At 73.8% G+C, this 225,590-nt stretch carries 199 protein-coding genes and 7 pseudogenes (1 of these 206 running past the window's edge); 95 read left to right on the forward strand and 111 right to left on the reverse strand.

Translation table 11 applies throughout. The features are described from left to right. Positions 1-482 precede the first annotated feature (482 nt). Positions 483-1,025: a hypothetical protein gene (locus ABZ836_RS05880; RefSeq protein WP_361139693.1), complete on the forward strand. Its 543-nt coding sequence runs from the start codon at positions 483-485 to the stop codon at positions 1,023-1,025. An 11-nt stretch (positions 1,026-1,036) separates the two neighbouring features. Here the strand turns inward: ABZ836_RS05880 and ABZ836_RS05885 are convergent, their stop codons facing one another. The 11 genes from ABZ836_RS05885 to ABZ836_RS05935 form a co-directional block, all read right to left on the reverse strand. Next, positions 1,037-1,798, reverse strand: coding sequence for an SDR family oxidoreductase (locus ABZ836_RS05885; RefSeq protein WP_361139696.1), 762 nt, complete (start codon positions 1,796-1,798; stop codon positions 1,037-1,039). Next, complete coding sequence (locus ABZ836_RS05890) at positions 1,795-2,556, reverse strand: enoyl-CoA hydratase/isomerase family protein (RefSeq protein WP_361139699.1); 762 nt, start codon at positions 2,554-2,556, stop codon at positions 1,795-1,797. Before ABZ836_RS05890 ends, ABZ836_RS05885 begins: the two co-directional genes overlap by 4 nt. Positions 2,557-2,609: 53 nt before the next feature. Then, positions 2,610-4,265 carry a CoA-transferase gene (locus ABZ836_RS05895; RefSeq protein ID WP_361139702.1) on the reverse strand — a complete coding sequence of 552 codons (1,656 nt, stop codon included), beginning with the start codon at positions 4,263-4,265 and terminating at the stop codon, positions 2,610-2,612. Further along, positions 4,262-5,512: a beta-ketoacyl-[acyl-carrier-protein] synthase family protein gene (locus ABZ836_RS05900; protein WP_356127585.1), complete on the reverse strand. Its 1,251-nt coding sequence runs from the start codon at positions 5,510-5,512 to the stop codon at positions 4,262-4,264. Before ABZ836_RS05900 ends, ABZ836_RS05895 begins: the two co-directional genes overlap by 4 nt. A 197-nt stretch (positions 5,513-5,709) precedes the next feature. Next, positions 5,710-6,432 (reverse strand): SDR family oxidoreductase, encoded by a 723-nt coding sequence (locus ABZ836_RS05905; protein WP_356127588.1) that lies wholly within the window; start codon positions 6,430-6,432, stop codon positions 5,710-5,712. Next, positions 6,432-7,403, reverse strand: a complete 972-nt coding sequence (locus ABZ836_RS05910) for a hypothetical protein (RefSeq protein WP_361139707.1) — start codon at positions 7,401-7,403, stop codon at positions 6,432-6,434. Before ABZ836_RS05910 ends, ABZ836_RS05905 begins: the two co-directional genes overlap by 1 nt. A 73-nt stretch (positions 7,404-7,476) precedes the next feature. Beyond that, positions 7,477-8,682, reverse strand: a complete 1,206-nt coding sequence (locus ABZ836_RS05915; RefSeq protein WP_361139710.1) for a cytochrome P450 — start codon at positions 8,680-8,682, stop codon at positions 7,477-7,479. 233 nt (positions 8,683-8,915) lie between these two features. Then, positions 8,916-9,473 (reverse strand): hypothetical protein, encoded by a 558-nt coding sequence (locus ABZ836_RS05920; RefSeq protein ID WP_356127597.1) that lies wholly within the window; start codon positions 9,471-9,473, stop codon positions 8,916-8,918. A gap of 50 nt (positions 9,474-9,523) precedes the next feature. After that, on the reverse strand, positions 9,524-10,522 hold the full coding sequence (locus ABZ836_RS05925; RefSeq protein ID WP_361139714.1) for a zinc-binding dehydrogenase: 999 nt from the start codon (positions 10,520-10,522) through the stop codon (positions 9,524-9,526). Continuing rightward, on the reverse strand, positions 10,417-11,043 hold the full coding sequence (locus ABZ836_RS05930; RefSeq protein WP_361139717.1) for an acyltransferase domain-containing protein: 627 nt from the start codon (positions 11,041-11,043) through the stop codon (positions 10,417-10,419). The genes ABZ836_RS05925 and ABZ836_RS05930 overlap by 106 nt, the downstream gene beginning before the upstream one ends. Further along, a complete protein-coding gene (locus ABZ836_RS05935; protein WP_361139720.1) occupies positions 11,040-11,792 on the reverse strand; it encodes an enoyl-CoA hydratase-related protein in 753 nt (250 codons plus the stop codon). Before ABZ836_RS05935 ends, ABZ836_RS05930 begins: the two co-directional genes overlap by 4 nt. Before the next feature lie 294 nt (positions 11,793-12,086). Here ABZ836_RS05935 and ABZ836_RS05940 point away from each other — a divergent pair, with 294 nt between their 5' ends. Beyond that, positions 12,087-13,385, forward strand: a complete 1,299-nt coding sequence (locus ABZ836_RS05940) for a cytochrome P450 (protein ID WP_361139723.1) — start codon at positions 12,087-12,089, stop codon at positions 13,383-13,385. 29 nt (positions 13,386-13,414) lie between these two features. Here ABZ836_RS05940 and ABZ836_RS05945 read toward each other — a convergent pair whose 3' ends face one another. Together ABZ836_RS05945 and ABZ836_RS05950 are read right to left on the reverse strand one after the other, a co-directional pair. After that, a complete protein-coding gene (locus tag ABZ836_RS05945; RefSeq protein ID WP_361139726.1) occupies positions 13,415-15,361 on the reverse strand; it encodes a bacterial transcriptional activator domain-containing protein in 1,947 nt (648 codons plus the stop codon). A 573-nt stretch (positions 15,362-15,934) separates the two neighbouring features. Further along, complete coding sequence (locus tag ABZ836_RS05950) at positions 15,935-16,975, reverse strand: ketoacyl-ACP synthase III family protein (RefSeq protein ID WP_361139729.1); 1,041 nt, start codon at positions 16,973-16,975, stop codon at positions 15,935-15,937. Positions 16,976-17,221: 246 nt separating this feature from the next. Here ABZ836_RS05950 and ABZ836_RS05955 point away from each other — a divergent pair. After that, positions 17,222-17,386 (forward strand): annotated as a pseudogene (locus ABZ836_RS05955) (beta-ketoacyl synthase N-terminal-like domain-containing protein); the annotation flags it as partial. Between the two features lie 47 nt (positions 17,387-17,433). Here the strand turns inward: ABZ836_RS05955 and ABZ836_RS05960 are convergent. Beyond that, on the reverse strand, positions 17,434-17,652 hold the full coding sequence (locus tag ABZ836_RS05960; RefSeq protein ID WP_361139732.1) for a hypothetical protein: 219 nt from the start codon (positions 17,650-17,652) through the stop codon (positions 17,434-17,436). Between the two features lie 329 nt (positions 17,653-17,981). Here ABZ836_RS05960 and ABZ836_RS05965 point away from each other — a divergent pair, with 329 nt between their 5' ends. From ABZ836_RS05965 to ABZ836_RS05975, 3 genes and pseudogenes are all read left to right on the forward strand, one after another. Continuing rightward, entirely contained in the window at positions 17,982-19,214 is a 1,233-nt protein-coding gene (locus ABZ836_RS05965; protein WP_361139735.1) for a beta-ketoacyl synthase N-terminal-like domain-containing protein, read from the forward strand. Between the two features lie 8 nt (positions 19,215-19,222). After that, a complete protein-coding gene (locus tag ABZ836_RS05970) occupies positions 19,223-20,461 on the forward strand; it encodes a hydroxymethylglutaryl-CoA synthase (protein ID WP_356127622.1) in 1,239 nt (412 codons plus the stop codon). A gap of 10 nt (positions 20,462-20,471) precedes the next feature. Further along, a pseudogene (locus ABZ836_RS05975) lies at positions 20,472-21,045 on the forward strand (SDR family NAD(P)-dependent oxidoreductase). Positions 21,046-21,068: 23 nt separating this feature from the next. Here ABZ836_RS05975 and ABZ836_RS05980 read toward each other — a convergent pair. Then, positions 21,069-21,521, reverse strand: coding sequence for a carboxymuconolactone decarboxylase family protein (locus ABZ836_RS05980; RefSeq protein ID WP_356127628.1), 453 nt, complete (start codon positions 21,519-21,521; stop codon positions 21,069-21,071). Positions 21,522-21,911: 390 nt separating this feature from the next. On the opposite strand from ABZ836_RS05980, the gene ABZ836_RS05985 reads away from it, so the two are divergent. Together ABZ836_RS05985 and ABZ836_RS05990 are read left to right on the forward strand one after the other, a co-directional pair. Further along, positions 21,912-23,441 (forward strand): acyltransferase domain-containing protein, encoded by a 1,530-nt coding sequence (locus ABZ836_RS05985; protein ID WP_361139739.1) that lies wholly within the window; start codon positions 21,912-21,914, stop codon positions 23,439-23,441. Next, positions 23,438-28,279 (forward strand): SDR family oxidoreductase, encoded by a 4,842-nt coding sequence (locus tag ABZ836_RS05990; RefSeq protein ID WP_361139742.1) that lies wholly within the window; start codon positions 23,438-23,440, stop codon positions 28,277-28,279. Before ABZ836_RS05985 ends, ABZ836_RS05990 begins: the two co-directional genes overlap by 4 nt. Before the next feature lie 25 nt (positions 28,280-28,304). On the opposite strand, the gene ABZ836_RS05995 is transcribed toward ABZ836_RS05990, so the two are convergent. From ABZ836_RS05995 to ABZ836_RS06010, 4 genes are all read right to left on the reverse strand, one after another. Further along, positions 28,305-29,063, reverse strand: a complete 759-nt coding sequence (locus ABZ836_RS05995; protein ID WP_356127637.1) for an AfsA-related hotdog domain-containing protein — start codon at positions 29,061-29,063, stop codon at positions 28,305-28,307. Positions 29,064-29,511: 448 nt separating this feature from the next. Continuing rightward, the gene (locus tag ABZ836_RS06000; protein ID WP_361139746.1) at positions 29,512-30,600 is read right to left on the reverse strand and encodes an acyl-CoA dehydrogenase family protein; all 1,089 of its coding nucleotides are present in this window, start codon (positions 30,598-30,600) and stop codon (positions 29,512-29,514) included. 268 nt (positions 30,601-30,868) lie between these two features. Continuing rightward, positions 30,869-31,696, reverse strand: coding sequence for an alpha/beta hydrolase (locus tag ABZ836_RS06005; RefSeq protein ID WP_356127641.1), 828 nt, complete (start codon positions 31,694-31,696; stop codon positions 30,869-30,871). Positions 31,697-32,025: 329 nt separating this feature from the next. After that, positions 32,026-32,628: an alpha/beta hydrolase gene (locus tag ABZ836_RS06010; RefSeq protein WP_356127643.1), complete on the reverse strand. Its 603-nt coding sequence runs from the start codon at positions 32,626-32,628 to the stop codon at positions 32,026-32,028. A gap of 1,072 nt (positions 32,629-33,700) precedes the next feature. Here ABZ836_RS06010 and ABZ836_RS06015 point away from each other — a divergent pair. Both ABZ836_RS06015 and ABZ836_RS06020 read left to right on the forward strand, forming a co-directional pair. Beyond that, positions 33,701-34,360 (forward strand): hypothetical protein, encoded by a 660-nt coding sequence (locus ABZ836_RS06015; RefSeq protein ID WP_361139751.1) that lies wholly within the window; start codon positions 33,701-33,703, stop codon positions 34,358-34,360. Positions 34,361-34,409: 49 nt separating this feature from the next. Next, the gene (locus ABZ836_RS06020) at positions 34,410-34,946 is read left to right on the forward strand and encodes a hypothetical protein (protein WP_356127648.1); all 537 of its coding nucleotides are present in this window, start codon (positions 34,410-34,412) and stop codon (positions 34,944-34,946) included. 83 nt (positions 34,947-35,029) lie between these two features. Here the strand turns inward: ABZ836_RS06020 and ABZ836_RS06025 are convergent, their stop codons facing one another. From ABZ836_RS06025 to ABZ836_RS06040, 4 genes and pseudogenes are all read right to left on the reverse strand, one after another. Next, positions 35,030-36,286 (reverse strand): cytochrome P450, encoded by a 1,257-nt coding sequence (locus ABZ836_RS06025; RefSeq protein WP_361139755.1) that lies wholly within the window; start codon positions 36,284-36,286, stop codon positions 35,030-35,032. A 235-nt stretch (positions 36,287-36,521) separates the two neighbouring features. Further along, a pseudogene (locus ABZ836_RS06030) lies at positions 36,522-36,680 on the reverse strand (beta-ketoacyl-ACP synthase); the annotation flags it as partial. A gap of 61 nt (positions 36,681-36,741) precedes the next feature. Next, positions 36,742-37,422: a DUF5701 family protein gene (locus ABZ836_RS06035; RefSeq protein WP_361140274.1), complete on the reverse strand. Its 681-nt coding sequence runs from the start codon at positions 37,420-37,422 to the stop codon at positions 36,742-36,744. A gap of 254 nt (positions 37,423-37,676) precedes the next feature. After that, a pseudogene (locus tag ABZ836_RS06040) lies at positions 37,677-37,829 on the reverse strand (daunorubicin/doxorubicin resistance ABC transporter ATP-binding protein DrrA); the annotation flags it as partial. A 176-nt stretch (positions 37,830-38,005) separates the two neighbouring features. Between ABZ836_RS06040 and ABZ836_RS06045 the strand changes: the two are divergent. Further along, positions 38,006-38,647, forward strand: coding sequence for a PadR family transcriptional regulator (locus tag ABZ836_RS06045; RefSeq protein WP_356127654.1), 642 nt, complete (start codon positions 38,006-38,008; stop codon positions 38,645-38,647). Positions 38,648-38,787: 140 nt separating this feature from the next. Here ABZ836_RS06045 and ABZ836_RS06050 read toward each other — a convergent pair whose 3' ends face one another. Both ABZ836_RS06050 and ABZ836_RS06055 read right to left on the reverse strand, forming a co-directional pair. Further along, positions 38,788-39,156 (reverse strand): MmcQ/YjbR family DNA-binding protein, encoded by a 369-nt coding sequence (locus ABZ836_RS06050; RefSeq protein WP_361139759.1) that lies wholly within the window; start codon positions 39,154-39,156, stop codon positions 38,788-38,790. Further along, complete coding sequence (locus ABZ836_RS06055; protein WP_361139763.1) at positions 39,153-39,539, reverse strand: MmcQ/YjbR family DNA-binding protein; 387 nt, start codon at positions 39,537-39,539, stop codon at positions 39,153-39,155. The genes ABZ836_RS06050 and ABZ836_RS06055 overlap by 4 nt, the downstream gene beginning before the upstream one ends. A gap of 416 nt (positions 39,540-39,955) precedes the next feature. Between ABZ836_RS06055 and ABZ836_RS06060 the strand changes: the two genes are divergently transcribed. Then, the gene (locus ABZ836_RS06060; protein ID WP_361139766.1) at positions 39,956-41,347 is read left to right on the forward strand and encodes a choice-of-anchor A family protein; all 1,392 of its coding nucleotides are present in this window, start codon (positions 39,956-39,958) and stop codon (positions 41,345-41,347) included. Positions 41,348-41,445: 98 nt separating this feature from the next. Here ABZ836_RS06060 and ABZ836_RS06065 read toward each other — a convergent pair whose 3' ends face one another. The 3 genes from ABZ836_RS06065 to ABZ836_RS06075 are packed head-to-tail and all read right to left on the reverse strand — an operon-like array spanning position 41,446 to position 43,477. Then, positions 41,446-42,180, reverse strand: a complete 735-nt coding sequence (locus tag ABZ836_RS06065) for a DJ-1/PfpI family protein (RefSeq protein WP_361139769.1) — start codon at positions 42,178-42,180, stop codon at positions 41,446-41,448. Beyond that, the gene (locus ABZ836_RS06070; RefSeq protein WP_361139772.1) at positions 42,177-42,821 is read right to left on the reverse strand and encodes a DJ-1/PfpI family protein; all 645 of its coding nucleotides are present in this window, start codon (positions 42,819-42,821) and stop codon (positions 42,177-42,179) included. The genes ABZ836_RS06065 and ABZ836_RS06070 overlap by 4 nt, the downstream gene beginning before the upstream one ends. Before the next feature lie 2 nt (positions 42,822-42,823). Then, complete coding sequence (locus tag ABZ836_RS06075) at positions 42,824-43,477, reverse strand: HD domain-containing protein (protein ID WP_361139775.1); 654 nt, start codon at positions 43,475-43,477, stop codon at positions 42,824-42,826. A gap of 53 nt (positions 43,478-43,530) precedes the next feature. Between ABZ836_RS06075 and ABZ836_RS06080 the strand changes: the two genes are divergently transcribed. After that, positions 43,531-44,550: a helix-turn-helix domain-containing protein gene (locus ABZ836_RS06080; protein ID WP_361139778.1), complete on the forward strand. Its 1,020-nt coding sequence runs from the start codon at positions 43,531-43,533 to the stop codon at positions 44,548-44,550. A 202-nt stretch (positions 44,551-44,752) separates the two neighbouring features. After that, positions 44,753-45,238, forward strand: coding sequence for a DUF1269 domain-containing protein (locus tag ABZ836_RS06085; RefSeq protein ID WP_356127679.1), 486 nt, complete (start codon positions 44,753-44,755; stop codon positions 45,236-45,238). A 64-nt stretch (positions 45,239-45,302) separates the two neighbouring features. Here the strand turns inward: ABZ836_RS06085 and ABZ836_RS06090 are convergent, their stop codons facing one another. Next, a complete protein-coding gene (locus tag ABZ836_RS06090) occupies positions 45,303-46,502 on the reverse strand; it encodes a hypothetical protein (protein ID WP_361139782.1) in 1,200 nt (399 codons plus the stop codon). A 282-nt stretch (positions 46,503-46,784) separates the two neighbouring features. Here ABZ836_RS06090 and ABZ836_RS06095 point away from each other — a divergent pair, with 282 nt between their 5' ends. Further along, positions 46,785-47,375 (forward strand): DUF6328 family protein, encoded by a 591-nt coding sequence (locus tag ABZ836_RS06095; protein ID WP_356127684.1) that lies wholly within the window; start codon positions 46,785-46,787, stop codon positions 47,373-47,375. 64 nt (positions 47,376-47,439) lie between these two features. On the opposite strand, the gene ABZ836_RS06100 is transcribed toward ABZ836_RS06095, so the two are convergent. Further along, on the reverse strand, positions 47,440-48,051 hold the full coding sequence (locus ABZ836_RS06100) for a flavodoxin family protein (RefSeq protein WP_361139786.1): 612 nt from the start codon (positions 48,049-48,051) through the stop codon (positions 47,440-47,442). Positions 48,052-48,122: 71 nt separating this feature from the next. Further along, positions 48,123-49,499 (reverse strand): FAD-linked oxidase C-terminal domain-containing protein, encoded by a 1,377-nt coding sequence (locus ABZ836_RS06105; protein ID WP_361139789.1) that lies wholly within the window; start codon positions 49,497-49,499, stop codon positions 48,123-48,125. Positions 49,500-49,660: 161 nt separating this feature from the next. Here ABZ836_RS06105 and ABZ836_RS06110 point away from each other — a divergent pair, with 161 nt between their 5' ends. From ABZ836_RS06110 to fabG, 9 genes and pseudogenes are all read left to right on the forward strand, one after another. Then, entirely contained in the window at positions 49,661-50,680 is a 1,020-nt protein-coding gene (locus ABZ836_RS06110; protein ID WP_356127693.1) for a beta-ketoacyl-ACP synthase III, read from the forward strand. Positions 50,681-50,777: 97 nt separating this feature from the next. Beyond that, a complete protein-coding gene (locus tag ABZ836_RS06115; protein WP_356127696.1) occupies positions 50,778-51,020 on the forward strand; it encodes an acyl carrier protein in 243 nt (80 codons plus the stop codon). After that, positions 51,017-52,237, forward strand: coding sequence for a beta-ketoacyl-[acyl-carrier-protein] synthase family protein (locus ABZ836_RS06120; protein ID WP_356127699.1), 1,221 nt, complete (start codon positions 51,017-51,019; stop codon positions 52,235-52,237). The genes ABZ836_RS06115 and ABZ836_RS06120 overlap by 4 nt, the downstream gene beginning before the upstream one ends. Positions 52,238-52,331: 94 nt before the next feature. Continuing rightward, positions 52,332-54,197, forward strand: a complete 1,866-nt coding sequence (locus ABZ836_RS06125) for an acyl-CoA dehydrogenase (RefSeq protein WP_361139793.1) — start codon at positions 52,332-52,334, stop codon at positions 54,195-54,197. Positions 54,198-54,203: 6 nt separating this feature from the next. After that, positions 54,204-54,626 carry a thioesterase family protein gene (locus ABZ836_RS06130; protein WP_356127705.1) on the forward strand — a complete coding sequence of 141 codons (423 nt, stop codon included), beginning with the start codon at positions 54,204-54,206 and terminating at the stop codon, positions 54,624-54,626. Position 54,627: 1 nt separating this feature from the next. Further along, positions 54,628-55,482 (forward strand): annotated as a pseudogene (locus ABZ836_RS06135) (fumarylacetoacetate hydrolase family protein); the annotation flags it as partial. Positions 55,483-55,670: 188 nt separating this feature from the next. Next, positions 55,671-57,266, forward strand: coding sequence for an acyl-CoA carboxylase subunit beta (locus ABZ836_RS06140; RefSeq protein ID WP_361139796.1), 1,596 nt, complete (start codon positions 55,671-55,673; stop codon positions 57,264-57,266). A gap of 73 nt (positions 57,267-57,339) precedes the next feature. Then, entirely contained in the window at positions 57,340-58,422 is a 1,083-nt protein-coding gene (locus ABZ836_RS06145) for a branched-chain amino acid aminotransferase (RefSeq protein ID WP_361139799.1), read from the forward strand. Between the two features lie 54 nt (positions 58,423-58,476). Next, positions 58,477-59,196, forward strand: a complete 720-nt coding sequence (fabG, locus tag ABZ836_RS06150) for a 3-oxoacyl-[acyl-carrier-protein] reductase (RefSeq protein ID WP_361139802.1) — start codon at positions 58,477-58,479, stop codon at positions 59,194-59,196. Between the two features lie 88 nt (positions 59,197-59,284). On the opposite strand, the gene ABZ836_RS06155 is transcribed toward fabG, so the two are convergent. Further along, positions 59,285-59,872: an XRE family transcriptional regulator gene (locus ABZ836_RS06155; protein ID WP_361139805.1), complete on the reverse strand. Its 588-nt coding sequence runs from the start codon at positions 59,870-59,872 to the stop codon at positions 59,285-59,287. A gap of 53 nt (positions 59,873-59,925) precedes the next feature. Here ABZ836_RS06155 and ABZ836_RS06160 point away from each other — a divergent pair, with 53 nt between their 5' ends. The 10 genes from ABZ836_RS06160 to ABZ836_RS06205 all read left to right on the forward strand — a co-directional run bounded on the left by ABZ836_RS06160 (position 59,926) and on the right by ABZ836_RS06205 (position 69,147). After that, the gene (locus ABZ836_RS06160) at positions 59,926-60,609 is read left to right on the forward strand and encodes an AzlC family ABC transporter permease (protein ID WP_356127717.1); all 684 of its coding nucleotides are present in this window, start codon (positions 59,926-59,928) and stop codon (positions 60,607-60,609) included. Further along, positions 60,606-60,938, forward strand: coding sequence for an AzlD domain-containing protein (locus tag ABZ836_RS06165; protein ID WP_356127720.1), 333 nt, complete (start codon positions 60,606-60,608; stop codon positions 60,936-60,938). Before ABZ836_RS06160 ends, ABZ836_RS06165 begins: the two co-directional genes overlap by 4 nt. 736 nt (positions 60,939-61,674) lie before the next feature. Further along, the gene (locus ABZ836_RS06170) at positions 61,675-62,028 is read left to right on the forward strand and encodes a helix-turn-helix transcriptional regulator (protein WP_356127723.1); all 354 of its coding nucleotides are present in this window, start codon (positions 61,675-61,677) and stop codon (positions 62,026-62,028) included. Positions 62,029-62,299: 271 nt separating this feature from the next. Next, entirely contained in the window at positions 62,300-62,818 is a 519-nt protein-coding gene (locus tag ABZ836_RS06175) for a YlcI/YnfO family protein (RefSeq protein ID WP_356127726.1), read from the forward strand. A gap of 125 nt (positions 62,819-62,943) precedes the next feature. After that, entirely contained in the window at positions 62,944-63,786 is an 843-nt protein-coding gene (locus tag ABZ836_RS06180; protein WP_361139811.1) for a DUF4097 family beta strand repeat-containing protein, read from the forward strand. 143 nt (positions 63,787-63,929) lie between these two features. Further along, on the forward strand, positions 63,930-64,937 hold the full coding sequence (locus ABZ836_RS06185) for an ATP-binding cassette domain-containing protein (protein ID WP_356128367.1): 1,008 nt from the start codon (positions 63,930-63,932) through the stop codon (positions 64,935-64,937). Beyond that, on the forward strand, positions 64,934-65,725 hold the full coding sequence (locus tag ABZ836_RS06190) for an ABC transporter permease (protein WP_356127732.1): 792 nt from the start codon (positions 64,934-64,936) through the stop codon (positions 65,723-65,725). Before ABZ836_RS06185 ends, ABZ836_RS06190 begins: the two co-directional genes overlap by 4 nt. An 81-nt stretch (positions 65,726-65,806) precedes the next feature. Then, positions 65,807-66,562: an IclR family transcriptional regulator gene (locus tag ABZ836_RS06195; RefSeq protein ID WP_361139815.1), complete on the forward strand. Its 756-nt coding sequence runs from the start codon at positions 65,807-65,809 to the stop codon at positions 66,560-66,562. Between the two features lie 90 nt (positions 66,563-66,652). Continuing rightward, on the forward strand, positions 66,653-67,825 hold the full coding sequence (locus tag ABZ836_RS06200) for a 4-hydroxybenzoate 3-monooxygenase (protein WP_356127738.1): 1,173 nt from the start codon (positions 66,653-66,655) through the stop codon (positions 67,823-67,825). A 146-nt stretch (positions 67,826-67,971) separates the two neighbouring features. Continuing rightward, positions 67,972-69,147 (forward strand): acyl-CoA dehydrogenase family protein, encoded by a 1,176-nt coding sequence (locus ABZ836_RS06205; protein ID WP_356127741.1) that lies wholly within the window; start codon positions 67,972-67,974, stop codon positions 69,145-69,147. A 55-nt stretch (positions 69,148-69,202) separates the two neighbouring features. On the opposite strand, the gene ABZ836_RS06210 is transcribed toward ABZ836_RS06205, so the two are convergent. From ABZ836_RS06210 to ABZ836_RS06265, 12 genes and pseudogenes are all read right to left on the reverse strand, one after another. After that, a complete protein-coding gene (locus tag ABZ836_RS06210; protein ID WP_361139819.1) occupies positions 69,203-70,723 on the reverse strand; it encodes a sodium:solute symporter family protein in 1,521 nt (506 codons plus the stop codon). 636 nt (positions 70,724-71,359) lie between these two features. Next, entirely contained in the window at positions 71,360-72,634 is a 1,275-nt protein-coding gene (locus ABZ836_RS06215) for a glucarate dehydratase family protein (RefSeq protein WP_361139822.1), read from the reverse strand. Then, the gene (locus ABZ836_RS06220) at positions 72,631-73,605 is read right to left on the reverse strand and encodes a 5-dehydro-4-deoxyglucarate dehydratase (protein WP_361139825.1); all 975 of its coding nucleotides are present in this window, start codon (positions 73,603-73,605) and stop codon (positions 72,631-72,633) included. Before ABZ836_RS06220 ends, ABZ836_RS06215 begins: the two co-directional genes overlap by 4 nt. A gap of 219 nt (positions 73,606-73,824) precedes the next feature. Further along, positions 73,825-73,998 carry a hypothetical protein gene (locus tag ABZ836_RS06225; protein ID WP_361139828.1) on the reverse strand — a complete coding sequence of 58 codons (174 nt, stop codon included), beginning with the start codon at positions 73,996-73,998 and terminating at the stop codon, positions 73,825-73,827. Positions 73,999-74,018: 20 nt separating this feature from the next. Beyond that, positions 74,019-74,435, reverse strand: a complete 417-nt coding sequence (locus tag ABZ836_RS06230) for a metalloregulator ArsR/SmtB family transcription factor (protein WP_356127751.1) — start codon at positions 74,433-74,435, stop codon at positions 74,019-74,021. A 194-nt stretch (positions 74,436-74,629) separates the two neighbouring features. Then, complete coding sequence (locus tag ABZ836_RS06235) at positions 74,630-75,004, reverse strand: hypothetical protein (protein WP_151772580.1); 375 nt, start codon at positions 75,002-75,004, stop codon at positions 74,630-74,632. A 208-nt stretch (positions 75,005-75,212) separates the two neighbouring features. Beyond that, positions 75,213-75,743 carry an HAD domain-containing protein gene (locus ABZ836_RS06240; protein WP_356127754.1) on the reverse strand — a complete coding sequence of 177 codons (531 nt, stop codon included), beginning with the start codon at positions 75,741-75,743 and terminating at the stop codon, positions 75,213-75,215. A gap of 375 nt (positions 75,744-76,118) precedes the next feature. Further along, positions 76,119-76,280: pseudogene (locus ABZ836_RS06245) on the reverse strand (DUF1963 domain-containing protein); the annotation flags it as partial. Positions 76,281-76,447: 167 nt separating this feature from the next. Beyond that, on the reverse strand, positions 76,448-78,022 hold the full coding sequence (locus tag ABZ836_RS06250; protein WP_361139833.1) for a PQQ-dependent sugar dehydrogenase: 1,575 nt from the start codon (positions 78,020-78,022) through the stop codon (positions 76,448-76,450). A gap of 268 nt (positions 78,023-78,290) precedes the next feature. Further along, positions 78,291-78,800, reverse strand: a complete 510-nt coding sequence (locus tag ABZ836_RS06255; RefSeq protein ID WP_356127760.1) for a GNAT family N-acetyltransferase — start codon at positions 78,798-78,800, stop codon at positions 78,291-78,293. Positions 78,801-78,843: 43 nt separating this feature from the next. Continuing rightward, positions 78,844-79,899, reverse strand: coding sequence for a HEAT repeat domain-containing protein (locus ABZ836_RS06260; RefSeq protein ID WP_361139836.1), 1,056 nt, complete (start codon positions 79,897-79,899; stop codon positions 78,844-78,846). A 3-nt stretch (positions 79,900-79,902) separates the two neighbouring features. Next, positions 79,903-80,703 (reverse strand): HEAT repeat domain-containing protein, encoded by an 801-nt coding sequence (locus ABZ836_RS06265; protein ID WP_361139839.1) that lies wholly within the window; start codon positions 80,701-80,703, stop codon positions 79,903-79,905. A 135-nt stretch (positions 80,704-80,838) separates the two neighbouring features. On the opposite strand from ABZ836_RS06265, the gene ABZ836_RS06270 reads away from it, so the two are divergent. Next, on the forward strand, positions 80,839-81,639 hold the full coding sequence (locus ABZ836_RS06270; protein ID WP_361139842.1) for an SDR family NAD(P)-dependent oxidoreductase: 801 nt from the start codon (positions 80,839-80,841) through the stop codon (positions 81,637-81,639). 36 nt (positions 81,640-81,675) lie between these two features. On the opposite strand, the gene ABZ836_RS06275 is transcribed toward ABZ836_RS06270, so the two are convergent. After that, a complete protein-coding gene (locus ABZ836_RS06275; protein ID WP_356127769.1) occupies positions 81,676-82,149 on the reverse strand; it encodes an Rrf2 family transcriptional regulator in 474 nt (157 codons plus the stop codon). A gap of 85 nt (positions 82,150-82,234) precedes the next feature. Between ABZ836_RS06275 and ABZ836_RS06280 the strand changes: the two genes are divergently transcribed. Next, positions 82,235-82,987 carry an NAD(P)H-binding protein gene (locus ABZ836_RS06280; RefSeq protein ID WP_361139845.1) on the forward strand — a complete coding sequence of 251 codons (753 nt, stop codon included), beginning with the start codon at positions 82,235-82,237 and terminating at the stop codon, positions 82,985-82,987. Between the two features lie 106 nt (positions 82,988-83,093). Here the strand turns inward: ABZ836_RS06280 and ABZ836_RS06285 are convergent, their stop codons facing one another. Continuing rightward, entirely contained in the window at positions 83,094-84,437 is a 1,344-nt protein-coding gene (locus ABZ836_RS06285; protein WP_361139848.1) for a M14 family metallopeptidase, read from the reverse strand. Between the two features lie 435 nt (positions 84,438-84,872). Here ABZ836_RS06285 and ABZ836_RS06290 point away from each other — a divergent pair, with 435 nt between their 5' ends. The 4 genes from ABZ836_RS06290 (at position 84,873) to ABZ836_RS06305 (ending at position 89,343) form a co-directional block, all read left to right on the forward strand. Beyond that, the gene (locus ABZ836_RS06290) at positions 84,873-85,454 is read left to right on the forward strand and encodes a snapalysin family zinc-dependent metalloprotease (protein ID WP_361139851.1); all 582 of its coding nucleotides are present in this window, start codon (positions 84,873-84,875) and stop codon (positions 85,452-85,454) included. A 313-nt stretch (positions 85,455-85,767) separates the two neighbouring features. Further along, entirely contained in the window at positions 85,768-87,657 is a 1,890-nt protein-coding gene (locus ABZ836_RS06295) for an ATP-binding cassette domain-containing protein (RefSeq protein ID WP_361139855.1), read from the forward strand. 172 nt (positions 87,658-87,829) lie between these two features. After that, positions 87,830-88,336, forward strand: coding sequence for an NUDIX hydrolase (locus tag ABZ836_RS06300; protein WP_356127781.1), 507 nt, complete (start codon positions 87,830-87,832; stop codon positions 88,334-88,336). Then, the gene (locus tag ABZ836_RS06305; RefSeq protein ID WP_361139859.1) at positions 88,333-89,343 is read left to right on the forward strand and encodes a phosphotransferase; all 1,011 of its coding nucleotides are present in this window, start codon (positions 88,333-88,335) and stop codon (positions 89,341-89,343) included. Before ABZ836_RS06300 ends, ABZ836_RS06305 begins: the two co-directional genes overlap by 4 nt. A gap of 71 nt (positions 89,344-89,414) precedes the next feature. Here the strand turns inward: ABZ836_RS06305 and ABZ836_RS06310 are convergent, their stop codons facing one another. Then, entirely contained in the window at positions 89,415-89,771 is a 357-nt protein-coding gene (locus ABZ836_RS06310; RefSeq protein WP_361139862.1) for an HGxxPAAW family protein, read from the reverse strand. 111 nt (positions 89,772-89,882) lie between these two features. On the opposite strand from ABZ836_RS06310, the gene ABZ836_RS06315 reads away from it, so the two are divergent. From ABZ836_RS06315 to ABZ836_RS06330, 4 genes are all read left to right on the forward strand, one after another. Continuing rightward, positions 89,883-90,356, forward strand: a complete 474-nt coding sequence (locus tag ABZ836_RS06315; protein WP_361139864.1) for a MarR family transcriptional regulator — start codon at positions 89,883-89,885, stop codon at positions 90,354-90,356. A gap of 88 nt (positions 90,357-90,444) precedes the next feature. After that, positions 90,445-92,532, forward strand: coding sequence for a SpoIIE family protein phosphatase (locus ABZ836_RS06320; RefSeq protein ID WP_361139867.1), 2,088 nt, complete (start codon positions 90,445-90,447; stop codon positions 92,530-92,532). Positions 92,533-92,738: 206 nt separating this feature from the next. Then, the gene (locus tag ABZ836_RS06325) at positions 92,739-94,568 is read left to right on the forward strand and encodes a glycoside hydrolase family 3 protein (RefSeq protein ID WP_361139870.1); all 1,830 of its coding nucleotides are present in this window, start codon (positions 92,739-92,741) and stop codon (positions 94,566-94,568) included. Positions 94,569-95,109: 541 nt separating this feature from the next. Further along, positions 95,110-98,049, forward strand: coding sequence for a carbohydrate binding domain-containing protein (locus ABZ836_RS06330; RefSeq protein ID WP_361140278.1), 2,940 nt, complete (start codon positions 95,110-95,112; stop codon positions 98,047-98,049). Between the two features lie 66 nt (positions 98,050-98,115). Here ABZ836_RS06330 and ABZ836_RS06335 read toward each other — a convergent pair whose 3' ends face one another. The 6 genes from ABZ836_RS06335 to ABZ836_RS06360 all read right to left on the reverse strand — a co-directional run bounded on the left by ABZ836_RS06335 (position 98,116) and on the right by ABZ836_RS06360 (position 105,584). Beyond that, complete coding sequence (locus ABZ836_RS06335; RefSeq protein ID WP_361139873.1) at positions 98,116-99,585, reverse strand: serine/threonine-protein kinase; 1,470 nt, start codon at positions 99,583-99,585, stop codon at positions 98,116-98,118. Next, on the reverse strand, positions 99,585-100,307 hold the full coding sequence (locus tag ABZ836_RS06340) for an FHA domain-containing protein (RefSeq protein ID WP_361139876.1): 723 nt from the start codon (positions 100,305-100,307) through the stop codon (positions 99,585-99,587). Before ABZ836_RS06340 ends, ABZ836_RS06335 begins: the two co-directional genes overlap by 1 nt. Continuing rightward, entirely contained in the window at positions 100,198-102,147 is a 1,950-nt protein-coding gene (locus tag ABZ836_RS06345; protein ID WP_361139879.1) for a glycosyl hydrolase family 32, read from the reverse strand. The genes ABZ836_RS06340 and ABZ836_RS06345 overlap by 110 nt, the downstream gene beginning before the upstream one ends. 178 nt (positions 102,148-102,325) lie before the next feature. After that, a complete protein-coding gene (locus tag ABZ836_RS06350; RefSeq protein WP_361139882.1) occupies positions 102,326-103,840 on the reverse strand; it encodes a peptidoglycan DD-metalloendopeptidase family protein in 1,515 nt (504 codons plus the stop codon). Between the two features lie 13 nt (positions 103,841-103,853). After that, on the reverse strand, positions 103,854-104,837 hold the full coding sequence (locus ABZ836_RS06355) for an alpha/beta hydrolase-fold protein (protein ID WP_361139885.1): 984 nt from the start codon (positions 104,835-104,837) through the stop codon (positions 103,854-103,856). A gap of 96 nt (positions 104,838-104,933) precedes the next feature. Next, entirely contained in the window at positions 104,934-105,584 is a 651-nt protein-coding gene (locus tag ABZ836_RS06360) for an NUDIX hydrolase (protein ID WP_361139888.1), read from the reverse strand. A gap of 438 nt (positions 105,585-106,022) precedes the next feature. Between ABZ836_RS06360 and ABZ836_RS06365 the strand changes: the two genes are divergently transcribed. Then, on the forward strand, positions 106,023-107,408 hold the full coding sequence (locus tag ABZ836_RS06365) for an MFS transporter (RefSeq protein WP_356127809.1): 1,386 nt from the start codon (positions 106,023-106,025) through the stop codon (positions 107,406-107,408). Between the two features lie 292 nt (positions 107,409-107,700). Here ABZ836_RS06365 and ABZ836_RS06370 read toward each other — a convergent pair whose 3' ends face one another. From ABZ836_RS06370 to ABZ836_RS06390, 5 genes are all read right to left on the reverse strand, one after another. Beyond that, a complete protein-coding gene (locus tag ABZ836_RS06370) occupies positions 107,701-109,680 on the reverse strand; it encodes a GAF domain-containing protein (RefSeq protein ID WP_361139891.1) in 1,980 nt (659 codons plus the stop codon). A 100-nt stretch (positions 109,681-109,780) separates the two neighbouring features. Further along, a complete protein-coding gene (locus ABZ836_RS06375; protein WP_356127815.1) occupies positions 109,781-110,596 on the reverse strand; it encodes a 3-hydroxybutyrate dehydrogenase in 816 nt (271 codons plus the stop codon). Positions 110,597-110,656: 60 nt separating this feature from the next. Next, positions 110,657-111,130, reverse strand: a complete 474-nt coding sequence (locus tag ABZ836_RS06380; protein WP_356127818.1) for an NUDIX domain-containing protein — start codon at positions 111,128-111,130, stop codon at positions 110,657-110,659. Positions 111,131-111,139: 9 nt separating this feature from the next. Continuing rightward, positions 111,140-112,693, reverse strand: coding sequence for an apolipoprotein N-acyltransferase (lnt, locus tag ABZ836_RS06385; RefSeq protein WP_361140281.1), 1,554 nt, complete (start codon positions 112,691-112,693; stop codon positions 111,140-111,142). Positions 112,694-113,110: 417 nt separating this feature from the next. Continuing rightward, on the reverse strand, positions 113,111-113,899 hold the full coding sequence (locus tag ABZ836_RS06390; RefSeq protein ID WP_356127820.1) for an aspartate/glutamate racemase family protein: 789 nt from the start codon (positions 113,897-113,899) through the stop codon (positions 113,111-113,113). Between the two features lie 57 nt (positions 113,900-113,956). Here ABZ836_RS06390 and ABZ836_RS06395 point away from each other — a divergent pair, with 57 nt between their 5' ends. From ABZ836_RS06395 to ABZ836_RS06415, 5 genes are all read left to right on the forward strand, one after another. Further along, on the forward strand, positions 113,957-115,186 hold the full coding sequence (locus ABZ836_RS06395) for a glycosyltransferase (protein ID WP_356127823.1): 1,230 nt from the start codon (positions 113,957-113,959) through the stop codon (positions 115,184-115,186). 213 nt (positions 115,187-115,399) lie between these two features. Next, positions 115,400-115,978: a DUF6643 family protein gene (locus ABZ836_RS06400; protein ID WP_356127826.1), complete on the forward strand. Its 579-nt coding sequence runs from the start codon at positions 115,400-115,402 to the stop codon at positions 115,976-115,978. 47 nt (positions 115,979-116,025) lie between these two features. Beyond that, complete coding sequence (locus ABZ836_RS06405) at positions 116,026-116,853, forward strand: MOSC N-terminal beta barrel domain-containing protein (RefSeq protein ID WP_356127829.1); 828 nt, start codon at positions 116,026-116,028, stop codon at positions 116,851-116,853. 115 nt (positions 116,854-116,968) lie between these two features. Then, positions 116,969-117,577: a hypothetical protein gene (locus ABZ836_RS06410; protein ID WP_361139897.1), complete on the forward strand. Its 609-nt coding sequence runs from the start codon at positions 116,969-116,971 to the stop codon at positions 117,575-117,577. A gap of 127 nt (positions 117,578-117,704) precedes the next feature. Continuing rightward, on the forward strand, positions 117,705-120,152 hold the full coding sequence (locus ABZ836_RS06415; protein ID WP_361139900.1) for a right-handed parallel beta-helix repeat-containing protein: 2,448 nt from the start codon (positions 117,705-117,707) through the stop codon (positions 120,150-120,152). Here the strand turns inward: ABZ836_RS06415 and ABZ836_RS06420 are convergent. Then, positions 120,122-122,488 (reverse strand): hypothetical protein, encoded by a 2,367-nt coding sequence (locus ABZ836_RS06420; RefSeq protein WP_361140284.1) that lies wholly within the window; start codon positions 122,486-122,488, stop codon positions 120,122-120,124. The genes ABZ836_RS06415 and ABZ836_RS06420 overlap by 31 nt on opposite strands. Before the next feature lie 403 nt (positions 122,489-122,891). On the opposite strand from ABZ836_RS06420, the gene ABZ836_RS06425 reads away from it, so the two are divergent. Beyond that, positions 122,892-123,767 (forward strand): DeoR/GlpR family DNA-binding transcription regulator, encoded by an 876-nt coding sequence (locus ABZ836_RS06425; RefSeq protein ID WP_361139903.1) that lies wholly within the window; start codon positions 122,892-122,894, stop codon positions 123,765-123,767. A 16-nt stretch (positions 123,768-123,783) separates the two neighbouring features. On the opposite strand, the gene ABZ836_RS06430 is transcribed toward ABZ836_RS06425, so the two are convergent. After that, entirely contained in the window at positions 123,784-124,911 is a 1,128-nt protein-coding gene (locus ABZ836_RS06430; protein ID WP_361139906.1) for a PLP-dependent cysteine synthase family protein, read from the reverse strand. Positions 124,912-125,196: 285 nt separating this feature from the next. Between ABZ836_RS06430 and ABZ836_RS06435 the strand changes: the two genes are divergently transcribed. Both ABZ836_RS06435 and ABZ836_RS06440 read left to right on the forward strand, forming a co-directional pair. Beyond that, positions 125,197-125,616: a hypothetical protein gene (locus ABZ836_RS06435; protein ID WP_361139909.1), complete on the forward strand. Its 420-nt coding sequence runs from the start codon at positions 125,197-125,199 to the stop codon at positions 125,614-125,616. A gap of 172 nt (positions 125,617-125,788) precedes the next feature. After that, complete coding sequence (locus ABZ836_RS06440) at positions 125,789-126,385, forward strand: ATP-binding protein (RefSeq protein ID WP_356127844.1); 597 nt, start codon at positions 125,789-125,791, stop codon at positions 126,383-126,385. 33 nt (positions 126,386-126,418) lie between these two features. Here the strand turns inward: ABZ836_RS06440 and ABZ836_RS06445 are convergent, their stop codons facing one another. Next, entirely contained in the window at positions 126,419-127,660 is a 1,242-nt protein-coding gene (locus ABZ836_RS06445) for an ROK family protein (RefSeq protein WP_361139912.1), read from the reverse strand. Between the two features lie 80 nt (positions 127,661-127,740). Between ABZ836_RS06445 and ABZ836_RS06450 the strand changes: the two genes are divergently transcribed. Then, complete coding sequence (locus ABZ836_RS06450) at positions 127,741-128,931, forward strand: methyltransferase (protein ID WP_361139915.1); 1,191 nt, start codon at positions 127,741-127,743, stop codon at positions 128,929-128,931. A gap of 48 nt (positions 128,932-128,979) precedes the next feature. Here ABZ836_RS06450 and ABZ836_RS06455 read toward each other — a convergent pair whose 3' ends face one another. Beyond that, on the reverse strand, positions 128,980-129,873 hold the full coding sequence (locus tag ABZ836_RS06455; RefSeq protein WP_361139918.1) for a class II fructose-bisphosphate aldolase: 894 nt from the start codon (positions 129,871-129,873) through the stop codon (positions 128,980-128,982). A gap of 9 nt (positions 129,874-129,882) precedes the next feature. Continuing rightward, entirely contained in the window at positions 129,883-130,776 is an 894-nt protein-coding gene (locus ABZ836_RS06460; protein ID WP_361139920.1) for an SIS domain-containing protein, read from the reverse strand. Between the two features lie 67 nt (positions 130,777-130,843). Here ABZ836_RS06460 and ABZ836_RS06465 point away from each other — a divergent pair, with 67 nt between their 5' ends. Beyond that, positions 130,844-131,638, forward strand: coding sequence for a maleylpyruvate isomerase family mycothiol-dependent enzyme (locus tag ABZ836_RS06465; RefSeq protein ID WP_361139923.1), 795 nt, complete (start codon positions 130,844-130,846; stop codon positions 131,636-131,638). A 103-nt stretch (positions 131,639-131,741) separates the two neighbouring features. Here ABZ836_RS06465 and ABZ836_RS06470 read toward each other — a convergent pair whose 3' ends face one another. After that, positions 131,742-132,464: a TetR/AcrR family transcriptional regulator gene (locus ABZ836_RS06470; protein WP_361139926.1), complete on the reverse strand. Its 723-nt coding sequence runs from the start codon at positions 132,462-132,464 to the stop codon at positions 131,742-131,744. Between the two features lie 166 nt (positions 132,465-132,630). Here ABZ836_RS06470 and ABZ836_RS06475 point away from each other — a divergent pair, with 166 nt between their 5' ends. After that, positions 132,631-133,149, forward strand: a complete 519-nt coding sequence (locus ABZ836_RS06475) for a nitroreductase family deazaflavin-dependent oxidoreductase (RefSeq protein ID WP_361139929.1) — start codon at positions 132,631-132,633, stop codon at positions 133,147-133,149. A gap of 216 nt (positions 133,150-133,365) precedes the next feature. On the opposite strand, the gene ABZ836_RS06480 is transcribed toward ABZ836_RS06475, so the two are convergent. Continuing rightward, positions 133,366-134,517 carry a geranylgeranyl reductase family protein gene (locus tag ABZ836_RS06480; protein ID WP_356128388.1) on the reverse strand — a complete coding sequence of 384 codons (1,152 nt, stop codon included), beginning with the start codon at positions 134,515-134,517 and terminating at the stop codon, positions 133,366-133,368. Positions 134,518-134,896: 379 nt separating this feature from the next. On the opposite strand from ABZ836_RS06480, the gene ABZ836_RS06485 reads away from it, so the two are divergent. Then, the gene (locus ABZ836_RS06485; protein WP_356127865.1) at positions 134,897-136,252 is read left to right on the forward strand and encodes a dipeptidase; all 1,356 of its coding nucleotides are present in this window, start codon (positions 134,897-134,899) and stop codon (positions 136,250-136,252) included. Between the two features lie 174 nt (positions 136,253-136,426). On the opposite strand, the gene ABZ836_RS06490 is transcribed toward ABZ836_RS06485, so the two are convergent. The 3 genes from ABZ836_RS06490 to ABZ836_RS06500 all read right to left on the reverse strand — a co-directional run bounded on the left by ABZ836_RS06490 (position 136,427) and on the right by ABZ836_RS06500 (position 139,100). Then, positions 136,427-137,467 (reverse strand): NUDIX domain-containing protein, encoded by a 1,041-nt coding sequence (locus tag ABZ836_RS06490; RefSeq protein ID WP_356127868.1) that lies wholly within the window; start codon positions 137,465-137,467, stop codon positions 136,427-136,429. A 234-nt stretch (positions 137,468-137,701) separates the two neighbouring features. Next, on the reverse strand, positions 137,702-137,998 hold the full coding sequence (locus tag ABZ836_RS06495; protein WP_361140308.1) for a hypothetical protein: 297 nt from the start codon (positions 137,996-137,998) through the stop codon (positions 137,702-137,704). Between the two features lie 142 nt (positions 137,999-138,140). Further along, complete coding sequence (locus ABZ836_RS06500; protein ID WP_361139933.1) at positions 138,141-139,100, reverse strand: ROK family protein; 960 nt, start codon at positions 139,098-139,100, stop codon at positions 138,141-138,143. A 156-nt stretch (positions 139,101-139,256) separates the two neighbouring features. Between ABZ836_RS06500 and ABZ836_RS06505 the strand changes: the two genes are divergently transcribed. After that, positions 139,257-140,267 carry a LacI family DNA-binding transcriptional regulator gene (locus ABZ836_RS06505; RefSeq protein WP_361140287.1) on the forward strand — a complete coding sequence of 337 codons (1,011 nt, stop codon included), beginning with the start codon at positions 139,257-139,259 and terminating at the stop codon, positions 140,265-140,267. 11 nt (positions 140,268-140,278) lie between these two features. On the opposite strand, the gene ABZ836_RS06510 is transcribed toward ABZ836_RS06505, so the two are convergent. From ABZ836_RS06510 to ABZ836_RS06530, 5 genes are all read right to left on the reverse strand, one after another. After that, complete coding sequence (locus tag ABZ836_RS06510) at positions 140,279-141,553, reverse strand: aldolase/citrate lyase family protein (protein WP_361139936.1); 1,275 nt, start codon at positions 141,551-141,553, stop codon at positions 140,279-140,281. A gap of 215 nt (positions 141,554-141,768) precedes the next feature. Further along, complete coding sequence (locus ABZ836_RS06515; RefSeq protein WP_356127876.1) at positions 141,769-142,731, reverse strand: electron transfer flavoprotein subunit alpha/FixB family protein; 963 nt, start codon at positions 142,729-142,731, stop codon at positions 141,769-141,771. Positions 142,732-142,785: 54 nt separating this feature from the next. Beyond that, on the reverse strand, positions 142,786-143,571 hold the full coding sequence (locus tag ABZ836_RS06520) for an electron transfer flavoprotein subunit beta/FixA family protein (RefSeq protein ID WP_356127879.1): 786 nt from the start codon (positions 143,569-143,571) through the stop codon (positions 142,786-142,788). A 194-nt stretch (positions 143,572-143,765) separates the two neighbouring features. Beyond that, positions 143,766-144,395, reverse strand: coding sequence for a flavin reductase family protein (locus ABZ836_RS06525; protein ID WP_361139940.1), 630 nt, complete (start codon positions 144,393-144,395; stop codon positions 143,766-143,768). Between the two features lie 14 nt (positions 144,396-144,409). Then, complete coding sequence (locus ABZ836_RS06530; protein WP_361139943.1) at positions 144,410-144,814, reverse strand: thioredoxin family protein; 405 nt, start codon at positions 144,812-144,814, stop codon at positions 144,410-144,412. A 274-nt stretch (positions 144,815-145,088) separates the two neighbouring features. On the opposite strand from ABZ836_RS06530, the gene ABZ836_RS06535 reads away from it, so the two are divergent. Next, positions 145,089-145,814, forward strand: coding sequence for a lysophospholipid acyltransferase family protein (locus tag ABZ836_RS06535; RefSeq protein ID WP_361139945.1), 726 nt, complete (start codon positions 145,089-145,091; stop codon positions 145,812-145,814). 46 nt (positions 145,815-145,860) lie between these two features. Here ABZ836_RS06535 and ABZ836_RS06540 read toward each other — a convergent pair whose 3' ends face one another. The 4 genes from ABZ836_RS06540 to ABZ836_RS06555 all read right to left on the reverse strand — a co-directional run bounded on the left by ABZ836_RS06540 (position 145,861) and on the right by ABZ836_RS06555 (position 149,825). Next, entirely contained in the window at positions 145,861-146,451 is a 591-nt protein-coding gene (locus ABZ836_RS06540; protein ID WP_356127890.1) for a transglutaminase family protein, read from the reverse strand. 76 nt (positions 146,452-146,527) lie between these two features. After that, on the reverse strand, positions 146,528-147,601 hold the full coding sequence (locus ABZ836_RS06545; RefSeq protein ID WP_356127893.1) for a low specificity L-threonine aldolase: 1,074 nt from the start codon (positions 147,599-147,601) through the stop codon (positions 146,528-146,530). Further along, on the reverse strand, positions 147,598-148,350 hold the full coding sequence (locus ABZ836_RS06550; protein ID WP_356127896.1) for an SDR family NAD(P)-dependent oxidoreductase: 753 nt from the start codon (positions 148,348-148,350) through the stop codon (positions 147,598-147,600). The genes ABZ836_RS06545 and ABZ836_RS06550 overlap by 4 nt, the downstream gene beginning before the upstream one ends. Positions 148,351-148,421: 71 nt before the next feature. Continuing rightward, positions 148,422-149,825 (reverse strand): DUF6421 family protein, encoded by a 1,404-nt coding sequence (locus tag ABZ836_RS06555; RefSeq protein WP_356127899.1) that lies wholly within the window; start codon positions 149,823-149,825, stop codon positions 148,422-148,424. Between the two features lie 219 nt (positions 149,826-150,044). Here ABZ836_RS06555 and ABZ836_RS06560 point away from each other — a divergent pair, with 219 nt between their 5' ends. Then, positions 150,045-150,713: a glycerophosphodiester phosphodiesterase family protein gene (locus ABZ836_RS06560; protein ID WP_361139950.1), complete on the forward strand. Its 669-nt coding sequence runs from the start codon at positions 150,045-150,047 to the stop codon at positions 150,711-150,713. Here ABZ836_RS06560 and ABZ836_RS06565 read toward each other — a convergent pair. Further along, entirely contained in the window at positions 150,700-151,269 is a 570-nt protein-coding gene (locus tag ABZ836_RS06565; RefSeq protein WP_361139953.1) for a GNAT family N-acetyltransferase, read from the reverse strand. The genes ABZ836_RS06560 and ABZ836_RS06565 overlap by 14 nt on opposite strands. A gap of 27 nt (positions 151,270-151,296) precedes the next feature. Between ABZ836_RS06565 and ABZ836_RS06570 the strand changes: the two genes are divergently transcribed. After that, a complete protein-coding gene (locus tag ABZ836_RS06570; RefSeq protein WP_356127908.1) occupies positions 151,297-151,701 on the forward strand; it encodes a VOC family protein in 405 nt (134 codons plus the stop codon). Between the two features lie 63 nt (positions 151,702-151,764). On the opposite strand, the gene ABZ836_RS06575 is transcribed toward ABZ836_RS06570, so the two are convergent. Continuing rightward, positions 151,765-152,307, reverse strand: a complete 543-nt coding sequence (locus ABZ836_RS06575; protein WP_356127911.1) for a MarR family transcriptional regulator — start codon at positions 152,305-152,307, stop codon at positions 151,765-151,767. Then, positions 152,304-154,010, reverse strand: a complete 1,707-nt coding sequence (locus tag ABZ836_RS06580) for an FUSC family protein (RefSeq protein WP_361139957.1) — start codon at positions 154,008-154,010, stop codon at positions 152,304-152,306. Before ABZ836_RS06580 ends, ABZ836_RS06575 begins: the two co-directional genes overlap by 4 nt. A 205-nt stretch (positions 154,011-154,215) precedes the next feature. Here ABZ836_RS06580 and ABZ836_RS06585 point away from each other — a divergent pair, with 205 nt between their 5' ends. The 4 genes from ABZ836_RS06585 to ABZ836_RS06600 all read left to right on the forward strand — a co-directional run bounded on the left by ABZ836_RS06585 (position 154,216) and on the right by ABZ836_RS06600 (position 156,836). Continuing rightward, complete coding sequence (locus ABZ836_RS06585) at positions 154,216-154,773, forward strand: DUF5134 domain-containing protein (RefSeq protein ID WP_361139960.1); 558 nt, start codon at positions 154,216-154,218, stop codon at positions 154,771-154,773. Between the two features lie 103 nt (positions 154,774-154,876). Further along, complete coding sequence (locus ABZ836_RS06590) at positions 154,877-155,821, forward strand: M56 family metallopeptidase (protein ID WP_356127920.1); 945 nt, start codon at positions 154,877-154,879, stop codon at positions 155,819-155,821. Positions 155,822-155,913: 92 nt separating this feature from the next. Continuing rightward, positions 155,914-156,666 (forward strand): phosphatase PAP2 family protein, encoded by a 753-nt coding sequence (locus tag ABZ836_RS06595; protein WP_361139964.1) that lies wholly within the window; start codon positions 155,914-155,916, stop codon positions 156,664-156,666. After that, on the forward strand, positions 156,663-156,836 hold the full coding sequence (locus ABZ836_RS06600; protein WP_356127924.1) for a hypothetical protein: 174 nt from the start codon (positions 156,663-156,665) through the stop codon (positions 156,834-156,836). Before ABZ836_RS06595 ends, ABZ836_RS06600 begins: the two co-directional genes overlap by 4 nt. A 249-nt stretch (positions 156,837-157,085) precedes the next feature. On the opposite strand, the gene ABZ836_RS06605 is transcribed toward ABZ836_RS06600, so the two are convergent. Then, a complete protein-coding gene (locus tag ABZ836_RS06605; protein WP_356127927.1) occupies positions 157,086-158,597 on the reverse strand; it encodes a hypothetical protein in 1,512 nt (503 codons plus the stop codon). A gap of 183 nt (positions 158,598-158,780) precedes the next feature. Between ABZ836_RS06605 and ABZ836_RS06610 the strand changes: the two genes are divergently transcribed. The 6 genes from ABZ836_RS06610 (at position 158,781) to ABZ836_RS06635 (ending at position 165,593) form a co-directional block, all read left to right on the forward strand. Beyond that, the gene (locus tag ABZ836_RS06610) at positions 158,781-159,431 is read left to right on the forward strand and encodes a DUF305 domain-containing protein (protein ID WP_356127930.1); all 651 of its coding nucleotides are present in this window, start codon (positions 158,781-158,783) and stop codon (positions 159,429-159,431) included. Positions 159,432-159,694: 263 nt separating this feature from the next. Continuing rightward, positions 159,695-161,173 (forward strand): nucleobase:cation symporter-2 family protein, encoded by a 1,479-nt coding sequence (locus tag ABZ836_RS06615; RefSeq protein WP_361139968.1) that lies wholly within the window; start codon positions 159,695-159,697, stop codon positions 161,171-161,173. A 153-nt stretch (positions 161,174-161,326) separates the two neighbouring features. Beyond that, entirely contained in the window at positions 161,327-162,415 is a 1,089-nt protein-coding gene (locus ABZ836_RS06620) for an exo-alpha-sialidase (protein WP_361139972.1), read from the forward strand. Positions 162,416-162,493: 78 nt separating this feature from the next. Then, entirely contained in the window at positions 162,494-163,171 is a 678-nt protein-coding gene (locus ABZ836_RS06625) for a uracil-DNA glycosylase (protein WP_356127936.1), read from the forward strand. Then, positions 163,168-164,175, forward strand: coding sequence for a BadF/BadG/BcrA/BcrD ATPase family protein (locus ABZ836_RS06630; protein WP_361139975.1), 1,008 nt, complete (start codon positions 163,168-163,170; stop codon positions 164,173-164,175). Before ABZ836_RS06625 ends, ABZ836_RS06630 begins: the two co-directional genes overlap by 4 nt. A gap of 497 nt (positions 164,176-164,672) precedes the next feature. Next, on the forward strand, positions 164,673-165,593 hold the full coding sequence (locus ABZ836_RS06635) for a hypothetical protein (RefSeq protein WP_361139978.1): 921 nt from the start codon (positions 164,673-164,675) through the stop codon (positions 165,591-165,593). A 114-nt stretch (positions 165,594-165,707) separates the two neighbouring features. On the opposite strand, the gene ABZ836_RS06640 is transcribed toward ABZ836_RS06635, so the two are convergent. After that, a complete protein-coding gene (locus ABZ836_RS06640) occupies positions 165,708-166,745 on the reverse strand; it encodes a lactonase family protein (protein WP_356127943.1) in 1,038 nt (345 codons plus the stop codon). Positions 166,746-166,875: 130 nt separating this feature from the next. Further along, a complete protein-coding gene (locus tag ABZ836_RS06645; RefSeq protein ID WP_356128396.1) occupies positions 166,876-168,423 on the reverse strand; it encodes an FUSC family protein in 1,548 nt (515 codons plus the stop codon). 310 nt (positions 168,424-168,733) lie between these two features. Between ABZ836_RS06645 and ABZ836_RS06650 the strand changes: the two genes are divergently transcribed. Continuing rightward, a complete protein-coding gene (locus ABZ836_RS06650) occupies positions 168,734-169,213 on the forward strand; it encodes an Lrp/AsnC family transcriptional regulator (RefSeq protein ID WP_356127945.1) in 480 nt (159 codons plus the stop codon). Positions 169,214-169,255: 42 nt separating this feature from the next. Here the strand turns inward: ABZ836_RS06650 and ABZ836_RS06655 are convergent, their stop codons facing one another. Continuing rightward, positions 169,256-170,035 (reverse strand): LysR family substrate-binding domain-containing protein, encoded by a 780-nt coding sequence (locus ABZ836_RS06655; RefSeq protein WP_361139982.1) that lies wholly within the window; start codon positions 170,033-170,035, stop codon positions 169,256-169,258. A gap of 59 nt (positions 170,036-170,094) precedes the next feature. On the opposite strand from ABZ836_RS06655, the gene ABZ836_RS06660 reads away from it, so the two are divergent. Both ABZ836_RS06660 and ABZ836_RS06665 read left to right on the forward strand, forming a co-directional pair. Then, positions 170,095-170,520 (forward strand): DUF5997 family protein, encoded by a 426-nt coding sequence (locus tag ABZ836_RS06660; protein WP_356127950.1) that lies wholly within the window; start codon positions 170,095-170,097, stop codon positions 170,518-170,520. Between the two features lie 215 nt (positions 170,521-170,735). After that, positions 170,736-170,951 (forward strand): DUF4177 domain-containing protein, encoded by a 216-nt coding sequence (locus ABZ836_RS06665; RefSeq protein ID WP_356127953.1) that lies wholly within the window; start codon positions 170,736-170,738, stop codon positions 170,949-170,951. Between the two features lie 22 nt (positions 170,952-170,973). Here the strand turns inward: ABZ836_RS06665 and ABZ836_RS06670 are convergent, their stop codons facing one another. After that, on the reverse strand, positions 170,974-171,582 hold the full coding sequence (locus ABZ836_RS06670) for a hypothetical protein (RefSeq protein WP_361139986.1): 609 nt from the start codon (positions 171,580-171,582) through the stop codon (positions 170,974-170,976). A gap of 98 nt (positions 171,583-171,680) precedes the next feature. Here ABZ836_RS06670 and ABZ836_RS06675 point away from each other — a divergent pair, with 98 nt between their 5' ends. Next, positions 171,681-172,157: a VOC family protein gene (locus ABZ836_RS06675; protein ID WP_361139989.1), complete on the forward strand. Its 477-nt coding sequence runs from the start codon at positions 171,681-171,683 to the stop codon at positions 172,155-172,157. 78 nt (positions 172,158-172,235) lie between these two features. Continuing rightward, positions 172,236-172,997, forward strand: coding sequence for a ZIP family zinc transporter (locus ABZ836_RS06680; RefSeq protein ID WP_356127962.1), 762 nt, complete (start codon positions 172,236-172,238; stop codon positions 172,995-172,997). Positions 172,998-173,026: 29 nt separating this feature from the next. Here ABZ836_RS06680 and ABZ836_RS06685 read toward each other — a convergent pair whose 3' ends face one another. Further along, on the reverse strand, positions 173,027-174,049 hold the full coding sequence (locus tag ABZ836_RS06685; protein WP_356127965.1) for a hypothetical protein: 1,023 nt from the start codon (positions 174,047-174,049) through the stop codon (positions 173,027-173,029). Positions 174,050-174,120: 71 nt separating this feature from the next. Between ABZ836_RS06685 and ABZ836_RS06690 the strand changes: the two genes are divergently transcribed. Further along, a complete protein-coding gene (locus ABZ836_RS06690) occupies positions 174,121-174,948 on the forward strand; it encodes a TetR family transcriptional regulator (protein ID WP_356127968.1) in 828 nt (275 codons plus the stop codon). A gap of 513 nt (positions 174,949-175,461) precedes the next feature. Beyond that, complete coding sequence (locus ABZ836_RS06695; RefSeq protein ID WP_356127971.1) at positions 175,462-176,073, forward strand: YceI family protein; 612 nt, start codon at positions 175,462-175,464, stop codon at positions 176,071-176,073. Between the two features lie 12 nt (positions 176,074-176,085). On the opposite strand, the gene ABZ836_RS06700 is transcribed toward ABZ836_RS06695, so the two are convergent. From ABZ836_RS06700 to ABZ836_RS06710, 3 genes are read right to left on the reverse strand one after another with little or no spacing between them, the layout of a single operon-like run. Beyond that, a complete protein-coding gene (locus ABZ836_RS06700; RefSeq protein ID WP_361139994.1) occupies positions 176,086-177,486 on the reverse strand; it encodes an MFS transporter in 1,401 nt (466 codons plus the stop codon). Continuing rightward, entirely contained in the window at positions 177,483-178,322 is an 840-nt protein-coding gene (locus ABZ836_RS06705; RefSeq protein WP_361139997.1) for an SDR family NAD(P)-dependent oxidoreductase, read from the reverse strand. Before ABZ836_RS06705 ends, ABZ836_RS06700 begins: the two co-directional genes overlap by 4 nt. Continuing rightward, complete coding sequence (locus ABZ836_RS06710; RefSeq protein ID WP_361140000.1) at positions 178,319-179,704, reverse strand: NAD(P)-binding domain-containing protein; 1,386 nt, start codon at positions 179,702-179,704, stop codon at positions 178,319-178,321. The genes ABZ836_RS06705 and ABZ836_RS06710 overlap by 4 nt, the downstream gene beginning before the upstream one ends. A gap of 261 nt (positions 179,705-179,965) precedes the next feature. On the opposite strand from ABZ836_RS06710, the pseudogene ABZ836_RS06715 reads away from it, so the two are divergent. Continuing rightward, a pseudogene (locus ABZ836_RS06715) lies at positions 179,966-180,334 on the forward strand (RICIN domain-containing protein); the annotation flags it as partial. A 62-nt stretch (positions 180,335-180,396) separates the two neighbouring features. Here the strand turns inward: ABZ836_RS06715 and ABZ836_RS06720 are convergent. After that, the gene (locus tag ABZ836_RS06720) at positions 180,397-180,984 is read right to left on the reverse strand and encodes a hypothetical protein (protein WP_361140002.1); all 588 of its coding nucleotides are present in this window, start codon (positions 180,982-180,984) and stop codon (positions 180,397-180,399) included. Between the two features lie 215 nt (positions 180,985-181,199). Between ABZ836_RS06720 and ABZ836_RS06725 the strand changes: the two genes are divergently transcribed. Continuing rightward, positions 181,200-183,500 carry a hypothetical protein gene (locus ABZ836_RS06725; RefSeq protein ID WP_361140004.1) on the forward strand — a complete coding sequence of 767 codons (2,301 nt, stop codon included), beginning with the start codon at positions 181,200-181,202 and terminating at the stop codon, positions 183,498-183,500. A gap of 175 nt (positions 183,501-183,675) precedes the next feature. On the opposite strand, the gene ABZ836_RS06730 is transcribed toward ABZ836_RS06725, so the two are convergent. Next, positions 183,676-185,727, reverse strand: a complete 2,052-nt coding sequence (locus tag ABZ836_RS06730; protein WP_361140007.1) for an NAD(+) synthase — start codon at positions 185,725-185,727, stop codon at positions 183,676-183,678. A gap of 172 nt (positions 185,728-185,899) precedes the next feature. On the opposite strand from ABZ836_RS06730, the gene ABZ836_RS06735 reads away from it, so the two are divergent. Continuing rightward, positions 185,900-186,334, forward strand: a complete 435-nt coding sequence (locus ABZ836_RS06735) for a metalloregulator ArsR/SmtB family transcription factor (protein WP_361140010.1) — start codon at positions 185,900-185,902, stop codon at positions 186,332-186,334. Positions 186,335-186,389: 55 nt separating this feature from the next. On the opposite strand, the gene ABZ836_RS06740 is transcribed toward ABZ836_RS06735, so the two are convergent. Then, on the reverse strand, positions 186,390-187,517 hold the full coding sequence (locus ABZ836_RS06740) for a glycerophosphodiester phosphodiesterase family protein (protein WP_361140013.1): 1,128 nt from the start codon (positions 187,515-187,517) through the stop codon (positions 186,390-186,392). 203 nt (positions 187,518-187,720) lie between these two features. On the opposite strand from ABZ836_RS06740, the gene ABZ836_RS06745 reads away from it, so the two are divergent. Then, positions 187,721-188,599 (forward strand): universal stress protein, encoded by an 879-nt coding sequence (locus ABZ836_RS06745; RefSeq protein ID WP_361140016.1) that lies wholly within the window; start codon positions 187,721-187,723, stop codon positions 188,597-188,599. A 48-nt stretch (positions 188,600-188,647) separates the two neighbouring features. Here ABZ836_RS06745 and ABZ836_RS06750 read toward each other — a convergent pair whose 3' ends face one another. Next, positions 188,648-189,493, reverse strand: coding sequence for an SDR family oxidoreductase (locus tag ABZ836_RS06750; RefSeq protein WP_361140019.1), 846 nt, complete (start codon positions 189,491-189,493; stop codon positions 188,648-188,650). Between the two features lie 165 nt (positions 189,494-189,658). Then, positions 189,659-190,747 carry a nitronate monooxygenase gene (locus tag ABZ836_RS06755; protein ID WP_361140290.1) on the reverse strand — a complete coding sequence of 363 codons (1,089 nt, stop codon included), beginning with the start codon at positions 190,745-190,747 and terminating at the stop codon, positions 189,659-189,661. A gap of 245 nt (positions 190,748-190,992) precedes the next feature. Here ABZ836_RS06755 and ABZ836_RS06760 point away from each other — a divergent pair, with 245 nt between their 5' ends. After that, positions 190,993-191,730, forward strand: a complete 738-nt coding sequence (locus tag ABZ836_RS06760) for a methyltransferase domain-containing protein (protein WP_356128005.1) — start codon at positions 190,993-190,995, stop codon at positions 191,728-191,730. 108 nt (positions 191,731-191,838) lie between these two features. On the opposite strand, the gene ABZ836_RS06765 is transcribed toward ABZ836_RS06760, so the two are convergent. The 3 genes from ABZ836_RS06765 to ABZ836_RS06775 all read right to left on the reverse strand — a co-directional run bounded on the left by ABZ836_RS06765 (position 191,839) and on the right by ABZ836_RS06775 (position 194,673). After that, positions 191,839-193,167, reverse strand: a complete 1,329-nt coding sequence (locus tag ABZ836_RS06765) for a SpoIIE family protein phosphatase (protein WP_356128008.1) — start codon at positions 193,165-193,167, stop codon at positions 191,839-191,841. Then, positions 193,164-193,967: an alpha/beta hydrolase gene (locus ABZ836_RS06770; protein ID WP_356128011.1), complete on the reverse strand. Its 804-nt coding sequence runs from the start codon at positions 193,965-193,967 to the stop codon at positions 193,164-193,166. The genes ABZ836_RS06765 and ABZ836_RS06770 overlap by 4 nt, the downstream gene beginning before the upstream one ends. Positions 193,968-194,049: 82 nt before the next feature. Continuing rightward, positions 194,050-194,673 carry a LysE/ArgO family amino acid transporter gene (locus tag ABZ836_RS06775; RefSeq protein WP_356128014.1) on the reverse strand — a complete coding sequence of 208 codons (624 nt, stop codon included), beginning with the start codon at positions 194,671-194,673 and terminating at the stop codon, positions 194,050-194,052. 70 nt (positions 194,674-194,743) lie between these two features. Here ABZ836_RS06775 and ABZ836_RS06780 point away from each other — a divergent pair, with 70 nt between their 5' ends. Then, entirely contained in the window at positions 194,744-195,697 is a 954-nt protein-coding gene (locus ABZ836_RS06780) for a LysR family transcriptional regulator ArgP (protein WP_356128399.1), read from the forward strand. Between the two features lie 218 nt (positions 195,698-195,915). Here ABZ836_RS06780 and ABZ836_RS06785 read toward each other — a convergent pair whose 3' ends face one another. Then, a complete protein-coding gene (locus tag ABZ836_RS06785) occupies positions 195,916-197,088 on the reverse strand; it encodes a thiolase family protein (RefSeq protein ID WP_356128017.1) in 1,173 nt (390 codons plus the stop codon). 344 nt (positions 197,089-197,432) lie between these two features. Between ABZ836_RS06785 and ABZ836_RS06790 the strand changes: the two genes are divergently transcribed. From ABZ836_RS06790 to ABZ836_RS06805, 4 genes are all read left to right on the forward strand, one after another. Beyond that, positions 197,433-198,194, forward strand: coding sequence for a 3-hydroxyacyl-CoA dehydrogenase (locus ABZ836_RS06790; protein WP_356128020.1), 762 nt, complete (start codon positions 197,433-197,435; stop codon positions 198,192-198,194). A 172-nt stretch (positions 198,195-198,366) separates the two neighbouring features. After that, a complete protein-coding gene (locus tag ABZ836_RS06795; RefSeq protein ID WP_356128022.1) occupies positions 198,367-198,525 on the forward strand; it encodes a hypothetical protein in 159 nt (52 codons plus the stop codon). Continuing rightward, positions 198,525-199,679, forward strand: a complete 1,155-nt coding sequence (locus tag ABZ836_RS06800; RefSeq protein WP_356128025.1) for a CaiB/BaiF CoA-transferase family protein — start codon at positions 198,525-198,527, stop codon at positions 199,677-199,679. The genes ABZ836_RS06795 and ABZ836_RS06800 overlap by 1 nt, the downstream gene beginning before the upstream one ends. A 73-nt stretch (positions 199,680-199,752) precedes the next feature. Beyond that, positions 199,753-200,790 (forward strand): LLM class F420-dependent oxidoreductase, encoded by a 1,038-nt coding sequence (locus tag ABZ836_RS06805; RefSeq protein WP_361140027.1) that lies wholly within the window; start codon positions 199,753-199,755, stop codon positions 200,788-200,790. 53 nt (positions 200,791-200,843) lie between these two features. Here ABZ836_RS06805 and ABZ836_RS06810 read toward each other — a convergent pair whose 3' ends face one another. The 4 genes from ABZ836_RS06810 to ABZ836_RS06825 form a co-directional block, all read right to left on the reverse strand. Continuing rightward, a complete protein-coding gene (locus ABZ836_RS06810; protein WP_361140029.1) occupies positions 200,844-202,376 on the reverse strand; it encodes an acyl-CoA synthetase in 1,533 nt (510 codons plus the stop codon). 336 nt (positions 202,377-202,712) lie between these two features. Beyond that, a complete protein-coding gene (locus ABZ836_RS06815; RefSeq protein ID WP_361140032.1) occupies positions 202,713-203,909 on the reverse strand; it encodes a M23 family metallopeptidase in 1,197 nt (398 codons plus the stop codon). Between the two features lie 225 nt (positions 203,910-204,134). Continuing rightward, a complete protein-coding gene (locus ABZ836_RS06820; RefSeq protein ID WP_361140035.1) occupies positions 204,135-205,646 on the reverse strand; it encodes a hypothetical protein in 1,512 nt (503 codons plus the stop codon). 62 nt (positions 205,647-205,708) lie between these two features. Beyond that, the gene (locus ABZ836_RS06825; RefSeq protein ID WP_356128039.1) at positions 205,709-207,673 is read right to left on the reverse strand and encodes an acyl-CoA dehydrogenase; all 1,965 of its coding nucleotides are present in this window, start codon (positions 207,671-207,673) and stop codon (positions 205,709-205,711) included. Between the two features lie 395 nt (positions 207,674-208,068). On the opposite strand from ABZ836_RS06825, the gene ABZ836_RS06830 reads away from it, so the two are divergent. Then, positions 208,069-208,965: a glycoside hydrolase family 19 protein gene (locus ABZ836_RS06830; protein ID WP_356128042.1), complete on the forward strand. Its 897-nt coding sequence runs from the start codon at positions 208,069-208,071 to the stop codon at positions 208,963-208,965. A gap of 45 nt (positions 208,966-209,010) precedes the next feature. Here the strand turns inward: ABZ836_RS06830 and ABZ836_RS06835 are convergent, their stop codons facing one another. From ABZ836_RS06835 to ABZ836_RS06855, 5 genes are all read right to left on the reverse strand, one after another. Next, positions 209,011-209,850, reverse strand: coding sequence for an endonuclease/exonuclease/phosphatase family protein (locus tag ABZ836_RS06835; protein ID WP_356128045.1), 840 nt, complete (start codon positions 209,848-209,850; stop codon positions 209,011-209,013). Positions 209,851-209,925: 75 nt separating this feature from the next. Beyond that, positions 209,926-211,113: a spore photoproduct lyase family protein gene (locus tag ABZ836_RS06840; RefSeq protein WP_356128048.1), complete on the reverse strand. Its 1,188-nt coding sequence runs from the start codon at positions 211,111-211,113 to the stop codon at positions 209,926-209,928. A 137-nt stretch (positions 211,114-211,250) separates the two neighbouring features. Further along, the gene (locus ABZ836_RS06845) at positions 211,251-211,790 is read right to left on the reverse strand and encodes a hypothetical protein (RefSeq protein ID WP_356128051.1); all 540 of its coding nucleotides are present in this window, start codon (positions 211,788-211,790) and stop codon (positions 211,251-211,253) included. Positions 211,791-212,036: 246 nt separating this feature from the next. Further along, the gene (gene pntB, locus ABZ836_RS06850) at positions 212,037-213,515 is read right to left on the reverse strand and encodes a Re/Si-specific NAD(P)(+) transhydrogenase subunit beta (RefSeq protein ID WP_356128054.1); all 1,479 of its coding nucleotides are present in this window, start codon (positions 213,513-213,515) and stop codon (positions 212,037-212,039) included. 6 nt (positions 213,516-213,521) lie between these two features. Beyond that, positions 213,522-215,096, reverse strand: coding sequence for a Re/Si-specific NAD(P)(+) transhydrogenase subunit alpha (locus ABZ836_RS06855; RefSeq protein WP_356128057.1), 1,575 nt, complete (start codon positions 215,094-215,096; stop codon positions 213,522-213,524). Positions 215,097-215,669: 573 nt separating this feature from the next. On the opposite strand from ABZ836_RS06855, the gene ABZ836_RS06860 reads away from it, so the two are divergent. From ABZ836_RS06860 to ABZ836_RS06870, 3 genes are all read left to right on the forward strand, one after another. Further along, positions 215,670-216,776 (forward strand): LLM class flavin-dependent oxidoreductase, encoded by a 1,107-nt coding sequence (locus ABZ836_RS06860; protein WP_356128059.1) that lies wholly within the window; start codon positions 215,670-215,672, stop codon positions 216,774-216,776. 115 nt (positions 216,777-216,891) lie between these two features. Further along, on the forward strand, positions 216,892-217,716 hold the full coding sequence (locus ABZ836_RS06865) for an NADPH-dependent oxidoreductase (RefSeq protein ID WP_356128062.1): 825 nt from the start codon (positions 216,892-216,894) through the stop codon (positions 217,714-217,716). Between the two features lie 51 nt (positions 217,717-217,767). Next, a complete protein-coding gene (locus ABZ836_RS06870; protein WP_361140043.1) occupies positions 217,768-218,805 on the forward strand; it encodes an aldo/keto reductase in 1,038 nt (345 codons plus the stop codon). A 270-nt stretch (positions 218,806-219,075) separates the two neighbouring features. Here ABZ836_RS06870 and ABZ836_RS06875 read toward each other — a convergent pair whose 3' ends face one another. Continuing rightward, positions 219,076-219,837, reverse strand: coding sequence for a sulfite exporter TauE/SafE family protein (locus ABZ836_RS06875; RefSeq protein WP_361140046.1), 762 nt, complete (start codon positions 219,835-219,837; stop codon positions 219,076-219,078). 120 nt (positions 219,838-219,957) lie between these two features. On the opposite strand from ABZ836_RS06875, the gene ABZ836_RS06880 reads away from it, so the two are divergent. Continuing rightward, positions 219,958-220,902 (forward strand): LysR family transcriptional regulator, encoded by a 945-nt coding sequence (locus ABZ836_RS06880; RefSeq protein WP_361140049.1) that lies wholly within the window; start codon positions 219,958-219,960, stop codon positions 220,900-220,902. 153 nt (positions 220,903-221,055) lie between these two features. On the opposite strand, the gene ABZ836_RS06885 is transcribed toward ABZ836_RS06880, so the two are convergent. The 3 genes from ABZ836_RS06885 to ABZ836_RS06895 all read right to left on the reverse strand — a co-directional run bounded on the left by ABZ836_RS06885 (position 221,056) and on the right by ABZ836_RS06895 (position 224,430). Next, positions 221,056-221,730: a TetR/AcrR family transcriptional regulator gene (locus ABZ836_RS06885; RefSeq protein ID WP_361140052.1), complete on the reverse strand. Its 675-nt coding sequence runs from the start codon at positions 221,728-221,730 to the stop codon at positions 221,056-221,058. A 117-nt stretch (positions 221,731-221,847) separates the two neighbouring features. Further along, on the reverse strand, positions 221,848-223,551 hold the full coding sequence (locus ABZ836_RS06890) for a DUF4157 domain-containing protein (RefSeq protein WP_356128076.1): 1,704 nt from the start codon (positions 223,549-223,551) through the stop codon (positions 221,848-221,850). Positions 223,552-223,662: 111 nt separating this feature from the next. Next, entirely contained in the window at positions 223,663-224,430 is a 768-nt protein-coding gene (locus ABZ836_RS06895; protein WP_361140056.1) for a calcium-binding protein, read from the reverse strand. A gap of 227 nt (positions 224,431-224,657) precedes the next feature. Here ABZ836_RS06895 and ABZ836_RS06900 point away from each other — a divergent pair, with 227 nt between their 5' ends. Both ABZ836_RS06900 and ABZ836_RS06905 read left to right on the forward strand, forming a co-directional pair. Continuing rightward, positions 224,658-225,263 (forward strand): lytic polysaccharide monooxygenase, encoded by a 606-nt coding sequence (locus ABZ836_RS06900; RefSeq protein WP_356128402.1) that lies wholly within the window; start codon positions 224,658-224,660, stop codon positions 225,261-225,263. Positions 225,264-225,518: 255 nt separating this feature from the next. Beyond that, positions 225,519-225,590, forward strand: the 5' end (the start) of a protein-coding gene (locus ABZ836_RS06905; RefSeq protein WP_361140059.1) for an ABC transporter substrate-binding protein. Its footprint extends 1,422 nt past the window's final position; only the first 72 of its 1,494 coding nucleotides appear in the window; the start codon lies at positions 225,519-225,521; the stop codon falls past the right edge of the window.

A 225,590-nucleotide genomic window follows, 5' to 3' on the forward strand; every position in this document is an offset into this window, starting at 1 on the left:
GACGCCTCCGTCCGGTGGCTTCGGCGGAGCACGGGAAGGGCGGTGCACCGGCCGAGAACCCGGCTGTTGAAGTCGATGACATTATCCGGCGAGGGTGGACGGGGGCACAACGCTCACCCGTTCAGTGCTCGCTGCGGGCGATGCCGTGACGGGTGCCGTCGAGCGTGACGCTTCCGGTGAAGTCCCGTCGAGGTGGTGAACGCCCCTCCTCGTCGCGGAGCAGTCCGCCGTGCGGGCGGTAACCGATGCGAAGGGGGAGGTGCCGGCGGTGGCGGAGCCCTGGGAGCCGTAGGTCCGGCAGTTCCCGTTCGGAAGGTCGTCGGGGTAGCCCTCCCCGCCCAGCGCCGAGAGGTACCGGCGCGCGCACGGCTCGGCTGTTTTTCCGGCCGTTCCCGTGACGGCCGTTTACATCCCCTCGAGGAGCGGTCATCGTACGGGCAGGGGAAGCAATGCGCCGTGCCGCGCTTCCTGGGAGGACAGCCATGCATCGTTTCCGACGCCTCGCCACTCCGCTCGCCTGCTGCCTCGCGTCCTTCGGCGCGCTCGTGACCTCCGGCGGACCGGCCCAGGCCGCGGACCCCCTGGCCATCGTGTGCACGACTTCCGCCACACAGCACTACGACCCCGGTCTGACGCTCGTCTCCAAGCCGACGCGCATCACGGCGAACGCCACGTACACCTGCAGGGGTGGCGGCAGCGTGGACACCGCGCAGCTCGGCTTCGAGTACACGGTGGACGCCGGCTGCCTGCCCACGTCGTCGCCGGTGACCACGGGGGTCAGCATCCTGGACTGGAACGAGGGGCCCGACTCCGAGATCACCTCGACCTTCGTGGTCACCCGTCCCGTGGGGCAGACGGTCGGCACCTCCGTGGGTACGGTGACCGCCGGTCAGTTCGACGGCTACATCTTCAACCTCGTCGGCACGTATCCCGCTCCCGATCTGCTGGCCTGTGCCACCCCGGAGGGGGTCACCTCGAGTCAGGGGCTGCTGGTCCTGACCCTGACGCAGCCCTTCCGAGGGTGAGCCCGCGGGTCTCATGAGGGCTGCTCGGCCAGGGGGGCGAACGGCGGGAAGTCGTAGGGGCGGGGCGGAGCTCCGGGTGTCAGGGTCCAGACCGGGTCCCAGCCGTCCGACCGGAGGACGCACAGGACGGCTTCGGCGACACGCGACGGCTGCTGCACCGGCACGCCCTTGTGCCGGAGTTCGGCTGCGAAGTCCTCGGTCATGGGTGTGGCGGTGAAGGAGGGACAGAGCACGCGCAGGCGTACGCCCCGGCGCCGGGCTTGCGGCGCGGCGGCCCGGACCAGCCCGATCGCGGCGGCCTTGGCGGCGGTGTAGTAGGGGAAACGCGGATAGCCGGTCAGGCCCGCCAGGGAGGACAACGCGAGGAAGGACCCCTTGCTCTCGGTCAGGGCAGGCAGAGCGGCGGTGAGGGTGTTCGCCAAGGTCGTGACGTTGTCGTCGAGGATCCGCCCGCACTCCCCGTCCATGGGAGCGCCGAGGTCACGGGTGCTTCCCCGGGTCCCGGCCGCGGCGACCACGACGTCGAGCCGGCCGAACCGCCGTGCGGCCTCGGCGAGTGCCGTGCGCGCCGTTTCCGGTGCTGTGAGGTCTCCGGCGTGCCAGGACGTGTGCAGGGTGCGGGCCTCCTCGGCGGCACGTTCCGGATCGCGGGCGCAGAGCATGACCCGAGCCCCCTCGTGGGTCAGCCTGCGGGCTATGGCCAGGCCCATACCCCCGGTGGCGCCCGTGACGAGCGCGGTCATCCGGTGCGCGGCTCCGTGCGGCGCTGTCATGGACGGCCTCCGTGCAGTCGGTGGGACTCGTGATGGCCGCGGTCCTGCAGCAGCAGCGCGACGTCGGTCGGCGCGTGCAGAACCTGTTCGCGGAGCCGTTTGAAGAGGGCGAAGGCTCCCGGCGGCAGTGCCGCGAGTTCGGCACCGGTGGCCGCCGCGGCGGCGGGGAGCTCGTCCGGGGCCACGACGCGGTCCACCAGACCGATGCGGGTGGCCTCCTCCGCGTCCAGAGTGGCGCCCGTGAGGTGGAGGCGGGTGGCATGGGTGGGGCCGACGGCGCGCGTCAACAGGGCGGCGTCGCCGAGGTGGCCGTGGCGCAGGGCGGGTGTGCCGAAGACCGCGTCGCGCGAGGCGATGCGGTGGTCGGCGGCGCAGAGCAGTGAGAGACCGGCGCCGATCGCCGGCCCGTTGGCCGCGATCACGACGGGGACGGGGAGGGTCAGCAGGCTGCGGCAGACGGACAGGTACAGGTGTTCGTGGGTGCGCGGGTCGGCCGGTGTGTCCGCGTACTCCCCGGCACGCCAGCGGGCGGTGGCGGCGAGGTCGTCGCCGGCGCAGAACGCGGTGCCGGCACCGGTGAGCACCAGGACCTTCAGCGTGGGGTCGGCGGCCGCCTCGGCGAGGGCGTCCAGCAGGCGCCGGGCCAGGACGTGGTCCAGGGCGTTGCGGTGGTCCGGTCGGTTGAGGGTCAGGGTGAGCACGCCTGCGTCACAGGCGCTGAGCAGAACGGGTGGCGGGTCGTGCGGTGTGGTTTCCATCGCTGCCTCTCGACGGCGGGTGCGGTGTGCGGATGGGGTGGCCCCGGTGGTGGTCACCGGTAGACGCCGTCGGGGTCGAGGGCGCGCAGGGCGTCGAGCTCCCGGGCGGTGACGGCGGGCTCCGGTACGGGCGCCCGGCCTCCTGCGGACCACCCTTCCGTCGTGCGGGCCACCGTGCGGAACGGGTCGCCCCCTGGTGCGTCGTGGGGAGGGAGCCAGGTGGACAGGGCGAACGACTCCCCGGACCCGGCCCGTTCGAAGCGTCCGTAGTGGCTGACGCAGGTGCGCACCCGGTCGCCCGGGCTGGTGCGGTGCCGCACGGAGGCCACGTAGCGACGGGGTTCGGCCTGGGCCAGGACCACGCAGTCGGCGGCTGCGGCGATGTCGCAGGCACCGCCCGGTCCGGTCAGCCAGCGCCCGTCGGGGAGCAGGCACGTGTTGAGCGCGCCGCTCCGGTCGATCTGCGCGGTGGACAGCACTCCGAGACACTGCTCCCCGCCGGCGGTGACGACGCCTCCGAGGATCTCCGGCAGGCCGACGCGGTGGCCCGCTCCGGGCAGGTGTGCGGGGGCGAACAGGTGGACCTGGCCGTGTGCGGGCCGCATGTCGTAGAAGCCGAGTTCTGCGCAGACCCGGATGTCGACGCCGCGTCGTGCCAGCATGTCGCGGGCCAGCCAGGCAGCCAGGTGCGAGTGGCCGATGCCGGCGAGCACCGTCCTGTACCCGTGGGCCAGCACACGGTCGCGCACGGCGCGTGCGCCGAGGATCACGAGTCGTTCCCTGGCACTGGCCGTGCTCAAGGCGGTGCGGGACGGGCGGGCCACGCGGCGGGGACGACGGTCCAGGCGGCGCAGATAGTCGTCGTGCCCTCGAGGTGACCTCACCCACCGGTCGAACCACTCGGTGCCCGCGCCGCGGCGGCAGTGGGCGTTCACCTCCTCGAGGAAGGCGTAGTCGTCCGGGTATCCCGGTACCTCGGTGGCCGGCGGTGCGGCGAGTGCCTGCGGATGTGCTCCACGGGGAGCTGGGCACAAGGCTCGGACCAGGTGACCGGGCACGGCGAGCAGCCCCGAGCAGTCGTCGGGCAGACGCTCGACGATCCGTTCGGCGGAGGCGAGGACACCGTGCCGGGCGGCGTAGGCGGCCCAGGCGCCCTCGCCGGACGGGGAGCCGAGGACCAGGTTGCCGCGGCGGTCGGCCAGCACGGCGTGCACGAGGGTGAGGTCGGGGGCCAGGGGACGGACGAGGTGGGCCGTGCCGCCGTCGAACGAGGTGACGGTCCGCAGGTCGGCGGTGAGCGCGTGGCGCAGGTCGCTGGTGAGCAACGACCGGGTGACGGCTGCCGGGGCACCGGTGCCGGCTGCCACCAGTCGCTGGACCAGTGTCCACAGCGGCCAGACCTCGGCCGTGAAGGGCTGCCCCTGTGCGACGTGCGCGTAGAGGGGGTTGTGCCGGGGCAGCGGGTACACGTCGCCCAGGAAACCGGTGATCACGTGGCGCACGGCTCCCGAGAGAGCCAGTGCGTGTGCGCTCGAGTGCACCGCGGCGACGCTCACGGTGACGTCGTGCCGCCCCTCGCGGGTGCGGGCCAGCGCGTACAGCAGTGCGTTGGGCCGCGCCATGGTGGAGGCGAAGTGCAGGTGCGCGCCCGGCTCGACCCATGTCCTGAGCATGTCGTCGGGGTCGTCGTGCAGTGCCGGACCGTTCATGCGGGCGCGGCCAGGAGGAGTGCCGAGGTCTGGCTGCCCAGCGCGAAGGACAGCGAGAGTGTGAGCCCGACGTCGCCGCGCCGTGGTCCCTCGGCGACGTGGTCGAGGTCGCATTCGGGGTCGACCGGCCCGGGGAGCCTGGTGGGTGCGAGCTCCTGATGGTGGATCATCAGCGCGCAGGCGGCGGCGTTGACCAGCCCCGCGGCGCCCAGTGTGTGTCCGAACACCGCCTTGTTGCCGCCCAGCGGAGGCCATGCCGCCGGGGACGTGTCTGCGTAGAGACGGCGCATCATCCGGCACTCCGCCAGGTCGTTGAGAGGCGTGCCGGAGGCATGTCCGGCCACGTACGAGACGTCGCCGACACCGCGGTGGGTGTCGTCCAGCAAGGCACGCACCAGGTCGGCGGCGGAGCGGCCGGTGGGGTCCATGCCCGTCGCGTGCCGCGCCTCGTTGCCGGAGCGCTGGCCGAGGACCTCGGCGTAGACGCGGGCGCCCCGCCTGCGGGCCGATTGCGACCGCTCCAGCAGCAGTGCGACCGCGCCTTCGCCGAGCACGAACCCGTCACGGTCACGGGCGTACGGACGGCACGCGGTGGGCGGGTCGTCGACGCGTCGGCTGAGGACGCCGAGGGCGTTGTAGCAGGTGAGCAGTTCGGGCACGATCGGGAACTCGTGTCCGGCCACGATGACCGCGTCGGCGGCCCCGGTCCTCAGCCGGTCGACGGCCCAGCCCAGAGCCTGGTTCCCTCCGACACACGCCGAGCTCAGTGTGGTGACCTGTCCGCGGAGGTTGCCGTAGATGGCGTACAGGGTGGCCGGGGCGCCCGGCAGGCCGGTCAGCGCGGCCGTCCTGGGCACGGTGGCCGGGTCGGCGCCCCGCCGCTCGCGGATGTGCTCGGCCCACCAGTCCAGTGGTCCGCGTGACGAGGAGGCGACCACGTCGACGCGCCCGGGGTCCACGGCGTCGTCCGTCAGCGAGGCGTCCCGGCGTGCCTGTTCCATCACCGCCATGGCGACCAGGGCCTCGTCGGTGCAGGATCGGGCGTGCCGGGGATCGAGGCCTGGCAGGTCCGCCGACGGACGGCGGCAGGTGACGGTGGCTGCCATGGCGTTGTCAATGCCCTCGAACTGCGCTTCCGCGGTGAGCGCATGCGCGCCGGGACGCCCGGCGCGCAGATTTTCCCAGAAGTCGGACGCGGAGGGAGAGCCGGCCATGCGCGCCCCTATCCCCGTGATGACGATCGACATCGTGCGAAGGGCTCCTCAACGAGAGACTGTTCGTCGGTGTGCGGCCCAGGTCGCGAGAAGAGACGTCCAAGGCACCGCTGTGGCGGTCACCGTAGGCGGGCAGGCGGACGCTTCGGTGACGTCGGCGCGACGCGGCACCGCCCACGCGTCCCCGGTACGTCGTCGCGATCCCCCGGCAGCCGTATCGCGCTGGAGTCTCAGCAGCGCAGCTTGCCCCCGTCGACGACGATCTCGGTGCCGGTGACGTAGCCGGCTGCGGCGGAGAGGGAGAAGGCAGCGACCTTGCCGAACTCCTCCGGTGTCCCGAAACGGTTCAGCGGTATGTCCGCGCAGCTCTCGTCCGGGCTCAGAGGGGAGCCGGGCGTGGGGAAGCGTCCGGGGACGAGGCTCAGCACCCGTATGCCGTCCGGTCCCAGCTCCGCGGCCATCTGCCGGGCCGCCATGGCCAGGCCGGGGCGAAGGCCGTCGGAGAGGCCGAAATCCGGTAGGGGCCGGCGTGCCGAGGTCGACAGCACGAAGGCGATGGCGCCGCCGCTCGGCAGGTGGCCGGCCACGGTGGTGGCCGTGCGCAGCAGACCGAGGAAGAGGTGGTCGAAGTGGGCCCGCCACTGCTCGTCGGTGGCATCGCACACGCGGCCCCGAGCGCTGGGTCCGGTCGCCAGCAGAGCGCCGTCCAGGCGCCCGTGGTGGCGCAGTGCCGTTCGGACGAGCAGGGTCGGCGTGGCCGGATCCTCGACCGCGGCCGGCACGCCCACGGCCTGCCGGCCCAGGCGGGACACCGCGGCCTCCACGCGTGCCGGAGAACGGGAGGACACCACTACGCGGGCGCCCTCGCGCACGAGGGCGGAGGCGGCCGCGTAGCCCAGTCCGGCGGTGGCGCCGGTCAGGACGAAGACGCGGCCTTCGAGTCCCAGGTCCATCACCGACCCCCGGCCTGCCGGTCCCTGGCCGGGGGCGCGTCCGTCCAGCGGTGCTCGTCACCGTGGTGCCAGGGGAAGAAGTGCAGGTTCCATCGCCGGAGGCAGTTGACGTGCAGCGCGAGTTCCGCGATCAGTGCGCCGTAGTCGGCTTTCGAGCGCACCTGCGGAAGCACCGCGTAGACACGGTCGAACAGGCTCCGCAGGGCGCGGAAGCCGCAGTGCCCGAGGAACTCCGCCTGGAGTTCGGTCAGCGGGCGGGTCAGCGCGAGAAGGCCCGCGAGGTCCGTGTGGGGATCGTGGGCGGCACGGGCCAGGGGGTTCAGCGTGGTCGAGCCGAGGGTGCGCATCTCCCCGTTGACGTAGACCAGGGTCGAGAAGTACTGGCCGCGGCTGCCCAGCGGCACCCTCCCGCCGTGCAGGTCGACCACTTCGGGCGCGGGAGTGAGCCAGATGCGCTCGGTGGCCAGACGCAGGTCGCCGATGAGGTCACGGACCGCCGGTTGTTCGGCGTCGTGGCTGGGTGGCAGCCCGAGGCCTGTCCCGGACGGGTGGCCTTCCCGTGCGACCTCGACCTCGAAGTACCCCGGCCCGCGGTAGACGGCTTCCCAGCAGCGCCGTGCCACCGTGGCCAGGGCCGGGACGTCCGCGTCCTCGACCTGCGCGACGCGGGCGCAGACGGTCGGTTCGAGGACCGGGGCGTACTTGACGAGCAGGTGCTGCAGGCGGGTCAGGTAGACGCTGCCGTCCGGAGCGTGCGTGCGGTCCTCCAGCGTCCGGCGCTCCGCGAAGACCGCGTTGATGTCCGGTGCGAGGTGATACATGTGACCGTCGGCGACGACGGCGTGGCTCTGGATGCTCCTGTAGGGCAGCATGCGCCACCAGGTGTCGGCGAGCGCGGGGTTGCGTGCGTCGTCGAGACGGGCTGTGACGCTGAGGTCCAGACTTGGCCAGGTGAGTTTGACACGTCGCATGATTCTCCTGTGCCGGTGGTCGGATGCGGATTCTCGTGCGTCGGCGAGGTACCGGCGGCCCTGACGTGCGTCGTCACGCGGCGGTGTTCTCGCCGCCCGGACGGACGCGCACGGCGCGTGGCCCCCGGAACACGCTGCCCGTTGGGCAGTGGTCCCGCTGCGGAGCGAGGCTCATCCGCGGGAAGCGACGGGCCAGCTCCGTCACGAGCGTCCCGGCCATCGCCCGGACGAGCGGTGCTCCCGGACAATGGTGCGGGCCGGCCCCGAACGCGAGATGTGGATGAGGACGGCGCTGTGGGGCCACCTGGTCAGGACGGTCGAAGACGGCGGGGTCGCGGTTGGCGGCGGCCAGGGACACCAGGACCGTGTCACCTCGGGCGACCGGAGTGCCGGCGATGTGGCCGTCCCGGGCGGCGAACCTCCATACGCCGCGCACGATCGGGCCGTCGTGACGCAGGTACTCCTCCACGGTGCTCGCGATCGGCGCCCCCGGGTCGCGGAGCCGCGCCAGGGTCCCTGTTCCGGTCAGGCCCCGGATCAGCGTGGCCAGGAAGTCCACGGTGCTCTGTCGTCCGGCGACGAACATCTGCAGCACCAACTGACCACGGGGCAGCCGGCTCTCCGGGTTGCCGGGACCGCCTTCCGTCAGGATGCGTGCCAGGAGGCTCGTGTGCTGCCCGGACGACTCGCTCAGACATGCGTCGACGTGGGCCGCGAGAGCGTCGCGGGCACGAGCGGCGTGTTCTCTCGCGGTGTCGTCGTCGACGGGGGCGATGAGCGCGGCGGCTCCGCGGCCCAGGGCCTCGTTCCACGGCACTCCGAGGAAGGTGCCCACAGCGGTGTTGACCAACGGCTCGATCACCTCCGCCACCAGGTCGGCGGTCCCCGTCGGGGGCAGCGCCTCCAGGAGCGGCGGACAGCGGCGACGCACCTGGTCGGCGAAGTCGCGCACGGCGGGTGGGGCGAAGGCGGGCCGAACCAGACGGCGGGCCTCGGTGTGCAGCGGCGGGTCCCAGTCGAGCAGCCCCATCCGCATGGGTGACACGTGCTTCGCGTCGGCGGCGGCGATCCATGAGTGGTCGCTGCGGAACGTTCGGGTGTCCAGCAGCACGTGCCGAGCGGCTTGGTAGGACGTGACGAGCCACACGTTCCAACGGTCGTGCAGACGGGCTCGCACCACCGGGGCGACGTGACGCAGTTCGGCCAGCAGCGGGAAGGGATCGTCCACCTGGGACAGATCCTGGGGCAGCCGCACGGTCCTGGGGATGCCGTGAAGCACCGCTTCGGTTCTCGGGAGGTCGTTGTCCGGATCCACGCTGTACCTCCGGCGTCGGGACGGGGCCGGACGCGGGTGCGCCGGTGCCCCGGTTGCCAGGACACCACCTGGCTGCAGTTTCGCCTACCGTTCGTTCCGGCCGATGTGCCTTCACATCGGCCGGAGATCCTGTGACGTCCGCGCCTCTGGGCCGGCGGCCGGGGGCGTCGTACCGGAGTCCCGGGATTCCGGAGTGCTCACACGGGGAGGACCGTGATGTTGGCCGGACCGGCAACCAGATCGATGCCGGTGGTGAGGCACTTCGGCAGATCGGTGTTGAGGAGAACGATCTCGTAGATCAACTGATCGCCCGCGAAGTCACCGGAGGTGATGGCGGCGACGACGATGACGACGTTCTGGCCCACGGGCCGCTCGGTCAGCGAGATGCCTCCGCTGAAGTGGGAGACACCGGTGGGGTCGCCGGCCGAGTCCCTCCACCGGATGGTGCCGGAGACGCCGGTCACCGGCAGGCTGACGGAGCAGGACAGCAACGCCTCCCCGTCGGCTTCGTAGTCGGCGAAGGCGTGGTCGGGCGAGGTGGACACGCACGGGCCGAAGGTGCCTTCGGCGGCGAAGGAGGTCTGCCGGGGCAGCAGCACCAGGCCGGGGTCGAACTCCTGCGTCGCATAGCCGGGGCAGTCCACCAGCGCGGACTGCTCGGGTGCGGATGCGGCGGTCGCGGGCGTCGGCAGGGCGACGGCGCAGGCCAGCGGCAGCACGAGTGCGGCGAGAAGGGAGCGGACATGCCGTAGCACAGTGGTTCTCCTTGGTGGTCCGGGGGGGGCGGGGAAGGGTGGTCAGGGCATCAGTGAGGGAGGTCGTCCTGCCCGTTCGGCCAGTGGAAGACGACCTTGCCCGTCACTTCGCCGCGCTCCATCGATCGGAATCCCTCGATGGCCCGGTCGAAGGGCAGTTGGAGTGACACGGTGGGCTTGAGGCGCTTGTGCCGCATGAAGGTGATGAGCTGGTCCAGTTCTCCCGGTGAGCCGGAGGTGGATCCCAGGACGCGCAACTCCTGCCAGGAGATGCGGTTGAGCAGGGCCGGAGGATCGGCCCCGGTCGTCGCGCCGGTGACGACGACGGTGCCGCCCGGTCGCAGGGCCCTGAGGGAGTGGCTCCAGGTGGCCCTGCCCACGCTTTCCATCACGGCGTCCACCGGCGCGGGCAGCGGCGCTCCCGTGGGGAAGGCCGTTTCGGCGCCGAGGGCGCGGGCGGCCTCGGGTTTGGCCGGTGAGCGGCTGGTGGCCCAGACGCGGAACCCCGCGGCTGAGGCGAGTTGTATCAGCGCCTCGGACATGCCGCCGCCGGCGCCCTGGACGAGCACGGTGTCGCCCGGGCGGAGACCGGATTTGGTGAGGAGCATCCGGTAGGCGGTCAGCCAGGTCGCGGGCAGGCAGGCGACCTCGGCGGCGGTGAAGTACTCCTGCGGGTAGGCGTGCAGGCACCGGCGGGGCACCGCGACGAACTCGGCGAAGGTGCCGGGGTACCCCTCGCTGAGCACGGTGTGGCCGGGGTCGCGGACCGGATCGTGGGCCCAGGCGGCCTCGGAGACGAGGCCGTGGACGATCACCTGGCGGCTGTCCTCGTCGGTGCCGACGGCGTCGCAGCCGAGGATCATCGGGAAGCGGTGGGCCGGCAGTCCGTCGCCGCGCAGCGTCCACAGATCGTGGTGGTTGAGCGCCGCGGCCTGCACCCGGATCACCGTCCAGTCGGGGGACGGCGGTCGCGGTGGTGGCTGAGGGCCGTGCCGCAGGGCGGACAGCGGGTCGCTGGAGGAGGGGTGGGCGGCGTAGACGGCCTGCATCGGCTCACTCCGATCGGAGGACGGGGCCTGTGGGAGGTGAGGACGACCTGCTCCTCGGTGTTCAACGCGGCAACGTCGAGGCGGCGCAGGGAAGGACGGGCGAGACGGGCGCGGACCTCGTCGACGGTGAGTCCGAGGACGGCGGACATGCCGCCACCGCGGACGGTGTCCATCGGGGCGGTCCGCCGGGCGACCAGCGCGAGGCCTTCCTGGAAGCCGAACGTACCGGCCGCGCACAGCGCGTTGTACTCGCCGAGGCTGTGCCCCAGGGCCAGGTCGGGCCCGCGGCCCCGGTCCTCCGCCCAGCGACGGCAGGCGAGGGCGTTGACGACGTAGACCGCCGACTGGGTGTGGAGCGTGCGGTGCAGCGGGCGCTCCGGGTCGCCCGAGCAGAGCCGGCGTACCGAGTGGCCGAGCACCTCGTAGGCCTGCCGGACCATCCGGGGGTACCGGTCGAAGAGGTCGGCGCCCATGCCCGGACGCTGTACACCCTGGCCGGGCAGGACGAGCACGTCGGTCATCGGGGCACCGCCTCCGCGTCGCGGCCGCGCGAGGAGGAGAGGGCTGTCGCGCGTGTCTCGTCGTGCGCGGCCACCTCCGCCTCCATCGCCCGCGCGAGTCCGGCCAGGCGCTCCTGGGCGAAACGCCCCTTGAGCAGTTCCAGGCTGCGGCGAGGAGCCCGGGCGATGCGCAGGGCCGTTCGGCGTGCCTGGGCCGGCACCTGCGGGGCGGAGGTGACGTCGACCCCCGCGCCGCGGACGGCGAGTTCCGCTCCGCGGTAGGGGCGTCCGGTGAACAGCATCTCCTGGCCGAGTGCGGCACCGAGCACGTGAGGGAGCAGATAGGTGGCTCCCATGCACGGCGTGAAACCGAGGGACATGAAGTTCGCCGCGTAGGAGGAGGTCCGGCTCAGCACGACGGCGTCGGCGCCCAACGCGAACAACAGGCCGCCGCCCAGGGCGTGCCCCTGGGCGGCGACGACCACGGGCAGGGGGCAGCGGACGAGGACCTCGGCGAACTGTCCGAGTCCACCGGGCACGCGGTGCCGCGCGTCCCTCAGGGGCTCGGGAGCGAGCCCGGAGCAGAACATCCCGGGCAGCCCTTCGACGAGCACGACCCGCACCTCGGGCTCGGACACCACCGACCGCAGGGCGGTGTCGAAGGTCCGCCACAGCGGGTCGTCGATCCGGTTGCCTCCTCGGGTGTCGGTGAGACGGACGATGCCCAGCGGCGGCTCCACCGCACGCGTCACGGACGTTCGTCCGGTCATGACGTCCGGCCCTCGGCGCACCGCGCTGCGGCGGGGTCGGCGATGGGCGCGGCCCGTCCGGGCCGGGCCACCGGCCGGTCCCTCGTCGGAGTGTGCATGAGGTCGTCCTCACATCCGCGTCGCTGGTCGCTGCTCTCCGTGCGTCGGTCACCGTAGGAGGGGCGCGGGACGGGACGGAGGCGTCGCGGTCACGCCCGTGCCGCCGGTGCGTCCCGGCCGCGTCCCCGGCGCGCGGCCCGCCCGTCACAGGCTGCTGTGCCGCACGCCGTCCACAGGAGCCGACCGGAGGCACCGGTGCCCCACAGCCGTCCGAGCCGTCCCAGAAACCTCAATCAACTCGTCGATCCCTACCCGCGGTACGCCACGCTGCGCGAGGCGGGCCGGGTGGTGCGCATCACCACGTCGTCCGCCGGCGAGGCGGCGCTGGTGACCCGTTACGAGGACGCCGCGGCGCTGGCCGGCGACACGCGGCTGAGCACCGACAGCGCTCACGCGTCCCCCGATGTCCGCCGCCGGCTGGAGGCGGGCAAGTTCCGGGTGCTCGACGCCTGGCCGGACAACATGCTGGTGCTGGATCCGCCCCGGCACACACGGCTGCGGCGCCTGGTCGCACGGCACTTCACCGCCCGCCGGGTGGAGTCTCTGCGCCCGTTCGTGCGTGAGTCGGTGGGCGAGCTGGTCGACGCCCTGCCGACACGGGGCCACGCGGACCTGGTGCGGGGACTGGCCCTGCCGGTCCCCCACCGCGTGGTGTCCCGGCTGCTGGGAGTGCCGGCGGAGGACTCGCCGCTGCTGCAGCGATGGCTGGAGCAGATCACCCTGCTGCCGGTCGACGACGCGGCCGTCGCCACGGTGTCCCGCGGGCGCGAGGAGATGCTGGCCCATCTGGAGTCGTTGATCGCCGCGAAGCGGAGGAACCCGGGCGACGACCTCGTCAGTGCCCTGCTGACCGGGGAAGCGGACGCCGAACGCCTGACGGTCCCGGAGATCGTCTCCATGGCGGGTCTGCTGTTCAGCGCGGGCACCGGGACCACCGTGCACATGATCGGCAACGGCCTGCAGTTCCTTCTGCGGTATCCGGCCCATCTGTCGGCGCTGGCGGCCGATCCCTCGCTGGTCGAGCCGGCCGTGGAGGAACTGCTGCGGCTGGAGAGCCCGATCACCCTGGGGCTGCTGCGCTACGCCGCCTGCGACCTGAGCGTGGGGGAAACGGTCATTCCGAAGGGCGACCTGGTGATCGTCGGGGTGGCCACCGCGAACCACGATCACCGGCGCTTCTCCCCCGCGGACGAGATGGATCTGTCACGCCAGGACCGCAGTCACCTCGCTTTCGGCAAGGGACCGCACTACTGCATCGGAGCACCGCTGGCCAGGCTGGAGCTGGGAGAGGTCTTCGGCACCTTGGTGGGCCGCTACCCGCGCATGCGGCTGGCCGTACCGGCGGAGGATCTCGTCTGGGGGGGCGGCGACGCTGCGCGGACTCGAGGCGCTGCCCGTCCGGCTGAGGCCGGAACCGCACGGCGGGCGGACGCCTCCCCGGTGACCGCTTTCCCCCGGCGCCGCGCGCGGTGCGCACGGGCGCCACGGCGGTGACGCGTGGTGGAGCGCGGAAGTGTGTCGGCTCATCGCGCGTCCGCCCGCAGCAGCGCCAGCAACGAGGTGACCAGTTGCGGGCGCAGCCGAAGGACCGGGTCGGCCCCTGACCGCCCATCGGCTGCGGCTCGCTGCCGGTCACACCACAACATGACGTCACTGCACGCCTCGAAGGCCGCCGTCCGCACTGCCAGGCCCTCCGAGACGACGGTGAGTCGGGGCACGAGGGAGCCGGTGAGGACGGAGTGCAACCGGAGGGCCACCGGCTTGTCCGCCAGGCCGGCACCGACGGCCGCGGGCCCGTCGCCCTGGATCACCAGGAGGACGGCGAGACCGAAGCCGTCGCAGAGCTGGACCAGCCGCAGCGCGTCGGCGGTCAGGTCTGGGCCGTCGAAGCTCCACCGCAGGACGCCGATCGGATGGCCACCGAGTCGGGCCAGCCCCAGTTCCTGGTGGCTCGCCGTGGCGACCGGTGTCCAGCTGCCCGGGTCCAGCATGGTCGCCAGCGCGGCCGTCGACGGCTCGGCCACCTGACCCGTGGCGGTCGCCGGACCGTCCTGCGCGGCTCCCCTGGGGGGCCACGCTCCCGTGTCCTCCGGGAAGTAGGCCAGCACCACGCGCAGCAGGTGCCGGGCCGAGGGGATGTCGACGGCGCGCAGGAGCAGGTCGTCGGCGAGGTGGACGGTGGGGACCGGGCCGGCTCGGGCGTCGAGCAGGACGGTGATTGCCGGCACCGCGGCCCTGAAGCGTGGAGTGAACGCCGCCGGCCGCCGGGCCCCGGCAGCCGGTTCCGGATGTCCGTCACTCGCCGCCAGCGTGATCAGCGGCATGTGCCCCGACTCGGCGATGTGGGTCAGGCGCCGCTGGGCACGGGTGTGGTCTGCCACGGTTCCGGGGGTCACCGGTGCGGTGCGGGCGTGGACGGCGACGGGACGTCGCCCGATGGTCCCCAGCCCTGCGACGGGGTGCAGGCCGTGGAGCGCGTCGTCGACGGCCTCGCCCAGGAGCGTTCCGCCCACGGAGGTCGGCCGGAGTCCTACGAAGGAGTCCCGGTCGAGGAGTCGCAGCAGGCTCCGCCAGGCGTCCTTCGCGTCCGGGAACGCGGCGGATTCCTCGTCGACTAGGCAGTCTCCCACCGGCATCGGTGCCGAAGGACGGGCGGGCCTGTCCGGAGCCGGACGTCGGCTGTGCGGGCCGGTGGGGGGCGTGAGGTGCGGGCGCCGCGCGGGGTCGACGGAGAGGACTGCTCGCAGGCGTCTCTGCAGCAAGGGTCCTGGCGCCACGTCGAGTTCTTCGCGCAGCAGTCTCGTGGTGCGGCTGTAGAGATCGACCGCCTCGGCCGTCCGGCCCATGGTGGCCAGTGCCTCCATCTGCAGAGCGGGGAAGCGCTCGTCGTAGGGGTACAGAGCGGAGGCGGCCTGAAGGTCCGGGAGAGCTCCGCCCGGGTCACCGGCCGCGATCCGCAGCGTCGCGAGCAACGACAGGGCCGAGGTGTGCGCCTCCTCCAGCCGGCCTGCGAGGTCGAGGCCGAGCGCGCGGTTGTCGCCGGGTAATGCCAGGGGTCCTCGCCACAGCCGCACCGCTCTGTCCAGTCGCCTCATCGCGTCCGGGGCACTGCGCGGCGCCTCGTTCTCCGCCGCCCGCACCTCCTGGAGGAAGACGCCGAAGTCCGTCTCCTCCTCCGCGACGTCGAGCCGGTAGCCGGACTGCTGGGTGACCAACCGCCGTCGGCCCGCCCCCAGCGGCTCCACCGTGTCGAGGTACTGCCGCAGCCGGCCGATCTGTGCCTTGAGTGCGGCGTGGGGCTCACGGGGTGCGCGCAGGCCCCAGAGGAGATCGGTGAGCGTTTCCTCGGTCAGCACCTCGCGCCGGGCGAGCACGAGGGCGGCCAGCAGAGCGGTTCGGTGCCGACCGGGCACCGGCATCGGGCCTGCCCCGGTGTCGGTCGCCACGGATCCGAGCAGCAGGAATCTCATGTCCCGTCCCCTTGCGTCGGTGCCGTGCGGCAGCGGGTCACCGCACGCATGGAGGGCACCTGTCGATCGTCGTTCGGCGCGGCCCGCCCTCCCGGGGGGCGAGGCGCGGGAAGTCCGGGGGCCGCGCTCCCGGGAACGGAGGGAAGCGAGCGGCTCACGGGTGCATCCGAGCCGTAGTGGACCGGGGAAACAGGGGCGGTGCTCGAAAGCTGCGGACGGTGTCCGATGCACCACTGCTCATGCGTCATCACGACCTTCAGCACATGAGGAGGGGAGGTGGTCGCGCGGGTCCGGGCGGGAGGCGGGAGGGTTTCAACACCGATCCGGGTCCCACACGGCCGTGCCAAGTCGCCGAGAAATCCAGGAAGTCTCGTCACTCACATTTAGACCGACGAGACGGGAATGCACAAGTGGCCCCGCGGGTATTTCTCGCCGCCTTGATCCGTCACGGTCGCGGATGCGACGCCGGGAAACTTCGCGCGCCTTTCCATTTTTGTTACACCGGGGCGACCTCTTCCCTGAACGTGGAAACGGACAGTGGAGTTCAGAGGTACACGCGATTCCCTGTTCCGCTCAGCGGGTCGCTTCGAGAACGGCGGCGGACCAGGAGAAGCCGTTTCCGGCGCCCAGGAGCAGATATCTCGCCCCTTTCACCCCGGTTCCCGCGACGCAGCGGTCCAGGGCGGCGAACTGATCCGCCGCTCCGAGGTGGCCGACGGTGCGTCCCCAGGCCCACGTACTGCGTTCGGGAGCGATACGCAAGGAGTGGAAATACAATGCTCGCATACGACCGGCCCCCAGATTCGGCAGAACGAACAGCGAAATGGCGTCCATGGTCGTGTCCGCGTCCGACAACGCGCGGCGCACCGCTCGTCCCTGCCCTTCCACGATGCGGGAGACGACGAAATCCACACCCATCCGTCGGGTGAAGGCGGCCCTGGCGGAGGCGACGTCGACACAGCGGTCGGCACCGGCCACGGTGACCGCCGACAAACCGACGCGGTGCATCCCCTCCAGTTCGGGTGCCGACTCCGTGGCAATGCTCAGCAACCGCAGAGGCCCCGCGCGCCGGGGAAGCACCAGGGCGGCGCCGCCGTCTCCGTAGGCGGTGCCGGGGTCGCTGTGCCAGCGGTCGAAACCGGGTGCCGGAAAGCGGTCGGCGGCGGTGAGCAGGACGGAGTCCTTGCCCGGTTCCACCAGCAGGCGGGCGACTCCCAGCTCCAGGGCGGCCATTCCGGCGTTGCACACCTGCCGCACCTCGACGGCGGGACACACTCCTCCGATGGTGCCGGCCTGTACGTAGGCGGCGGCCGACCACAGTTCGGGTCCCTGCCGATGGCTCGCGGCGTGGAGCAGGGCGGCGAATTCCTCCGCAGCGTGGCCGGCGCGAGCCACCGCGCGCCGTCCCCCACGGGCCGCCATCTCCGGGGCGGACACCTCGTCCGACACGCAGACGGATGCCAGGCCGAGGCGGTCGGCCTCGTCGGGGCCCAGTTCCCCGGCCCGCACCGCGGCGCCCACATCCTTCGTGGGTGGCAGCCAACTGCCCGTGGCCGCCACGTGCACGTCCTCCACCCGCACCTGGCCCTGCCCTTCCGTAGGCGCTTCCACCACCAGCCGGTCCCGTGTCCGCCGCGGATCCCCCGGAAGGCGAGCGGTGACCGTGCGCGGCCCAGGCTGATCTGCACCCGGTACGCGACGGGCACGTGGGCCGGGACGGGCCGTCACGCCTCCGGGCCCTTGGCGCACCTCGGCCCTCCTACGTTCGACGGGCTCGACCGAGTTCCGCCGCAAGGAGGCCACGTGACAGTGGAGAGCAGCCCGACGGGTCCCGCACCGGAGCCCGTGGCGATCATCGGCATGTCCTGCCGGGTCCCGGGCGCCGAAGGTCCGCGGGAGTTGTGGGAACTGCTGCTCGCCGGGCGCAGCGTCATCGGCCCGGTTCCTCCGGAGCGCCTCGTCGGCCTGGACGCGGGAGCGGCCGCCCCTCGGGCCGGCCTGCTGGAGGATCTCGCGGGCTTCGACGCAGCCTTCTTCGGTGTCTCCCGCCGGATGGCAGCCTGGGCGGACCCTCAGCAGCACTTGCTGCTGGAACTCGCCTGGCAGGCGCTGGAGGACGCGGCCCTGGACATCGAAGGGCTGCGGGGCAGGCCGGTGTCCGTCGTGACCGGCGCCTGCATGACCGAGTACCGGGAGCGCATGATCTCCGCGGGTGCCGGCGACCCGGCCGCCTTCACCGGCACTCTCAACGCCTTCCTCGCCAACCTGATCTCGTACCACTTCGACTTCACCGGCCCCAGTTTCGCCGTCGACTCGGCCTGTTCGTCCGGTCTCACCGCCGTTCACACGGCCGTACAGGGCCTGCGGAGCGGGGACTGCGACATCGCTCTGGCCGCCGCGGCCAACGTCCTCTGCCACGGCTTCTACAGCAGCAACGCCTACCGCGCGGGAGTCCTGTCTCCTACCGGCGCCTCCGTGCCCTTCGCCGCGCAGACTCGCTGGAACGGGCGGACATCGTGCTGGGTGTCCTCACCGAGCTGCACAGCCGAGCTCAGGTGGACGAACTCCGCGGCGCGCGCAGTATCGACGCCCTGGTGGACGCACTCTGCGAGGACGCGCCGTGAGGGAGGGGCGGGACGGTCCCGTGGTGATCTCCGCCGCGGCCGTCCTGCATCCGGCCTGCGGCACGCTGAGCGACCTGGACCACCTGCTGCGGCGGGGCCGGCCCGCCGGTGCGACACGCTCGCTCGACGGCCCGCCGGTCACCGCGTGGGCGGGCAGGCGTGCCCCGCTTCCTCCGCGCTGGAGGGAGCGGCTGAGCTCCGTGGTGGGACGCGCCACGCTCCCCACCCGGTCGGGGGGATGGACGGCGGTGCAGGCGGTCGTGGCCGCCCGCCTGGAGCCGGACGTGCTCTCCCGGGCGGTGGTCGTGATCGCCGGCGCGCAGCCGGCCCTCGACTACCAGTACGGCGCCGTACGGGAATTCGTCCGCGGAGGGCACGCACCGGCGAGACACGTGGGCAACTGCTTCGAGACGGACTGCCTGGGTGCCGTGAGCGACCTGCTGGGCGCACGGGGTGAGGGGCACGTCACCGGCGCGGCCTCGGCGAGCGGTGCCGTGGGCCTGATCGAGGCGACCAGGCTGGTGGCGGACGGCCATGCGGAGACGGTGGTCGTGGTGGCCCCCGTGCAGGAACTGTCTCCGCTGGAACGGGCGGCGTTCGTCAACAGCGGGGCCATGTCGGCGGACGGGGACGTCTCCGCGTGCCGTCCCTTCGACACCCGGCGTGAGGGCTTCGTCCACCAGCAGACGGCCGCCGCCGTGGTGGTGGAACGGGCCGGTGCAGCGGTACGCCGCGGCGTCCGTCCCCTGACCGCCGTCGCGGGTCACGCGGTCCGGTTGGACGGGCGGCGCGGGTCGGCGCCCGACGCAGAGGGGCAGGTGACGGCGATGCTGGCAGCCCTCGCGTCCGCGGGTCTGCGTCCGGAGCAGGTGGGGTACGTCAACGCCCACGCCACCGCGTCGCGGGTGGGCGACCCGGTGGAGTGCGTCTCGCTGCACCCCGTGTCCGGAGGAGTGCCGGTGGAGTCGCGACCGCTGGTCAACTCCACCAAAGGCATCCTGGGACACGGTCTCGGGCCTGCCGGCCTCGTCGAGGCTGTCGTCACCGCCGTGCAACTGGCCGGCGGGTACGCCCACCCCAATCCCGGCCTGCGGGAGTCCGTCGACGCCCGCATCCGTCTGGTCGGCACCGGCACGACCGCGCACCGGTCACGCCTGGCTCTGAGCAACAGCTACGCCTTCGGGGGCGTGAACGCGTCCCTCGTCCTGGCGGCGTTGCCCCCACCGTGAGGAGAACCATGCGCACCATCGGAATTCAGGCGCTGCGCGCCTATTGCGGGGTGGCTTCGGTCGATGCCTCGGACGTGTTCCGTGCCTGCGGGCTGGCGCCGGCCCGATCGGCCGGCCTCGGCATGCGTCGCAAGACCGTCGCCCTGCCCTGCGAGGACGTGGTCACCTACGCGGTCAACGCGGCCCGCCCCCTGACGGAGGCGCTGACGCCCGACGAGCGGGCGGGCATCGAGTTGCTCGTCGTCGCCACGGAGTCCGGCATCGATCTGTCGAAATCGGCGGCCACGTGGGTGCATCGTCTCCTGCGACTCCCCGACACCTGCCGCCTCTTCGAGGTCAAGCAGGCGTGCTACGCGGGGCTGGCCGCCCTGCAACTGGCCGTCGCGCAGCTCGCCGTCACCGACCGGCCCGATGCCCGTGCCCTGGTGATCGCTTCCGACGTTCCGCGCCTGGTGCGCGGCACCGCGGCGGAGCCGAGCCAGGGTGCCGGTGCGGTGGCGGCCCTGCTGGCTCCGGGGCCGGGCCTGCTGACGCCGCGACCGGAGGAGAGCGGGTACCACAGCTTCGACGTCATGGACGTCTGCCGGCCCAGCGCCGTCGACCATGTCATCGACACCGACCTCTCCCTGCTGGCGTACATCACCTGCCTGACCGGCAGCTACCGGGACTTCACCCGCCGCGTGCCGCACGGCGGCTTCGTGCACGGTTTCGACGCGCTGGCCTTCCACACACCCTTTCCCGGTGCGGTGCGGGGTGCCCACCGGTCCCTGTGCCGCAGCCTGGGCGTCGGCAGCTCGGAGGAAGTGGCGGAGGACTTCGCCAGGAGGGTCGAACCGTCGTTGCGCTACCCCTCGCTCGTCGGCAACGCCTACGCGGCCACGACCCTGCTGGCCCTGGTCAGTCTCCTGGACCACATACCGGCGTCACCCCACCCCCGTTCGATCGGGGTCTTCTCCTACGGATCGGGGTGCAGCTCGGAGTTCTGCCGCATGGAACTCGCGCCGGGCCCGGTGCGGCGGCCCGGGCTGGCGGGCGAGCTGGAGTCCAGGACCGAGGTGGACATCGCGGAGTACCAGTCACTGGCCGACGCCTGTGAGGCGCATCACGCGGGCGTACGGGACTTCACGCCCGGGTTCCGCGCGCTCCGCACCTTCCTGGCACCGGACGGCGCACCGCTGCCTCTGACCGTGCTCGCCGGGATCACCGCACACCATCGCGAGTACCGCCCCCTGGCCGACGTGCTGTGAGGAGAAGGACATGAACCGTTCCGTCGTCGTCACCGGGGGAAACCGGGGAATCGGTCTGGCGGTGGCCCGTGCCTTCGCGGCGGCGGGGGACCGCGTGGCGGTGCTCCACCGCGGCGACCGGCCGGCGGCTGACCTCCTCTGCCTGCCCTGCGACGTGACCCGCACCCAGGAGGTGGAGGAGGCCCTGGCCGAGGTCCGGCGTCGGCACGGGGCGGCGCAGATCCTCGTCTCCAACGCCGGTGTCACCGACGACGCCCCCGTCGGCGGGATGACGGACGACAGCTTCACCCGCGTCGTCGACACCAATCTGACGGGGGCCTTCCGCCTGGCCAGGGCGGTGTCCGGCCCCATGCTGCGTGCACGATGGGGACGCATGGTCTTCGTCTCGTCGGTGTTCGCGACGACCGGGGCCGCCGGCTGTGCCAACTATGCGGCGTCGAAGGCGGGCCTGCTCGGCCTGACCCGTTCGGCCCGGTACCGCCGACGAGGTGGCGGCCGCCCTGCTGTGGCTGTGCGGGCCCCACGGCGGCTACGTGACGGGTGCCGACATCCACGTCGAAGGCGGACTGGGCCTGGGAGGGTGAGGTCGGCGGCATCGGCAACCGCGTCAGCCTCCGCCGTCCGGGCTGCCGCCGTGCGGGGGCGCGTCCCGCTCGCGTGCCCCCGGCAGAAGTCCCCGTGCCTCGAACACCTCGGTGGCCACGGCCACGGCGTTGAGCGCGCGGGGAAAGCCGGCGTAGGCGCTCTGGTGGATGAACAGTTCCATCACGACCGCCGGCGGAACTCCGGCGTCGAGCGCGACGCCGATGTGGAGGGACAGCTGCCGCTCGCAGCCTCCCAGGGCCGCCAGTGTGGCCACCGTGACCAACTGCCGCGTCGGCAGGTCCAGCCCGTCGCGTCGGTAGAGGTCCGCGTAGATGTACTCGGCGACGTAACGGCCCAGATCGGGGGCGGATCCGGCGAGCGAGGCGAGAAAGCCGTCGGCGACCTCCGCGCCGCCCACCTCGCGCATGCGTTCCACCCCGGCGGCGTAGCGGTCCTCATGGGGGGAGGCGGTCATCGTGGGAACCTCCTCTCGGTGGTGTGCTACCCGCTCTCCACGGTGCCCACGCCGGGGTACGGCGGCAGAAGGGGGGACGCTGCGGCGTGCCGGGAGCGCGGTAGTACACGACTGCGACCTCCGCCCGCACGTGCGCTGTTGCCGGGCCGAGGTGGTCAGTGGTCCGATGAACACTCCGGTCCGGTTCTCCGGGCGGCCTTCGCCGGTCGATGTCGGAGTCCGCCGTCGGCCGGCGCGTCGATCCGTCGCTGCGTGTCTACGATCTCCGCCGGCCGCGGTCACCTCTGCGTCTCCGCCCGACACCGGCGCCGCTCCCCCTGACACGCCAGGCAACGGTCCGTGCACCTCGCCGCCGCCCGTCAGGAACAGTCCCCCTCTTGAGGTTTCGCCATGACATCACGCATCGCGTTCGTCTTCCCCGGCCAAGGCGCCTACGTGCCCGGGCTGCTCGCCGGCTTCCCCGAGAAGTATCCCGAGGTCGCGCGGATCTTACGGGAGGTGGACGAGGTCTCCGCCGGTCACGGCCACCGCCGGGTGTCCGACGTGTTGCTGGATCCTGCTGCACCGCGGCTCGACGAGCTTCTCGAGCAGTCGCCCGAAACGTTGCACCTGTGCATCTTCGCCCTCTCGCTCGCCGGTGCTGCGGTCTGCGCCGCAGAGGGCGTGCACGCGGACGTCCTGGTCGGCCACAGTTTCGGTGAGTGGGCGGCCCTGACCCTGGCCGGTGTGTGGACCCCTTCCGAGGCGGCCCGTCTGATCTGCGAGCGCGACCGCATCTGTCGCCGTGCCGTCCGGCGCCCCGGCGGACTGCTCGCGGTGGCGCTCGACCGGCGCCGGGCGCGGCACCTGGCGGCCGTCGTGGACGACTGGGCCGTGAACGTCGCCGTCGTCAACGGGCCCGGCCAGTCCGTGCTGTCCGGGCCTCACGAGGCGCTGGACGCCGCCCTGCGGGTGGCCCGTGCCCTGGACGTGCAGGCCGTACGCGTCAAGGCGGCCTATCCGTACCACAGTCCGTGGATGCGTGGGGCCGCCGACGAGTTCGGGCCGCTCGTCCACCGTGCCGAGACACGAGCGCCCGGACGCCGGGTCTATTCACCGATCGCCGGCGGGTACGTCGGAACGAAGGAGGACGTCGCGGTCGTCGGCGCCGACCACATGGTGAGGCCTGTCGACTTCCGGCGCGCCCTGCACGACCTGGAGGAGGACGGGGTCGACGTGTTCGTCGAGTGCGGCGGCAAGGACATCGTCACCCGGCTCGTCCTCCATGCACTGCCCGGCGTGACGACGGCCGCTCCCCTGGCACGCCGTACCGGGCCCGGGGGTGTCCGTGAGGCATTGGCCCCGGTCCTGGTGGCGACCGGGACCGCACCGGACCGTTCGCCCGAGAAGGGTGGCGCGGGGCGAGCCGCTCCTGTGCAGGAGGTGGGAGGGCGCCTGGAGTCCACCCACACGGCACCGGTCGCCGTGCTCCCGTCGGAGACGTCGGACGAGGCGCGCGGGTCCGGTCCCGTCCGGGCCGGGGAGGCACCGCCACCGCCTGGCGGGACTCCGGAGGCGGAGGCGGAGAGCGGCACCGGTCCGCAATCGGTGGAGGGCCCGCACGATGCGGATCCGTCCCCCGCCGCTGCGGTCGACCAGGGCGCCGGAGAACTGCCGCGGCGAGCCGATGTGATCGAAACCCTGAGGTCCGAGTACGCCGAGCGTCTCGGCTATCCGCCGGAGGTCGTGACCGCCGACGCGGACCTGGAGGCCGATCTCGGCGTCGACTCACTGCGCCAGACCGAGATGCTCACCTCCCTCTACACCCGTTACGGCATCCAACCGCCCGAGGAGGCCGACCCCCAGCGGGGTCGGACCCTCGCCGACGTCGCCGATCTCCTGCTGGAACTCGGCGGCCGGACCGAGGGGCGGACGGCATGAGCCGCGGGGGGCCGGCACGTCCGCCGGAACACGCCGCGGTCGCGGTCGTCGGCATGGGCCTGCGCCTGCCCGGCGCGGGCGACGCACCGGCGTTCTGGACCCTGCTCAACCGTCCCGGACATCCCTTCAGCCCGCCGGGCGAGCGCTACCGGCAGACGGACTTCTTCCGGGAGGGCCGTGAGGAACCCGACCGGACCTACTCCCCGGTCGCGGGTTTCCTGCACGACGACGTCGACTCCGCGGGGGATCCGCACGAGGTCCGCTGGCTGCGGCAGTGTGCCCGGCAGGCGACCGCCCGTGTCCGTTCCCGGCACTCCGACCGCCCCGTGTGCGTGGTCGGCGCCTGGCCGGGTGGCAGCCAGAGTCTGCTGCACACGGTCATGTCGGACCTGGTCGTCCAGGAGTGGGCCGCGACCGCGGGGGCGACCCCACCAGACGAGGACTCCTTGCGGACGGCGCTGGCCTCCGCCTTCCCGCAGGCCCGTGCGGGGGCACCCGAGGCGGCGGAGGCCGTCCACGCCGCGCTGAGCGGGATCCTCCCGCGCGATCCGACGGTCATCACCGTCGATACGGCGTGCTCCTCCTCCCTCTACGCCCTCGACATCGGAGCCAAGCTGCTGCGCTCCGGCCGCTCCGACCTCGCACTGTGCGGCGGCGTATCGGTGCTCGAACCGACCATGTCGGTGCTGTTCTCGGCGATCGGCGGGCTCTCCGCGAGCGGCCGGCTGCTCGCGCTGGACGCGGAGGCCGACGGCACGCTCTTCAGCGACGCCGCGGTGCTCCTGACCCTGAAGAACCTCGACCGCGCGCGGGCGGACGGCGACCCGGTGCTGGCGGTACTGGCCGGTTTCGGCGCCGCCGCCGACGGGCGGGGCCGGTCCATCGCGGCCCCCAACCCCTCCGGTCAGATCCGCGCGGTGCGCCGGGCCCGCGAGGAGCGGGGGCTGGCACCGGACGACATCGACTGGATCGTGGCGCACGCCACCGGGACCACGGCGGGTGACGCCGCCGAGATCGAGGCGCTGGGAGAGGACGCTCCGGAGGCCGGATGGCAGTGCACCGCCACCAAGTCACTGATCGGGCACGCGGGTTGGGCCGCCGGCGCCGCATCCGTGGCACACGTGCTCCTCGCCCTGCGGCACGGGCGCATCCCCGCTCAGCCCGGTGTGCGGCAGGCCTCCCGGCCACTGCGCGGCCTGGAGGTCCCCACCACGGCCAGGGACTGGTCGGCCCGGCCGGGCCGACCCCGGATCGCCGGCGTCTCGGCGTTCGGCTTCGGCGGAACGAACGGGCACCTTCTGCTCGGTGACCCGTGGCCCGGGTCACCGGCGGCTCCACCCACTGCCCCGGAGTCCTGCACGGATGCGCGGGAGTCCGGCACGGACGCGTTGGTCCTGGTCGCGTGGAGCGCGCGCCTGCCAGGCTCCTCCTCCACCGACGCGGTGCGGGCCTGGCTGGCCGGAACCGGTCCCGCTCCAGGCCGGCGCTTCGACCTCGACAAGGAGCCTCCGTCCTTCGCCGCCGTGGGCCTGCCCGCCCCGACGGTGCGTGCCATCGACAGGGCGCAGACGCTGGCTCTGGAGACGGCGCACCGCTTCGCCGAGGAACACGGGCCGATCTGGGAGCCGGTACGCGACCGCACGGCCGTCCTCGCCGCCCACAGTGGCGTGCCGTCCGCCCTGGTGCACTATGCCCTGCGCGCCCACGCCGACGCCCTCACCCGCGCCGTGCGTGACCATCCCGGGGGCCAGGCCGCCGCCGGGCGGCTCCTCGACCGGGCACGCGCAGCCGTTCCCCCGGCCGGCCCCGACGCGATGCCCGGGGTCCTGCCCAACGTCATTCCCTCCCGCCTCACCGCCCGGTACGACCTACGAGGGGCCAGCATCTGCCTCGACACGGGCCGCACCTCGGCGGCCACCGCTCTCGACACCGCGGCCGCGTACCTCGCCACCGGCGAGACGGAACTCGCCCTGGTACTGGCCCTGGACGCCGGCTCCCAGCACACGGGCCCCCGCGGCTGCGCCCCGGCCGCCCGTGAGGGCGCGTTCCTCCTGGCCCTCGCCCAGGAATCCACCGCGCGCCGGCACGAGTGGCCGGTGCTGGCCCGGCTCACCACCGCGTCGGCCGTCGGGCGGCCCGCCGGTGAAGGCTCCCCCACCGGGCACCCGGTCGGCGTCGCCGTGACGGCGTCCGCGTCCCCGGGCCAGGAGTTCCATGCCGCAGCCGGCGCCGTGGAACTCCTGACCCGGCTCGCCACGGCGGATCCCTCGACGACGCCCACCCTCGCTTTGCCCTTCCCGGGCGCGGCCTCCCCCGGGCAGCGTGACCACCTGACCGTGCGCCACGTGACCCGGCACCGGGCAGCGCCATGGACGGACAGCGGCAGCGGCTCGGTCCCGGCCCTTCCCGACCGAGCCCTGCTGCTCGGCGACGACGCCCACTCCGCCGCCCGTCTCAGGCGTCTCGCGGACCAGGCGGATGCGATCCTGCTGTGCACCGACCCCCAGGCACCACCCGACCTCAGGCCGGGTTCCGAGGCGGATCTGCGTGACGCCGTGGACCGTGCGGCCGGGCACCTACGGGTCCTGGCTCACCCCCGTCCGTGGCCGAAGGCTCCCGGCCGAGCTGCCTCGGACCTGCAGGAACTGCTCCTGAGGGCGCTGGCCAGGACCCGCACGGGCGCCGTCGGCGGATCGCTCGGCGTCAGCGTCCTCGGTCCCGCGGAACACCCGCAGGCGGCCCTGTTCACCGCCCTCGTCCCCGCCCTGCGCGCCGATCATCCGGATCTTCCTCTGCGGGTCGTCGCGTCCGGCACGGACGACCCCGGCACGGCGTGGGAGCGCTTGGCACGCGAGTGGCGCAGCTGCGACGAGTCCGCCGCCGTGTGGTACCACGACGGCCGCCGCCACGTGCACGAACTCGTGCCCCGGCCGCTGCCCCCGGTTCGGGACACCGGTGACGACGCCGGCGGGCAGGTCGTCGTGGCGAGCGGCGGAGCAGGCGGCGTCACCACCGCTCTCCTCACCGCCCTCGTCGAAAGCCGTGACGTGGAGGCCCTGTGGCTCCTCGGGACCACGGACCCGGATCGTCTGCAGCCCGAGGTCCTGAACACGCCCGACGACCAGCTCCCGGCACTGCGCGCCGACCTGATCGCCCGCCACCTGCGGTCCGGCGGGCTCCGGGTTGCCGATGCCGCCCGGCTGGCCGACCGCGACCTGGCGGGCCGGAGGGCGGCGCTCAACCTGGCGAGGCTGCGCGAGGCCGCGGGCAGCACGGCCGTGCACTACGTCGTCTGCGACATCACCGACCCCGCGGCCGTCGACGCGGCGGCCCGTCGGGTCCGCTCGTGCCACGACCGCGTGGACCTCTTCCTCCACGCCGCCACACGCAGCCGCACGGCTCCCCTGGAACGCAAGACGCTCGAGGACTTCCGCCTGGTCCGCGACGTCAAGATCACCGGCTATCACCTGCTCCGCGATGCCTTCACCCGCCCGCGCCCGCGCCTGTGGTGCAACGTGGCCTCCGTGGCGGCTGTCCATCCGCTGCGCGGGGAGATCGATTACGGACCGGCCAACGCGTACCTGGCTGCCGCGGCCGACCTCCCCGGCACGACGGGGGAGATCACGCTCGGCTTTCCCCTGTGGCGGGAGAGCGGCTACTTCGCCGCGCAGCCCGCCCTCGCCGACCGGCTCACCGCGCACGGCCGCCTCACCGCCGTCGGCGACGCCGAGGGCGTGGCGCACTTCCTCGGGGAGATGGGCCCGGACCGGGCCGGACCTGGTTCCAGCGTCTACCTGGGGGCACGCGAACTCGTTCTGCTGCGGGCGGAGTTGCCGGGGGCGGTGGCGGACGGGGAGGAGGACGGCGGCGCCGATGCCGACCGCGCGTCGCGCGGGGCGCGGGAGGTGCGCAGCACCGGGGCGTCGACCGGGCGCACGAGCGGCCGGCCCGTCTTCCTCAGCGGCGACGTCCGTTCCGGTCCCGCTGGGGATGCCTGGTGGGCACTCGATCTGGACGGTCCCGAGCACGGTTACCTCGGCCACCACCTGGTGCGCGGCCGTCCCGCGGTTCCGGGCACCTTCCTCCTGGCCGCGGCCACCGAGGCGGCCCTTGCCCTCCACCCCGGCAGCACCCCGGCCCGGATCGTCGACGCCTCGTTCGAGGCGTTCGTCCGCCCGTCGCAGGGCCCCGCCCGACGGGCCTACACCCTGCGTGCCCGTACCGACGGCGGCGCCGGCCCCACCACGGTCTCCGTGACGGTGCACGGAGGCACGGCCGCCACCGCGGGGCACTCCGGACGGGAGCACCGCTGCTTCGCCGCCCGCGTCGTCCTCGACGATCAGCTGTCCGAGGAGTGCGTGCCGCCGCTGAGCGGCCCGGTCCGCCCGTTGCCGCCCGATCCGTACTACTACCCCGACTCACCGGTGCGCCTGACGGGACCGTTCGTCAACACCTGGCGCTGGCGTGACACCCGGAGCGGGCCGGCCGCGCTGTGGCGCCCCCGGCCGGAAGCTCTGAGGGTCCGATCCGCTCTGGCACGGCTCCCCGTCCCCGGTCTGCTGCTGTGCGCGATGCTGCGGTCGCGCACCCTCGTGCCCGCTGAGGGCGGCACGCACGAGGTCGTCGTGCCCCGCCACATCTCCCGAGTCGACCTGTACGCCCCGTGTTCCGACACGGACCTCGCCCTGGCCCACCCACAGGGCCTGACCGTGCATCACGACCCCGTCGAGGACGTCTACCGAGCTGTCGACGCGACGGGGGCTGTGCTGGTGCGGATCAGCGGCTTCCGCGGAGTCGTCCTGCCCCGGGCGGCAGCGGCGGGGAGGCCGCGGCCATGACTCCGCCCGATGCTCGAGCACCGGGTCACCCGAGCGTCTCGGCGGTCGCCACGCAGACGGTCGTCCCGCCCTGGCGGAAGTGGACCTGCCACGTGGCGGCGCCTGCCCGGGCGGTGGCAGACCGTGCAGTGGCAGCGCCGCTTTCGATCCGCACGGCACCGTCGAGCGTGCACAGGTGGCGGAACTCCAGCCGCAGTGCCGACACGGTGGCGCGGGGGGCGCCGGGGACGCACCCCGCGAGGACGATCTGCCGCGTCGCCTCGGCGAACAGGCGCCCCGTCACGTGGTCCGAGGGCGGCGGCAACAGATAACGATGCGGGGTCGGCAGCCGCAGGAGCGCGTCGACACGGCCGTCCGGTCGCCGGCTCAGGTCCGACAGGACCTGGTTCTCCGACCGCGCCCGGACACCACCACGATCACCCGTCCCGCCCTGTGGCGGGTGATGGAGGTGGCCGGCACGCGTGACCGAGGGGCCGCGCCAGGCCCGGTAGAGACCCCGCTCCATGACGCCGGCCAGCGTCTCACCGACAGCGACCACCGCACCGCCCGAGGCGGAGGTGATGACGCAGGACGCCTTCACCCGGCGGGTACGTCCGGTGCGGGAGCCACCCAGCGGATCGACCCGGCAGGTCGCAACCAGGTCGCCTCGGGTCTCGTCGAGCACGGGGTCCGGGACGAGAAGCCGGCTGTGCGACATGGTGTTGAGCGGCACCTCGGTGTCACGCAGCAGGGCGGCGGACTGGAGGGAGACGTAGGCGCACTGTTCCACGACAGTGCGTACCATCAGTGCGTCGTGGGGAAGGTTCCGGCTTCCGCGGTCACCGAAGTACGGGTGTTGGTGCGGGATGCGGAGACGGAAGAGGTACGTCCTCTCCTCCGCCTCACGGAAGTGGGATATGACGGTGTCGCCCCCGGACGTCACACCGGCCAGTGCGGGTGGCACGGGCGCTGCGGAACAGTGGTCGCTCACCTGCATCGTCTCCGCGAAGAGCCTGTCGGCTGCCGGAGATGGGTGAGCCTGTCAGGTCTCCCGGGTCGCGCGTGGAGGCTGGGCACGAGGAGCACAGGGTGTGGATCACCGGGTCGGGACGGGCTCCGGCCGTGAAGCCCGGGGAACATGCGCGGCGCTTTCCTCGTCCCGGGAAGGCTCACCCGGCGGCAGCGCCGGTATTCGTTCCCGTGCAGTGCAGAGTCGCACCGTACGACAGACGTGTAAAGGGGATTGCGCATCCTCACACGCTGTCCTCCAGCGGTGGCCACCGGAGTTGGTCGACCGCCGCGGTGAGCGACCGGAGATGCGCCGACCGGGCCTGCGCGGTCTGCCCCTGGATCAGCAGGAACAGTCCTTCCCGGGCGAGACGTTGTGCCGCGTGGTCGAGGCCCATCGTGCGGCCGCCTCCGGCGACCACCGCGGCGGTCGTTGCCGTGCGCATCAGGTGGTATGCCTGCGTCCGCAGGCTCAGCCGCTCCGCGACGTGCTCCTCCGGCTCCGGGTGTTCCGCGAGGGCGTAGGCGCGCCGGCGCACCTCGTCGAGCCGGGCGCGAAGCGCACGGCCCCCCGTCCCCGTGTCCGAGGCCTGCTCCAGCAGGCGCAGGGCGGCGTACGCGACCCCGAACACCGCCGGGGAGGCGTTGGCACCACGGGCCGCGTCGTGCCGCGCCCACGTCTCCTGCGGCGCCCTCAGCACCACGGACGCGTCCGGGAGCCACAGGCCGTCCAGCGTCAGGGACACCGTCCGGCTGGCGGACAGGGCCGCGAGCCGCATCGGCGGTGACGCCTCGAGTCCGGGCCGGTCCCGCGCGTCGGCGAAGGCGAACACCACTTCGGCCTCGTCGCTGATGCCCGCCAGCAGCATCACGTCGTTCAGGCCCCAGCCCGTGTACCAGGGCACCGCTCCGTCGAAGCGCCAGCCCCGCCCCTGAGGGGTGGCCCGCACGAGAACGCGCGGGAACGCACGCACATGGGCGTAGGCGATGCCTGCCATGAGCGCTCCCGTGGCCAGCGGACCCAGCAGGCTGTCCCGCGCGGGGCTGTCCGACCGGGCCAGCAGGCGGACGGGAGTGTGGTGTTGTGTCTGGACGAACCACGTGGAGCAGCAGGCGCCTGCCAGGATCTCCTGGACCTCCCGGGCGACCGCGTCGGGCGCCCCCGCCCCTCCGTACGCCGTGGGCGCGCTGGTTCCGAGGAGACCGGAACCACGCAACGCGTCGATGTGGGAGAGGGGCACGCCCTCCTGGTCGACGCGTTGTGCGTGCGGCGCGAGGAGGACCTCGGCAAGCCTACGGGCCTGACCTGTCAAGGGATGAGGTGCCGTGTCCACGAGAGACTCCTTCAGCCGGCGCTCGGTCCGGGGACGCCTCACATCAGCATGCCTGGCACGCCTCCGGGGTGTCGAGGAGCCCTCGGGCGCCGTGAGGGCCGCGTGGCCAACTCGCTCGTCATCGCCCCGGTCCAGCGGAGACGACGCAGCACGCCGGCCGGCGGGACCGTGTGCTTCAGGGCGAGGCACGGGGAGGCGTCGCCGAAGTCGCTGACGGACGCGGCGGCGGCCGCCGGCCACCACCGCGTCACGTTGACTGCTGCGGGGATCACCTCTTGAGGAACTCCAGGAGGTCCTGGTTGAAGTACTCCTTGTCGCCCGGCACCATGGCGATGCCGTGGGAGCCCTTGCCGTACACCTTGAGTTCGGCGTCCGGGATGATGGCGGCCGACTTGCGGCCGGTGGCGTCGATGGGGACGACCTGGTCGTCGTCGCCGTGGACGACGAGCGTCGGGACGTCGAACTTCTCGAGGTCCGCATGGAAGTCGGTGGAGGCGAACGCGTCGACGCAGGCGACGCCGCCTTCGATGGTCTGGGCCATCGCCATGTACCAGAAGGCGTCCTTGTTGCCCTGCGTGACCGAGTTGCCCTCGCGGTTGGCCGAGAAGAAGCCGACCGCGGTGTCCTTCCAGAACTGCGAGCGCTCCTTGAGGATGCCCGCCTTGATGTCGTCGAAGACCGACTGCGGGACGCCTTCGGGGTTGTCCGGGGTCTGCAGCATCAGCGGTGGCACCGCGGACAGCAGCACGGCGGAGCGGATGCGGGCGGTTCCGTGGCGGCCGATGTAGCGTGCGAGCTCGCCGCCGCCCATCGAGTGTGCGACGAGGGTGACGTCCTGGAGGTCCAGATGCGTGAGCAGGTCGTTGAGGTCGTCGGCGAAGGTGTCGAAGTCGTAGCCGTCGTACACCGGCGTCGAGCGGCCGTGACCGCGGCGGTCGTGCGCGATGCCGCGGTAGCCGGCGTCGGCGACCGCCTTGAGCTGGTCCTGCCAGGCATCACCGTTGAGCGGCCAGCCGTGGATGAACACGACGGGGCGTCCCTTGCCCCAGTCCTTGTAGAAGATCTCCACGCCGTCGCGCGTCGTCACGAAAGGCATCGCGGCTCCCTCTGTGGTGTGCGGTTCGTGCCGTGTCGGGGTGCGGGCTGCCCCACGTCCGACCCTTTCGCGGGGGCGCACGAAACGTGCGACACCCTCCCCCAAAAGGATGACAAAGGTCACAGGCATTCGCATTTCGACCACACCGAAGGGGACCCGTCCTCCGAGAGAAGCGGTCTCGGAGGACGGGCCCGCGGCCTTCTGCCGGGTCAGCGGCAGGAGGCAGTGCCGAGCGGTTCGGCGTCAGTGGTGCAGAGCGCGGCGCAGGGCGTCGCCGGCCTTGTGGACGGCGTCCTTGGCGGACCAGGTGTTGCGGAGGGCGTCGAGCATCATGAAGTCGTGCACGACCTTCGGGTAGTGCAGGTCGCCAGCGGGTCGTTGCGGGCCGCCTTGCTGGGGGCGTACTGGTCCCAGCACCACTTCATGTTGACCTTGGTGAGCCAGCAGTTCTCGGCGAAGCGCCGGTACGACGGGGTGTCGAACTTCGCTTCGGTGACGGGGTGGAAGAGGGCCTGCTTGCGGAACTTCACCCCACCGTGCTGCTTGGCCATCATGGTGACGGCGGTGGCCGTCTGCCCGCCCGCCGAGTCGCCGGCGATGGCCAGGCGCTTGCCGTCGATGCCGACCCTGTGGCCGTGCTGGGCGACCCACTTGGAAGCGTGGTACGCCTGCTTGATCGCGACCGGGTGCCGCACGTCGGGCGAGGGGGTGTTGGTGACGAAGACGACCGCCGCGTCGGCGCCGTGGGCGAGTTGACGGACCAGCCGGTCGTGGGTCTGGGCGTTGCCGAGGACCCGGCCGCCTCCGTGCACGTAGACGAGGCCGGGCAGGGTTCCCTTGGCGCCTTCGGGCTTGACGATGCGCAGTGAGACCTTGCCGGTGGGACCGCCCTTGATCGTCTTGTTCGTTATGTCGACCGGCAGCTTCTTCACCGGCCCGTCCTGGAGATCGGTCAGGACCTGGCGGGCCTTCTCGACACCGAGCTCGGACAGCGGGGGCCGTTCTAGGCGGCGAGCTGGTTGACGAAGTCCTGCCCGTCGCGTTCCAGCTTCACAGGCGGCTTGCCGCACGGCACGTCCTTGCCATGCGCGCCGCCGTCCGGGCTGCCGCCTGTCACCGCGGTGGCCGGCGGGGGCGCTGCGGCGGCTGCGCCCGTGCGTTACGAGCATCTGCGTCTCCTTCTGGATCTTCCGGTCCCCCTGCGATGTTGCGGCAACACCTCGGACAGACCGTGGACCAGCGGGCCATCCGGCACGACCGACGGGGTGGGACGAGCGGCCGAACCGGCTAACCGAAGGAGCCCTTGGCCGAGTCCGGCAGGGAGGAAACGGGCGACCGCGCCGCAGTGGCTCCCGAGGCGGTGCCCGCCGGAGTGGCGGGCTGCGCTCTCGGACGCCGCGTCGAGCCGTCCGGGTCCTCAGGTCGGCTCCTGCGCGGTCACGTAGTGGCAGAACCGGGCGACGCGACGAGCGCGAGTGTCGATGTTGCTCGGTCTCGACGCGCATGCTCGACGCAGCGCCGGGTGGGCGAGCCGGCCGGCGGAGCACCGTCGGACGGGCAACGCCCGCATCTCCGTCCGCATCCCGGGATGCTCGGAACGCGCGACTGCGCCCATGGCCCGAACGGAGCATGCGCCCGCACCCGTCCACGCCTCTCGCCTTCACCGATGTGGACGCCCGGAGCTCCCTGGCACCGCATGGCGTGCCGGCGCGCATGCCATGCGAACGCCCCCTCGGTGACGGCGCCTTGGCTCGGGGTGAGGCCGCGGGGGCTGGAGCAGGGACGAAGGCTGAGCGCCGTCACGGTGCGCGGGGCATGAGCGGTACGCACCGGCGGATCCGCCGCACACGGGGTGTGCGCAACCGGGGGAGAGTGCACACCCCCGAGAGGGGTCATGTACAGGGCCACTCGCTGCCCCGACGCTGGCTGGACACCGGTCACAGGGTTCCGCCCGCCCGTCAGGTCGGTCCGCGGCCTTCGTCGAGTGGGAACCTCTCCCACTCCATGCGCACCTGCCTCGACCTGCTGGACGGCCGGACCGGCAGCTCGATCACGACCTGGAGCACCGGGCGGATCAGTCATCACTCAAGGAAGGAGCACACCGTGCCGACCTTCGTCCAGGTGCCGCGCCTCGGCCGTGCCGCGCTCGCCACCGTGACCGCCGGCGCCCTGGCAGCGGCAGGACCACTGGTCGCCGCCCCCTCGGCCCACGCGAGCGGGGTGGACATCACCTGCCTGATCGGAACGTCGCAGGCCACCTACGACCCGCCGTTGTCCAACACCACGCAGACCCTGGACATCGGCGTCACGGAGACCTACGGATGCGCGTCGCTGAACACCTCGGTGTCCAGCGGGTCCACCGCTTACTCCGCCACCTCCGAGGCGGACTGCCTGCTCACCGCCAACTCGTATCCCGGCGCCACGCGTACGTACCACTGGAACGACGGCCGGAGCAGCACGATCACCTTCACCGTCAGCAACGCGGTGCGGGCCGTCGACGGCACCACCACCGTCACCTCGGTCGGCACCGTCACCGCCGGCCTCGGAGTCGGCGGTACGGCGACGCGGGTGGTCGTCCAACCCCAGCTCGATCTGTCGGCATGCGCCACGACCGGCGTCTCCTCCACCACCGGCACGGCCACGCTCGCCGTCCTGCCGGTCTGACCGACGGACCCGGAAGTCAGCCTGAACGGAACAGGAAGGAATTCCCGCGATGCAGAAGATCCGGCGCTACCTCGTAGGGTTGTGCGCCCTGGTGTCCCTGTTGTCCACCACACTGGCGCTGGCACCGGCGGCACAGGCCCGGTCCGGCTCCCTCGTGGACATCGTGTGCGAGGGGAACGAGACGAGCACCTACTCGCCCCCGCTGACGAACACCCCGCAGACCACCAGCGTGCAGTCCACGGAGAACTACACCTGCTCCTCCCTGCTGACCGGGGTCAGCAGCGGCACGAGCAGCGTGACCATATCCGGCACCTACAGCTGCGTCCTCTCGCTGCAGCCCTTCACCGCTACGTCCACGTACCACTGGAACACCGGGCAGACCAGCACCGCCGAGTACAGCGTCACCCTGGCGCGGGCCGCTGACGGCACCACCACGGTGACCGCTCTCGGGACGGTGACCGCCGGCCTCGGACAGGGGGCTGCCTTCACCAACGTCATCGTCAAGCCCGCCCTCGATCTCACGGCCTGCTCGGGCAACGGGCTCTCGCAGCTCACCGGCCCGGCCGTCCTCACCATGCTGCTCTGACCCGTCCGCCCACCACCGCACGTGGCACTGACGTGCGCGCGACTCCCTGGGGCCCGGCCTCGGAGCCGCGCGGACGTACGTGGTCAGGTCGGCGCACCACCTGCTGCGCCGGCAGCCGGCAGCGGCACGACCGGCAGTCGGCCGAGGCCGTTGAGGATGAAGGTGGGCAACCGTTCCGGCACCGCGTCCGGGTCGGCCAGGGAGAGTCGGGGCAGGTGGGAGAAGAGAACCTCCAGTGCGGTCTCGGCCTCCGTACGCGCGAGGTGCGCCCCGAGGCAGAAGTGCGGGCCGAAGCCGAAGGCGAGGTGGCCCTTGTCGGCCCGCAGCGGGTCGAAGCGGTCGGCCTCCTCCGGGTGCCGCTGCGGATCACGCCCTGCGGCGGCGAAGCCGAAGAGCACCGGCTCTCCCTGCCGGACGACGACGCCTTCGCCGAGATCCACGTCCGCCACCGCGTAGCGCAGCGGCAGGTACATGATGGGCCCCTCGTGCCGCAGTGTCTCCTCCACGATGTCCGGCCAGCCGACCTTCCCCGAACGGAGTTCCGACAGGTGTGCCGGTTCGCTCAGCACCGCGTGCACCGCGCTGGTGATCAGGTGCACCGTGGTCTCGAAGCCGGCACCGATCATCAGGAACAACGTCCCCTTGAGCGTCTCCTCCGTCAGGACCTGCTCCCCCTCGGCCGGTATCAGCAGATCGCTGGTCAGGTCGGGACCGGGATGAGCGCGCTTGTACGCCACCAGTTCGTCCAGGCGGGCCGCGATGTCGGCCTGTACCGCTCGGCTCTCCTCCGGGCCGAGGCTGGTGTTCGCGGCCCCGTCGATCGCCGTGCCCAGGGACTGCCGTTGGGCGTCCGGCACTCCGAACAGGTCGCATATCACCGTCATCGTCAGCGGCAGCGCGAAGGCGCCCCGCAGGTCGACGACGGTTCCGGGCCGCGATGCCGCGAGGCGTCGGGCGAGCTGTTCCGCCGTCCGCCTGATCAGGGGACGCATGGCTGCCACCCGGCGGGGCGAGAAGGACGGCGCCACCCTGCCGCGCAGGGTGCGATGCTCGGAGCCGTAGGCGTTGAAGAAGTTCTGCTGGAACGTCACCGCCGCCAGCGGCCATCCGTCCGGCACGTCGAGGCGTCCCGGCCAGTGCCTGACGGGGTCACGGGAGATGCGTGCGTCGGCGGCGAGTCGTTTGATCACTTCGTGGCGGGTCACCGCCCAGGCGATGACGCCCCCCGGCAGCGTGACCCGGACCGCTGGGCCGGAGGACCGCAGCTGTGACGCCTGCGCGTGCAACGAGAGACCGGAGGTGTCGAGAGCGGGGCAGCCCTGGTCGGGCGGTGAGGTCATGCGTACTCCTCGGACGGGATCCGATCCGATCGGGGAGCCGCCGTACCGCCGCGCGCGGAGGAGGAAGTGCACCCGTCCGGGCGAGGTGGGCGACACGACGAGTCGTTCCCCCGTCGCGGGGCACGGAAACGGCGGGACCGTGCGGCGGACGGAGAACCGCCCCACCCTGTCCTCGGCCGCACGCGGGCGACGCCGGAGGTCAGGCTTGGGTGAAGGCCGGCACGACGTCGTGCCGGGTCATCTCGTGGGCGTCGGCCGTCACTCCCGCGCCGGCCAGGACCGCGTGGTCCCTTGCCGGCCGGGCCCTGGCGAACTCGGCCCGCTCCAGCACGACCAGGCCCGCGCCCTCGGACATCACCAACCCTCCACGCTGCCGGTCGAAGGACCGGGAGGCCCGGCGGGAGCACGGGCCGCGGCGGGTGCGCGGCGCCCGGCCCGACCGTTCGGCGCGCGGGCTACGGCATGCGCTCCGTGGTGGAGGCGAAGCCGAGCCAGGTGTGGCGGTTGTTCCACCAGCACCAGCCGACCTTGGGCGCGTCGCGCCGCTCGCGGCCGTCACGGCCGGTGCCGTTGCTGATCCAGATGGCGGGGGTGCGGGCGTCGAAGGCGCCGTCCGGCTTGCGCAGGCGCGAGGCGATGGTCATGAAGCAGTGGTTGCGCTCGAGGGCGGCGGGCTGCTGGAGGATCCAGTGGATGCCCTCGGTGAGGACCAGCGGGCTGCGGCCGTCCTGGACGAGGGCGGGGAGCGCTTCCTCCGGGCTCCGGTTGGCCATGTGGTCGCCGCGGTCGGGGCGGGCGAGGAGGTAGAGCGGGCCGGCGGGCAGGTCGACCCCCTGCGGCGTGAACCGGTCGACGTCCGCCATGTCGACGACGACGAAGCCGGGCTTGCCCTTCCGCCGGAGCAGCGGCGCGAGGGCGGATGCGGGGGCCCGGTCGGGGTGCACCGCGAGCAGTACGTCGTCCCGGTCGCCGGCGCGTTCGGCGAAGGCGCGGAGCGCGGTGGCGGACAGCCCGGCGATGTCGTGGACGCCGAGTCCGATCAGCCGCTCCGCCTGGGCGGCGAGGGTCGGCAACGGGGTCGAGGAGAGGGCGTGGGCGTCGCCGGCGGCGGTGTCGGCGGAAGGCTGCTGGGGCAGCGGCAAGGTGATCCCTCGTTCGCGTCGGAGTGGGGTGCGGGTCAGAAGTCGAGGACGGGCATGAACGGCAGCGGACGGTCGTGCCGGTCACACACGGTCGCCGGCGGCCGGCCCGGGCGCGGAGAACACGGGAGCGCGGGCCGGTGGTCGGTCGGGCTACCGGTCGAGCTACCGGCCGAGGCGGCGGAAGCGTGCGACAGCCGGCGGGAAGAACCCGGCGACGAGCACGGCGGGCCAGGCGACGGCGAGGAGTCCCGCACGGCCGTGGTCCTGCCTGCGCCGTTCGGGCCGAGGATCCCCTGGACCGTACCGGCCCGGACGGTGAGATCGAGGCCGTCGGGAGCCCGCTTGTCGCCGTACCTCTTCCGCAGTCCCTCGACGGTGACCGCCGCGTCGTCGTGGGGCAACACGCCCTCCCTCCAAGGTGGTCAAGTTTGACTACTTGGCCAAAGGTAGGCCGTCCGGACCGATTAGTCAAACTTGATTACAGGCCGGGAGGGAGAAGCCGCCCCCCTCCCCGCCCCCACTAGTCAAACTTGGCCAGCCGCTACACTGGTCAGCGCTGTTCCGAAGGGAGACTCCCATGTCAGCGATCCGACTGCTCGTTCTCGGCGCGGTCCGCCAGCACGGGCGGGCGCACGGCTACCAGGTGCGCAACGACCTGGAGTTCTGGGGCGCCCACGAGTGGTCCAACGCCAAGCCCGGTTCGATCTACCACGCCCTGAAGCAGATGGCCAAGGACGGCCTCCTCGTCGCCCACGAACTCGCCGCCAGCACGGCCGGGGGCCCGCCCCGCGTCGAGTACGAGATCACCGACCGCGGCACCGAGGAGTACTTCTCCCTCCTCCGCCAGGCCCTGACGTCGTACGACCAGAAGACGGACGTCCTGTCCGCCGGCATCGGCTTCATCGTGGACCTTCCCCGGGACGAGGCCGTCGCCCTCCTGGAGGAGCGGATCAAGGGGCTCGAGCGGTGGAGGGAATCGGTCACCGAGTACTACACGCCGGAGCAGGGCCCCGAACAGCTCGGCCACATCGGCGAGATCATGCACATGTGGCTGCACTCGTCCGACAGCGAGGCGACCTGGACGCGCGGCCTGATCTCGCGGATCAAGGGCGGCGCGTACACCTTCGCGGGAGAGGGCGAGCCCTTCGTCGGCGTCCTCGCGGACGGCGAACCGAATCCGTACGCCACCGGCCCCCACCCGGAGGACCCCGCCGGCTAGAACCCGCCCGGCGGACCACGCGCCGGAACCGGTACAGGCCGACGTCGACCGGAGCGGCTGCGGCCGGATCCAGTCCGGCGGGAAGGTGGGGCGTCGGCGAGTGTCGGCTCGGCCGCTGGGTGCGGGCGCGCCGAGGGTGCTCATCGGGGGCGAGGGCGATCACGCGCGGGCAGCCGCTCGACGACCAGGTCGTAGGAGCCCTCGACCACGTCGGTGATCAGCCGTTCGGTGATGCCGTGTCCCGGCCCGAGCGTGATCCAGTTGCGTTTGTCGAGGTAGCGGCCCGGTGTGATCGTGGCATGGGCGCGCATGTGGGCGCGGGCTTCTTCGGGTTCGCATTTCACCGTGACGATCTGTTCGTCCGGGTCGTCGGTGACGATGAGGAACACCTTGCCCGCGACCTTGTACACGTCGAGCCGGGGGGTGAAGGGGCGGGAGCGGCTGACACCGGGCAGGGCGAGGGCCGTCCTGCGGGCGGTGTCCTGGAGCCGGTCGCCGGCCGCACTCACCGGGATGCCCCCGTGCCGCCGCTGCAGGTGTGCGGGTCCACGGGCTGCTCGGCCTTGGGCAGGTGGTCGACGACGAGCCGGTAGGACTCCGTGACGAGCTCCCGGACCAGCTTCTTGTCGATGCCCGCCCCGTCCTCCAGCGTGATCCAGTGCTTCTTGTTCATGTGGTAGCCGGGGGTGATGTGGCTGTTGCCCTCCCGCAGGGCCAGGGCCTCGCCCGGGTCCGACTTGAGGATCACGACGGGACGCCCGGGGACCTCGGTCATCAGCAGGAACACCTTGCCGCGCACCTTGAAGATCTCCCAGTCCTCCCCGAAGGGATGATCCAGCTCGGCTCCGGGAAGCCCCTGCGCGCAGTCGGCGGCGGTCTTGTGCAGAGTCATGGTCCTCCTCCTTGAAGCGGCTAAGTGGCGAAGTGGCGGCGAACTGCGTCGCGGTGCAGACCGCCATGTGCGCGCCCCACGACCGCGGCGGCGCACTCCGTCCCGTCCACCGGCCGGGCCCAGCGTTCCACCCGGCTGCCCCGGGCCACCGGCGGACGATGCCACGACGATCATTCGCCACTCCTTCGGTGGCGGTCTCGGCCGGAGCACGCGTCGTCCGTCCACCCCGCCGGCCCGGCCGGACGGAGCGCGGCCCGCGGAGCGGGCGAGGAGGGCGGCCTGTACACGGTCGGTGACGTCCAGGGCCGCGATGACCGTGGCACGGATGGCCGAACGATTGCCCCGTCCGGCCCCGCGTCCTGCGCTCGGACGCCTCAGCCGATGCCCAGAGGCGGACATATGCATACCTTCGGCTCATGAGACATCTGATGAAACGCCCGCCCGGGCGTTCCGTATTCGCCTCGCCCGTGGCCCTGCTGGTCGCTGCGGGCGCCGCCTGTTCGGGCACCCTCACCGCGGTGGCCCTGACCGGTCAGCCGGCGGGGGTCGCGGCACGCGTACCGATCGTCATCGGCAACCCCGTGGAGGGGAGCAACGGCTTCGGCGTCGTCACCGAGGAGGAGGCGACGCTGGGCAGCACCGAGGCCGAGGGGCCGGTCGCCGTCGGCGGGGACCTGACCTTCGGCTCCGGCTACAACGTCGCCCTGAACACCGCGGGCAGCTTCACCGCCCCGGGGGACGCGCGGCCGACCGCTCTCCTCGTCGGCGGGAGGGTCGATTTCGCGGGCAGCAGTCCGACGGGTGTCCTCCGGGTCCTGGACGGCGGCTACGTCAAGATCGGCGACGAGACCGGCAGCACGGCGCTGAACCAGGACGCCAACGGCGCCGACGTCAACACCCAGGTGGTGGCCGAGGGAAGCGGCTACGACTCCACGCCGCGCATCGAACTCACCGTCCAGCAGCCGGTCGGCTCGGTCTTCCAGTCCGGGCTGATGGACTTCACCTCGCTGTTCTCCGTCTACCGCGACCGCGCCGACCGGATGGCCGAATGCGCCACCGACGTGACACTGCTCGACGGCGAGGGCAACCCGCTCGACCCGGAGGACATCACGCCGGGTACCGACGTGCAGGTCTCGCTGACCAGCGGCCGGACCAATGTGCTGCGCCTGACCGGCGAGCAGTTGAACGACATCGCCGAGATCACCTTCCTCGACCGGCCGACCGCCGACACGCCGCTGCTCGTCAACGTCGACACCACGGCCACGGCGGGGGTCTTCACCTGGGACACCCCCACACCGGCGGGCATCTCCAACGCCGAGGCGCCCTACATCCTGTGGAACTTCGCGGACGCGACGAGCATCACCATCGCGACCGGGGACTCCGTGGAGGGCACGATCTTCGCTCCGCGCGCCGATCTCGTCGACCTCGACCCGTCGAACATCGAGGGCGACGTCATCGTGAAGTCCCTGGTGGCGGGTCCGCTGTCCGGGCCCTCGGGCGAGGCGGTGAACGCGGGCGAGATCCACTACCACCCGTTCGCCGCCGAGTTGCAGTGCGATTCCGACTCCGGCCCCTCCCCCAGCCCCTCGGACTCCGGGTCGCCCTCCCCGTCCCCCAGCCCCTCGGACTCCGGCTCCCCCTCGCCGTCCCCCAGCCCCTCGGGCACCGGATCACCTCCGCCGTCCCCCAGCCCGTCCGGTTCCGGGTCTCCCACTCCGGAGCCCAGTGGCTCGCACCCGACGCGGCCGCCGAAGCCGAAGCCGCCGCACCCCGAGCCGGGGTACGGCTACGGCTACGGGAGCGAGTGACACGCAACCCGGCCGACCGGCACGAGCGGTACAGCAACGCAGCAACGCACCACAGCGGCACAGCGAGCGGTTCCGGGCGGCAGCCGCCCGGAACCCGTTCACCGGGTGCTTCGCGCGCTCCACACCGTGCCGCGGGCCTCGTACTCGAGCATCTCCTCCAGCCCGACCGCGGCGTCCGCCCCGAGCTCACGCCGCGCCAGCCACAGGGCGAGGTCCAGTCCGGAGGTGACCCCGCCCGCGGTGACCAGGTCGCCGTCGTCGACCACGCGGGCGTTCTTCAGCACGCCGCCCTGCCGTTCCAGGTCGGCCCGCGCCCGGTGATGGGTGGTGCAGGGGCGCCCCGAGGTCAGCCCGGCGGCGGCGAGCAGCATCACGCCCGTGCACAGCGCGGCGACGGTCAGGCCCGGACGGGTCGCGGCGGCGAGGGCCCGCGGCAGTGCGCCGCGCCGGATCTCGGCCCACACACCGGGGTCCTCGCGGCGCCGGTACCCGCCGCCGGGGACGACGAGGAGGTCCGCCCGCTCGGGCGCCCACCCGTGGTCGACGCGCAGCCGGGTGCCGTAGGCCGCCCTGACGGCACGCGGGCCGTCCAGCGTCACGTAGCGGGTCTCCACCTCCCGGTCGGCGAAGTGACCGGAGGCGGAGAAGACCTCGTACGGGGCGGCGAAGTCGAGTTCCTCCACGCCGTCGAACATGACCACGTGGACGCGCAGGGGCCCGCCGGGCCCGTCGGGTCCGGGGCCGTCGGAGGCGGCGGCCCGGGTGGCGGCGCCGGCCGTCAGGGTGGCGGCGCCGAGCGCGGTGGTGGCGTGCAGGAGGGTCCGGCGGTTCATCTCGGTGGGTACTCGCTTCCTCGGTCGGTCATGGGCGCGGGGATCGGTTCGTCGGCCAGGTAGGGAGGCGCCGGGTCGTACTGGAGGGCACGGCGCACGGCGCGGGCGTGCTCACGACCGTGCAGGTGGCCGACGAGCCACAGGGCGCTGTCGATGCCGGCCGAGACGCCTTGGCCGGTGAGCAGGTGGCCGTCGACGACATAGCGGGCGTCGCGCACGACGGTGACGTCACCGCGCAGCTCGAGCGCGTCCTCGTACTGCCGGTGGGTGGCCACCCGGCGGGACCGGGCCGGGCCGGCGGCGTGGAGCAGGAAGGCCCCGGTGCAGACGCCGACCACCCAGGTGGCGCGCTCGGCGGTACCGGCGAGCCAGCCGGTGACCCGCTCGTTGCGGGTCTGCTCCTCCCGGGCGCCGCGACCGCCCGGTACGAGGACGACGTCCAGCGGCGGATGTCCGTCGAGCGTGTGGTCCGGCAGGACCCGCATGCCCTGGGAGCACCGGACGGGGCCGGAGTGCTCGGCGACGAGCACGACGTCGTCCGCGCCGTCCCGCAGTCCGGAGGAGGTGGCGAACACCTCCCACGGTCCGGCGAAGTCGAGTTCCTGCACCGAGTCGAACAGCAGGATGCCGTACCTGGTCATGCTCAGTTGCCCCAGCGTCCGGCGTCGGCCATGGTCTCCATGCGGGTCCTGTGCGGCGGCAGCGACCGCTCCCGCAGCAGTTCGGCGGCGAGGGTGAAGGGCGGCGCCTTCTCCGGCCGGTTGCGCGCCTGTCCGGTGATCTCGTCGGTGAGGGTGGTGGCCATGGACAGCCGCGGGAGGGCGGCGTGGATCGCGGCGCCCACGGCGTCGTCCACGCAGTCGGTGTCCCAGCCGAAGTCCATGCCGGTCCCCTGGTGCACCAGGGCGCACAGGATGCCGCGTCGCTCGGCGATGCCCGGTGTCGTGTGCAGGGCGATGGCCTCCCACACGGCGTCGACCTCGGCGGCGGGCAGACCCTGCGCGGTGAGGAACTCGGCGGCCGTGTCGGCGCCGTCCACCTCGAACCGCTGGTGGCGGTCACCGGCCCGGGTCAGTCCGATGTCGTGCAGGACGCAGGCCAGGAACAGCAGCTCCGGGTCGTAGTCCCGCCCCGGCTCGGCGCCTTGGTGGTCGGCGCGCAGACGGGCGAACAGGGCGCTGCGGACGCTGTGGTTGGCGGTCGCGGTGGACTCCGTCTCACGTACCAGGGCCAGCGCGCGGCGCGCGAGCGGAGTGTCGGGGAGCGGTGGGACGCCGGCGATCATCTCGTCGTTCATGACATCGATGGTCGTTCGTGCCAACTGCCGCCGACAGTGGCAGAATTGACGTTGTGCGCGAGGAAACTGCCACCCCTGCCCGACCGCACCGCGTGGCCGTCCTGGTCCTGGACGACGTGCTGCCGCTGGACCTGGGCATCCCGGCCCAGGTGTTCATCGCGGTGCCCGGTGATCCCTACCGGCTGACCCTGTGCGGACGGACCTCTCGGCCGGTCACGACCGCCGCGGGCTTCGCGGTCACGGTGGCGGCCGGGCTGGAGGCCGTGCGCGAGGCGGACACCGTCATCGTGCCGGGGTACGCCCCGCACCGGCGGGAGCTGCCGCGCGCGGTGCTCGCCGCGCTCGCCGAGGCCCACGCGCGGGGCCGGCGGCTGGTCTCCATCTGCACCGGCGCCTTCGCGCTGGCGGAGGCCGGGGTGCTGGACGGCCTACGGGCCACCACCCACTGGAAGTACGCGGCGGAACTGGCCGCGCGGCATCCGAAGGTGTCGGTGGACCCGCGCGTGCTCTACGTGGACGAGGGCCAGGTGCTGACGTCGGCGGGCGTCGCCGCCGGCATCGATCTCTGCCTCCATCTGGTGCGACGTGACCTGGGCGCGCGGACGGCGAACGAGGTGGCGCGTTCCCTGGTCTCCGCGCCGCACCGCGACGGCGGGCAGGCGCAGTACATCGGACGGCCGTTGGCCCCCGAGGAACCCGGCGCCACCCTCGCGGCCACCCGGGCGTGGGCCCTGGAGCGTCTGCACGAACCGCTGACGGTCCCGCGGCTCGCCGCGCACGCGCACATGGCGCCGCGGACCTTTGCCCGACGGTTCGTCACCGAGACCGGCGCGACGCCCCTGCGGTGGCTGCTCGCCGCCCGGCTCGACCGTGCCCGGGAGCTGCTGGAGACCACCGGGCTCGCCGTCGACCACATCGCCGACCGGTGCGGCCTGGGCAGCCCCTCCAACCTGCGGCTGCACTTCCGCCGCGCCCTGGGGACGACACCCACCGCCTATCGCGCGACGTTCGCCGGGACGGCGCCGGGCGGGTTCAGCAGGACCAGCCGTTCATCACCCGGCCCCGGCGGCTGATGCCGCGTAGGCGCGTCCGTGGACCCACTCGCCGCCGGCCTGTTCGACCAGGAAGGGGTCTCCCCCGTCGGCCCGGGCGCGTCCCCGCCGGGCGGGGACGGCGGCTCGCGCCCCGGACACCCCCGGTGCATATTGGACGGAAAGTGAATGCATCGGACATCACGCTCCCTGTTCGCTGACGGCTACGCACCGGAGGACGGCCATGGCCACCCTGACCGTTTGGAAGTTCGACACCCCCCAGGCCGCGGAGGACGCCGAGGCCACGCTGCTGCGGCTGCAGAAGCAGCAACTGATCCAGGTGCAGGACGCCGCGGTCGTCACCTGGCCCGAGGACGCGAAGAAGCCGAAGACCAAGCAGCTGCACGACCTCATGGGCGTGGGCGCGCTCTCGGGCACCTTCTGGGGGATGCTCTTCGGGCTGATCTTCTTCGTGCCGCTGCTGGGCGCGGCGATCGGCGCCGCGGCCGGAGCCCTCGGCGGCCAGCTCTCCGACGTCGGCATCGACGACGACTTCATCGACTCGGTCAAGACCCAGGTCACGCCCGGCACCTCCGCCCTGTTCCTGCTCTCGGAGAACGCGGTGGTCGACCGGGTGAAGGAGGCGTTCCCCGCGGGGCACGCGGAGCTGATCCGCTCCAACCTGGCGGCCGAGCAGGAGGCGAAGCTGCGCGAGGTCTTCTCCGGCTGAGCGAAGGAGCGGCGGGCGGCTGCTGATCGCCGGCGCGCCGGGCGGTGCGCCCGGGCGGACCGGATCAGCCCCGAACGCAGTGCTTCGCCAGCTCGGCGAGGACGGCGGCCTCGCGCCTGTTCACGTCACCGTCCACCGCTGCCACGACCTCCGCCGCGTCGAGGACGTCGCTCAGGTCGCCGGGCTCGGCGTCGACGCGTCGCCACACCTCGGCGGGCTCGATGTCGACGAGCGCGGCCAGCTCGTCGTCGACCACCTGGTGGCGTTCCCGGACCACCCGCACCAGATGGCGCATCAGCAGCGTCTCGTCGTCGTGGATCTTCTGGTCGGAGGTGACGACGAGCCACGCGACCCACAGCATCAGCTGCGGGTGCGTGCTGCGGGCGCTCAGGCGCTCGGCCAGTTCGGCGATCCGCGCCTCGTTGCGGTAGACGGCCTGCGCGTGCCGTCCGGCCAGGAGGGTGGTGTATCGGTTCAGCAGGATCGCGAGGGGGACGCCGATGCCAGGGATGCCCAGCTTGATGATGTTGCGCTGCAGGAGGTGCCGGCCGATGACCGGGAGGCCCTTCGCCGCCTGCAGCGTCGCACCGGTGAAGATGCGCTTGACGAGGGGCCGCACCAGGGCCGGGACCGCCTTGCCGAGGCCGCCCCGGAGCAGTTCACCGCCCTTGATCATGAAGGCCACCCGGTAGAACTTCCACAGTTCCTCGGGGTCGGACAGGTCGATCGGTATGCGGTGCAGGACGGCGACGTCGTACGCCAGGCGGAGCTGGAGCCGGGTGACGTAGGTGAGGTCGATCATCATCGTGGTGACGGCGGCCGGGACGGTCGCGGGCGAGGCGCCGCCGAGGCTTCCGATGGTGGCGGCGACGGCCGCCGTGTACGCGCCGGCGGAGAGGCCGCCCTCGATGGCGGCGTACCGGGCCGCCATCTTGATCCGCTGCTCGACCACGGCGTCCACCGGGACTCCCGCGTAGCGGTCCTGGAAGTACTGCCAGTCGACCTTCGTGGTGTAGGCATTCATGGCGTAGGCGCTGAGTTTCACGAACCAGTTGCCCGACTTGATGTCGTCACCGCTCAGCCCCGCGACGAAGGTCCGCAGCTCGTCCCGCTCGTGCTCGACCGCCTCCCGGTCGCCGTCGTCGGCTTCTCCGGCGGCGTCCTCCGCCGCAGCGGCGTCGGGCTCGGCGGCGGCGTCGGGCTCGGCGGCGGCGTCGGGCTCGGCGCCTTCGGCGTCGAAGGAGTCGGTCGAAGTCCTGGTCATGGCAAGCCCCCCCGGGCTGTCGGTGCGGAGCGGGCCCCCGATTCCCCGGCGCTCCGCTGCGTCCTCGGCGCGGTGACTCCCCGGCCTGTGGACCTCGGCCGGTGGATGTCCCGCGGGCGGCAACCCTAGCGCGTCAGGTGGCGGCGGGCGCCCCGTGAGCGTCCGCCGGACCCCGCCGGCTGCCCGCGGCGCCGCTGCCGTCCCCTCTGCCGACCTGCTGACCTGCATGAAAGCGTCCGGACCGGGCAGACGGGTCGGCCTGGGGAACGGGAGGACGAGACCATGACGATGACGGAGCAGCCGGCCGGTTCGACGCGCGAGGACGACGCCGCCTGCCGCGCGCACGCCGAGTGCCACGGCAGACGGCCCGCCGCCGAGGAGCCGGAGTCACCGCGCGAGCGGGTCAACCGCCGCTGGAACGAGATCCTGCAGGAGACCCGGGTCACCCAGACCGGCGTCCAGATCCTCTTCGGGTTCCTGCTCAGCGTCGCCTTCACCCCCACGTTCCGCGAGTTGGAGACGCTGGACCGCGGCATCTACGTGGTCACCGTGGTGCTGGGCGCGGCGGCCACGGCGTCGCTCATCGCGCCCGTCGCCATCCACCGGTTCCTGTCCGGTCAGCGCATGAAGGGCGACGTGGTCGAGGCCGCGGGCCGGCTGATGGTGTGCGGCATGGTCCTGCTGGCCCTGACCATCGGCTGCACGCTCCTGCTGCTCCTGCGCTTCGTGCTCCCCGGCGTCCTCGCCGAGGTGCTGGTCGGGGCGGTCATGCTGTGGTTCGGCCTGTGCTGGTACGTCCTGCCGCTGCGTCTGCGCCGCCGCGCCGCCCGCCGCGCCCGCCGGTCCGGCGAGCACGACGGGGCCGACGCGTAGCGCCGGGCTCGGGCGGCGGAGCGGGGTTCCGCCCTCCCGCGCGGCGGGCGGAACTCACGCGACGTCACTGCGGCGGGGCGCCCAGCGGGTTCGCGGCCAGCGCGCGAGCGGTGCCGTACAGGTTGGCGGCCATCGCGCGGCCGGTGCTGTGGGCCCACTCGTGGCCGCGTTCGTCGTCGAGGTAGTCGGGTCCCGGGCCGGGCCCCAGGTGCCAGTAGGTCCACGACTGGCCCGGGACGGTGTAGCCGATGTCGCACAGGGCTCCGTTGATCTCGCTGATCACGTGGTGCGCGCCGTCCTCGTTGCCGGTGACGACGACCCCGGCGACGCGGTTGTAGGCGACGGGACGGCCGTCGTCGTCGGTCTCGGACAGCATGGCGTCCATGCGTTCCAGGACGCGTTGGGCGACGGAGGACGGCCGCCCGAGCCAGGTCGGGGAGGCGACGACGAGGATGCGCGCCTCCAGCAAACGGGCGTGCACGGACGGCCAGTCGTCGCCGTCGGCGACCGCCTCGCTGACCACGCCGGGGTGGATGTCGAGGTCGACGGCGCGGACGTACTCCACCTCGACGCCGCCGTGCCGCGCCAGCCAGTCACCGACCACCCGGGCCAGTGCTTCGGTGTTGGACGGGTCGGGGGACTTCTTGAGCGTGCAGTTGATCACCAGTGCCTTCATGGCACAGCCGTACCCCGCGACGGGCCGCCGTCCCCGCGGTGCACCCGCACGGGCGAAGGGCAGGACCGGGGTCAGGGCGTGAAGACCTTGCCCGGGTTGAGGATGCCCGCGGGGTCCCACACCCGCTTGATGCCGCGGTGCAGGTCCAGGACCGCGGGGCCGAGTTCGTCCGCCAGGCCGCGCATCTTCAGCAGGCCCACGCCGTGCTCGCCGGTGACGGTGCCGCCCAGCGCGAGCGCCTGGTCGACGACCTCCTCGAACACCTCGCGGCAGCGGGCGAGTTCCCGCTCGTCGCCGCGCGGCACCACCAGCATCGGGTGCAGGTTGCCGTCCCCGGCGTGCGCCAGGGTGGGGATGCGCACTCCGTGCCGTGCGGCGATGTCCTCCAGGCGGGCCAGCATCTCGGGCAGGAGGGTGCGGGGGACGCAGACGTCCTCGCTGAGCACCATGCCCAGGCGCTCCAGCGCGGGGTAGACCAGGCGCCGGGCGGTGAACAGGGCGTCCGCCTCGGCCTGGTCGCCGGACCGCGCGCTCCAGGTGGCGCCGGCCGACTCGAAGCAGGTCAGCACGGTGTCGGCCTCCTGGACGCCGGCCGCGCCGGGCGCGTCGCAGCGGGCCAGCAGCAGGACGTCGCCGCCGTCCGTGAGGCCCATGTTCTTCCACTCGTCGACGGCGCGCAGGGAGAAGCGGTCCACGAGCTCGAGGGCGCTGGGCACCACGCCGGACGCCACCACCCGGGCGACGGCCCGGCCGGCGCTCGGCAGGTCGGAGAAGTAGCCGACCACCGTGTGTTCCTGGGCGCGCTCGCCGCGCAGCCGCACCGTCACCTCGGTGACCAGGCCCAGCGTCCCCTCCGAGCCGACCAGCAGTCCGGCGAGTTCGAAGCCGGCCGAGCTCTTGGCGGTGCGCCGCCCCAGCCGGACCACGTCACCGAGCCCGGTGACGACCTCGAGTCCCAGCACGTAGTCCCGGGTGACGCCGTACTTCACGCAGCACAGGCCGCCCGCGTTGGTGGCGACGTTCCCGCCGATGGTGGACCACGGGGCGCTGGCCGGATCCGGCGGGTACCACAGGCCCTTGGCGGCGCACGCGGCGCGCAGGTCCGCGTTGACGACGCCGGGCTGCACCACGGCCAGCCGCTCGTCGGGGTCGATGCGCAGGACGCGGTCCATCGCCGCGAAGGACACCACCACGGCGCCGTCGACCGCGTTGGCGCCGCCGGACAGGCCGGTGCCGGCGCCGCGGGCCACCACCGGGACGCCGTGCCGAGCGCAGTGGGCCACCACGGCCGCCACCTCGGCGGTGTCGTGGGGCCGTACCACGGCCGCCGGAAGCCCGTAGGGCGCGCCGGCGGCCTCGTCGTGGGCGAAGGACGCCACTTCGGACGGGTCGGTGATCACCCGTCCGGCCGGGAGGAGGTCCGCGAGATCAGTCGGTGTCCAGGTCACCCGGGGGAGGTTGGCACCCGGTGCGGCGGCCGTTCAATTGGCCGTTGGTACAGGCCTGTTGCGCCTGTACCAAGGGCCAATTGCCCGCCCTTCGAGACCTCGGCCAGCCTTGCTCGACGTCGGATCAAGGCCGTGTCCACGGTCCTCAGGAGGGTGAGTCGATGACGGCAGTGCTGATGGGAATCGGAGGATTCCTCCCGCCCGGGACGGTGACGAACGACGACCTCTCCCGCACCCTCGACACCACGGACGAGTGGATCCGCACCAGGACGGGCATCCGGGAGCGGCGGTTCGTCTCCGGGGGTCTGTCGACGGGAAGCATGGCCGTCACGGCCGGCGAGCGGGCCCTGCGGTCGGCCGGGGTGACCGGGGTGGACGCCGTGGTGGTGGCGACCACGTCGCCCGAGCGGCTCTGCCCGGCGGTCGCGCCGGAGGTGGCGTCCCGGCTGGGTCTGGGGCCGCTGGCCGCCTTCGACCTGACCTCGGCGTGCAGCGGCTTCCTGTACGGGCTCGCCACCGCGTCCGGGCTGATCGCCGCCGGCACCGCCGACACCGTGCTGTTCATCGGGTCGGAGGCGTTCACCACGCTGGTGGACCCGGCGGACCGGTCCACGGCGCCGATCTTCGGCGACGGGGCGGGCGCGGTCGTCCTCCGCAGGGGCGAACCGGACGAGCCCGGCGCGCTGGGCCCGTTCGACCTCGGCAGTGACGGCGCGCTGGCCGACCTGCTGGCCATCCCGGCGGGCGGCTCCCGCCAGCGGTCCGCCGACGGCGGCCTGGGGCACGGCACGGTGCCGACGGGTGACTGGTACCTGCGCATGGAGGGCCGTCCCCTGTACACGCAGGCCGTCGAGCGGATGACGCAGTCGGCGCAGGCGGCGCTCAAGCGCGCCGACTGGTCCGCCGGGGACGTCGACTGGTTCGTCGGGCACCAGGCCAACATCCGCATCGTGAACGCGGTCGCGGAGGAGCTGGAGCTCCCCGGCGAGCGGGTCGCGGTGAACATCGACCGGGTCGGCAACACCCTGGCCGCGTCCGTGCCCCTGCTGCTCAACGACTACGCGGCCCGCGGCGACCTGAAGGCGGGTCAGCGGGTGCTGCTCTCCGCCTTCGGAGCCGGCCTGTCCTGGGGCTCGACCACGCTCGTGTGGCCGGAGCTCCGCGCGGAGCCCGTCACCTGACGGCTCCGCCCCCGCTCCCCCGTTCCCCCCACTCCCCCACCCCCCCACCTGCCCTCATCACCTCGCACATCCCCACGACTCCCCTGGAGGAGACATCATGAGTTCCGTCCACGACTCCGTCGTCGAGGTCTTCGTCACCCGTTTCGACCTGGACGCCGAGACGGTGGTGCCCGAGGCCACCTTCGACGACCTCGGTCTCGACTCCCTCTCGCAGCTCGAACTGGCCACCGCCCTGAAGAAGCGCCTGGGCGTCGTGATCAGCGACGAGGAGCTGTCCGAGGTCTCCACCGTCTCCGACATCGTCGCCCTGGTCGAGGAGAAGGGCGCGTCGGTCCGATGACCGGCTTCGCGGCCGCCGTCACCGGCATCGGGCTGGTGACGCCCGCCGGTGTCGGCGTCAAGGAGAGCTGGGACCGCGTGGTCGAGGGCCGGCCCACGGCGGCGCACCACGCCGACCTGGAGGGCCTGCCCGTGACCATGGCGTGCCGGGTGCCCGACTTCGTGCCGGCCTCCCTCGGGCGCACCTCCTGGCAGTGGGACCGCTACGCCCAGTTCGCCGTCGCCGCCACGCGGGAGGCGCTGGACCAGGCCGGGCTGGTGCCGGGCGAGTGGGCGGACAGCTCGCGGGTGGCGGTGATCCTGGGCTCCGGCGCCGGCGGCACCGCGACGCTGGAGGCCCAGCACCGCGTGCTGCTGGAGGAGGGGCCGGAGGAGATCTCCGCGATGACCCTCCCGATGGGCCTGCTCAACATGGCGGCCGGCCAGGTGGCGATCGACATCGGCGCGAACGGGCCCTGCTCGGCCCCCTGCACGGCGTGCGCCGCCGGGGCCAGCGCGATCGGCCTGGGCCGTGAGCTGCTCCGGTCGGGGGTGGCCGACATCGTCGTGGCCGGTGGCGCGGAGGCGCCGATCACGCCGCTGTACCTGTCCTCGTTCGCGAGGATGCGGGCGCTGTCACGGCGGTTCGACGACCCGCGGACGGCGTCGCGTCCCTTCGACGCGCACCGGGACGGGTTCGTGCTCGGCGAGGGCGCCGGCGTCTTCGTCCTGGAGACCGAGGAGCACGCCCGGGCCCGGGGCGTACGGCCGGTGGCCCGCGTCATCGGGTACGGCGCGTCCGCGGACGCGCACCACGTGACGTCCCCGCACCCGGAGGGCAAGGGCGCGGAGCTGGCGGTCCGCGCGGCGCTCGCCGACGCGGGGCTGACCGGCCGGGACATCGGGTACGTCAACGCGCACGGCACCTCGACGCCGCTCAACGACGTCGCCGAGGCGGGGGTGATCCGCCGCGTGGCCGGCACGGACGTGCCGGTGAGCTCCACCAAGGGCGTCACCGGTCACCCGCTGGGCGCGGCCGGTTCCATCGAGGCGGCGTTCGCGGCGCTCACGGTGCAGCACGGGGTGATCCCGCCGTCGGCGAGCACCGCCGAGATCGATCCGCGGGTGGAGGTGGACGTCGTGCACGGCGCGGCACGCCACGCCCGCGTCGAGGTGGCCCTGAGCAACTCCTTCGGCTTCGGCGGCCAGAACGCGGCCCTGCTGATCGCCTCCGCCTGATCCCGCCCCCGGCGGCGCCCCCTCACGGCGGGTTCCCTCCGCCGGCCCCCACCACCCCACCGCGGGAGATCCAGCCGCGGGAAAGGACCCCCAGATGACCTCCTCGGCCTCGGCCGAACTGTCCCGGCTGCTCTTCGACGGCAGGTACGAACAGACCCACCAGAACCTGCACGAGCTGCTGCTGGACCCCGTCTTCGACCCCCGCGAGGGGCTGAACATGACCGAGGCCGGGAAGCTGGCCTACGAACGGTCCCGGGCCGTGCACGCCGGGCTGGAACGCCCGCGGGAGATCCTCGCCGATCCGTGGCGGCTGTTCGCGCTGGCCGAGTGGCCGTCGCTGGTCGACGTCTCCACGTTCTCGCTGCTGATGGTGCACTACAACCTCGCCTTCGGCACCGTCGTGGAGCACGGCGACCGCGAGGACCTGAAGGACCTGTTCGACGAACTGGACCGGCTGGACTCCTTCAGCCCGTACATGGCCACCGAGCTGGGCTACGGCAACAACGTCGCCGCGCTGCGCACCGAGGCCGTCTACGACCCCGCCACCGAGACGTTCGTCCTGAACACGCCCGACGCCCTCGCGCAGAAGTACATGTCCTACAGCGGTTTCCAGGACGTCCCCAAGCTGGCCGTGGTGATGGCGCGGCTGAAGGCGGACGGCAAGGACCACGGCGTCTACCCGTTCCTCGTCCGGATCAGCGACGGGGAGCGGCTGTGCGAGGGGGTGCACGCGGCGCCGTGCCCGGAGAAGCCGGTGCAGGGCCTGGACAACGGCCTCACCTGGTTCGACCACGTGCGTGTGCCGCGCCGCCAGCTGCTCCACGGCGACATGGGCGGCTTCGACGACGACGGCGTGTTCCGCCCGTCGTCCGGCAACCGGCGCAAGCGGTTCCTGCGCGCGATGAACCGCATCCTGCCCGGCCGGCTGTGCGTGTCCAGCGCGGCGACGGGTGCGGGCCGGGCGAGCGTCTGGATCGCGCTGCGGTTCGCGGCGCAGCGGCTCACCAACGCGCCCGGCCGCAACGACCTGCCCGTCATCGAGTACCGCAGCCACCAGCTGGCGCTGTACACCGCGCTGGCCCGGACGTACGCGATGACGCTGCTGCTCAACCACGCCAAGCGGGAGTTCACGGCGGTGCCGCCGGACGCCGTCCCGGCGGAGCTGAACCACCTGGTGTCGATCACCAAGGCGCTGTCCACCTGGGAGATGACCGACGTCATAGCCGTCTGCCGGGAGCGCTGCGGCGCGCAGGGCATCTTCAGCGCGAACCGGATCGCGGACTACGGGTCGCTGCTGCAGGGCCTGGTGACCGCGGAGGGCGACAACCAGGTGCTGCTGGCCACCACCGCCGGGCAGATCGTCGCCCAGTACGGCGACGGTGACGGCGCCGAACCGGCCGCGGCACCCGACCCGTCCGGACGCGACCTCGGTGACCTGGCGTTCCAGGTGGCGGCGGTGCGGCACCGGGAGGCGGAGCTGCTCCGGGAGGCCGCCGCGTCCATGGCGGACGAGACCGGGGACCGGACGTACTTCGAGGCGTGGAACGACACCGTCAACACCGGCCTGGAGATGGCGCGGACCCGGGGTGTGCGGATCGCGCTGGAGTGCCTCGAGGCCGCGGTCGGCACGCTGGAGGACGAGTCGGCCCGGACGGCGCTCGGCCTGCTGGGCGCGCTGTACGGGGTCGCCGAACTGCGCCGGGACTCCGGCTGGTACCTGGCGCGCGGGGTGCTGACCGCCGAGCAGGTGGAGCGGCTGCCCCGGGAGGCGGACGCGCTGTGCGCGCGGCTCCGGCCGCACGCCGACGCCCTGATCGACGGCTTCCGCCTCTCGCCGGAGCTGCTGCGGGCGCCGATTGCCGCCGACGACTACGTGGGCGCCTTCCAGCGGCGCACGGGCGCCTTCGGTCCGGCCGGGGCTGCCGGCGGGACCTCCGGCGCGGTCGCCGAGGGGAGCTGACCGGCCATGACGCGGCACAGCTACCTCTGCCCGATCCGCTGGTCGGACATGGACGTCTACGGCATCGTCAACAACGTCTCCTACCTCCGCTACCTGGAGGAGGCGCGGGTCGACTTCATCTTCCGCATGGCGCCGACGGACGGCGACGCCTTCTTCCGGGACGGCTCGGTGGTGGTGGAGCACCGGATCCGCTACCGGCGGCAGCTGGTCCACCGGCACGCGCCGGTGGAGATCGAGATGTGGGTCTCCGACCTGCAGTCGGCGACGGTGGCCATCGACTACGTGGTCCGGGACGGCGACACCGTGTACGCCACCGCCTCGACCGTGATGGCGCCGTTCGACTACCGGGCCGGGCGGCCTCGGCGGCTGACCGAGGAGGAGATCCGCTTCTTCGAGAAGTACCTCGAGCAGACCCCGGCGGCCGGCTGACATGCGGCTGCTGCGGATCGGACCGCCGGGCGGTGAACGGCCCTGCGCGGTGGGCCCCGACGGCGTCGTGCGGGACCTGTCCTCGTGGGTGCCGGACTGGACGGGCGAGGCCCTGGATCCCGGCGCGCTGCGGGAGACGGCGGAGCGTCTGGCACGGGAGGCCGCCGGGCTGCCGGCGGTCGACCCGGCCGCCGGGCGGGTCGGCCCGCCCGTCCGGCCGGGCGGACACCTTCTGTCCATCGGGCTCAACTACCGGGCGCACGCCGCCGAGGCGGGCCTGGCGCTGCCCGACGAGCCGATCGTCGCCAGCAAGGCGCCGAGCACGCTGGTCGGCCCGTACGACGACCTGCTGCTGCCGCCGGGCGGGGAGAGAACGGACTGGGAGGTCGAGCTGGCCGTGGTGATCGGCCGGCGCGCGCGCTACCTGCCGGACCCCTCCACCGCGCTGTCCCACGTCGCGGGGTACGCCACCGGCAACGACGTCTCGGAGCGGAGCTGGCTGCTGGAACGCGGCGGGCAGTGGGTGAAGGGCAAGTCGTTCGAGTCGTTCGGTCCGCTGGGTCCCTACCTGGTCACCCCGGACGAGGTCGGCGACCCGGGCCGGCTGCGGCTGACCTGCCGGGTCAACGGCCGGACGATGCAGGACGGGACGACCGCGGACATGGTCTTCGGGGTGTCCCACCTGATCTGGTACCTGAGCCGGTGCATGGTGCTGCACCCCGGTGACGTGGTGCTCACCGGGACGCCCGGCGGCGTCGCGCTCGGCCGCCCCGACCAGCCGTACCTGCGGGCCGGCGACGTGGTGGAGGCGGAGGTGTCGGGGCTGGGCGCACAGCGGCAGCGGTGCCGGGCGGCGGTCCTCGACGACGACGGGGCGGTTCCGGACGACGGCGGGGCCGCGGCTCCGGAGGACGGCGGGGCGGCGGCCCGGACCGGCACGCGCCGGTACGCCGTCGCCGCCGGCCACGGTGCGGGTCGGCCTCTGGACACCGGGAGGCCCGCGGCCCCTGGGAGGCCCGCAGGCCCCGAGAGGAGAGACGGACGATGACCGTTCAGCAGGAACGCACGGAGCAGCCCCCGGGCGCGCCGACCGGCATCCGGGCGCGGGTGGACGACCTGCGGGCGACCAGGGAACTGGCGCGCGGCGGGCCGGACGAGCGCGCGACCCGGGCCCAGCACGCCAAGGGCAAGCTGACCGCCCGGGAGCGCATCGACGTGCTGCTGGACGCCGGCTCGTTCACCGAGGTCGAGCAGTTGCGGCGGCACCGGGCGGTCGGCTTCGGCATCGAGGACCGCAGACCGCACACGGACGGCGTGATCACGGGCTGGGGCACGGTCGAGGGCCGCACCGTCTTCGTGTACGCCCACGACTTCCGCATCTTCGGCGGGGCGCTCGGCGAGGCGCACGCCGAGAAGATCCAGAAGATCATGGACATGGCCCTCGCGGCGGGGGCTCCGCTGGTCTCGCTCAACGACGGGGCCGGCGCGCGCATCCAGGAGGGCGTCTCGGCCCTGGCCGGTTACGGCGGGATCTTCCGGCGCAACGTGCGGGCCTCCGGCGTGATCCCGCAGATATCGGTGATCCTCGGTCCGTGCGCGGGCGGTTCGGCCTACTCCCCCGCCCTGACCGACTTCGTCTTCATGGTCCGCGGCACCTCGCAGATGTTCATCACCGGACCCGACGTGGTGAAGGCCGTGACCGGCGAGGACGTCACCCAGGAGAAGCTCGGCGGCGCCGACGTGCACGCCGAACTGTCGGGCGTGGCGCACTTCGTGTACGAGGACGAGTGGACCTGCCTGGGCGAAGTCCGGTACCTGCTCTCCCTGTTGCCGTCCAACAACCGGCAGCAGCCGCCGACCGTCCCGTGCGTCGACCCGGACGACCGGCGCAACGACGCCCTGCTCGGCCTCGTCCCGGCCGAGGGCCGGCTGCCGTACGACATGCGCCGGGTGATCGAGGAGATCGTCGACCACGGCGACTTCCTGGAGGTCCACGAGGGCTGGGCCCGCAACGTCGTGTGCGGGCTGGCCCGGCTCGGCGGCCAGGTGGTGGGCATCGTCGCCAACCAGCCACTCGCCCTGGCCGGGGTGCTCGACATCAAGGCCAGCGAGAAGGCCGCCCGGTTCGTGCGCATGTGCGACGCCTTCAACGTCCCGCTGCTGTCGCTGGTGGACGTGCCGGGCTTCCTCCCCGGGGTGGACCAGGAGCACGACGGGGTGATCCGGCACGGGGCCAAGCTGCTGTACGCGTACTGCGAGGCCACGGTCCCGCGGGTCCAGCTGATCCTGCGCAAGGCGTACGGCGGCGCGTACATCGTCATGGACTCCCGCTCGATCGGCGCCGACCTCTCCTACGCCTGGCCGACGAACGAGATCGCGGTGATGGGCGCCGAGGGCGCCGCCAACGTCATCTTCCGCAGGAGGATCGCCGAGGCCGACGACCCGGAGGCCTTGCGCGCCCACCTGGTCAAGGAGTACCGGTCGGAGCTGATGCATCCCTACTACGCCGCCGAACGCGGCCTCGTCGACGACGTGATCGACCCCGCCGAGACCCGGGCGCTGCTCGTCCGCGCCTTCCGGATGCTGCGGAGCAAGCACGCGGACCAGCCGGACCGCAAGCACGCCAACATCCCCCTGTGACCCGACGGAATCGTGTCCCGACGGAATCCGTGACCCGACGGAACCTGTGACCCCTCGCCCCCGGAGCGCACCCATGACGATCACCTTCACCACCGAGCCGGCCGTCCGCCGGCCGGCCGCCGAGCGGGCGGCCCTGATGGAGTCACCCGCCTTCGGCGAGGTGTTCACCGACCACATGATCAGCATCGACTGGGAGCGGGACCGCGGCTGGCACGACGCCCGGCTGCACCCCTACGGGCCGCTGGTCCTCGACCCGTCGGCCCAGGTGTTCCACTACGGCCAGGAGGTCTTCGAGGGCATGAAGGCCTACCGGCGCCAGGACGGCACGGTGGTGACCTTCCGCCCGTACGCCAACGCGGCCCGGCTGAACCGCTCCTGCGCGCGCATGGCGATGCCGCCGCTGCCCGAGGAGACCTTCGTCGAGGCCCTCGAGCTGCTGGTCGGCGCCGACCGCGACTGGGTCCCGGACCGGCCCGGCCACAGCCTCTACCTGCGCCCCTTCATGATCGCCACCCAGCACACCATCGGCTTCTACGGCCCTTCCGCCGCCTACCGGTTCATGGTGATCGCCTCGCCCGCGGCCTCGTACTTCAACGCCGGGGCGAAGCCGCTCACCGTGTGGCTCTCCCGCGACTACACCCGGGCAGCCCCGGGCGGCACCGGTGAGGCCAAGTGCGGCGGCAACTACGCGGGAACCCTGGTCGCGCAGACCCAGGCCAGGGAGATGGGCTGCGACCAGGTGGTCTGGCTGGACTCGGCGGAACGCCGCTGGGTCGACGAGATGGGCACCAGCAACCTCTTCTTCGTCCACGGCGACCGCCTGGTCACGCCGGAGTTGTCCGGCACCCTGCTGGCGGGCGTCACCCGGGACTCGGTCCTGACGCTGGCGGCCGAGCTCGGCCTCCGGGCCGAGGAGGGGCGGATCAGCGTGGAGCAGTGGCGGGCCGACGCGGAGTCGGGGTCGCTGACCGAGGTGTTCTCCTGCGGCACCTCGTCGATGATCACACCGGTCGGCTTCGTCCGGAGCGCGGACGGGGACTGGACGATCGGGGACGGCGCGCCCGGCCCGGTCACCGAGCGGCTGCGCGCGGAGCTGACGGGCATCCAGGACGGTTCGCGGCCGGACCCGTTCGGCTGGGTCCACAAGATCGCCTGACCGGCGTCCGCCGGATCCGGGCCGACCGAAGCTGCGAAAGGGTGTGGGGAAGACATGAGTCGTTCGGTCCTCGTGACCGGAGGGAACCGCGGGATCGGCCTCGCCGTCGCGCGCGCCTTCGCGCAGGCGGGTGACAAGGTCGCGCTGACCTACCGCACGGGCGAACCGCCGCGCGCCGCGACCGACCTGGGCTGCCTCGCCGTCACCTGCGACGTCACCGACGCCGCGCAGGTGGAGCGGGCGTACAAGGAGGTGGAGACGGCGCACGGCCCGGTGGAGGTGCTGGTCGCCAACGCCGGCATCACCCGGGACCGGCTGCTGCTGCGGATGGCCGAGCAGGACTTCACGGACGTGCTGGACACCAACCTGACCGGCGTCTTCCGGGTGGTCCGGCGGGCCGCCGAGGAGATGGTCGACGCGCGGCGGGGGCGGATCGTCCTGATCTCCTCGGCGGTGGGCCTGCTGGGCGCGGCCGGGCAGACCAACTACGCGGCGGCGAAGGCGGGTCTGGTCGGCTTCGCCCGGTCCGTCGCACGCGAGCTGGGCTCACGGGGCGTCACCTGCAACGTGGTGGCCCCGGGCATGGTCGACACCGACATGACCAAGGTTCTGAGCGAGAGGCAGCGCACGGCCATGCTGGGCAACGTGCCGCTCGGGCGGAGCGCGGAGGCCGCCGAGGTGGCGGCCGCGGTCCGGTTCCTCGCCTCCGAGGACGCCTCCTACATCACCGGGGCCGTCCTCCCGGTGGACGGCGGCTGGGGCATGGGGCACTGACGCGCGGGCGGGCGCGGTCGGCGGACTTTCCCGCGGGCGTGCTCAGGAGTTCTCCGAGTGCTCCGAGTCCTCCGAATCCTCCGAGTCCTCAGGGGTGTTCCGAGACGAGGACGGCGCGCGTGCCGGACTCCAGTGCGCGGAAGACGTGTGGGACGTCCGCCGGGTAGCTGATGTAGTCGCCCGGGTGAAGTTCCACCGGTTCGTCGGCCGTGCCCACCAGGGCGCGGCCGGCGCCGATCACGACGTGCTCCACGACGCCCGGCATGTGCGGGGCGGAGGACCGCTCCGGACCCGGCTCGGCGGCGATGCTGTAGACGTCCCGCCGCGCCCCCGGCGGGGAGGCCGCCAGCAGGGTCGCCCGGTAGTCGCTCTGCGCCGAGCCGATGGCCGGTCCCTCCCCCGCGCGGATCACCTGGACGGGAGGGCGGGAGACGACCAGCAGCCGCGAGAAGGGGATCTCCAGGGCCACGCACAGCGCCCACAGCGTCTCCAGGCTGGGGTTGCCGGTGCCCGACTCCAGCTGGGAGAGCGTGGACTTGGCGAGCCCCGCGCGCCGCGCGACCTCGGTGAGGGAGAGTCCCGCCCGGACCCGTTCCGCCCGCAGGGAGGCGGCTATCACGGCCAGAGGCGGTTTGAGGGCGGGGTCGGCCTGGTGGGACACGCTCGTTCGCTCCAATGGTCAATCGTTCGCCTTGACGAACACCCTGCGAGGTGTTCACCATAAACGTCATGCGTACGTTATGGGAAACACTGGGCAAGGGACCACTGCGCGACATCGCGCTCGTCTGTCTGGCCGTCGGGGTCATCGGCCTGTCCTACGGGGCCATCTCCGTCACCTCCGGCTTCCCCTGGTGGTTCCCGGTGCTCATGGGCGCGCTGGTGCTGGCGGCGTCGTCCGAGTTCCTCTTCGTCGGGATCATCGCGGCCGGCGGCAGCCCGATCGCCGCACTGCTGGCGGGCCTGCTGGTCAACGCCCGCCACCTGCCGTTCGGGCTGGCGGTGCCGGACGTGCTCGGGCGGGGCTGGCGCGGGCTGCTCGGCACGCACCTGATGAACGACGAGACGGTCGTCTTCGCCATCGCCCAGGAGGGGGCGGCGCGCAAGCGGGCCGCCTACTGGGCCTGCGGCCTGGGCATCCTGCTCTGCTGGCCCGTCGGCGCCGCGCTCGGGGCGCTGCTCGGCAGCGTCGTCCAGGACACCGACGCCCTCGGCCTGGACGCGATGTTCCCCGCGGTCATCCTGGCGCTGATCCTCCCCGCGATGAAGGACCGGGCGCTGCGGCGCACCGCGCTGGCCGGTTCGGTGATCGCCCTGGCCGTCACCGCGTTCCTGCCGGCCGGGCTGCCGGTCCTCCTCGCCCTGGCCGCGCTGCCGCTGTACCGGACGAAGAGCCTCGAGGGAGCGGCGCGATGAGCAACCCCTTCCCGCTGCTGCCCGCGATGGCGGCGATGCTCGCTCTGGCCGCCGGGACCTTCCTGCTGCGGCTGTCCGGCCCCGCCCTGCGCGCCAAGGTCACCGTCCCGAAACAGGTCGAGAAGCTGCTGGAGGTCTCGGCGGTCGTACTGCTCGCCGCCCTGACGGCGACCGCGGCGCTCACCGAGGGCGCCGGGTTCGCCGGGGCCGCCCGGGCGCTCGGCGTCCTGGTCGGCGGGGTGCTCGCCTGGCGCAGGGCGCCCTTCCTCGTCGTGGTCCTCGCCGCGGCCGGGACCACGGCGCTCCTGCGTCTCGCCGGCGTTCCGTAGAGCCCGGCCCCGACGGTTCGAGACGCCCGGAGGAAAGCCTTCGGGCGCTCTCGCCATTTCCCCGACAGGCGCGGCGGACCGACAAATTCAGCCCGTTGGCGAAATGCAGCCCCTCATCTCAAATATTGGATTCGGCATTGCCCACTCCAGTAGTCACCGAGTAACTTTACGTAAGGCAACGACCTCCAAGAGGCCAGCCACCCGTGTGCGCATTGCTCGGCTTTCGTTCCGGATGCCGTTCCATCGAGATGCTCGGGGGGACCGTCGTGGGTGAGGGAGTCAGACTCCTTCCACTGTCCGCAGCGCAGGATCGCCGCCGTTTGGCCTGTTCAGGCCGCGTGGCGGATCCTCCACCCGCCTCTTTCGGCCGTCCGGAATTCTTCTGTCCGACGGATGTCGGCCACGTGGGCCCGGGATCGTCCGAAATCCCGGTGAAGCCTTGGGTTCTCGCGGATCGCATTTCCCCGGTTTCGAGTGACCGGAAAGCGCACGCCACGCGGTCCCGGTCAGCCGGCCGCGGTTTTACGTGACGCGCGTGCGCGAAGCCCGCCCCCTCCTTCCTTTCCCGGACCACGGCACACCCTTCGCCGCCGCCTTGTCCGCGGCCGGCCGACAGGACAGCCACCCCCCTGCACCCCCCGTAGCGCGCCTCACCGTCGAGGTCCGCGCACGTCGGCGTGCGCAGACACACCCATGAGATGACCGCCTGTCAGCCCGAGGACACCGAGGAACCGGCATGCGCACCGCAGATCCCCTGAGCCCGCCCCACCACCTCGACGCCGTCCCGCAGGCGCCCCTCCTCCACCAGCACGTCTGGGACGCCGCCCTGGCACGCGTGCCACTGCTGTCCGACCGGGAACTGGACGTCTTCCGGATGCTGGCCAAGGGGTCGTCGAACCGGACCATCGCGACGCAGCTCGCGATCACCGAGCGCACCGCCAAGGCCCACGTGGCCCAGATACTGGCCAAGCTCGGCGTGGAGTCACGCCTGCAGGCCGGCATCGTCGGATTCGCCTGGGAGATCCTCACCCAGGGCGCCTCGGTCCCGTGCGCCACCGACCCGAGCCGGTGCCACACGCTCACGCCTTGAGCGGCCGGGCCTGCGCTCGCGCTTGCGCCTGAGCCTGTGCCTGTGGCGCCGCTTTGGCACCCATGACGCCTCTGCGGCATCGAGTGGTGCCATCCGGCGCCAAGTGGCGCCGGATGGCACCACAACGCGCCACTCATCTCTCATCTGACGCCGCGCGACACCATCCAGTCTGTGATGTCCTCGCAGGTCAGCAGGCCATCGACAATCAGGCGACCCTGCGCCGCCCCTCACCCGCTTGCGTGTGGCACCATCGTGGTGCCATGATGGCGTCATGGACCTCACCCCGTATGTCGACACCCTCCGCCGTGAACTCGCGGTGGCCGCCGAGGCCGGCGGCGAGGAAGCCCGTGCGCTGGCCGAGAGGCTCACCGCTCCCCTGGAGTCGGCGACCCGCCTGGTCATGCTCAACGTGCTGTCCGCGGCGATGAGCGAGATCACCCGCGAGCTCGCCCCGGGATCGGTCGACGTACGGCTGCGCGGACTGGACCCGGACTTCGTGGTGACCCCGCCGCCCGCCGACGGCGGCGCCCCCGTGGAGCCGGTCGCGCCCGCCGAGCACCTCAGGCCGCCGGTGTCCGCCGAGGGCGACGAGGGAGGCACCGCCCGGGTCAACCTGCGCCTGCCGGCCCACCTCAAGGCGCGTGCCGAGGAGGCCGCGAACCAGGAGGGCCTGTCGGTCAACGCCTGGCTGGTGCGGGCCGTGGCCGCCGCGGTCGACGGAACGGGCCGACCGCGCACGGCGGAACGGGCCCGGACGGTCGGACAGAGCTTCACCGGCTGGGTGCGCTAGCCGCCCCCGGCCCCGCGCCTCCCAGCCACCACCCCGACCCGCACCACTCTCCACCCGCACACTCTCCACCCACACCACGTCCCACCAGCGGGGACGTCCTGCAGAGCCAAGAGGACGGGACAGCCATGCCTTCTTTCGACACTCCCGCGCCCATCTCGGTCACGGCGACCGTGGAGGCCGGTTCCATCCAGTTCACCGCCGGCGACCGTGACGACACCGTCGTCGAGGTCCGCCCGCGAGACCCCGAGCGGGACCTGGACGTGCGCGCCGCGCAGCAGACCGAGGTCCGGTACGCGAGCGGCGCACTGACCGTCAGGACGCCCAGGTCCGGCCTCTTCGGGCGCACCGGCGTCGTCGACGTGACGGTCGAACTGCCCACGGGCTCCGACGTCGACACGACCGGGGCCTGGACGCAGATCCTCGGCGAGGGCCGGCTCGGCACGGTGCGCGCCAAGACCTCCGCCGGCGACGCCCGTTTCGACGCCACCGGCCCGCTCACGCTGACCGCCTCGCACGGCTCCATCACCGTGGACCAGGTCGAGGGCGCGGCGGAGATCACCACCAGCTCCGGCAGCCTGCGCGCCGGACTCCTCGACGGCCCCGCCGTCCTGAAGAACTCGCACGGCAGCACCTCCGTCGACGCCGCGACCGGCGAGCTGCGGGTGAGCGGCGCCAACGGCGACATCGACATCCGGCGCGCCGAGGACTCGGTCACCGCCACCACCGCCCACGGCACCCTGCGGGTCGGCGCCGTGGCGCGCGGGAACGTCCAACTGGAGACCAGCTACGGCGCCATCGAGGTCGGCGTGCGGGAGGGCACGGCCGCCTGGCTCGACGTCAGCTCGACGTCCGGCCAGGTGCGCAACACGCTCACCGCGTCCGACGCGCCGGAGCAGGCGGAGGACAGCGTCCGGATCCGCGCGCGCACCCGCTACGGCAACATCGACATCCGCCGCGCCCGCGCCTGATCACCCGCGCCCGCCCCCGCCGCAGGCACCACCACCAGGCCTCACCGCATCTCACCGCATCTCACCGCACCTCACCGCACCTCACCGCATCTCACCGCACCTCATCCACCTTCGAAACGGAGGGCTCCATGCCTTCTTCTGTCATGCCCATGCCCAGGCGAGCGGATGGTGCGCAGTCCCCCGCCGCCGTCTCCGCCCTCGGCCTGCGGAAGTCCTACGGCGACAGGACCGTCCTCGACGGCATCGACCTGCACATCCCGGCGGGTTCCGTGTTCGCCCTGCTCGGCCCGAACGGCGCCGGCAAGACCACCACGGTCAAGATCCTTTCCACGCTCGTCTCCCCGGACGGCGGACAGGCCCAGGTCGCCGGCCACGACATCACCACGTCACCGCAGGGCGTCCGGGCGGCCATCGGCGTCACGGGTCAGTTCTCCGCCGTGGACGGCCTGATCACCGGCGAGGAGAACATGCTCCTCATGGCCGACCTGCACCACCTCCCCCGCACCGAGGGCAGGCGGACCACCACCGAACTCCTCGAACGCTTCGACCTCGTCGACGCCGCCCGCAAGCCCGCCTCCACCTACTCCGGCGGCATGAAACGACGCCTCGACATCGCCATGACCCTCGTCGGCGACCCCCGCATCATCTTCCTCGACGAACCCACCACCGGCCTCGACCCCCGCTCCCGCCACACCATGTGGCAGATCATCCGCGACCTCGTCACCGACGGCGTCACCGTCCTCCTCACCACCCAGTACCTCGAGGAGGCCGACCAGCTCGCCGACCGCATCGCCGTCCTCCACAACGGCCGCATCGCCGCCGAAGGCACCGCCGAGGAACTCAAACGCATCATCCCCGGCGGCCACGTCCAGCTCCGCTTCACCGACCCCGCCACCCACCACCGCGCCACCACCCTCCTCCCCGACGCCACCCCCGACACCGACGCCCTCTCCCTCCGCGTCCCCAACGACGGCACCCAACGCGCCCTGCGCACCCTCCTCGACCACCTCGACACCGCCGGCATCGAAGCCACCGAACTCACCGTCCACACCCCCGACCTCGACGACGTCTTCTTCGCCCTCACCGACGACACCACCACCGACCCCCGCACCAACGGCTCCACCGACCAGGCCAAGGAGACCACCCGATGAGCAGCAACACCCTCGCCCTCGCCGTCCGCGACAGCCGCACCATGCTCCGCCGCAACCTCCTCCACGCCCGCCGCTACCCCTCCCTCACCCTCAACCTCCTCCTCACCCCGATCATGCTGCTGCTCCTCTTCGTCTACCTCTTCGGCGACGTCATGAGCACCGGCATCGGCGGCGCCGACCGCTCCGCCTACATCGCCTACCTCGTCCCCGGCATCCTCCTGATGACCATCGGCGGCACCGTCGTCGGAGCCGCCGTCTCGGTCGCCACCGACATGAACGAGGGGATCATCGCCCGCTTCCGCACCATGGCCATCCACCGCGGATCGGTGATCGTCGGCCACGTCGCCGGCAGCGTGGTCCAGTGCGTCCTCAGCGTCGCCCTCGTGGCCGCCGTGGCCGTCGCCATCGGGTTCCGTTCCACGGACACCACGGCGCTGGAATGGCTGGCCGCCTTCGGGACGCTGGTGCTGTTCTCCCTGGCGCTCACCTGGCTGGCGGTGGCCATGGGCCTGGTCAGCCCCAACGCGGAGGCCGCCGCCAACCTCGCGCAGCCCCTGGTCCTGCTGCCGCTCATGTCCAGCGCCTTCGTCCCGGTCGAGTCCATGCCGGGCTGGTTCCGGCCCGTCGCCGAGTACCAGCCGTTCACCCCGGCGATCGAGACCCTGCGCGGCCTGCTCCTCGGCACCGGGATCGGCCACCACGGCTGGCTCACCCTCGCCTGGGGCGTCGGGCTCGCGGTCGTCGGCTACTTCTGGACCACGGCGAAGTTCAACCGGGACCCGAAGTAGCGGTCACGGACGGCCCAGCAGGGCGGCGCACCCCGGCACCGGGTCGGGGTGCGCCGCCGTGTCTGTGACACCGTGGGCGCCATGGCGAACTCTGGGTCCGGCGAGACGGTCACCGAGCGGATCGTCCGCGTGCTGGAGACGTTCGACGCCGACCGCACCGTGCAGACGGCGTCGGAGATCGGACGCCGCGCGAACCTGCCGTCGTCCACCGCGCACCGGATGGTGGCCGAACTCGTGCAGTGCGGGCTGCTCGAACGGGACGAGGAGCACCGGGTGCGACTGGGCATGCGCCTGTGGGAGCTGGCGCTGCGCGGCTCGCACGCGCTGCGGTTGCGCCAGGCGGCGCTGCCGTACATGGAGCGGGTGCAGGCGCGGGTGCGGGAGCACACCCAGCTGGCCGTGCTGGAGAACGACGAGACGCTCTTCGTCGAGCGCCTGTCGCACCCGCAGGCGGGGGCGAACATCACCCGGATCGCCGGCCGCCTGCCCCTGCACGCCTCCTCCTCGGGCCTCGTCCTGCTCGCCCACGCCCCGCGCGAGTTGCAGGACCGGGTGCTGGCGGGCCCGCTCGGGGCGGTGTCCCCGGAGACGGTCACCGATCCGGTGCGGCTGCGCCAGGTGCTCGCCGCCGTCCGCCGTGACGGGATCGTGGTGGCGCCGGGGACGGTCGAGAGCGTGTCGACGGGTGTGGCGGTCCCGGTGCGCGAGGGGCGCGGCCGGGTGGTGGCCGCGCTGTCGGTCGTCCTGCCGCGTGAGACGCCGACCCGGCCGGTGGTGGACGAGCTGCGGGCTGCGGCCGCGGGGATCTCGACGGCCCTGGGCGCCCGTCGGCCGTAGCCGGATTCCCGTTCAACGGGAAAGCCCGTCGTCAACCGGCCACCGTCCGCGCCAGACTCCTGCCGTTCCACCCAGGTCGAAGGAGACGTCATGTCCGTACGCACCCGTGTCGCGATCGTCGGCGCAGGCCCCGCCGGCCTGCTGCTGTCCCACCTGCTGGACCGGCACGGCATCGAGTCGGTGGTGATCGACGGCCGCAGCCGCGAGGAGATCGAGACGACGATCCGGGCCGGCATCCTCGAGCAGGGAACCGTCGAGATCCTCGACCGGACCGGTGCCTCGGACCGCGTGCTGACCGTCGGGCAGAAGCACGAGGGCGTCGAGCTCCGCTTCGACGGCGAGGGCCACCGGATCGACTTCGCCGCGACCGTCGGCCGCGCGGTCTGGCTGTACCCCCAGCACGAGGTGCTCAAGGACCTGGTCGCGGCCCGTCTGGCCGCCGGACAGGACCTGCGCTTCGAGGTGACCGCCGAGCGCGTGGAGGACGCCGGGACGGACCGGCCGCGCGTGATCGCCAGGGACGCCGAGGGCCGCCGGATCGAGATCGAGGCCGACGTGGTGGTGGGCGCGGACGGTTCGCGCGGCGTGACCCGCGAGGCGGTCAACGGTTCCGCGCACGACGGGCACTACCGGGAGTACCCCTTCGCCTGGTTCGGCATCCTCTGCGAGGCGCCGCCCAGTTCCGAGGAGCTGATCTACAGCAACTCGCCGGAGGGCTTCGCCCTCATCAGCCGGCGCAGCGACGAGGTCCAGCGGATGTACTTCCAGTGCGACCCGGCGACGGATCCGCAGGCGTACTCCGAGGAGCAGCTGTGGGAGATCCTGCAGGCGCGGGTCCCGGGCACCACGCTCAAGGAGGGCCCCGTCTTCCAGCGGGACGTCCTGCGCTTCCGGAGCTTCGTGGCGCGGGAACTGCGGCGCGGCCGGGTCGTCCTGGTCGGCGACGCGGCGCACACCGTGCCGCCCACCGGGGCGAAGGGGATGAACCTGGCGGTCGCCGACGTCGTCCTGCTGACCGACGCGCTCCGCGCGCTGCTCCTGGACGGGGACGAGTCCCTGTTCGACGCCTTCCCGGAGACCGCCCGGCAGCGGATCTGGAAGGCGCAGCACTTCTCCTGGTGGATGACGAACATGCTGCACCTGCGGCCGGGGGCCGACGAGTTCGACCGGATGCGGCAGCTGGGCGAGCTGCGCACGGTCGTCGGGTCGGCGGCCGGGCACGCCTACCTGGCCGAGGGGTACACGGGCTGGCCGCTCCCGTAGCGGTCAGGCGGCCCGCCGCCGGTGACGGTCCTCCGTGGTTCCTCCGGCACCGACTGCTTGGATCCGCCATCCTTTCCGGGGTTAACTGTGGCCCGCAGGAGCACGCCCTCAGCCGCCCTCGGCGCACGTCCCACGGAGGCCCGGAGATGAAGAGCCCTACCGTCCACCCCTTCGACCTGGTCGACGTCGACGGACTGCTGACCGACGAGGAACGCGAGATCCGGCGGACCGTGCGGGCCCTGGCCGACCGGGAGTTGCGCCCCCAGGTCGCCGACTGGTTCGAGGAGGGCGCGATCCCCGCCCGTGAACTGGCGCGCACGCTCGGCAGGTTGGGGGTGCTGGGCATGCACCTGGAGGGCTACGGCTGTGCCGGTGCGGGGGCGGTCTCCTACGGGCTGGCCTGTCTGGAGCTGGAGGCGGTCGACTCCGGTCTGCGCAGCCTGGTCTCGGTGCAGGGATCGCTGGCGATGTACGCGATCCGGAAGTACGGCTCCGAGGAGCAGAAGCAGCGCTGGCTGCCCGGCATGGCGGCGGGTGAGACCATCGGCTGCTTCGGCCTGACCGAGCCGGACGCCGGGTCCGACCCCGGCGCCATGCGGACCAACGCCCGGCGGGACGGCTCCGACTGGGTCCTCAACGGCACCAAGATGTGGATCACCAACGCCTCGGTGGCCGACGTCGCCGTGGTGTGGGCGCGCGCCGAGGAGGGCGTCCGCGGCTTCCTGGTCCCGGCCGGCACGCCCGGTTTCTCGGCACCCGAGATCCGGCGGAAGCTCTCGCTGCGCGCCAGCGTCACCGGGGAGATCGTGCTCGAGGACGTCCGGCTGCCGGCCGAGGCGATGCTGCCGGAGGCCCGGGGCCTGTCCGGCCCGCTGGGCTGCCTGAACGAGGCCCGGTTCGGCATCGTCTTCGGCGCGGTGGGCGCGGCGCGGGACTGCCTGGAGACCGCGCTCTCCTACGTGGCGGACCGCTCCGTCTTCGGCCGCCCCCTCGCCTCCTACCAGCTCACCCAGCAGAAGCTGGCCGACATGGCGCTGGAGCTCGACAAGGCGATGCTGCTGGCGCTGCGTCTCGGCCGCCTGAAGGAGGAGGGGCGCCTGTCGCCGGAGCAGGTCAGCGTGGGCAAGCTGAACAACGTGCGGGAGGCCATCGCGATCGCCCGGGAGTGCCGCACCCTGCTCGGCGCCAACGGCGTCACCCTCGAGTACCCGGTGCTCCGCCACGCCAACAACCTGGAGTCGGTGCTGACGTACGAGGGCACCAGCGAGGTCCACTCCCTCGTCATCGGCAAGGCCCTCACCGGCGAGGCCGCGTTCCGCTGAGCCCGGCCGGCCGTGGACGGCCCCTGTCCGCACCGGCGGGCGGGGGCCGCGCCGTTCAGCCCGCGGTGCCGACCAGGGATGCGGGGCGGCGGCCGGGGCCGTGGTCGTCGCCTCCGGGGCCGATCGCCGCGGTGATCTCGTCGGCGTCGGCGTCGGGCTCGGGCAGAAGGATGCCGAGGCCGGCGAAGAGGGCCAGGGAGGTGAGCAGCGGCGTGGCGACGGTGGCGGTCGGGTCGGTGCTCCCGACGACGTACGTGACGACGAGGTAGCCGGTGAGGCCGCCGGCCCAGGAGACGAGGGCGGCCCTGGGTCCGCACCGCCGGAAGGCCGGGAGCAGGCCGAGCAGCATCGGGATCGCGATCGGGCCCATGACGGCGGCGGCCATGGCGACGACGATGCCGAGCGGCCCGCCCAGCGCCGCGGCCCGGAGGGCGACCACCACGCTCGCGCCGACAAGAACGACCGTGCAGACCCGGGCGGCGACCAGTCCGGTCCGGGGGCCGAAGGCCCGGGCACGCCGGCTGACGGCGGGCAGGATGTCGCGGACCACCACGGCGGAGACGGCGTTGGCGTCGGAGGAGGCCGTGGCCATGGTGTGGGAGAGCATGCCGGCCACGGTGAGGCCGACGAGTCCGGCGGGCAGCAGGTCCTGCGCCATCAGCCCGTAGACCTGTTCCGGCTTCTCGAGGCCGGGCACGACCACCGGGCCGAGGACCGCGGGGAAGAGGATGATCGCCGGCCAGACCAGGTGGAGCGCCGCGGAGAGCAGCGCGGAACGCCTCGCCGCCCGCGGGGAGTCGGTGGCCATGTAGCGCTGGGCCAGGCTCCACATGCCGCCGTTGCACTCGAAGAACTTGACGACGACGTAGACGGTCAGGAAGCCGGCCGTGTACGGGCCGACCAGCGGGTCGGTGTGTCCCTCGGGCAGCTTCTCCAGGGCGGCGCCGAGCCGGCCGGGACCGCCGATCCGGTCGACGACGGCCCAGAGCATGGCGAGGGCGGCGACGCCCTGGACGACGAACTGCCCGAAGTCGGTGAGGACGTCCGCCCAGAGGCCGCCGACGGCGCAGTGGACGAGGGTGACCAGTGCGGTGACCAGGATGCCGACGGACAGGGCGAGGCCGGTGAAGACGTGCAGCAGGACGGCCGCGGAGGCCCACTTGGCGGCGAGGTCGAAAACCTTGAGCAGGGTGCCGCTCCAGGCCAGGGCCTGCTGGGTGGGCACGTTGTAGCGGCGGGCCAGGTACTCCAGCGGGGAGGCGACGTCGTACTCGGCGCGTAATCGGTGCCAGCGCGGGGCGAACAGCCGGGCGCCGACGGCGGTCGCGAGGGCGAGGGGGACGAACGCCCAGAGGTAGAGGGTGACGCCGTAGCTGTAGGCGACCGCGGCGTAGGCGACGAGGACGGCGGCGCTGTAGCCCGACATGTGGTGCGAGACACCGGAGAGCCACCACGGCAGTCGGCCGCCGCCGGTGAAGAAGTCGCGCACGGTGGCGATGCGCCGGCGGGACCAGAATCCGATCAGCAGCATCAGCAGGAAGTAGCCCCCCAGGGCCGTCCAGTCGGGCCAGGCCATACGAACTCCTCGGTGTCGTGGCACGCGACGGTCCGCGACCAGGCGTGGGGGACCGGCGGCGAGCGGGAGCAATAGATGAGCGACGTCGTCCACGTATGTGGATCGCGTCCGCTCTCCTGCCTCGAACGCGCCCGCAGGTTAGTGCCGCGTTTTCGGGAGGGTCAATCGTGCGGTCGGTGTTTTCGGGGGGCGACGGCACGGGAGGACGGGGCCGGACACGGGCCGGTGAAGTCGGCGGAGCGGACGGTGCGGGTCATGGAGGCGCCGGTCTCCTCGCCGGAGCCGCTCCCCCCGGGCCGGCTGCAGGAACGAACCGAAGGGGTATCCGCGCTCCGGCCTGTACGCGCTGCTGCGCGCCCTGGCGGGGCTCGAGTGGATCGCGCGCCTGCGCGCGGACGTCGGGTCCACCACGCCCTACCCGCGGCTCGACGAGGCCCGGGTGAACCGCCTGGCGCCCCGGGAGGTGGACGCGCTGCTCCCGGAACCGCTCGCGGCACCGCCCGATCCCGCCGGCCCACGCGTCCGAGCGGGAGACCTGGCGGGTGGCCGAGGCGGTGCTGCGTCACCGGGAGGAACCGGCGCGGACCCTGCGGCGGGAGGGCAACCGCTGAGGCGCCGGTGCTGCGCCGCCACGGTTCACCAGCGGGGCGTCCTCTTCTCGTAGGAGGGGTCGATCCGCCGCATGTAGCCGGTGTCGTCCCGGTCGCGCAGCCCGCAGGCGAGGTACTGCTCGTGCAGGCGGGCCAGCGCGTCGCGGTCCAGCTCCACGCCCAGCCCGGGACCGGTGGGCACGGCCACCGCGCCGTCCCGGAAGGCGAGCACGCCCGGGGCGACGACGTCCTCGTCCTTGTCCTTCCACGGCCAGTGCGTGTCGCAGGCGTAGGTCAGGTTCGGGGTGGCGGCCGCCAGGTGGGTCATGGCGGCGAGGCTGATGCCGAGGTGGGAGTTGGAGTGCATGGACAGGCCCAGGCCGAAGGTGTCGCAGATCCCGGCGAGCACGCCGGAGCGCCGCAGACCGCCCCAGTAGTGGTGGTCGGAGAGCACGACCTGCACCGCGCCCCGGGCCACCGCGGGGGCCACCTCGTCGAAGGAGACCACGCACATGTTGGTGGCCAGCGGCATCGAGGCCTCACGGGCGACCGCCGCCATGCCGTCCTGGCCGGGCGTGGGGTCCTCCAGGTACTCCAGGACGCCGTCGAGTTCACGGGCGACGCGCAGCGAGGTCTCCACCGTCCAGGCGCAGTTGGGGTCGATCCTCAGCGGAACTCCGGGGAAGGCGTCCCGCAGGGCGTGGACGGTCGCGATCTCCTCGCCGGGCGGGAGGACGCCGCCCTTGAGCTTGAGGGCGCCGAAGCCGTGGTCGCCGAGCATGCGACGGGCCTGGGCGACGATGCCGTCGGCGTCGAGGGCCTCGCCCCAGTCGTCGGGCTCGGCGCCCGGGTGGGCGGCCCACTTGTAGAACAGGTAGGCGCTGAACGGCACCCGCTCCCGGACCGCCCCGCCCAGCAGGTCGCTGACCGGCCGGCCGGCGGCCTTGCCCTGGACGTCCAGGCAGGCCACCTCGAAGGGGGAGAACACCCGGTCGACGGTGCTGCTGGTGGTGATCATGCCGGTGAGGCCGTGGCCGTCGCTGCCGGTGTCGCCACCCAGCGCCCGGGCGACGGCGTCCCGCATCCGGCCGAGGTGGTGGACGTCCAGGCCGGTCAGGGCGTCGGCCGCGGTGCGCAGGCGGCGGAGGTGGCCGGAGTCGGCGTAGGTCTCGCCGAGGCCCGTGATCCCCTGGTCGGTGTGCACCTCGAGGACGGCACGCAGGGCGTAGGGCTCGTGGACGCCGACGGCGTTCAGCAGCGGCGGGTCACGGAAGGCGACGGGGGTGACGGTGACCGAGGTGATCCGTATCGCGTCGCTCATCGGGCTGCCTCCTCGCCGTCGCGGCCGGCGATCGCGAGCCCGGCGTCCAGGATGCGGCCCAGCCGCTCGAGGTGCTGGGGCGACGGGTCGGTGAGCGGCGGCCGGACGCCTCCCACGTCGTGGCCGCGCAGGGCCATGCCCGCCTTGACCAGGGAGACGGCGTAGCCGGGAACCTTGTCGCGCAGGGTCACCAGCGGGTGGAAGAAGTCCCGCAGGAGGAGGTCCACGGTGTCCTGGTCGCCGGTGGTGACCGCCCGGTGGAAGGCCAGCGAGACCTCCGGCGCGAAGCAGAAGACGGCGGAGGAGTACAGCTCGACGCCGATGCCCCGGTAGGCGGGGACGGTCACCTCGGCGGTGGGCATGCCGTTGAAGAACTGGAAGTCCTTGTCGCGCCCGGAGAGCGCCGAGCGGACCGCCGACACCGTGCGGGAGAGCCGGTCCAGGTCGCCGACGCCGTCCTTGAAGCCGACGACCTTGTCCAGCCGTGCCACCTCGGCCGCGGCCTCCGGGGTGAAGCGGGCGTTGGAGCGGTTGTAGACGATCACCGGCAGGTCGCTCGCGGCGACGACCTGCCGCGTGTAGGCGATCAGTCCGGCGGCCGGGGCCTCGACCAGGTACGGCGGGAGCAGCAGCAGGCCGTCGGCGCCCGCCTCCTGGGCGATGCGGGAGTAGCGGCGGGCCAGGGACAACGGACCCCCGGTGCCGGCGAAGACCGGGACCCGGCCGGCCGTCGCCTCGACGGCGGTCCGGACGGCCTGGCCGTACTCCTCCGGGTCGAGGGTGTGGAACTCGCCCGTGCCGCACGCGGCGAAGACGCCGCCGGGCCCGAAGTCCAGCCCCCGTGCGACGTGGTCGGCGAGCGCCGCCGTGTCGATGTGTCCGGCACCTGTGAAGGGAGTGACCGGAAAGAACAGTACGCCGTCCAGCTTCGGCACCTCAGGGCTCCTGATGTCTACATACGTGAACGCCATTCTCATCCGCGAACCGCCTGCACTGTAGGACTCCGCCTGACGGCCGGTCAAGGCACCGGTCGGCCCGCGAGGGGCGTGCCGAAGGACGCCGAAGGACGCCGAAGGGGCCCGGTCCCCGCTCACGGCAGGCGCCGCACACGACGGACGACCCCGGGTGCGGTGTCCGCACCCGGGGTCGTCCGTGGTCCTCGGTCCGCACCACCTGGGTGCGGCCTCCGGTCAGCGCTTGAAGGCGTCCTTGCCCTTCTCCTTGGTGCCGCGGGCGTGCCCACGGCCCTCCAGGGCGCCGCCCTTGGCGGCGGTGGTGTCGTCGCCCGCGCTGTGGGCGGCCTTGCGGATCAGCTTGCCCGCGATCTGCTCGGCCTTGGCCTTGGCCTTCTCTCCGGCACTCATGGCGCTCCCTTCGTAGGCGTTCACTCTTCGCCTGCCCCCGACCGGCCGACGGAAACGGGGGCGCACGCCGGGCCCTGTTCGGCCGCCGCGGTGACCGGCCGCGGGGACGCGTCGTCCTCGCGCAGTTCCGCCAGCAGCTCGTTCCGCCCCGCCAGGAGCTCGGTCAGGATGCGGCGGGCCGCGCGCAGCAGCTCGGCCACGTCGCCCCCGGCGAGGGCGTAGCTGACCGTGGAACCCTCCCGGATGGAGACCACGATGCCCGCACGCCGGAGGACGGCGAGCTGCTGCGACAGGCTGGACGGCTCGATCTCGATGTCGGCGAGCAGGTCCCGCACCGGGACGGGTCCGTGCTGCAGCAGTTCCAGGACCCTGATGCGTGCCGGATGCCCCAGCATGCGAAAGAACTCTGCCTTGGCTTGGTAGAGGGGCAGTTGCATGGCGGTCTTCCTGCCGGTCGGGTGGCGGGCCCCCATGGCGCGGCCGGCGCGGGGCTCTCCCGCCGCGCCATGGGCTCTTCTCCGGTCATCTTGTCGGCCCGGACAGCGCACGTTCACACGTTGGGATGATCTCCATGTGATGACTTGAAGAAGTCTTCAAGTCATGGGCACGCGTCTGCCTGGTCACGGAGCGGTCAGACCTCCAGCTGCGCTTCGACCCGCTTGAGCACGTGGCGGGCCATGGCCAGGTTGGAGCGGTCCTTGTCCAGCACCAGGTAGAGGAACAGGCCGTTGCCGTTCCGCCCCGTCACCAGCCTGATCAGGTGGTACTGGGTTCCCAGCGTGATCAGGATGTCCTCGATCTGGCTCTTGAGGCCGAGGTGCTCCATGGTGCGCACCTTGGCGCGGATCACGTCCGTGTTGCCGGCCGCCGCGACGGTCAGGTCCAGGTCCTTGCCGCCGCCGAGGCTGCCCAGCGCCATGCCGCTGGTGTAGTCGACGACCGCCGCCCCGAGCGAGCCCTCGATCTCGGTCATCAGTTCCTTGAGTGCAACTTCCACGCCCGCCATGCGGAGCCTCCGTCGGTTGTCGGCTGGTTGTCGGCGGAAGGACCCCCTGATTCCGGGCCCTCCTGCGACCGCAACGTACGCGGATCGATCCGACCCGGAGAAAGGTTGATCAGGAGTGACAAAAGTTGACCGAGTGACTGTCGGAACTAGGCGGACCGGTCATGAGAAATGATCAGCCTATCGACTCTTCCCGCGCCTGCGGCCGCCCTCAGCCCGCCGCGCGCAGAGCCGCGCGGTCGGTGAGCGCGGCCGCCAGGTCGAGCAGCGCGGCGAAGTCCTCCGGCCGCAGTCCCACCCGCGGGTCGACGTGGTGCAGGGCCGCGGGCGCGGGGCTGTGGGCGTCGACGTAGAGGTCGTCCAGGATGCTCAGTTCGTCGTCGACCCAGATGAACGGGCGGCCCGCGGCGTGCTCCACCACGGCGGCGGTCTTCCAGTGCACGCCGTCGGGGCGCTCCCGGCACAGGTCCGCGCCGAAGTCCACGAAGTCGAGCTCAGGGAGGCCGAGCACCCGGCCGATGTGTCGGTCGGCCTCGGACATCCACGCGGTGGCCCAGCAGATGTCGAAGCCGAGACGGAGCAGGGCCGGGCCGTGGGCCGGGTTCAGCCAGAGCCGCCAGGGGCGGACCGGGAGGGTGGCGGGGACGGGCCGGGCCCGGTAGCCGGGCAGGGGGTTGGGCCGCGCCGCGGCGTACGGGTTGAGCGGTCCGTCGACGTCGAGAAAGAGCAGCGGACGGCTCATGGTTCCCCCTTCGTGTTGGCGTGCGCGACCAGACTCCCCCGAGGCCGCCGGCGGGGGCATGAGTACCCGTACTCAAACACGGCCCGCGCCTTCCCGGCCGGGGAACGCGGCGGCCCGGCGGGCGGCCCGGGCGCGGCTCGACCCGAGCTCGACCCCGGCTCGGTCACGGCTCTTCCCCGGCCCGGTCACCGCTCTTCCCCGGCCCGAACGCGACCGATGGCGGCCGGAACGCGACCGATGGCGGCCGGATCGCGGCCCGATCGCGGATCAGGAGCAGTCGAAGCGGTGCTCGACCGGGCGGTCGGGGCAGGTCCGGCACCCGAAGAGGTACACGCCGCCCGCGTCGCCCAGCACCAGCCCGGCCGGTTCCCGGTCCTCACCCGCCGGCCACAGCAGCGGCCCGCCCAGCGAACTGTGCCGGTGCGACGGCTCCCCGGACCGCGGCTGCAGCCGCAGTGCCTCCCGCCGACGGGGCGCGAGCTCCGGGAGGAGCGCCTCGACGTCGAGGGGCCGGGGCGGGGGGTGCCGGGTGGTCATGGACGCCTCCGGGGAGCGGTTCACGGGACGGCCAGAACCTTACGGTCGGGGTCGGACATCGCCCGGGCGGGAACCGGGCAGTTCCTGCCGCGCCGATGCCGCGCCGACGCCGCGAGGGCCGGTCCAGGGCGGCTGTCCGCCGTGGACCGGCCCGGGCGCACGGGCTGTCAGCCGCTGCCGGTGCGGGCGCAGGCCGCCTCGTTGAGGGTGAAGCGACCCGGCGCGGAGGTGTCACCGGTGTGCGTGACGAGGTACCCGAGGGTGACGGAACCGCCCGGCGGGATCACCGCGTTGTGGTCGGCGTCGGACGCCGTGTGGATGTCGCCGAGGCGGGTCAGGTCGGTGTTCCAGTCGGAGGTGACCGTCTGCCCGTAGGGCAGCGGGAACATCAGCGACCAGCCGTTCACGGGCGTGGTGCCCGTGTTGGTGACGGTGAGGTCGACCGTCATGCCGGTGCCCCAGGCGGTCTTCTTCACGTCGACCTTGCAGGGCGGCGTGGTGCGTGCGAACGACACCTTGTGGAGGCCGCCGGGCAGGTCGTTGACGACGTAGAACTCACCGTCCTGGGTGGTGCCGACGGCCGTCACCTGGGTGGGCAGGTCGCCGATGTCGGCCTGGCGGAAGCCGCCGCTGCCGTCGGGGCGCAGCGCCCAGACCTGGGACGAGCAGTAGTCGGTGGCGATGTAGGCGCCGCCGACCAGGTCGGCGTACTGCTTGCCGCGGTAGACCTGCCCGCCGATGACCGCGCAGTTGCCGTTGTAGGGCGAGTAGTAGAAGTCCTGCGGGGTGTAGCGGGCGCCGGAGGCGCACTGGGCCTCGTCGAAGACCTGCGGGCCCTCGTAGCAGGACCAGCCGAGGTTCGCGCCCGCCTGCTCGGCGCGCGTCAGGTGGGTGATCTCCTCCCACCGGCCCTGGCCGACGTCGGCCACCCACATCGACCCGTCGGCCGGGTCGAAGGAGAACTTCCACGGGTTGCGGGTGCCCCAGAGCCAGATCTCGCCCCGGGCGCCGGCGGTGCCGGCGAAGGGGTTGTCGGCCGGGATGCAGTACGGGAGCGAGCCGCAACTCCGGCTCACGTCGAGGCGGAGGATCTTGCCGAGCAGGGTGTCCTTGCGCTGGCCGGTGTCGAACGGGTCACCGGACCCGCCCCCGTCGCCGATGGCCATGTACAGCTTGCCGTCGGGGCCGAAGGCGAGCTGGCCGCCGTTGTGGTTGCTGTAGTCGGCGTGCGGCTGCTGCAGGAGCACCTCCAGCTTCGCGTCGGCGAGGCCGTAGCGGGCCAGGGTGACCGCGCCGTCGGGCAGCGCGGTGTAGGCGAGGTAGAGCTTCTGGCTCTGGTTGAAGTCGGGCGGCAGCGCGATGCCGAGCAGACCCCGCTCGTTGCCCGACTCGTCGACCTTGTCGACGATGTCCAGCAGCGGGGTCGCGGAGAGGCCGGTGTCCGGCTGGTAGACGCGGACCCGTCCGGACTTCTCGGTGATGAACAGCCGCTTGGTGCCGTCGCTCGGCGCGACGAGGGCGGTGGGGCGGCGCAGGCCGAAGGCGACCTGGGTGGCGGTGGCGGTGACCTCCTCCAGCGGCGGCACCGCCGCAGCCGCGGCCCGCGTCTCCGCGGCCTGCGCGGATCGCGCGGCCTGCGGGGCCTCGGCGGAGGCGGCGGGGAGGGACAGCGGACCGGTCACGGCGAGCGGGAGGGCGAGCAGCAGACCGATCCAGCGGCGCGGTAATCGTCTTCTCAACATGGACGGCTCCAGTCAGTCAACGGCGGACGGGCGGCGCGGCGCGGGCCCGCCCGCGGCGGGCCGCTGTCGCACCGGTACTACGGATGTGCCCCGCCGGGACGCTAGTGCCTCTCCCGCCCCGATACCAGGCCGCCTACGCGTCGATGTCCACGCACCGCGGGCCCGCGGTCACCGGCGCCGGTCGTCGGTGTGCTCGAACGGGCCGAGGCAGACCTCCTGTCGTGCCTCGTGGCGTGGTCCGCAGATCTCGGCCGCACGCCCTGCGGCGCTACGGGCCGGTCTGTCGGCGGGTCAGCACCCTGGTGACCGTGCCGTCCTCCTCGGTCACGTCCCGCACGTGTTCGAAGCCGATCCTCGTCAGCACGGCCGTGGAGGCGGTGTTCGCCGCCGCGACGGTGGCGTGCACCTCCGCCAGGCCGAGCGTGCCGAAGCCGTGGGCGACGATCGCCTCGGCCAGTTCCGTGCCGAGGCCTCCTCCCCACAGGTCAGGGGCGAGAGCGTAGACGATCTCATGGCCGCCCACCTGTTCGGTCGGCTTGATCTCCGCGTGACCGACCAGCCGGCCGTCCTGCCGCACGGCCCAGACGTCGAAGAGCTCCCGCGCGTAGACCTTGGTGAAGACGCGTCCGAACATCGCGCGGTAGTCGGCCTCGGGGGCCGGGCCGTCGCCCATCCACCGGGAGACCCGTGGGTCGAGGAACAGGGCGACGAAGTCGTCCTCGTCCTCGGGACGGTAGGGCTCCAGCCGCAGGCGCTCGGTGCGCAGGTTCGGGGTCACGGCGGTGAAGCTAGCCGGTGCGCGCGGCCCGGGCAAACCACTTTCACCTGCGGAAACGCGGCGCGGGCGGCTCCGGGTCGCCCTCCGCGGTGGGCCGTTCGGACTTCCGCAGCCGCAGCAGGTAGGTCGCGGTCAGCGCCACGGCGCGGTCGGCGTCGTGCGTCAGGTCGGCCAGGGCGTCCGTGGCCCTCGGCCCCGGCAGGCCGGCCAGCGCCTGGGTCAGCCGTCCGCGGGCGGGCGCGCCGGTGTCGGCGTGGTCGAGGCGGTCGAGGAGCAGCGCCGCGATCCGGTCCGCGGTCGCCGCGTCCGCCGCGAGGGCGCCCAGCGCGTCCGCCGCGTCCGTGTCGTTCCGCCCGTCGACGATCATGTCCACCAGCGTCGGCACGGCGGCGGTCTCGCCGCGCGTCCCGAGCGCGAGGGCGGCGTGCCGGCGGACCGTGTCGTCGGTGCTCCGCAGGGCGTCCCGCAGGAGTTCGGCCGCCCCGCCGTCCTCGCTCTCCGCGAGGGCCAGGACGGCACGTTCCCGCACCGCGGGGACCGGTGAGCCGAGGCCTTCCGCCAACAGGGCCGCGACGCCCTCCCCGGAGCGCGCCAGCGCCCAGCGGAGGGCTCCGGCGACGTTCGGGTCCGTCTCGCCCAGCGCCGCTTCGACCAGGGCGTCCACCGGCACCGGCGCCGCGTCGCCCGAGGAGAGCGCGGCGCGCTGGCGCGTGTCGGGGCTCTGCGAGCCGAGGGCCTGCAGCAGCGCGACGACCTGGAGCACGTCCTCCCAGCCGGCGGGGTCCGCGGCGTCGATCCGCCGCAGCCGGGTGAGGAGTTCGGTCTCGGCGGCGATGCGTTCCCGCGTCCGGCGCACGAGGTCGTCGACCAGCGCGGAGGGCGTGAACCCGGGGTCGTCGAAGACGCGCCCGATCTCCCGCAGGGAGAGGCCCAGCGACCGCAGGCTCTCGATCTGGAAGATGCGCTGGATGTCCTGCGCGTCGTACTCCCGGTAGCCGGAGCCGGTGCGGCCCGAGGGGCGCACCAGTCCCAGCGACTCGTAGTGCCGGAGCATGCGGGCACTGACCCCGGACCGTCTCGCCACCTCGCCGATCAGCACGGTCTATGCTCCCCCGCCCGGCGCTCCGTCGAGGGCCACGACGCGCTTCGCCTCCTCGACGGCGAACGCGAACCCGGCGTCCGGGTCGCGCGTCAGGATCCGGGTGGCGAGCGCGTGGGCGCGCCGGCCGGGGTCGTCGGCCCGGACCGCGGCGAGCAGGGCCGGTTCCGCGGCGCCCGCCAGCGCCACCAGGGCACGGCTGAGGCTGAGCTGTGTCTCCCGGCCGCCCCGGCCGAGCTGGGTCGCCAGCACCGCGGCCAGTGCGGGCCGGTCGTCCTCCGGGGCGAGCACCACCGCGGCCCGCCAGGCGCTGCGCGCCACCTCGTCCTCGGGGTCCGTGAGCAGCGCGTGGGTGATCGCCGGCCAGGCCCGCCGGTCGCCGACCTTGGACAGGGTGTGCAGGGCCTGGCTGCGCGCCTGCGTCCGCCCGGCGCCGAGTTCGCGGAGCAGCGCGGGCAGGGTGAGGCTCACCGGGTGGCGGGTGAGCGCCCAGGTGAGCATGTCGCGGACGAAGAACTCGGGCTCCACCGCGCACCGTTCGATCAGCCGGGGGACGAAGTCCGGGTCGGGTGCGGTGCCGACCGCGAGCGCCGCCTTCAGCCGCACGGACGCGCGGTCGTCCTCCAGCGCCCGCAGCGCCCGGGCCGTCCCCGTGGTCGGCGTCCCCGTGGTCCGCGTCTCCGTGGTCGGCGTCTCCGCGTCCCGCGGGCCCGCGTCCTGCGTCTCCGTGGTCGGCGTCTCGGCGTTGTGCCTGGTGACCGTCATCAGGACCACCTCCTCGGCGACCAGTGAAGACCTTGCCACCGTGTCAGGGTCAAACGGCTCGTTCTCCCGCCCCGGCCCCAGGTGGCGTCCCGGCGCGGGATCCTGGCGGCGATCACGTCCCGAGGCGGGCCCCGACGGTCCGCCCCGTGGATCCTTCGGCAGAGAGGAAGCATCGTGCGCAGCGTCTTCATCACCGGTTCGGCCCAGGGCATCGGCCACGAGACGGCCCGGGTGCTGATCGAGGCCGGGCACCGGGTGGTGGCCCACGCCCGGGACGAGCGGCGCGCGGCCCAGGTGCGCGCCTCGCTGCCCGGCGCCGCAGCCGTGCTGACCGGCGACCTCGCGTCGCTGGAGGGCACCCGCGCGCTGGCCGCCCAGGTGACCGCGGCGGGCCCGTTCGACGCGGTGGTCCACAACGCGGGCGTGGGCGGCGGCGCGTCCCGCCGCGAGGTCACCGCCGACGGGCTGGGCCGGATCTTCCAGGTGAACGTGGTGGCGCCCTACCTGCTGACCGCGCTCTGCCCGCGGCCGGCGCGCCTGGTGTACCTCACCTCGGGTCTGGAGTCCGCGGGCCGCCTCGACTTCGACGACCTGACGCTGGAGAAGCGCGAGTGGGACGGTATGCGGGCCTACGCCGACAGCAAGCTGATGGACGTCGTCCTGGCGTTCGCGGTGGCGCGCAGGTGGCCGGACGCCGTGGTCAACGCGGTGGATCCCGGCTGGGTCCGTACCCGGCTCGGGGGTCCGGACGCCACGGACGCGCTGCCGGACGGGGCCGGGACCCCGGTGTGGCTGGCCGTCTCGGACGAACCGGAGGCGCTGGTCACCGGCCGCTACCTCAAGCACCGGGTGTCCCTGAGGGCCAACCCGGCCGCCTACGACCCGGAGGTCCAGGAACGGCTGCTGGAGGTCCTCGGCGGCATCACCGGCGAGACCGTCGCCGGTGATGCCGCCGGGGGGCTCGCCACGTCCTGACCCCGGCGGACCGGCGGGCACGGCGCGCGGAGCCGGTCACGCCGTGCCGGTGAGCCGGAGGCGGGTGCGGGCCGGGGCCGACGGGGGCAGCGCGGCGAGGATCTCCTCGAGGGTCGTCCCGGCTAGGGTGCCGCGCCACGCCTCGTGGGCCTCGGCCATCTTCGCGGCCAGCACGCAGGGGTTCCGGCACTCCTCGGCGGGCAGCGCGCCCTTCCCCCGCATCCGGATCTCGCGGCACTCGTAGGGCGACGACGCGCCGTCGACCGCCTCAACGATCTGCAGCAGGGTGATCTCGGAGGCGGGCCGGGCCAGCCGGAACCCGCCGCGCGGGCCGGTCGTCGCGGCCAGCACGCCGGCCTTCACCAGCGACTGGAGCTGCTTGGCGAGGTACGGGGCCGGGAGGTCGTAGTACTGGGCGAGCTGCGCCGCGGACGCGGTGGCTCCCGCTTCGAGCTGCGCCAGCGAGGTGGCGCAGTGCAACAGCCATTCGGTGCTCACAGGCAGCTTCATGCCCCCGATCCTAATCAAAGACATTGCAGACCTGTATTGTCCGAGATAGCGTCGCACCGGCACGCGAGACAGAGGAGAGGTCGTCATGTCAGCCATGCGGATCGCCGTGGCCGGAGCCACCGGCAACATCGGAGCCCTCACCGTCGCCGCCCTGGAGCGGTCCGGGCACCAGGTCGTGCGGGTCAGCCGCTCCCTGGGGGTGGACCTGACCACGGGAGAGGGTCTCGACGCCGCCCTGGAGGGGGTCGAGGCCGTGGTGGACGCCACCAACGGCACGGCCACCGACCGCGAGGAGGCGGTGGCCTACTTCGGCACCACCACCCGCAACCTGCTCGCCGCCGCGGCGCGGGCCGGCGTGCGCCACCACGTCCTGCTCTCGATCGCCTGCCTGGACCGCGTCGAGGGCAACGCGCACTACGCGGGCAAGCGCGAGCAGGAGCGCCTGGTGTCCGGCGGCCCGGTGCCGTGGACGATCGTTCGGGCCACCCAGTTCCACGACTTCGCCGCGATGGTGACGAGCTGGACCGAGCGGGACGGCGCCGCGACGGTCGCTCCGCTGCTGCTCCAGCCGATCGCCCCCGCGGACGTGGCCGAGATCCTCGCCGAGATCGCCGTGGGGGAACCGCGGGGGCTGTACCGCGACATCGCCGGCCCCGAGCCGCAGGACCTGGTCGACATGGCCCGGCGCACCAACGAGGCGCGCGGCCGCACGGTCAGGCTGGTGCCCACCTGGACCGGGCTGTTCGGCACGGAGATGGCCGGCGAGGTCATGCTGCCGGGCGAGGACGCCCGGATCGCACCGACCACCTTCGACGAGTGGCTCGCCGGGCAGCGGTGACACCACCGCGGTCCTCCCCGCCGCCGGACGCGCGGCGGGAAGGACCCTCGGCCCCCGGCGGGACGACCGGTGACGGGGCGACGGGGCGATCGGGCGACGGGGGCGCCTAGGCGCAGTACTGCGCCTGCTTCCCGATGGACCGGTACATGCAGTCCGCGTTCTCCAGCAACTGCAGCACCGCGTCACGGTTGCGCGCGGTCTCCCGATCGATCACCTCGTCGGGCGGGTAGAACCCGCCGCCGGAGCTGGAGGCCGGGTACATCTCGAAGGTGTACGAGAAGATCTTGTGCACGCCCCAGAGGTAGTCGTTGATCGACCCGTCCGTGACGTACAGGTCGCTGGACTGCTGGGCGGTGTAGCCGTTGCTGGCCGCCATCTTCTGCCCCACAGCGGCGAAGGCGTTGCGGTCGTCGGCCGTCATGCCGGCCGCGGTGTCGGAGTAGGTGTAGCCGTACGGCCAGAGCACCAGCTCGCTGTAGGTGTGGAAGTCGACGCCCGCCGTGATCTGCTGCTTCCCGCCCACCACGCGGCTGCGCACGAAGTCGGCGACCACCTTGACCTCCTTGGCCGACTCGCCGGCCGTGCCTCGGTAGGTGTCGGAGGACGGTGAGGCCGACGAGCCCCCGCAGCAGCCCCACCGGTAGTTCCAGTTGCGGTTCAGGTCGGTACCGACGTAGGAGGAGCCGGAGTTGGGCTGGCGGTTCTTGCGCCACGAGCGGTAGGAGCCGCTCGCGATGTCGTACTCGCCGCCGTCCGGGTTGAGGTCCGGGAGGATCCAGATCTCGCGCCCGTTCACCATGTTGGTGACCCGCGAGTCGGTGCCGTAGTCGCCGGTCAGCTCGCGGAGCAGGTAGAGCGCCATCTCGACGGTGAGGTGCTCGCGGGCGTGCTGGTGGTGGGTGAACAGCACCTCCGGCTCCGCCTCGTCGGTGGCGACGTTGTCGCTGATCTTCACGGCGACGATGTCGCGCCCCTGGTAGGAGGTGCCGATGACCCGCTGGGAGGCGATCTGCGGGTTGGCCCGGACGATCGCGTCGATCTCGGCCTTCATCTCGGCGTAGTTGTGGTAGCGGGAGTCCGCGGACGGGAAGTCGAGGGGGCGGACCTCGTCCTCGCCGGCGGACCGGTCGGGCACCTGGCCGAGCGGCGTGATGTCGTAGCCCTGCGCGCGCAGCTTCTTGATCTGGCCGGGGCGGCCGGAGACGACCACGCCGTGCCCGTGGACCTCGTCGACGGTGACGCCGGCGCGCTGCAGCGCGGTGCGGTCCTCCGCGGTGGAGTGCAGGTGGATCTCGTACTGGCGGACCTCTTCCACGGCCTGCGTCTGCGCCGCGGGACTGTCGTCGGCCACGGCCGAGACGGGGGCCGCGAGCGCGAGGGCCAGCACGGCGGCGAGGGCGGCGGTGCGTCTGCGGCTTCGGACGCCCTGTCCGCGGTGGGTGAGTCGCATGAAGTCTCCTCTTTTCTCCTGGAGTTCCGGATTGTTCCGGCTCTGGGGAGTGGAGCGGGGGTCGTGCCGGGGTGTGACACGCGCGTACGACATGCCGGTACGGGTGTGGCGCTCATCGTGGGGAAACGGCATGCCCTGGTCAAGGGCGGAATCCGGATGCCCTGACCTGAACCGGCCCGCGGCCGCGAGGTGGCCGCCACGGCGGCCCTCCACCCTGAGGGCCTGCGCCCTCCGCCTCCGGCCCGCACGGCGAACGACCCGGCGCACCCGCCCCTTCCGGCCAATCCGCATGGCATGAGCATGCCTTGGCGGTCCCGCTGGGCAGGCTCCTTGACGCTCCATCCGGGCCGCGCCCGGTCCCACCCGGCGGCGCGCCCCTCACCCCGTCCCGGTCACGAGCCGGAGCGGGCCCCCACGACGAAGGGACAGCCAGCCATGCAGAAGTCCTTGTGGCTCAAGGCGGTCGGCACCGCCGTCGCCGCCACCCTGGCCGCGGCGACCGCCGCCCACGCCGCACCCGCACCCGCGCCCGCGTCGGCCGGAGAGGTGCACTCCGCGGCGGTGACCCTCCGCTACGACGACAGCCGGGCCGCGGGCTGGGAGGCGGCCGTTGCCGCGGGAGTCGCCTCCTGGAACCAGACCGTCGACAACGTCCAGCTGGTCGAGGCCGCGCCCGGCACCCGCGCCGAGATCGTGATCGTCGCCACCAGCGGCTGGCCGCAGGCGATGCTCGGACCGGTGCGCCCGGGCGGTCAGGTGCGCGTCGAACTCGGCAGCCAGGCCGTCGCCCAGGGCTACAACAAGACCCGCATCGCCGCCCACGAGCTCGGCCACAGCCTCGGCCTGCCCGACACCAAGCCGGGCCCCTGCTCCCAGCTGATGTCCGGCTCCACCGCGGGCGTCAGCTGCACCAACGCGGTCCCGAACCTGACCGAGCGGTCCCGGGTCGAGTCCTACTACGGCGGCTTCGCCTCCCGCGTTCCGGCGGACGGACGCGTCCTGGCCGACGCCGGCTGACCTGGCCTCACCTGACCTGACCTGACCGATCCCGTAGCCCCGTGGCCCCGTGGCCCCGTGGCCCCGACGGCTGGCGGCACTTCGGCGCGGCCAGGCCGGGCGCGTCAGGCCGGGCCCGTCCGGTCAGCGTCGGCGTTTCGGCCACCCCCGTTCCCCCTGCCGTCCCGTGACGGGGGCGGGTGGATGCATCCTCCATGCTCCGCCACGCCTCCGTTTCCGGGATTTCCGGAGCGACCGAAACACATGTGTTCGACTCGCGGTCGGGGTCGTTGAGCCTCACGACCACACCGGACGACCGTCAGGGGGCTCCACGTTGACCTCGGCTGCCACGAACGAACAGCAGGACACCCCACCCCCTCCGCCACCCCCCGCGGAGATCACCTACCAGGGGCACTACTCCGTCAATCCGCTGGCCGAGGCCTCGTTCCGGCGGATGTGCGCCCGCATTCCCGCGGTGCTGGGCCGGATCCTCCAACTCGCCTGGCGGACCGACCGCCGCGCCGTGCAGCTCCTGCTCGGCTGCCAGGTCGTCACCGGCGTGTCCGCCGCGGTGCTGCTGACCGCCACCGCCCGCGCCATGACTCCGCTCCTCGGGGACGGCTCCGCCGCCGACAGGCTGGGCGCGGCCCTCCCCGCCCTGCTGGTGGCGGGGGTCGTGGCCGCCCTGACCCGCTGCGCCACGGCGGTGGCCGCGTACGCCGACCGGCGGATCACTCCGCTGCTGACCACGCGCACGGACAGCGCCCTGGTCGAGGCGGTGTGCCGGGTCGAGGCGGCGGTGTACGCGGAGGGCGGGTTCTCCGACCGGCAGGAGGCGGCCGAGATGGGCGTCATCCGCACCCAGGTCATGGTCGCCGACGCCCAGCGGTTCACGGCCGCGCTGATCCGCATGGTCACCGCCGGCGGCGTGCTCTCGGTGCTGAACCCGCTGCTGCTGCCGCTGCTCCTGCTGGCCGTGCTGCCGGCGGGGGTCGGCGCCGTCCTGACGGCCCGGGTCGACTACGAGATCCACTACGCCAACATCGCCGACCGGAACGTGCGCGGCATGATGCGCTGGTGGGCGACCACCTCCAAGTACGGCGACGAGGTCCGCGCCAACTCCATGACCGACTACCTCGTCCACTGGTACCGGGCCCTGTCCGAGCGTTGCGACCGGCGCACCCTGGCCGCCGCGCCGCGGACCCTGCGCATCGCGCTGCTCGCGGCGCTCGCCGGCGGCGTGTTCCTCGTCGCGACCTGGGGCGCCCTGGCCTGGCTGGCGATCTCGGGCCGGATCGACCTCGCGGTCGCCGCCACGGCGGTGATCGCCGTCCAGACCACCCTCGCCGCGCTCTCCCAGGTGGTCGTCAACGGCGCCGCGGTCTTCCACACCAGCCTGTACCTGGGCGACCTGCAGGCGTTCCTCGACGACGCCACCGCCCGGGCCCCGCGCCGCGGACCCCACCGGCTCTCCGCGCCGGTCGAGGAGATCAGGCTCGAGGAGGTCTCCTACCGCTACCCCGGCAAGGAGGCGACCGCCGTGTCCGGCGTCTCCCTCACCCTGCGACGCGGCCGGATCCTCGCGATCGTCGGGGCGAACGGCTCCGGGAAGTCGACCCTCACCCGGCTGCTCACCGGCATCTACCTCCCCGACAAGGGACGGGTGACCTGGAACGGCACCGACCTCGCCGACACCGACCCGGCCACGGTGTGGGCCCACACCGGCCTGGTCCCCCAGATCTTCGCCCAGTGGCCGCTGCGGGTCCGCGAGAACGTCACCCTCGGCCAGCCCCGCACGCACGACGACGACGCCGTGTGGGAGGCCGTCGACGCCGTCGGCCTGCGCGAGGCGGTCGAGGCGCTCCCCTCCGGCCTGGACACCCTCCTGTCCCGCGACACCTTCGGCGGGACCGAACTCTCCGGCGGCCAGTGGCAGCGCATCGCCTGCTCCCGGGCCCTCTACCGCCGCCCCGCGCTGCTGATCCTCGACGAACCCACCTCCCAGATGGACCCGCGCGGGGAGCACCAGATCTTCGAGCGGATCAAGGCGATCGCCGCGGACCGCATCACCATCGTGGTGACCCACCGTCTGGAGAACACCAGGATCGCCGACCACATCGTCGTCATGGAGCAGGGCCGGATCACCGAACAGGGCCGCTGGGACGACCTCGTCCACGCGGGCGGAACCTTCGCCGAACTGCTCCGCCTCTCCCAGGACCGCTGACCCGCCCGCGCCCACCGCCGCCCGGGGGAGCCCGCCCGCGACCGTGCGGGACTCCCCCGGCGCCCCCCGCGCGCTCCATGCGCCCTGGTGAGCAGGCCCCCGACGGGGTTCAACTGGCGGAGGGCACGCGCACACACCCGCGCACCGCCACCGCGTCGACGGAAGGGACCCCGTGACCCCGACCTGGCTTCCGCCCGAGCAGTACGCCGAGACCCTGATGAAGGCGACCGGCTTCGCCTGCCTGTTCTTCACCGACGAGGACGACAACCCCCTGCAACTCCACTCCGTGTACTCGGAGTTCCACCCCTGGCAGCTTCCCGGTGGCGCCATGGAACCGGGCGAGCGGCCGTGGCGCACCGCGCTGCGCGAGTGCGCGGAGGAGACCGGCATCTCCTACCCCGGTCCACCGCGCCTGCTCGCGACCGTCTACGGCCTGCCCGGGCCCGCGTGGCCGTACAGCACGGTGGGCTTCGTGTTCGACGCCGGCCGGCTCACCCGCCGGCAACTGCGCGACATCGTCCTGGACCCCGGGGAGCACGACGACGCCCGCGCCCTCCCGCTCGACGCCTGGCGTCCGCTCGTGCCGCCGCGGGACCTGCTCCGTCTCGAGGCCCTGCTGGAGGCGCGCCGCACCGGCGCCACCGCCTACTTCGAGACGTGGGACTGGGAGGACCGGTGAACGGCCTCCTGGGCGCGACGCTCCGGCGGGCCTACGGCCTGGAGGCGGCCGAGGCCGTCCGTGTCCCCGCCGGCACCGCCACGGCCAACTACCGCGTCACCGACCAGGACGGCGGAACCTGGTTCGCCAAGGTGTACCGCGCCCCGGGGGCGCTGGAACCGGAGCTGGCCGCGATGGAACTGGCCGAGTTCGCCCGTGCGGGCGGCGTACCGGTACCCGAGGTGCGCCGCACGCGCGACGGCGGGCGGATCACCGTGGAACCCCTGCGGATGTCCCTGTGGACCTGGGTGACCGATGCCGGGACGGCCGAGGGCGGTCTGACCGGGGCCCGCTGGCCGGCCGTCGGCGCCGCGCTGGGGCGGCTCCACCGCCACCTGGCCACGCATCCCGCCGCCGTGCCCGCCCTGCGCCCGGGCCGGGAGGCGTCCCCGGTGCGGCGCAACCGGGCGCGGTTCGACCGGATGATCGCGGAGTACCGCCGCCGCGGCCCCGCGGACCCGTTCGAGGCGTGGGCCCTGGAGGCCGCCGAGCAGCGGCGGGACCTGCTCGGCCGGGCCGTCGCGCTGCTGGCGGGCCTTCCGCCGCTGACCCACCAGATCGTCCACGGGGACCTCGCCTCCCCCAATCTCCTGCTGCGCGGCGACGAGGTGGCGGCCGTGATCGACTTCTCGCCGCCCCGGCCCCGCTTCACCACCTGGGAGATCGCCCGGATCGGTCTCGACCCGCGGACCGTCCTCCTGGGCGACCACTGGCTCGAGGGCCTTCCCCGGCTCCTCGCCGCCTACCGGCAGGAGCATCCCGCCGCGCGCGTCGACGACCTCGCCGCCACCGTCCGGCTGGGCTGCGCCTGCGCCCTCGCCTCGACCTATCCCCTCGCCGAGCCGCTGGACCACCCCGAGGCGGTGGACGAGTCGCTCCGCGTCTACGCCAAGGCCCGGCACGAGGCCGCGCTGATCATGCTCGACCGTCTGGAGGAGGCCGAGGAGATCGTGCGCGGGAGCACCTGACGCCTCGCGGGGAGCCGGCCGGGGCGGGGATGACGCGGCGGTCGCCGCCCCGCCCGCCCCGGCGACCCGCCTCAGGGGACCTCGGTGACCGGCTGCCGCACCGGTCCGAGCGGGAGTTCGACATGGCGACGACGCCCGCGCCCCGCCAGGCGGCAGCCCCAGCAGTCCGGGTGTCCTTCTGCGGCCGCCCGGTCCCTCGTGCGCCAGGGCTGGTCGACGGGCGGGCGCGGTCCGCCGGGCTTTCCCCAGCCGGCCAGGTGCAGCGCCCAGGCCAGGAGGACAGCTAGGGCGACCACGCCGAGGCCGAGCCAGAACCCGGCGGGCCACCCCGCGACCATGGCCGCGCCGGAGAAGGCGAACCCGGCGAGGGCGAGGCAGGCACCGGCCCATCCGGCGACGGTGTGACCGAGATCGTAGCCACCATGCATGCCGCTCACGTTCCGCGTTCCCCCTTCGGTCGGGCGCGTCTGTATCTTCGCTTCGAGCACCGGACAATTTAGCTCACGAGCTAAGTAGCTTAGATCGTAAGGAGAATCGCGATGGAGGGCAAGCCCCGTCCCGAGGCGACGCCGCAGCAGGCACTGGATGCCATGGACAGGTTGATCGCCCTCGCCCTCGTCTCCCAGCACGACATCGCCCAGCGGCTGGGGCTGAACGTCACCGACCTGACCTGCCTCGGCCACATCATCGGCGCCGGAACGCGGCACCTGGCCGCCGGAGATCTGGCCGAGCGCGCGAACATCACCACGGGCGCCGTGACCGGCGTGCTGAACCGTCTGGAACGAGCCGGCTACGTCCACCGGCAGCCCGACCCGCACGACCGCCGGCGCGTCCGCGTCGCCCTCGACGCGTCGGCCGCGGCCCGCGTCTTCGCCGTGTACGGCCCGCACTACGAACGGCTGGGCGCGCTCTTCGCCGACTACACCGCCGACGAGACGGCCGTCCTCGCCGACTGGTTCGTCCGCGCGCACGCGGCGATGCAGGACTCGCTCGACGAGATCCGGGAGAAGTAGCCGGCGCTCCGCCCGATCGCCCGCGCCCGAGTTGCCGCGCCCGGCCGATGGTGGAGGGTGGGACGGAGAGGTGCGGGAAGGGAGCGCGATGGAGGCCGGGCACGCCGACGACTCGATGGTCCTCAACGCGCTGCTCGGCGACTCCCCCCAGGGGATGTTCGTGTTCGACGCCGAGCGGCGGGTGGTGCGCTGCACCCCGTCCGGGCGGGGCGTGCGGGGACTGCGGACCGAGAACGTCGTCGGCCGCGGCCTCGACGAGTTCGCCCCCGGCTTCGACCGGCGGGAACTGATTGCTCTCTTCGACGAGGTGTCAGCCCGTGGCGTCGCGGTCCGCGGGCGGCTGATCCGCGGCCGGGCGCCCTCCGAACCCGGCGTCACGCTGGCGCTGGAGGTGTCCCTGTTCCCCCTGCGGCACCCCGGGCGGGCCGGGCACGGCGGGCAGGCCGGGGCGCCCGGCCTGGTGGCGGTCGTCGAGGACGTCACGGAACGGCACGCGGCCTCCGAGCGGCTGGCCGTCCTCGGGGAGGTCCACAGGTCGGTCGGCTCCACCCTCGAGGAGGAGGCCACGGCGCACGAACTGGTGGAGGCCCTGGTCCCCCGGTTCGCCGACGCGGCGAGCGTCGACCTGGTCGACGACGGGGCGCCCGACCGCAACCGGCCCGTGGGGCCGCTCTCCTCGGAGACCCCGCTGCGCCGGGCGGCGTTCAAGCCGCCGTCGGCCGACGCACGGGTCCGCGACCCGGGCGACAGCGCCCCGTTCCCCTTCCCCACGCCGCACACCCAGGTCCTCAACGACACGCATCCCCGACTGGTGTCCGTGGGGGTCGACGAGCCGTGGATCGCGACGGACCCGCAGGGCTTCGCCCCGCTGCTCGAGGCGGGCGTGCACTCGATGATCGTGGCGCCGCTGATCGCCCGGGAGGCGACGCTCGGGCTGCTCACCGTGTACCGGAACCGGCCCGACGCGTTCGGGGCGGACGACCTCGAGGTGGCCCGGCAGGCCGCCCTGACCGCCGCGGCCCACCTGGACAACGCCCGCAGCTACCGGTGCGAGCACACCATCGCCTCGACGCTGCAGCGCCGGCTCCAGCCCGGGACCGTCCCGCGGATGTCGGCCGCGGAGACCGCCCACGTCTACCTCCCGGAGAGCGCGGGCGGCGACTGGTTCGACGTGATCCCCCTGTCCGGCGCGCGGGTCGGCCTCGTGGTGGGCGAGGTCATCGGCCACGGCATCGAGGCGGCCGCCACGATGGGGCAGCTGCGGACCGCGCTGCGTGCCCTGGCGCTCCAGGACCTGGAGACGGAGGAGCTGCTCACCCACCTGGACGAGGTGGCCGCCCAGCTGGAGCACTCCGCCCCGGACCCGGGCGGCTCGGTGGCGACCTGCGCGATCGCGGTCTACGACCCGGTGTCCCAGCTCTGCACCGCCGTCCGGGCGGGCCACGTCGCCCCGGTGGTGCTGGGGCCCGACGGATCCGTCCGCCCCCTGGACGTGCCGGAAGGCCCGGCCCTCGGCGCGGGCGGCCGACGCGCGTACACGCCGGTCACCGACCGGCTGCCCGAGGGAAGCCTGCTCGCCCTCTACACCAACGGCCTGGTGGCGACCCACAGCGACCCGGTGCTGGCGCGGCGGCACCTGGAGCGCGTCCTGGCGCCCACCGACCGGCCCCTGCGCCAACTGTGCGACGCCGCCGTCTACCACATGGCGCCCACCGGAGAGGACGACGCCGTCCTGCTCCTCGCACGGGTCGGCGCCCTCTCCCCGGACCAGGTCGCCGAGTGGACGCTCCCGTCCGAGTCCTCCGTGGTCGCCACCGCCCGCCGCCTGGTGGAGCAGCAGCTCGGCGCGTGGGGACTGGAGGAGATCTCGTACACCACCGAACTGATCGTCAGCGAGCTGGTCACCAACGCCATCCGGTACGGCAAGGGCCCGATCCTGCTGCGCCTCATCCACGACGACCACCGCCTGCTGTCGGAGGTCACCGACCGCAGCAGCGCCAGCCCGCACCTGCGTCAGGCGCGGGAGAGCGACGAGGGGGGCCGGGGGCTGTTCATCGTGATGAAGTTCAGCGAGCGCTGGGGCGTGCGGCACAGCCGGCACGACAAGACCATCTGGTCGGAGCAGAAGCTGGGGGCCGAGCAGCCGGCGGCGGACCTCTTCCCGGACCTGACCTGACCGACTCGGTCGGACCTGGACGACTCGTTCGGACCTGGACGACTCGTTCGGACCTGGCCGACCCGGACCGGCGCGGATTTGTCTAGACCTGTTTTGTCTAGACCTCTTGCCCGCCCGTGATCCGCGGGCTACGTTTCCCGCAGTTCGGAGCCCTTCACTCTTCCTCCAACTCCCTTGTCGAGCAAGGCTGGAAGGAGCATGCCCGCATGCAGGACCGGAATCTGTCCAGGCGAACCGTCCTCGCCTCCGCGACCGTGGTCGCCGCGAGCGCGACGGGCGTCGTGGGCGCGGCGGCTGCCCCCGCGGTCGCGCACCGGCGCGACGACCGCCACCTCAGGCGGATCCTCTCCACGATGAGCGTGGAGGCGAAGGTCGGCCAGCTGTTCGTGCCGTACTTCTACGGCACGTCGGCGACCTCTCCCAGCCAGTACGACCAGGAGCGCAACCTCAAGGAACTCGGCGTCCGCACCGTGGCCGAGCTCATCGCCAAGTACCACGTCGGCGGTGTCATCTACTTCTCCGGCTGGGCGAACAACATCCAGGACCCCCGCCAGGTGGCGGCCCTGTCGGACGGGGTGCAGCGGGCCTCGCTCGCGCTGCCCACACCGGTGCCGTCCCTGATCTCCATCGACCAGGAGCACGGGGCCAACGTCCGCATCGGCAGCGGCGCCACCCAGCTGCCGGGGGCGATGGCGCTCGGCGCGGGCGGCTCGCTCTCCGACGCGCGCACCGCCGGACGGATCTCGGGCGCCGAACTCGCCGCCCTGGGCATCCACCAGAACTTCGCCCCGGTCGCCGACGTCAACGTCAACCCGGCCAACCCCATCATCAACATCCGCTCCTTCGGCGCCGACCCCGGCGAGGTCAGCCGCATGGTCGCGGCCCAGGTGCGGGGGTACCAGCAGGCCGGCGTCGTGGCGTGCGCCAAGCACTTCCCGGGCCACGGGGACACCGCGGAGGACAGCCACACCGGGCTGCCGGTGATCACCCACACCCGTGAGGAGTGGGACCGCGTCGACGCCCCGCCCTTCCGGGCCGCGATCGCCGCCGGCGTGGACTCGATCATGACCGCCCACCTCCAGGTTCCCGCGCTCGATCCCAGCAACGAGCCGGCCACCCTGTCGCCCGCGATCCTCCAGGGCGTACTCCGCGGTGAGCTCGGCTTCGACGGCGTCATCGTCACCGACGCGCTCAACATGCGGGGCGTGCGCACCAAGTACGGCGACGACCGCGTGCCGGTGCTCGCCCTCAAGGCCGGCGCCGACCAGCTGCTGTTCCCGCCCGACATCGACGTGGCCTTCCACGGCGTCCTGGCGGCCGTCCGCAGCGGGGAGATCACCGAGGAGCGGCTCGACGCGTCGGTCCTGCGCATCCTGCGGCTCAAGGACAAGGTGGGCCTGCTCCGCGGCAGCCCGTACACCTCCGCGTCCGAGATCGAGCGGGTGGTGGGGGCCCGCCGGCACCGGCTCGCCGCCGCCCGGATCACGGAGCGCACCACCACCCTGCTGGTCAACCGGAACAGGGCCCTGCCGCTGCGCCGCGGACAGCGGAAGCTGCTGGTGGTGGGCGCCAGTCCCGCCTTCCCGACGGACGCCACCCGGTCCACGGTGCCGGAGCTGGCCGCGGCGTTCGACGAACTCGGGTACAGCACCGTCCACCTCGCCACCGGCCGGACGCCCGACGCGGCGGCCATCGACGCGGCGGTGGCCGCGGCGCAGGGGCGCGACGCGGTGGTGGTCACCACCGACAATGTGGGCGCCGCCAGCGCCCAGCGCACCCTGGTGTCCCGGCTGCTCGCGACGGGCGTCCCCGTCGTCCACCTCGCGGTGCGCAACCCGTACGACATCGCCCACCTCGGCGAGGTCCCGGCCTCCCTGGTCTCCTACTGCTGGACCGAGGTCGAACTGCGCGCCGCCGCACGGGTGATCGCCGGCCGGGTGGAGCCGCGCGGCAAGCTGCCCGTACCCGTCCAGCGTGCCGACGCCCCCTCCCAGGTCCTCTTCCCCGCCGGGCACGGCCTGACGTACGACGACTGACCCCCGCCTGCCCGCCCCTTCCGGCCCCGGTCGCTCCCCGTCGAGGGGAGCACCGGGGCCGTTCGCCGTCGGCCCACGCGACCAGGGCGCCGGAAGTCCCGCCCCCCGTACAGCCGCTCCCTCTCGGCGGGGAGTTCGCCGCCCGGCGCGCCGCTCGGGCATCACCCGGTGGCCGCCCCAGGTCGCGAGGACCGAGGGCCGTCCCAGGAACCGGCGGGACAAGACATCACAAACGGCGAACCGCCGACGATCTTCGGCGGCGCGTGCACCAGTTCGCGCCGGACCCCTTTACGCGCCCGCCGGGCGTCTGCCACCATCCGGTCGCAATTCCTTGCAGAAAGATTCCGACAGAACTTTCACTCGGTCTCTCCCTCCCCCCATAGGCAGGCCAGGCAGCAGACCGCCGCGGTGAACTCCGCGGCCTGGCCGACCGGTTCGCTGGAGAACACGCATGAGAGAACGCACGACCCCGCGACGCCGCGGGCTGCCGGGACGCCCCCTGTCGGCCGTCACGGCCGCGGCAGGCGCCCTGAGCCTGCTGATGACCCTGCCCGCCACGTCGTTCTCCGACGTGGAGACGGCCCCGGTGGCGGCCGCCGAGTCCACGGCGACCGTCTTCTACTACACGAAGACGAAGAACTGGGCCGCGTACAACCTGCACTACGCGCCCGACGGAGGCTCCTGGACCACGGTTCCCGGGGTGGCGATGGAGGCCGCCTGCACGGACTGGGTCAAGAAGACGGTCAACCTCGGCACGGCCGGCGGCCTGCAGGCGACCTTCAACAACGGCAGCGGCACCTGGGACAACAACGCCGGCCAGAACTACGACCTCGGCACCGGCGCCATCACCGTCAAGGACGGGGTGGTCGCCCACAGCGACCCGTGCGCGGGCACCGGGGGTCCCGGGACCGACCCCACCCCGAGCCCGTCCCCCGGCCAGGGCGCCAACAGCGCGACCGTCTACTACTCGACCGCCACCGTCGGCTGGACCACCACCAACCTGCACTACCAGCCGGCCGGCGGCGCCTGGACGGCCGTGCCCGGCATCGGCATGGAGGCCGCCTGCACCGGCTGGATGCGGCGGACCGTCGACCTCGGCTCGGCCACGTCGATGAAGGCAGCGTTCAACAACGGCAACGGCACCTGGGACAACAACAACGGCGGCGACTACACGCTCACGAGCGGTGTGAGCACCGTGAAGGACCGGGTGGTGGTGAAGAACGCCACCGACCCCTGCGCGGCGCAGGTGCCGGACACCCAGGCGCCGTCCGTGCCGACGAAGGTGACCGCCAAGGCCGACGGCGTCTCCGTGCTGCTGACCTGGGAGCCGTCCACCGACGACAAGCAGGTGACCCGGTACCAGGTCACCCGCACCGGCGGGACGAAGGGCACGGTGGTCACCGACGTCGCCTCGACCGTCCTGTCGGTGGCGGACCTGGAGGAGAAGACCGCCTACACCTTCACCGTGCGCGCCGCCGACGCCGCCGGCAACCTCTCCGCCGCCTCCGCGGCGGCCACCGCCACCACCGGCGTGAAGCCGCCCGCCGCCGCGCAGGGCAAGCCGCTGGGCACCGACCCGCGCAAGGACCCCATCTACTTCGTCCTCACCGCCCGGTTCAACGACGGGGACAGCTCCAACAACCGCGGCGGCGGCCAGCACGAGCGGTCCGGCAATGCCGCCAACAACGACCCCATGTTCCGGGGTGACTTCAAGGGCCTGATCAACAAGCTGGACTACATCAAGGGCCTCGGCATGTCGGCGATCTGGATCACCCCCGTGGTCCTCAACCGGTCCGACTACGACTACCACGGCTACCACGGTTACGACTTCTACAAGGTCGACCGCCGCCTGGAGTCCGCGGGAGCCTCGTACCAGGACCTCATCAACGCAGCCCACGCCAAGGGCATGAAGATCTACCAGGACGTCGTCTACAACCACTCCTCGCGGTGGGGCGCCAAGGGGCTGTTCACGCCCAAGCACTACGGCGTCCGCGACGCCCAGTGGAGCTGGTACTACGACGAGCCCAACTCCTCCTTCGAGTACGACGGCCTGTCCGTCGAGCCGAAGTCCGGGAAGTCCCACTACAACGGCGACCTGTGGTCCACCGCCGAGCCCACCGGCAACACCTGCCTCAACTGGGGCAGGCCGACCCCCTCCACCTCCCCCGAGGGGTACCGCATCTACAACTGCCAGTGGCCCAACGCCACGTCGGGTGCGTGGCCCAAGGACGTCTACCACACCTGCTGGCTGGGCAACTGGGAGGGCGAGGACTCCCGTTCCTGCTGGCTCCACGACGACCTGGCCGACTTCAACACCGAGAGCGCCAAGGCCCAGAACTACCTGATCGGCGCGTACAACAAGTACATCGACATGGGCGTCGACGGCTTCCGCGTCGACACCGCCGTTCACATCCCGCGCACCACCTGGAACCGGCGCTTCCTGCCCGCGATCCAGGAGCGGGTCACCCAGCAGCACGGCGCCGAGGCCGCGAAGAACTTCTTCGTCTTCGGCGAGGTCGGTGCCTTCGTCAACGACAAGTGGAACCGCGGCTCGGTCAACCACTCCGCGCAGTTCTTCACCTGGAAGGAGCGCAAGGAGTACAGCGCCGACGACGCCAAGGCCGCGCTCGAGATGTACGAGTACGAGAACAACGCCGGCACGGCGGCGCAGCCGACGTCCACCAACGCGTTCCTCGCGGGCAACGACTACCACGCGCCCGACCACAGCCGGTTCTCCGGCATGAACATCATCGACATGCGCATGCACATGAACTTCGGCGACGCGTCCAACGCCTTCCACAACGGCAAGGACTCTGACGACTCGGTCAACGACCCCACCTACAACGTCGTCTACGTCGACAGCCACGACTACGGCCCCAACAAGAGCGGTGAGCGCTACACCGGCGGCACGGACGCCTGGGCCGAGAACATGTCGCTGATGTGGACCTTCCGCGGCATCCCGACCCTCTACTACGGCTCGGAGATCGAGTTCCAGAAGGGCAAGAAGATCGACTGCGGGCCCACCTGTCCGCTGGCCACCACCGGGCGCGCCTACTACGGCGACCACCTCCAGGGGGAGGTGACGGCCTCGCAGTTCGGCAAGGTCGACTCCGCCTCCGGCGCCGTCGCCACCACGCTGTCGCAGCCGCTGGTCAAGCACGTGCAGCGGCTCAACGAGATCCGCCGCGCGATCCCCGCCCTCCAGATGGGGCAGTACTCCACCGAGGGCATCAGCGGCGAGATCGCCTACAAGCGCCGGTACACCGCGGGCGGCACGGACAGCTTCGCCCTGGTCACCGTCACCCACGCCGCCACCTACAGCGGCATCCCCAACGGCACCTACAAGGACGCCGTCACCGGTGACACCCGGGTGGTCACCGACGGGAAGCTCTCCGTCGCCGCCCCGGGCAAGGGCAACCTGCGGGTGTACGTCCTGAACGGTCCCGGCAGGATCGGCACCGCCGGGACCTACCTGAAGTAGCCGGCCACCCGGGATGATCCGGAGCCCCGGCGGACGGCCGACACCGTCCGCCGGGGCTCCGCCGCGTCATCGGACGGCGGCGCGAGGCCCCTCCCCCACCGCTGCCCACGCTCCGGCACCGGCTGGGGAGGCAGGTGCCATGGCGGGGATCGTCGAGCGGCTGACCCCGGACGGACCGGGGGAGCCGTGCCGGTGGGTGTGGTGACGCCTCGATTCCCGGGCCGGTTCCGCGCAGTTCGGGAGCGGCGGGTGGGTCTCCGCGCGAACTGCCGGGAGCCAGGCCGTAGTCGCGTGGGGGGTGGGGTGGGGGAGCCGGACGCGGTACCAGGCCGGGGAGTTCGTGCCCTGCTCGTCGATGATGGTCTGGCCGTGGAGCAGGCGGCACTCCGCTTCCAGGACGTCGTGGTGCCAGACGCGCATCCCCACGACGTTTTCCGCCGTGTACGGCAGCAGCGGGTCGACGGCCAGGCCGAGGCTGCACTCGCGGGCGCGGTCCGTGCGGTTCTGGCAGGCGTGTTCGGCGTTGTACACCCGGATCCGCACCGGCTCCGTCCCGCCGTCGGTGTCCGGGAGCAGCGGCAGGGCCGCGCAGACCGTCATCGCGCATGCCGCGAGTGTCAGCAGCGCCGTCCGGGAGCGTCGGGGCCGGGGGCCTGTCCGGTGGGCGCGGACGCGGGCCAGCAGCGCGGCGGCCGTATGGGGTGCGCGGGCGGTGTGCGTGGGGGCGAGACAGTCGGCTGCCACCGCGCGCCAGAACTCGGGGACCGTGTGGTCCATGCGTAACGGGGTGCGGCCCTCCGCGTAGGCATGGACGGCGGCGCTGCGGGCGGTGGCGGTGGCCCCGGGGAAGGGGGACACGCCGCCGGCGAACACCTCGTGGATCAGGATGCCCAGCGCCCAGACGTCGGACGTCGGCCGGACCCGTACGCCGTCGACGCCCAGGGGTTCCTTCCAGCGCTCGGGCGGGAGATAGTCCGGCGTTCCCACGGGGGCGGTGTAACCGTGGGTGCCGGTCAGCTCGATGGCGAGGCCGAAGTCCGACAGCCGTATCTCGCCGTCCTCGCCGATCAGGACGTTCTCCGGTTTCAGGTCGCCGTGGATCCAGCCCGAGGCGTGAAGATGCGCCAGGCCCTCGCAGATGCCGGCGACGATCCGGGCACCGCGTTCCTGGTCGACACCGGTGCCGAGGAGTTCCCGGAGGGTGCACCGGGCCCGTTCCATGACCAGGACCCGGGCGCCGTCCAGGTCCGGGTGGTCGGGGGCGTCGAGGACGAGATCGTCGAAGAGCCGCACCAGCCGGGGGTGCGGCGCCTTCCGGGCCAGTTCCACCTCGCGGCGGGCCGCGGTCGCGACGTGGCGCGCCTGCCGCGGAGCGAGCCCTGCCGTCGGCATGACCTTGAGCGCCACATGCTCCGGACCTCCCGGCCCGGCGCGCCGTCCCCCGTAGACCGTGGCCCAGCCGCCCGCGCCCAGGGGCTCCTCCACGATCCAGTTCCCCACCCGGTGACCGCGGGGAAGGAGCTCCGGTGAACGCATCACGCCCTTCCCGCACGCCCACCCGGGTCCGTGCGGGGCGGCAGGAGCGTCAGGTGCTCCTCCGACACGATCCCGAACTTCAGCGCGAGAGCGACGACCGCCTCACGCTTGCCGTGGCGACGGTCCGCACGGTCGGGGGCGGGGGTACCGATGCGGAGTTTCTCCTCGGCCAGGTAGTCGATGTGCGACGTCACGGCGCGAGCGGTGAGCTTGGTGCAGCCGGGATGACCGCGAAGCCGCTCGACGACCTGAGGGGTGGTGGGGACGGCGGCCGGAGAAGCGTCACGCAGCCACGGCTCGCACAGGGCGACCAGGACGAGGAAGTAGGTGGCGGTCTGGTCCAGGTTGTACGCCATCAGGGTGCGGCTCTCCCCGGAGGCCCCCACCGCCTGCGGGTCCAGATACACGTGATCGGGGGCGTACACCTGGAGGCACACGGGGGCACCGCGGCGCGACGGCAGCACCACACGGGAGAACTCGAACGGGATCGGGGTCCCCACGCGCCGCGGCGGGACGCGCACGTACTCCCCGGCGCCCTCGGGGTTCTCCACCAGGTAGCCGTGCGTGGAACTGAGGTTGCTCAACTGCCAGTGGTCGTCGGTCGCGCGGATCTCACCCGCGACACGGGAGACCGCCTCGTCGCCCAGGCGCAGGTCGACGGGAACCGTGGCGGAACCGCGGCCGAAACGCACCCACTCGCCCGGGCCGAGCCGCAGCGTCACAGGACGCCCGTTCCGGTCTTCCCGCAGGTGGACAACAATCCCGCTCACCCGTCACCGCTCCCCCGTCCGGATCCGTGCCGACAGGGTGGAGAGTACCCACTCGCGCACCGTACGCCACATGCCCGTGGGCGGCGGCCCGAAGCCTCCGCTCCCCGGGCCGCCGGGACGACAGGGCGGAGATCACCGTGCGGGAGATCACCGTGCGGGGGATCACCGTGCGGGGGATCACGGTGCGGGCGCTCCCGGCCTGAGCGTCAAGACCGTGCGCGTTCCGAAGGCCGTCCACGGCCGCCACCCTCCACCCGCCACCGGGCAGCGCCTGTACCCGGGTGCGGAGCCGGCCGTCGGCGGTGACGGCGAACACGTGGATCCGGCCGGTGGCGTCCATCGCGGCCGACGGTGGACCGGCGAGGACGACACCCGTCTCGTCGAAGTCCTCACCCCGCGCCCCGTCGGGGGCCCAGGCGCCGCCGGGGGTCAACTGCCAGCGGTGGGCGATCCGTTCACCGCCCGGGTCGACGCCGAACGCCTCGAGCCGGCCGTCGGCGCCCGGTACGATCAGCGGCGCCCCGGCCGACCAGCCCAGCAGGTGCCGCCACTCCCCCCAGCCGCCGCTCGGTTCCGCCTGCCGGCGCTGGAAGCCCCCGGTTCCGGACGGGGCGATCGCCGTGACCTCGAGCCGTCCGGTGCCGTCCCGCACGACGCAGGGCGCGCCGCCGGCCGGGGTGCCGAAGCGGGCCCACGCCGACCAGGCGCCGCCTGGTGACAGTTGCCAGCGGTGGAGGAGCCCCGTACCGCCGCGGGCGAGGGAGAAGACCTCCAGGCGGCCGTCGGCGTTGCGGCCGAGGGCGGGTACGGCGCCGGCCGGGGTCCCGAAGGTCTCCCAGGCCGACCAGGTGTCGGTCTCGGGGTCGAGCTGGACGCGGCGGAGCATGGAGCGGTCGCGGGCGTCGAAGGCGAACACGTTGAGCCGGCCGAGAACGTCGGCGGCGGCGACGGGATTGTCCGGGCTCTGCCACGGGGGTGGGGTGTTCTGCCAGGTCAACGGGGCGATGTGGAGGCCTTTGCGGAACCAGCCGGCGGCGCTCGCGTACCACCGCCCGCCGTCCGTGACGGGTTCGACGGCGTGGCCCGGGATGTGGCCGGCATAACCGTCGAGGGTGAAGTGGTACGGATCCCGTGAGGCGAGGACGTCGGTGCCGTCGTAGCCGTTGCGGGGGCCGATGAACAGGTAGTACCAGCTGTCCCGTTCGAGGACGTACGGGGATTCGGTGACGGAGACCCCGTCGCTCTCGGTGGACTCGTCGGTGAAGGCGGTGCCGGGTGAGCTCCAGTTCAGCAGGTCGGTGGAGCGCCGGTAGGAGACCAGGTGCCGGCCGTCGGGGGCGGACACCTCTGTGTAGTACATGACCCAGGCGCCGCCGATGCGCGTGACCATCGGGTCACGGGCGACGATGCCGCGGAAGAGCGGTCCGGACGGCACGCGGGTCCAGGTGAAGAGGTCGGTGGAGGTGGCGGCGTTGATGGCGGCTCCGGTGTCGCCGCCGGCGGCGTAGAACATCCAGTGGACACCGTCCACCGCGATGACGTGCGGCGCCCAGAGGTGCTTCTCGCCGTGGTAGCCGGGGTCCGCGGTCAGGGCGGCGGGGTGGGTGGTCCAAGGGCCGTCGAGGGTGGGCGCGGAGGCGTGCGCGAAGGAGGTCTCGGCGCCGCTGTCGGGGGCGGTGCCGGGGGGTGCGCTCCGGCCGACGATGCTGAAGAGGTGCCACCGGCCGCCGGACTTGATCAGGCTGTGGTCGTTGAGGTAGCGCCGGACGCCGGACGAGGACGGGTCGTACACAGGGGCGAAGGGTCCGGCGCCGAGCCATGCGTGGGCGGCGGACGGGAGTGGAGCGGCGGACGAGGGTGAGGCGGCGGAGGCGGTGCGCGCCGGGAGCGGGAGCACGAGGGCTCCCGCTCCGGCGGTCCGCAGCAGGCGCCGCCTGCTGATCGGATACATCGGTGCGACTCCGGGTGCGTCAGTCGACGGGTGGGCCGGCCGTGGAGTTCAGCCAGGCCCAGTCGGACCAGGTGGCGTGTCCGGTCTGCCACTTGTGGTAGACCCCGGCATGGCTGGTGCCGAAGACCTCGATACGGCCGTCGGCGTTCGCGGTGGCGGTGATCTCGGCGCCGCCGGTGCCGAAGGCCTCCCAGCCGCCGTACCGGGCGTTGACGCCGGTCTGCCAGATGTGCTGGGCGGCGGTCTCGTTGATGGCGAACACCTCGACGCGGTTGTCCGGTGTGCGCTGGCTGGTGAGCTGCGCGTCCGCGAGTCCGCCGGTGGGCTCCCACGCGGACCAGCTCGTGGCGTTGGTCTGGTACTTGTGGAACACCCCGACCGGGCCGGACGCGAAGACCTCCAGGCGGCCGTCCTGATTGTGGTCGACGGTCAGGTCGTGCCCGCCCTCGCCGAACGCCTCCCACGCCGACCAACCGCCGTTGACCCGCGTCTGGTACAGGTGCTGGAACGTCTCGCCGTTGAGCGCGAACACCTCCAGGCGGCCGTCGGGCGCCTTCTCCGTCTCGACGGCACTGTTGGCGGGACCCCCGGTCGGCTCCCAGGCCGACCAGCCGCTGTTCGGCGCGGTCTGGTACTTGTGGAACACACCGACCGGACCCGAGGCGAACACCTCGAGCCGCCCGTCACCGTTCGAACCCACGGCGACGTCGTGACCACCGGTGCCGAAATTCTCCCAGCCCGACCAGGCACCCGAGGGGCGCAGCTGGTACATGTGCTCGAAGACGCTTCCGTTGACGGCGAAGAGCTCCAGCCGCCCGTCCTTGTTCGGGCCGACCGCGAGCTGGGCGTCACCCGGTCCACCGAGGAACTCCCACGCCGACCAGTCGCTGTTCGGGTCCGTCTGCCAGGCGTGATGAACGCCGTCGGCACCGGCCGCGAAGAGCTCCAGCCTCCCGTCGGCACCGCGGGCGGAGACCACGCGACCCGACTCGGCCGGATGGACCGGCGGTGCGGGGGCCGGTCCGGGGCCGGGGAAGCAGGGGATCCGGATGCCCCGCTCGGCGAGATACGGGACCGGGTCGACGCTGACCCCGGGGCGTGCCCAGACCCGCAGATGCAGGTGCGGGCCGGTGGACTGGCCCTCGCTGCCCATCAGCGCGATCCGCTGCCCGCCGGCCACCCGGTCGCCCACCTGGACGTCCCGGTGGTACATGTGCCCGTACTCGGTGGTGGACCCGTCGGGGTGCAGGATCCGGATCCACTGGCCGTAGCCCGGTTCGTGACCGGAGATGGTCACCTCGCCGGGGCCGACGGCGTAGATCGGGGTACCGGTGGGGGCGGCGATGTCGATCCCGTTGTGGCCGGCGTGATGACCCTGGGACAGGTACCCCGTCGCCGGGCAGAAGCCGGTGTACGCGGCAGCGGCCTCGGCAGGGGCGGCGGCGGCCAGGGGTGTCAGGAGCAGGCCCGACAGCAGGGCCGAGACCGCCGCCAGGGCGACGGGCCACACCCGTCTCGATAATGCCAGAAACATGACAAGCCCCTCGTCAAGCCTTGCGCAGACGACCGATGATGCCGTTGAGGTCCTCGTTGAACAGGTCCGGGCGGACCACATGACCGCCGCCCGGCTCCCGGAAGGTGTGGGGGATGCCGGCAGCGCCCAGCGCGGCCCGGAACTCGCGCTGACCGGCGAGCACCTGGTTCTCGTTGATGGTGTCCCACCAGTCGACCGGGTCGGGTGCGGTACCGGCGACCAGGTGGATCCGCTTGTTGCGGTAGCTCTCGATCCGCTGCACGGGGTTGTCCGCGGTCACCCGCGCCTCGTCCCACAGGGGGACGCCGTAGACCGTGCCGCCGCCCAGCTCCACAGCGGCGGAGGAGGCGTTCGCCCAGTGCGTCACCAGACCGAAGTCGCGGCGCAGGCTGGCCGGGCCGGAGTGGGAGCTGACGGAGGCGAAGTGGCCGTAGTACTTGGCGGCATACTTCAGCGCGCCGAAGCCGCCCATGGAGAAGCCGGAGACCGCGCGGCCGTTGTACTCGGCGTAGGTGCGGAAGTTCGCGTCGACCCAGGGGATCAGCTGGCCGATGTGGAAGTGCTCCCAGTTCCTCGGGCCCACGTTGGTGCTGACGGGGTTGGAGTACCAGCCGGCCCTTCCGCCGTCGGGCATGACCACGATGATCGGCTTTCCGGCGGTCCAGGCGCGGATGCCCATCCTGTCCCACGAGATGAAGTCCTGGTTGCCACCGTGCAGCAGGTACAGCACGGGGTAGCGTCGGCCGCTGGTGTGGTAGCCGTCGGGCAGCAGGACGTTGACGCCCGGGTTCCATTCGATGGCGTCGGTCTCGAAGCGGTAGTACCACATCCGCGGGTCGCTCTCGTTCCACTCCACGGCGTTCAGGCCGTGGCCTGCCCGGTACGCCGACGCCGGCGAGGCCGACGCGAGCACACCGCCGGCGCCGAGCGCCGCCACGGCGCCGGCTCCGGCCGCGGTCCTGAGGAAGTTCCTGCGGGTGGGAGGCTGCGCGGTCAATGTCCCTCCAGAGAAGCGTGTGGGCGGCCCTGCGGTCCGGACCGCCTCGGTGGTCCGGAAGCTAGACGGGTGCGCGGCGACGGTGAACCCGGAAGGTTACGGAACGCAATCCCCGGCCCGAGGTGGTACAAGCTGCCCCCGGGCAGCGGCAGGGTCAGCGGCGGCGGCAGGGTCAGCGGCGGCGCGGAAGCGTGAGTGCTGGAGACCGCTTCTGAGCTGGGAGGTCCGGGGGTACTTCGTCCCGTTGATCCGGGGCTGCCAGTCGGGGGTGTTCGCGAGGGCCGCGTCGACGATCTCCCGGGGAATGACAACGCCGTACGCCGAGCCGTCGGTGCCCGCCGGCTTGGTGGTCTCGGAGACGTGCTGGGTGGATTCGGCACCATCGCTCTTGCGGATGACCGGCCCCCAGAGGGCCAGGCATTCGACGCGCCGGTCAGGCGCCAGGACGAAGCGCGCGTAGCCGATGAACCGCAACGGCTCGTCAGGCTGCTGCCCGCTCTCCTCCAGCAGTTCCCGTACTGCTGCCTGGCGGGGGGTTTCGCCCTCTTCGACGCTCCCTCCCGGAAGCTCCCAGGACTGGCGGTAGCGGTCGAAGACCATGAGGACCCGGCCGGCTCGCCACAACGCCACCAGCGCCGCCGGCAACGGGGCGTCGCGGGGCGGCGCTGCCTCGCCGCCCCGCGAGAACGAGATCAAGGAGTTGCCGCGGCCATCGGCTGCGAGCGGTTCCTCTGCGAGGTGAGCCACGGTCGGATGCTTCCCCGAGCGACTCCACGAGAAGCCCTGCGCCCTCGAGAGCAGCCAGTACGCCGCCCGAGCATAGTGGGCGGAGACACCGGTCCGCCCTGGGTGCGCCCCCCTGCTCGGCCCGGAACAACCGGCCGGCGGCAGGTCCTTCCCCTCGACGGGCGACCGCAGAGCCAGGGTGCGCAGTGCCGTCTCGGCGACCGACCGCCTCACAGGCGATCGCGTTCTCGAGCGAGGCGGTTGCCATCGATCCGGTGCCTGAAGGGCGATTTTCGGCCCCCGAAGGGGCTCTGGCGAGGAACGATCGCACCGTCATGGTGGAGAAACGCACTGCCGCGGCCGAAACTATGTTGCCCCGCCACATGTGCGGTTGACCTGCGGATTCCTACGGTGTGCCGACACGTAGACGTCCCCATCCCACATCTGGAAGTGGTCACCATGGCCTCATCGGCAGCCGCGCCCCCGACGCCGAACAGTTTCAAGAAGATCGTCGCCGCGAGCCTCATCGGCACCACCATCGAGTGGTACGACTTCTTCCTCTACGGTTCGGCCGCCGCGCTCGTCTTCAACACCCTGTTCTTCCCGGACGAGGACCCGCTGGTCGGCACGCTGCTCTCGTTCCTCACCTATGCGGTCGGCTTCCTGGCCCGTCCGCTGGGCGCCCTGGTGTTCGGTCACTTCGGCGACCGCCTCGGCCGCAAGAAGCTGCTGGTGCTCAGCCTCCTGATGATGGGCGGGGCGACCTTCGCCATCGGCCTGCTGCCCACCCACGCCACCATCGGCACCGCGGCGCCGATCCTGCTGACCGTGCTGCGCCTGGTGCAGGGCTTCGCGCTCGGCGGCGAGTGGGGCGGTGCGGTGCTGCTGGTCTCCGAGCACGGTGACCCCAAGCGCCGTGGCTTCTGGGCCTCCTGGCCGCAGACCGGCGCCCCGGCCGGCCAGCTGCTCGCCACCGGCGTGCTGGCGCTGCTCACCGCGACGATGTCGGAGAGCGCCTTCGTCTCCTGGGGCTGGCGCATTCCGTTCCTGCTCTCCGGTGTGCTGGTGATCATCGGTCTGTGGATCCGTCTCGCCGTGGACGAGTCGCCCGTCTTCAAGGCGGCGATGGCTGCCGCCGAGGCCCGCAAGGCGGAGGGCGCGGCGGAGAAGCTGCCGCTGGTGGCCGTCTTCAAGAACCACTGGCGGGACATCCTGGTCGCCATGGGCGCCCGCATGGCGGAGAACATCAGCTTCTACGTGATCACCGCGTTCATCCTGGTGTACGCCACCACGGCCGCCGAGGTGTCGAAGCAGACCGCGCTGAACGCGGTGCTGATCGGTTCGGCGATCCACTTCTGCGCGGTCCCCGCCTGGGGCGCGCTGTCCGACCACTGGGGCCGCCGCCCGGTGTACATGCTCGGCGCGGCCGGCATCGGCCTGTGGGTCTTCCCGTTCTTCTGGCTGATCGACACCGGCACCTTCCTGGGCCTGCTGACCGCGGTGACGGTCGGCCTGATCCTGCACGGCGCGATGTACGCCCCGCAGGCCGCGTTCTTCACGGAGCTGTTCGCCACCCGGATGCGGTACTCCGGCGCCTCCATCGGCGCGCAGTTCGCCTCGGTGGCGGCGGGCGCGCCGGCTCCGCTGATCGCGACCGCGCTGCTGAACAGCTACGGCACCTCCACCCCGATCTCGCTGTACGTGATCGCCGCCGCGGTCATCACGCTGATCGCGGTGGGCGTGGCCAAGGAGACCCGTCACCGCGACCTCAACGACATCGGGGGCACGGCCGACGCCACGCCGTCCGGCGGGACCGCCCCGGTCAGGAGCGAGCAGGCCGTCTGATCCGGCGCCACCTGACGCAGGCCCCCGCGCACCTGGAGCGCGGGGGCCTGCGGGCGTTCGGAGGCGGGAGGCTCTGCGGGGGTCCCGGGGGGGCGGGACCTGCGGGCGTTCCGGGCGGGTGGACCTGCGGGGGTTCGAGTGCGGTGTGGGGCGGCGGGACCTCCGGGCCGAGGCGTCACGCGTCCGGCCGCAGGGCGCGGGGGCCGGCGGACACGGACGCGATGCGGGTGCCGTGTGGGTGCCGTGCGGGTGCCGTGGGCGTGCCGTGCGGCAGGCGGCGGGCGGCACTTGGTCAGGCGCGTGAGGGGGAGGCCAGTCGCTGCAGGCGCAGGGCGAGTTGGATCTCGAGGGCCCGCTCGGGACGCTGCCAGTCCTCACCGAGCAGCCGGCCCACCCGCTCCAGCCGCTGGGCGACCGTGTTGACGTGGACGTGGAGTTCGTCCTTGGTCCGGGCGGGGCTCATCCCGCAGGCGAAGTAGGCGTCGAGGGTGCGCACCAGGTCCGTGCCGCGGCGCTCGTCGTAGGAGACGACCTCTCCGATGGTCCGGTCGACGAAGCCCGCGATGTCCCGGTCCCCCGCCAGCAGCAGGCCGACGAAGCCGAAGTCCTCGGCCGCCGCGCCGTCCCCGGCGCGCCCCAGCAGCCGCAGCGCGTCCAGGCAGCGGCGGGCCTCCTGGTAGGCGACGGCGACCTGGTCGGGCCCGGCGGACAGCACCTTCTGCGGCGCGGACGCCCCCACGGTGACCGCGTCGTGGACCGCGGTGCTGAGCCGGCGGGCGGCGTCGCGGGCCAGGTCGGTGGCGCTGCGGCCGGGCGGCAGGGGGAGCAGCAGCACCGTCCCGCCGTCGCGGGCGGCGGCCAGGCCGTGCCGGGTGGAGGCCAGGTGGGAGGCGGCGGACCACAGCCGGCGGCGGGCCTCCGCCTCGGCGTCGCCGCCGGGGGCGGTGGCCTCCAGGCGGGCGGCGAGCACCACGTGCGTGACGTCGAGGTCGGCGTGCAGGCGGGCGGCGCGCATCCGCAGCAGCCGGGGGTCGTGGTCGCGGGCGTCGAGGAGGTCGTCGAGGAGTTCGCCGCGGACGCGCTGCTCGGCCTCGGCGGCGGAGCGGCGGGCGAGCAGCAGGAGCGAGGTGACCATGGCGGCGCGCTCCAGCGTGCGCTGGTCGACCGGGTCGAGCACGGGGTGGCCGCGCAGCACCAGCGCGCCGAGCAGTTCGCCGCCGGCGGTGACGGCGGCGATCCAGTCGTCGCCGTGCCGCACGGCGTGGCCCTCGGCGCGGGACGCCTCCAGCGCCTCGGCGGGGACGGCGGTGATGTCGGCGTAGGCGACCGTGCCGTCGAGCACCTCGGAGACGGCGGCGGCCACGTCGTGCACCTGTCCTCCGCGCAGGACGAGTTCGGCGAGGCGGTCGTGGACCTCGGAGGCGCGTTCTATGACGGCGCTGCGGTCCTGGATGATCTCGTTGGCGCGTTCCAGCTCGGCGAGCGCGGAGCGGGTCTCGGTGAGCAGGTTGGCGGTGTCGATGGCGGCCGCGGCGAGCGCGGCGAAGCTGCTGAGCAGGGCGATCTGTTCGCGTTCGAAGACGCGGGCACGGCGGTCGGCGGCGAAGAGCACGCCGATGACGTGGTCGCCGAGCATCAGGGGCACGCCGAGGATGGCGATCAGCCCCTCGTCGCGGACGCCGGCGTCGATGGTCCCGGTGTGCAGGAACCGCGCGTCCTGGAAGTAGTCCCGGGTGACGTAGGGCCGTGCGGTCTGCGCCACCAGGCCGCCGAGTCCCTCGCCCATGCCGAGGCGCAGTTGCTGGAAGCGGGCCGCGACGGAACCCTCGGTGACCCGCATGTAGGTGTCGCCGCGGGCCGGGTCGTTGAGGGAGAGGTAGGCGACGTCGGTGCCGAGGAGGGAGCGGGCGCGCTGGACGATGGCGCGGAGCACGGCGTCGACGTCGCGGGGCCCGGCGAGGTCGTGGGCGGTGGCGAAGAGGGCGGACAGCTCCTCCTCGCGGCGGCGCCTGCCCTCGAGTTCGGAGCGCACGCGCAGGGCGAGCTCGCGGGCCCGGCCGAGCGCGGCGACCTCCGCCTCGGGGCGCCCTTCGGCGCGGGCGACGAGCACGGGGCGGTCGTAGGCGTCGGCCGAGGCGCCGCGGGCCAGCAGTTCCAGGTAGGGCGTCTCCGCGCCGGGCGCGGGTGGCGCGGTCGCCGGGCGCGGAGCGGACGGTTCCGTGGAGGGGCCGGCGGCCGGGAGCCGCACGCCCTGCTGGTGCTCGTGGGACATGGGCACAGGATTCACCATGGCCGGGGCCCTGGGACAGCCCTGTGGACGACGGCCTCTCGGGGCGCGGGACGGCGGGCGGCCGGCGGCCCGCGCCGGACGGTCAGTGCGCGGTCCAGCCGCCGTCCATGACGTACGACGACCCGGTGACGGTGGCGGCGGCCGGGCCGCAGAGGAAGACCACCGCCTCGGCCACCTCGGCCGGTTCGATCAGCCGCTTGACGGCGGTGTCGCGCAGCAGGATCTCGGAGACCACCCGTTCCTCGGGGATGCCGTGCACGGCCGCCTGGTCGGCGATCTGCTTCTCCACCAGTGGCGTGCGCACATAGCCGGGGTTCACACAGTTCGAGGTGACACCGTGGGGGGCGCCTTCGAGCGCGACGGTCTTGGAGAGCCCTTCGAGCCCGTGCTTCGCGGACACGTAGGCCGACTTGAAGGCGGAGGCGCGCAGTCCGTGGACGGAGGACACGTTGACGACGCGTCCCCAGCCCTGCTCGTACATGTGCGGCAGCGCGCCGCGGATCAGCCGGAACGGCGCCTCCAGCATCACCGTGAGCACGGTGTGGAAGACGTCCGGGGGGAACTCGTGGACCGGCCGCACCAACTGGAGCCCGGCGTTGTTGACCAGGACGTCGACGCCCACGGCGGCCCGCTCGGCGGCGTCCAGGTCGGTGAGGTCGAGGACCAGGGGCTCCACCGTCCCCCGGAGTCCGGCCGCCTGACCGGTCAGCTCGGCCAGGCCGCCTTCGTCGCGGTCGACGGCCCGCACCGTGGCGCCGGCGGCGGCCAGCCTCAGGGTGCAGGCGCGCCCGATGCCGCCGGCGGCGCCGGTGACCAGGGCGGTGCGTCCCGAGAGGTCGAGCGGGGACGGGTCGAGGGGGGTGTCGAGGCCCCCGGGAGTGCTGGGCTGCTCGGTCATGGTCCGACCCTAGGCAGCGGCCCGACCCCGCCCCATGTGGTCAGCGCCCATACTTCAGGATCAGCTCATAGGGTCGAACCATGTGGGGGCATCCGACAGGGCCTGCTTGATCCGCGTCAGCCCGAACGCGTCGAGCTCGGGCAGGTCGTCCACCGGGAACCACGCCACGTCCAGGGACTCGTCGTCGTTGACCCGCGCCTCGCCGCCCACCGCGCGGCAGCGGAAGGTGATGTCCATGTACTGGCAGACGTCACCGTTCTCGTACGTCACCGGGCTGAGCGCCTGGACGCTCAGCACCCGCTCCGGCACGCAGGTCACGGCCGTCTCCTCGAAGACCTCGCGCACCGCGCAGGCGGCGGGCTGCTCCCCGGGCTCGGGGATGCCGCCGATCACCGCCCAGCCGCGGGTGTCGGCGCGCCGGTTGAGCAGGACGCGGTCGTGGTCGTCGAGGACGATCGCGGTGACGCCGGGCAGCCACAGGAGCTGCTGCCCGGCGCTGGCGCGGAGCGTACGGATGAAGTCCGGGGTTGCCATGGTCGGACCCTATCGGTCCGCGCCGGACCGCCTCGTCCGGACGGTCCGGGCGACCGCCCTTCCCCCGCCCGCGGCGGCGAGCGCGACCAGCAGCCACTCGGGCAGGGTGCCGAGCGCCGTCGCCGGGGTGCTCGAGGAGCGCAGCGGCACCTCCTGGACCAGGGTGCCGGGCACGAACATGCCGGTGCGTCCGGTCACCTTCCCGTCGGGCAGGATGACGGCGCTGACGCCGCTGGTCACCGGGACGGTCACGGTCCGGCCGTGCTCGACGGCCCGCACCCGGGACATGGCGAGCTGCTGGTAGGTCATCTCGCTGCGCCCGAAGGTGGCGTTGTTGCTGGGCACGGAGAGCATCTGCGCGCCTGCGTCCACGGTGTCGCGCACCGCCCAGTCGAAGGCCGCCTCGTAGCAGGTGACCAGTCCGACGCCGGTGCCGTTCATCCGGAACACGCCCGGCTCGGTGCCGCGGCTGAAGTCGCGGCGGACCATGCCGGTCCAGGTCTCGTTGATGGCGCCGATCAGCGGGCGCAGCGGCAGGTACTCGCCGAACGGCTGGGTCCGGCGCTTGTCGTAGGTGTCGACCGGGCCCTTCTCGGGGTCCCAGAGGATCTGCTCGTTGTAGACCTTGCCGTCCCGCTCGACGACGCCGCCGACGGCGATGGGCGCGCCCACGGCCTTCGCGGCCCGGTCGATCACCTCGGCGGCGTCGGCGTTGGCGAAGGGGTCGATGTCGGAGGAGTTCTCCGGCCAGAGCACCAGGTCGGGGCGCGCGGCCCGGCCGGCCTCGATGCGCTCGGCCAGCCGCTCGGTCTCCCGGACGTGGTAGTCGAGCACCGCGCGCCGCTGGGCGTTGAAGTCGAGGCCCAGCCGGGGGACGTTGCCCTGGATCACGGCGACGGTGGCCGTGCCGTCCTCGGCGCCGGCGTCCACCGCCGTCCGCGCGACGAGCGCGGCGGCCGGCGGCGCCAGCAGCGCGAGCAGCGCGGCGGTCGCGGCGCCGCGGCGCACATAGCCGTTCCGCCCGGCGGAACGGGCGGAACGGGCGGAACGGGCCTGCCGGAGGACCTCGCAGAGGCCGAAGCCGCTCAGCACCACCGCGAAGCCGAGCAGCGGTGTGCCGCCGAGCGCGGCGAGCGGGAGGAAGAGGCCGTCGGCCTGGCCGAAGGCGATCTTGCCCCAGGGGAAGCCGCCGAACGGGAAACGGGCGCGGGCCGCCTCGCCCGCCGTCCAGACGGCGGCGGCCCACAGGGGCCAGGCGGGCAGCCGGGAGACGGCGGCGACGCCGACCGCGGTGAGGCCCAGGAACACGGCCTCCACCGCGACCAGCGCGAGCCAGGGACCGGGGCCGACCTCGATGCCGGTCCACACCAGCAGCGGCAGCAGGAAGCCGAGCCCGAAGAGGTAGCCGAGACCGAAGGCGGGCTTCCACCGGCGCCCGCGCAGCGTCAGGCCGAGCACGGCGAAGGCGGGCAGCGCCAGCCACCACAGGGTGCGGGGCGGGAAACTGGCGTAAAGCAGCAGGCCGGAGAGGGCGGCGGCCACGGCCGGCAGGAACCGGCGCAGCCGGGCGGCGGTCCCGCCGCGGGGCGCGTCGGATCCGGTGGGCGGCCGGTCGCCCGTGGCTTCGGTGGTGGGTGCGGTCACGGTCACTGGTGGAGTCTACGGCGCATGTCAGGGGCCTGAAGAGGGTCGGCGGGACCGGGCTGCGGGGCTCCCGTCGGCGGCGGGCGTCGCGCGGGCCGGTGGAGGACGACGTCGACGGTACCGGAGCGCCCCGGACGGGAGGCGCCCCACGCCGGTGACCTTGCTCTCCCCCGCGCTCTCCCCGCGCGGTCCCGGGCGCCTCACGGCCCCTCACGGCCCCTCACGGCCCCTCACGGCCCCTCACGGCTCCTCACGGGCACGATCTCCGTCCGGGACCGCAGTGGCGAGGGGCCGGGTCCCGGAAGGGCTCCGCCGCGCGGAGCCGGCGGCGGGCCGTCAGCGGGCGGCGCTGACCTCGCGCAGGCCGCGTCCCTCTGCGTAGGAGAGGGCGGCCGGGGTGAGGACGGACTCGGCCCCGCCGTGCAGCACGGTGAGCGTGGCCGAGCCGGCGGACGTCCGGGGGCCGGACGCGTCACCGAGGCGTCGCAGCGCCTGGGCGGCGACCGCTCCGGCCGAGCCGCGCAGCAGGGGGCGGCGGCCGACGACCCGCTCGAGGGCGGCTCCGATCCGCTCCTCGACCAGTTCGTAGTGGGTGCAGCCCAGGACCACGGTGCGCACGTCGGCCGGGGTGAGCGCGGCGGCGGCCGCGACCGCGGCGTCCACGGCGGCCTCGTCGGCGTGCTCGACGGCGTCGGCGAGGCCGGGGCAGGGCACCTCGGTGACGTCGACTCCCTGGGCGAACTGCGCGATCAGCCCGCGCTGGTAGGGGCTGCCGGTGGTGGCGGGGGTGGCCCAGATGGCCACCGGGCCGCCGTCCGCCGCCGCGGGCTTGATCGCCGGCACCGTGCCGACGACCGGCAGGCCGGGCTCGAGGTGGGCGCGGAGCGTGGGCAGCGCGTGGACCGAGGCCGTGTTGCAGGCGACGATCAGGGCGTCCGGGCGGTGCGCCGCGGCGGCACGGGCGACCGCCAGCGCCAGGCGGGTGACGTCCTCGGGGGTGCGGGGGCCCCAGGGCATGCTGCCGGGGTCGGAGGAGAGGACCAGATCGGCTTCGGGCCTGAGCCGGCGTACCGCGGCGGCCGCCGCCAGCAGCCCGATTCCGGAGTCCATGAGCGCGATCTTCACTCAGTCACCATAGACGATGAACGCGCGACGGCCCGTTCCGTGATGCACACTGCGGCGATGAGCGTCGTGGTGTGGATCTCCGCGCTGTCCCTCGCCGTCTGGCTCTGGCTGCTGCTCGGGCACGGCCGCTTCTGGCGCACCGACGTGCGGCTTCCCGAGCGGCGGGACCCGGCGGTGTGGCCGCGGGTGGCGGTCGTCGTGCCGGCCCGTGACGAGGCGGGGTCGCTCCCGAGGACGCTGCCGTCCCTGCTCGCCCAGGACTATCCGGGTGAGGCGGAGGTCCTTCTGGTGGACGACGCCAGCTCGGACGGCACCGGCGAGCTGGCCCGTGCCCTGGCCGACCGTCACGGCGGGCTTCCGCTGACGGTCCTCTCCCCCGGCGAGCCGCCCCGCGGGTGGACGGGCAAGCTGTGGGCGGTGCGGCACGGGATCGCCTCGGCACGGAGCCGCGAACCCGCGTTCCTGCTGCTGACCGACGCCGACATCGCGCACGCGCCGGACAGCCTGCGGGCCCTGGTGGCGTCCGCGGTGACCCATGACCTCGACGCGGTGTCGCTGATGGCCCGGCTGCGGGTCCAGGGCGGCTGGGAGCGGCTGGTGGTGCCGGCCTTCGTCTACTTCTTCGCCCAGCTCTACCCGTTCCGCCGGGTGGCCCGGCCCGGTGCGCGGACCGCCGCTGCGGCCGGGGGGTGCGTGCTGCTGCGCGCCTCGGCGGCCGCCGGGGCGGGCGTGCCGGACGCGATCCGGGAGGCGCTCATCGACGACGTCGCCCTGGCGCGTGCCGTGAAGCGGCGGTCGCCCGGCGCGCGGATCTGGCTCGGCCTGGCCGACGGCGTGGTCAGCGTGCGGCCGTACCCGCGCCTGCGGGACCTGTGGGAGATGGTGACGCGCAGCGCCTACGCCCAGCTGCGGCACAGCCCGTGGCTGCTGGCGGGGACCGTGCTCGGACTGTTGCTGGTCTACCTGGCGCCGCCGCTGGCCCTGACGGCGGGACTGGTGGCCGGCCTGCCCGCCGCGGCGGCGTGCGGGGGCGCCGCCTGGCTGCTGATGGCGGGGAGCTACCTGCCGATGCTGAGGTACCACCGGCAGCCGCCCTGGGCGGCTCCGCTGCTGCCGTTCACCGCGTTCCTCTACACGCTGATGACGGTGGACTCGGCGGTGCGCCACCACCGGGGAAGGGGGGCGGCGTGGAAGGGGCGGTCCTACGGCCGCTCCGGCACCCTCTCCCCCACCCGTACGGGGCCCGTTCCGGGCGGCCGGACGGACGCGGCCGAACGGGGGGCCTGACGGCCTTTCGGCGGATCCCGGAAGGCTCCTCGGACGATCGTATGAACCTCCGGTAACATGCCTGAAACAGGTTCCCATACACGATTCACGGTGGACACGAAGCGTCTTTTTGCCAAATTGGCTCGGATTGGGTACCCAACATCACCGCCGACACGGAAAACAACCTTCTTATCCGTCTCCCCAACGACCACATCGTGGGCTTAACTTATGGGTATGACCTCCCCCCGCTCCGCTTACGGCGGCGGCTATTCGTCGGCCGCGTTCCCGGACACCCCGATCTACGACTCCCTGGTCGCCGAGCGGGGTACGCCTCAGATCGCCCCGATCCGCGTCCCGCCGATGTACGACACGCCGTCCTACGACGCGCGCCCCTCCTACGACCACGGGGGCGGCCACCTGCCGGCGCTGCCCGCGCTGCCGTCGGCCCCCTCCTACCAGCCGCCGGCCCCGCAGCCCCCGGCTCCCTCCTACGGTTACCCGCAGCAGGCGCAGCCCGCCCTGCCCGCGGCCGCCGCGCTGCCGCCGGGGCCCTCGCCCGTACCGGCGCCGTACATCCCGCAGCAGGCCTCCGGCTCGCGCGGCTACCCGGCGCCGCACCAGCAGCCGCCCCGTCCCGCGCCGCAGCCCGGCACCGGGTACGAGGCGATGCGGCCCGCCGCCCCGCGTCCCGCGCCGGCCCAGCAGGCTCCGTACGGTCAGCAGGCCCCGTACAACGCGCCCTACGGCCAGCAGGCTCCGGCCTCCTACCAGCCGCAGTACGGCCAGCAGCAGGAGTACCGCGGCGGTTACTGACCGGGGCCCGGGCCGGATCGGCCCGTGTCCGGTGGCACGATGACCGCATGGGGACAGCGGACATCCATGCGATCCACGTGCATCCGGTCAAGGCCTTCCGGGGACAGGCGCTCCGGGAGGTCCTGGTCGAGCCCTGGGGACCGGCCGGGGACCGGCGCTGGGTGCTGATCGACGACAGGGGAAAGGTCGTCACGCAGCGTCAGGAGCCCCGCCTCGCACTGGCCGCCGCCGAGCTTCGGCCCGGCGGCGTCCGTCTGTCCGCGCCCGGCGCGGACCCGGTCACCGTCCGCGTGCCCGACCCGGGGTCGTCGGGCACGGCGGAGGTGGACGTCTTCGGCGACCGGGTCCGCGGGGTGCTGGCCGACGGGACGGCGCACGCCTGGTGCAGCGCCTTCCTGGGCACTCCCGTGCGCCTGGTCCACATGGACGACCCGGCGGTCCGCCGTCCGGTCGACCCCGCGTACGCCCTGCCCGGTGAGACCGTCTCCTTCGCGGACGGATATCCGCTCCTGCTGACCTCGCTGGCCTCCCTCGACGCGCTCAACGCGTGGATCTCCGAGGGCGACCGTCCGTGGGAGGGCCCGCTCCCCATGAACCGCTTCCGCCCCAGCCTGGTGGTGGACGGCTCCGAGGCGTGGGCGGAGGACGGCTGGAACCGCCTGACGGTGGGTGACGTCCTCTTCCGCGTCGCCAAGCCCTGCGGACGCTGCGTGGTGACCACGACGGACCAGGACTCCGCCCGGCGCGGCCGCGAACCGCTGCTCACGCTGGGCCGTCACCGCCGCCTCGGCGGGCGGCCGGTCTTCGGGCAGTACCTGGTGCCGCTGACCACCGGCACCGTCCGCGTCGGGGACCGGGTCACCGTCCTGCGGTGACGGCGGCCGTCCGCGTCCGGGATGCCGCGAAAGGGTGAGGTCGCTCTCTTTCCCGGTGAACGGCGCGTGAAGGGCCGCCGGGAGGGCTATCACGGAGAGGAGAGGGGGGAGCGTCGTGGGGGCGATCCGTGGAATCTGGCGCTGGCGGCACAATCCGCTGCGGCGCACGACCGACCTGGTGGAGGCATGGGCCGCCCTGGTCGCCCTGCTGCTGATGGTGGTGGGCGCGCCGCTCGTCGGACTGTTCGCCGGTTCAGCGGCGCACGACTCGCTCAGCCGGACGGCCCGTCAGCAGCACGCGGCGCGGCACCGGGTGGCGGCCACCGTCCTGGACGCCACGGCGGTCGTCGCCCCGGCCGCGGCCGACTCCGTGCGGCCGGGCGAGCAGGAGGGGCGGCGGCGGGTCCTCGCCTCGTGGACCGCGCCCGACGGCACCGCGCGGCGCGCCCACACCTGGACGACCCTGCGCGACCCGGCTCCCGGCCGGCGCTTCGCCGTCTGGACCGACCGCCGCGGGATCCCCGTCGCCCGCCCCCTCGACGCCGGCGAGGTCACCCTCCACGCGGGCCTGGCCGGTGTCGGCGCGGCCCTCCTGACCGTCGCCGCGGCCGAGTCCGCCCGCCGGCTGACGCTCCGTCGGCTCACCCGGCTCCGTCATGAACTCCTCGACCGCGCCTGGGAACGGGCCGGCCCCGACTGGGGGCGGGCCGGTACCGGAAGCTGATCGCGATCGTTCACCGGGCAACCCACCGTCCACACGCGCGCTACGGTGGTCGGGCCGACGCGTCCCGGACACGTTCGGCCCAATCCGCTACATCCCGTGTACGACGAGGTGGGGACAGAAAAGCACCATGGCACAGGGCACGGTCCAGGTGACGCACACCGGCACGTCGCGGTGGCGGCGCCGCACGGGCGAGTACTCCTCCCTCGCCGCGGCCCTGGAGGCCGCCGGCGACGGGGACGTGCTCACCGTCTCCCCCGGCACCTACCGGGAGAACCTCCTCGTCGAGCGGGCGGTGACACTGCGGGGGCCCGAGGGCCAGCCGGGGGCCGTGCGCATCGCTCCCGCGGACGGCGTGCCGCTGACGGTGCGCGGCTCCGCCGTGGTGCAGGGCCTGCACCTGGAGGGGCAGGACTCCTCGGCGCCGGCGCTGCTGGTGGAGGAGGGCAGCCCGGAGATCACCGGCATCCGGGTGATGACGCGGTCCGCGGCCGGCATCGAGGTGCGCGGATCGGCGCGTCCCACGGTGCGCCGCTGTTCGGTCGACAACCCGGCGGGCGTCGGCATCGTCGTCACCGACGCCGCGGGCGGGGTGTTCGAGGAGTGCGAGGTGAGCGCCGCCGGTCAGGCCGGCGTGGCGGTGCACGGCGGGGCCCGCCCACGGCTGGAGCGCTGCCGGGTGCACCACTCCTCCGGTCCGGGGCTGAGCGCCGCCGGGGAGAACTCCTTCGTGGAGGCGGTGGGCTGCGAGATCTATGAGGTGCGCGGCAGCGGCGTGCAGATCACCGGGCACGCCACCGGCCAGCTCACCGACTGCGACGTGCACCGCACCGCGGGGGACGGCGTCACGATGGACACCGACGCGGTGCTCACCCTGGCGGACTGCCGGATCCACGACGTCCCGGAGAACGCGGTGGACCTGCGGTCCCGTTCGGTGCTGACGCTCACCCGCACCACGGTGCGGCGGTTCGGGCGCAACGGGCTGTCGGTGTGGGACCCGGGGACGCGGGTGGACGCCCACCAGTGCGAGATCTTCGACTCGACCGGCGACTACCCGGCGGTCTGGGTGAGCGACGGCGCGACCGCGGTACTGGACTCCTGCCGGGTGCACGACGTGCCGGACGCGCTGTTCGTGCTGGACCGCGGCTCGCGGGCCGACGTGGTGGACAGCGACCTCACCCAGGTCCGCAACACGGCCGTGTCGGTGAGCGACGGCGCGACGGCCCAGCTGGACGACTGCCGCATCAGGGACGCGGCCACCGGCGCCTGGTTCCGCGACCACGGCAGCGGCGGCACGCTGGCCAACTGCTCGCTGGACGGCACCCAGACGGGTGTGATCGTCACCAAGGGCGCGGACCCGACGGTGGAGCGGTGCACGGTCGACGGGCCGGCCGAGGCCGGCTTCTACGTCTCGGCGGGCGGCCGGGGCACCTTCGTCGGCTGCAAGGTGACCGGCAGCGGCGGCTACGGCTTCCACGTCCTCGACGGCTGCCGCACCACGCTGCGCAAGTGCCGCACCGAGCGGTGCGCGCGGGGCGGGTACGAGTTCGCCGACGCCACCCCCGGCAGCGCGGGCGGGCCCGAGGTGGAGGACTGCACCGGCGACGAGAGCGCGGGCGCGGGCGCCTCGTTCGCGGGCGGCTCCCCGTCCGGGGACGGCGCGGTGCTGACCGCCCCGGCCCAGGTGGGCTCCGGCGGGCTGCTGGGCGCCGTGCCCGCCCCGCGCGCCGGGACGACGGAGGCCGTCACGGAGGCTCCTGCCCAGGTCCGCGAGGCGCGCGAGGTCCTCGGGGCGCTGGACGCGCTGGTCGGGCTGGAGAGCGTCAAGCGGGAGGTGCGGGCGCTCACCGACATGATCGAGGTGGGGCGGCGCCGGCAGGAGGCGGGACTGAAGGCGGCGTCGGTCCGGCGCCATCTCGTCTTCACCGGCTCCCCCGGCACCGGCAAGACCACGGTGGCCCGGCTCTACGGGGAGATCCTGGCCTCCCTCGGCGTGCTGGAGAAGGGGCACCTCGTCGAGGTCTCCCGGGTGGACCTGGTCGGCGAGCACATCGGCTCCACCGCGATCCGCACCCAGGAGGCGTTCGAACGGGCGCGGGGCGGCGTGCTGTTCATCGACGAGGCGTACGCGCTCTCGCCGGAGGACTCGGGCCGGGACTTCGGCCGGGAGGCCATCGACACGCTGGTGAAGCTGATGGAGGACCACCGGGACGCGGTGGTGGTGATCGTGGCCGGCTACACCGAGGAGATGGAGCGCTTCCTGACCGTCAACCCCGGTGTGGCCTCGCGCTTCTCGCGGACCATCAGGTTCGGCGACTACGGCCCCGACGAGCTGCTGAGGATCGTGGAGCAGCAGGCCGAGGAGCACGAGTACCGGCTGGCGGACGGCACCGCGGAGGCGTTGCTGAAGTACTTCGCGGAGATCCCCAAGGGGCCCGCGTTCGGCAACGGCCGCACCGCGCGCCAGACCTTCGAGGCGATGGTGGAGCGGCACGCGGGGCGGGTGGCGCAACTGCCCGACGCGAGCACGGAGGAGCTCACCCTGCTCTACCCGGAGGACCTCCCCGCGCTGGACTGAGCGGTGTCCCGCCCGTCTCCCCCGCCGCGGGGGGCGGGCAGGCCGGTCGCCAGACGTGCCAGGAGCGCCGCGCGTTCCTCGGCGAAGACCGGGTCGGCCTGGTAGTCGCCGTGGCCGAGGACGGGTGCGGGCAGCGGGTGTTCGGTGGTGCGGCCCAGGGACAGCGGGTCCTTGAGGGGCTCCCGGTCGACGGGCGGGCAGGGCCTCGGGCCCTCGTCGGGCGCGGAGGGGGTGACGGCGTCGGCACCCGCCACCAGGACGGGTCCGCCGATCGGGTCGGTGCGGCGGTGGAGGTTGCGCCAGCAGTCGACCTCCTGGTGCAGGCGGCGCAGCGCCTCGGGGCCGAAGTGGGCGGGGAACCAGCGTCCGTAGAGGCGTTCCAGGGGGGATCCGTAGGTGAGCAGCGCGACCCTGGCGCGGACCGGTGCGGGCAGCTGCCAGGCGGCCGCGGCGGCCAGGACGCTGCCCTGGGAGTGCCCGGAGAGCACCAACCGTCCCCCGGTGGAGGCGGTCCAGGTCGCCATCCGCCAGGTGAGGTCGGGCACGGCCCGCTCGGCGTAGCAGGGCGGCGCGAAGGGGTGGGCGGCGCGCGGCCAGAACGTGCCGACGTCCCAGAGGATGCCGATGGTGCGGCGGGCGGAGGCGTCCCGGTAGGCGCGGCGGCCGAAGGTGACGAAGAGTATGAAGCCCAGCCCGATCAGCCAGGAGCCGATGGCCTGCGCGACCTCGGCGGTGGCCTCGACGGCCGCGGGCGTGCCCTGGGCGGCGTCGGCGGGGGCGTGGCCCGTGCCGAGCGCGCCGGCCACCGCCCCGGCGCCGAGCAGGAAGGTGACGGCGGCGACGACGCCGACGAGCAGCGGCGCCCGGTCGGTGAGCGCGGCGAGCGCGCGGATGCGGGCGACGCCGCGGACCCGGGCCGGGTCGTGCGGCTCGCCGGGGTGGTCGTGCAGCACGGCGGGGATCTCTCCGCGGACGGACCGCCAGGCCCGGTGGGCGAGGACGGCGAGCAGGATCAGCAGGACCGCCAGCAGCACGGGGATGGCGGAGGCCTGCCAGGTCAGCACCACCGGCGGGCCGGTGAGCGTGCCGCTGCGGCCGTCGAGCCAGTCGGCGACGCGTTGGGCGACGCCGCCGGACATCACTCCGCCGAGCGCGCAGGCCAGCAGGGTGACCGCGGGCCCGGCGAGGCCGCGCAGGGCCGAGCGGGTGTCGGGTCGGGAGCGGTGCAGGGTGCGGGCGACGGCGGCCAGCGCGACCACCAGGAGGCCCTGGGCGAGGGAGAGGGCGCCGAAGACGGCGTCCCCGGGCAGGGGGCCGGCCGACCGCCAGCCCGGCCGTGACCAGCAGGCGTACACCAGGGCGAGGGCCAGGAGGCCGGCGGCGCCGAGCGGGAGGACCCGCTGCAGGCGGGCGTCCAGGGTGTGGTCCACGCGGCGCTCGCTGCGGCCTCGGCGGCACACCACCCACACCACGGACAGCGCGGCCGCCGCCAGGGCGGTCTCCAGGGCCCGGCCCAGCAGCTCGAGGAGCGCGGGGCCGCCCGGGGCCCGGTCGTGGCGGGCCGCGGCTGCGGTCACGGCGGCGGCGACGGTGAGCAGGGCGGCGGCGGTGTGCGCGGCGCGCAGCCGGGCGACCAGGCGGCGCCCGTACCAGAAGCCGGGCCGGCCCAGCGGCGCGGCGTCCCCCGCGCTCTCCTCGTGCTCGGTCCCGGCCGGCGGCTGCTGGGACTCGTAGGCGGTCCAGGTGCGGTGCGAGAGGTACCAGAGCAGCACGGTCAGGGCGGCGGGCACCGTGGCGGCCAGCGCGAGGCGGCGGCCGGGGGCGCTCCACCAGCCGTCGGTGAGGAACTCGAGCCAGGAGTGGGCGGCGGCGCAGGCGGGGGTGCCGGCGCACTGCCAGGCGGCGAGGTCGAGGGCCACCTCGCAGGCGGCCGCGACCAGCAGCACGGTCAGGCTGAGCCCGGCGAGGCGCACCAGCGTGCCGTGGAGGCGGACGGAGCGTTCGTGGCCGCGGGCGGCGGGGCGCATCCAGTGGGCCAGGTTGACGACCATGAAGGGCAGCAGCAGGAGCCACAGGGCGCGGCTGCCGTTCCCCGAGGTCAGGTTGCACCAGACGTAGGCCTCCTGGACGGGGGCGACGGGCTCCCCGGCCCCCTGCCCTCCGGCCTGCCGGCCGTCCGCGACCGGGACGCCGCGGTCGGCGGCGCGCTCGGCGTCCACGTCGTCGGCGCGCCGGAACACGGCGGCGATGTCGTCGCCGGTGACGCGGACCGTGCGCGGGTCGTCGAGCATCTCCTCGGGGGTGGTGCCGCCCACTCCGTGGACGAGCAGTTCCAGCGTCGCGCCGCCGGGCGGGGTGGGCCTCCCCTCCCGCGTCGGCGCCTCCGGCGTGCCGGGCTCGGACAGCACTGCTCCACTCCCCCCGTGTCCTGCGGTTCTCCGCGGTGTCCGGCGCGCGCCCTCCCGGCCCGCGCCTCATTCGAACATGTGATGCGATGTTCCGCCCGTGGGATCTCCGTTCCCGGACCTCCTCAACCCTTCCTCACCGAATCTCCCCTCGATCGGGTGACGAGCGTGCCCGGGCCGACGCTTCGGTCACCTGACCGCATGTCGGCGTGTCGTGCGAGGATGGAATACCGTCCGGCCCGGTGCCGGAGGGAGAAACGCCTGGTCACAGCGTCGTGCGACGCGGTCCGGGGGCGCGGGTGCGACCGCGGGAGTGAAGGGACGAGGGGAACAGGTGGCGGAGCGGCAGAACCTCCTCGCGGAGCAACGGCGGGCGCTGATCCTGGACGAGGTCCGCCGCCGCGGCGGGGTGCGGGTGAACGAGCTGACCCAGCGGCTCGGCGTGTCCGACATGACGGTCCGCCGCGACCTGGACGCCCTGGCCCGCATGGGGGCGCTGGAGAAGGTGCACGGCGGCGCGGTCCCGGTGGAGGGCACCGAGCCGACCGTGCACGAGCCCCGGTTCGAGGAGAAGACGGGCCGGGAGCCCGCCGCGAAGGAACAGATCGCCCGGGCGGCGGCCGCCCTGGTGACGCCCGGTTCGGCGGTGGCGCTCTCCGGGGGCACCACCACGTACACGCTGGCCCGGATGCTGGCCGGGGTCCCGGACCTGACGGTGGTGACCAACTCGGTGCGGGTGGCCGACGTGCTGCACGCGGCACGCCGCTCCCCCGACGGGACGGAGAACGGCGGGCCGACGGTGGTCCTCACCGGCGGGATACGGACGCCCTCCGACTCGCTGGTCGGCCCGGTCGCCGACCGGGCGATAGCGTCGCTCCACTTCGACGTGCTGTTCCTGGGCGTGCACGGCATCTCGGTGGAGGCGGGGCTGTCCACGCCGAACCTCGCGGAGGCGGAGACGAACCGGCGGCTGGTGACCTCCGCGCGGCGCGTGGTGGTCGTCGCGGACCACACCAAGTGGGGCACGGTGGGGCTCAGTTCCTTCGCCTCGCTGTCCGAGGTGGACGTGCTGGTGACGGACGCCGGGCTGCCGTCGGCCACCCGCGCGGAGCTGGCCGAGCTGCCGTTGCGGCTGGTGGTGGCGGGCGAGGGCGAGGGCGGTCTGGACGGCGAACTGCCGGAGCCCTACCGCCCGCCCCGCGCGGGCTGACCCGGCGCCGGGTGGATCAGTCCGGCCAGACGCCCGTGGTCAGCACCCGTTCCAGGACCGCGGCGTAGGGGCCGATCTCCAGCCCCTGCCCGGCGACCCAGTCGTCGGAGTAGTACTTGTCGAGGTAGCGGTCGCCCGGGTCGCACAGCAGGGTCACGACGCTGCCCGAGCGGCCCGCGGCCACCATCTCCGCGACGATCTTCAGCGCGCTCCACAGCCCCGTGCCCGTGGAGCCGCCCGCCTTGCGCCCGATGACCCGTTCCAGGGCGCGCACGGCGGCCACGCTCGCCGCGTCGGGGACCTTCATCATCCGGTCCACCGCACCGGGCACGAAGCTGGGCTCCATCCGCGGCCGGCCGATGCCCTCGATCCTCGATCCGCCCTCGCAGACCGGCTCGGGTCCGCCGGTGGTCCAGCCGTCGAAGAAGACGGAGTTCTCCGGGTCGGCGACGCAGATCCGGGTGTCGTACTGCATGTAGTGGACGTAGCGGGCCAGGGTCGCCGAGGTGCCTCCGGTGCCGGCGGTGGCGACGATCCAGGCGGGGACCGGGAAGCGTTCCATACGGAGCTGGCGGAAGATCGACTCGGCGATGTTGTTGTTCCCGCGCCAGTCGGTGGCGCGCTCGGCGTAGGTGAACTGGTCCATGTAGTGGCCCCCCGTCTCCGCCGCGAGGCGCGCCGCCTCCTCGTACATGCGGCGCGGGTCGTCGACGAAGTGGCATCGGCCGCCGTGGAACTCGATGAGGCGGATCTTCTCCGCGCTGGTGGTACGCGGCATCACCGCGATGAACGGGACGCCGATGAGCTTGGCGAAGTAGGCCTCCGAGACGGCGGTGGAACCGCTGGACGCCTCGATCACGGGGCGCTCGGGCCGGATCCACCCGTTGCACAGCCCGTAGAGGAAGAGCGAACGGGCCAGCCGGTGCTTGAGGCTGCCGGTGGGGTGGGTGGACTCGTCCTTGAGGTAGAGGTCGATGTTCCAGTGCTCGGGCAGCGGGAAGCGCAGCAGGTGGGTGTCGGCGGACCGGTTGGCGTCCGCCTGCACCCGGCGGACCGCCTCCTTCAGCCAGGCACGGTAGGTGACGTCACTGCGGTCGACGTCCAGCATGGCGTCGGCGCCGGAAAGGGGGACAGGGCTGGGCATGGCGGGCTCCTCGGACGGCCCGGCAGAGCCGGGAGCCCCGATCATAGACACCTTCCACACCCTTCTCACCTGCATAAACGCATCTTTGGAGACCTCAAGCACTGCCTTGGGAGCGCGCCGGTGACAGGGGGCGCACGACGACCGCGGCGGACCGGTCCGGTGTGCCGCGCGCGCCGATCCGCAGGCCTCCGGACGCCCTGGCGCCCGCCCCTCGCGTCCCGTCAGACTTCTCGTAGGGGGTGCCGACCGGGCGCAACGGACAAGCGTGAAGGGTGGGGCGTCAGCATGCCGGAGCCGGAGTTCACCGCCACGGAGGAGTTCCTCCCGGGCGGGCCCGACGACCGGGAACCACCGGGCGGCCAGGACGAGTTCACCGCGACGGGAGTGCGCATCGAGCGGGGCATGCGGTCGCTGACCCGGGCCGGCGAGGTGCGGGTGCGGGGCGGTCTGGTGGAACTGCTCGACAGCGGCGGGCGCGTCATCGGAGCCGCGCCCGCGAGAAAGGCGCGCGTGCTGCGGATGAGGCTGGGCCGCGCCGACCGTGTCCTGGCGGAGCTGGGGGGCGCCCGCTACGTCCTGACGTTCGGTGACGAGGACGCCGGTCACGGGCCGCCCCGGAGGCGGGGCGGGCGGCGGGCGGAGGCCGGGGATTCGCCGTCCGTGGGCTTCGCCCGGGCGGTGCGTACGGCCGCCCTGCCTTCCTGAACAGGCCCGATCGCCCGCCGCCGAGGTGCCCGAGGGCTCCGGCGGATGCCGCGAGTTGCGGCGGTACGGGCGCTGGGTCACGCTGTTCTCACGTCACTCTGGGTTTACCGGCGACTACGACGACAGCCGGTGGTCGCCTTCTTCCGGACCTCTACGTCGGGGAGTTGCAGCCGTGATCAGTCACCCGAGCAGGCACTGCGCGGTGGAGCTCCAAGCCCTGCCGTCGCGGATCGGTCAGGTCCGCAGAATCGTCTCGGCACAATTGCGCTACTGGCATCTGGACTCCCTCATCGAGCGGGCCTCGCTCGGTGTCACCGAACTGCTGACCAACGTCCACCGGCACGCCGGGGTGGACAAGACGTGCACCGTGCGGCTCGAGCTGCTGCTCGACCGGCTCACCGTGTCGGTGCACGACCACGATCCCCGCCTTCCGGTGCTGGGCGACGCCGATCGCCTGGCGGACTCGCTCGCCACCTGCGGCCGCGGCCTGGCGATGATCGCCGCGCTCAGCGAGAGCTGGGGGGCGCGTCCGGACGGCGGGACCGGCAAGGTCGTCTGGTTCACCCTGCCCACCGCGGACGAGGTCCACGACGGCCGGCGGGAACCGGAGCCGACCCCGGCCCTGGCCGACGTCGGACCGTCCGGGTCCGAGCCCGTGCCGCACACCGAGCCGCATCCCGACGCGCGGCCCCGGCCCCTGCCGGAGCCCGCCCTGCTGGAGGCCGCCGTCACCTCCCCCGCTCCCGCCCGGTCGGCCGTTCCCGGCTGACCGGGCGGTGACCCACCCGGCGCCGTCCGGGGGTCAGCCCGCCAGCACTCCCAGGGGGTCGTCGAACACCGGCTGCCAGGCCAGTTCGCCGGCCCCCACCAGGCTGTTGAAGGGCAGCGTGCAGCCGTCCAGCGGGACGGCTCCGCTCTGTCCCCAGAGGCTGCGCCGGGCCACCACCTCGTGGAGGCGCTCCGGGTCGGCCTCCAGGAGCGCCCGGTGCAGGCCGCCGAGGATGATCCGGTCCGGGTTGAGGATGTTGACCAGGCCGGCGAGTCCGAGACCGAGCCGGTCGATCAGCGCCCGCACCGCCGCGCGGACCGCGGGGTCGTGGGCGTATCCGTCCCGGATCAGGTCCTCGGCCTGCCGCAGCAGCGAGCCGTCGGGGCCGGGGTCGCGTCCGAGCGCGGCGAGGAACGCCAGCGGGTCCGTCTCCGCGTCGAGGCAGCCCCTGCTGCCGCAGTGGCAGGGACGGCCGTCCGGGTCGACGGTCAGGTGCCCGACCTCCAGGGCGAGGCCGGCGCTGCCGGTGTGCAGGCGGCCGGACAGCACCAGGGCGCCGCCGACGCCGCGGTGGCCGGTGGCGACGCACAAAAGGTGGTCGGCGCCGCGGCCCGCGGCGTGCCGGTGCTCGGCCAGGGCCGTGAGGTTGACGTCGTTGCCGACGAAGGCGGGACCCTCGATCCCGGCCTCGCGCAGGCACTCGGCGAAGACGTCCAGCACCGGCGCCCCGGCCGGCCAGGGCAGCAGGAGCGGGTTGAGGGCGACGCCGTCCGGTTCGGTGACCGCGAACGGCACGGCCAGCCCGGCCCCCACGCACCGCAGGCCCGTCTCGCGCAGCAGCCCCGCGCCCGCCCGGACGGCGACCGAGAGCAGCTGCGCGGGGTCCTCCTCCACGACCACCGCGCTGTTCGCGGTGGCGACGATCCGGCCGCCGAGCCCGACCAGGGCGGTGCGGTACCCGTCGACGTGCACCTGGGCGGCGAGCACGACCGGGCCGCGCTCGGCGATCATCAGCCGGTGGGAGGGACGGCCCTGCGAGCCCGCGGCGGCGACCGGGTGGGCGTCGACCTCGATCAGTCCGAGCGCCTCCAGCTCCGCGGCGACGGCTCCCGCGGTGGCGCGTGTCACGCCGAGCTCGGAGGTGAGCACGGCGCGGGTGGGCGCGCGTCCGGTGTGCACGAGTTGCAGGGCCGGTCCGAGCGCGCCGCGCCCGCGGTCCAGCCGGGTCCGGGTCGTTGCCTCCCCCTCCGCTCGGGGGGCCGCGTTGCCGTTCATGCCGAGGAGTCTTTCATGATCCGGGTCCGTGGACGGGCCGGACGGCGGGCCCCGGTGGCTCGGCTAGCCTGGGACCCACGATGAACGACCGTTTCACCACCCCCTGGGCCGAGCTCGCCCTCTCCCGCTTCCCCCGGGATCCGCGCGACCGGCTGCGGGCCTGGGACTCCTCCGACGACTACCTCCTTCGGCACCTCGCGGCCCTCACGCCTCCCCCGGCCGGCGCGGTGGTCGTGGTCGGGGACCGCTGGGGCGCGCTGACCACGGCGCTCGCGGCGCGGGCCGCCGGGACCGGCGCCGACGGCCCGGTCGTCCAGATCACCGAGTCGTTCCTGACCCGGGAGGCCACCCGCGCCAACCTGGCCGCCAACGGCCTGGCCCCGGACGCGGCGACCCTGCTGACCACGCGGGACGCGCCGCCGGAACGGATCGACGTGCTGCTGGTCCGGGTGCCCAAGAGCCTGGCCCTGCTCGAGGACCAGTTGCACCGGCTGGCGCCGGCGCTGCACGAGGACTCGGTGGTGATCGGTACCGGCATGGTGAAGGAGATCCACACCTCCACGCTGGCCCTGTTCGAGCGGATCGTCGGCCCCACCCGGACCTCGCTGGCGGAACGGAAGGCCCGGCTGATCCTCTCGACGCCCGCCGCACCGGCCGGGCGGGGCACCAACCCGTGGCCGCTGCGGTACGACCTGCCCGGCGACGCCGCGCTGGTGGCGGGCCGCCCGGTGGTCAACCACGCGGGGGTCTTCTGCGCGGACCGTCTCGACGTCGGCACCCGCTTCTTCCTCCAGCACCTGCCGACCGGCCCCGGGCTCGGCCGGGTCGTCGACCTGGGCTGCGGCAACGGCGTGGTGGGCACGGCGGTGGCGCTGGCCGACCCGGACGCCGAGGTGCTGTTCACCGACGAGTCGTTCCAGGCGGTCGCCTCCGCGGAGGAGACCTGCCGGGCCAACGGGCTCGACGGGCGCGATGGGCGCGATGGGCGGACCGTGTTCCGTGTCGGCGACGGGCTGGACGGCGTGCCGTCGGGGAGCGCCGACCTGGTGCTCAGCAATCCGCCGTTCCACTCCCACCAGGCCACCACCGACGCGGTCGCCCGGCGCATGTTCAAGGACGCCCGGCGGGTGCTTCGGCCCGGGGGCGAGCTGTGGATCGTGGGCAACCGGCACCTGGGGTACCACGTGAAGCTGCGGCGGATCTTCGGCAACGCCGAACTGGTGGCGTCCGACCCGAAGTTCGTGGTGCTGCGGGCGGTTCGGCGCGGCTGAGGCCCCCGCCGGCCGGCCGAGTGCCGACCGTGTGCCGTACGGCTCCCGTCAGCCGCCGGTGACCGCGGCGGTGGCCTCCTCGGTGGCGTCGGCCCCCCGGATGACCTCCAGGTAGCGCACCACCGTGTCGGCCATCGCCTCCCGCGCCGGGGCGAGGTAGCGGCGGGGGTCGACCTGCTCGGGGTGCCCGGCCAGGTGGGCGCGCACCGCGCCGGTCAGGGCCACGTTGAGGGCGGTGCCGACGTTGACCTTCCCGATGCCCCCGGCGACCGCGGCCGCCAGTTCCGCGTCGGGGACGCCGGAGGAGCCGTGCAGGACCAGGGGGACGTCGACCGCCTCGGCGAGACGGGCCAGCAGGGCGTGGTCGAGCGCGGCGGTGCGGGCGGTCATGGCGTGCACGCTGCCGATCGCCACGGCCAGGGCGTCGACCGCGCACTCGGCGACGAAGGCCCGGGCGTCCTGGGGGTCGGTGCGGGCGCCGGGCGCGTGGGCGTCCAGCGCGGGCATCCCGTCCTTGCCGCCCACCTGCCCCAACTCCGCCTCGACCCACAGCCCCTGGGAGTGCGCCCAGCGCGCGGCCGCACGCGTGGCGGCGAGGTTCTCGGCGTGCGGAAGCCGGGAGGCGTCGTACATCACGGAGCTGAAGCCGGCCTCCGCCGCGGAGCGCAGCAGGTCCACGCGGGTGACGTGGTCCAGGTGCAGCCCCACCGGCACGCCCGCCCCTTCGGCCGACGCGGCGGCGGCCCGGGCCAGCGGCAGCAGGCGACCGCCGTGGAAGGCCACCGCGTTCTCGCTGACCTGCAGGATCACCGGTGCGGCGGCCCGCTCGGCGCCCTCGATCACCGCCTCGACGTGTTCCAGGGTGATGACGTTGAAGGCGGCGACGGCCCGGCGCGCGGCGGCGGCCTCCGTGACCAGGTCGCCGGAGGGAACGAGGGGCACGGCTCTCCTTCAGACGGTGGTGTCGGCCAGGATCACCGAGCGGGTGAGGTGACGGGGACTGTCCGGGTCGAGTCCCCGCGCGGCGGCCACGGCCACGGCCAGCCGCTGGGCGCGGACCAGTTCGGCGAGCGGGTCCAGTCCGCCGTCGATCCAGAGGGCGCCGGTGGCACGCACCTGGTCGGCCAGTCCCTCCGGGGCCTCGCCCAGCATCCAGGTGGCCGTGGAGCGGGTGGAGACGCTGATCGGGCCGTGCCGGTACTCCATGGCCGGGTAGGCCTCGGTCCAGGAGAGGGACGCCTCGCGCATCTTCAGCGCCGCCTCGTTGGCCAGCCCGACCGTCCAGCCCCGGCCGAGGAAGGTGAACTGCCCGCACTCCACGAGCCCTTCGGGCAGGGGGGCGGCGAGCGCGGTGCGTGCGTCGGCGACGGCGGCCCGCGGGTGCGGCCCGAGGTGGGCGCGGAGCAGGGTGAGCGCCGTGGTGGCGAACCGCGTCTGGACCACGGAGCGTTCGTCGGCATAGGCGAGGACGACGACGCGGTCGGCGGCCTCCATGACGGGGGTGTCCGGGTCCGCGGTGATCGCCGCCGTGGGGACTCCCTCGGCGCGCAGGCGGGTCAGCAGGTCGAGGACCTCGGTGGTGGTGCCGGACCGGGTGAGGGCGAGGACCCGGTCGTAGCGGCGGCCGTGCGGGAACTCGGAGGCGGCGAAGGCGTCGGTCTCCCCCTGGCCGGCCCCTTCCCGCAGCGCGGCGGCGGCCTGCGCCATGAACCACGAGGTGCCGCAGCCCACGATCGCGACCCTCTCCCCCGGTGCCGGAAGGGCCGCCCGGTGTTCCGGCGCCTCGTCCGCCGCCCGCTGCCAGCACTCGGGCTGGCTGGTCAACTCGTCTTCGACGTAGGTCACTTCCGCATCCCTCCACGGCGAGGCACGTTCGGGTGCACCATACAGCCGCTTGGCTCAGAATCGGGGCATGGAGATGACCGAGTATGTCGAAGCGCTGCGCCGCGAGGGCGAGTTGATGCTGAAGGCCGCGACGGAGGCCGGGACGGACGCCCCGGTGCCGACGTGCCCGGGCTGGCGGGTGCGCGATCTGGTGGGGCACACCGGAGCGGTGCACCGCTGGGCCGCCGCGTTCGTGGCACGGGGGATCACCTCGCCCCGGCGGCCGGACGGTCCGCCGGACCTGGACGGCACCGACCTGCTCGCCTGGTTCGCCGACGGGCACCGGGAGTTGACGGCCACGCTGGCCTCTGCCGATCCGCTGGAGGTGGACTGCTGGCACTTCCTGCCGGCCCCGTCGCCCGCGGTGTTCTGGGCACGCCGCCAGGCCCACGAGACGGCGACGCACCGGATCGACGCCGAGCTCGCGCGCGGCGGTGAACCGACCGCGACGGAACCGGTGTTCGCGGTCGACGGGATCGAGGAGCTGCTGTCCGGCTTCCACGGCCGCCGCACGAGCAAGGTGCGCTCGTCCCGGCCCCGGGTGCTGCGGGTCCGGGCCACCGACGTGGCGGACGCGGTGTGGACGGTGCGGATCTCCGAGGAACCGCCCGTGACGGTGCGGGGAGGGGGCGACGGCGAGGGTGACGGCGGTGGTGGCAGTGACGGTGTCGGCGGCGGGGCCGCGAACGCCGCGCTCGTCTGCGAGGTGTCCGGACCGGCGGCACAGGTGTACGCCGCCCTGTGGAACCGCGTTCCGTTCCCCTCGGTCAGCGGTGACGAGGAGACGGCGGCGCTGTGGCGGGAGACCTCCCCGATCGGCTGACGGAGGCCGGGCGGTGCCGGCGGTCCGCCCGGCACCGGCTCCCCTGCGCGCGACCCGGGCGACTGGGCGGCTGGACGGCTGGACGGCTGGGTGACTGGGCGGGTCAGGCGTCCGGGATGGCTCCGGGGAAGGCGATGCCCACCTCGTGGGCGAGCCGGGCGGCGGCGTGGCGGAAGAAGGCGGCGCGGTCCTCGACCACCCGGTGGAACTGGCCGAACAGCTCGAAGCCGATCAGGCCGAACAGCTCCGCCCAGGCCGCCACCAGTGCCACCACGGTCTCCGGCGGCAGGTCGGGCGCAAGGTCGGCGGTCATCCGTACGGCCTCGGGGCGCAGCCCTTCCGGAAGCGGCGTGCGGGACAGCCCGGCGGGTCCGCGGTGGGCGTCGCGGGCGATGCCGATGAGCAGCAGCCCGACCCGCGAGGCGGCCGGCACGGTGGTCTGCGGCGCGCGGTAACCGGGGACCGGGGTGCCGTAGATCAGTGCGTATTCGTGCGGGTGGGCGAGGGCCCACCCGCGCACCGCCTCACAGACGGCGGTCCACCGGACGAGCGGTGACGCGTCCGGGACCGCGGCCGCCTTCGCCTCCGCCGCCTCCGCGGCGGCGCCGAGCGAGTCGTAGGCGTCGACGATCAGGGCGGTGAGGAGGTCGTCACGGCTCGGGAAGTAGCGGTAGACGGCCGAGGAGGCCATTCCCAACTCCCGGGCGACCGCCCTGAGGGAGAGCTCGGCCGCCCCCTCGTCGGCCAGCTGCCGTCGCGCCTCGTCCTTGATGGCGGCGGTGATCTCTCGGCGGGCCCGCGCCCGTACGCCTTCGGTTGCGCTCATGATCCGAGTGTGGCACAGAACGAGAGCGGCGCACACGGTTGCGAGCGGTGCACTCAAACAAGAGCGCTGCACAAAAACGTGAGCGCCGCTCTTGCATCGGCACACCGATCACGCGCACACTGTCCTCAAGCGAGAGCACCGCTCTCTTTTATCGAAGGGGCACGCCATGCAGAACGCCGACCAGCGGACGCCCAGGACCACGCACTCGCCCTCGCACTCGCCCTCGCCTTCGCCCACTCATACGCCCTACTACCTGAAGGCGGGCCCCTTCGCCGCGCGCCTCAACTCCGTCGTCGGCCGGCTCGCCCGGCACGGCGTCAGCCTGATGGGCAGCGCCGAACTCTCGGTGCGGGGCCGGAGGAGCGGTGCCATGCAGCGCATCCCGGTCAACCCGTACCTGCTCGACGGCGAGCAGTACCTGGTGTCGGCCCGCGGCCACTCCCAGTGGGTGCGCAACATGCGCGCGGCCGGCGGTGGGGAGCTGCGGGTCGGCCGGAAGGTCCGCCGGTTCACCGCCACCGAGCTGCCCGACGACCGGAAGCTCGCGGTCCTGCGCGGTTACCTCGACAAGTGGGGCTGGGAGGTCAACCGGTACTTCCGGGGGGTCACCGCCGATTCCACCGACGAGGAACTGCTCGCCGCCGCCCCCGACCACCCCGTCTTCCGCATCACGGTCACCTCCTGAGGCCCACGAAGTCCCCCGACCCGCGGATCCCCGGGCACCGTGTGCGCCGTGGGCGGCCCTGGGCGCCGTGGGCACCCGGCAACGCCGGCCGGCAGCAGCTCACCACCGCACGGCCGCACCACCGCACGGCCACGCGGCCGCACAGCCGCACCGCCGCACCACCGCACGGCCACGCGGCCGCACAGCCGCACCGCCGCACCACCGCCCGGCCGCCCCTCACCGTTCCAGCGCCACCAGCACCCGCTGCGCCAGGGGGTGGGAGCGGACGATCTCCGTGAGCGTGGTCGCCCCCCGGGTGATGTCGGCGAACGCCCGCCAGGCGGGCCGGAACCCGGTGAGCGCGGCGTGGAACAGTCCGGGCCTGCGCTCGAAGACGGCCAGCAGCTTCCGTCCGACGCTCATCTCCACGCCCAGCCCGGCCTTGACCGCGAAGGCGTAGTTGAGGGATTCGCGCCGCACGTCCACGGCGTCGTGGGCCTCGGCGATCCGTACCGCCCATTCGCCGGCCAGCCGTCCGGAGCGCAGCGCGTAGGAGATGCCCTCGCGGGTCCACGGTTCCAGCAGTCCGGCGGCGTCGCCGCAGACGAGTACCCGGCCGCGGGAGAGCGGGGAGTCGTCGGTGCGGCAGCGGGTGAGGTGGCCGGAGGAGACGGACGGTTCGAAGCCGGCCAGGCCGAGGCGGCCGATGAACTCCTCCAGGTAGCGCTTGGTCGCGGCGCCTTCGCCGCGGGCGCAGATCACGCCGACCGTGAGGGTGTCGCCCTTGGGGAACACCCAGCCGTAACTTCCGGGCAGGGGGCCCCAGTCGATCAGGACGCGTCCCCGCCAGTCCTCGGCGACGGTCTCGGGCACCGGGATCTCGGCCTCCAGGCCGAGATCCACCTGGCCGACCTTGACGCCGACGTGGGCGCCCGTCCGTCCGGCGCTGCCGTCCGCGCCGACCACCGCGCGGGCCAGCAGCGTCTCACCGCCCTGGAGCACCACGGCCACCGTCCGGCGGTCGGGCACGGTCGGGCCGTGCTGCTCCAGGCGGGAGACCGTGACGCCGGTGCGCAGTTCGGCTCCCGCCTTCTGCGCGCTCTCGACCAGGCGGTTGTCGAACTCGGCGCGGTTGACGAGCCCGAAGAGCATGCGGCGCGACCGGCGGGTGCGGGTGAAGCGGCCGTTGTGGGAGAAGGTGACGGCCTGCACCCGGTCCTGGAACGGCACTTCGAAGCCGGGCGGCATGGCGTCACGGGACGGGCCGATGATGCCGCCTCCGCAGGTCTTGTACCGGGGCAGTTCGGCCTTCTCCAGCAGGAGCACGCTCCGTCCGGCGACCGCCGCGGCGTAGGCGGCGGAGGCTCCCGCCGGGCCCGCGCCCACCACGACGACGTCCCAGACGCGCCCCTGGTCACCGGACGCCCCCGCCGGGTCCTCCGGCCCCGCGGGCGTCCCGGCCGCGCCGGCGCCCAGCTCGCCGTTCTCCTCCTGCTTGCCGCTCTCGCCGTTCTCGCCGCTCACAATCGTCCACCGCTCCCGATCACCGTCACGATGATGCCTGCCGAACCGTCCCCGGCATACTACGGCGGCGATCGCCGCAGGCCACTGTGGGAGTATCGACGCTGCGGACCGCGGAACCAGACGCCCCGTCCGCATCCCCGCGAGCGGGCCGCGCCCTGCGAGGACCGCGGCACGGGGCCTGTCCGTCCGGATCCGGACGGACAGGGAAGACGTCAGTCCCGAGACCTTACGAGGAGCCCCGCCCATGTCGTCGAACCCGGTCGCCGCGACCGTCGCCTCGCTGATGCCGAGGGCGAAGGAGGAACTCGCCGAGCTGGTCGCCTTCAGGTCGGTCGCCGACTTCGAGCAGTTCCCGCGCAGCGAGAGCGAGGGCGCCGCGAACTGGGTGGCCGACGCCCTGCGCGCCGAGGGCTTCGAGGACGTCGCGCTGCTCGACACCCCGGACGGCACGCAGTCCGTGTACGGCTGCCTGCCCGGGCCCGAGGGTTCCCGGACCGTCCTCCTCTACGCGCACTACGACGTCCAGCCCCCGCTGGACGAGGCGGCCTGGGTGACGCCCCCGTTCGAGCTGACGGAACGTGACGGACGCTGGTACGGGCGCGGCGCTGCCGACTGCAAGGGCGGCGTGATCATGCACCTGCTGGCGCTGCGCGCGCTGAAGGCGAACGGCGGGGTGCCGGTCACCGTGAAGGTGATCGCGGAGGGTTCCGAGGAACAGGGCACCGGCGGTCTGGAGCGGTACGCCGAGCAGCACCCCGAACTGCTGGCCGCCGACGCCGTGGTGATCGGCGACTCGGGCAACTTCCGGGTGGGTCTGCCCACCGTGACGACCACGCTGCGCGGCATGACGCTGGTGCGGATCCAGGTGGACACCCTGCAGGGCAACCTGCACTCGGGCCAGTTCGGCGGCGCCGCGCCGGACGCGCTGGCGGCGCTGATCCGCGTCCTGGACTCGCTGCGCGCCGAGGACGGCTCCACGACGGTGGACGGCCTGTCCGGCGAGGCGGTCTGGGACGGCCTGCAGTACGACGAGGAGCAGTTCCGCGCCGACGCCAAGGTGCTGGACGGTGTGGAGCTGATCGGTTCCGGCACGGTCGCCGACCGGATCTGGTCGCGGCCGGCGGTCACCGTCCTCGGCATCGACTGCCCGCCGGTGGTGGGTGCCACGCCGTCGGTGCAGGCGAGCGCCCGGGCGCTGGTGAGCCTTCGGGTGCCGCCGGGCGTGGACGCCGAGAAGGCCGCCGAGCTGCTGCAGGCGCACCTGGAGAGCCGCACGCCGTGGGGCGCCCGGGTGGCCGTCGACCGGATCGGCCAGGGGCAGCCGTTCCGCGCGGACGCCGGCAGCCCGGCGTACACGGCGATGGCGCGGGCGATGGCCGAGGCGTACCCCGGCCAGGAGATGCAGTTCGCCGGGCAGGGCGGCTCGATCCCGCTCTGCAACACCCTCGGCACGCTCTACCCGGAGGCGGAGATCCTGCTGATCGGCCTCAGCGAGCCCGAGGCGCAGATCCACGCGCCGAACGAGAGCGTCTCGCCCGAGGAGCTGGAGCGGCTGTCGGTCGCCGAGGCCCTCTTCCTGCGGGAGTACGCGGCCGGCTGACGACGCCCGCCGAAGCCCCGCCGAAAGGCCCGCCGAAGCCCCGCCGAAAGACCCGCCGAATCTCACGGCAGCCCTACCGCGGCCACCACCGGCAGCCGGACGTCGGCCCCACCGCAGTCCCACCTCGGCCGCTCCTCGCCCCGCGCACGGAACGAGGAGCGGCCGAGCCCGGGGTCAGCCCACCGGCTCTCCCGCCTCCAGGTACATCGCCGAGCCCCTCTCCCGGGCCCGCAGCGCCCAGTGGAGGCGCCGGAACCGCACCGGCGGCAGCATGTCGGCGGCCTCCGTCTCGGTGACGAACCGCCAGCCGCGCAGTTCCGGGCCCGGCAGCAGCACCCGGCCGGCGTCCTCGCCGTCGAGCCGTCCGCCGTCGAAGAGGAACCGCAGCCCTCCGTAGCCGGGGGGCTGGGGGGACTCCCAGTCCACCACCAGCAGCCGGGGTTCGCCGGCCAGCCGCAGCCCGGTCTCCTCGGCCACCTCGCGCACCCCCGCCTGCGCGGGCGCCTCGCCCCGCTCGACCACGCCGCCGGGGAACTCCCAGCCGGGCTTGTAGGTGGGGTCGACCAGCAGGAACCGGTCCTGCTGGTCGAAGAGCAGCACGCCGGAGGCCACCGTCTCGGCCTTCGGCTCGGGGGTCTGCACGATGTCGCAGGCGGCGGCATCCCCGTTGCCCACCGCCCGGGCTATCCGCTCGGCGGTCTGCCGGGGGGTGAGCGGGCCGTTGTCCACGGGGTGCGCGTCGGCGGCCAGCCAGGAGCCGAGGGCGGCCCGGTACGGCTCGACGTGGTCGTCCCGCCACTGGCGGACGCGACGCTCGGTGTCGGGCGGGCCCGCCGGGTCGTCGGCCGCAGCGATCCGCTGCCGGAGAATCGTTTCGGCCGGGGTGAGCAGCACGTGCCGGACCGGGATCCTGCGCGCCGCCAGACCGCCGAAGATCTCGTCGCGGTACTCCTGGCGCAGCAGGGTCATGGGAACGATCAGGGTGCCTCCGAGCTCCGACAGCATCGCGGCCGCGGTGTCCACCACCAGCCGCCGCCAGATCGGCAGATCCTGGAAATCGTCGACCCCGGCAAGGTGCTTGGGCGGGAGCATGCGGGTCAGCGCACCCCCGACCACCTCGGGATCGAAGAGCGCGCTGTCGGGCATCAGGTCCAGCAGTTCCCTAGCGGTGCTGGACTTGCCCGCGCCGAACGCGCCGTTGATCCAGACGATCACTGTTCCCCCTCTTCTCCGGATCTTCGTCCTCTCCGGACGACTGTCACGTGCCCGCCCCACACTGCACCGGAAACCAGCTGCAGTTGAGGGGGCAAAAGGGGGTGCACGGGGGAGCACGGTGGCGGCGGGAGAGCCGGGTGACGGGCTCCGCCGCGCGGGCGGGGAGCGGCCCGGGGGCGGAGCGTCCGGGACGGCGGGGACGGGCGTCGGAGGGCGGGCGTCGGAGGGCGGGCGTCAGAGGGCGGGCCACACGCCGGCGTCGGGGGCCGGGAGTGCCTCGAGGGTGTCCAGGGCGCGCAGGTCCTCCAGGCCCTCGAGGTACGCCTCTCCCTCGTGGACGGTGGTGTCGGCGGACGGTCCGAAGATCTCGTGGCGGGCGATGCTGTCGTCGCCGGTGAGCTCCTCCACGGTGGTGTGCACGTCCTCGACGGGGCGTTCCAGCTCCTCCCCCTCCGCGTGGGAGGGGGTGACCGCCGCGAGGACGCACCCGGCGGCGAAGGAGGCGATGGCGAGCATGCTGCGCTTCTTCATGCCGCTACAACAGCGCAGCGGGCGCCTGGGTCACCGCGACACGCCCGCGGGACACGGACTCGGTCGACATCGGTCACGACCCAACGCCCCGCGTCCCCGAAAGCGACACCGACCGACAATCCCGGACGCGTACCGCCCCGAGTCACCCCTGCAGCCGTCCCAGCCCCGCCGCCGCGGCGCCTATCAGGCCGGCGTCGGCACCGGTCGAGGCCGGCAGGACCCTGAGGTTCCTGGTGAACGACAGCGTCGCGTACTCCGGGAGGGCCGCGCGCAGCGGGGCGAACAGGACCTCGCCGGCCTCGGCCACTCCCCCGCCGACGACCGCGACCTCTATCTCCACCAGGGCCCCCACCGCGGCGATCGCGGCGGCCAGGGCGCGTCCGGCGCGGGCGAAGGAGGCCACCGCCGCCGGGTGTCCGGCCCGTGCCGCGGCGGCCACGGCGACGGCCGACACGTCCTCGCCGGGCCCCGGGCGCCAGCCGTTCTCGAACGCCCGCCGGGCGATGACCGGCCCGCGCGCCAGGCCCTCGACGCAGCCGCGCGCGCCGCAGGGGCAGGGATCGCCGTCGAGGTCGACGCTGATGTGCCCGATGTGGCCGGCGTTGCCGGTGGGACCCGGCCGGACCCGCCCGCCGAGCACCAGGCCGCCTCCCACGCCGGTGGAGACCACCATGCACAGGGCGTCGGAGGCGTCCCGCGCCGCGCCCACCCAGTGCTCGGCGGCCGCGACGGCGGCTCCGTCGCCGATCAGTTCCACGGGCAGCCCGCCGGTCAGTTCCCGCACCCGGTCACGCAGCGGACAGCCGCGCCAGGCGGGGATGTTGACGGGTGAGACGGTGCCGGCGGCGCGGTCCACCGGGCCCGCGCTGCCGATGCCCACCGCCCGCACCGACGGCCAGAGCGGGGACGCCCGGAGTTCGCCGAGCACCGCGGCCACGGCGGCCATCACGGTCTCGCCGTCCGGCGTCGCGGGGGTGGGCCGCCGCGCGCGCAGCAGGACGCGTCCGTCGGTGTCCACCACCGCGCCGGCGATCTTGGTTCCCCCGATGTCGAGGGCGGCCACGGGGCCGGCGGGCGGGAGGGCGGTCGGCGTCGACGTCATGTCCCCTGCTTTCCTGCGATGTCCCTGCCTGACAACGATGTCCAGACTCTATGCTCGTCGCCGCACGCCGCCCCATCCGCCCCTCAGGACAGGACTCAGCGCATCGTGACCCTGACCGACGGCCGTCCGGCCACCCGCTACGGCAGCCGTCCCACGATGAAGGACGTGGCGAGCCGCGCGGGGGTGGGGCTGAAGACGGTGTCGCGGGTGGTGAACGGGGAGCCCGGCGTGACGTCGGAGACCCGCAGGCGGGTGCAGGACGCGATAGAGGCCCTGGGGTTCCGCCGCAACGACAGTGCCCGGGTGCTGCGCAAGGGCCGCACCGCCACCGTGGGGCTGATCCTCGAGGACCTGGCCGACCCCTTCTACGGGCCGCTGTCCCGCGCGGTGGAGGAGGTGGCGCGGGCCCACGACACGTTGCTGATCAACGGTTCCAGCGCCCAGGACCCGCTGCGTGAGCGGGAGTTGGCGCTGGCGCTGTGCGCCCGCCGGGTGGACGGCCTGCTGGTGGTCCCGGCGGGGACCGACCACGCGTACCTGGAGCCGGAGATGCGCGCCGGGATCGCGACGGTGTTCGTGGACCGGCCGGCCCGCGGAGTCGAGGCCGACACGGTGCTCAGCGACAACCACGGCGGCGCGCGGTCCGGGGTGGCCCACCTGATCGCCCACGGGCACCGGCGGATCGGCTACATCGGGGACGTCACGGGCATCCACACGGCCGCGGAGCGGCTGCGCGGCTACCGTTCGGCGATGGCGCAGGCCGGGCTGCCGGTGCGGCCCGGCTGGGTGTCCGTGGGGAGCACCGCCCCGGAGCGGGTGCGGCGGGAGGCCGAGCGGATGCTGGGCGGTTCCGAGCCGGTGACGGCCCTGCTGACCGGGAACAACCGGGTGACGGTCACGGTGGTCCGGGTGCTCGCCGAGCGGGAGGGGCGCGCCCCGGGGGCCCCGGCGGCGCCGGTGGCCCTGGTGGGCTTCGACGACTTCGAACTGGCCGACCTGCTGCGGCCGGCGGTCACCGTGGTGGCGCAGGATCCCGCGGGTATCGGCCGGGTGGCGGCGCGCCGGCTGTTCGCACGGCTGGACCAGCCGGGGCTGGTCCCCACCGTGGTGGAGCTGACGACCCGTCTGGTGGTGCGCGGGTCCGGGGAACTGCCGCCGGCCGGCTGAGCCCACGGCGGCTATCGTGCCGCCCCGGGCCGGGCGTAGGCCTCGATCCGGGGCCGGGTGAGTCCGGTCCGTTGCGTCACCGCGTCGGCGTCGAAGGCCCCGCAGTCGAGGCCGCGGAGCAGGAAGCCGGCCAGGGCGCGGGCGGTGGCGGGTTCGTCGAGGACGTCGCCGGACGTGCGGGCGGCGTAGCGGGCGAGGCGTTCCGCGGCGCGGTCGAACCCTTCGAGGTGGAAGGCGAACACGGCGGCGTAGCGGGTGGGGAGGTGGCCGGGGTGCATGTCCCAGCCCTGGTGGTAGGCGCGGGCCAGGGCCCGGCGGGTGAGCCGGTGGTGGAGCCGCCAGGCCTCGTGCACCTGCTCGGTGCCGCCGACCGGCAGCACGTTGGTGGAGCCGTCGCTGACCCGTACGCCGGTGCCGGCGGCGGCCACCTGCATCACGGCCTTGGCGTGGTCGGCCACCGGGTGGTCGCTCGCCTGGTGGGCGGCGGAGACGCCGAGGGCCGCGCTGTAGTCGAAGGTGCCGTAGTGCAGGCCGGTGGCGCGTCCCTCGGCGGCGTGGATCATGCGGGCGACGGTGGCGGCGCCGTCGGGGCCGAGGACGGCCTGGCTGGTCTCCACCTGGATCTCGAAGCCGAGCCGCCCGGGCTCGAGGCCGAGGGCCTTCTCGCACTCCTCCAGCAGCCGGACCATGGCGGTCACCTGGTCGGCGGAGGTGACCTTGGGCAGGGTCAGCAGCAGGCCGTCCGGCAGCGGGCCGTGTTCCAGCAGGGTGGTGAGGAAGACGTCCAGGGTGCGGATGCCGCGGCGGCGGACGGGGGCCTCCAGGCACTTCATCCGGATGCCGGCGAACGGGGGTGCGGCGCCCTCGCGCCGGGCCCGGGCGAGCAGGTGTGCGGCGCGGGCGGCGTGCGCGTCCTCCTCGGCGTCGGGGCGCGGGCCGTAGCCGTCCTCGAAGTCGATGCGGAGGTCCTCGACGGGTTCGCGTTCGAGCTTGGCGCGGACCCGGGTGTACACCGGCTCGGCGAGGTCGGCGGGCAGGCCGAGCACGGTGGCGAAGGCGCCGGCGTCGGGGGCGTGCCGGTCGAGGGCGGCGAGCGCGCGGTCGCCCCAGTCGCGCGGTGTCCGGGCGGTGAACTCGTCGGCGGGCACGTACACGGTGTGGACGGGCTGCCGGGTGCCGGGGTCGCCGGGGTAGCGGCGCGCCAGGTCGGCGTCGACGGGGGCGAGCAGCGCGTCGAGCCGGTCGTGGACCGCGCCCGGCAGAGAGGTCGGCACGTCCGGGCTCATGCGGGGCGCCCCTTCCGGCCCTCGCGGGCCTTCGGCATCCGGTCCCGGCGGATCGCCGCGACCGGTCGTTTCAACAGATCGTTGAACCCGCCGGGAGGCTAACCGCCCGTCCGGGGCCGGTCAACAGGGTCCCGGGCGCACCGGGCCGGGGTACGGCACGAGGGGCCCGCGGCCGGTGTTCCGGCCGCGGGCCCCTCGGGTGCCCTGTGCGGTGATCAGGCCTTGCGGGCCTTGATCTCCTCGGTGAGCTGCGGGACGACCTGGAACAGGTCGCCCACGACGCCGTAGTCGGCGAGCTCGAAGATCGGGGCCTCGGCGTCCTTGTTGACGGCCACGATGGTCTTCGAGGTCTGCATGCCGGCGCGGTGCTGGATGGCGCCGGAGATGCCGTTGGCGATGTACAGCTGCGGCGACACCGACTTGCCGGTCTGGCCGACCTGGTTGGTGTGCGGGTACCAGCCGGCGTCGACGGCGGCACGGGACGCGCCCACCGCGGCGCCGAGCTCGTCGGCCAGCGCCTCGATGATCGCGAAGTTCTCCGCGCCGTTCACGCCGCGGCCGCCGGAGACCACGATGGCGGCCTCGGTCAGCTCGGGGCGCCCGGTCGACTCGCGCGGGGTGCGGGAGACGATCTTGGTGCCGGTGGCGAGGGCGGAGAAGGTCACCGAGAGCTCCTCGACCGCGCCGGCGGCCGGGGCGGCCTCGACCGGGGCCGAGTTCGGCTTGACGGTGATGACCGGGGTGCCCTTGGACACCACGGACTTGGTGGTGAAGGAGGCGGCGAACACCGACTGGGTGGCGACCGGGCCGTCGGAGCCGGCCTCGACGTCGATGGCGTCGGTGATGATGCCGGAGCCGATGCGCAGCGCCAGGCGGGCCGCGATCTCCTTGGTGTCGGCGGAGGTCGGCAGCAGCACCGCGGCCGGGGACACGGCGTCGTAGGCGGCCTGCAGGGCGTCGACCTTCGGGACGACCAGGTAGTCGGCGAGCTCGGCGGACTCGTTGGTGAGGACCTTCACCGCGCCGTGCTCGGCGAGGGTGGCGGCGGTGGCCGCGGCGCCGGCGCCCAGGGCGACGGCGACCGGCTCGCCGATGCGGCGGGCGAGGGTCAGGACCTCGAGGGTGGGCTTGCGGACGGCACCGTCGACGTGGTCGACGTAGACGAGAACTTCAGCCATGGGAATGCTCTCCTGCGGATTGCGAAGTCTGAGGGGCGGTCAGCTGGGGCGGGATCAGATGAACTTCTGGCCCGCGAGGAACTCGGCGAGCTGCTTGCCGCCCTCGCCCTCGTCCTTGACGATCGTGCCGGCGGTGCGGGCCGGACGCTCGGTGGCGGACTCGACCTTGGTGAACGCGCCCTCCAGGCCGACCTCCTCGGCCTCGATGTCGAGGTCGGAGAGGTCCCAGGACTCGACCGGCTTCTTCTTGGCGGCCATGATGCCCTTGAAGGACGGGTAGCGCGCCTCGCCCGACTGGTCGGTGACGGAGACGACGGCCGGGAGGGAGGCCTCGAGCTGCTCGGAGGCGGCGTCGCCGTCGCGGCGGCCGGTGACCTTGCCGTCCTCGACCGCGATCTCGGAGAGCAGGGTGACCTGCGGGACGCCCAGGCGCTCGGCGACCAGCGCGGGCACGATGCCCATCGTGCCGTCGGTGGAGGCCATGCCGGAGATGACCACGTCGTAGCCGGCCTTCTCGATCGCCTTGGCGAGCACCAGGGAGGTGCCGATGGCGTCGGTGCCGTGCAGGTCGTCGTCCTCGACGTGGATGGCCTTGTCGGCGCCCATGGACAGCGCCTTGCGCAGGGCGTCCTTGGCGTCCTCGGGGCCGACCGTGAGCACGGTGACCTCGGCGTCGTCGGCGTTCTCGGCGATCTGCAGCGCCTGCTCGACGGCGTACTCGTCGAGCTCCGACAGCAGACCGTCGACGTCGTCGCGGTCGACGGTCAGGTCGTCGGCGAAGTGCCGGTCGCCGGTGGCGTCGGGCACGTACTTCACAGTGACAACGATCCTCAAGCTCACGCCGGCTCTCCTACTGCATCGTCATGTCGGGCTGCTTCCTGCCACGCAGCATATGCGTCCGAAGCCGCCACTTCCGTCCGGGGAGTGTCTGTCCCCCGACGAATAAATTACTCGCCAGTAGTACACCCGGTCACACCGGCCTAAGCAAGCGCTTTGCAGTGTGACCTGCGTAACGCTCCGTAACGACCGGTCGGTCAGCCCCGCGGGTCCGCGTCACGGAGACCGCTGTACCGGCCCTGGTGGTACAGCAGTGGCCGGCCGTCGCCGGCGGGGTCCCCGGCCGTCACCTCGGCCACCACCAGCCGGTGGTCCCCCGCGGGCACGCGCGCGACGGGGCGGCAGACCAGCCAGGCGACGACGTCGTCGAGCAGCGGCACCCCGCCGGGGCCCTCGCGCCAGGCGGTCGGCGGGGCGAACCGGTCGGCGCCGCTGCGGGCGAAGGTCGCCGCGAGGTCCGCCTGGTGCTCGCCGAGTATGTGGACGCCGACGTACTCCGCCCGGGCGACGGCGGGCCAGCAGGAGGAGTGCTCGCTGATGCCGAACGAGACCAGGGCGGGTTCCGCGGAGACCGAGGTGAGGGAGGTGGCCGTGAAGCCGTACGGGCGGCCCTGGTGACCGGCGGTGATCACCGCCACGCCGGCGGCGTGCCGCCGGAAGACGGAACGCAGCAGCTCGGAGGGCGCCTGGCCGTCTCCGGCGGGCACGCGGGACACGGCGGGCCGGGGCCCGGCCGCGGGGCCGGCGCCCGCGGGCACCGCGCCCGCACTCCCGCCGTTCACCGGCCGCGCCGTCGTGGACCGGGCCGCCATGGATTCGACCGTCACCGGGCCGTCCTTCCTCATGTCGCCTCTCCGAGGGATATCGCCTCTCCGAGAGCGGCGATCACATCGGCCTTGCGGGGCACTCCGGCGGCCCGGCGCACCACGCGGCGCTCCGCGTCGAGCACCAGCGTGGTCGGAGTGGACTCGACCTCCAGCGCGCGGACCAGCGCGAGGTGCGCCTCCGCGTCGACCTCCACGTGGGTCACGCCGGGCACCATCGCGGCCACCTCGGCGAGCACCCGCCGCGTCGCGCGGCAGGGCGCGCAGAAGGCGGTGGAGAACTGCAGCAGCGTCGCCCGCGCCCCGGCCCGGCCGCCCAGCACGCCGGCGCCCGGCACATCGGCGCCGAGCACGTCGGCGCCGAGCCCGTCGGCGCCGGGCACGTCGGTGTCGTTCCGTGGCCCGTCGTGGCGCCCGCTCACCCGCACTCCTCCGCTCCGCCGCCGTCGCGGCGTCCCCCATCATCACCTGTCCGTCACTGCCAGCGGTGGGCGGGGGGTGAAGATTCCCCGGTCAGGGGCACTTTAGGGCGACGTGACGAGGATCTCCTCGGCGTCGGGCACTTCGTCTGGTCGTTTACCCGTTCTTGGGGCACGATCTCTACGCGTCCGTAAGTTACGGCCGCGTAGGTTGCTTCGGCCAGGAGTGGTAACCCTTTCCCTGGCAGTCACACAGAGAAGGGGGCTCGTCCCACCCATGGCAGAGCTCGTCTACCGTCCCGTCATCGGCCTCGCCCTGTCACTGTTCAAGGCGTGGGACCTGAAGATCGACCTCCGGGGCGCGGAGAACATACCCCGGTCGGGCGGCGCGGTACTGGCCAGCAACCACATCAGCTACCTCGACTTCATCTTCGACGGGTACGCCGCCCGTCCGAGCAAGCGGCTGGTGCGGTTCATGGCCAAGGACTCGGTCTTCCGTCACAAGGTGTCCGGCCCCCTGATGCGCGGCATGCGGCACATTCCGGTGGACCGCCGCAAGGGCGAGGCGGCCTACGCGCACGCGCTCGACTCGCTGCGCTCGGGCGAGGTGGTCGGCATCTTCCCCGAGGCCACGATCTCCCAGTCGTTCTGCCTGAAGGAGTTCAAGTCGGGCGCCGCGCGCCTGGCCCAGGAGTCCGGCGTGCCGCTGATCCCGATGGCGCTGTGGGGCACCCAGCGGCTGTGGACCAAGGGACGCAAGCGCGACTTCAGCCGGAGCCACACGCCGGTGACCATCCGGGTCGGCAAGCCGATCGACACCGCCGACGCGTCGACCGAGGAGCTGACCGGGCGGCTGAAGAGCCACGTGCAGGAGCTGCTGGACGACGCCCGGCGCGACTATCCGGACAGCCCTGCCGGGCCCGAGGACTCCTGGTGGCTGCCGGCCCACCTCGGCGGCACCGCGCCCACGCCCGAGGAGGTCGCCCGCCGCGAGGAGCGCTGACCGGCGCTCCCCCGCGGGCACCCCCGCGCCGCCGCCGCTGCCCGTGTCACAGGTCCGCGGGCAGCGTCCGCCACAGCTCGGCCCGGTCGCGCGCACCGCGCAGCGCCGCGAGCACCGCGGGGTGCGGCTCGGCGTGGAGTTCGGGGTGGTCCCGCTCGCCCCGCGTGACGTCCACCGGGAACGCCAGCCGCTCCCCCGCCAGCGAGAACCGCGCGTCGACCCCCGGCTTGTTGCCCCGGGGGTCCTGGCGGTGCCAGGCACCGTGGAAGCGGACGGCGACCAGGCCGTGCACCACGAAGCCGCCGCGGTCGTCGCGCAGGCGCTGGTAGCAGAGCGCGGCGGGGATGTCCTCGGCCCGCAGCAGGGCGGCCAGGGCGTGGGCCTTGGCGTAGCAGATGCCGGTGCGCGACCGGATCACGTCGGACGCGCGCCAGGTGACGCGCGGGTCGTCCGCGTCGTGGGAGTGAGGGATCTCGTCCCGGACGAAGTCGAAGGCCCCCCGCGCATAGTCATACGAGTCTTCGGCCGCCGACGCGATGCGGTCGGCGGTCTCGCGCACCACCGGATGCTCGTGGTCGATCACCTCGGACGCGGCCAGATACGCGGACAGATCAGGGCTCAGCTGGATGGTCTCCATGCCACGTGATCATAGGAATACGACCGCCTGCGGTCAATGAATTTGCAGACGATCGCATACCTATGCAGTTACAGCCTCAGCGGGCCGCCATCTCCTCCTTGAGCGCGGCGACGAACGCGTCGACGTCGTCCTCCGTGGTGTCGTACGCGCACATCCAGCGCACGTCACCGGCCGCCTCGTCCCAGAAGTAGAACCGGAAGCGCTTCTGCAGCCGCTCGGTCACCGCGTGCGGCAGCCGGGCGAAGACGGCGTTGGACTGCACCGGGTACAGGATCTCGACGCCGTCCACGGAACGGGCGCCCTCGGCGAGCCGCTGGGCCATCTCGTTGGCCCGGCGGGCGTTGCGCAGCCACAGGTCCTTGGCGAGCAGCGCCTCGAGCTGCACGGAGACGAAGCGCATCTTGGAGGCCAGCTGCATGGAGGTCTTGCGCAGGTGCTTCATCCGGCGCACCCGCCCCTTGTCGACCACCACCACGGCCTCGCCGTACATGGCGCCGTTCTTGGTGCCGCCGAGCGAGAGCAGGTCGACGCCGGCGGCGTTGGTGAAGGCCCGCATCGGCACGTCCAGGGAGGCCGCCGCGTTGGCGAGGCGGGAGCCGTCGAGGTGGACCGTCATGCCGTGCGCGTGGGCGTGGTCGCAGATCGCGCGGATCTCGTCCGGGGTGTAGACGGTGCCGAGCTCGGTCGACTGGGTGATCGACACGACCTGCGGCATCGCCCGGTGCTCGTCGTCGAATCCGAACGCCTGGCGGTCGATCAGCTCGGGGGTGAGCTTGCCGTCGGGGGTCGGCACGGTGAGCAGCTTGATGCCGGCCACCTGTTCCGGGGCGCCGCCCTCGTCGGTGTTGATGTGGGCGCTCTCCGCGCAGATCACCGCGCCCCAGCGGTCGGTGACCGCCTGGAGCGCCACCACGTTGGCGCCCGTGCCGTTGAAGACGGGGTAGGCCTCGGCGGTGGCGCCGAAGTGGCCGCGCACCACCTGCTGCAGGTGCTCCGTGTAGACGTCCTCGCCGTAGGCGACCTGGTGCCCGCCGTTGGCCAGGGCCAGGGCGGCGAGCACCTCGGGGTGGACCCCCGCGTAGTTGTCGCTGGCGAAGCCGCGGACCGACTGGTCGTGACGACGGCGCGCGTCGGTCTTCGGTGGGTTCACGGCTTCTCGGTCAGCCACAGACGGTTTCCGTTCACTTCACTGGCGGGCTTGTCCCAGACTCCGGCGATGGCCTCGGCCAGGTCCTTGACGTCGGTGAAGCCCGCGAACTTCGCGTTCGGGCGCTCGGCGCGCATGGCGTCGTGCACCAGTGCCTTCACCACCAGGATCGCAGCCGCGGCGGCGGGACCGTCCTCGCCCCCCTCCTTGCGGAAGGCGTCCGCGAGGGCGAGGGTCCACGCCTCCGCGGCGGCCTTGGCGGCGCCGTAGGCGGCGTTGCCCGCGGTGGGCTTCGTCGCGCCGGCGGCGCTGATCAGCACGAACCGGCCGCGGTCGCTGCGCACCAGGGCGTCGTGGAAGGCCAGGGAGGTGTGCTGCACCGTGCGGATCAGCAGTTTCTCCAGCAGTGCCCAGTCGCCCAGGTCGGTTCCGGCGAAGGAGGCGCTGCCGCGCCAGCCGCCGACCAGGTGGACCATGCCGTCGATCCGGCCGAACTCCTTCTCGGTCCCGGCGGCCCAGGCGCGTGCCGCGTCCAGGTCCAGCAGGTCGACCGGCTCGCCGGTGACCGTGGCCCCGCCGTGCGCGTAGCGGGCCGCGTCGACGGCCTCCGCCAGGCGCTCGGGGTCGTTGTCCGAGGCGACGACCGTCGCGCCGGCCTCCGCCAGGCGCAGCAGTGTCGCCCGCCCGGCGGCGCCTCCCGCGCCGGCCACCGCGACGACCGCCCCCTCGAGCGCTCCGTTTCCGTTCCCCATCGCTCTCGCCTCCTCGGCGTCTCGCTCGATCGTCCGGCCGTTCCGGCCGGGTCGCGGTGTGCCCGCGTCCGCTACGCGGCGGCGGGCAGGTCGCCGGCCTCGACGCGGATCCCCTTGGTGGAGGCGATCACGTTCTTCAGCTTCTTGGCGAGCGCCTCGTAGAACATGCTGAGCGGAAACTCGTCCGGCAGCACGTCGTCCACCAGCTTGCGCGGCGGCTGCGTCAGGTCGAGGGCGTCGGGGCCCTTGGCCCAGCGGGAGCCGGGGTGCGGCGCCAGGTAGGTGGAGACCAGCTCGTAGCCGGCGAACCAGTGGACCAGCTTGGGCCGGTCGATGCCGTCGCGGTAGAGCGTCTCGATCTCGGCGCAGAGCTGGTTGGTGACCTCGGGGGCGCGCCGCCAGTCGATGTGCAGCTTGTTGTCGGTCCAGCGGACGACGTCGTGCTTGTGCAGGTAGGCGAAGAGCAGCTGACCGCCGAGGCCGTCGTAGTTGCGGGAACGCTCGCCGGTGACCGGGAAACGGAACATGCGGTCGAAGAGGACCGCCATCTGCACGTCGCGGGCCTGCGGGACGCCTTCGGCCTCCAGCTTCACGGCCTCCTTGAAGGCGGTGAGGTCGCAGCGCAGCTCCTCCAGGCCGTACATCCAGAACGGCTGGCGCTGCTTGATCATGAAGGGGTCGAACGGCAGGTCGCCGTGGCTGTGCGTGCGGTCGTGGACGAGGTCCCACAGCACGAAGGCGTCCTGGCAGCGCTGCTGGTCGTGGACCATCGCGGCGACGTCCTCGGGGAGCTCCAGGCCGAGGATGTCCACGGCGGCCTCGGTGACGCGGCGGAAGCGGGCGGCCTCGCGGTCGCAGAAGATGCCGCCCCAGGTGAAGCGCTCGGGGGCCTCGCGGACGGCAACGGTCTCCGGGAAGAGGACGGCCGAGTTGGTGTCGTAGCCGGAGGTGAAGTCCTCGAAGGTGATGGCGCAGAAGAGCGGGTTGTCGTACCGGGTCCGCTCCAGCTCGGCCAGCCAGTCGGGCCAGACCATGCGGAGCACGACGGCCTCGAGGTTGCGGTCCGGGTTGCCGTTCTGCGTGTACATCGGGAAGACGACCAGGTGCTGGAGTCCGTCCTCACGGCGCGCGGCCGGCTGGAAGGCAAGCAGCGAGTCCAGGAAGTCCGGCACGCCGAAGCCGTCGTCGGCCCAGCGGCGCAGGTCCTTCACCAGGGCCTCGTGGTACTCGGCGTCGTGCGGGAGCAGCGGCGCCAGCGCGGTGACGGCGTCCGCCACCTCGGCGACCGCGCGCTCGGCCTCGGCGCGGGCGGGCGCGCCGTCGGCGGTGAGGTCGATGGATCCGTCCTTGCTCTGCCAGGGGCGGATGCGCTCGACCGCGCCCTTGAGCGCGGGCCACGCCGGGTGGTCCACCACCCGCGCCCCGGGAGCCTGCTGCTGCCCCTGAGTGCCCACCTGCACAAGAACCTCCGTCATCTCTCACCCTCCACGGGAGTACCTCGGATGGACTCACCGTAAGCACCATCTTCTTTTTCAGCAAGAGGGGATCTTGGGAAAACTTCCCGTACAGACCCCTTTTCGACGGCGATTTTCCCGTCAAGAGGCTGTCGGGGTGACGCGGTGGGAGGGCTGCGGGGGCCCCGGCGGCACCTAGGCTGCGGCGGACAGACACACGCGCACGGGAGCGAGAAGATCGTGGACTTCCTGACCATCGGCCACCGCGGACTCATGGGCGTCGAGCCGGAGAACACGCTGCGGTCGTTCGTCGCGGCCGAGAAGGCCGGGCTCGACCTGATCGAGCTGGACCTGCATCTCAGCAAGGACGGGGCGCTGGTGGTCATGCACGACGCCACCGTCGACCGCACCACCGACGGCACGGGGCCGATCGCGGAGCGGACCCTGGCCGAGCTCCGCACGCTGGACGCCGGGTCGGGCGAGCGGATTCCCGTGTTCGAGGAGGTGCTGGACGCGGTGACTGCGCCGTTGCAGGCCGAGATCAAGGACGTCGCGGCGGCGCGGCGGGTGGCCGAGGTGATGGTCCGGCGGAATCTGGCGGAACGGGTGGAGGTCATCTCGTTCCACGCGGAGGCGATCGAGGAGATCGCCCGTCTGGTGCCGGGGGTGCGGACGGCGCTGGTGGCGAGCCGCTACGACGCGGAGGTCGTCGACCGGGCGGTCCGGGCCGGGGCGCGGACGATGTCCCTGAACATCCGCCGCCTCACCCTGGAGACGGTGGAGCGGGCCCGGCGGGAGAACCTCCGCGTCCTGGCCTGGACGGTCAACACCCCGGAGCAGTTGCGCCTCGCGCACGCCTTCGGGCTCGACGGGGTGGTCACCGACCGTCCGGAGATCAAGCCGGGCTGACACCCGGTGCGGCGAGCTCCTTCACCAGCAGCTCGAACTCCAGGTCCTCACGGCGGGGGACGCCGAACCGCTCGTCGCCGTACGGGAAGGGGCTGGTCCGCCCGGTGCGGCGGTAGCCGCGGCGCTCGTACCAGGCGATCAGCTCCTCACGCACCGAGATCACCGTCATGTGCATCTCGGTGACGCCCCAGGTCGCACGGACGAACCGCTCGGCCTCGGTGAGGACGGCCCGGCCCAGCCCTCCGCCCTGGAGTCCGGGGCGCACCGCGAACATGCCGAAGTAGGCGTGCGCGCCGCGGTGTTCGAGCTGGCAGCAGGCGACGGTCGCGGCGTCACGCTCGGCGAGCAGCAGCCGGCCCGAGGGGTCGGCGACGATCTCGCGGACTGCCTCCGGGTCGGTGCGCTGCCCGTCGAGGAGGTCGGCCTCGGTGGTCCACCCGGCGCGGCTGTCGTCCCCGCGGTAGGCGGACTGGACGAGCTCGACCAGGGCGTCGACGTCCTCGGCGGTGGCCTCGCGGAAGACCAGGGTGGGGGCCGGGCTGTCGGTGGGGTGCATGTTCTCTCCGGTGTCTAGGCTGCGGCCATGGTGCACGTACTGAGCAGCAGGACGTTGATCCGCCCCCTCGATCCACCGACCTCCCGCGCGTTCTACGGCGGGAAACTCGGCCTCGCGGTGTACCGGGAGTTCGGCACCGGCGACGAGCGGGGGACGGTGTACTTCCTCGGCGGCGGATTCCTCGAGCTGTCCGGGCGGCGGGCGCCGGGCGAGCCGGCGGCTCCCGGCGGCGCGCTGCGGCTGTGGCTCCAGGTCGAGGACGCGGTCGCCGCGCGGGAGGAGCTGGCGGGGCGCGGCGTGGAGATCGTCCGTGAGCCGGTGCGCGAGCCCTGGGGGCTGATCGAGATGTGGATCGCCGACCCCGACGGACTGCCGATCGTCCTGGTGGAGATCCCCGCGGACCATCCGCTGCGCCACCGGCCGGGCATCTGAGGTCCCGCCCCCTCGCGCCACCTGTCCGCCTTCTCACGCCCACCTTCCGCCTCCGAGCGCCGGTCACAGCCGTGGCGAGAGCCTGCCCTCGAGCTGGGTGAGGAGTTTCCCGAGCAGCCGCGCCAGGTGGTCCCGCTCGTCGGCGCCGAGTCCGGTGAGGACGTCCGCCTCGAAGGACAACTGCTGCGGCAGCACGGAGTCGACCAGGTCCCGGCCGGCCTCGGTGAGGCGCACCAGCACGACCCGCCGGTCCCTGGCGTCGGTGCGCCGCTCGACCAGTTGGCGTTCGGTGAGCTGCTTGAGCCGCTTGGTGACGGCCGCCCCCGAGGAGAACGTCTCGCGGGCCAGGTCGCCCGGAGTGAGTTCCCGTCCGGTGCGCCGGAGGGCGCCCAGCAGGTCGAACTCGGGCCGGGTGAGCCCTTCGCGGCGCAGCGGCGCGTCCTCGGCCTGGCGCAGGAGCGCGGCGCTGCGGTTGATCCGCCCGATGAGCTCCATCGGGTCGGTGTCCAGTTCGGGGAGGACCTCCCGCCACTGCCGGACCACCGTGGCGACGGTGTCCGCCGCGGTGGCCGGCTCGCCCTCGGGGCGGTTCCCGTTCTCCGTCATGACGTGGCGTCCTCCGTCGTGGTGCCGGGGCGGTGCGACGGTCGCGTGACCGCTTCGGCGGACCCGGGGGCCGGGTGCCGTACCGTCGCCGCGAGCGTACGGTGTCCGGCTCGTTCCTCCCGCGTCACCGCCTCCACCGGGAGGGCACGCAGCCACCATTCGCCGGACGCCGCCTGGGTGGTGCCCCGCAGGGTCACCAGCGCGGCGGCCAGGTCCCGCCGGGCGACGGCCAGGGCGGCCGGGGCGGCGGAGGCTCCGGACGCCCCGGCGACCAGGGTGTCGGCCCGGTGCCGCGCGGCCTCCGCCCGGCGCAGGGCCTCGGCCACCCGGTCGACGGCCCGCCGGTCGGTGACCACCACGGCCGCGACCAGACCGACCAGCGCGCCGACCAGGGTGTCGACCGTGCGGTCCAGCACCAGTTCCGGGGTGCTCTGCCAGTGGGCGTACTCGGTGACGAGCAGGGCCATCGGGGTGACGCAGACGCTGCCCAGCCAGTAGTTGCGGGAGATCAGCGCCTCGGCGCCGAAGTTCAGGGCGAGGCAGGTCAGCACGAGCGTCCACCGGTTGAGGTGGGCGACGGGGGCCAGCGCCGCGAAGAGCGCCACTCCGGCCAGGTTGCCGACGACGCGCTGGACGCCGCGGCTCCAGGTCAGCGTGAGGTTGATCTGGAAGAGGGCGGCGGCGGTGACCAGCGCCCAGTAGGGGCGGCCGACGCCCAGGGCCAGCGACGCCCAGCCGGCGAGCGCGCAGCCCAGCAGTGTGCGCAGGGCGACGGCGCGGAGCGGCACCAGGCGCTGCCGGAGCGACGGCGCGGAGACGGCGCGTTCGACCTCGACGCCGAGCAGTTCGTCCTCGTCCCCCGCGTCGAGCGGCGGGCCGAAGGTGTCGGGTACGCGGCCGAGGCCGTGCAGCCGGTCCGCCCAGGACCGCAGCGTCTCCGCGTCACCGGGCGCCGGCGCGGCGAGGGCGGCCTCGGCGCGCACCAGCAGCCGGCCCAGCGGGCGGCGTGACGTGGAGTGGCGGCCGGTCATCAGGAGTGTCTGCCAGGCGTTCTGCACCGCCCCTGCCGCGTCCGCCCTGGCCGCGTCCGCCCCGGCGGCGTCCGCCCCGGCCCGCGCGTCCGCGTCGGCACCGGAGGTCCCGGCGTACCGGGCGACCTGCCGCAGGGCCTGGACGACGGCCCGGCGTTCGGGGCCGTGCGGACGGAGCAGGCCGGGGGCCATGCCCACCATCCAGGCGAAGGCGCCGGCGGCGAGGGCCAGCGCCAGGTGGCCGGGCACCTGGCCGAGGGTCTGCGGGACGAAGAGCGCCGCCGAGGAGACGAAGGTGAGGATCACGTTGCCGGGCGGCCCCACGCGGGTGGCGTCGCAGAGCACCTTCTGCGCGGCGGCCAGCACCGCTCCCACCGCGACCAGCACCACGCCCGAGGAGGTGAGCGAGGCCGCGGTCAGCGCCACCGCCACACCGGCGACCATGCCGGCGATCAGCCAGGCCAGCGTGCGGGCCCGGGCGGCGTAGGGGCGGTTGTGGGCGTAGAGGGCGCACAGCGATCCGGCCATCGTGTAGACGGCGAGGTCCAGGCGGCCCAGGGCGACCAGCAGCAGGTTCGGCGGCGCGGTGGCCACCACCACGCTGACGGCGTGCTTGTACCAGATGTCGGCCGGCCTGCCGGGCCGGAGTGCCTGGAGCAGCGGCAGGCGCACCCTGGGACCTCCCTGTGGACGACGGACGGACGTTTCCCTCCTTCGACCTTAACAGGTGTTTCACTGGTAAAAGATCAGGGTGATCCGTCACGCTCCGCCCGATGCTCCCCGTACGCACCTCTGCGCCCGTATGCGCGCCGCCCGGGACGGGCATCCCTCGACCGACCGCCGAGGCAGGCGGTGACCTCGGGGGAAGGGGGCGGGAGTGCACGGACCGGCCACGAGCGGATGGCTGATGGTCGCCCTGTGCGCGGCGGCGGGCGCCTACTGCGTGCTGCGGATGGGCAGCGGGGTCGAGGAGCAGCGCAGGGCCGCCGGAGGGGAGGCGGTGATGGGCTTCGGCATGGCGGCCATGGCGGTGCCGGCCGCGGCGCTCGGGCCGCCCGGCTGGGTGTGGCCGGTGTACGCGGCCGTGTTCGGCGCGGCGGCCCTGCACGCCCTGTGGGCGGCCCGGAGCAGCGCGCACCACCTGCACCACGCCGTCGGCGCGCTGGCCATGGTCTACATGGCGCTGGCCATGACCGCGGCGCCTGCCGGGCACGCGGGCCACGCGGGCGGCGGAGGCGCGGGCCTCCCGCTGCTGACGGGTGTTCTGCTGCTGTACTTCGCCGGCTACGTGCTGGTCGCCGGGGCGCGGCTGCTGCCCTCCGGGGCCGTGGCGGCCGCCGGAGCCGGGGTGCGCTGGGGCGACCGGCCGGAGCTGGCCCGGGTGTGCCGGCTGGCGATGGGTATCGCCATGCTGGCCATGCTCCTGACGATGTGACGGGTCGCCGCGCGAAGGGCCGGACGCCTCCGCCCGCCGTGTCGTGCGTCACTCGCGGCGCGACCGTGTTCCACCGCGCCGACGGGCCTCATACGCTGCCACCATGATGGTCCCCGCGGCACTGTTGCTGCTCGGCGTGCTGACCGCCGTCGTCGCTCCCCGTGTCCTCGCGCCGGCCGACGTGGACCGGGAGCCGGTGGTGGCCCTCTGGGTCTGGCAGTGCGTGATCGCGGCCGTGCTGCTCTGCTTCGCGCTGTCGATGACGCTCAGCGCGGCGGCCGCCTGGCAGGCGGTGCGCGGCCACGTCTTCGCCCCCGCCCCGAGCCATGTGGTCGACGTCTACGCCCCCGAGGGCACGGCCGGGCCCTGGGCGGCGGGGACCGCGCTGGCACTGGCCGCGGGCGGACTGTGGACGCTGGCCATGCTGGCCCGTGTGGTGGTCCGGGCCCGGTCCCGCCGCCGCCGGGAGCGGGCGGCCCTGCTGGAGCGGGCCCCGCGGCTGCCCGGCGAGGGCGCGGCGGGCGACCGTCTCCTGGTGCTGGAGGCCGACCGCCCGGACGCCTGGTGGCTGCCCGGCCCCACCCCCCGCCTGGTGATCACCACGGCCGCCCTGCGCCGCCTGGGCGAGCGGGAGCTGGACGCGGTGCTCGCCCACGAGCAGGGCCACGCCCGGGCGCGTCACGACTGGCTGCTGCACTGCTCCTCCGCGCTGGCGGAGGGTTTCCCGCGGGTGCCGGTCTTCGCGGCGTTCCGTGACGAGATCCACCGCCTGGTGGAACTGGCCGCCGACGACTCCGCCTCCCGCCGCCACGGCCGCCTCGCCGTGGCGCTGGCCCTGGTCGGCCTCAACGAGGACCGCGGGGTCTTCGCCGCGGCCCCGTCCGGCCCGCGGGCCGACGTGCCGCGCCGCGTCGACCGCCTGATCACTCCCCCGCGCCGGCTCAGCCCGGTCCGCCGCCTCGGTCTGACGGCCGCGGGCGCGCTGGTCCCGGCCGTCCCGCTGCTCATCGCCTTCGCCCCGGGGCTGGGCGTGCTCCACCTCGACTGACGCAGCTCGACTGACGCAGCTCGACTGACGGAGCTCGACGAAACGGCGCGAAAGGATGGTTTCAGGGGCCCCGGGTGGGTCACTATCGGCGCATGCGCCTCTCCTCGCCCGCTCCCCCCTCCGCCACGCCGTCGTCCGGCCCCCACCAGGCGCTCCAGGACGCCGCGCTGCGCGCCGCGGCCCTGCTGTCCCTGTGCTCGCTGGTGCTCCTCGCCCTGGTGGAGGCGTCCTGGCAGCCGCTGATGGCCCTGGACGGCGAGATCGCCCGCACCACGCACCGCTGGGCGGTCCGGGAGGACGGCGTCACGGCGGTGGCGCGGATCCTCACCGACTGGTTCTGGGACCCGATCACGCTGCGTGCGCTGACCGTGGCGGTGGCCGTCGGCCTGGTGTGGCGCGGGGCTCAGTGGTGGCCCGCGCTGTGGCTGGTGGCGACGGTGGCCTTCGCGGCCGTGCTGCAGCAGGTGCTCAAGGCGGCGGTCGACCGGGCGCGGCCGGTGTGGTCCGACCCGGTCGACGACGCCCGTTTCGCCGCCTTCCCCTCGGGCCACGCCATGACCGCGACGGTCTGCTGCGGCCTGCTGCTGTGGGTGGTGCGCCGGCAGGGCGTGGGCCCTCGCCGGTGGCGGGCGGCGGTGGCGGTCGCCGTGGTGAGCGTGGTGGGTGTGGGGCTGACCCGGGTGTGGCTGGGGGTGCACTGGCTGTCGGACGTGGTGGGCGGCTGGCTGCTCGGGTCGCTGGTGGTGGCGGTGGCCGTCGCGGTGTTCGCGGGCGTGCCGCGCCTGCGGGAGGCCGGAAAGCGCCCCGCGGCGGACGCCGGTCCGGGGCTACGCTCCGGCACATGACCGCCTTCTCGACCGTGCTGTTCGACTTCTCCGGCACGCGGCTGTGCGTGGAGTCCGCCGAGAGCCGGCTGCGCGGCGTGCTGCGGGACACCGGGATCCGCATGACCGAGGAGGAGACCGTCCGCGCCGCGCGGGAGCTGCGCGGGCCGGAGCCGGGGCACCGCGCGTAGACCCCGCCCGGGGCGCTCCCCCGCGTCGCCCCGGACGGGCCTACAGGATGTCGCCGGGCCGCCGTCCGGTCAACGGGCCCCGCGCCTCGAGGCTCCCGACCATGGCTGCCCGACCCGGCCCTGCGCGGTTTCCGCGCTCGGGCCCGCCCGGCCGTACCGGCCCCGGGAACGACGTTCCCGCCGTGCGGACGCGCCGCGCGGCGGGAACGGGGTGGTGCCGGACGGCCCGGAGGCCGCCCGGCGCCGGGGTTACTTCCTCTTCTTGTAGTACTCCGGCTGCGTCTGGACGTTGAGCTCGTCCAGGTGAACGCTGTTGGCCTGGTTGGTGCGCCGGTCGTTGAGCTTCAGGACGTCGAAGCCCTTGGCCATGTCGTTCGAGAACAGGTAGCCGTTGTACCAGTACGTCGACCAGGTGCCGCCGCCGGCGCCGTTGGGCAGCGGGCCGCGCTCGAAGTAGGCGATCTCCTTCGGCTTCGCCGAGTTGGTGAAGTCCCAGACCGAGACGCCACCCTGGTACCAGGACTGGACCATGATGTCCTTGCCCTTGACCGGGATGATCGAGCCGTTGTGCGCGACGCAGTTCTCGGTGTCGGCCTGGTGGCGCGGGATCTTGTAGTAGCTCACGAACTCCAGCTCGGCGTTCTTGCCCTTGCCGACGAGGTCGTAGATGCCGTTGGCGCCGCGGTTCGGGCCGATCTCCGCGTTGCAGGTGGCCATGCCGCCGCCGCCGAGCTCGTCGGTGAAGACGACCTTGTCGGCGTCCATGTTGAACGTCGCCGAGTGCCAGAACGCGAAGTTCACGTTGTCCTGGACCTGGTCGATGACCACCGGGTTGGCCGGGTCGGAGATGTCCATCAGGATGCCGTCGCCCATGCAGGCGCCCGCCGCGATCTTCTTCGACGGGAGCGCGGTGATGTCGTGGCAGCCGGTGGTGCGGGAGACGCCCGGGTTCACGGGGGAGCCGGGGTTGCCGCCGCCGAGCTCGCCCTCACCGGGGAAGAGCACGGGGAAGTTGACGATCTTCGCGGTCTCCGGCGCGTCGGTCGGGACCTTGATGACCGAGATGCCGTCGTGCGGCGGCTGGCAGTCCGGGTAGGCGGCGTTCGGCGAGTACGAGGAGACGTACACGTAGACGTCGTCGCGATCCGGCACCAGCGTGTGGGTGTGGGAACCGCAGGCGGTCTCGACGGCGGCGACGTACCGCGGGTTGCGGATGTCGCTGATGTCGAAGATCTTCATGCCCTCCCAGGAGGACTTCTCCGTCACCGGCTGCGTGGTGCTGTTGCAGGAGTCGTCGCTGCGCGACGAGTCGGTGGACAGGAAGAGAAGGTCGCCCGAGACCGAGATGTCGTTCTGCGAGCCCGGGCAGAGCACCTGGGCGACGACCTTCGGCTTCTTCGGGTTCTTGATGTCGAAGACCTTGAAGCCGTCGTAGTTGCCGGAGAACGCGTAGTCGCCCTGGAAGGCGAGGTCCGAGTTGGTGCCGGGCAGCAGGTCCTTCGGGGTGTTGCTGACGTGCGTGATGTTCGCACTGTGGACGATCTCGTCCACGCCGGGTATCTCGCCGCTCTCGATGGCCGCCTCGACCTCGGCCTTGGCGCTGCTGGAGAGCCGCTTCTCCGGGATGTCGCCCGGCCCGGGAACGGCGCCCGCGGGGGCGGCGGTGAGCAGTGCGGCCATCAGACCGGCGGCGGTGGCCGCGATCCCCAGCCTTCTGCGCTGCGTTCGGGGGTTCCGTCTGAGCACTTCGTCCTCCCTCATCGACCCGTACTCGCAACCGAGCGGGCACGGACGCCCCCGAGTATCGTCTGCATCATGCACAGATCAACAGACTGGCAATGCGATTGTCACAAGATTTTTTGATCACGCACCGACAAAACCGTGCTAGGACGGTCGTCGACACACACGAACAACCGTCAACCGCCGTGCTCCCGGGAGGTCGCCGTGCCCATCCGCCGTGCCCCACGAGCCTCGCTCGTCACCGCCACACTGGCCCTGGCCGCCCTCGCCCTGGGCGGCTGCGACTCCGGCTCCGAGGCCAAGTCCGGTGCGGCGCAGGGCTCTTCGGTGCTCGCCCCGGGCAAGCCGGGTGAGGCGAACCAGACCTTGTCCCCGGAGGAGGCGGCCGAGCACCGCAAGGAGGACGACTCCCCCAACACCGCCGACATCAGCTACGTGCAGATGATGATCGAGCACCACGAACAGGCTCTGGAGATGGCCCGGCTCGCCCCAGACCGGGCGAAGTCGAAGGCGCTGAAGGGCCTGGCCTCGCGGATCTCGGACGTGCAGGGCGCCGAGATCGACATGATGGAGGGCTGGCTCGACGAGCACGGCGCCAAGAAGGACGCCGCCGGCCACGACCACGAAGCGATGAAGGGCATGGCCACGCCCGAGCAGATGAAGAAGCTGGCGGCAGCGGAGGGCGCGGAGTTCGACGCGCTCTTCCTGGACCTGATGATCGCCCACCACGAGGGCGCGATCGCCATGGCCTCGGACGTGAAGGCCGAGGGCAACAACATCCGTGCCGAGGAGATGGCGGACGACGTGATCGCCACGCAGACCACGGAGATCGCGCGCATGGAGGACATGCGCTGAGCGCGGTCACCACGACGGCGTGAGCCCGCGCGGACAGCGGGACTCCGGCAGGGGCGGTGCGGTCGCCGGCGTCGCGGTCGCCCCGCGGTGCGGCGGTGCGGCGGTGCGGCGGTGCGGGGATCGCAACACGGCGAGACGCGGCGGCAACATTCCGGAAATCAACAAACTGTTGAACGGCCCTACGGTTCACTGCAGTTGAGCCCGGACGGCGGCGCGGTGCCGGGCTCGCGGCCCTGCCCGCCCCCTGCCTCCGGGAGCCCCTCATGCCGACCCCCGTACCCGCCGGACCACCCGCCCCCTCGCCCTCCCCCTCCCCCTCCGCGAACGTCCATCCCGTCGACGAGGTGCCCCCCGTCCGGCACCTGGCCGCCTTCGGGCTGCAGCACGTCCTCGCCATGTACGCGGGCGCCGTGGCGGTCCCGCTGATCGTCGGCGGCGCGATGGGTCTCCCCGCCGCCGACCTGGCGTACCTGATCACCGCCGACCTGCTGGTATGCGGCATAGCGACCCTGATCCAGTGCATCGGCTTCTGGCGGTTCGGCGTCCGGCTGCCGATCATGCAGGGCTGCACCTTCGCCGCGGTCTCCCCGATGGTCATGATCGGCACCACCGGCGGCGGGCTGCCCGCCATCTACGGCGCGGTCATCGTCGCCGGGCTGGCCATCCTGCTGCTGGCCCCGGTCTTCGGCAAGCTGCTGCGGTTCTTCCCCCCGCTGGTCACCGGCACCGTGATCCTGATCATCGGCCTCTCCCTGATGCCCGTGGCGGGCAACTGGGCCGCGGGCGGTCAGGGCAGCGAGGACTTCGGCGCTCCCGGCAACCTGGCCCTGGCCGGCTTCGTCCTGCTGGTCGTCCTGGGCGTGCAGCGGTTCGCCCCGCCGTTCCTGAGCCGGATCGCGGTGCTGGTGGGCATCGTGGTCGGTCTGGTCGTGGCGGTGCCCCTGGGCTTCACCGACTTCGGCGGGGTCGCGGACGCCGCCTGGGTGGGCGTCAGCACCCCGTTCCACTTCGGGGCGCCGGTCTTCGAGGTCTCGGCGATCGTGTCGATGCTGGTGGTGGCCCTGGTCATCATGACCGAGACCACCGGTGACCTCATCGCCGTGGGCGAGCTGACCGGCCGCAAGGTCGAGCCGCGGGCCCTCGCCGACGGTCTGCGGGCCGACGGCCTGTCCACCGTGCTGGGCGGCGTCTTCAACACCTTCCCCTACACGGCCTACGCCCAGAACGTCGGCCTGGTCGGGATGACCCGGGTGCGCAGCCGCTGGGTGGTCGCCGCGGCCGGCGGTCTGCTGGTGCTGCTCGGGCTGCTGCCCAAGCTGGGGGCGCTGGTCGCGGCCATTCCGGCCCCGGTGCTCGGCGGTGCGGGCCTGGTGATGTTCGGTACGGTGGCCGCCAGCGGACTGCGCACGCTGGTCGGCGCGGGACTGGGCGACGGCCACAACCTGACCGTCGTGGCCGTCTCCCTGGCCGTGGGCATGCTGCCGGTCGGCGTCCCCACCGTGTACGACGCCTTCCCGGACTGGTTCCAGACGGTGATGCACAGCGGCATCAGCGCGGGCTGCCTCACCGCCGTGCTCCTCAACCTCGTCTTCAACCACTTCGCGCGCGGCGGTGGTTCGCCGTCGGTCTCCGGGCCGGAGGCAGCGTCCGGGCCCGAGGCAGCCTCTGCGCCGGAGAAGGCCCCCGGCGCGGCACCCACGGCGGCGCGCCCGGACGGTGCGGCGGCCGGTCCCACCGTCTGACGGGGCGCCGGCCCGGGTCGACGCGCCGCCGTGCGAGGGCGGCCGGCGCCCGGACCGCGCCGGTGCTTCCCGGGCGTTGTCGGTGGCACGGTGCAGACTGTGCCGTGTCCGACTGACACGCATCTGGACGACGATGTCCTGGAGGTGGCCCGGATGGCCGACGTACTGCTCGCCGTGGGGACCAACAAGGGTCTGTTCCTCGCACGCCGCCGGGGAGGCGGGGACTGGGAGTTCGACCCCGCTCCCCACTTCAACGCCCAGGCCGTCTACTCGGTCGCCCTGGACACCCGGGAACCGGCGCCCCGGATCCTGGTGGGAGGCGTCAGCTCCCACTGGGGTCCGTCGGTCTTCCACTCCGACGACCTGGGCCGCACGTGGACCGAACCGGCCAGCCCCGCCGTGCGGTTCCCGGAGGACACCGGCACCTCGCTCGAGCGGGTCTGGCAGCTGCACCCGTCCGCCGCGGAGCCCGGCGTGGTGTACGCGGGCACCGAACCCGCGGCGCTGTACCGGTCCGAGGACCGCGGCGAGTCGTTCTCGCTGGTCCGCCCGCTGTGGGAGCACCCCACCCGCTCCCGCTGGGTGCCCGGCGGAGGCGGCGAGGGGTTGCACACGATCCTCACCGACGCGCGCGACGCGCGGGCCGTGACGGTGGCGGTCTCCGCCGCCGGCGTCTTCCGCACCCAGGACGGCGGCGGCAGCTGGTCCCCCTCCAACAGCGGTGTCGGGGCGGACTTCCTGCCCGGCCCCGACCCCGAGTTCGGCCAGTGCGTGCACAAGATCGCGCGGGACGCCGCCGATCCGGACCGGCTGTACCTGCAGAACCACTGGGGCGTCTACCGCAGCGACGACGCGGGCGCCCACTGGACGGACATCGGTGAGGGCCTGCCGACCACCTTCGGCTTCGCGGTCGCCGCCCACCCGCACCGCGGGGACACGGCCTACCTGTTCCCGGTCACCGCGGACACCGACCGGGTCCCCGCCGGACGGCGCTGCCGGGTCTTCCGCACCGCCGACGCGGGGCGCACCTGGGAGCCGCTCTCCGCCGGCCTCCCGCAGGAGGACCACTACGGCATCGTGCTCCGCGACGCCCTCTGCACCGACGACGCCGACCCCGCCGGGGTCTACTTCGGCACCCGCAACGGCGAGCTCTACGCCTCCGCGGACGACGGCGAGAGCTGGCGTCTGCTCGCCTCCCACCTCCCGGACGTGCTCTGTGTCCGCGCGGCGGTCGTCGGCTGACGGGGCCGCGGCGTCGCCCTCCTCCGGTGTGGGCCAGAGCTTGATCGTCTGTCCGACCCCGGCAGTAGGGTGACGCCCGTGGCACCTAGACCTTTGCATGAGATCGTCGAACCCGGCTGGGCCAAGGCCCTGGAACCGGTGGCCGACCGGATCGCCCGCATGGGCGACTTCCTCCGGTCGGAGATCGCGGCGGGACGCAGGTACGTCCCCGCGGGACCCAACATCCTGCGCGCGTTCCAGCAGCCCTTCGACGACGTCCGCGTCCTGATCGTCGGTCAGGACCCCTATCCGACACCGGGGCACGCGGTCGGGCTGTCGTTCAGCGTCGCCCCCGAGGTGCGCCCGCTGCCGCCCAGCCTGATCAACATATTCCGCGAGCTGCAGAGCGACCTGGGCGCGCCCCAGCCGTCCAACGGCGACCTCACGCCCTGGGCCCAGCAGGGCGTGCTGCTCCTCAACACCTCGCTGACGACGGCCCCCGGCAGGACCAACGGCCACCGGGGCAAGGGCTGGGAGGAGGTGACGGAGCAGGCCATCCGCGCCCTCGCCGAGCGCGGCAAGCCGCTGGTGGCGATCCTGTGGGGCAGCCACGCCCGGGCCGCGCGCCGGCTGCTGGGCAGTTACCCGTCCGTGGAGTCGCCGCACCCGTCGCCGCTCTCCGCCGACCGCGGCTTCTTCGGCTCGCGTCCCTTCAGCCGGGCGAACGAACTGCTGCTGCAGCAGGGCGCCCAGCCGGTGGACTGGCGACTGCCGTGAGCGGGGCCGGGCCGCGGGAGCGGGTGGTGCTGGCGGTGGACTCGGGCGGCTCCGGGCTGCGGGTCGCCGTCGGCACGCCCGAGAGCGGCCCGGTGGCGCGGTGCTCGGGACGGGAGCCGGTGCGGACCGGTGAACGGGGGCTCGATCCCGGCCATCTCGTCGAGTTGCTGTCGCCGCTGGCCGAGGAGGCTCTGGCCGAGGCGGGCCACGGAGCGCCGGACGCGGTCGCGGTGGGCGCGGCGGGCTTCGCCTCGCTGGGTGACGCCTGGCGGGCCGAGCTCCCCGCGGAGCTGGCACGGCGGTTCGGCGGTGGACGGCGCGGTTGGGCGGGCGTGGCGCTGGCGTCGGACGCGGTGACCGCGTACGTGGGCGCCCTGGGGGACCGTCCGGGCGCCGTGATCGCCGCCGGCACGGGCCTCACGGCCACCGGCACCGATCTGTCGCGCTGGCGCCGGGCGGACGGATGGGGACACCTGCTGGGCGACTGCGGCGGCGGCGCCTGGATCGGCCGGGCCGGCCTGGAGGCGGCCCTGCGCGCGCACGACGGCCGCCCCGGTGGTTCCTCGGCGCTGCTGGAGCGCGGGGAGTCGCTGCTGGGGCCCCCGGCCGGGTGGCCCGCGGCGCTGTACCCCCGCCCCGACCGGCCCGCGGTGCTGGCCTCGTTCGCGCCGCAGGTCGCGGCCTGCGCGCCGGTGGATCCGGTCGCGGAGGAGATCCTGCGGGACGCCGCCCGGCACATGGCCGGCGCGGCGGCAGCCGTCTGCCCGGAGGAGGGCGCGCCCGTGGTCTCGGTGACGGGCGGTCTGACGCGGCTGGGTGAGCCGCTGCTCGCACCGCTGGAGGAGGCATTGGCCAAGGCCCTGCCGCACGCGCGTCGGGTGGCGCCCGAGGGCGACCCGCTGACCGGTGCCTTCCGCCTGGCCGCCGGGCTGGTCCTCGGCGGCCCCGCGCTCCCCCGGGACGCCCGGATGCTGCAGGTGACACCGGCCGCCGCCCGGCCCTGACCCGATGGCGCCGAGGCGCCCCGGGAGGCGGATCCGCGGGGCGGCGCAACGGTGACCACTTGTCGACAGATCACCTGTCTGCCCCGGACTGCGCCCCACCCCGGCCCCCACCCCGGCCCCCACCCGTTCGCCTGCCCGTTCGCCCATCAGCCCGCCATCCGCCCGCCGTCGGCCATCCGTCGGCCCCTTCCGTCGGCCCGTCCGTCCGGAGGTGAAGATTCCGCAGAGGTTGTGGCCCGTCGGCACGGGCTCCCGCTCCGCGCGGGGGCGGGGCGGCCGGCTTCCGTATGATGCGGCGTCAGGTCGCTCTCGGGGCGCACCGTCACGGCCGGGCGTCCCTGTTCGCGGGGCCTCGGGCCGAAGGCGCCCGCCGCCGCACCCGGAAGGCGCGGAATCGTTCCGCTTGCCACACCACGGGCAGACAAATGCGGACGGATACCGCTCACCCGCCCCCTCCCCGAACAGAGGAGCCCCTGGAGCCAGTAGCATGCGGCGCCATGAGCTCCCCCACTGGGCCCGCAGGCCTGCCTGTACGAATGCCGCGACCCCGCCAGCCCGGCCGGCACCGCCGGCCCGAGCCCCTGGCCGCCCCCGAGGGCGCGCCGGCGCTGGTGCTGGCGGTGCCCGGCGCTCCCACCACCGAGACCCGCGGTCTCGCCGAGGAGGTCGTGAGCATCGCCCGCTCCGAGCTGCCCGGCCTGGACGGGCGCATCGGTTATCTGGACGGGGACGACGACGAGTTCCCGACGCTGCAGTCCGTGCTGACCCGCGCCGCCGAGGAGCGGACCGCCCGTTACGAGCTGGCCCGCGCCGCCGGTGCGGACGTGCGGGAGCCCGACGGGCCGGTCGCCGTCGTGGTGCCGCTGCTGGCCGGTCCGGACAGCGCGATGCTGCGCGCGGTGCGCCAGGCCGTCATGGACAGCCGGGTCGCCGCCGACCTGACGGACGCCCTGGGCCCGCACCCGCTGCTGGCCGAGGCCCTGCACGTGCGCCTGTCGGAGGCGGGTCACGCCCGCGCCGACCGTGCCCGCCTGTTCACCGTCCACACGGCCGCGGACGGCATCGTCCTCGCCACGGTGGGCGGCGAGGAGGCCGTCCAGGCGGCCGGGATCACCGGCATGCTGCTGGCCGCGCGCCTCGCCGTGCCGGTGATGGCGGCGGCGCTGGACCAGGAGGGTTCCCTGGCGTCGGTGACCGAGCAGCTCCGCTCCTCCGGCTCGCAGCAGCTGGCGCTGGCCCCGTACCTGATCGGTCCGGAGGTCTCGCCGGAGCTGCTGGAGGCCGCCGCGCAGGAGGCGGGCTGCCCGGCCTCCGCGCCGCTCGGCGCCTACCCGGCGGTCGGCAAGCTGGCGCTCGCCAAGTACACGACCGCGCTGGGCATCGCGCCCCAGCAGCCGCAGGGCATGCCCGTCCGCTAGACCACCGGTCCCTGCGGATACCCGTGGTCCAAGCGGCGAACGGCCGTGGGACCCGCCTCCGGTCCGATGTGACCCGGGGCGCGGCCCACGGCCGTTCGCCGTACCGGGGAGGCGTCAGGCGACGACCACGCAGGAGGCGGCGGGCACGGGCACGGAGCCGCGCCCCTCGGGCAGGCCGGTGAGCGGGTCGGTCTCGAACCAGGTGACGTCACCGGAGCGCTCGTTGGCCACGTAGAGGAACCGTCCCTCGACGGCGAGGGCGCGGGGCCAGTGGCCGCCGCAGGGCACGGTGCCGGACAGCTTCAGCGTCTCCCCGTCGACGGCGAACACCGAGACGACGTCCGCGCCCCGGGTGGCGGTCCACACGAAACGGCCGTCAGGGGCGACCACGACGCCGGAGGGGTACGCGTCCCCCTCGGCGGCCCCCGGCAGCACCCCTAGCTCGCACAGCGGTTCCAGAAGCCCTTCGGCGGCGTTCCAACGGCAGACGGTGACGGAGGGGGTCAGCTCGTTGACCAGGTAGGCGCGGTCGCCGTCCGGGTGGAACGCCAGGTGGCGCGGCCCCGAGCCGGGCCGCGTCCTGATCTCCCGGTGCACCCGCAGTCCCTCCTCGTCGAGGGCGCAGACCCGCACGGAGTCGGTGCCGAGGTCCACGCTGACCGCCCAGCGACCGCTGGGGTCCGGCTGCACCTGGTGGGCGTGCGGGCCCTGCTGGCGCACACTGCAGGGCCCGGAGCCGGTGTGGGCGAGCACGGCGGCGGGGCCGCGGTGCAGGGCGCCGCCGGGGCGGGTCCGCAGGGCGGAGACGCTGCCGGAGCTGTAGTTCGCGGTCAGCACGCGCCCGGCGAAGAGGCTCAGGTGGGTGGGGCCGCTGCCGCCGACGGGGACGGGCGGGCCGAGCCGGACGGGGAGCCGCTCCCCGGTGACCCGGTAGGCGGCGACGGCTCCGCGCGCGGTCTCGCTGACCGCGTAGAGGACTTCGCCGTCCTCGGAGAGGGCCAGGTAGGAGGGGTCGGGGAGGTCGTCCGTGGCGCCGGCGAGGGTGAGGGCACCGGTGGCCGGGTCCCGCTCCGCGGTGACCAGGCCGGGACCGCCGGCCGCCGTGAAGGACCCGATGTAGGCCCTGGGTCGTCGTGCTCCGCCGTCCGTCACCGCGTGTCCCCTCTCGCCGCCCCGTACCGCCCGCCGGTCCACCGGCCGGCAGGGCGACGGTAGCAGCCGCCGCCCATTGGCCTAGACCAAACGGGTGAGGTTCTCGGTCGTGTCCCCCGGGGGGCGGGCGTCAGACCCGGACCGGCACGGACCTCTCGGACGTCGCCGCGGCCCGCAGCGGTTCGGCGAGGGCGACCAGGGCGCGTTCCACGCCGTGCAGGTGGGCCAGGGCCCCGTCGGCGACCGGTTCCGCGCGCTCGCCCCCGGGCCGCCCGGCGGTCGGACGGCCGAGCGCCTCGACCGCCGCCTCCACCCGCCAGCAGGCGGCGGCCAGCCGGGCGTCGTGCGAGGCCTCGGGGTCCCCGGCGACGGAGACCAGCGCCCGCACCTCACGGGCGCACTCGTCGAGCAGCACCAGCACCCGGCGGGCGCGCTCACGGCGGGTCCTGCCGAGGTACAGCGGGTGGACCAGCGGCGCCACGGTCTTGCGCACCTGGGCCAGCAGCGCCTCGAGTTCGGCGACCCGCGGGGCCGGGTCGGCGTCGGGGTCGCCCGCCAGGCGGGCCGCGGCCTCCGTGGTGCAGGCGTGCACGCAGCGGACGGCGCGCCGGATCCACGCGTCGTTGAAGGCGTGGGTGGTCACCGGCAGGACCAGCAGGACGGCCAGCCAGGCGCCGGCCGCGCCGGCCAGCGTCTCGGCGACGCGGAGCACCAGCAGACCGGCGTCGAGCAGGCCGGCGACGCCGTACAGCGCCTGGGCGAGCACGGTCACCGAGAGCATCATCCAGGTGTAGGAGGTCTGCGCCGTGTAGAAGATCCCGAAGGTGGCGACGGCGGCGACGACCGCCGAGGGCACCGGGGCGCCGTGCAGCGGCAGGGTCAGCACCGCGCCGAGGAGCGCGCCCACGCAGGTGCCCAGGACCCGGCGGAAGCCGCGGACGGCGGTCTCCCCACGCGAGGTCACGTTGACGAAGATCCACCAGGTGGCGCCGACGGCCCAGTACCAGCGCTCGTCGGAGAGGAGGTGGCCCACCGGGAGCGAGAGGAGACAGCCGGCGGTGACCTGGACCGCCTGGCGCGTCGTGATGCGGCGCAGCCCGGTGCCGCCGGTGGGCGGCGCCGGGGGTACGGGGAGCGGGAAGCGGCGCTCGTAGCACCACAGTCCGAAGCGGACGGCGGCGGCCACGGCGACGGAGACCAGGACGGCGGCGCAGAGCGAGGGCAGCACCGCGGGCGTGGTGCGGGCGAACTGGGCCACGAAGAAGCACATGAAGGCGAAGGCGCCCAGGGTGTGCCCGCGCGGACCCCAGCGGCGCGCGTACACGCCGAGCCCGCCGATTGCCACGAAGACCAGGCCGCCGGCCACCGGGCGGTCGTGCAGCAGCGCGGCCGCCGCCAGCACGGGGAGGCCCACCGCGGGCTGCAGCGCGACGGTGACGGCCTGGCCCCGCACCGTCGGGTCGGTGACGGTGAACAGGACCAGCAGGGCGGCGAGGCCGCCGGTGGCCATGCCGGCGATGTCGTGGCCGAGCAGCCCGCAGGCCGTGACGGCGAGGGCGATGCCGAGCACGCCGCGCGAGGCGAAGCGCAGACGGATCAGTCCGGGGTCGGCCGGGGGCACCAGCGCGGTGCGGATCGGCGCCGTCCACCGTGACCGGCCCGTGCGCTGCTGTGTCAGGACCAAGATCTCACCTTCCTCGACGCCGTCCCGGGCTGCCCGGGGGACCGGCGCCTTGAAAAGCGGCACAAAAAAGGCGCCGCGGAAACCCACAGCGCCATTGACCCGACCATTTCACCATGCGGGATGCTCTTGGTTCAAACGACCGCCGATCCACTGGACCATTGGCCCGGCGGTCGAGGTTCGACCCCGGCCGGGAGGAGGCCATCGGACCAGCGCGCCGGGGCTCCGGAGGGCCGGGCGTGCGGGTGGGTGTGCGGGCGGCCGGGCATGCGTGCGGCCGGGCGGGCCGTTGGTACAGTCGGCGGCCATGTCCGTGGACGAACTCGACACCCGCATCCTGCGGCTGCTGCTGGAGCAGCCGCGCACCAGCGCCCGTGAGTACGCGCGCATCCTCGGGGTGGCGCGGGGCACCCTGCAGGCCCGGCTGGACCAGCTGGAGCGCCGGGGGGTGATCACGGGGACCGGGCCGAGCCTCTCCCCCGCCGCGCTGGGACATCCGGTGCTGGCGTTCGTCCACATCGAGGTGACCCAGGGGCATCTGGACGAGGTCGGGGACGAGCTGGCGGCGGTGCCGGAGATCGTGGAGGCGTTCTCCATCACGGGCGGCGGCGACCTGCTGACCCGGGTGGTGGCCCGGGACAACGGGCACCTGGAGGACGTGATCCAGAAGCTGATCAGCCTGCCGGGGGTGGTCCGCACGCGCACCGAGGTCGCGCTGCGGGAGCGCGTGCCGTACCGCCTGCTGCCGCTGGTGGAGTCCGTGGGCCGGACCACCGCGGCTCGGTGACGCCGCCGGGGCGCTGCCGCGCCCGGGCGTCGCGTCGGAGCTCTAACCGCGCCGCTTGGGGCGGCCGCCGCCGCGGCGCGGGGTTCTGCCCTTGCCGGTGGTGGTGCCGCGGCCGCCCCGGCCCTGCGGTGTGGCGGGCTTGCCCTTGCCGCTCCGCGGGGCCTTCCGGGCGGTGCGGGCGGGGGCCTGCTTCTGCTCGGGGTCGGCGTTCCTGCGGCCGCGCGTGCTGTTCGCGGTGCGTCCGCGGACCACCCCGATGAAGTCGTCCACCTGGTCCGTGGTGGCCTCCTGCGGCCACGCCAGCGCGACCTCCGACTGCGGGGCGTCCACCACCGTCCGGTAGGTGAGGTCCCGCCGGTGGTGCAGCCGGGCCAGGGACTGGGGGACGATCAGGACGCCGATGCCCGCGGCCACGAGTTCGACCGCGTCGGCGGTGGTGGCGGGCCGCTCGAACGCCTCCTCCCCCGGCGGGCGCTCCCAGCCGAAGACGTCGTCCAGCGGATGCAGCACGACCTCGTCGGCGAGGTCCTCCAGGGACAGCTCGTCCACGGCGGTGATCAGGTGGTCCTTGGGGACGACCGCCACCGTGGCCTCGGTGTAGAGCGGGATGGCGCTGAACACGTCACGGTCGACCGGCAGCCGGACCAGGCCGGCGTCGGCGCCGCCGCCGCGCAGCAGTTCCTCGGCCTCGTGGGCCGGCACCGTCACCAGTTCCAGCGGGGTGGCGGGGAAGCGCTCGTTCCAGGTCCGCACCCACTTGGCGGGCGTGGCTCCCGGTACGTAGGCGAGCCGGAAAACGGGGGATGCGGCGGAGTCGGTCACCCGGCCCAGGCTACCGGGCGTGGTCGGGGGCGCTCCGCGCGGTCGTTACGCTGGGCGGTATGAAGTCGCACCAGAGCACCCAGACGATGAAGCCCGCGACCGCGGCGAAGAAGCTGGGTGTGTACCTCGAGGCCACGCCCGACGAGTTCCGGGCGGGTTCCGTCTCGCGCGCCGAGCTGAACCGGCTGCAGGCCGACCCGCCCGAGTGGCTGCGGGAGCTGCGGCGCGACGGCCCGCACCCGCGTCAGGTCGTCGCCGCCCGGCTCGGCGTCTCCGCCTCCGGCCTGGCCCGGGCCGGCGTCACCGAGGCGCTGACCACCGAGCAGATCGAGGCGATCAAGACCGAGCGTCCCGAGTGGCTGGAGAAGGAGCAGGCCCTCCAGGCGGAGGTCCGCAAGGACCAGGAGCGCATCAAGCGGCTCCACGCCGAGAAGGCCGAGAAGGCCGCCGAGAAGGCCGCGGGCTCGGAGGAGTCCGGCCGCTGAGCCGGGCTCCGCGGAGGTGACGCGGAGGGGCCGGTCCCGCCCGACGGCGGGACCGGCCCCTCCGCCGTGTCCGCGGGCCGCGTCACCCGGGCCGCGCCGCGGGGCCACCGGTGACCGCCGGGTCTCCCCGCGGAAGCGCGGAGGTGGTTGGGTGTGGCCTTGTCGAACGGATCACTCAGGCCCGCACGGGCCACGACGCATCAGGAGGCCACCGCATGAGCGGCCCCGGCACGTACGAGTACAAGGTCGTCACCTTCCGCGAGTCGCTGATCGGCGACGCGCTGGACGGGGACAAGCTCGAGAAGACGCTCAACAAGCACGCCGAGGAGGGCTGGCGGCTCAAGACCATCACCTCGGCGGACGTGAAGGGCCGCATAGGGCCGGGCGCGGTCGAGGGGCTGCTGCTCACGCTGGAGCGCCCCCGCGCCTGACCGGCGGAGCTCCGCGGGGCCGTCAGCGGCCGTACGCCGAGTGGCACAGCGACACGACGTCGGAGGAGGCCACCCCGCGGGCCTGCCGGCACCACTCCCCCATGCGGAATCCCGGCCGCTGCCGCCCGTGGTGGCCTCGGGGCTGCCGGGTCCGCGCAGGACGCACCCGTGCCGCGGGAGCCTTCCGCCGTGCGCGGGGCGCCCGGGACACGGAGCGGGGTGCTCCGGCCGCCTCGCGCCCCGCGGTGGGCGGTTGGGCCCCGACGGCCCGGCCCCCGCCCTCGCCCTGGGACCGGAGGGCGGCCGCCCGGCCTTGGCGGGGTTCCCGGACGGCCCCGTCCTGGTTCCCGGCCGCGCCGTCGCCCTGACCCTTGCCGCCCTTGCCGCCCCCTTCTCCCGTTTCTCCCGCCTTTCCCGCTTCCTCCTTCTCCCCCTCCCCGGACGTCGTCCGGCCGCTCTCGACCAGGTCCGCCTGCCCCCGTGAGGGCGCCGTCCGCTCCTGGGCGGGGCGGCCGGCGGCGCCCGGCGGGACGTCACCGGGCGGGCGGCCGGGCGCCGGAGCCACCGCGACGCAGCCGGTGACCAGGAGGGGGACGAGGAGCGCGAGGACCAGCGACCGGGTTCGGAACATGGAGTCACCTTGCTCCGAACGGCCCAGTGCGCGGGCGGCACCACGCGGCCGGATCACCGTCACGGGTGACGCCGGTGAAAGGGCGTTACCCTCCCGCCATGTTCCGACTCCCGTCCCGCCTCACCGTCCTGACCCTCGGCGCCCGGGACCTTCCGTCCCTCCGCCGGTTCTACCGCGGCCTCGGCTGGGAGGAGGCGCCCGGCAGCGACGACGGCTGGTGCGGGTTCCTGCTCGGCGGTGTGCTGCTCGCCCTGTTCCCGGTCGACGACCTGACGGCCGAGGCGGCCCCGGGGTCACCCCGCCCCGCCCCCGGCTGGTCCGGGGTGACCCTCGCCTGCAACCTGGACCGCCGCGAGGACGTGGACGCCGCGTTCCGTGCCGCGGTGGCGGCCGGGGCCGAGGCCGTCGCGGAGCCGGCCGACCGGGAGTGGGGCGGCCGTTCCGCGTACATCGCCGACCCGGAGGGCAACCGGTGGGAGCTCGCCTGGGCCCGCACGGCCCGCTTCGACGCCCGCGGGGCGCTCGTCGGGTTCGGGGAGGAGCAGGACGGGCCCCCGGCCGCCCCGGGCGACTAACGGACCGCGATCGACCGGCCGTGTGAACGCCTGCGCCCCGGTGGGCCGGGGCCCGCTCCTCCGGGTAGGGGGTGCCGTATGGCTGAGGTGGTCGAGGCGGGACTCTGGGGGCTGGTGGCGGGCTCGGCGCTGCTGATCGGGGCGCTGATCGGGTTCGGCGTGCCGGTGCCGGCGAAGGCGATCGCCACGGTGATGGCCTTCGGCGCGGGGGTGCTGCTGTCGGCGGTGTCGTTCGAGCTGGTGGGTGAGGCCTACGACCAGGCCGGGCTGGCGCCTGCCGCACTCGGGACGCTGGCCGGGGCCGTGGCGTACACCGTGGGCAACATGTGGCTGGCCCGGCGGGGTGCGCGGCACCGGAAGCGGTCGGGCCGGCACGCCGCCCACGCGCAGCCCTCGGAGGAGCAGCAGGGCGGCTCGGGCACGGCCCTGGCCCTGGGGGCGCTGCTGGACGGGGTCCCGGAGTCGGCGGTGATCGGCGTCAGTCTCCTGGACGGCGGCGCGGTCAGCCTGGTGACGGTGGTGGCGGTCTTCATCAGCAACGTGCCGGAAGGACTGTCGAGTTCGGCGGGGATGCGGCGGGCGGGCCGCGGCAAGGGCTACGTGTTCGGGGTGTGGGGCGCGATCGCTGCGGCGAGCACCGTGTCGGCGGTCCTGGGTTACACGGTCGTGGGCGCGTTCTCCCCGGCGGTGATCGCCGCGGTGACGGCGGTGGCGGCCGGGGCGATCCTCGCCATGGTGGCGGACACGATGATCCCGGAGGCGTTCGAGGACGCGCACCTGGCGATCGGTCTGGTGACGGTGTGCGGGTTCCTGGTCTCGTTCGGGCTGTCGCACGCCTGAGCACCGGCCCCGTGGACGGGCGCCGGGGGTCAGGCCGCCGTGGTCTCCGCGCGGGCGGCCCGCGTGTTCCGGCGGTGTCCTCCCGCCAGCAGCAGCGCCGTCCCCAGCACCACCCAGCCCGCCAGGACCAGGGCGGGGCCGGCCGCGCCGGTGCCGTCGAAGAAGGCGTTGGCGCGGAGCAGGCTGCCGGAGGCGCCGGGCGGGAGGAGCTGGCCGAGGTCGGACCAGCCGCCGGGCAGCCAGTGCGGGCCGGTGGCGAAGCCGGAGAGGGGGTTGGCCAGGAGCATCATCAGTGCCGCGCCCAGGCCGAAGCCGGGAAGTCCGAAGACCGCCTCCAGGCCCAGCAGGGTGAGGGCGATGGCGGCGATGCCGAGGGAGAGGCCCAGCGCGTTCACCCAGTAGTCGCCCGCCAGGGAGCCGATGCCGAACTGGAGGGTCGCGGCGACCGCGAAGCCGGCCGCGACCGAGAAGAGCGCCGCGCCCGCGAGCCGGAGCCCTGTCCGGGCGGGGAACAGCCGGGCGAGGACGATCGCGGGGACGATGCCGCCGAACACCATGGGGAGCGCCGCGGCGGCGAACCCGGTGCCGCGCGGGTCGTCCGCCGGGAAGGGCGCGAGGTCCTCGACGGTGAGCGGCACCTGCCCGCGCTCCGCGGCGCCCGTCGCCATGGCGGTCAGCGCGGCGGCGGCCTGCGGGGCCGCGGCCGTGGCCTGGTAGAGGGTCACGCCCGACGGGGTCACCGCGATGCCGCCCACGATCTCGCGGTCCTCGACCGCGGCGGCGAGTTCCGCGGCGTCCCCGTAGCGGGTGACCTCCCACTCGGTTCCGGCGGTCGCCCGCTCGAGTCCGGCCGTGGCCCGGGCCGGGCCGGTGACACCGATCGGGATGTCCTGCGGGCCGCCGTTGACGGCGGGCAGGGCGAAGGCGAGGAGCATGGCGACGACCAGGGCGGTCAGGCCCAGCACCACGGCGATCAGCTTCCCGGCGGCGGGCCGCGGCGCCGACGGCGGAGGTGTCTCGGGAACCTCGGGGGTCTCGGGGGCTGCGGACATCGCGGGCTCCTCGCCAGGGGTCGTGACCGCGGGACTGGTCTGGAATCCGATTACAGGTTACGTTGATCCATGTGTCAACGACAGACGATTCGCGCCCCGGAATCTCCCCGGAACTGGTCCGCGCGGCGCTGCGGGCGGCCGAGGCGAAGGGGGTGCCCGTCGCCGAGGTGCCGATCCAGGCGGTCGCGCGGGAGGCCGGCGTCTCGCGCAGCACCCTGCTGCGCCGCCTGGGGGGCACGCGGCGGGCACTGGACGAGGCGGTGCGCGCGGCCGGGGCCGACCCGGGCGGACGCCGGCCGGTGCGGGAGCGGGCGGTGGAGGCGGCGGCCGCGCTGATCGGGGAGAACGGGCTGGCGTCGGTCTCCTTGGAGCGGGTCGCCGCCGCGGCGGACTGCTCGGTGCACAGCCTCTACGCCGCCTTCGGGGGCCGCGACGAACTGCTGTTCGCGACCTACGAGCGGTACAGCCCCATCCTGGACGTCGAGGCGCTGCTGGCCGGGCCCGATCTGGGCCTCGAACACCGGGTGCGGGAGATGCACCGGTTGCTGGCGACCGCCCTGGCCCGGCAGCCGCGGGTGCTGCACGCGATGCTGGCGGAGGTTCTCGCCCGGCCGCACGACCCGGCCGTCCGGTCGCTCACGCGGAAGGTCTTCCCGCGGATGCTGGGCGGGGCCGGGCGCTGGCTCGCCGCGGAGGTGGCGGCCGGGCGGATCCGCGACCTGCCGCCGCTGCTGCTGATGCACCAGCTGGCCGGCCCCGTCCTCACCCACTTCCTGCTGCGGCCCGGCCTGGAGACCACGACCGACGCCTCGCTGCCGCCCGCCGAGGAGGTCTGCGACGTGTTCGCGGACGCCTTCCTCCGCGCGGTGTCCGCACCCCCGACGCCCGGCGAGCGGTAGCCGCCCCGCGCCTGCCGCGGCCGGGGCGCGGGCGAGGGGGCGGTGGGCACCGGACCGCGGGTCACGCCCGTGTCACGCCGCGGGTCTCCCCGCCGCACCCTTTACCGACCTGCCCGGATTTCTCTCCTCAAGCAGGGAATTGCCCCTCGGCGCCCCTCGGGGAACGTGGGAAAGTGGGGGAATTGGGCGGCGATTCGTGGAGGTGAGCTTTTTCACGTCTCGCCGCCGCGGTGGCGGGTAGTGGAGTTCTGGTGACCGCCATCGACCCTGAACAGGGCCGTTCCGGTCCCTCCGGGAGCCGCGAAGCCCGTGAATCGGGCCGCACCGGACAGGAATACCGACCGCCGCGTGGGGAATGTGTGGGGATTCTGCGCGCGCCCGCATACCGTGCCGGAATTCGGGCCTAGGGAATAGGATCCCGCAGTCATGCGTGCAGTCCCGAGCGAATCCCACAGGTGAAGTGTGAATCTCTTCAAGCGAACCGCGGCCCCCGGGCGCCCGGAGCCTCTCGCCGTGACGGACCCCGCCGTCGAGGCCAGATCGGCCTTCGCGCAGGTCGCTCCCGTCGACCCGGCCCTCGCCGCCCTGACCGGCGAGTGGTTCATCGACCCGGCGCACAGTCGCGTCGGGTTCTCCGTACGGCACGCCATGGTGACCACGGTCCGCGGCTGCTTCCGCGAGTACAGCAGCCGTCTCTTCTTCCACGGCACCATGCCGGCCCGCTCCCAGGCCGAGATCGTCATCAACACGGCCAGCGTGGACACCGGGGTCGAGCAGCGTGACGCCCATCTCGTCGGCCGGGACTTCCTCGACTCCGCGAACTTCCCCACGATGCGGTTCGTGAGCACCTCGGTGGAGGTCTCCGGCGGCGACGTCTACCTGATGACCGGGGACCTCACCATCAAGGAGGTCACCCGGCCGGTGACCCTGGAGCTCACCTACATCGGCAACGTCACGGACCCGTTCGGCTACCAGCGGGCCGGGTTCGACGGCACCACCACCATCAACCGCTCGGACTGGGGCCTGACCTACGACAGCCGGCTGGCCGAGGGCGGCGCCATGGTGAGCGAGAAGGTGCGCCTGCAGTTCGACATCGCGGCGATCCGTTCCGCGCCCACCATGTGACGGCGCCCGGCCTCAGCCCGGCGTGCCGGGCCCCCGGTGCTCGTCGAGCCGGCAGCGCCGCTGGAACAGCAGGGCGAACGCCATCAGCACGGCGGGCAGGGCCGTGAAGCCGATGAGCAGCAGGTCCAGCGCCCGCTGCGGCTGGGGCGCGGTCCCGCCGGTGGTGGCCACGAACCCGCCGGCCGCGAGGGCCAGCGCGTAGAGGTAGGGGCCGACCGCCGTGCCGGTGGCGTCGGTCGCCGTCCAGATGCCGGAGTAGGCCCCGGCGCGGGTGGCGCCGCGGGCCTCGGCCGCGGCGACGGCGTCGGACAGCATGCTGAACGAGAGCAGCTGGAGCCCGGCGAAGGAGATCCCGAGCAGCACGGCGACCGCCACCGTGGCCGGGACGCCGAGCTCACCGGCCGGCCACAGGCCGAGGCAGCCGGCCAGGAACAGCGCCTGGGCGGCCATCAGGGCCCGCTGCTTGCCGTGACGGCGGGAGAGCGCCTGCCAGAGGGGTCCGACCACGATCGCCGGGCCGAGGAAGGCGCCCATCAGCACCGAGGTCAGTTTCTCGTTCCCGAGGACGTACGCCGTGTAGTAGGGCACGGCCGCCAGGAACAGGTGGGTGGTGGTGCTGGTGACGAGATAGGCGAGCAGCAGGGGCCTGAAGTCCTTGTCGCGCAGTGCCGCCCGGATGTCGGCGAGGACCGAGTGCCGTTCGTCCGGCGGCGGCAGGGTGCCGCACTCCTCGGTGAGCTGCCGTACGCCGCGCACCGCGACCAGCCCTGTGACGATCATGAACGCGGAGAGCAGCATCGCCGCGCGGGAGTAGGCGTCGCGTTCCCCGGACGCCACCAGGGCGGGCGCGGCGACGCCGGTGGCCAGCAGGCCGACGGTGAGCGCGGCCATCCGGAACATGAAGACGCGGGTGCGTTCGTGGTAGCCGATGCGCAGTTCGGCGGGGGTGGTGATGTAGGGGACCTGGAAGCAGGCGAAGAGCAGGTTGCCGGCCGTGTACATGACGCCGACCCAGAGCGCCGCGCCGACCCCGGAGAGCCCGGACGGCACGGTGAACAGGGCGGTCAGGGCGAACGCCAGGGTGAGGCCGAGGGTGAGCATCCGCCGCCGGTGCCCGCGGCGCCTGGCCTCGCGGTCGGACCAGGTGCCGAGGGCGGGGTGGGCGACCGCGTCGACGACCTTCGGGATCAGGAGGGTCACGCCGGCCAGGGCGGGGGCGACGCCCAGGGTGTCGGTCATGAAGTAGAGCAGCAGCATGCCCGGGACCGTGATCCAGACGCCCATGCCCAGGGAGCCCGCCGAGTAGCGCAGCAGGGCGCCGGTGGCCGCCCTGGGCGCCCCCTCGGTCTCCGCGACCGCGTGCCCCTCCCGGCCGGCCCGCGGTTCCTCGCGCACGGGCCCGACGCCGGTCATGACCGCGCTCCGTCCGCGCCGGCGTGGCGTGCGACCACTCCGGAGGCCAGGTCGGCGCCCTCGAAGGCGCCGGAGCGGACCCGTCCGGCGAGGGTGCGGGCCACGATCCGGTCGGTCACCGAGGGGAGGTGGCGGGCCAGCCAGAGTTCCACCGCGCCACGCCGGGTGGTGGCCACGTCGCGTGGGGCCCGGGCGGCGGTGGCGGCGCGCAGGACCGCGTCGACGACGCCGTCCAGGGGCTCGTAGGAGCTCATCCCCTCCAGCGAGAGACCGGCCCGTGCGGTGGAGTCGTGGATGGGACTGCGCACCATGGAGGGGTAGACGCAGGAGACGCCGACGTGGGTGCCGATCTCGTGGCGCAGGGCGTCGGCGTAGGCGACGAGGGCGCGCTTGGACGCCCCGTACGCGGCGGCCAGCGGCAGTTGGAGGACCGCCATCCGGGAGCTGACCATGACCACCCGGCCCCGCGCGGCGACCAGGTGGGGCACGCAGGCCGCGGTGACCCGCCAGGCGCCGAACAGGTTGACCTCGAACTGGCGGCGGACCTCCTCGCCCGGGGCGCGCTCCGCGGGGGCGGGGCCGCCGGCCCCGGCGTTGTTGACCAGGATGTCGAGGCCGCCGAGCCGCCCGACGGCGGCGGCGACGGCCGCGGGCACGGCGTCGTCGTCGGTGATGTCGCACGGCAGGACCGGCACCGGGCCGCTCTCGTCGGCCACCAGGTCGAGGCCGACGACGGTGGCCCCCGACTCCGTGAAGCGGCGGCACAGTTCCCGTCCGAACGTCCCGGAGGCCCCGGTGACGATCACCCGCCGCCCTGCCGCGTCCAGCGTCCTCATCGCTCTCCTCCGATGCTCTGCGGGGCGGCCGGCCGCACCCGTACGCCCTGTCCGGCGCGGGCCCGGTCCACCGCCGCGCTCCGTACCGCCGCCGTCTCGGCCAGGTAGCCGTCGAAGTCGATACGCATGGCGGGGCGGCGGTCTCCTCCCCAGCGTTCGACGCTCGCCCTCAACGCCCGTTCGGCCGCTGCTCGTTGTTCGTCCGGCCGCGGCAGCGCGGCCCGGCCGGAGAGCACGTCGGCCGCCAGCCGGGACTGCGCCTCCACCACGGGGAAGGCGGCGCCGGTGGACTGCATCAGGCCCACGAAGCAGAGCGTGGGGTCGTCGAGGTGGAAGACCCGGTGGTAGAGCAGCAGTTCCTCCGGGTCGGGCCCGAGCCAGCGCTCGTCGAGGAAGGGGACGGTCACCCGGTAGCCGGTGGCCCACACGATCAGGTCGACGGTGTCGCGGCGCCCGTCGGTGAAGACGACCTGGCCGCCGTCGAAGCGCTCGATGCCCGGGCGGGGGGCGATCTCGCCGTGGGTGAGCCGGTGCAGCAGGGTGTCGGAGACCGTGGGGTGGCTCTCCAGCAGGCCCCTGGCCGGTTTCGGCAGGCCGTAGGCCTCCGGGCGCCCGGCGGCCAGTCGCAGCGCCGTCTCGGAGATCCGCTGCCGCAGCCGCCAGGGCAGCTTGGAGAGCCTGCCGTTGGTCGCGTCGGCGGGCTTGCCGAACAGGTACTTGGGGATCACGTACACGCCCTGCCGCGACGACAGCAGGACGGGCCCCTCGGCCCGGTGGGAGGCGTCGACGGCTATGTCCACGGCCGAGTTGCCCATGCCGACGACCAGCACCCGGCGGCCGGCGAAGACGTCGGCGACCTCGTAGTCGTGGGCGTGCATCTGCTCGCCGGTGAACTCCCCCGGATAGGCGGGGTCGGGCCACCGCGGGTCCCAGTTGTGCCCGTTGGCGACCACCACCGCGTCGAACCGCTCGGTGTCCCCCTCCGCGGTGACCAGCCAGCCGTCCCCGTCCGGCCCGCGCTCCACCCGGCTCACCTCCACGCCGAACCGGATGGCCTCGTACAGGCCGAAACGGCGCGCGTAGTCGTCCAGGTAGCCGGCGATCAGGTCGGCGGACGGGTAGTCCGGCCAGTCGGCGGGCATCGGGTGGGCGGCGAACTCGGTGCGCCGGCGGCTGGTGTTGAGGTGCAGCGAGGCGTACGCGGGCGAGACCCCGCCCCGCGGGTCCCGTACCCAGAGCCCGCCGGGCCGCTCGCGCCGCTCGAAGGCGACCACCTCGAGCCCGGCCTCGGTCAGCTCCTTGACGGCGGTCAGTCCGGCGGCCCCGGCGCCGACGACCGCGACCCTGCGGACCGTCGTGGTCAGGGGTGTTCCGTGTGTCATGCGCAGAGGCTAAGCACCGGCCCGCCGTGACAACAGGGGCTGGACGGTGCTCGGCCGCCGCGGCGGCGGTCCTCCCCTCCTCGTGGCCGGACGGAAAGTCCGCGAGGCGCGCTTCCTCCCGGTGTGCACGCGCGTCGGGAGCCGGGCTCGCCCGGCCGGGCCCCAGGGCGAGGCGCGTTCGGCGCCCGACCCGCGCCGGGCGATGCCGGTTCTCGAACCGGTGACGGGGGGAGGCCGGTTCGGCGCCCGGCGTCGGACCCGATCCGCGGCATCGGCGGCATGTGCGTGGACGTGGCGGGCGCGGGCACCGCGGACGGGACGCCGGTCCAGCTGCACCCCTGCACCGACCGCGCCGCCCAGCAGTGGAGCTTCCCCGGCGACGGCACCGTGCGTGCCCTGGGCAAGTGCCTGGACGTCTCCGGTGGTTCCACGGCCGACGGAGCGGTGGTCCGGCTGTGGACGTGGAACGGCACCGGCGCGCAGCGAGGGGTGCACACCGCGGCCCGCGACCTGACCGACACCGGCTCGGACAAGTGCCTGGACGTCAGGGGCAACTCCTCGGCCGACGGCACCCGGCCGCAGATCTGGACCTGCACCGGCGGCGCCAACCAGAAGTGGACCGTGGGCTGACGCGACCGGGCGGGGGTGAGGGCCGGCCGGTCCTCACCCCCGCCCTCGGGCCGCGGGGCCGGTCAGAGGCGCATCGCCTGCGGCTCGTCGCGCCGCGCCGGGTCGGGCCCGTCGTACGCGCGGACCACCGTGTAGTCGCCGTCGTGCCGGACGGGGCGGAATCCGGCGTCCTGGACCAGCTCCACGACCTCGTCGCCGTCCGGGCCGTCGATCTCGTCGGCGCCGTGCTGGAGGGCGAGCTGCGCGGTGCGGTCGCCGTAGGTCCCGCGGAGGACCTTCAGGTGCGGGACGTTGTCCAGCAGCAGCCGGGCCACGGCGAACGCCTTCAGGACCTCCAGCCCGGACAGGGACCGGTCCCCGGTCGGGACGGCGGCCTGCACCCGGCCGTCCCACTCCTCGCGGAACCGCAGCATGGCGTCGACGTCGGCGGCCCGCTCCCGGCGGCCGCCGAACCCGAGGGCGAGCCCGCCGCCGGCCCGGGTGCCGTCGAAGTACGCCACGTCCCCGTGGCGCGCGGTACGGACCTCGTGGGCCAGCGCGCCCAGCCAGGCCAGGTCGTCCGACTCCTGGAGCGCGATGCCGTCCTCCCGGGTCAGGCGCTCACCGGCCCGAACCTTCCGCTCGAGCTCACGCTTGAGTCCGACGTCCATGTGATTCCCTTCCTGACACGACCGCGCTCGAAAAAGACAAGCGTCCGGGCAAAACCGTACCTGTCGCCCCGGTCCCTCCCACGACGCCCCTCCCGCCACCGGGCCTGCGGGCCCCGCCGGCCCCGCCGGCCCCGCAGACGCGGTGAGCCCGGTGAGTACCGGTTCTGAGTATCCGCACTCATGTGCGCGGGCCGGACCCGCGTCATCGTGCCGGTATGACGACGACTCCACCGCCGGCCGAGGAGCTGCGGCTCATCGACGCCGAGCTGCGGGCCCTGGACGCGCGGCGCGCCCAGCTGCTGGCCCGCCGTGCCTGGCTGACGCAGGTGCTGTGGGCGGCGCGGACGCCCGCGGCCGCCTCCCCGACGCGGACGGCCGGGCCCGGGGGCGAGGCGTCCGCCCCGGACGTGCAGAACGTGCTGTTGCTGCTGGGCGGGCTGCTGCTGGGGATCGCCTCGCTGGTGTTCACCGTGGTGGCGTGGGGGTCGATGGGGATCGGCGGCCGGGCGCTGGTGCTGGGCGCGCTCACCGCGGTGGTGCTGGCGTCACCGGCGCCGCTGCTGCGGCGCGGGCTGCGCGCCACGGCGGAGGCGATGGCCGGGCTCGGGATGACGCTGACCGTGCTGGACGCGTACGCGCTGCACCGGGCGGTGTGGCCGGAGGCTCCGGCGACCGCGTACGCGGCGGGGGCGTGCGCGCTGCTGGCGGCGGTCTGGGCGGGCTACGGCCTGCTGTTCCGGGAGTTGCGCGGGCCGCGGCCCGCGGCGGTCGCCGTGGCGCAGCTCGCGCTGCCGTCGGCGGCGTCCGAGGGGAGCGGCGAGCTCTTCGTCGCGGCCCTGCTGACGACGGCCGCCCTGGACACCGCCGCCGCGCTGTGGCTGCGCAGCACGCCGGTGCGGTGGGCGGCGGCCGTCGGGGCCTGCGTCCAGGCCGTGCCGGCCGTGCCCCTCGCGCTGTGGCTCTCGGCGTCCGCGGGCGGGCCCGGGGACGCCGTGCCCGCGGCCCTGCTGTTGGCCTTCGCCGCGGTGACCGCCGCGGTGGCGGCGTGGCGGCTGCGGGAGGGCGGGACCGCCACGGCCCTGGCGGTCGTCGCGGGGGTGCTCGCGGTCGCCGCCGCGGGAGGCCCGGTGCGGCCCCTCCTGACGGCGGTGTGGGCGGTGCCGGTGTACCTGGCCGGTGCGCTGCTGCTGCTCGGCGCGGTCCGGACGCCGCTGCCCGCCGTGCTGCGCCGGGGTGCGCTGTGGGCCTCGGCGGGTGTGCAGGGGGTCGCGCTGCTGTGGGCGCTGCCGCTGCCCCTCGTGGCGCTGGCGGAGCCGGTCGCGCGGCCGGCGCTCGTCCACGAGGGCCCGGCGCTGCTCGTCCTCGCGGTCGTCGCGGCGGTGCTGCTGGTGGCGGGCCGGGACGAGGTGTGGCGGGCCCGTGGCCGGCAGGGCGCGTCGGTCCTCGGCGCCGCCGCGCTCTACGCGCTGCCGACGGTGTTCGAGCTGCCCCACGAGGCGGGGGCGGCCGTCCGCGTCCTGGTGGTGGCGGGCGCGCTGGAGGTGGCACGGCGGACGGCTGGCCGCGGTGCGTGGACGGCGGTGGTGGTGGCCCTCGTCGTCTCGGGCGGGACCGCGGTGTCGGTGATGTCCGGGCGGCTCGCGCCGCTGGTGGTGCTGCCGGTGCTGATCGCGCTCTTCACGGCCTTCTCCCTGGCCCGCCGCCCGCTCGCCCGGGTCGGCCTGCCCGCCGCCCTGGTCCACGCGGCGCTGCTGGTCTGCTCGGTCGCCGCCCTGCGGGACTGGGAGGCGTCCACGGCCGGAGCGGTGCTGCTCGCGGTGCCGGCCGCCGCGGCGCTCCTCGCGGCCCGGCCCTGGACGGGGCCGGCGACCGTCGCGGTGGAGGTCACCGGCGCCGCGGTCGGGGTCTGCGCACTGCTGCTCACCGTGCTGGACCCGCCGGTGCTCGCCGTGGCGCTGGCCCTGGCCGGTGTGGTCACCGGAGCGACCGCGCTGCGCGCCGACCGCCGTCCGGTCGGCTACGCCTCGGGCGCGCTGTTCCTGCTCGCCGCCTGGGTCCGGCTGGCGGCCTGGGAGGTCACCGCCCCGGAGGCGTACGCGTTGCCGGTCGCGGTGCCGATGCTGGTGCTGGGTGTGGTGCGCCGCCGCCGGGACGCCGCCGTGTCGTCCTGGTCGGCGTACGCTCCCGGCCTGGCCGCGGGCCTGCTGCCGAGCCTGCTCGCGGCCTGGGCCGACGCGCACGCGACGCGTCCGCTGCTGCTCGGCCTGGCGGCCCTCGCGGTCACCGTCGCCGGTGCGGTGCGCCGGCTGCAGGCGCCCCTGGTGCTGGGCGGCGCGGTGCTGGTCCTGGACGCCCTGCACGAGCTCGCGCCCTACCTGGTGCAGGCCCTGGGCGCCCTCCCCCGCTGGGCTCCCCCGGCGGCGGCCGGTCTGCTGCTCCTGCTGCTGGGCTCCACCTACGAACGCCGGCTGCGCGACGCCCGCAGGGCCCGGGAGGCGCTGCGGCGGATGGGGTGACCCGGCCGTGCCCCCCGTGCCGGACCCGCGGCCCCCGTGGCCCCCGCCGTGTCGGCGGGGCCACGTGGGCCGCGTCCTGTCGGGCTTCCGGGGCCCGTCCTGCCGGGGCTCCGCGCTCCAGGCGTCGGGCGCGTCGAGAGCGCTGCTCAGGCGTCGGGCGCGTCGAGAGCGCTGCTCAGGCGTCGGGCGCGTCGAGGGCGCTGTCGATCCGGGCGAGGTCCCGCAGCCAGGTGGCCGCCGAACTGTCGGACGGGGCGCGCCAGTCGCCGCGCGGCGAGAGCGAACCGCCGGCCGCCACCTTGGGGCCGTTGGGCATCGCCGAGCGCTTGAACTGCGCGAAGGCGAAGAAGCGGCGGCAGAACACCTCGAGCCACTTCCGGATCTCGGGGAGGTCGTAGGCGACCCGCTTGGCCTCGGGGAAGTTGGCCGGCCAGTCGCCCGCGGCGGCGTCGTGCCAGGCGTGCCAGGCCAGGAAGGCGATCTTCGACGGCCGGAACCCGTACCGGAGCACGTGGAAGAGGGTGAAGTCGTGGAGCGCGTAGGGGCCGATCTTCGACTCGGTGGACTGCATCTCCTCGCCGGGGACCAGTTCCGGGCTGATCTCGGTGTCGAGGATGGCGGCCAGCGTCTCGCCGGTCGCCTCGTCGAACTGGCCGCTGCCGATTACCCACCGGATCAGGTGCTGGATGAAGGTCTTCGGCACGCCGGAGTTGACGTTGTAGTGGCTCATCTGGTCGCCGACGCCGTACGTGCTCCAGCCGAGCGCCAGCTCCGACAGGTCTCCGGTGCCCAGCACGATGCCGCCGCGCTGGTTGGCCAGCCGGAACAGGTAGTCGGTGCGCAGGCCCGCCTGCACGTTCTCGAAGGTGACGTCGTAGACCGGCTCGCCCGCCGAGAAGGGGTGGTCCATCTCCTGGAGCATCAGCCGCGCGGTGGGGGTGATGTCCAGTTCCGCCGCGGTGACGCCGAGGGCGTTCATCAGCTTGTGCGCGTTGCCCTTGGTGTGGTCGCTGGTGGCGAAGCCGGGCAGGGTGAAGGCGAGGATGTCGCTGCGCGGGCGGCCGGCCCGGTCCATGGTCTGCGCGGCCACGATCAGCGCGTGGGTGGAGTCCAGTCCGCCGGAGACACCGATGACGATCTTGGGGTCGCCGATCGCGGCCAGTCGCTGCTGGAGCGCGCTGACCTGGATGTTGTACGCCTCGTAGCAGTCCTGGGCGAGGCGCTCGGGGTCGGCGGGCACGAACGGGAACCGCTCCAGGCGGCGCCGCAGCCCGAGGTCGCGGGTGGGCGGGTCGAGCCGGAAGGAGACCTCGCGGAAGTCCCCGGTGCGGGCGGCGTGGGTGCGGCGGTTGTCGTCGAAGGTGCCCATCCGCAGGCGTTCCTGCCGGAGCAGGTCGAGGTCGACGTCGGCCACCGCGTACCGGTCGCCCTGCGGGAACCGGTCGGTCTCGGCGAGCAGCACGCCGTTCTCGTGGATCATGGTCTGCCCGTCCCAGGACAGGTCCGTGCTGGACTCGCCCAGTCCGGCCGCCGCGTACACGTAGGCGGCCAGGCAGCGGGAGGAGGCCGAGCGGCAGTACAGCTTGCGGTCCTCGGCACGGCCGACGGTGATCGGACTGCCGGAGAGGTTGAGCAGCACGGTGGCCCCGGCGAGGGCGGCCTCGGCGCTGGGCGGCACCGGCACCCACATGTCCTCGCAGACCTCGGCGTGGATCACCAGGCCGGGCACGTCCTCGGCGGCGAAGAGCAGGTTCACGCCGAACGGCACGTCCTGGCCGCCGATCCGGAGGGTGCCGCCGCGCTCGTCGTCGCCGGCGGCGATCTGCCGCTTCTCGTAGAACTCGCGGTAGTTCGGCAGGTAGGACTTGGGCGCCACGCCGAGGACGCGGCCGCGGTGGACCACCACCGCGCAGTTGTACAGCCGGTTGCGGTGGCGCAGCGGGGCGCCGACCACCAGGACGGGCAGCAGGGTGGCGGAGGCGGCCACCACGGTGGCGAGGGCGTCCTCCACCTCGTCCAGGAGGGCGTCCTGGAGCAGCAGGTCCTCGATGGAGTATCCGCAGAGGTTCATCTCCGGGAAGACGGCGACGGCGACGCCGTCCTCGTCACACCGGCGGGCCTGCCGCAGGACCGCCTCGGCGTTGGCGGTGGGGTCGGCGATCGCGGTGTGACCGGTACAGGCGGCGATCCGCGCGAAGCCGTGCTGGTAGAGCGACCAGAAGTTCAACGGGACTTACTCCCCCGAGAGTTGGACGGGCGGCAGCCCTGACGACGGCGGGTCGGCCCGGTCAGGGCACTCCAAAGCCTACGACCTGCCCGGACACCGGCACGGAGCGGCCTCACCTGCTTCGACGGGCATCGACATAGACGCACATCGAACCGGGTGGGACCATGGGCCCATGCCCGACGCCAGGACCCTCCCGCTCCTCGACCCCGCCCCTACCCTCACCACCGCCGACACCGCCGCCGACACCGCCGCCGGCGCCGGGCCGTGCTGCCCGCCGCTCACCGAGCGCCCGCTGGACGCCCGGGAGGCGGAGACCGCCGCCCGCGTGTTCAAGGCCCTCGGCGACCCGGTCCGGCTGCGGCTGTTCTCCGCGGTGGCCTCGCACCCGGGCGGCGAGGCCTGCGTCTGCGACATCTCCGACGTCGGCGTCTCCCAGCCGACCGTCTCGCACCACCTGAAGAAGCTGAGGGAGGCCGGCCTGCTGACCTCCGAACGCCGCGGCACCTGGGTCTACTACCGGGTCGCGCCGTCCGTCCTGGCCTCCCTGGGCCGGATCCTCACGGGAGCGGCCGGCGCCGCCCGGCCGTCCTCCTCCGGCGCGGGCTGAACCACGGTCCGCGGCCGGGGGCGCCCGTCGCGCGCCCGGGCCGCGGACCGTTCCTCTAAGGCCTCGCCCGGTAGGCGCGGGGCAGGCGGTAGCCCTCCTCGGCGAGGATGTCGCGGACGACGTCCGGGGCGTCGGTGATCAGGCCGTCCACGCCGAGCCCGAGCAGGTACCGGACGGTCGCCGGGTCGTCGACGGTCCACGGCACGACCTCGAGCCCCGCCCGGTGCGCGGAGTCGACCAGTTCCCGGGTGGTGAAGGGGACGTATCCCGGGTCCCCGACGCCGCCGCCCTGCGGGTCGCCGTGCACCGGGGAGACGGCGTCGGCGCCGAAGGAGGCCGCCGCGGCCACGTACCGCCGCTGGAGGGAGCCCTCGAAGTCGTCGATGTCGAGGCCGCCCAGCCAGGGCGAGGCCCCCGGCTGCCCCTGCTGGAGGAACTGCTGCCCGTTGGTGAGCGCCACCACCGGCAGCCGCGGCTCCAGTTCCCCGACCCGCATCAGGGCGCCCCAGTCGAAGCTCTGCACGGTCACCTGCCGCAGCATCCGCGCGCGCCGCGTCTCCTCGATCACGGCCCGCACGAACCGCTCCCGCGGCGCTGTCTCGTGCGGAGCGCCGGCCTCCACCTTGGTCTCCACGTTCAGGGTGACGCCGTGCGCCCGGTACCGGTGGACCAGCGCGTAGACCTCGGACAGCAGCGGCATCCGCGCCCCGGGCGCCGGCCGCTGTCCCGGGAACTTCGCCTGGCGCAGCGATCCGCAGTCCAGCGTGCGGATCTGCGCGAGGGTGAGGTCCTTGACGTACTTCCTGCCGGGCACGTACGGGTACTCGGGGTCCTGCGGGAAGGCGGGCCCGGTGTCCTGGCAGTTGCGCTCCTGGACGTCGCGGTCGTGGGTGACGACGGCGTACCCGTCCTCGGTGATCTGGACGTCCAGTTCCAGGGTCGTGACGCCGAGCTCCAGGGCGCGGGCGAAGGCGGGCAGCGTGTTCTCCACCGTCATCGCCGCGCCGCCGCGGTGCGCCTGGAGGTCGAACGCCCGCTTGTGGCGGGGGTGTTCGGAGGCGGCGGACGCGCCCGCGGCGAGCCACGCCGCGAGCGCGGCGGCGACGGCGGTGCGCAGGACGGGACGTCCGCGGCGGGGGCGCCCGGTGCGGCCAGGCCGCGTTGCTGTCTGTCGGAATGCCATGGGCCGAACCTGCCCGCCCTCGGCGGCGCGTACGTGACCGATGCCCCGCGTTCCGGTGAAGCGCGGCCGAAGCGCATCGTCGGGCGGCGCCTCCCGGACCACCGGCCGGGCCCCGTCCGGTGGCCCCGGGGCGCGGGCTCGGCGAGGCTGAGGAAGAACCACGGCGGCGACGACGCGACGACGGGCCGGGACGGGAGCCGGAAGTGAACAAGCCAGTGATCGTAGGGGTGGACGGTTCGCCGTCCGGTTTCGCCGCGGTCGACGCGGCCGCCGACGAGGCCCGGCTGCGCGGCGTCCCCCTGCGGATCGTGCACGCCTTCGGCAACCGGCCCGGCCGGTTCCCGGGCGTCACGCCGACCCCGGAGATGAGCGGCCGCGGGCTGGCCGGGCTGGTGCATGGGGTGCCGTCCGAGGCGGAGGAGCGGGCCCGTAGCCGGGTGCCGGGCCTCGAGGTCACCCGTTCGGTGGTGTCCGGGGAGCCGCTGGAGGTCCTGACCATCGAGTCCCGCTCCGCGGGGCTGGCCGTCGTCGGCAACCGCGGGCTGAACACGTTCTCCTCGCTGCTGCTCGGCTCCACGGCGGTGCACCTGGCCGCCCACGGCCACTGCCCGCTGATGGTGGTCCGGGGGCGTCCCTCCCCGGTCGGCCCGGTGCTGCTCGCCGTGGACGGGTCGGAGGCCGGGGAAGCCGCGGTCGCCTTCGCCTTCGCCGAGGCGGCGCTGCGCGGGGCGCCGCTGGTGGCGCTGCACGTCTGGAACAGCCGGAGCGAGGACGCACTCGACGACCCGCTCGACCCGATGCGCATCGTGGTGGACGTCGACCGGCTGGAGGCGGCGCAGCGGCGCCTGCTCGACGACACGCTGGCGCCGCACCGGGCCGCGCACCCGGACGTGCGGGTCGAGCCCCGGCTGGTCCGCTCCCGGATCCGGGCCGCCCTGCTGAGGGCCAGCGGTGAGGCGCGGCTGGTGGTGGTGGGCGCCCGAGGCCGGGGCGGCTTCCAGGGCATGCTGCTGGGTTCGGTCAGCCAGGCCCTGCTGCACCACGCCGACTGCCCGGTGATCGTGGTCCGCGGCCGTCACTGACCCGCACCGGTCGGCACCGGCCGGCGCCGACCGGTAGCGGCCCCCGCCTCAGCGGTAGGTGCGCCGGGCGAACCAGGCGGCCAGGCGCGGCGCGAGGGCGGGTGCCAGGCGGACCAGGCGGTCGCAGCTCTTCGCGTCCCGGCCGATCAGGATCCTCGCCCGGTCCGCCTCGACCCCGTCCACCACGGTCCGTGCCGCGCGCTCCGCGGGCATCTTCAGCAGCTTCCGCTCGAACGTCTCGCTGCGCCGGATCTCCTCGGGGGTCATCTCCTGCCCCTCCCTCCGGCGGCGTTCCCGCTCGTTGCGCTTGATGCCGGTGCGCACCCCTCCCGGGTGGACCACCGTCACCCGCACCGGGTGGCGGGCGACCAGCAGTTCGGCGCGCAGCGCCTCGGTGAAGCCCCGGACCCCGAACTTGGCCGCGCAGTACCCGGCGGCGTCGGGCAGGGCCAGCAGTCCGTTGAGGCTGGAGACGTTGACGACGTGCCCGTCGCCGGAGGCGATCAGGTGCGGCAGGAACGCCTTGGTCCCGTGGACGACGCCGAACAGGTCGACCCTCAGGACGCGGTCCAGGTCGGTCCACGCGGAGTCCAGCACGGACCGTCCGGGCGAGGCGACGCCGGCGTTGTTGTAGACCTGGTGCACCACCCCGAAGCGCTCCGCGGTGGCTGCGGCGAAGGCCTCCACGGCGGCCCGGTCGCCGACGTCGACGCGGGACGCCTCCACCTCGGCGCCCCTGGCCTTGGCCCGGTCGGCGGTCTCGCCGAGGCCCAGCTCGTCGACGTCGCAGAGGGCGAGCCGGGCGCCGCGGTCGGCCAGGCACAGGGCCAGCTCCCGTCCGATGCCGGAACCCGCCCCGGTGACCACGGTGACCTTGCCGCGGACCTTGCCCATGCGCGCCTCCTGACGCCCGTACGCTCGCCGACAGCTTCCGCGCCGAAGCTATCGGACGCCGACGGCGTGCCGGGCGGTCGACACGGCCCGGGTCCGGGGGTCCGCAGGTCCGCGGGGCGGCGGCGGTCGGCCGGTGCGTTCCCGCGCCGCCCGAGCCGGGCTGCGCTACGGGGCGCCGGCGGCCAGGCGGCGCAGGGTGTCCGCGGCGGGTTCGCATCGCGCCCGGCGGTATCCGGTTCCGGCCCACAGGTGGACGACCGAGGTGTCCCCGGCGGCGGTGCCCGCCTTGCGGAGCGGGGCGGTGAGGTGGTGCAGCGCCGGGTAGCCGAGGGGGGCCGACGGGCCGTGGAGATCGGTGAAGCGGTTCCGCAGGGCCCGGGCGGGACGGCCGGTGAAGGCCGTGGTGAGGACCGTCCCGGTGAAGGCCGGGTCGGCGAGGGCGTCCTGGTGGGGTGCGGACGCCCCGCTCTCGTGGGTGCGCAGCAGCAGGGTGCCGACGGAGACCGCCTCGGCGCCCGCCCGCAGGGCCGCCGCCACGTCCTCGGGCCCCGCGACGCCGCCCGCGGCGACGACCGGCAGCGGCACCGCCCGGCGCACCGCGTCGACCAGGTCGGGCAGCGGCACGTCGGCGGGCGGCCGACCGGGGGTGAGGGTGGCGGAGTGGCCGCCGGCCGCGCAGGCCTGCACCACCAGCGCGTCGACGCCCTGGTCGGCGGCGCGCGACGCCTCCTCGGGCGAGGTCACCGACTGCAGGACGGCCGTGCCGGCCTTCCGCAGCGCCTCCACCAGCTCGGCCCCGGGCAGCCCGAAGGTGAACGACACCACCGGCACCGGCCGGGCCAGCAGCAGCTCGGTCTTCCGCTCCCACCGGTCGTCGTCCTCCACGGGGGGACCGTCCGGGAGGGCGATGCCGAGGCGTTCCGCCTCGGGCTCCAGGGTGCGGGCGTAGTCGCGGTAGGCCCGCGGGTCCACCGGCACGGGCGGCGGGGTGAACAGGTTGACGCCGAACGCCACGCCGGCGGCCCGCACCCGCTCGATCTGCGCCGCCAGCGCGTCGGGGGTGCGGTAGCCGCCCGCCAGGAAGCCGAGGCTTCCGGCCCGGGCGGCGGGCCAGCACCAGCTCGGGCGTCCCGGCGCCGCCCGCCATGGGCGCGGCGAGGACGGGCAGGGTCGGGCCGAGGCGGTCGAGAAGGCGTGTGCGCACGATGCTCCGATGCGGGCTGCGAACGGTGGGCGGCGGGCCGCCGGCGGCAGGCGGGCCGCGGTTCCGCCACTGTCCGGACCACTCTAGGAAACCGCCCTCCGGTCGTGGTCGCGGGCCCCGTGGAGCGCGCGGGATTGGCCCGAACCCGTGGGCACGCCACCCGTCCGGCGGGCACCCGCCGCGCCGGTGCCGCCGCCCCGGTGCGGCCCGGCGCGATACTCCGCGGAGCCGGCCCGAGCGCCGGAACCGCCGGAGGAGAGGAAGTGCGCGTGCACCGGACGGACGGAGCCGATCGATGACCCTGCTGTACGACGCCGAACTGACCGCCGCGTTCGACCGGGGCGCGGGTGCCTACGACCGCCTGGTCGCCCTCAACCCGGGCCACCACGCCCACCTGCGCCGTTCCGCCCGCCGGCTGGCGCTGCCGGACCGCGGAGCGGGCCGCAGGGTGCTGGACCTCGGCTGCGGCACGGGCGGGTCGACCGCGGCGCTGGCCGCCGCCTTCCCGGAGGCGGAGATCGTGGGAGCCGACGCCTCGGCGGCGATGCTGGCCCGGGCCCGGGCCCGGCGGGGCCTGGAGCGGGTGCGGTTCGTCCACGCGACGGCGGAGGAACTGGTCGCGGACGGTGCGCACGGGCCGTTCGACGCGGTCTTCGCCGCCTACCTCTTCCGCAACGTCTCCGATCCGGACCCGGTCCTGCGCGGCGTCCACGACCTGCTGACGCCGGGCGGCCGGCTGGTGGCGCACGAGTACGCGCTGAGCGGCCGGCGGGCCGACCGGACGCTGTGGTCGGCGGTCTGCCGGGGCCTGGTGGTGCCGCTGGGCACGGCCACCGGGGACCGGGCGCTGTACCGGCATCTGTGGCGCAGCGTCCTGGAGTTCGACACCGCGCCCGAGTTCGCCGCCCGGATGCGCCGGGCGGGGTTCGACGGGGTCCGCGCGCTGCCGCTGCCGGGCTGGCAGACCGGGGTGGCCCACACCTTCGCCGGGCGGCGCCACCCGATCACGGCGAGCCCGGCGGACGGCGTCTGAGCCGGCGCGCTCCGGCGCGGCGGGCCGGTCCGGGAAGCGGCGCGGCCGGTCCGGGAAGCGGCGCGGCCGGTCCGTGAAGCGGCGCGGCCGGTCCGGAAGCGGCGCCCGTCAGTCCGGGAGCGGTGCGGACGGCCGGGCGGGGACCCCCAGGGCGAGCAGCGCGGTGTCGTCGTCGAGGTCCTCGCCGAAGCGGTCGAGGAGCGCCTTCACCTCGTCGACGAGCCGGTCGGCGCGGACCGGGCCGAGCCGTCGGGCGAAGTCCAGCAGGCCCTCGCCGCCGAAGAGGTCGCCGGGGCCGTCGCCGGTCCTGGCCTCGGTGAGCCCGTCCGTGTAGAGCAGCATCGTGTCCCCGGCCCGGAGCGTGGTGGTGGCGGTCACGAAGTCGGCACCGGGCACGACGCCGATCAGCATTCCGCCGGGGGTGTCGAGGAACTGGATCGCGCCCGAGGCCCGCAGGACGAGTGCGGGAGGGTGCCCCCCGGAGCCCAGCCGCACCCGGGCCTCCCCGCGTTCACGGTCCGGTTCCACCACGCCCGCCACGGCGGTGCAGAAGCGCACGTTCCCGTCGTCGCCCTCGTTGCGCTCGCAGAGGGCGGCGTTCAGCGACCTCAGGGCGCCCAGCGGGTCGCGGTCGTGGAAGGCGGCGGCCCGCAGCGTGTAGCGGGTGAGCGAGGTGACCGCGGCCGCCTCGGGGCCGCGGCCGCTGACGTCGCCGAGGAAGAACGCCCAGCAGCCGCCGCCGATGTCGAAGACGTCGTAGAAGTCGCCGCCGAGCCGCTCGGGTGAGAACGCCCGGTAGTGGCAGGCCATGTCGAGGCCCGGGACGACCGGCAGGGCCGGCGGCAGCAGCGCCTGCTGGAGCACGTGGAACGCCTCGTCGCGCCCGGCCCGGTCGGTGTCGGCCTGCCGCCGGGCGGCCTCGGCCTCCCGCTGCGCCCGCTCGGCGTCGAGTCGGGCCTCCTCCGCCCGCACCCGCGCCCGGTCGGCCTCCTTGCGCTGCCTCAGCAGTTCCTCCTCGTACCTGCGCCGGTCGGAGGCCTCGAACACGGTGGTGCGGATCAGCCGCGGCTCTCCGTCCTCGCCGTACTTGACGGTGGAGGACACCAGCACCGGCAGCCGTGAGCCGTCGGCGGTCTTCAGCTCCAGGGCGATGCCGCCCAGTTGACCGTGCATGCGCAGCAGCGGGGCGAAGTGGGTCTCGTGGTACAGCTTCCCCCCGGCGGTGAGGAGGTCGGCGAACCGGGTGCGGCCCACGGTGTCGGAGCGTTCGGCCCCCAGCCACTCCAGCAGGGTGGCGTTGATCCGGACGATGGTGCCGTCCATCGTCGTGGACAGGTAGCCGCAGGGCGCGGCGTCGTACAGTTCCTCGGCGTCGTCCCCGGGCTCCTCCACCGGGGAGGGGGCGTCCGCGTCCTCCGGCGGGGGCCCGTGGTTCACCGGATGCGGTCCAGGAACTCGAGGACGGCGTCGGCGGTGACGTCCGGGTTGCTCAGCTGCGGGCAGTGGCCGTTGGCGTCCAGGGTGACCTGCCGGGAGCCGGGGATGCGGTCGTGGACGAAGGCGCCGACCTGGGGCGGCGCGATGGCGTCCTGGGAGCAGTCCACGACCAGCGTGGGGACGTCCACGCCCGCGAGGTCGTCACGGTTGTCGGAGAGGAAGGTGGCCTGCGCGAAGACGCGGGCCATGGCCGGGTCGGTGGAGCAGAAGCTCTCGGTGAGCTCCTCGCCGAGCTCCGGGCGGTCCGGGTTGCCCATGATGACCGGCGCCATGGCGGACGACCAGCCGAGGTAGTTGGCGTCCAGCGAGGCGAGGAGCTCGTCGATGTCGTCGGCGCTGAACCCGCCGTGGTACTCGCCCTTGTCGATGTAGCACGGCGACGGGGTGATCATGGCGAGGGCCGTGATCCGTTCGGGCGCCGCGCGGGCGGCCAGGACGCCGATCATGGAGCTGACGGAGTGGCCGACGAAGGTGACGTCCCGCAGGTCCAGCTCCTCGCAGATCTCGACCACGTCCCGGGCGTACCCCTCCAGGGAGGAGTAGCGTTCCTCGCTCCAGGCGGTGGGGTCGGACCCGCCGGCGCCCACGTAGTCGAACAGGACCAGCCGGTGGCGGGCGGCGAGGCGGGGCACGACCAGGCGCCACATGCTCTGGTCGCATCCGAAACCGTGCGCCAGCATGACGACCGGACCGTCCGGGTCGCCAACGACATTCACCCTGTTTCTCCGCAGAACACCCATACCAACCATCCTGCGGCAGGCCGGGCGCTTCACCAAGCGCGCGGCCCCGGGAATCCGGCGCCCGCGTCCGCCGCCCGGACCGTCACAGGGCGCGGACCAGCAGCATCGCGCCCATCGCCAGCATGGTGGCGGCCACCAGCGCGTCGAGGATCCGCCAGGCGGCGGGGCGGGAGAGGACGCCGCCGAGGAGCCTGGCGCCGTAGCCGAGCCCGGTGAACCAGACGAGGCTGGCCAGCATCGCCCCGGCGCCGAAGATCCAGCGGTGCGACCCCTGGTCGGAGGCGACGGAGCCGAGCAGGAGCACCGTGTCGAGGTAGACGTGCGGGTTGAGCCAGGTCAGCGCCAGGCAGGTGAGCACGGCGCCGCGCACCGAGCCGGCGGCCGCGCCCTGGACGCTGAGCGCCTCCCCGGCCGGCCGCAGCGCACGGCGTGCGGCCAGCGCTCCGTAGCAGAGCAGGAAGGCCCCGCCGGCCAGGCCGACCACGGTCATGGCGCCGGGCCAGGCGGTGACCACCGCGCCCAGCCCGGCCACGCCGAGCGCGATCAGGAGGGCGTCGGAGACGAAGCAGATGCCGACCACGGCCGCCACCGCCTGCCCCCGCACCCCTTGCCGGAGGACGAAGGCGTTCTGGGCGCCGATGGCGACGATGAGGGAGAGTCCCGTACCGAATCCGGCGAGGGCCGCCGGGAGAAAACCGCTGTTCACGTCCCCCGACGCTAGGCGGCCCCGCTTCATTAGTACAGCTCAACTTTCTTAACTATCATTAGCCGACGTGATGACCGACCTCCCGCACGACCAGGTGCGGACACTGCTGGCCGTCGTCGACGAGGGCACCTTCGACGCGGCGGCCGCCGTCCTGCGGATCACGCCCTCCGCGGTCAGCCAGCGGATCAAGACGCTGGAGCAGCGCACCGGCCGGGTGCTGCTGACCCGTACCAAGCCGGTGCGGCCGACCGAGTCGGGGCAGGTGGTGGTGCGGTTCGCCCGCCAGCTCGCCGCGCTGGAGCACGACGCGGGCGTCGAGCTGGGGCTGGCGGACGCCGGGGCGCCGGCCCGGGTGCCGATCGCGGTCAACGCGGACTCGCTGGCCACCTGGTTCCTGCCGGTGCTGTCCCGGGTCCCGCAGGATCCGCCGATCTCCTTCGAGCTGCGGCGCGAGGACGAGGGGCACACCCCGGCGCTGCTGCGGGACGGGCAGGTCATGGCGGCGCTCACCTCGTCGGCGGAACCGGTGGCCGGCTGCACGGTGCGCCCGCTGGGCCTGGCCCGCTACCTGCCGGTCGCGAGCCCCGCGTTCACGCGGCGGCACCTGTCCGGCGGGCCGGTGGAGCGCCTGCTGCCCCGGGCGCCCGTGATCGTCTTCGACCGGCGGGACCAGCTCCAGGACCGGTTCGCGCGGTCCCTCGACCCGGACGCCTCGGGTGCCGGGCGGCTGCGGCACTACGTGCCCACGTCCGAGGGCTTCTGCGACGCGGTGACCGCGGGACTCGGCTGGGGGCTGGTCCCGGAGCCCCAGGCGGAGCCGCTGCTGCGGGCGGGCGCCCTGACGGAGCTGGTGCCGGGCCGGCGGCTGGACGTGCCGCTGTACTGGCAGCAGTGGAAGCTGGACGTCCCGGCCCTGGCCCGGGTGACGGAGGCCGTCCTCGCGGCCGCCGCCGAGGCGTTGCACCGCCCCGGCGAGCGGTCCGCGCCGCGGGACCGGCCTGATCGGCGGCCTCCGCGGTCGTAGTACGCCGCCTCACCGCCGGACGAGGGTGATGGGCAGGCCGTCCTCGATGCTCGGTGGTGTGGTGCGGATCGGCGTTCTCCTCCGTCATGCGCTCACCCCTCCGTCCCCCGGGCGGTGGCCACGCCCACGGCGGCGCTGGAGGGGGTGCGACCCGTCAACGGCCCTCGCGCCGCCTCCCGTGGCCGCGGGGCGACCCGCTCACCCCGCGGCCACGGGCGTCACAGGAGTTCGAGGATGGTGGCGTTGGCCATGCCGCCGCCCTCGCACATGGACTGGAGGCCGTAGCGGATGCCGTTGTCCCTCATGTGGTGGACGAGGGTGGTCATCAGGCGGGCGCCGGAGCCGCCCAGCGGGTGACCGAGGGCGATGGCGCCGCCGTTGGGGTTGAGCCGGGCCGGGTCGGCGCCGGTCTGCCGCTGCCAGCCGAGCGAGACGGAGGCGAAGGCCTCGTTGATCTCGAAGACGCCGATGTCGTCCAGGGCGAGGCCCGCGCGGTCGAGGGCCTTGCGGGTGGCGGGGATGGGGCCCTTGAGCATGGTGACGGGGTCGGCGCCGACGACCACCCCGGTGTGGAAGCGCGCCATCGGGGTCCAGCCGTTGCGCCGGGCGATCTCGCTGGTGGTGATCAGCAGGGCGGAGGCCCCGTCGGAGATCTGCGAGGAGTTGCCCGCGGTGATGACACCGTCCTCCTTGAAGGGGGTCTTCAGCGCGGCCATGGCCTCCAGGGTCCCCCCGCGGCGCACGCCCTCGTCGGTGTCGAACTCCCGGGCGGCGCCTTCCTCGCCGGTGACGGTGACGGGCACGATCTGGTTCTTGAACCGGCCCTCGTCGGCGGCCCGGGCGGCCTTGGCGTGCGAGGCGAGGGCGTGCTCGTCCAGGGCGGCGCGGTCGAGGCCGAACTCCTCGGCGATCATCTCGGCACCGATGCCCTGGTTGAAGACGTGGTGGTCGTAGCGTTCGGCGACCAGCGGGCCGAACGCCTCCCCGAACCGCCCCTCGGCACGCGTGGCCCCCATCGGCACCCGCGACATGGACTCCACCCCGCCGGCCACGGCGATGTCGTACTGGCCGGCGATCACCCCGGCGGCGGCCTGGTGCACGGCCTGCTGCGAGGAGCCGCACTGCCGGTCGATGGTGAGCCCGGGCACGTGCTCGGGCCAGCCCGCGGCGAGGACGGCGTAGCGGCCGATGCAGCCGGCCTGCTCGCCGACCTGGGAGACGCAGCCCCAGACGACGTCGTCGACGGTGCCCGGGTCCAGGCCGTTGCGTTCGGCGAGCGCACGCAGGACGTGCGCGGACAGGTCCGTGGGGTGGACGCCCGCGAGGGCACCGCCGGGCTTGCCCTTGCCGATGGGGGTACGGACGGCGTCGACGACGACCGCGTCACGCATGACGGTGCTCCTTCGCTGGGGTGCGGATGCCGCCGGCGCACGGCAACTCCCGCTGCTCTGCGGGCCCGTGGGGCCGGGCGCGGGGTGGTGACGCGGCGGTGAAGCTGTCGAACGAGCGCTAAGCTAGCGGCGGGTCCGGCTCCTGTCCAGAGGGGCCTCCACCGCGTCCCGCACACGGCACGGAGACCAGCCGCCCGCGCGTAATGCGAGGCCAACAGGCCTTTGCCGCACCCTCGTTGACACCGTCATGCCCCTGTGGTTGCCTGAGTGGCCCCTTGCTGAACGATCGCTAAGTACTTTTCGCGGCTGCTCACGCGCCGCCACAGGGAAGGTGGGGTTGTTCCATGCGCGTCGACGGTGTCTCCGCACTGATCACGGGCGGGGCCTCGGGCCTCGGTCTGGCGACCGCCGAGCGGTTGCTGGCCGCGGGTGCCCGGGTGGTCCTGTTCGACCTGCCGTCCTCCGGCGGCGAGGCCGTGGCCGAGCGGCTGGGCGACCGCGCCGCCTTCGTGGCCGGTGACGTCACCGACGAGGGCGATGTGACCCGCGCGGTGGAGGCGGCGACGGCCGGCGGACCGCTGCGGATCGCCGTCAACTGCGCCGGCATCGGCGGCGCGGCGCGCACGGTCGGCAAGGACGGGCCGTATCCGCTGGACCGCTTCACCCAGGTGGTCACGGTCAACCTGATCGGCACCTTCAACGTGATCCGGCTGGCCGCCACGGCGATGGCGGACAACGAACCGCTCGACGGCGACCGCGGCGTCGTCGTCAACACCGCCTCGGTGGCGGCCTTCGACGGCCAGATCGGGCAGGCCGCGTACGCGGCGTCCAAGGGCGGGGTGGTCGGGATGACCCTGCCGATCGCCCGGGACCTGGCCGGCCGGCTGATCCGGGTGGCGACGATCGCGCCGGGCCTGTTCGACACCCCGATGCTGGGCCGGGCCCCGCAGGAGCTCCGCGACTCGCTGGGCCGGCAGGTGCCGCACCCCTCGCGCCTGGGGGCGCCGGAGGAGTACGCCTCGCTGGTCGCGCACATCGTGGACAACCCGATGCTCAACGGCGAGGTCATCCGCCTCGACGGCGCCATCCGCATGGCCCCGAAGTAGCCCGGGGCTCAGCGCCCTCGCAGGAGCCCTCACGCAGGAGCCCTCGCACAGGAGCCCTCACGCATCGGCCCTCTGCTTCGGCCCTCTGCTTCAGCCCTCTCGCATCAGTTCCTGCGCGTCAGTCCTTGCGCACTCCCCCGTATCCGCGCCCTCCCGCCCCAACGGAGACACGATGCCCGACGCCGTCCGCACCTCGTTCCCCGACGGCGTCGCCGCCGTCACCGTCCGCCGCCCCCGGGGTCACCGGTTCGGCCCTCCCGAGGCCGTGCGCGGCCCGGCGAACCGGCTCTCCGGGCCCGTGGTGTGCGCGCCGCTCCGGGCGGGCCGCTGATGGCCGCCCGGGGCGGGGCGGCGGGCGGGCCGCTGGCCGGCGTGCGCGTCCTGGAGCTCGGTGGCATCGGCCCGGTCCCGTTCGCCGGGATGATGCTCGCCGGCCTGGGGGCCGAGGTCGTCCGGGTCGAGCGGCCCGGCGCCGCCACCACCCCGGTCGACGCGGTGCTGCTGCGCGGGCGCCGCTCGGCCGCCGTGGACCTCAAGCAGCCCGAGGGCGCCGCCGCCGTGCTGCGCCTGGCGTCCTCCGCCGACGCGCTGATCGAGGGCTTCCGGCCGGGTGTCGCCGAGCGGCTGGGGCTGGGGCCCGAGGAATGTCTCGCGGTCAACCCGCGCCTGGTGTACGGGCGGATGACCGGCTGGGGGCAGGACGGGCCGCTCGCCCACTCCTCCGGTCACGACATCAACTACATCGGGCTCACCGGCGTCCTGCACGCCATCGGCCCGGCGGACGGCGACCCGGTGCTGCCGCTCAACCTGATCGGCGACTTCGGCGGCGGCGGGATGCTGCTCGCCCTGGGCGTGGCCGCCGCGCTGCTCCACGCCCGGGCGACCGGCGAGGGCCAGGTGGTGGACACCGCCATGACCGACGGCAGCGCGCTGCTGCTGTCCATGACCCACGGCATGCTCTCCGGGGGCATGTGGCGCGACGAACGCGGCGTCAATCTCTTCGACGGCTGCGCGCCCTTCTACACCACCTACCGCTGTGCGGACGGGGGGCACGTGGCGGTCGGCGCGATCGAGCCGCAGTTCTACGCGGCGCTGGTGCGGGGGCTGGGGCTGGCCGAGGACCCGCAGTGCGCCCGGCAGGGCCCGCCGGACACCTGGCCGGCCGTGCGCCGGCGGTTCGCGGAGGTCTTCGCGGGGCGCACCCGCGACGAGTGGGCCGAACACTTCGGGGGCACCGACGCCTGCGTCACCCCCGTGCTCTCCCTGACCGAGGCGCCCCGGCACCCGCACAACGCGGCCCGCGGCACCTTCCTGGAGGAGGACGGCCCGCTGCGGGCCGCCCCCGCGCCCCGGTTCTCCGCCACGCCCGCCACCGCCTCCGGCCCGGTGCCGGAGGTCGGCGAGCACACCCGTCGGGTGCTCGCCGAGGCGGGCCTCACCGACACCGAACTCGACAGTCTCTCCGCACGAGGAGTCATCGGATGATCCCGGTCAGCACAGCACCGCGACACGGTCGCGGACGGTCGCGGACGGCACGGCGGACGAGGAGGGCCACGGCATGAGGATCGGCATGGCGCTCAGCTACAGCAGCGGTTTCAAGGAGACCGTCGCCCTGCTCGGCGACTACGAGAAGGCCGGCCTGGACATCGTCTTCGTCGCCGAGGCCTACTCCTTCGACGCGGTGAGCCAGCTCGGCTACATCGCGGCGAGCACCGAACGCCTGGAGATCGCCTCGGGGATCCTCCAGGTGTACACCCGCACCCCCACCTTGACCGCGATGACGGCGGCCGGCCTGGACTACGTCTCGGACGGCCGGTTCACCCTGGGCATCGGCGCCTCCGGGCCGCAGGTGATCGAGGGCTTCCACGGGGTGTCCTACGACGCGCCGCTCGGCCGGACCCGGGAACTGGTGGAGATCTGCCGTCAGGTGTGGCGCCGCGAGAAGGTCGTCCACGAGGGCCGGCACTACCGGATCCCGCTTCCCGCCGACCGGGGCACCGGACTCGGCAAGCCGCTGCGGCTGATCAACCACCCGGTCCGGGAGCGGATCCCGGTGATCCTGGCGGCGATCGGGCCGAAGAACGTGGCGCTGGCCGCGGAGATCGCCGAGGGCTGGATGCCCATCTTCTTCCACCCGGAGAAGGCCGGCGAGGTGTGGGGGCAGTCGCTGGCCGAGGGGTCCGCCCTGCGCGATCCGGCGCTCGGCCCGCTGGACGTGGTGGCGCAGGCGCCCCTGGCGATCGGTGACGACGTCGACGGGCTCCTCGACCTGGCACGGCCCCAACTCGCGCTGTACATCGGCGGTATGGGCGCGCGCGGACGCAACTTCTACAACGATCTCGCCTGCCGGTACGGCTTCGAGGCCGAGGCCGCGCGGATCCAGGACCTGTACCTGGACGGCCGCAAGGAGGAGGCGGCCGCCGCGGTGCCCGCCGAACTGCTGCGCGGCATCTCGCTCGTCGGGCCGGCCCGGTACGTCGCCGAACGCGTCGAGGCCTACCGGCGGGCCGGGGTCACCACGCTCCAGGTGGACCCGGTGTCGCCCGACCCGGCCCGGCGTCTGGCCGACCTGGAAACGCTCAAGTCCATGCTGTGAGGCGGTGGTTCACCCACCCGGACGGCACCCGCCCGCCGGGCCTGGGCGTGGCGTCAGGACCCCGCCGGCCCGGAGGCCTCCGTGTACCGGGCCTTGAGCCTGCCCTTGACCAGCTTGCCGGTGGGGGTGCGCGGCAGTTCGTCGACGAAGTCGACGCTGCGGGGCGCCTTGTAGTGGGCGATGCGGGAACGCACGTGGTCGATGAGCCGCCGTTCGAGTTCCGGCCCCGGGGCGTGGCCGGGCGCCGGCTGGACGACCGCCTTGACGGCCTCCCCCATCTCCGCGTCCGGGACGCCGATGACGGCCACGTCCAGGACGGCGGGGTGCAGCGCGAGGGCGTCCTCCACCTCCTGCGGGTAGATGTTCACCCCGCCCGAGATGATCATGAACGCCTTGCGGTCGGTGAGGAAGAGGTAGCCGTCCTCGTCGACGTGGCCGATGTCGCCGGTGGTGGCCCAGGTGGGGTGCTCCGGGTGGTACGCGGCCCTGGTCTTCTCGGGGTCGCCCAGGTACGCGAAGGTGTTCTCGTCGCGGGCGAAGTAGATGGTGCCGGTCTCCCCGGCGGGCAGCAGCCGTCCTTCGTCGTCGCACACGCGCGGTTCGCCGAGGACGGCCCGCCCGACGGAGCCGGGCCTGCGCAGCCACTCCTGCGAGGTGATGAAGGTCATCCCGACGCCCTCGGTGGAGGAGTAGTACTCGTACAGGACGGGCCCCCACCAGTCGATCATCGCGTGTTTCACGTCGGGCGGGCAGGGCGCGGCCGCGTGCACGGCCACCCGGTGGCTGGACAGGTCGTAGGCGGTGCGCGTCCGCTCGGGCAGGCGCAGCATCCGGATGAACATGGTGGGCACCCACTGGCTGTGCGTGACGCGGTGGCGCTCGACGGCGCGCAACGCGCCCTCGGCGTCGAAGCGTTCCATCATGACGACGGTGCCTCCGAGGGCGTGCACCGAGGCGCCGTAGCGCAGCGGGGCGGCGTGGTACACGGGGGCCGTCGAGAGGTAGACGCTGTCGGGGCCGAATCCGTAGAAGGCGCGCAGCACCTCGACCAGGACGTCGCCCGGCTCGTCCACCTGGCGGTCGGGGAGTTCGGGCTTGATGCCCTTGGGGCGGCCGGTGGTGCCGGAGGAGTACAGCAGGTCGGCGCCGCGGGGCTGGTCGGCGGGCGGTTCCGGGGACGCGGCGGCCAGCGCGGCCTCGTAGTCGCCGTATCCCGCGACGGGTCCGCCGTAGGCGAGCCGCACCCGCACGTCGGGGGTCTCCCCGGCGATCCCCTCGGCGAGGGCGGCCACGCCGTGCGAGACCACCAGGGCGGCGGCTCCGGAGTCCCGCACGATGTGGGCGACCTCCGGGGCGGTGAGGTGGCTGTTGACGGCCGTGATGTACATCCCGGAGCGGACGGCCGCCCAGTACACCTCGTAGCTGTGCGGGGAGTTGTCGGAGAGGAGGGCCACCACGTCGCCCCGGCGGAGACCCGCGGAGCGCAGGACGCCGGCGAGCCTGATGGATCGTTCGTCCAGTTCCCCGTAGGTCAGCCGCTCGCCGGACCCGGCCATCACGACGGCGGGGCGGCGCGGATCCTTCACTGCGTGGGCACCCGGATACATGGGGATCCCTTCGTGACCTGCTCCGCGGCGGGTCCGCCGCGGAGGGCGGCGCTTGCGACCGTTTCTAGGGCAGGTGCGGGGTGCCCGGCAAGACCCGCGACCGGACGGCAGCGGACGGATCGTTCGTTCGTTCACCCCGGACGCCACGCCGGACGGGCGGGCGGTGGCGCGGGCGCCCTTCGCGGCGGGCGGCTCCCGCCCGTCCCCTGTCCGGCGGCGCGGAGGAGGCGCCGCACGCGTACCGAGGCGGCGGTGCGGTCACCGAGGAGGGCCCGGGCGTGCGGAACCCGTGCGACGAGGGTGCGGGGGCGGCTGTCAGGTGGGGTCGATGTTGTGGCTGGCCAGCCAGCCCAGCGGGTCGATGCCGGGGCCGCCGCCCGGATGCACCTCGAAGTGCAGGTGCGGGCCGCTGGAGTTGCCGGTGTCGCCGGACCAGGCGATGGTGTCGCCGGCCTTCACCACCGCGCCGGGCGGGAGCTTGAAGTTGGCGAGGTGGCAGTACCAGGTCTCGGTGCCGTCCTTCGCCGTCACGATGACCATGTTCCCCAGGGCCGCGTGGGACCGGGTGCTCACCACCCCGTCGGTGGCCGAGAACACGGGGGTGCCGTAGGAGACGGGGAAGTCGATGCCGGTGTGGCCGCGCGCCCACCGGGCGCCGGCCGCCCCGTAGTAGGCGCTCAGTCCGCGCTGGGCGACCGGGCTGACGACCTTGGGGCGCAGGCGTTCCTTCTTGGCGGCCTCGGCCGCCGCCTTCTGCATCTCGCCCTGGCGCCGCTCCATCAGGTCGGCGCGTTCCTGCTCGCGGCTGGCCCGGTCCCCGAAGTCGTTGGCCGTGTCGGTGAGCCCGCTGACCCGTGAGGCGAACGCGTCGTCGGTGGAGGGCCGCACCGGTCTGGGTTCGGAGGACGGTGCGGCGGAGGCCGCCTCGTCGGAGGGGTCGGCCACCGAGACCGCGGCCACGGTGGCCACTCCCAGCGCGCAGACCGAGGGCACGGCCACGGTGAGCAGCGGTGAACGCCGGGCCGGCGGGCGGCGGCGGCCCCGCGAGCCGGAGCGGGAGCGGGTCCCGGCCTCCGGCACCACATCGGCGGGGCTCGCGTCGTGGTCCGGCCGCCGCGGCGGGACGGTGTCGTCCCGGGTGGTGGTGTCGTCCGGGGTGGTCGGGTCGGTCGGCGTGGTGGTGTCGGTCGGCCGCTCGCTCCAGCCGTCCTCCGCGTCGGGACCACCGGTGGGCTGCTCGGGCACCCGGACGGCGTACTGGGCGCCGGTGTCCCAGCCGGTGGTGTCGTACGCGCCCGTGTCCCAGCCCGTCGTGTCGTGGGACCCGGTGTCCCGGCCCGTCGTGGCGTAGGCGCCGGTGTCCCAGCCGGTCGTGGCGTGCGTCCCGGTGTCGTGGGCGGAGAAGTGGGCCTCCGCGAAGTACTGGGCCGCGTAGCCGTCGTACGCGCCGGTGTCCCATCCGTCCTGGTCGTACGGGGACCACTGCGGGGCGGCGCCCGTCGGACCGACCACTGCGGGGTCGTCCGACGGGGACGACGCCCACGGCCCCTCGGGGGCCGGAGGATGTGTGACCGTGCTTTCCGACGGATGACGCTCGTCCACCAGTTCTCTTTCGCCGACGACAAGGCCCTGCCGGAGCAGTGCGGCGAGTGTACCCGGCGCCGCCGCACCACACCTACGGCAGCCGCCGCAACTGGGTTGTGTATCACTTGCGTTGCGGTCTCCGGTGGCGCGTGCTCACGGCACGAGCCGTTCCATCTCCTGCACCGGAAGCGACGAATTGGCCGCCGCGGCCTCCACCACCCGCTCGTCACCGTCGTCGAGCAGCGCGAGGATCCGCGGTACGGGCAGCCGCGGGTGGCCGGCGGCCAGGGGGCGGGCCTGCCGGTCGTCGAGACAGGCTTCGAGGGCTCCGGCGGGGGCCGCGGGATGCCGGGCGACGACCCGGAGCGCCTTCCGCGCCCCGGGGAGGAGCCGGGTCAGCTCCGCCAGGAGCAGGGGCGTCGCTCCGGGGTTGGCCGCCACCCTCGCCGCGACGCGTTCCCCGTGCCGTTCCAGCATGCGGCGGAGCAGCGCCTCGTCGAGGCCCGGGTGGGGGGCGACGTTCTTGGCGACCTGGGCGTCGGGGTCGGCGGCCAGCGCGTCCCGTGTCGCGGCGGGGAGGTCGTCACGGGCCGCCACCAGGGCGCGGAGCCCGGCGTGCGGGGACGCGGCGAGCCGTGCGACCTCCGCCGGGGAGGCGGAGGCGACGCGGGGCAGCGGCCCGCAGCCGGACCGGAAACGGCCGGTCAGCTCCGCGAGCAGGTCGAGCGGCAGCCGCGGGTTGTGCGCGAGCTCCCTGCGCACGGCGGGATCGGCGTCGGCGGAGAGGGTGCGCATGAGGTCCGTACCGATCACCGGGTTCCGGGCGAGGGCGCCGCGCACGGCGGGCGACGGGTCCGCGGCGAGCGGCGTGCCGGCGTCCGCGGGGAGCCGGGGGTGTGCGGCGACGAGTTCGCGTATCCAGAACACCGGGTCTCCGGCGAACCGCACCACCACCTCCCCGGGGACGGCCGGGTTCCGCAGGGCCCGCTCCCTCGTCGCCAGCAGCGTCGAGGCGTGGCCGCCGTCGCAGTCGGCGCCCGGCGGGAGGTCGCAGTCGGGGCTCGGGCAGCCCGGATCGTGGACGAAGGGCACCGGTACCGTGTCGCAGACCAGGCAGTGCCGAGCCGGTTCCAGCCCTTCGCCGGTGAGCAGTGCCACCAGGGAGTCGGGCGGTGTGTTCTCGTTGCCCGCGACGGCGCAGCGCACCTCGGCGTGCGGGTGACCGGCGAGCCGGACCGCCACCTCGGCCGGAGCGGACAGGGCGAGTTCCGCGACGACCTCGACCTCGTGGTCGTCGGCCAGGGCGGCCACCACGTCCGGCGGGAGCCCGGGGCAGGCGGCCAGCCGCACCCGGCGGCCGGTGTCCGCATCCTGGGTGAACAGCCGGGCCCACTCGGGCGGCCCCGCGCCCTCGTCGAGGAGGGCCAGCGCGGTGTCCGGAAGCTCGGCCGGATCGACCTGCCCGGGTGTCAGCCGTCCGGCACGCGCCAAGGGCACGCCCGTCCCGGGGTAGCGGGCCACCAGGGCCGCGGCCTGCCGCTCGGTCAGGTCGGAGCGGTATGCGAGCTCCAGGGCGAGCTCCTCGTCCGCCGTCGCGATCAGCCGGTCCACGAGCCGGCTCGGCAGGGAGGGGTTGGCGGCGAGTCCGCCCGACAGCGCGTTCACGCCCGCCACCTTGCCCCGGCCCCGGTCCGCGGCGCCACCACATGGGCCGTGCGGCCCGCCGTTCAGCCGACCAGGTCGGGTGAGCGCAGCATCTCGGGCGGCACGCCCCACGCGTCGACCAGGTCGACGGCGAGGGGCCGGATCCTGCGGCAGAGCGAGCCGACCTCACGGCTGATGGCCTTGGACCGCTGGACGGTCAGCCGGCCGTGCTCCATGAACCAGGCCCGGTCGGCCTCGATGGTCGAGAGGGCGAACAGGTCGCAGAGCAGGCCCAGCGCCACCTTGTTGCCGCCGTCCGGCTGTGCCCGCACCGCGTCGACGAACGCCTCGAGGACCAGCCGCTCGACGTGTGCGTGGGCGAGGGCGATGACGTGGTCCTGCACCCGCGAGAACACGACTCCCGGATTGCGCCCGCGGTCGATTCCGCGCTTGAGCCGGCGGGCCAGCCCGGCGAGCATGTGTTCCTCGCGGTAGCGGAGCATGGCGAGCTGGTACTCGGAGTCGAGCAGTCCCGCCTCCTGGTCCCAGTCGTCCCCGCCGGGCAGGAGGTCGCGCACGCGCTCGAGCAGCTTGTGGACCGAGGCCTTCTCGATGACGGTCTCGACGGCGAGATTGGTGACGTAGCGGACCATGCCGAGCTGGTCCAGGTCCTCGAACTCGCTCGCGTAGTGGGTGAGCAGCCCCTTGGCGACGAGCTGGAGCAGGACGTGGTTGTCGCCCTCGAAGGTGGTGAAGATGTCGCTGTCGGCCTTGAGCGCGGCGAACCGGTTGACCGCGAGGTATCCGGCGCCGCCGCAGGCCTCCCGGCACTCCTGGACCACCCGGGTGGCGTGCCAGGTGCCGAGCGCCTTGGTACCGGCGGCCCGCGCCTCCAGCTTGCGCCGTGCCTGCGGGTCGTCCTCGATGGAGGAGAACACCTGGTGGAGCTGGTCGCGCACGGCGTCCTGCGCGAAGTGCAGCGCGTAGGTCCTCGCGATCAGCGGGAGCAACCGCCGCTGGTGCAGACCGTAGTCGAGGAGCAGTTGCTCCTCCTGGTCCGAGGCCGCCTCGAACTGGCGGCGCCGCACCGCGTACCGGGTGGCGATCGTGAGGGCGACCTTGGCGACGTTGATCCCGGCCCCGCCGACGCTGACCCGGCCCTGCACCAGGGTGCCGAGCATGGTGAAGAACCGCCGGTTCGGGTTCTCGATCGAGCTGCGGTAGACGCCGTCTGGCGTGACGTCGGCGAACCGGTTGAGCAGCGCCTCACGCGGGACCCGCACGCCGTCGAACCGGATGCGGCCGTTGTCGACCCCGTTGAGCCCCATCTTGCGGCCGTCGTCCTCGATGTGGACGCCCGGCGCCACCTCGCCGTCGCGCCTGACCGGCACCACGAGCGCGTGCACGCCCTCGGACTTCCCGCCCACCTCGAGCTGGGCGAAGACGACCGCCAGCTCGGCGTGCCGGGCCGCGTTGCCGATGTAGTCCTTGCGCGCCTGGTCGCCCTCCGTGGTGATCACGAACTCCTGGGCGTCGGGGTCGTACCGCGCGACGGTGCCGATCGCCTGGACGTTGGAGCCGTGCCCGGTCTCGGTCATCGCGAAGCAGCCCATCAGCTTCCCGGTGATCAGGTCCGGGAGGTAGGCCTCGTGGTGGCGCTCGGTGCCGAGGTGGAGGATCGCCCCGCCGAAGAGCCCGAACTGCACGCCGACCTTCACCAGCACCGACAGGTCGCCGAAGGCGAGCGTCTCGAACGCGGCGATCGACGCCCCGATGTCGCCGCCGCCGCCGTAGCGGCTCGGGAAGCCCATGCCGGTCTGCCCGGTCGCCGCCATCCCCACCACGAGCTCGCGCACCCGCTCGCGGAAGGCGTCGACACCGAGTTCCTCGGCCTCCTCGAGGACGGAGGCGTACGTCACCAGATTGGTTCGGACGAGGTCGCGGATCTCGGCGTACTCGCCGTCGAGCACGTCGGTCAGTGCCCTGACGTCGACCTCGGGCTGCACGTAGCCGCTCGCGGCGGCGGCGGTGGTGTCGTCGGTGGCCATGTCCTTGCGCTACCCCGCACGTGGACGATCAAGCGGCCGGACCTGGTCCTCAGGGCCGTCCGGGGGACAGTTCCCCACCGCATGGCGGGAACGGTGACCGGGGTCCCGACGTGTCCGGTGCGCCCGGTGCGACCGGTGCGGCGGAAGCGGTCACCGTCCGCGGCAGCGGCACGGGTGACGGCTGCGGTGACGGCACCGGCGGCAAGGCGGCAACTCGGCTGCTGCCGCGGTGAGTTGACCGATTGCGAGCCTTGACTGGTACAGACCAATGCGGTTGAGTGTGGCTCCCCCACCACGGCCGTCCCCCACGACACGGCCGGCCCGGCCGCGCCCCGGCGCACGCCGCCCGGTCCGTTCCGGCGGGTCACGGCCCCGCCCGCAAGGGAGTTGATCTCGTGTCGAGACGCCGCCTGTCCGCCGTCGTGGCCGTTCTCGCCCTCTCCGGTGTCACGCCGGTGCTCATGCCGGCGGGTGAGGCCGCCGCGGCCGCCTGCTCGAGCTATCCGAACTGGGTCGCCGGCAGGTCCTACGCGGCCGGTGACATCGTTCGCTACACCGACGGCAGGGCCTACCGCGCCGAGCACGCCAACCCGGGCTACGACCCGGTCATCAGCACCTGGTACTGGGAGCCGTACGCCTGCGACAACGGGCCCGGCCCCGGCACGCCGGTGGGCTCGTTCGTGGTCACCGAGGCGCAGTTCAACCAGATGTTCCCGAGCCGGAACTCCTTCTACACGTACAGCGGTCTGACCTCCGCGCTCAGCGCCTTCCCCGGCTTCGCCACCACCGGCGACGAGGCCACCAAGAAGCGGGAGGCCGCCGCGTTCCTGGCCAACGTGAGCCACGAGACCGGCGGACTGGTGCACATCGTCGAGCAGAACACCGCCAACTACCCCCACTACTGCGACTGGAGCCAGCCCTACGGCTGTCCCGCGGGCCAGGCCGCCTACTACGGCCGCGGCCCCATCCAGCTCAGCTGGAACTTCAACTACCGGGCGGCCGGCGCCGCGCTCGGCATCGACCTGCTGAACAACCCCTGGCTGGTCGAGCGGGACGCGGCCGTGGCCTGGAAGACCGGCCTCTGGTACTGGAACACCCAGTCCGGTCCCGGCACCATGACCCCGCACAACGCCATGGTGAACAACGCCGGCTTCGGCCAGACCATCCGTTCCATCAACGGCTCGCTGGAGTGCGACGGCAGGAACCCCGCGCAGGTGCAGAGCCGGGTGAGCACCTACCAGCGCTTCGCCCAGATCCTCGGCGTCGACCCCGGCGGCAACCTGTACTGCTGACCGGTGTCCCCGGCACGCCCGGCCGGCCGGGCGTGCCGGCACGCCTCACCCGTCCAGGTCCGCGTACAGCAGGTCGTGGTCCGAGTGGGGTGTGGGCCGGACCCGCTCCCCGTGCGCCGTGAGGCCCCGCAGGAACACGTAGTCGAACCTGCTGCGCCAGTCCGTCGTCGTCGGGCAGTCCGCGCCCGGCGACGTCGGGCGGCAGCGGGCGTCCGCGCCGCCGGCCACGGACCACAGCGGGGCCAGCTCGGGGGCGGCGGGGACGGCGTTGAAGTCACCGAGCACGACGGCGCGGTCGTGCTCGCCGATCGCGGCGGCGAGGACGTCGGCCTGGCCCGCGCGGACCGACTCCTGGCGCCGCTGGGCGAGGTGGGTGACGAAGACGCGCACGGGCCGGTCGCCCACCCGCGTCGTGACCGCCAGGTACCCGCGGTCCTCCGAGCCGCCGTCGGGGTACTCGGCGGACACCCGGTCCGTCATCGGCGCGGCCGACAGGACGGCCTGCCCGTAGCCGCCGGGGGCCCACGGGGTCCCCCCGCAGCGGCCCCGGCTGCCGAGGACGGGCCCGTACGCGACGTGGTAGTCGAGCCCGTAGTAGGCCCGCAGGTAGTGGCGGATCCTCTCGACGTCGCCCACGCAGGCCTCCTGCAGTCCGACGACCTGCGGGGCGTAGGTGGCGATCTCCCTCGCCCGGTCGGCGTTCCGGGCGCCGCAGGGGTTGCAGAGGTTCCAGGTCATGACCCGGTGCGGGACGACCTCACGGACGGCCTCGGCAGGCAGGGGCCGGGCGACCAGGTCGCCGGCGGGCGCGGCCGGGCCGATCAGCGGCACGCAGACCGCGACCAGCGCACCCGCGAGCAACCGTCCGAGTCTTCCGGCCACCACCCGGCCCCCCTCGTCGTGAACGGATCAGCCCATCCTGCACCAGGAAATGTCGCACGCCGCGAGGGGGTGCGTGGGTCAGAACGCGTACCTGACGCGCAGCCACGGGGCGTGGGCCGCGATCAGCTCCCGCAGGCGCGCCAAGGCGTCGCGCTTGACGTCACGGGCGTAGCGGACGTTGACGGCGCCGTTCTCGGAGCGCTTGGTCTCCTGGGCGGCGGGCTGCCACAGCAGGTCCTCGGCGCGGGGGTGCCAGCCCAGGTTGACCTCGTGGAGCCGCTCGTTGTGGGTGAGCATGATGACCTCGGCTGCCGCCTGCTGCTTCACCCGGGCGGGAAGGACGTCGTCCAGGTGCACCAGCAGGTCGGCCCAGTCCTGCTGCCAGCCCGGGCGCAGCACCACCGGGGAGAGGTTGAAGTGGACCTCGTACCCGGCGTCGAGGAAGTCGGCGGCGGCGGCGATGCGGTCCGGCACGGGGCTGGTGCGGATGTCCAGAACGCGGGAGTCCGGTTCCGGCATGACCGAGAAGCGCACCCGGGTGCGGCCCCGCGGGTCCAGGGCGAGCAGGTCGGGGTTGACGAACTTGGTCGCGAAGGATGCCTTCGCGGTGGGCAGCCGGCGGAACGCGGCGACGAGGTCGGCGGTGTTGTCGCACACGAGGGCGTCGACGGAGCAGTCGCCGTTCTCACCGATGTCGTACACCCACGCCTCGGGGTCGCACTGGTTGGGCTCCCGCTTGGGGCCCTGCGCCAGGACGTGGCGCCGTACGTGGGCGACGACGGCTTCGATGTTGGTGAACAGGGTGATCGGATTGGCGTAGCCCTTGCGGCGGGGCACGTAGCAGTAGGCGCACGCCATGGCGCAGCCGTTGGAGGCGCCCGGCGCGATCCAGTCGGCGGACCGGCCGTTGGGGCGGGTGGTGAGCGTCTGCTTGACGCCCAGCACCAGCGTCTCGGTCTTGACGCGGGTCCAGCGGGCGACGTTGGCGTCGTCGCCGTGGAGGGAGGGGATGCGCCAGTGGCCGGGCACCTCGGTGACGGGGACCCCCGGCAGCCTCGCCAGGATCTGCCGGCCGCGCGGGGAGTCGAGCGCGGCCGGTTCGGCGTACACCTGGCGCACGTCCAGCATCCTCCGCGCCCGGGGGCTGTCCCGGAACCCGCCCTGCGGCGGGGCGGCCGGCTCGGCGGACCAGTCGAAGAGCGTCTGCTGCTCGAAGCCGTCCGGGGAGGAGGCGGCCGGGGAGGCGGCGGCCGGGGTCCCGTCCACAGCGCTGCTCCTGTCCAGTCACGGTCGCGGTCTCGTCGCCGCCGCGGCACGAAGAGGGCCCCGGGCCGGCGGGCGACGGTGACCCGGTCCCGCCGAGGGCCACTCGCCCACCTTACGTGCCGTCCGGCGGCGGCCCCCTAATGGATCAGTGCGTTCGCCGCGATGATCAGGAAGCCGATCATCATGTCCATTCCTCCTGCTCGGAGGGCGGACAGCTTGCCGCGGCCTGCGGCGCGGGCGGCCCAGGCCCCCACGCCGAACAGGGCGACGGTGTTGGACAGCAGGGCCACGTCCACCGCCGTGTCCTCGCTCCACCAGCCGGCGAGCGCGGCGAGGAGCAGCGCCGCCGTGGGCAGCACGCCGGCGACCAGGGGCCACTCGGCGAGCACCGCCCTCCGCCGGGTGGTGCCGGCTCCCGCGTGGCCCGACGCCCGGTGGGCGATGACGTGCGCGTACCCGTGGGCCACGGCCGACGCCAGCGCGGTGAGCAGCAGCCAGAGCGCGTCCGAACCGGGGTCGGCCGTCTCCCCCGTCGCGTCCAGCGCGGAGATCATGGCGCTGGCCAGCACCAGTCCGTAGGTGCCGCCGAAGAGCCACCGCTCCGGCGGGCGGCGGCGCGGGCCTTCGCCGGGGGCGACGCCCTCGCGGTGGGTGGTGCCGTCGGCGCGGTCGGGCATCGCATCGCCTCGGTACGGGACGGGGGTGCTGGGCCCGCACATGCTCACCCGCGCGCCGCCCGGACACGGCACGCCACGCTGACACCCCTCACACCCCACGCCCGTAAGGCGGCCCCGTCACGACCACCGTCCCCCGCGATACGGTCCCACCCCCGGCCCGCCGAGGCGGGACCTGCCGGGCGGCCCGGAGGCGGCGCCCCGCCCCGGCCGCGGTACGGGGCCGGCGGCCGCGAGCCGGGGCTGTGGTCAGCGGGCGACCGCGAGGCCGCCGTCGGTGCCCGCCGCGCGGCCGGCGCCCTCGCCCGCCCCGTCGGCGTCGAGCGCCCGCAGGATCTCCTCGACGCTCTGCTTGGCGTCGCCGAAGAGCATCCCCGTGTTCTCGCGGAAGAACAGCGGGTTCTGCACGCCCGCGTAACCGGAGGCCATGGACCGCTTGAAGACGATCACCTGTTCCGCCTCCCAGACCCGCAGCACCGGCATGCCGGCGATGGGGCTGGCCGGGTCCTCCTCCGCCGCCGGGTTGACGGTGTCGTTGGCGCCGATCACCAGCACCACCGAGGTCGCGGCGAAGTCGTCGTTGATCTCGTCCATCTCGAGGACGACGTCGTACGGCACCTTCGCCTCCGCCAGCAGCACGTTCATGTGCCCGGGCAGGCGGCCCGCGACGGGGTGGACGCCGAAGCGGACCTCGACCCCGCGCTCGCGCAGCCGTCGCGTCAGGTCGGCGACCGGGTGCTGGGCCTGGGCGACGGCCATGCCGTAACCGGGGGTGATGATCACCGAGCGGGCGCCGGCCAGCGCCTCGGCCACCTCCGCCGCGCGCACCTCGCGGTGCTCGCCCTGCTCCTCCGGACCCGCGGAGGGCGCCTCGATGCCGAAGCCGCCCGCGATCACGGACAGGAAGGACCGGTTCATCGCCTTGCACATGATGAAGGACAGGTAGGCGCCGGAGGAGCCGACCAGCGCGCCGGTCACGATGAGCAAGTCGTTGTCGAGCAGGAAGCCGGCCGCGGCCGCCGCCCAGCCCGAGTAGCTGTTCAGCATGGAGACCACCACGGGCATGTCGCCGCCGCCGATGGAGGCCACGAGGTGCCAGCCGAGCGCCAGTGCCAGCACGGTGACCGCGATCATCAGCGGCAGGCCCGGGGCGAGGACGAACCAGACCGTCAGCGCCACGAAGGCCGCGAGCGCGCCGAGGTTCAGCACGTTCTTGCCCGGCAGCATCAGCGGACGGGACTTGATCCGGGCCGACAGCTTCAGGTAGGCGACGATCGATCCGGTGAAGGTGACGGCGCCGATGAAGATGCCGATGAACACCTCGGCGTGGTGGATGCCGAGCAGTCCGGCGTCCGCCAGGTTCTGCCGCACCCGGTCGTCGGACTCCGCCTCCAGGTAGCTGTTCCAGCCGACGAACACGGCGGCCAGGCCCACGAAGCTGTGCAGCACCGCGATCAGTTCGGGCATCTGCGTCATCTCGACGCGGCGTGCCTGCCAGAGGCCGATCACCGCGCCGAGCGCCGTCGCGAGCAGGATCAGCCCGACCGTGCCCGCCGTGCCGGAGTCGGCCGCCACCACGACCGTGGCGGCCAGCGCGAGACCCATGCCGGCGATGCCGTACACGACGCCGGCCCGGGACGTGCGGTGCTGGGACAGCCCGGCGAGGCTGAGGATGAACAACAGGGCGGCGACCAGGTCCGCCGCGTGGGATGCCGTCAGGGAAGTCATCTCGGCTCAGCCTTTCGAGAACATGGACAGCATGCGGCGGGTGACGGCGAAACCACCGAAGATGTTGACGCTCGTCAGCAGGATGGCCGTGAAGGACAGGACGGTGACGATCCGGCTGTCGTGCCCGATCTGGAGCAGGGCGCCGAGCACGATGATCCCGGAGATGGCGTTGGTCACCGACATGAGCGGTGTGTGCAGCGCGTGGTGGACCTTGCCGATGACGTAGTACCCGATCACCACGGCGAGGGTGAACACCGTGAAGTTCTGCGCCAGTTGGGCCGGGGCGAAGGCCACCAGCAGGAACATCGCCAGCAGGCCGAGCCCGATCAGGCCGAAGCGGACCGCGGGGGTCGTCCCGGTCTTCCCCGGCGCGGCCCCGGCGGACCCGGCGGCGGGCTGCGCGGCCGGTGCAGCGGGGGCGGCGGGCGCGGCCGACACCGCGACCGGCGGGGGCGGCCAGGTGACCTCGCCGTCGCGCACCACGGTGACGGCCCGCTGCACGACGTCGTCGAAGTCGACGGCCAGCCGGCCGTCCTTGCCGGGGGTGAGCAGCTTGACCAGGTTGAGCAGGTTGGTGCCGAACATCTGCGAGGCCTGGGCCGGCAGCCGGGAGGCGAGGTCCGTGTAGCCGATGAGCGTGACGCCGTTCTCGGTGACGACGGTGCGCCCCGGCACGGTGCCCTCGACGTTGCCGCCCTGGGCGGCCGCCATGTCGACGACGACGCTGCCCGGTTTCATCACGGCCACGTCCTCGGCCGTCAGCAGGCGCGGCGCGGGCCGCCCCGGGATCAGCGCGGTGGTGATCACGATGTCCACGTCGGCGGCCTGCTGGTGGTAGAGCTCGGCGGCGGCGCGGTCGTAGTCGGCGGAGGTCGCCCTGGCGTAGCCGTCGGTGCTCGCCTCCTGCTCCACGTTCACCGGCAGGTACTCGCCGCCCAGGGACTTCACCTGGTCGGCGACCTCCGGGCGGGGGTCGGTGGCCCGCACGATCGCGCCGAGGCTGGAGGCCGCGCCGATGGCCGCGAGTCCGGCGACGCCGGCGCCGGCCACCAGCACCTTGGCCGGCGGCACCTTGCCCGCCGCGGTGACCTGCCCGGTGAAGAACCGTCCGAAGACGTGCGCGGCCTCCACCACGGCGCGGTAGCCCGCGATGTTCGCCATGGAGGAGAGCACGTCCATGGACTGGGCGCGGGAGATGCGCGGCACCGCGTCGAGGGCGATGGCCGTCACCCCGGCGTCGGACAGCGTCCGCAGCAGCTCGGGCTTCTGGGCGGGGGCGAGCAGGCACGCCAGGGTCGCGCCCGGCCGCAGGTGGGCGATCTCGGCCTCGGAGGGGGCGTTCACCTTCAGCACGACGTCGGCGTCCCAGGCCGCACCGGTCCCGGCGCCCGCGTCGGCGTACGCCTGGTCGGTGAAGCCGGACGGCTCGCCGGCCCCCGGTTCGACCACGACCTCGTAACCGAGCTGCAGCAACTGCCGCACCGTCGCGGGCGTCGCCGCGACCCGTGTCTCGCCGGGGAGGGACTCGGCCACCACGCCGATGCGCTGCGGGGGGTTGTGTGTGGGTTCTTGGGCAGACATGACCTGTATCTCTCGTCAGAGGATGGTGCGAGGGGTATCTGCGTTCGAGGAAGTCGTACAGCGTCCTTCCCCTTTGATCGCTGGAACCTACCGGCCGGGCCGGTGCGGGCCAACGCGGACGACCGGTGACGTGCTTCACCCGGTGGCCGTGACGGCGGCAACCGGACGCCGCCGTCCCGGGAGGGCGGGGCGGGGCGTGTTGCGGCCTCGTGACGGGGCCGCGAACAGGTCGGGGCGGCTCTTGACCGCCCTTCTCGGCGGATGCCAGTCTCTCGGCCATGCCGTGGACCCCGCTGACCAGCCGCCGGGTGGTCGATTACATGCTGATCGCCACCAGCGCCTGTCACGCCTGCTGACGGCTCTTCCCCCCCCTCCCCCGGCCGGTTCGACGGCCTTCCGGTGCGGGCCCTTCGGCGCCGCGTCGCGGTGGACTTCCCCTGACACGGCACGGCACGGCACGGGACAGCGCGGCTGTCGGCGCCGCCACGCCCGTCGACGCCCCCGCGCCCGTCGCCGCCGTGCGCCCCGACGCGCCCCGCCCCACTCCCCGCTCGGACGGAACAGGACACCGACATGAGTTACCTGTGGTACATACCCAACCAGGTCGAACCGGGCCACCGCGGCGACGACGCGGGCGAGGAGCAGGGCTGGGGCACTCTCGCCCACTCCACCGGCCTGGCCCGCACCGTGGAGGACCACGGCTGGGAGGGTGCGCTGCTGGGCACCGGCTGGGGCCGCCCCGACACCTTCACGCTGGGCGCCGCGCTGGCCGCCCGCACCACCACGTTCAAGCCGCTGATCGCGGTGCGGCCCGGCTACTGGCAGCCCGCCCACTTCGCGAGCAGCGCCGCCACGCTCGACCACCTGAGCGGCGGCCGGGTGCTGGTCAACGTCGTCAGCGGGCTCGACAACCTCGCGGCCTACGGCGACCACACCACGGACCCGGCCAACCGCTACGAGCGCACCCGCGAGTTCATCCACCTGGTCCGGCGCCTGTGGACGGAGGAGAACGTCACCTACCGGGGCGAGCACTTCGCCGTGGAGAACTCCTCCGTCCTGCCGCACCCCGACGGGTACCCGGACCGGCACCCGACCCTCTACTTCGGCGGCGCCTCGGAGCCCGCCGAGCGGGTGGCCGCCGCCGAGGCGGACGTGCAGCTGTTCTGGGGGGAGCCGCTGGAGGGCCTGGCCGAACGCATCGAGCGGCTGAGGAAGCTGGAGACCACCGTCGGACGCAGGCACAAGCCGCTGGAGTTCGGCCTGCGCATCACCACGCTGGTCCGGGACACCACCGAGGAGGCGTGGCGCGTCGCGGAGGCCAAGGTGGCCGCCATGGCCGAGCAGGCCGGGAGCGTGGCCGGCCCCGGCTGGGCCGCGGTCGGCAACCGGAGCACCGCGGTGGGCCAGCGGCGGCTGCTCGAACTCGCCGAGCGCGGCGAGGTGTTGGACACCTGCCTCTACACCACGCCCGGCACGGTCGGCGGCGGCGGGGCCGGGACCACCTGGCTGGTCGGTTCGGCCGACGACGTCGCCCAGGCGCTGCGGCGCTACCGCGAGCTCGGCATCTCGCACTTCGTCCTGTCGGACACGCCCTACCAGCAGGAGATCATCCGGATCGGCGACGAGCTGCTGCCGAGGCTCCGCGCGTCGGAGGGCGCCCCGGCGCCCGTCCGCCCGTGACACCGGCCGCCGCCCCGCCTCCCTCTCCCCCACACGCCCCCTCTCCCCCACACCCTCCGTCCCCCTCACGCCCTCCGTCTCCCTCTACCTCTTCCTCTTGTCGAAGGCAGCCCTCATGACCCTCACCGATCCCACGACCGTCAACCGGGCCGGCGTCCGTTACGGCGACCCGGACTTCGTCCTCGCGGCGAGTTCGCCGGTCATCGAGCAGCAGCTCCGTCACCGCTCGGTGCGCTCCTTCCTGCCCACCCCCGTCACCGAGGACGAACTGCGGGCCGTCGTGGCCGCGGCGTCGTCGGCGTCGACGTCCTCGAACCTGCAGGCCTGGAGCGTCGTCGCGGTGACCGATCCGGGGCGCCGGCGGCGGCTCGCGGACCTGGCGGCGGGGCAACGGTTCGTCGCGGAGGCGCCGTTGTTCCTGGTGTGGGTGGCCGACCTGGACCGCGGACACCGTCTGGCGGACCGCAACGGCACCCCACTCGACGCCACGGTCTACCTGGAGTCCACACTGCTCGGGGTCATCGACGCGGCGCTGGCGGCGCAGAACGCGGTCGTGGCGCTGGAGTCGCTCGGCCTGGGCTCGGTCTTCGTCGGCGCGGTCCGCAACCGCCCCGAGGAGTTCGCCGGGGAACTGAACCTGCCGCCGCACAGCGTGGCCGTGTTCGGGCTGGCGGTCGGGCGTCCCGACCCCGCGGAGGACGCCGGCGTCAAGCCCCGGCTCCCCCAGACCGCGGTCCTGCACCGCGAGACCTACGACGCCGGCGCCGCCGACACCGCCCTCCCGGCGTACGACGAGCGTCTGGCCGCCTACAACCGTGCCCACGGGCTCGCCGGCGCGTGGACCGAGCGCGTCCTGGCCCGGCTGGCCGGCCCGGCGAGCCTGAGCGGCCGCGAGCGGCTCCGGGAAGTCCTCGAGCGCCGCGACCTGCCCTCCCGCTGACCCGCCCGGCAGGCCCACGCCCCGGCCCTTCCGAACAGGAGAGAACGCACGATGAGCGAGCAGTACCCGCACTACGAGGACGTCCACAAGGCGGCCGACGACCGCTACGCGTCCCTGCCCTACCGCCGTGCCGGACGGTCCGGACTCGATCTGCCGGCCGTCTCCCTGGGCCTGTGGCAGAAGTTCGGCGACGACCACGCCTACGACACCCAGCGCGACATCATCCTGCACGCCTTCGACCTGGGCATCTCCCACATCGACAACGCCAACCGCTACGGCCCCCCGCACCGCGCCGCCGAGCGGATCCTCGGCCGCGTCCTGCGCCGGGAGCTGGCGCCCTACCGGCACGAGCTGATCCTCTCCAGCAAGGCCGGCGGTGTCCTCGGGCCCAACCCCAACCTCCGCGGCGGCGGCCGAAAGGCGCTGCTGACCTCCCTGGAGCTGAGTCTGCGCGCACTGGGGACCGACTACGTCGACATCTTCTACCACCACACCCCCGACGGGACGACGCCGCTGGAGGAGACCGCCGGCGCCCTCGCCACGGCCGTCAGGTCGGGCAAGGCGCTGTACGTCGGCATCTCCAACTACCGGCCCGACCGCGCGGAGGCCATCGCGCGGCTGCTGCAGGCCGAGGGGGTGCCGCTGCTCGTGCACCAGCCCCGCTACTCCCTCTACGACCGCGGCATCGACCGCGACGGCCTCGCCGAGCTCGCGCTCCGGGAGGGGTTCGGTCTCGTCGTGTACTCCCCGCTGGCCCAGGGCCTGCTCACGGACAAGTACCTGGAGACCGTCCCGGACGGCGCCCGCGCCCGCAACAGCGCCTTCCTCACGCCCGAGCACATCGACGAGACCTACCGGCAGCGCACCGCGCGGCTGAACAAGCTCGCCGTGAACCGCGGTCAGTCGCTGGCCCAGCTCGCCCTGCAGTGGGTGCTGCGCAACCCCGCCGTGACCTCGGCGCTCATCGGCGCCAGCTCCGCCGAACAGCTCGACCACAACCTGCGGGCGCTCGACGGCCCGGAGTTCACCGCCGAGGAGCTCGCCCTCGTCGACGAGTACGGCGTGCACGGCACGGGCCGGCCCGGCTGACCGCCGGGGGGCGGGCGCCGGGAGGCGGGCGCCGGAGGTCGGGCGCGCACCGGGCGCCGCGCACCACGCGGGCGGTACTCGACGACGGTGAGGGCCGGCGAGACGTACCGCTCCACCAGTTCCTCGACGCCCGGCGGACCGTCGGGCCGGTACCCCTGCGAGACGGCGTGCTGCCGCACGTGCACAGCAACCTCCCCTGGTAGCTGCGGGAACTGCGCGCACCTGCCGGAGGAACGCTGCTGTCGCTCGCGGAAGAGTGGTTCGGCACGGTCAGCCGCGCAGGAAGTACAGGACGGTCGTGATCACGGCGGTGGCCAGCAGGATGCCCCGCAGCGGCCGGGAGGGAAGGCGGCGGGCCAGGTGGGCGCCGGCCAGGCCCCCGGCCACCGCGCCGACCAGCAGGGCGGTGAGGGGAAGGGGAGCGCTCAGCGCGTCCGAGGCGACGAGGAACAGCGCCGACGCGCTGAGGTAGATCGCGGCGAGTTGGGTGACCCGCATCGGGTTGCCGGCCGCGGGGTCGAGACCGACGCCGATGCTCCACAGCGCCAGCATCAGGATGCCTACGGCTCCGCCGAAGTATCCGCCGTAGACGGCGAGGAGGAACTGTCCGACCAGGACGGCCCGCGCGCTCATGCCGACGGAGCGTCCCACGACCCGCCCCACGGCCCGGGAGAGGCGGCGTCCGAAGGCGAGGACCAGTGTGGCGAAGGCGAGCAGCCACGGTGCCGCGACGTCGAACGACGCGGCGGGCAGGGTGAGCAGCAGCCCGGCGCCGACGCCACCGCCGATCACGTCGACGGCGGTCAACGCCCTGGTGGACGCGGGCCCCACGGGCACCAGTTCACGCCGGTACACCCACGCGCCGGCCACCGCGCCGGGGAGCAGCGCGATCCGCGACACCGCGTTCGCCGTCACCGGCGGCAGGCCGACGGCGACCAGGACGGGCAGCGCGACGAACGTCCCGCCGCCCCCGACGGCGTTCAGGGCTCCGGCGCCGACACCGGCCAGCAGGACAAGGAGGAACTCGGTCACCCGCCGAGGATCACCCGTGGCCGCACGGCTCCACAATGCGGAATCGGCGCACCCTGCCTAAGGCTGGGACTTAGGCAGGACCTCCCGGCTGGGCTTCAGGGTGGGCTTTAGGCTGAGCCGGTGCGCTACGACCTGGACGACCTGCGGCTGTTCCTCCACATCGTCACGGAGGGATCCATCACGGCGGGCGCCCACCGCATGCACCTGAGCCTGCCCTCGGCCAGCGCCAGGGTGCGTTCGCTGGAACACCAGGCCGGCGTGACGCTGCTCGTCCGTGGCCGCCGGGGCGTGCGGCCCACACCGGCGGGGACGACCCTGGCCCGCCACGCCCGCGACGTGCTCGACCGGACCGCGCGGCTCGAGAGCGCCGTCGCGAGCTACTCCCGCCCGCCGACCGCTCCCCTGGTCCTGCTGGGCGGCGGCTCCGCGATGCACCGGCTGGTGCCGCAGGCCCTGATCTCGTTCCTCCGCGCCCACCCGGACACGGATGTCACGGTGGCCGAGAGCCGCACACCGCGGACCGTGCGGCTGCTCGCCGAGGGAGCGGCGGATCTGGGGGTCGTCCTGGACAACGAGGCCGGGGACCGCGGCCTGCGGACGGAACCCCTCGGCGACGACTCCCTCGTCGCGATCGGCCAGGCCGGAGGCGTCCTGGCCGGACGGTCCGCGGTGACCTACGGCGAGGTCGCCGAGCACCCCCTCGTCGGCCTCGACGCGGGCTCCTCGCTGCGCCGCTGGATCGAGAAGCGCCTCGGGCCGCACGCCCCGGTCGTGCGCCACCGCACCACGGTCGCCGACCTGAACGTGCTCGTCTCCCTGGCCGCCGCCGGCGCCGGGCTCGCCGTCGTACCGCGCCGGGCCGTCGGCCCCGGCCTGCCCGTCGACGTGTGCCCGTTGCGGGACGCCTGGGCCCGCCGCCACCACCTGCTGGCCTGGGGCAACAAGGACCACGCGGCGTCCCCGGCCACCGCGGCGCTCGCCGAGCACCTGCGCCGGGCGGCCTCGTCCGAGCCCGCCTTCCCGCCCGCCACGGCATGGCCACGGCCACCGGGGAGCGGCGAGTAGCCCACCGCCGCCCGCGCCGGCGAGGCGGGACCGGGTGGAACGTCTCCCCGCTCGAGGAGGCGTTCCACCCGGTCCGTGTCGCGTGCCGCGCCGTCCCCACGTGCGGCACGCTCAGACCCGCCGCCTCATCCCACGGGCGGCCGGCCCGGTCTTTCAGGCGCCCCGGCGATCGACCCCGCCATCGGACCCGGGATCGCCCCCGCCATCGGCCCCGGGATCGACCCCGAGGGCGGGCAGGACGACGGAGTCCACGAACCGCACCATGTGGTCGCTGTCGGCGTACCGGCCGGAGACGACCGGCCTCATGCGCAGCACGCCGAAGAGCATGTCCGGCACGAAGGGCAGCGCCGGATGGCCGGCGGGGACCTCGCCCCGGTCGACTCCCCTGCGCAGGACCGCCTCCAGTTCGGCGACCTCGGGGGCGACCAGTGACTCCCGGAGGGCGCCACGGAGTTCGCTGTCCACCGTGACGGCGTGGCCCAGCGCCTGGAACAGGCGGGTGTCCCTGCCGGACCGCTCCCCCATGACGGTGGCCACCTTCCGCAGATCACCGGCGAGCGACCCGGTGTCGACGTCGGCGAACCGGCCCTGGCGGCGGGCCCGCAGCGCGGCTGCCACGAACTGCGGCTTGGTCTTCCACTGGCGGTAGAGCGTCGACTTGCTGCACCGCGTCGCGGCGGCCACGCCGTCCATGGTGACGGCCTCGTAGCCGCTCTCCCGGATCAGTTCGAGCACGGCGTCGAAGAACTCCCGCTCACGCTCGGGCGTGATCCTGGACCGACGCGACGAGCCGCCCGGCCGCACCACCTCGTCCGTCTGCGAGGCCATCTCCTCTTCCCTTCCGCCCGGTGCGAGGCACCCCGCCCACCCCATCGATACGGCTGCGTACCGGTACTCCGCCGTACCGATACTAACCCGTCTCGATAACGCCGGACGCCGCCCGCGTCACGGGTAGACCTTGCCCCGCTGGGGGGAGCCTTCGTACTTCTCCTGGGCCTTCGCCAGCGCCTCGGCCGCGGAGAGCCCTTGGCTCATCAGCTCCTTCTGCAGGCTCGCCTTGAGCTTGCTGCTGCCCTCCGCCGCCGCGTTGACCGACCACGGTGTCCGGCAGGCGTAGATCAGCAGCGACGTGTACCTGCTGAGCGCCTGGGCCTGGTCGACGATGACGGCCAGGGGCGGGGTTTCGGCCTTCCTGGCCTCGGCGAAGGCGTCGGCGACCTGGTCGGACCACTGGAAGTCCAGCAGGACCGCCACGTCGCAGTGGTCCACCAGGCCGATCACGCGGTCGATCTCCAGGGAGAGCTCGGTGGCGTGGTGGGGCTGGACGTACTCGCCCGGTGCGTTGCCGGTGGGCTCCACCCCGGCGTTGGCGAGGGCGTCGGGCAGCGACGCGAAGATCTCGGCGTCGGCCCCGACCCGGTTCAGGCTCTGCTCCGACCGGACGGCGAAGCCGTACTGCCGTGGCGTGCCGACGGCGACGGGATGCTTGTCCTCGTAGCCGTGCGAGAACCACGCCAGCATGCCGGGGTGCTTGGGTGCCGAGGCGCTCCTGAGCATGGCGACGGTTCCCCGGCCCAGGCCCTCGATGTCGAAGGTCCGCGTCTCCAGCCTGGGCATGTCGGGCTGACGCTCGCGCCAGAGGCGATCGGCGTCGCCCACCGCGCCCTCGGCCCGCTCCTGGTACTGCTCCATGGACTCCGGCGGCGCGGCCTGCTGCGCCGTCGACGCGCTGCCGATCTCCGCGTCCATCGCGGCCGGGGTCAGATCGCGCTCGGCCAGTTGCTCCAACGCCTTCTCGGGCGTCAGCCGCTTTACCGCCATCTCGTTCCTGTTGATCTCGATGAGCTTCTTCCACACCCAGTTCTTCTGCTCCGGGTTCAGACGGGGGCTGCCCTCTCCGGCCCACTTCTGGAAGAAGGCCTGCGAGGTCTTCGACAGCACGCGCTGCACGACGCCGGCGTGGGCCGCCGTGGCCGCCCCCGGTGCGGCGGGTGCGGTGGGGTGTTCCCGGGCTGCGGAACGCTGCACGCTGCTCGCCTGCCGTCCGAGCTCGGCCGCCGTGCTCTCGGCGTCGCGTTCCAGGGCGTCGGCGGGGTCGCTGACACCCGTGGGGACGCCCCCGGCCCGCTGCTGGCGGACGTGCTGCAACTCGTGCCGCAAGGTGTGGTCGTCCATGTCGGCCGCGCTGCGGAAGACGATCCGGTTGGTCTTCGTGGTGTACGCCTTGGCCCCGAGCGCCTCGGCCGACCCGCGGTCGACGTGGACACGGACGTCACCGAAGTCCTCGCCGCCGAAATCGCCTTCCATCCTGCGCCGGACGTCCGGCCGCATCGGGCTGCCCGCGGCGCGGGTCACGGCGTCGGCCCGGGCGACGCCGTCGGTCTCCGGCTCCTGGTCGTACGCCAGCCGCTGCACGGCGGTGGCGTGACGGCAGTCCGCGTCGTGCCGGTGGCGCTCGCGTTCCATCCGCCGGACGACCGCGGCGTTGCCGACGGTCCGCTGGAGGGCACGCGCGGTCGCGGGGGACATCGGTCCGGTGCGCGCGGCGGCGGGGCCGCCTTCGAGGAGGGCCGGGGCCTGCTCGGCCTGCCGGGGAGGCGTCCGCTTCTCGTCCGGCCTGTCCAGGCGCTGCTGTCGGTCGGCACGCATGGCCGCTTCCTCTCGTGTGTCCGGTTACGGGGTGAACGGCCCGGTGCCCGCGACGGCGTCGGCGCCGCGGGCCCGGGCCGGGGTCAGGGCCTTCGGGCAGGTGAGGCGTGCCTACGGGAGGACGATGTCACGGCCGTCCCCGCCCTCGAGGACGTCCTTGCCGGAACCGCCGCAGACCAGGTCGTCGTCGCCTTCGCCGTGCAGCGTGTCGTCGCCGGGACCGCCGAGGACGATGTCGCGGCCGTCCCCGCCCATGACGTGGTCGTCGCCGGAGCCGGCGTACACGATGTCGTCGCCGCCGTAGCCCTCGATCATGTCGTCGCCCCGGCCGCCCCACATCCGCTGGTCGTCGCCGTCACCCATGAGGTGGTCCATGCCGTCGCCGCCGTACAGGGCCGCGGGTCCCATGACCATGTCGTCCCCCGCGCCGCCCAGCACCGTGCGTGCCGTGTGTGCGTGGAGTTCGTCGTCCCCGGCGCCGCCGCTGACGGTGCCGACCCCGGGGGTGAAGGCGGCGATCCGGTCGTCGCCGTCGCCGAGGTGGACGTCGATCCTGTCCGGCCGGGGGCTGTCGGCGGGGAGTTCGCAGACGACGGAGGTGGTGTCCTCGGCGCTGGAGTGCGCGCAGTGCTCGCCCGGCTCGAGCGGGACCACGTCGCGGAAGCCGATCCGCCGGATCCCGTCGCTGGTGTACATGGCGAAGACGTTGAGGTCGTTGGCCTGACCGGGGGCGGCGGTGAAGACGATCGACTGGGTCGTCCAGTCGGCGGCGACGCGGGCCTTCGCCCCGGTGGTGGTGGCGGCGGCCGGGCCGGCGGCGAGGCCGGCGGATAACAGGGTCACGGCGACGGCGCCGACGGCGGCTCGGTTTCGGTTCATGGGACCTCGTCTCGGTGAAGTGGCGGTGGACCGGCGCAACTCCCTGCTCAGCGGCGCCCTTGTAACCAACTCCGTTTGTGTCGTTGACATTTCAGGCAGAAGTCGTAGCGTTGGGAGCGCTCCCAGCATAGCTTTGTCCATGGAAGGAGTCCCCCCACATGCGCGAGAAGAGTCCGTTACCCGGGCGCTCACGGTCGGCGCTCCGCCGGCCCCTCCAGGCGCTCGTCATGCTGTTCGCCGTGGTCGCCGGCGCACTGGCCTGGTCCACCCCCGCACAGGCCCACGGCACCATCGTCAACCCCGCCTCCCGTGCCTACCAGTGCTGGAAGACGTGGGGCAGCAACCACATGAGCCCGGCCATGCAGACCGAGGACCCCATGTGCTACCAGGCGTTCCAGGCCAACGCCGACACCATGTGGAACTGGATGAGCGCCCTCCGCGACGGTCTGGGCGGCCAGTTCCAGGCACGCACCCCCGACGGGACGCTCTGCAGCAACAACCTGTCGAGGAACGCCAGCCTGAACAAGCCCGGCGCGTGGAAGACGACCAACATCAGCAGCAACTTCACGGTCCAGCTGCACGACCAGGCGTCCCACGGTGCCGACTACTTCAAGGTCTACGTGAGCAAGCAGGGCTTCGACCCCAAGACCCAGACCCTGGGCTGGGGCAACCTCGACTTCATCACGCAGACCGGCCGCTACGCCCCGGCGCAGGACATCCGGTTCAACGTCAACACCTCCGGCTACACCGGACACCACATCCTGTTCGTGATCTGGCAGGCCTCGCACCTGGACCAGGCGTACATGTGGTGCAGTGACGTGAACTTCGGCTGAGCCGAAGCACCGCACACGGCATCAGCCCCGGCCGGGCGGCGGTGATCCACCGCCCGGCCGACCCGGCCCCGTCGGGACGGGGGACCCCAGCGGTCACCCCGCCCGACGGGGCTTTCGCGTGCCGCCCGCACCGCACCCTCTTATTGGAAACGATAACCATTTATGTATAGTCCTTCTCCAGTCCCCGACGGCGTGCCCCGGGGTCCTCCCCCACGCCGTCACGCCCTGACGCCCTGACGTAGATAGAGATCCTCCGTGCGCATCCCCGAGCCCTCCCCCTCCCTCGCCGTGGCCGCGGCCGCCGCCCTGCTGCTCACCGGCTGTTTC

Origin of the sequence: Streptomyces sp. NPDC047130, assembly GCF_040643475.1 — a bacterium.
Classification (GTDB): domain Bacteria; phylum Actinomycetota; class Actinomycetes; order Streptomycetales; family Streptomycetaceae; genus Streptomyces.

Bases quoted from the DNA above. Each gene is read 5' to 3' on its own strand.
- ABZ836_RS05880 (WP_361139693.1), top strand. From the start codon at position 483: ATGCATCGTTTCCGACGCCTCGCCACTCCGCTCGCCTGCTGCCTCGCG.
- ABZ836_RS05885 (WP_361139696.1), bottom strand. From the start codon at position 1,798: ATGACAGCGCCGCACGGAGCCGCGCACCGGATGACCGCGCTCGTCACG.
- ABZ836_RS05890 (WP_361139699.1), bottom strand. From the start codon at position 2,556: ATGGAAACCACACCGCACGACCCGCCACCCGTTCTGCTCAGCGCCTGT.
- ABZ836_RS05895 (WP_361139702.1), bottom strand. From the start codon at position 4,265: ATGAACGGTCCGGCACTGCACGACGACCCCGACGACATGCTCAGGACA.
- ABZ836_RS05900 (WP_356127585.1), bottom strand. From the start codon at position 5,512: ATGTCGATCGTCATCACGGGGATAGGGGCGCGCATGGCCGGCTCTCCC.
- ABZ836_RS05905 (WP_356127588.1), bottom strand. From the start codon at position 6,432: ATGGACCTGGGACTCGAAGGCCGCGTCTTCGTCCTGACCGGCGCCACC.
- ABZ836_RS05910 (WP_361139707.1), bottom strand. From the start codon at position 7,403: ATGCGACGTGTCAAACTCACCTGGCCAAGTCTGGACCTCAGCGTCACA.
- ABZ836_RS05925 (WP_361139714.1), bottom strand. From the start codon at position 10,522: ATGCAGGCCGTCTACGCCGCCCACCCCTCCTCCAGCGACCCGCTGTCC.
- ABZ836_RS05930 (WP_361139717.1), bottom strand. From the start codon at position 11,043: ATGACCGACGTGCTCGTCCTGCCCGGCCAGGGTGTACAGCGTCCGGGC.
- ABZ836_RS05935 (WP_361139720.1), bottom strand. From the start codon at position 11,792: ATGACCGGACGAACGTCCGTGACGCGTGCGGTGGAGCCGCCGCTGGGC.
- ABZ836_RS05945 (WP_361139726.1), bottom strand. From the start codon at position 15,361: ATGAGATTCCTGCTGCTCGGATCCGTGGCGACCGACACCGGGGCAGGC.
- ABZ836_RS05970 (WP_356127622.1), top strand. From the start codon at position 19,223: ATGCGCACCATCGGAATTCAGGCGCTGCGCGCCTATTGCGGGGTGGCT.
- ABZ836_RS05980 (WP_356127628.1), bottom strand. From the start codon at position 21,521: ATGACCGCCTCCCCCCATGAGGACCGCTACGCCGCCGGGGTGGAACGC.
- ABZ836_RS05985 (WP_361139739.1), top strand. From the start codon at position 21,912: ATGACATCACGCATCGCGTTCGTCTTCCCCGGCCAAGGCGCCTACGTG.
- ABZ836_RS05990 (WP_361139742.1), top strand. From the start codon at position 23,438: ATGAGCCGCGGGGGGCCGGCACGTCCGCCGGAACACGCCGCGGTCGCG.
- ABZ836_RS05995 (WP_356127637.1), bottom strand. From the start codon at position 29,063: ATGGTACGCACTGTCGTGGAACAGTGCGCCTACGTCTCCCTCCAGTCC.
- ABZ836_RS06005 (WP_356127641.1), bottom strand. From the start codon at position 31,696: ATGCCTTTCGTGACGACGCGCGACGGCGTGGAGATCTTCTACAAGGAC.
- ABZ836_RS06015 (WP_361139751.1), top strand. From the start codon at position 33,701: ATGCGCACCTGCCTCGACCTGCTGGACGGCCGGACCGGCAGCTCGATC.
- ABZ836_RS06020 (WP_356127648.1), top strand. From the start codon at position 34,410: ATGCAGAAGATCCGGCGCTACCTCGTAGGGTTGTGCGCCCTGGTGTCC.
- ABZ836_RS06025 (WP_361139755.1), bottom strand. From the start codon at position 36,286: ATGACCTCACCGCCCGACCAGGGCTGCCCCGCTCTCGACACCTCCGGT.
- ABZ836_RS06045 (WP_356127654.1), top strand. From the start codon at position 38,006: ATGTCAGCGATCCGACTGCTCGTTCTCGGCGCGGTCCGCCAGCACGGG.
- ABZ836_RS06055 (WP_361139763.1), bottom strand. From the start codon at position 39,539: ATGACTCTGCACAAGACCGCCGCCGACTGCGCGCAGGGGCTTCCCGGA.
- ABZ836_RS06060 (WP_361139766.1), top strand. From the start codon at position 39,956: ATGAGACATCTGATGAAACGCCCGCCCGGGCGTTCCGTATTCGCCTCG.
- ABZ836_RS06065 (WP_361139769.1), bottom strand. From the start codon at position 42,180: ATGAACCGCCGGACCCTCCTGCACGCCACCACCGCGCTCGGCGCCGCC.
- ABZ836_RS06070 (WP_361139772.1), bottom strand. From the start codon at position 42,821: ATGACCAGGTACGGCATCCTGCTGTTCGACTCGGTGCAGGAACTCGAC.
- ABZ836_RS06075 (WP_361139775.1), bottom strand. From the start codon at position 43,477: ATGAACGACGAGATGATCGCCGGCGTCCCACCGCTCCCCGACACTCCG.
- ABZ836_RS06085 (WP_356127679.1), top strand. From the start codon at position 44,753: ATGGCCACCCTGACCGTTTGGAAGTTCGACACCCCCCAGGCCGCGGAG.
- ABZ836_RS06090 (WP_361139782.1), bottom strand. From the start codon at position 46,502: ATGACCAGGACTTCGACCGACTCCTTCGACGCCGAAGGCGCCGAGCCC.
- ABZ836_RS06095 (WP_356127684.1), top strand. From the start codon at position 46,785: ATGACGATGACGGAGCAGCCGGCCGGTTCGACGCGCGAGGACGACGCC.
- ABZ836_RS06100 (WP_361139786.1), bottom strand. From the start codon at position 48,051: ATGAAGGCACTGGTGATCAACTGCACGCTCAAGAAGTCCCCCGACCCG.
- ABZ836_RS06110 (WP_356127693.1), top strand. From the start codon at position 49,661: ATGACGGCAGTGCTGATGGGAATCGGAGGATTCCTCCCGCCCGGGACG.
- ABZ836_RS06115 (WP_356127696.1), top strand. From the start codon at position 50,778: ATGAGTTCCGTCCACGACTCCGTCGTCGAGGTCTTCGTCACCCGTTTC.
- ABZ836_RS06120 (WP_356127699.1), top strand. From the start codon at position 51,017: ATGACCGGCTTCGCGGCCGCCGTCACCGGCATCGGGCTGGTGACGCCC.
- ABZ836_RS06125 (WP_361139793.1), top strand. From the start codon at position 52,332: ATGACCTCCTCGGCCTCGGCCGAACTGTCCCGGCTGCTCTTCGACGGC.
- ABZ836_RS06130 (WP_356127705.1), top strand. From the start codon at position 54,204: ATGACGCGGCACAGCTACCTCTGCCCGATCCGCTGGTCGGACATGGAC.
- ABZ836_RS06140 (WP_361139796.1), top strand. From the start codon at position 55,671: ATGACCGTTCAGCAGGAACGCACGGAGCAGCCCCCGGGCGCGCCGACC.
- ABZ836_RS06145 (WP_361139799.1), top strand. From the start codon at position 57,340: ATGACGATCACCTTCACCACCGAGCCGGCCGTCCGCCGGCCGGCCGCC.
- fabG (WP_361139802.1), top strand. From the start codon at position 58,477: ATGAGTCGTTCGGTCCTCGTGACCGGAGGGAACCGCGGGATCGGCCTC.
- ABZ836_RS06160 (WP_356127717.1), top strand. From the start codon at position 59,926: ATGCGTACGTTATGGGAAACACTGGGCAAGGGACCACTGCGCGACATC.
- ABZ836_RS06165 (WP_356127720.1), top strand. From the start codon at position 60,606: ATGAGCAACCCCTTCCCGCTGCTGCCCGCGATGGCGGCGATGCTCGCT.
- ABZ836_RS06170 (WP_356127723.1), top strand. From the start codon at position 61,675: ATGCGCACCGCAGATCCCCTGAGCCCGCCCCACCACCTCGACGCCGTC.
- ABZ836_RS06175 (WP_356127726.1), top strand. From the start codon at position 62,300: ATGGACCTCACCCCGTATGTCGACACCCTCCGCCGTGAACTCGCGGTG.
- ABZ836_RS06180 (WP_361139811.1), top strand. From the start codon at position 62,944: ATGCCTTCTTTCGACACTCCCGCGCCCATCTCGGTCACGGCGACCGTG.
- ABZ836_RS06185 (WP_356128367.1), top strand. From the start codon at position 63,930: ATGCCCATGCCCAGGCGAGCGGATGGTGCGCAGTCCCCCGCCGCCGTC.
- ABZ836_RS06190 (WP_356127732.1), top strand. From the start codon at position 64,934: ATGAGCAGCAACACCCTCGCCCTCGCCGTCCGCGACAGCCGCACCATG.
- ABZ836_RS06195 (WP_361139815.1), top strand. From the start codon at position 65,807: ATGGCGAACTCTGGGTCCGGCGAGACGGTCACCGAGCGGATCGTCCGC.
- ABZ836_RS06200 (WP_356127738.1), top strand. From the start codon at position 66,653: ATGTCCGTACGCACCCGTGTCGCGATCGTCGGCGCAGGCCCCGCCGGC.
- ABZ836_RS06205 (WP_356127741.1), top strand. From the start codon at position 67,972: ATGAAGAGCCCTACCGTCCACCCCTTCGACCTGGTCGACGTCGACGGA.
- ABZ836_RS06210 (WP_361139819.1), bottom strand. From the start codon at position 70,723: ATGGCCTGGCCCGACTGGACGGCCCTGGGGGGCTACTTCCTGCTGATG.
- ABZ836_RS06215 (WP_361139822.1), bottom strand. From the start codon at position 72,634: ATGAGCGACGCGATACGGATCACCTCGGTCACCGTCACCCCCGTCGCC.
- ABZ836_RS06220 (WP_361139825.1), bottom strand. From the start codon at position 73,605: ATGGCGTTCACGTATGTAGACATCAGGAGCCCTGAGGTGCCGAAGCTG.
- ABZ836_RS06225 (WP_361139828.1), bottom strand. From the start codon at position 73,998: ATGAGTGCCGGAGAGAAGGCCAAGGCCAAGGCCGAGCAGATCGCGGGC.
- ABZ836_RS06230 (WP_356127751.1), bottom strand. From the start codon at position 74,435: ATGCAACTGCCCCTCTACCAAGCCAAGGCAGAGTTCTTTCGCATGCTG.
- ABZ836_RS06235 (WP_151772580.1), bottom strand. From the start codon at position 75,004: ATGGCGGGCGTGGAAGTTGCACTCAAGGAACTGATGACCGAGATCGAG.
- ABZ836_RS06240 (WP_356127754.1), bottom strand. From the start codon at position 75,743: ATGAGCCGTCCGCTGCTCTTTCTCGACGTCGACGGACCGCTCAACCCG.
- ABZ836_RS06250 (WP_361139833.1), bottom strand. From the start codon at position 78,022: ATGTTGAGAAGACGATTACCGCGCCGCTGGATCGGTCTGCTGCTCGCC.
- ABZ836_RS06275 (WP_356127769.1), bottom strand. From the start codon at position 82,149: ATGAAGCTGCCTGTGAGCACCGAATGGCTGTTGCACTGCGCCACCTCG.
- ABZ836_RS06280 (WP_361139845.1), top strand. From the start codon at position 82,235: ATGTCAGCCATGCGGATCGCCGTGGCCGGAGCCACCGGCAACATCGGA.
- ABZ836_RS06285 (WP_361139848.1), bottom strand. From the start codon at position 84,437: ATGCGACTCACCCACCGCGGACAGGGCGTCCGAAGCCGCAGACGCACC.
- ABZ836_RS06290 (WP_361139851.1), top strand. From the start codon at position 84,873: ATGCAGAAGTCCTTGTGGCTCAAGGCGGTCGGCACCGCCGTCGCCGCC.
- ABZ836_RS06310 (WP_361139862.1), bottom strand. From the start codon at position 89,771: ATGCATGGTGGCTACGATCTCGGTCACACCGTCGCCGGATGGGCCGGT.
- ABZ836_RS06315 (WP_361139864.1), top strand. From the start codon at position 89,883: ATGGAGGGCAAGCCCCGTCCCGAGGCGACGCCGCAGCAGGCACTGGAT.
- ABZ836_RS06320 (WP_361139867.1), top strand. From the start codon at position 90,445: ATGGAGGCCGGGCACGCCGACGACTCGATGGTCCTCAACGCGCTGCTC.
- ABZ836_RS06325 (WP_361139870.1), top strand. From the start codon at position 92,739: ATGCAGGACCGGAATCTGTCCAGGCGAACCGTCCTCGCCTCCGCGACC.
- ABZ836_RS06330 (WP_361140278.1), top strand. From the start codon at position 95,110: ATGACCCTGCCCGCCACGTCGTTCTCCGACGTGGAGACGGCCCCGGTG.
- ABZ836_RS06335 (WP_361139873.1), bottom strand. From the start codon at position 99,585: ATGCGTTCACCGGAGCTCCTTCCCCGCGGTCACCGGGTGGGGAACTGG.
- ABZ836_RS06350 (WP_361139882.1), bottom strand. From the start codon at position 103,840: ATGTTTCTGGCATTATCGAGACGGGTGTGGCCCGTCGCCCTGGCGGCG.
- ABZ836_RS06365 (WP_356127809.1), top strand. From the start codon at position 106,023: ATGGCCTCATCGGCAGCCGCGCCCCCGACGCCGAACAGTTTCAAGAAG.
- ABZ836_RS06370 (WP_361139891.1), bottom strand. From the start codon at position 109,680: ATGTCCCACGAGCACCAGCAGGGCGTGCGGCTCCCGGCCGCCGGCCCC.
- ABZ836_RS06375 (WP_356127815.1), bottom strand. From the start codon at position 110,596: ATGACCGAGCAGCCCAGCACTCCCGGGGGCCTCGACACCCCCCTCGAC.
- ABZ836_RS06380 (WP_356127818.1), bottom strand. From the start codon at position 111,130: ATGGCAACCCCGGACTTCATCCGTACGCTCCGCGCCAGCGCCGGGCAG.
- ABZ836_RS06395 (WP_356127823.1), top strand. From the start codon at position 113,957: ATGAGCGTCGTGGTGTGGATCTCCGCGCTGTCCCTCGCCGTCTGGCTC.
- ABZ836_RS06400 (WP_356127826.1), top strand. From the start codon at position 115,400: ATGACCTCCCCCCGCTCCGCTTACGGCGGCGGCTATTCGTCGGCCGCG.
- ABZ836_RS06405 (WP_356127829.1), top strand. From the start codon at position 116,026: ATGGGGACAGCGGACATCCATGCGATCCACGTGCATCCGGTCAAGGCC.
- ABZ836_RS06415 (WP_361139900.1), top strand. From the start codon at position 117,705: ATGGCACAGGGCACGGTCCAGGTGACGCACACCGGCACGTCGCGGTGG.
- ABZ836_RS06430 (WP_361139906.1), bottom strand. From the start codon at position 124,911: ATGCCCAGCCCTGTCCCCCTTTCCGGCGCCGACGCCATGCTGGACGTC.
- ABZ836_RS06435 (WP_361139909.1), top strand. From the start codon at position 125,197: ATGCCGGAGCCGGAGTTCACCGCCACGGAGGAGTTCCTCCCGGGCGGG.
- ABZ836_RS06445 (WP_361139912.1), bottom strand. From the start codon at position 127,660: ATGAACGGCAACGCGGCCCCCCGAGCGGAGGGGGAGGCAACGACCCGG.
- ABZ836_RS06450 (WP_361139915.1), top strand. From the start codon at position 127,741: ATGAACGACCGTTTCACCACCCCCTGGGCCGAGCTCGCCCTCTCCCGC.
- ABZ836_RS06465 (WP_361139923.1), top strand. From the start codon at position 130,844: ATGGAGATGACCGAGTATGTCGAAGCGCTGCGCCGCGAGGGCGAGTTG.
- ABZ836_RS06470 (WP_361139926.1), bottom strand. From the start codon at position 132,464: ATGAGCGCAACCGAAGGCGTACGGGCGCGGGCCCGCCGAGAGATCACC.
- ABZ836_RS06475 (WP_361139929.1), top strand. From the start codon at position 132,631: ATGCAGAACGCCGACCAGCGGACGCCCAGGACCACGCACTCGCCCTCG.
- ABZ836_RS06485 (WP_356127865.1), top strand. From the start codon at position 134,897: ATGTCGTCGAACCCGGTCGCCGCGACCGTCGCCTCGCTGATGCCGAGG.
- ABZ836_RS06495 (WP_361140308.1), bottom strand. From the start codon at position 137,998: ATGAAGAAGCGCAGCATGCTCGCCATCGCCTCCTTCGCCGCCGGGTGC.
- ABZ836_RS06500 (WP_361139933.1), bottom strand. From the start codon at position 139,100: ATGACGTCGACGCCGACCGCCCTCCCGCCCGCCGGCCCCGTGGCCGCC.
- ABZ836_RS06505 (WP_361140287.1), top strand. From the start codon at position 139,257: ATGAAGGACGTGGCGAGCCGCGCGGGGGTGGGGCTGAAGACGGTGTCG.
- ABZ836_RS06510 (WP_361139936.1), bottom strand. From the start codon at position 141,553: ATGAGCCCGGACGTGCCGACCTCTCTGCCGGGCGCGGTCCACGACCGG.
- ABZ836_RS06515 (WP_356127876.1), bottom strand. From the start codon at position 142,731: ATGGCTGAAGTTCTCGTCTACGTCGACCACGTCGACGGTGCCGTCCGC.
- ABZ836_RS06535 (WP_361139945.1), top strand. From the start codon at position 145,089: ATGGCAGAGCTCGTCTACCGTCCCGTCATCGGCCTCGCCCTGTCACTG.
- ABZ836_RS06540 (WP_356127890.1), bottom strand. From the start codon at position 146,451: ATGGAGACCATCCAGCTGAGCCCTGATCTGTCCGCGTATCTGGCCGCG.
- ABZ836_RS06550 (WP_356127896.1), bottom strand. From the start codon at position 148,350: ATGGGGAACGGAAACGGAGCGCTCGAGGGGGCGGTCGTCGCGGTGGCC.
- ABZ836_RS06555 (WP_356127899.1), bottom strand. From the start codon at position 149,825: ATGACGGAGGTTCTTGTGCAGGTGGGCACTCAGGGGCAGCAGCAGGCT.
- ABZ836_RS06565 (WP_361139953.1), bottom strand. From the start codon at position 151,269: ATGCACCCCACCGACAGCCCGGCCCCCACCCTGGTCTTCCGCGAGGCC.
- ABZ836_RS06570 (WP_356127908.1), top strand. From the start codon at position 151,297: ATGGTGCACGTACTGAGCAGCAGGACGTTGATCCGCCCCCTCGATCCA.
- ABZ836_RS06575 (WP_356127911.1), bottom strand. From the start codon at position 152,307: ATGACGGAGAACGGGAACCGCCCCGAGGGCGAGCCGGCCACCGCGGCG.
- ABZ836_RS06590 (WP_356127920.1), top strand. From the start codon at position 154,877: ATGATGGTCCCCGCGGCACTGTTGCTGCTCGGCGTGCTGACCGCCGTC.
- ABZ836_RS06595 (WP_361139964.1), top strand. From the start codon at position 155,914: ATGCGCCTCTCCTCGCCCGCTCCCCCCTCCGCCACGCCGTCGTCCGGC.
- ABZ836_RS06600 (WP_356127924.1), top strand. From the start codon at position 156,663: ATGACCGCCTTCTCGACCGTGCTGTTCGACTTCTCCGGCACGCGGCTG.
- ABZ836_RS06605 (WP_356127927.1), bottom strand. From the start codon at position 158,597: ATGAGGGAGGACGAAGTGCTCAGACGGAACCCCCGAACGCAGCGCAGA.
- ABZ836_RS06615 (WP_361139968.1), top strand. From the start codon at position 159,695: ATGCCGACCCCCGTACCCGCCGGACCACCCGCCCCCTCGCCCTCCCCC.
- ABZ836_RS06620 (WP_361139972.1), top strand. From the start codon at position 161,327: ATGGCCGACGTACTGCTCGCCGTGGGGACCAACAAGGGTCTGTTCCTC.
- ABZ836_RS06635 (WP_361139978.1), top strand. From the start codon at position 164,673: ATGAGCTCCCCCACTGGGCCCGCAGGCCTGCCTGTACGAATGCCGCGA.
- ABZ836_RS06650 (WP_356127945.1), top strand. From the start codon at position 168,734: ATGTCCGTGGACGAACTCGACACCCGCATCCTGCGGCTGCTGCTGGAG.
- ABZ836_RS06660 (WP_356127950.1), top strand. From the start codon at position 170,095: ATGAAGTCGCACCAGAGCACCCAGACGATGAAGCCCGCGACCGCGGCG.
- ABZ836_RS06665 (WP_356127953.1), top strand. From the start codon at position 170,736: ATGAGCGGCCCCGGCACGTACGAGTACAAGGTCGTCACCTTCCGCGAG.
- ABZ836_RS06670 (WP_361139986.1), bottom strand. From the start codon at position 171,582: ATGTTCCGAACCCGGTCGCTGGTCCTCGCGCTCCTCGTCCCCCTCCTG.
- ABZ836_RS06675 (WP_361139989.1), top strand. From the start codon at position 171,681: ATGTTCCGACTCCCGTCCCGCCTCACCGTCCTGACCCTCGGCGCCCGG.
- ABZ836_RS06680 (WP_356127962.1), top strand. From the start codon at position 172,236: ATGGCTGAGGTGGTCGAGGCGGGACTCTGGGGGCTGGTGGCGGGCTCG.
- ABZ836_RS06685 (WP_356127965.1), bottom strand. From the start codon at position 174,049: ATGTCCGCAGCCCCCGAGACCCCCGAGGTTCCCGAGACACCTCCGCCG.
- ABZ836_RS06700 (WP_361139994.1), bottom strand. From the start codon at position 177,486: ATGACCGGCGTCGGGCCCGTGCGCGAGGAACCGCGGGCCGGCCGGGAG.
- ABZ836_RS06705 (WP_361139997.1), bottom strand. From the start codon at position 178,322: ATGAGGACGCTGGACGCGGCAGGGCGGCGGGTGATCGTCACCGGGGCC.
- ABZ836_RS06710 (WP_361140000.1), bottom strand. From the start codon at position 179,704: ATGACACACGGAACACCCCTGACCACGACGGTCCGCAGGGTCGCGGTC.
- ABZ836_RS06720 (WP_361140002.1), bottom strand. From the start codon at position 180,984: ATGGACGTCGGACTCAAGCGTGAGCTCGAGCGGAAGGTTCGGGCCGGT.
- ABZ836_RS06725 (WP_361140004.1), top strand. From the start codon at position 181,200: ATGACGACGACTCCACCGCCGGCCGAGGAGCTGCGGCTCATCGACGCC.
- ABZ836_RS06735 (WP_361140010.1), top strand. From the start codon at position 185,900: ATGCCCGACGCCAGGACCCTCCCGCTCCTCGACCCCGCCCCTACCCTC.
- ABZ836_RS06740 (WP_361140013.1), bottom strand. From the start codon at position 187,517: ATGGCATTCCGACAGACAGCAACGCGGCCTGGCCGCACCGGGCGCCCC.
- ABZ836_RS06750 (WP_361140019.1), bottom strand. From the start codon at position 189,493: ATGGGCAAGGTCCGCGGCAAGGTCACCGTGGTCACCGGGGCGGGTTCC.
- ABZ836_RS06760 (WP_356128005.1), top strand. From the start codon at position 190,993: ATGACCCTGCTGTACGACGCCGAACTGACCGCCGCGTTCGACCGGGGC.
- ABZ836_RS06770 (WP_356128011.1), bottom strand. From the start codon at position 193,967: ATGGGTGTTCTGCGGAGAAACAGGGTGAATGTCGTTGGCGACCCGGAC.
- ABZ836_RS06780 (WP_356128399.1), top strand. From the start codon at position 194,744: ATGACCGACCTCCCGCACGACCAGGTGCGGACACTGCTGGCCGTCGTC.
- ABZ836_RS06785 (WP_356128017.1), bottom strand. From the start codon at position 197,088: ATGCGTGACGCGGTCGTCGTCGACGCCGTCCGTACCCCCATCGGCAAG.
- ABZ836_RS06790 (WP_356128020.1), top strand. From the start codon at position 197,433: ATGCGCGTCGACGGTGTCTCCGCACTGATCACGGGCGGGGCCTCGGGC.
- ABZ836_RS06795 (WP_356128022.1), top strand. From the start codon at position 198,367: ATGCCCGACGCCGTCCGCACCTCGTTCCCCGACGGCGTCGCCGCCGTC.
- ABZ836_RS06800 (WP_356128025.1), top strand. From the start codon at position 198,525: ATGGCCGCCCGGGGCGGGGCGGCGGGCGGGCCGCTGGCCGGCGTGCGC.
- ABZ836_RS06805 (WP_361140027.1), top strand. From the start codon at position 199,753: ATGAGGATCGGCATGGCGCTCAGCTACAGCAGCGGTTTCAAGGAGACC.
- ABZ836_RS06825 (WP_356128039.1), bottom strand. From the start codon at position 207,673: ATGGCCACCGACGACACCACCGCCGCCGCCGCGAGCGGCTACGTGCAG.
- ABZ836_RS06845 (WP_356128051.1), bottom strand. From the start codon at position 211,790: ATGCCCGACCGCGCCGACGGCACCACCCACCGCGAGGGCGTCGCCCCC.
- pntB (WP_356128054.1), bottom strand. From the start codon at position 213,515: ATGACTTCCCTGACGGCATCCCACGCGGCGGACCTGGTCGCCGCCCTG.
- ABZ836_RS06855 (WP_356128057.1), bottom strand. From the start codon at position 215,096: ATGTCTGCCCAAGAACCCACACACAACCCCCCGCAGCGCATCGGCGTG.
- ABZ836_RS06860 (WP_356128059.1), top strand. From the start codon at position 215,670: ATGAGTTACCTGTGGTACATACCCAACCAGGTCGAACCGGGCCACCGC.
- ABZ836_RS06865 (WP_356128062.1), top strand. From the start codon at position 216,892: ATGACCCTCACCGATCCCACGACCGTCAACCGGGCCGGCGTCCGTTAC.
- ABZ836_RS06870 (WP_361140043.1), top strand. From the start codon at position 217,768: ATGAGCGAGCAGTACCCGCACTACGAGGACGTCCACAAGGCGGCCGAC.
- ABZ836_RS06885 (WP_361140052.1), bottom strand. From the start codon at position 221,730: ATGGCCTCGCAGACGGACGAGGTGGTGCGGCCGGGCGGCTCGTCGCGT.
- ABZ836_RS06890 (WP_356128076.1), bottom strand. From the start codon at position 223,551: ATGCGTGCCGACCGACAGCAGCGCCTGGACAGGCCGGACGAGAAGCGG.
- ABZ836_RS06895 (WP_361140056.1), bottom strand. From the start codon at position 224,430: ATGAACCGAAACCGAGCCGCCGTCGGCGCCGTCGCCGTGACCCTGTTA.
- ABZ836_RS06900 (WP_356128402.1), top strand. From the start codon at position 224,658: ATGCTGTTCGCCGTGGTCGCCGGCGCACTGGCCTGGTCCACCCCCGCA.